Origin of the sequence: Parasphingorhabdus sp., from assembly GCF_048269865.1 — a bacterium.
Lineage (GTDB): Bacteria > Pseudomonadota > Alphaproteobacteria > Sphingomonadales > Sphingomonadaceae > Parasphingorhabdus.
The window spans coordinates 1-230,686 of the sequence record NZ_JBLWUA010000004.1 but is presented as its reverse complement, the minus strand read 5'-3'; the positions used below and the strand labels follow the sequence as shown (position 1 = coordinate 230,686).

Sequence of the window (230,686 nt, the reverse complement as noted above, 5' to 3'; positions counted from 1 at the left end):
GGCCAGACGACGCGTTTCGACGCGGCGGGCGCGGTGATGCTGGCCAGCGAGAACAGCGTGCGGGTCGCCGAGGAATCGATCCAGGCGCTGGGCGGCGCGGGTTACACCACCGACTGGCCGGTCGAGCGTTACTGGCGGGACAGCAAGCTGCTCGATATCGGCGCGGGCACCAACGAGATCCGACGGATGCTGATCGGGCGGGAACTGATCGGCGGGGGTTAAACCCGCAGCGTCTCCCAGGGCCCGGTAATCGCATAGGTGAAGCCCGGTTCCTGCACATTGACGAACAGCGTGGTGCCGTCGGGCGAGAAGCAGGCACCGCAGAATTCGGCTTCGTCCTTGTGGGCATTTCTGGCGAAGTCGTAGATCTTGCCGTCGGGGGTCAGGCCGCGCAGATAGTTGCTGCCGCTGCCGTCTTCGCAGAGGATCAGGTCGCCCCAGGGTGCCAGCGCGAGATTGTCGCACAAGTCGAGCGTATCGGCGCTTCCGGATTCATAGAGTAGGGTCAGCTTGCCGACGTCTGCTCCCGAATTGTCCGGCGCATAGCTCCAGACCTGCCCGGTTCGCTGGGCACCGCCCTGGGTGCAGGTGAAAAATATCTCGCCGCTGGCGCTGCCGGGACGCAGGCCGTAATCCATGCCTTCGCCGCGACAGAAATAGGCCGCGCCGGCCGCATGACCGCGCGCCGCGAGATCGGCTTCGGGAGATTCGACATCGTCGAGATCGATCCATTCGATGTCAAACTGCTGGCCCTGCTTGATGCGTCCGGCACCCCCGCCGCCCCAGTCTTCCGGCCAGTTGTTGGTCAGCGCCGATTTCCAGCCCTTGATGGCCAGCGCCTGTAGCTGGCCGCCCCTGGCAAGATCGCCCTTCACAGTGGGAATGAAGCGATAGATCAGGCCGCTGCGGTCATCCTCGGTCATATAGACAATGCCGCTTTCGGGATCGACGGCGGCAGCCTCGTGGGCAAAGCGGCCCATCGCCTTGAGCGGCACGGCGTCGATCAGGCCTTTGGCGCTGGAAGGGTTCTCGAAAACGAAGCCGTGATATTTGTCCGACTCTTTGCCCGCAGTGAGCACTTCCTCTTCGCAGCTCAGCCAGCTGCCCCACGGGGTTCTGCCGCCCGCGCAATTGGCAGCGGTGCCGGTGAGCACGAGAAAGTCCCGCTCCATCCGCTTGTTTTTCAGGTCATAGACGACTTTTGTGACGCCGCCGAAAAAGGGCGCACCGTCGGCTTTCCGGTCATAGAGCTGGCTGTCCGATACGCGGTCCAACAGCTCGGCACCCTTGCCAAAGGGACTGCCGATGGGGGTGCTGTTCCAGTTTTCGTGGTTTCGCATCAGGATGCATTTGTCGGCGCTGTCGGGATGCGCAAAGCAGGCCATGCCGTCTGGCCGACCGGGCCGGAAAAAACCGTCGGACATGGTGCCGCCGGTCGCGCTGACCAAAGTGTAGGAAAAGCCTTCCGGCAGATCGAGGCGTTTCGCCGGGTCGGGGATCAGCGTGAACGAGCGATTGGCGCTGCGGGCACTGGCGCATCCGGCGAGAGAGAAAGACGCGTAGAACAGGCCGACGGCCTGAGCGGAGCGCATAAAATCTCTTCGGGATAATGTCATGGTTCAATATTCCTGTTGTCGGTCTATGGTGGGGTTCCATTGATGTCCGCGCCTAGCGCCAAAAGAAAACAGAATTATGACGTACACTCTGATCACTGCCAATCGCAACTATTCCAGCTGGTCGCTGCGCCCCTGGGTGCTGATGAAGGCGCTCGATATTCCGTTTGCCGACGAGATTATCCATTTCGAGGAAGAAAATTACGAGCGGTTCCGGGAATTCGCGCCGAACGGGCAGGTGCCGTGCCTGAAGGATGGTGAGCAGACGGTCTGGGATTCGTTGGCGATTGCGGAATATCTGGCGGAACGGCATCCCGGCTGCTGGCCGGAAGAGGACGCGGCGCGGGCATGGGCGCGCTGTGCGGCGGCGGAAATGCACGGCGGTTTTGCGCCGCTGCGCAATATCTGTCCGATGAATGTCGGGGTCCGGGCGCGGTTGCACGAGATTGCACAGCCCCTGCAGCGCAATATTGACCGGATCGGCGAGCTGTTTGCCCAAGGGCTGGATCGCTTTGGTGGGCCGTGGCTGGCCGGCGAGCGGTTCACGATCGTCGACGCCTTTTATGCGCCGGTTGCCTATCGGGTGCGGTCCTTTGATCTCGATATCGGTACCGTCGGGCAAGGGTGGGTCGAGCGTATCCTCGCTCATCCGGCGATGCTGGAATGGGAGCGGCAGGCGCTGGCAGAGCCGCAGCGCGAGGCGGGTCATGAAGCAGAGATTGCTGCGGTGGCGACGGTTACCGCGGATTATCGGGTGGGCTAGTGCTCCGGCGCAGGCCGGAGTCCAGACGATTGCCCGGGATCATTCTGGGCCCTGCCCTTCGGCAGGGAACAGGTGCGGTCGGCCTGAGTTTTGTGCTCCGCACTTGATGCGGAGCTTTGGCGGCCGGAGGTGGCGTTGCGAGGGCAGGGCTCCGCATCGGGTGCGGAGCACAGTCTGCAAGGGCGGAGTTCAGGTTTCCCTCTCTGTATCCACATAGCACCGCCCGCTAAACTTGACTGCATCCGGCCCTTACGGCAAAGGCGCATCATTTCAGATGTTGCGGCGCAGCATTTTTTGACCAATGGAGGCTGCCCATGGCAATACACAGCGATTTCAGGCGCGACTGGCTGTCGAACCCCAAAACCGAATTTCTCGCCGGCCTGGTGGTGGCGCTGGCGCTGATTCCGGAGGCGATCGGCTTTTCGATCATCGCTGGTGTCGATCCGCGGGTCGGGCTTTATGCCAGTTTCTCGATCGCCGTGATTATCTCGCTGGTTGGTGGCCGGCCGGGGATGATCAGCGCAGCGACCGCTGCGGTGGCGGTGCTGGTGGTGCCATTGGTGCGCGATTATGGTGTCGAATATCTGTTTGCCGCAACCATCTTGATGGGCGTGTTTCAGGGTATTGCCGCCTTGCTGCGGCTCGACCTGCTGATGCGCTTTGTCTCGCGCTCGGTGATTACCGGTTTCGTCAATGCGCTGGCGATTCTGATCTTCATGGCGCAGATTCCGCAGATGACCGGCGAAGCCTTCACCGTGCAGACCTATGTCATGATCGCCGCCGGTCTGGCGATCATCTACGGCCTGCCGCGGATCACCACGCTGGTGCCATCGCCGCTCGCCGCAATCGTGGTGCTGGCTGGGATCAGCATGTATTTCCGCGCCGATGTGTTCACTGTCGGTGACATGGGCGCACTGCCCGACAGCCTGCCGTGGCTGCATATTCCGCAGGTTCCTATCACCTGGGAAACCTTGCAGATCATCGCGCCTTATTCACTGGCGATGGCCGCCGTGGGCTTGCTGGAATCCTTGCTGACCGCGTCGATTGTCGATGACCTGACCGAGACGCGCAGCGACAAGCGGCGCGAAACCTATGGGCAGGGCATTGCTAATTTTGTCACCGGCTGGATCGGCGGCATGGGCGGATGCGCGATGATCGGGCAGTCGGTGATTAATATCAAGTCGGGCGGCCGGCGGCGGCTGTCGACCTTTGTCGCGGGCGTGATGCTGCTGGTGCTGATCGTCGGGCTGGGCCAGTGGGTCGCGCAGATCCCGATGCCGGCGCTGGTTGCGGTGATGATCTTTGTGTCGGTTTCGACCTTCCGCTGGCAGAGCTTTACCGAGATCACCCATCATCCTTGGCCGTCGAATGTGGTGATGATCGCCACTGTGGTGATGGTCGTGGCGACGCATGATCTGTCGATCGGGGTGCTCACCGGGGTGCTGCTGTCGGGCATATTCTTCGCCTGGAAGGTGCGGCAACTGGTGCGGATTCAGGATTTTGTCGAGATTACCACCCATCGCTATGTTTTCGCCGGCGAGGTGTTCTTCGGGTCCGTCGATATGCTCTATGAAGCGATCGAGTTTAACGAGGAGGGTATCGACAGCGTGATTATCGATGTCCATGACGCGCATTTCTGGGACATCAGCGCCACCGGGATTCTCGACAAGATCGTCGACCGATTGAAGAACGAGGGCAAGACGGTCGAGATCATCGGTCTGAATGCGGCCAGCGCGACGCTGGTCGAGAAATATAGCGAGAATGAAAAGCCGTTCGAGAGCCTGGGGGTTGTCGGGCATTAGACTTTGGCGGTGAGCCAGGGGGTGCCCCGGCGTAGGCCGGTGCCCATCTAGAGAAGGTGCGGCGAGCCCGATGGCGGGTGTGTTACCAGACTTGAGTTTAGCGCCCGAAAGCCTCCTGCCCTCTGACCGCAATAGCAGAGATGGGCCCCTGCCTGCGCCGGGGCACGGGTGGTTAGGCATTGCCGTGCTCAGGCGCAGGCCGGGGTCCTGACGATCGGGCGGGATCATTCTGGGCCCTGCCCTTCGGCAGGGAACGGCGGCTTTCGGTATCAGCGTTGTGCTCCGCACGCGATGCGGAGCCCTGCGGTCGGCGCGCCATCGTCTGCCGCCAGAGCTCCGCATCGCGTGCGGAGCACATTGTCCTGTTGACGCTGTGGTGCCTTTGCCGCACATTTGCTCCAAAGTTTACAGGAGACCATCATGATCAAGCTGCACCATCTCGACTATTCCCGTTCGTCCCGCATCATCTGGCTGTGCGAGGAGGGCGGGATTGACTATGAGATGGTGACCTATCACCGCGATCCGGTGACCAAGCGGTCGCCGCCGGAACTGGGTGAGATACACCGGCTGGCCAAGGCGCCGACGGTCGAGGTGGACGGCGTGACCATGGTCGAATCCAGCGCGATCATCGAATATCTGATTGAGCGGCACAGCGACGGCGCGCTCGGCGTGGCCCCCGATCATCCGGAGCGGGCGAAATATCTCGAATGGCTGCATTTTGCCGAGGGCACGATGGGAATGAGCTTCATCATCACCGGCATCGCGCCGATGCTGGGCGGGTTGCCGGAGGTCATGGGCGGGTTCCTGAACGCCGAGGTCGAAAAGCTGCTCGACCATCTGGAGATCGAGCTGGAGGGCAAGGATTTCTTGGTCGCGGGCAAGTTTACCGGCGCGGATATCAACTTGCACTATATGCTCGAAGGCCGCGCGGCGCTGGGCCAGCTGGACAGCCGTCCCAATTGCAAACGCTATTTCGAAACGCTGGTGGCGCGACCGGGCTATCAGAAGACGGTGGAGCTGGGCGGGCCGGTGCTGTTGCCGAAGCCTAGCTAAACGTCATTGCGAGCGAAGCGCGGCAATCCAGAGCGGTACAGACACTCTGGATTGCCGCGTCGCTGCGATCCTCGCAATGACGAATGTTAGGGATGCCTCGACCAAGCAAGCAAACAAATCCCCGCCATCCGCCGCATATGGGTAGGTGGGTGTTGCTGGCAAAGCCGGGTTAGGCTACACTTATCCAAGTCACTCTGGGGAAGCGTTAGTCATTGAATCGTTCAACTGATAGGAAGTCAACCGAACCGGTTTTCCGGGAAGAACAGCGTTTTTCCCCGCTGCTGATCGGTGCTATTCTGGTGGTGGTTGTGCCGGTCGGCATTCTCGCAGCCTATTCCGCCATATCGGGTGGTTCCACTCAGGACGCCGTCACCGGAATCCTCGTGGCGGTTCTGCCCATAATATTCATCCTGTCGCTGTATGTCTGGTTCAGGTTGCAAACCGCGGTCACTGCCGATCAGGTACGGGTCGGATTTCCCATTTTCCCCAGGAAGCAGATACATCTGTCAAATATCAGGACGTCAGAGGTAACCGGCTATCGCCCCCTGCGGGACTTTGGCGGCTGGGGGCTGCGTTTTGGTGCGAAGGGTACGATGTTCAACGCTCGCGGTGATCGGGCGGTAAGGCTGGTACTGGAGGATGGCGGGGTGATTTTCATCGGGTCGCAGCGCCCTGAGCAATTGTTACAAGCGATCTCGAAAGGACGGTCCGCCGATCAGAGGGGGTGAGCTTTTCGCTTGAGTTGGCTTAACCCACCGCATCCCGGACAACCGCGACCCCTGCTTCGCGCTGCCGCTTCAGTTCCGCTTTCAGCTTCGCCGGATCGCGTGCGAAGACAAAGCCAAAACTGACGCCGCCTTCCTTGCCGATGGTCGCGTGGTGCAGCTTGTGGGCCTGGACCAGCCGCTTGGCATAGCCGCCGCGCGGGACGTATTTAAAGTAACGCTGATGCACGAGGCCGTCGTGGACCAGGGTGTAGATGATGCCGTAGAACATGATGCCGAGCCCGACCCAGGTGCCGGGTTCCCAATAATGTTCGCCCATGATCAGTGGGCTGCCGATGGCGAACATCGAGATGCTCATCGCCGCGCCGACGATGCCGTAGAGGTCGTTTTTCTCGAGCTTGTTGTCATGCGGTTCATGATGGTCGCGGTGCCAGCCCCAGCCGAAGCCGTGCATGATATATTTGTGGCTCGCCCACGCGACAAACTCCATCGCGAGGACGGAAACAAGGACGGTTGCGATGATCGCGAAAAGGCTCATGCAGCGAAGATAGGCGGTCTTTGAACGGTTTTGAAGGCAATTCTGACTTGCACCGCTGATTGATCTGACTAAACGAAGGCCCATATTGAAAGTCAGGAGCTTATGACCGAACCGAAGACGTTATACGAGAAAATCTGGGATGCGCATGTTGTCGACCAGCGCGATGATGGCACGGCGCTCATCTATATCGACCGGCATCTGGTGCACGAAGTCACCAGCCCGCAGGCATTTGAAGGCCTGCGTCTGGCAGGACGCAAGGTGCGGCGGCCGGATCTGACGCTTGCGGTTCCCGATCATAACCTCCCGACCACCGCACGGCTGGATGCCGAGGGGAATAAAATCCCGATCGCTGATCCGCAAAGCGCCGCGCAGTTGGAAGCGCTGGAGGCCAATGCGCCCGCGTTCGGTATCAAATATATCGGCGCCAGCGATATCAATCAGGGCATCGTCCATGTGATCGGGCCGGAACAGGGCTTCACCCTGCCGGGTACAACGATGGTGTGCGGCGACAGCCACACGGCGGCGCATGGTGCGCTGGGGTCGTTGGCATTCGGCATTGGCACCAGCGAGGTCGAGCATGTGCTGGCCACGCAGACGCTGCAGCTGACCCGCTCAAAATCCATGGAAATCCGGGTTGAGGGGCTGCTCGGCCCCGGGATCAGTCCGAAAGACCTGATCCTGCATATCATTGGCGTTATCGGCACCGCTGGCGGCACCGGGCATGTGATTGAATATCGCGGTGAAGTGTTCGAGCAAATGTCGATCGAGGGGCGTCTGACCGTCTCCAATATGTCGATTGAGGCGGGCGCACGCGCTGGTCTGATCGCGCCGGACGAGAAGACCTTCGCCTATCTGAAGGGCCGCCCGATGGCTCCGAAAGGCGCGGACTGGGATGCGGCGGTCGCTTACTGGAAGACGCTGCCGACGGACGAGGGTGCCACATTCGACAAGAGCGTGACCATCAACGCTGCCAACGTGTCGCCGACGGTGACCTGGGGGACCAGTCCGGAGGATGTTGTTCCGGTCAACGGAACAATACCTGCGCCGGAAAGCTTTGCCGACGCATCCAAGCAGAATGCGGCCCGCAAGTCGCTGGACTATATGGGTCTCGAGGCCGGACAAGCACTGAACGAAGTGGTGGTGGAGAATATCTTCATCGGCAGCTGCACCAACAGCCGGATCGAGGATCTGCGGGCTGCTGCTGCTGTTCTTGACGGTCGCAAAAAGGCAGATAACGTCAAATGGGCGATTGTCGTCCCGGGCTCCGGACTGGTCAAGGCGCAGGCCGAGGCCGAAGGGCTCGACCGGATTTTTACCGAAGCCGGTTTTGAATGGCGCGAGCCCGGTTGTTCGGCTTGTCTCGGCATGAATCCGGACAAGGTGCCAGCGGGTGAACGCTGCGCATCAACATCCAATCGCAATTTCGTCGGGCGGCAGGGTCCGGGTGCCAGAACGCATCTGATGTCCCCCGCCATGGCCGCCGCTGCCGCTGTTACCGGCAAGCTGACCGACGTACGCGAACTCACAAGATAAGAGGTTGATATGAGCGACGACAAAAAACAGAAAAAACCGTCTGGTTCCAAGCCGGCCAAGAGCAAGGACTCGCAGGGCACGGAATCCGGGTCATGGTCGACGGGTGCCAAAGTCGGCGCGGCGATCGGCTCGGCTGCGGTTGCGGCCGCCTTGCTATATGCCGGACGGCACCAGATGAAAAAGCACGACGATTTCAAGCCGGTCAAGGGCAAGCCGCTGCCGAAATATGAGAATGAGCCGGACTATGATGACGGCGACGATGATGCAGAGCTGAACGACAAAAGCGAAGAAGAATAGATATGGAACCAGTCAATCGCGTTGAGGGACGTGCTATCCCGTTCGGTCAAAAAAATGTCGACACCGATGTCATTATCTCCGCCAAATGGCTGAAGACAATTTCGCGCGAAGGGCTTGGCGAGGGCGCGTTTGAGTCGATCCGGGCGCAGGAAGGCAATGTGTTTGATGATCCGGAATATGCCGGTGCGCCGATCCTGATCGCCGGCGATAATTTTGGCTGCGGCTCGAGCCGGGAACATGCTGCCTGGGCACTTGATGACATGGGCATCAAAGCGGTCGTTGCCCCGAGTTTTTCGGATATTTTTGCCGGCAACGCTTTTAAAAACGGGCTGCTGGCGATTGCCTTGCCACAGGAAGCGATCGACCGGCTGATGGAGGTCGCCAAAACCGATCCGATCACCATCGACATGGAGAGCATGAGCGTCACGACGCCGTTTCAGGATCGCTTTTCTTTCGAGATGGATCCGTTCCGGCACCAGTGTCTGGTTGAGGGGCTGGACGAAATTGACCTGACATTGGCGAAGGCCGATGCCATAACACGGCACGAAATGAACAATGATTCTGCGCAACCGTGGCTCAAGCCCGTTGCGGCATAGAATCGCAAAAAAGATCTCAGGGAAGGGAATGATATGAAGGCATTGATGTCAACCAAAGTGGGCGGACCGGACACGCTGGAGATGCTGGATGTCGATGATCCGGTCGCTGGCAAGGGTCAGGTACTGATCGATGTCAAAGCCTGCTCGATCAACTATCCCGACGTGCTGATCATCCAGGATATGTACCAGTTCAAGCCGCAGCGGCCCTTTGCGCCGGGCGGGGAAGTGTCCGGCGTCATTGCAGCGGTCGGAGAAGGCGTGGAAGATCTGAAGGTCGGCGACCGGGTTGCCTCGACCACCGGTCACGGCGGGCTGGTCGAGAAAGTGACGGTCGACCGGAACAGTGTTTTCAAAATTCCGGACAGCGTCAGCTTTGAAGATGCATCCGCTCTGCTGCTGACCTACGGCACCTCAATCCATGCGCTGGTCGATCGCGGCCACATCAAGGAAGGCGATACCCTGCTGGTGCTCGGCGCATCCGGCGGCGTCGGTATTGCTGCGGTCGAACTGGGCAAGGCCTTTGGTGCGCGGGTGGTTGCAGCCGTATCGTCGGAAGAAAAGGCCGCCTTTGCCAAGGACGCCGGTGCGGACGAAACCGTGGTCTATGAGCGCGCGCCGTTCGACAAGGACCAGTCCAAGGCTTTGGCAGCGCAGTTCAAGGCCGCTGTTGGTCCGAATGGCGCGGATGTCATCTATGATGCTGTTGGCGGCGACTATAGCGAGCCCGCCGTGCGTTCGATCGCCTGGGAAGGCCGTTTTCTGGTGGTGGGCTTTCCCGCCGGCATTGCGAAGCTGCCGCTCAATCTGACCCTGCTCAAGTCCTGTGACGTGTGCGGCGTGTTCTGGGGCGCTTATGCGATGCGCGATCCGAAGGGCAATCGGGCGCATATCGACCGCCTGTTCGACCTGTGGGAGCAGGGGCGTATCCAGCCGCGCGTGTCCGAAACCTTTGCCTTTGCAGATGCCGGCAAGGCGATCCAGAAAATGGCGGACCGCGGTGCAATCGGCAAATTGGTGGTCAAGGTCGCCGATTGATTGGCCAACGCCACTTGCGGCGGCCACCGGTTATGCCTATTTTCATATCAACTCAGATCAAGGGAAGCTCATGACGAATTTTAAAGATCGCGAACAGGCGTTTGAAGCAAAATATGCGCGCGATGAAGAGATGCTGTTCCGGGTGACCGCGCGGCGGAATCGCCTGCTCGGGCAATGGGCGGCGGAAAAAATGGGCCTGACGTCTGAGGAAACCGATGCTTACGCGAAAGAAGTTGTGGCCGCTGATTTTGAGGAAGCGGGCGATGAAGACGTCGTTCGCAAGCTTCTGGGCGATCTGACTTCGGCTGGTGTCGAGATGGACGATGCTGGCATTCGCACGGCTCTCGCCGAAAAGACGATCGAAGCCCGTCGCCAGTTCATTGAAGAGGCTAAGTAACCCCCTATGCCTATGGCAAGTGCAGATATTGAGGCGATGATCCTGGCAGCCTTTCCAGATGCTTCGGTAGAGATTACCGATCTGGCTGGCGACGGCGACCATTATGCGGCAAAGGTAACGTCCGCCGCTTTCGCAGATATGAGCCGGGTGAAACAGCATCAGGCAGTATACGCTGCGCTAAAGGGGAAAATGGGCGGTGAATTGCACGCGCTGCAACTCACGACGGCAATCCCCGACTAGGAGAATATATATGACCGATGTAAACGCGAAAATCGAAGCGGTGGTGAACAGCAATGATGTGGTGCTGTTCATGAAGGGTACGCCTTTATTCCCACAATGCGGCTTTTCCAGCCGGGCTGTCGCCATCCTGGAGCATCTTGGAGTCGCTTTCGATTCCTTCGACGTGCTGCAGGATATGGAGGTTCGCCAGGGCATCAAGGATTATTCCGACTGGCCCACCATCCCGCAACTCTACGTCAAGGGCGAGTTTGTCGGTGGCAGCGACATCATGATGGAAATGTATGAGGCCGGTGAGCTTGGCGAATTGATGGCCGAGAAAAAGGTTGCTCCCGCTCAGGCCTGAACGCCCGTCGGCGCGACCGGCTTGATCCAGAAATAAAAAACGGCTCGGTCTAGGAGGACCGAGCCGTTTTTATTTGGGGTAAGCTTGGGTAAGCTTTGTCGAAACTTTTATGAGAGGGGACAACAGAGACCAGTCGATTGTCCCCCTCATATGTTCCTCCGGAAGGAGGATTGGGAAGTGAAATTCAATATGTACGCGCTTCCCTATGCATCGGCTGTGCCAGTTCTAATAAACCGTTATAATACAGATGCTTAAATGGTTTATAAATTTTAGATGCTGTTACATGTGTAAGATATCTCGACAGGCGGATATTTTTCGACAAACGACCCCTGAACATCCACCAACGACGTCGCCGGGAGAAACCACTGTTTACATTCGTGGTCGAATAAACTACGCATGTAGTCACTGACACATATCAACAGGGGAAAAACATCATGACCGAGCGCATTAGCGATGCCGAACATGCGGTTATGGAAGTCCTCTGGAAACGCGCTCCGATGACTGCAACCGAAGTGGCGGATCAGGTCGCTCACGAGAAGGACTGGTCGCTACAGACGGTCAAGACACTGCTGTCCCGGCTGGCGGCGAAAGCGGTTGTCGGTACCGAGCGCGACGGGCGTCGCTTTCTCTATTCGCCGCTGGTTGAGCGGGATAGCTATCTCGCCGGCGTATCACGAAATTTTGTAGATCGGCTTTTCGGGGGGAAAGTCACGCCATTGGTCGCTCATCTGGCCGAGGCCGATGAGCTGAGCGCCGATGATATCCGGGAAATCGAGGAGTTATTGAGGGAGTTGAAAAAATGACTGGGGAATTGAACGACTGGATTTGGGACACCATGCTTTCGATGACGCTGCTGATGCTGCTGGTGCTTGCAATCCGTAAACCGGTTAGCCATTTTTTCGGTGCCCGTATTGCCTATCTGCTCTGGATTTTACCATTGGCGCGCCTGTTCATGCCGACGCTGACGCTCGAGGCGCCTGCGGAAGTTGGGCCTGCGATTGCTTTTGTACCGACTGTGCCGACGGCGGCAGGTTCCGAGCTGGTCGCGTCGGTTCCGGCCCAGTCCAGCGCATTTGCCGCGCTGGCTTCGCTGGACTGGATGATGATTGCGCTGATTCTGTGGCTTGGTGGTGCAGGCTTGCTGTTTATCAGCAAACTGGCGTCCTATCTGCAATTCCGGGAAGATATCGTCGCTGATGGCCATCTGATTGGCCGGCATGATAATATCAAGATTCTGGAAACCGCCGCAGTTGGTGGGCCGCTCGCTTTTGGCCTGTTCGAGAAATATATCGCGGTTCCCACCAATTTCTTCCGCGACTATGCGCCGCGGGAGCGCGAACTGGCGCTGGAACATGAGATCGCGCACCATGATTCAGGCGATCTGGCCGCCAATTTTGTCGGCTTGACGATATTGTCCCTGCACTGGTTCAACCCGGTGGCCTGGTTTGCCTGGATCGCATTCCGGCAAGATCAGGAAACGGCCTGTGATGCCAGGGTGCTGGCGCAAAGCGGGCGGGACGTGCGGGCAGTCTATGGCCGGACCATTGCCAAGTCGGCGTCCGGTCACCGGCTGGGTCTGGCCAGTCCGCTCAATCAGAAAGACAAGATCAAGGGTCGTTTGAAAATGCTGGGCCAGGCCGAAAAGTCGACGTTCCGCAGCCGATTGGGTGCAGGAATGGTCGCGATTGGCACGATCACGGCGCTGCCATTGACTGCCACGGTTACCTATGCGGAAGCGGTGGATCCAGTGGAGCCGGTGGACATGATGATACCTGACGCACCGTCGGCACCCACTGCGCCCGTGCCGCCGGCGGCTCCTTTGGCTCCTCTTGCGCCGGTGGCTCCTGACGCAGATGACGTCACCAATATCACGATGCTCAACGGTCGTAAAAATTATGACCCTGCGGACGATTATGTCCATCGGATAAAACATAATGGCAGGACCATCGTGTTGCGTACGAACAAGCAGTTGAGCGAAAAGGAAATCCGTAAAATGGTGGCGGAAGCCGAACGGTCGCGGCTCGAGGCAGAAAAGGCGTTGCGCGAAGGCGAAATGGACCGGCAACAGCAGCAATCGATCATGAGCGAAATCGACCGGGATTGGGCGCAGGTTGAGCAGGAAATGCAGCAGGAACTGAGGGAGGCCCGCCAGGAAGTGGTGGAATCTCAGCAGGAAGCGCGCGAAGCCAAAATTGAAGCCTGGAATGATGCTCGTGAGGCGCAACGGGAGGCAACGCAAGACGCTCGCGAAGCACGGCGGGAAGCTCTGCAAGATGCCCGTGAAGCCCAGCGCGAGGCCCGGGAAGCGGCAAGGGAAGCGCGTAGCAGTAGCAGAAGCAATAGTAGCAACTCGGCCGCACGAATGACTTCCATTTCATACACTACCAGCGGCAAGATCAGCGGCCCTGACTGCACGGCGATGAACAAGCAAATTGCCATGGCAGGCACAGACAGCCTCACCGGCCAGGCGTGGGCGGTTGTTGCCGGTTGCGGCGGCTTTACAGTTAAGGTGGACAAGACGGCTGTGCTTAAGGCAGCATTGGCGGACTTGGAAAAAGGCCGCATCGAAGCGGCGAAATGCAAGGACAGCCAAGCGGATCGCGCCCGGAAGCTCAAGGAATTCGATCGCAGCATCGCAAAAGTAAAGGCACAGCTGTCGATGACCTGAGCTGAACCGGTCACGTACAAAAATGGCCAAGGGCGGTTCGTTTCACGGATCGCCCTTTTTCATGGTTGTTTTATGGGCTAAATATGCCACATCAGACCCATGGACTTTGACCCTTCGCTATATCCCACCGGTCTGTGCGAACAGATGGAGCCGCTCGTCGGACGCGTGCTCGCGGGCAATCCCAGTCCCTATACCTATACCGGCACGCAGACTTATATCGTCGGCAACCGGTCAGATCGGACAGTCATCGACCCCGGACCTGCGGACGAAGCGCATATCGAGGCGATACTGGCGGCGGTTGGCGAGGCGGATATCCGCGCGATCATGTGCACGCACACCCATCGTGATCACAGCCCCGCCGCAGCCCCGCTGGCGGCTCAAACCGGCGCTCCGATCATTGGCTGCGCGCCGCTGGTCCTGGAAGCGGACGGCCCGCGGGCCGATGAGAGTTTTGATCGGCTGTACAGACCGGATCGAATTCTTGCCGACGGCGAAACGGTGGCGGGTGATGGCTGGACCATCGAAGCGGTGGCGACCCCGGGGCATACGTCCAATCACTTATGCCTGGCGGTTCAGGAATCCGGCGCCATGTTCACCGGCGACCATGTCATGGCCTGGTCGACCAGTGTGATCGTGCCGCCCGATGGCAATATGGCCGATTATATGGCGAGCCTGCAGAAGCTATATGAGCGCGAGGATAAAATCTATTATCCCGCCCATGGCAAGAAGGTCAGCAACCCCCGCCAGTTGGTGCGCGGTATGATGGGGCACCGAAAACAGCGCGAGCGCCAGATTATGAAGCTGTTGCAAAGTGGTCCTGCCGCCATCGTCGACATGGTGCCGCAGATGTATAAGGGTCTGGATCCGCGGCTGAAAGGCGCTGCCGGTCAGTCAGTGCGCGCCCATCTGCTCGACTTGCTGGATCGCGGTCTGGTGGAACGGTCCGGGGAGCTCTGGAGCAGCCTGCCGTGAACAGTCGTTGGTCCTGGCGCGTCTGGCTGCCCTTTGCCATCATCGGCGGATTTCTGATCCTGATCATCGTGCTGGCATGGATGCTGTTTGCGCGCGTTGAGAGCAGTGTCAGTCCCGACCCGGTCTCGATCGCCAATGCCAGTCTGAACCATATGCAGGAGCAGAACCGGCTGACGGTATTTTCGGCGAGCTACAATGCCACGGTCACCACCACGCTGACCAAGCTTGGCCTGTCGGCGCGCAAGACCCTGATCATGCCCGGAAGCGTTCGCTACGAACTGGATATGGCCAAGCTCGACGCGGACAAGGTGCGCTGGGACGCGCGCGACGATACGCTCTATGTCGAAATTCCGGCGATCGAGATAGCCAGGCCGGAGGTGCATATCGACCAGATCCAGACCTATGACGACGGCGGCCTGCTGATGGCGCTAACCGATGCCGAGAATGTGCTCGAAAAGGCGAACCGCAAAAAAGGCGTCGAGGAACTGGCGCGGCAAGCGCAAAATCCGGTGCAAATCCGGCTGGCACGAGAAGCAGCGCGGCGCGCGGTGCGGCACAATTTCGCGGTGCCGCTGCAGGCGGCTGGCGTGGAGGCCAAAATTGACGCTTTCTTCCCCTATGAGCGCAGCCGTTACAAGGAGCGGTGGGACTATTCGCGGCCGATCCGGGAGGTACTGGCCGAACAGCAGAAAAAGAGGGAAGAAGCGCAATGAGGGTGCATGTTTTCGCCATGGCGGCAGCGCTGCTGACGCTAACCGGGTGCGAGCGCAGTCCGACGCCGGAGCCGCTGTCACAGACCGCCAGTTTCACTCTGCCGGAGCCCATCAGCAATAACGCAGTGGCTGTCGCCGATGGCCCCGACGGGCCAACCCTGTACAGTTTCAACGGTCTCAAAGCCGGCAAGAGCTGGAAAGACACCAGCAACGCCACCTATGCCTGCGTGATTGCAACCGAAACCTGCAAGATTATTGCTTCTGTTCCGGTCCCCGAAGGCCGGCTGGCCAGCGCGGCGGTCAATGTCGGCGGTAAAATCTATATTTTCGGGGGCTATACGGTTGCGCCCGATGGCGATGAGGTCTCGACGCCGGACGTCTTCGCCTTTGATCCGGCAACCGGGCGCTATGTGCAAAAGGCCGATATGCCGACACCGGTCGATGATGCGCTTGTTTTGCCTTACCAGAACCGGTTTATCTATGTGATTTCCGGCTGGCACGACGAAGGCAATGTCAGCATTGTGCAGATGTTCGACACACAGACCGGGACCTGGACCGAGGCGACCCCTTTCCCCGGCACGCCGGTATTTGGCCATGCGGGCGGGATAGCGGGCAACAGCATCATCGTCAGCGACGGGGTCGCGACGGTTTTTGCCGACGGCAAGCGCAAATTTGTACCCGCGAAACTGACCTGGCGCGGTGATATTGATCCGGAGAATCCAACGCAGATCACATGGCGCGGAGTGGATGCCCATGCCGGTTCCGCGAAATACCGGATGGCGTCCGTGGGCGACGAGGCGGGACAGCGGATCATTTTCGCGGGCGGCGGTGACAATCCCTATAATTACGACGGCATCGGCTATGATGGCGTGCCGGCCAGTCCGTCGGGCGGCTTTTTCGCCTATGACCTGAAAAGCGACAGCTGGCAGGAACTGGGGCGGCTGGCCGAACCGAGTATGGACCATCGCGGCCTCGCCCGCGCCGGCCAGGACTATTATATTTTGGGCGGGATGGATGCCGGGCAGAATGTGACCGACCGGATTGTCAAGTTCCGGATCAGCAATTGATTTCCATTGGGCGGTAACTTGCTCTAAACTCGCCGGGAATCAAAAACTCCGTTTGCCCTGAGCTTGTGAAAGGGCAGCTTGAGCATGCTTCGGCAGGATCAGCACGAACGGCAAAAGGAATTGGAATTTTAAAATGGACGCACGTGGTGGAATTGGTGGCAGCTTGGCCGGGGTCGATATTGTCGAGGAAATCAACAAGCTGCGCAAGGAACGCAACGCGATCATTCTCGCCCATTATTACCAGAAGCCGGAAATTCAGGATATTGCCGATTTTGTCGGCGACAGTCTCGAATTGTCGCGCAAGGCGGCGGAAACCGATGCCGATGTGATCGCCTTCTGCGGTGTACGATTCATGGCCGAAACCGCCAAGATCCTGTCGCCAGAGAAGATTGTTATATTGCCGGATATGGATGCCGGTTGTTCCCTGGAAGACAGCTGCCCGCCCGACAAGTTCAAGGCGTTCCGCGACGAGCATCCCGACCATATCGCGGTGACCTATATCAACTGCTCGGCTGCGGTGAAGGCGCTGAGCGACATCATCGTCACCAGCTCTTCGGCGGAACATATTCTGTCGCAAATCCCGCTCGACCAGAAGATCATCTTCGGCCCCGACAAGCATCTCGGCGCCTATGTGTCGAAGAAATCCGGCCGCGACATGCTGCTGTGGCCCGGTGTCTGCATCGTCCACGAAGCGTTCAGCGAGACCGAACTGCTCAAGCTTCAGGCCCAGCACCCCGGCGCGCCGGTAGCGGCGCATCCGGAATGCCCCGCCTATATTCTCGATCACGCCGACATGGTCGGGTCGACCAGCGCGATCCTGAAATTCGCCAAGGAATTTGAAGGCGACACGATCATCATCGCCACCGAACCGCATATCATCCACCAGATGGAAAAAGCGTTGCCCGAAAAGAATTTCATCGGCGCCCCCGGCGCGGACGGCAACTGCAACTGCAATATCTGCCCGTATATGGCGCTGAACACGATGGAGAAGCTCTACGTGGCGCTGCGCGATCTGGAACCGCGCATCGAGATGGACGAAGAGCTGCGGCTGCAGGCGCGCAAGTCGATCGACAAGATGATGGAAATGGCGAGCGCGACGGTCGGGCAGGGGGATCTGGGGCCGACTGATTTGGCGCATGAGGGGTAGTTGCCAAAGTTTAAGGTCATGATTCAGGGGGTCAATATTCCCATGAATGATGGGCTTTACGGTTTCTATACCACTAGATTTATCCAAGCCTTGGATGCGAAACGCGCAGAGCTAAAAGTCGTCGACTAGATAAGGGTTGAATTCAGAAAGACTCATTCTGTTGCTGCTCTCAATAGTGCAAAGACGTGAATTGACCTTAAGGATATAAAGCAGGTCGATAAATTTCCGAGACGCCGTAGCGGGGGTTATTGTTGGTTTGATCAAGCTGAGGATAGTTCGGGCCAATCAGCGGTCGATTTGGAACGAGAAGCTTACTGGGTATAGTTTGCGTAAACTGGGTTCCCGCCTTCGCGGGAATGACATAACTTTTTGTGAATGAAACTCTCTTGTCATCCCCGCGCAGGCGGGGATCCAGTTGGCGCTCTCTTCCGGGCTGATCATCCGTTGAGAGTGTCAAACAGATCGTCCCAGTCCGGATTGCTTTCCTCGATCAGCCGCAATTTCCATCCTCGGTTCCATTTCTTGAGCGCCTTTTCACGGGCGATGGCGTCTCGTACATCGGCGAACGGTTCGATAAGGACCAGCCGTGTCACCTGATATTTCCTGGTAAACTCTGAACCCTTGCCGTTTCGATGCGCGATGATGCGGGCAGCGAGACTGTTGGTGACGCCGATGTAGAGAGTTCCGTTGCGCTTGCTGGCGAGAATATAGACATGATAGCGTTGAGGCATGGCCTGTTCTAACTGGGTTCCCGCCTTCGCGGGAATGACAAAGCGATGGGACGGATTATCACTTTCGGACAATTGTTTGACCTTCTCCCGTGAGGGAGAAGGACACGTAGCCTTATCCGCAGGATTAGGCGCAGTTGGATGAGGGCGTTCGGAATTCTGTAGCGCAGTTCTCGCGTCAGGGAGAAGGCATATTCCCGCTTTCGCCAGACGGTCGATTGGGTTAGGTCCGTTGTCATGACATTCTCCCTTGACCGCTTCGATCTCGACGCTTTCGTCGCTGCCACTCTCGCCGAGGACCTCGGCCCAACCGGTCGCGATGTCACTTCGGAGGCGGTGATCCCCGCCGAGGCGATATTCTCCGGGGTGATGGACAGCCGCCATGATGCGGTGATCGCCGGGCTGCCGATTGCCGAGGCCTTTTTCCGCCATCTCGATACCGATGTGGAGATTGAAATCCTGGTTGCGGAAGGCGAAGTGGTCGAGGCTGGCGCTGATATCATGCGCCTGAAGGGCAAAGGCCGCGCGATGCTGACCGCCGAGCGCAGCGCGCTCAACACCGTCCAGCATCTGACCGGCATTGCCAGCATGACCCGCGCCTATGTCGACCGGATCAAGGGCACCGGCTGCACTCTGCTCGATACGCGCAAGACCATTCCGGGGCTGCGAGTGCTGGAGAAATACGCGACGCGGATGGGCGGGGCACAGAATCATCGCATGGGCCTGTGGGACGCGGCGATGATCAAGGATAACCATGTTGCGGTTGCCGGTTCTGTCGGCGAAGCGGTCCGCCGGGCGCGTGATGCGGGCGTCGAGAATATCATCTGCGAAGTCGACCGGATCGACCAGATCGAACCGGCGCTGGCGGCGGGGGCCACGCATGTGCTGCTCGACAATATGGAGCCGGCGACCTTGCGCGGCGCGGTGACGCTGATTGGGGGACGGGTGAAAACTGAAGCGAGCGGCGGGGTGACGTTGGAGACGATCCGCGACAAGGCGGAAACCGGGGTCGATTGTATTTCGGTCGGGCGTTTGACGCAGTCGGCACCGGCGGCCGATATCGGGCTGGATTTTGAGCAGGTTTAACGATGCTCGTTGTTTCAGGGTCCATGGCGCAGCCATTTGCTGGGCGCCAGCAGAGGCACCATGAATGCTGAAACAAGTTGTGCATGACGAAGAAGGTGGGGACTGATCCAGATATGGCGAAGAATCGACCCCGATCAATAATCTGGTTTGACTGGTTTTACTGGAGTTCGGTATTTGCCAGTTATTTGGGAGATCGAATTTTTGATGAGACAAGCATCGGCTCTATTTGGATAGAAATTATTTATTTAGGGTTAGTGGCTTTGTTCTGGTATTTAATAGCTCGCCGGGCCAATAATATTTTCAAGTGGATATATGCGGTTCTCGCTTTCATAGCAGCCGGCCTTTATGGATTGTTTGTGATAATCTCTGCTTTTGAACTCCAACTTTTTGGAGATAATATGCCAGAAATATCCTTGGCTGAACTCACCTTGGGCTGCGTTATCAATATTCTGTCTATAGGTGCGGCAATTTGCCTCTTTTTGAACCCTTCGAGAATTTGGTTTGAGTCCAAGGGCCGGGTCGTCAATGACGAAGACCATTTGGGGGATGTTTTCGAGTGAAGTTTATCTGGGTTTCTATTTTGGTTACCGCGCCGACACTCGCTCAAGCCCAATCCTACCAATGTAGCCCACCATCCGGCCTGAGCGCTCCCGCCGAACGCAAACCCGGTTCCGAACCCCGCCGCGCCAAACCGGTTACTGGCTATACGCTGGCGCTCAGCTGGTCTCCCGAATTTTGCCGACTCCGCAAGGACAGCCCGCGCGACAAGACACAATGTAGTGGAGACGATGGCAGTTTTGCCTTCATCCTGCACGGTCTTTGGCCGGAAACCCGCGGGCCCGGCTATCCGCAATGGTGCGCATCGACGAAGCCGCTGCCGCCTGCGGTCGTGAAGCGCAATTTCTGCATGATGCCGAGCACGAAGATGATGGCGCATGAATGGGCGAAGCACGGGACCTGCATGACCAAGCGGCCGGAAACCTATTTCCGGGTGTCGCGGATCATGTTCGATGCGGTGCGCTTTCCGGATATGGACCGGCTGTCGCGCAAACCGCTGACCACCGGCCAGTTCCGCAACGCCTTTGCGGCGGCCAATGACGGGGTGACGCCGGATATGGTGCGGCTGAAGGTCAATGCCCGCGGCTGGCTGCAGGAGGTGCGCTTGTGTCTGGGGCAGAGTTTCCGGCCGCAGCGCTGCCCGGTCTATATGCGGGCGGTGCAAGAGGATGAGCCGGTAAAGATCTGGCGTGGGGGTTAGTGGAGCGCTATCCTGTGCCCCTGCGCAGGCAGGGGCCCATCTCGTGCAAACCCGTCTCAAGCAAATGGTGCTTGTGCGCGATATCTAGCGGTCAGCGAACCAAATTGCCTTTGGTCGGAAAACGCCATGACAGGAGATGGGCTCCTGCCTGCGCAGGACCACAAAACGCTAGCCGTCGATCGTCCGCGTTCCGGGATGATGCTTGTCGAGATGCTTGCGGATGATCTTCAGATTCTTGGTGTTCGAGCGCCAGAAAAAGTCGAACACGTCGCCGGCGAACGGGATCGCGCCGAGCGCAGTGTCGATGCCGACATTGGCCGCCATACGGGTGAGTTGCAGCTTTGACATGCCGAGATTGCGGGCCTCCCAGACAATATAGGCGCCCATCAGCGCCGTGACGAAATCGCCGACCACAGGGACCAGTCCAACGATCGAATCGAGACCGATCGGCCGGTTGATACCGGGAATGACAAAGGCGCGTTCCAGCACTTTTTCCATCGCCTCCACACGGGCCCGAACCGCTTGCGGATCGCGACTGACATCGGGCAATTGTTCGGCGAGGCGCTTTAACTGTTCTTCGGAAATGGCCATGGGACCTCCCTGTCCAATATTCATACAGTCAGGATATGGGGATGCCGACCAAGGCGTTCAATGGATGCCATCCGCGCGCATTGACGGCAAAGCCGCGCTGGCCCGGCCTGGCAATCGACCAGCGGATCGGTACTGCGATCGGGATAAAATTATAGTGAGCGACCAGCATCTTTTCGACTTCGGCGTAGAGGCGCGCCTTGATCTGCAGGTTGGTGGCGGCATCGGCCTCTGCGATTTTGGCGTCCGCATCGTTCAGGCAAACATCGGTCTTGGTGCAGGTGAACTGCTTCAAAAACCATGGGGCGCTGTCATAGGGAGCGATCTCGTCGATCAGCTCTACATCGGCTTCGTCGCTGTTTCCCACGCTCCTTGCATCCAGCCCCACCCTTCTGAGATCTGACTGGATACGCTTGAACAGGATACGGGCCCCGGGCGCATCGGCGAGGGCGATGGTCAACGGGACCACCGATCCCTCCGCCGCTTTCCACTTGCTGACATGGTTTTTTGCAAAGGCGATGCGGTCCTGCATCGTCATGCTCGCCCAGTCGGGATAGCTGTTGATCCCTTCGACGTCGAGCGCTTCCGGGATGATTTTGAGACGGCTCTGCCAGGCGCTGACTTTGGGAAAGGAGGTAAGCAGGGCCGGGCGGTTGATTGCCATCGCCAGGATTTCCCGGTTCGCCGGTACCGCCCAAAACCCGTCGGCCCGGATGAACCGCAACCCGAACAGCCCGGCAACTGGATCCAGCCGCAAATCGCCGCTGCTGATGTCTGCTGCATCGACCAGCGGCAGGTCGTGATATCTGCCGTTCAGGACGACCTGCACCGCGCCTGATCGATAACGGGCGATGGCACTGGCCGCGCGCTCGGCGCGCAAGGAAACCCAGCGATCGTCCTCCTCCTGCGTTTCTGCGTCATCCTCCGAAGATTGATCGAACTGACCCAGTTTGATGCCATTCTCTTCGCTCAGCAGGCGCATCGGGCCAGCGCCGTGACCGGCCCTGAAAAGGCCCATTTCGGGCTGAGCCAGCAGCTGCAGAAAATTCGGGTGCGGTGCGTTCAATCTGATCTCAATGACGCGGCCGGTCATCGACACAACCTCATCGACCGCCGTTACGTCGTAGCGCAAACGGCTGTTCCGCAGCTCGGAAAAGCGCTCACGCAACAACCGTGCGACCCGCTCGGCCGTGATTTCCCGGCCGTCATCCCATTTCGTATCGAAGAGCCGGAAAATATAACTCAGCCCGTCATCGGTTACGATCCATCGGGCGGCAAGGGCAGGGACGACCCGGCCTTCCTCATCCAGTCCGACCAGACCTTTGGCGATTGCCGCGCGCATCGTGGAAGAGGCAAAATTGAGGCGGGTGCCAACCGGGTTGATCCGCGCATCGCCGTCTTCGACCGCGGTGACTCGCACCTGATCCTCATTCCCCGCAAAGCCGCAGCCTGCAAGCAGGCTCGCAGCCAGTGCAGCCGTGATACAATTGAGCGAGAATCTTGTGCGGAAAATCATCACTGCCTTATACGCAAGGTGCGGCTGGGATGCACATTGGAAATATTATCTTCCCATCCGGCAATCCGCTCTGCCACCAGACTGCGTGTTACATAAAAATAGAGCGGCAGGATCGGCATGTCGGCGATCAGTTCCGCCTCTGCCCTGCGCATCAATTTCTGCCGTTTCAGCGGATCGGGCTCGGCGATGGCCCGCGCCAGAATGCGGTCATAGGCCGGATTGCTGTAGCCGGAATAATTGCCCGCACCATTGGCCTGCTGATGCACCAGCAGAAAATTTTCCGGCGTTGGCAGATCGGCAATCCAGCCCGACCGGGCGAGCGCAAATTCGTGTCGGCGGAGCGCCGCAAAATGCAGGGCCGCTTCGCTATTGAACAAAGTGGCTTCCACTCCGAGCGGTTTCCACATCGCGGCCATCGCCACCGAAACCCGGCGATGTTCAGCCGAACTGTTGAACCGGATTTCGAACCGCAATGGCCGGTCTGGACCATAGCCCGCCTCTGTCAGCAGGGTACGGGCGCCTTGCAAACGCTTGGCGCGCGGCCAGTCGGCCCAGGAGGGGCGCACCGGCGTCGATCCGCTGAGACCGGGCGGCAACAGGCTCCAGGCCGGAATATTGCCGACCCCAATCACCTCGTCAGCGATCCACTCGCGCTCCACTGCCATCGACAGCGCCATCCTGACCCTGCGGTCGTCAAACGGCGGCTTCCGTGTGTTGAAGGCGAAATAATAGCTGCCGAGATAGGGGACGCTGTGCGCTACGGCAGGGTGGTTCTGCTTGAGCCATTGATGCCGGCTGTCCGGATAATCTGACGCGACATCGGCGCCGCCGGACAGGAACAGCCGGAGAGCGGACAGGCTATCTTCCATCGGCTTCCAGATGATTGCAGCCGTCGGCGCCTGGCCATCGTGCCAGACCGGATTGCGCTCCAGCCGCGCGTGGTCGTTGAGCTTCCACTCGGACAATGAATAGGGCCCACTGGTGATCATCGGACGGTCGGACGTCCATTTATCGCCCGCTGCCTGGATTCGGTGCAGCGGAATAGCCGCCATTGCGGGATGCGCGAGCAAGGCGGGCAGGGACGGGTCGGGGGCGGTGAGGGTGATGATCACCCTGTCTTTGTCGGCCGCTTCCAAGGTCTTGATATTGCCGAACAGAGCGGTTGCCGCTGCTGCCGTTTCCGGGGCGCGCAACCGTTGCAAAAGGGCGGGGAAAAGCGTGGCATCAATGGCGGTGCCGTCGGAAAATTGCAGGTTGTCGCGCAGCAGGAAGGTCCAGCGCAGCCCGTCCGGGGCGATCGTCCAGCTCTTGGCCAATCCCGGCTCCGCCAGGCCCTCGGCATCGAGGCGAGTCAGCCCCTCGAACTGGTCGGCGGCCACCCGCAGCGACGAAAGATCAGAGATTTTCTGCGGATCGAGGCCCTTGATTTCCGAGTCGGACAAGCGGACGATCTGATCGGGGCCGGGTGCTGTGTCTACCGACGGTCCCGTGCCGCACGAGATCAGCATCATGATCATGGAGAGAAAAGCGAGATAACGCATGAGGGCTGTCTAGATGTTTTTGCTGGCTCGACAAAGCGGAACTCTTATGCTGTCCGCCTGGATGAGGAGAATGGCCGCATGACCGGTTTGCAATATGATATTTCCACAATCGGTGAGGTCGGCCCTGCCATTCTTGCTCTGCTGCCGGAAATTGCCGCACGGGCAGAAGAAACCGAAAAGGCGCGGCGATTGCCGGCCGATCTCGCTGCAAAACTCGCGGCCGCCGGTGCTTTCAATCTGTCGAAGCCCGCAACGCTTGGCGGACTTGAGCTTGCACCACTCGACTTTATGAAAATTGTCGCGACGGTTGCCGAGGCAGATGCCAGTGCGGGCTGGTGCGTAATGATCGCTGTAACCTCCACATTGGGAGCTGCCTATCTGCCGGAACCGGCCGCGCGCGAAATATGGGGGCCGGACGATGTTATCACCGGCGGTGTTTTTGCGCCGATGGGAAAGGCTGAGGACAAAGGCGACCATTATCTGCTCAGCGGCCAGTGGCAATGGGGATCCGGTTCGGCCAATTGTTCCTGGCTGGGCGGCGGCGCGATGATATTCAAAGACGGTGAATTGCAGAAATTCGACAATGGCGCGCCCTATCACCGGATGCTGTTTTTCCCGGCCAAAGAGGTCTCCTTCATCGACAGCTGGCATGTCGCGGGTTTGAAGGGTACGGGATCGGGAGATTTTTCGGTTGAGGCGTTGAAGGTTCCGAAGGATCGCAGCGTTTCCTTCGTCGGCGACCAGCCCCGCAATCCAGCAGCGCTGTACAAATTTCCATTGTTCGGGCTGCTCGCACTGGGTGTGTCGTCGGTTGCTCTCGGCAATGCTCGAGTGGCGCTGGAAGAGATCAGAACCATCACGATCCACAAGAAGACTCCCGGCGGTGGTCGCTCAATGGCACAGCGGGCAACGGTTCAGGTCGAATTGGCACGGTCCACGGCGCAACTGGAAGCGGCGTTCGGCTATCTCGAAAATGCCATTAAGCGATGCTGGGAGGAAGCACAGGGGAATGACGCAATCTCTGCGAAGAGCCGGGCTAATCTGAGGCTTGCCTGTGCTCATGGCACCGAAACGGCGGCGGATGTCTGCAAGACGGCCTTTACACTGGGCGGCGGTGCTGCGGTATATTCGGACAATGGGCTGCAACGCCGTTTCCGCGATGCCCATGTCGCGACCCAGCACATCGCCACAGCACCGGCGGTTTTTGAACTGGCGGGCCGCGTCCTGCTGGATCAGCCGGTCGATATGGCGATGTTGTAACGGTCAGCCGAAAGGACGGTTCAACTGGACGATCTTCGCATTGAGAACAGCCGCGAAGGATACCCACAGGATGTAGGGCAGGATCATCAGGCCAGCGAGCGGCTCCAGACTCCATGTGATATACAGCATGGCGACGACCGATAACCAGAGGAAGACAACTTCGACCAGCGCCCAGTCCGGCCGCTTATATTTGAAAAACAAGGGCGACCAGAGCAGGTGGAACAGGAAGTTGGCTGCGTAAACCCAGATGATCATCGTCTGTTCACCTGCGCTATCGGCCTGGTTCCAGGAGAGAACCGCAGCCCAGGCGGCAAGGCCGAGGATGATCGTCCACGCGGGCCCGAACAGCCAGTCCGGTGGCTGCCAGCTGGGTTTCTGGAGATCCCTGTACCACGAACCAATATCCGTAAGCAGGCCTCCGACACCTCCGAGAATGACGGCCCAGGCTATGGCTGCGATGATAGGCGAGTTGAGCATGGGATGCCTTGCAGATGGAGTGGGCGCTATTGTCGCCGGTCGCGATGTGCCGATTCTAGAGCATTTGGCAGCCGAATCAATCGCATCGTTATCGAAGAGCGCGTAAAACTGGTGCGGACGGCGGGACTCGAACCCGCACACCCATTTCGGATAGCAGATTTTAAGTCTGCTGCGTCTACCATTTCGCCACGTCCGCACCGGTAGATCCAACCTTCGGTCGGAGCCTAGCGACAAGCATTATTGCGAGCCTGCGGTCAAGTGCGTAGGCAAATTAAATCGGTAAACGGTGGCTATTCAATTCTCGTTGAGCCGCTCGCGGATCTCTTTGCCGGGCTTGAAATAAGGCACTCTTTTGGCGGGAACCTCGACTGACTCCCCGGTCCGCGGATTGCGACCGATGCGCGGTTTCCGTTGGCGCGTGGAAAAGGCTCCGAATCCCCGCAATTCCACCCGGCCGCCTTCGGCCAGCTTCTGGCTAATCTGGTTGAAAAACAGATCGACGATTTTTTCGATTTCATCCGGCTTCAAATCCGGATTCTCTTCCGCGAGTTTTTCTAATAGTTCAGAACGTATCATCGGCGCGCCTTTCCGATTGTTTGGCGATCCAGCAGATTCTGCCGATTCAGATTCCAAGAATCGTTGGGTCAGCTAATCTACAGCTCTACTAGATGACAGAAATTGCATCCATTTTCAATCATCGTGGCAGAAAGGTAAAAATGGTGTGAATTAGACAGGCAAAGAAAAAGCCCACCCGGTGAAGGGATGGGCTTTTTCGCAATTCGCTGTCGCGGTTGAAGGACTATTCTTCCTTCTTTTTCAGTGCCGCACCGAGAATGTCGCCAAGGCTTGCACCGGAATCGGTCGAACCGAACTGTTCCACAGCCTGCTTCTCTTCAGCCAGCTGATGGGCCTTGATCGAGAAATTCGGTTTCTTGGAACGGTCAAAGCCGGTGATCATCGCATCAAGCTTCTGACCAACCTGGAAGCGGTCCGGACGTTGCTCGTCGCGGTCGCGGCCCAGATCGCTGCGTTTGATGAAGCCGGTCGCGCCATCGTCGCCCATCTGGACTTCGAGGCCGCCATCGCGCACTTCGAGAACGGTAACGGTCGCAACCGAACCCTTCTTGAGGCCGCCGGTATCGGCACCACCCATAGCAGGTGCACCTTTTTCCAGCTGTTTCATGCCAAGCGAGATGCGTTCCTTTTCGACATCGATGTCGAGAACGATTGCTTTGACCTGCTCACCCTTGTGGTGAAGGTTGAGCGCATCTTCGCCGGAAATGCCCCATGCGATGTCGGACATGTGAACCATGCCGTCGACGTCGCCTTCAAGGCCGATGAAGAGACCGAATTCGGTCGCGTTCTTGACTTCGCCTTCAACCGTGCTGCCGATCGGATGCGTATCCGCAAAGTCGGTCCATGGGTTGGACTGGGCCTGTTTGAGGCCGAGCGAAATACGGCGCTTCTCGGTATCGACTTCGAGAACGATGACTTCCACTTCCTGCGAGGTCGAAACGATCTTGCCGGGGTGAACGTTCTTCTTGGTCCAGCTCATTTCCGAAACGTGGACAAGGCCTTCGATGCCTGGTTCCAGTTCGACAAATGCGCCATATTCGGTGATGTTGGTGACCGAACCGGTAAGCTTGGTGCCAACCGCATATTTTTCGCTCGCGCTGTCCCATGGATCGCTTTCGAGCTGCTTCATGCCGAGCGAGATCCGCTGGGTGTCCTTGTTGATCTTGATGATCTGGACTTTCAGCGTGTCGCCGATGTTGATCATCTCGTTCGGGTGGTTGACCCGCTTGTAGCTGAGATCGGTAACATGCAGCAGACCGTCGATGCCGCCGAGGTCGACAAACGCACCATAGTCGGTGATGTTCTTGACCACGCCTTCGGTGACCTGACCTTCGGCCAGGCTCTCGATGAGGCCGGAACGCTGTTCGGCACGGGTTTCTTCAAGAATGGCGCGACGCGAGACAACGATATTGCCGCGCTTGCGATCCATTTTGAGAATCTGGAAAGGCTGGGGAATGTCCATCAGCGGAGTCACGTCGCGCACGGGGCGGACATCGACCTGGCTGCCGGGCAGGAAGGCTACGGCGCCGTCAAGGTCAACGGTGAAGCCACCCTTGACGCGACCGAAGATAACACCTTCGACGCGATTGCCGTCGTCATATTCTTTTTCCAGCTTGTCCCAGCTTGCTTCGCGGCGGGCGCGGTCGCGGGACAGCATGGCCTCGCCATTCACATTTTCGATGCGGTCGACATAGACTTCGACTTCGTCACCGATGGAGATGTCGGCTTTTTGACCGGGAGCGGCAAATTCGCGCAGCGCTACTCGGCCTTCTGATTTCAATCCTACATCGATGACAGCCATGTCATTTTCGATGCCGGTTACGGTGCCTTTGACAACGCGGCCTTCAAAGCCTTCGTCTTCGCCACCGAGTGATTCGTTTAACATTGCCGCGAAATCGTCGCGGGTTGGAAATGCCGTTGAGGCCATATGGTTCAATCCTTGATAGTCAATTTTTCTGGCCAGGCGGTTGGTTCCGCCGGTCTTGGACCAAAATTGCCGCAGCCACCCCATGTGACTACCGCATCCGACAGAAAACCGCGTTTTTTGGTGGATGCAAGACTAAACACAAACACAAAAAACTACGCCAAAGCCGCGCCGGTTTCGCTCCAGCCCGTCTAGCGTATCATTTGCCTGCTATGCCGGATCTTTGTCGCGCCGGCCGCTTGTCTTCGCATTCACCAAGGCGATCGCCTGTTGAATGGCGGCGTCTATAGTCAAATTGGTGGTATCTAGCAAGTCTGCATCTGCGGCGGGCTTGAGCGGGGCGGCAGCGCGATTTTGGTCGCGGTCGTCACGCCGCAAGATGTCCGTCAGAATGTCGTCGAAATCGACCTGCTCACCGCGCCGCTTCATCTCCTCGAACCGCCGGACCGCCCGCGCATTCGAGGACGCTGTCACGAACAGCTTGGCGTCGGCGTCGGGGGCGATGACGGTGCCGATATCGCGGCCGTCGAGCACGGCGCCACCGGGTTGGCCCGCAAAGTCTTTCTGGCGTTTGTCCAGAGCCTGCCGCACTTCCGGATGGACCGAGACCCGGCTGGCGAGGCCGCCGACGGCTTCGCTGCGCAGTTCCGGGTTGTCGAGCAGATCGTCGTCAAAAGCACAGGCGGCGAGGGCGTCTGCAGAATTGTCCGCATTGCCTCCTCGTTGGTGGACGGTCCAGCCGACTGCGCGGTAGAGCAGGCCGGTATCCAGGAAGGGCAGGCCAAAATGTTTGGCCAGTCGCTTGGAAATCGTGCCTTTGCCCGAAGCGGTCGGCCCATCGACGGCGATAATCATGGCCGGGCCTCCGCTCGGGCTCGCCAGGCCTTTATCAGCCCCCCGACCGCAATGATGATCCATACGAATTCGAGCAACAGGGAAGCGAGATTGAAATGCACCATCAGCGAGATGGCGAGCAGCAGCGCACCGAGCAGATTGGTGCCGTTATAGACGAACGGATTAACCGCCCTTGCGTAGACATTATAGGCATAAGCAAAGACGATCAGCGCGCTTCCGCAGAGCCCGATCACATTGGCGGCAAACCCGTCGATCATGAGTCTGTCAGGCTCTTCACTAGGGCATCGAATCCGGGGAAGCTGGTTTCGACCGGTCGAATATCGTCGATCGAAAGGCCGGATTTTGTCATCAATCCTGCGATCGCGAAGCTCATCGCAATCCGGTGATCGAGAGCCGTTTCGATTACTGGTTTTGCGCGACCGCCGGAAAGCAATTTGCCGCCGCTGCCCTGGATGACAAGGCCATCGTCTTTTTCTGTCAGTTCGACGCCAAGATCTGAAAGACCTTTGGCCATTTGCGAGAGCCGGTCGGATTCCTTCACCCGCAATTCATGCAAGCCGCAGGTCGTGGTTTCGCCGTTTGCCGCAGCCGCAGCGACAAACAATATCGGGAACTCGTCAATCATGCTCGGTGCAACGTCGGCGGGCACGTCAATGCCGGAGAGTTGGCTATGCTTGACATGGAGATCGGCGACAGGCTCGCCGCCCACAACGCGCTTCTTCTTGAAGCTGATGTCGCCGCCCATATTCTGCAAAACTTCAAACAGGCCGGCGCGGGTGGGATTGATTCCGACATTTTCGATGATGATGTCGGATCCCGGCACAATCAATGCGGCAACCACCGGAAATGCAGCGGAGGACGGGTCGCCCGGCACCTTGATCTTTTGGGGCTGGAGTTCGGCTTCGCCAGTCAGCGAAATGATCCTGCTGCCGTCGGTATCGGTTTCTACAGAAATATCTGCGCCAAAACCCTTCAGCATGGTCTCGCTGTGATCACGCGTCATCACCGGTTCGATGATCCGGGTGATGCCGGGCGTGTTGAGGCCCGCCAGCAGAATCGCCGATTTGACCTGAGCGGACGCCACCGGCAGTCGATATTCGATAGGGATAGCCGGGCAAAGACCTCGGACGGTTAGCGGCAAGCAGGACTGTTGATCGGCAGTCTCACGAGCGGTGATGTCTGCCCCCATTTGAGAGAGAGGCTCGATCACGCGGCCCATCGGTCGTTTGGACAGGCTGGCATCGCCCGTGAAGGTCGCGCTGATCGGGTGGGACGCGATCAGGCCCATGAGCAAGCGCGTCGAAGTACCGCTGTTGCCCAATTCGATGGCATTAGCCGGCTGCATCAGTCCGCCAACGCCGACGCCGTGGACGGTCCAGACGTCGTCCTTTTTCTCGATTTTCGCGCCCATTGAACGTAGCGCGTCGGCGGTCGCGAGGACGTCCTCGCCTTCGAGCAGGCCAGTGATACGGCTTTTGCCAACGGCCAGGGCGGAAAATATCAGCGCCCGGTGGGAAATAGACTTGTCGCCGGGGACGGATATTTTGCCGCCGAGCGGGCCGGACGGCTTGAACGTCGCGGGCTGTGGAGTGGTGCTTGTCATGTCAGAGCTTTGTTAGCGGAACGCACGAATGATTCGTGCAGGAATATGAAACGGCTTTTGACAGCGCTGCAAAGCTATGGCAAGGCGCGCCGGATTTCGCGGCTGATTTAACCAAAGCTTGAATCGCCGCATAGCAGACTTACCTATAAACGAATTGATTTTAGACAGGATTTGGACACCAGCCATGGTTAAACCGGAATGGGGCACAAAACGCACATGCCCGAAATGTGGAACGCGCTTTTACGATCTGGGCAAAGAAGACCCTGCGACCTGTGTTGAATGCGGGGAAACCTTCGTCCCGGAAGCCGTTCTGAAATCCAAGCAGCCGACGCCTTTCGAAGCGGCGCCTAAAAAGGACGCGAAGAAGGAAGAGGACAGCGTCGATGATGATGATTTGGACATCAATATCGATGATGATGATCCATCGCCGGACAACGAAGTTGATCTGGGCGGCGACGATGATCTGGGCGTCAGCAAAGGCAAGGGCGATGACGAGCCTGACGATACTTGATTTTTGATTTGCATTTGGGAGCGCCTCTGGATTAAAGGGCGCTCCTCTGATGGGGCCTTAGCTCAGCTGGGAGAGCGCTTCGCTGGCAGCGAAGAGGTCAGCGGTTCGATCCCGCTAGGCTCCACCAATTCCTTATTCTCCCGGCAAAACTCTCTCTCATTTCTGGTCGGACAACCGGTCAACGGCGCCGATCTGCGCTGTGCTCCGCTATTGCGGCTGCCCGCCTTGAGTCTGGTCGGTTGGCTGAGCGGGCGATTCGAACAAGGGTTCGCCCAGAATGAATCCGAGAATATTGGGGCTGCCCAGTTGGTCGACAAGCGCTTTGCCGACGATCAGCATCGGCACGGCTATCAGCGCCCCGGCCAATCCCCAGATCCAGGTGAAATAACTGATCGCCAGCAGGATAACGACCGGGTTCATGGCAAACCGGCGCCCCAGAATGGTGGGTGTGATCAGATTCGCCTCGACCACCTGCAGCGCGATATAGGCAGCCGTTGGTGCCAGTCCGCCGGCCAGATCGCCTGACGATGCGGCGCCGAACCCAAAGAGTAGCACCGCCATCAACATCGGCCCGAGATAGGGAATGAAGTTCAGGATAGCAGCGAGCCCGCCCCACATCATCGGCGACTCGATATCCATCGCCCAGGCACCAAAGGCGACCACCACGCCGACTGCGACATTGATCGCGGTGACGGCACCGATATATCGCGACAAATCCTCGGTGATGCTGCGTCCCGTGCGCGCAGCCTTCAGTCTGGTGGCGAGGTTTGACCGTTTCTGCAATATGGTTCGTTTGAAGCGCAGGCGGGATTCCAGCATGAAATAGGACATCAATATGATCAGCAAAAATTCGACGAGAACCGCCGGGGTGGCATAGGCCGCCTCTTCCATCACTGTCGGAGTTGCGACCACCACCTGCTGACCCTGGGATTCGCCGATGGTCGAGGAGAATTCCTTGCCCATTTGCGATACCGAGGCGGTGAACTGCCGGATATCGATCATTCGCTCCTGCAAGATATTGGTAATATCCGGAAATCTCTGGGCGAGCTCCAGAGCAGGCTGCAGGATGATCATGAATCCGAGGGCTACAAGCACAAGAAATGCGAGCACGGAAAGAAAGGAAGAAATCGTATTCGGTATGCCGAGCTTCGTCAAAATATTGGCCAATGGCAACAGCAGCAGCATGATCACTATTGAGGCAAACAGCGGGCGAAAAAATACAGCCCCCGCCGACAGAACGAATGGCAAGGCCATGAACAGGCCCAGCGCCATCAGGAATATCGCGGTTGAGAATAAGCGTTTGTCGGTTACTCTGGCACGCCCGCGCCGGATCTTTGGCGAAGGCGCTGCGGCGTCGGCGGCCGCCAGGTCGTTTTTACTGGCCAACTTGAGATGCGTTCGTCTGAGCGAATTGATAGCTGCCACTGGTGCATTTGGTCGCTACCACTGGATAATCAATTTTCAGCGCAATTTCGGACTGCAACGCCTCGTTCTGCGATTTTTCGCATTCTTGCAGACTGACAAAGGCGTGATCATCCCGGACAATATCCCTGCAAACGGTCATATCGTCCGAGCATCCCATCAGGATGATTGCATAGGCAAGGCTGCTGATCATTTCCGGCTCCATAGCGTTTTCAACTTTGTTTGATTTGAGAACGCCGATGCCGCTCAAAGGTTGCAAACGGACAAGTGGGTGTGGGCGGCGGCGCAATGGAGACCGCACGCTACCCGCCCAAAATATTATGGTCGCCGGAAGGGGAGGCATCGTGGCTGCTGCCGGCGCTGGATGCCGCAATCCGCCGATTTCGCCGGCGTTGCAAACGCTTGGCGCCGCTGCTAAAACTTGCTCCTGCAGTCTGGCATTCGACGAGGGTGTTGATCCGGGCATTCGCCAGACTTTGCGACCAAAAAATCGGGGTGTTTGTCAGCGCTCGACCTTCGAAGGGGCAGGCCGGTTTCGGCGAAAGCGGCTGTCGCTTCAATCGGCCCCTGATATAGAGATTTGAATATTCATGCCCAAACCACCCTTTCATTATGACGCGATCATTCTCGGCGCTGGCGGGGCTGGCCTGATGTGCGCTGCCGTAGCCGGACAGCGCGGCCGCAAGATATTGCTGATCGATCATGCCGATGAACCGGGCAAGAAAATCCTGATCTCCGGGGGTGGGCGCTGCAATTTTACCAATATTGGCACCGCGCCGGATCGCTATTTGTCGCAGAACAGGCATTTCGCAAAATCGGCGCTGAGCCAATATACCGCCAGTGATTTTATCGCGCTGGTCGATCGCTACGGTATCGAGTGGCATGAAAAAACCTTGGGGCAATTGTTTTGCGACGGCTCTGCCCGGCAGATTGTCGCCATGCTGATGGATGAGTGCCCGCCCGATGCGGTCAAACTCTCTCTCGGCAAGGCGATCACCGGCGTGAGCCATAGCGATGGCCGCTACCGGGTTGACTATGGCGGAGAAACGGCTTTTGCCCCTTCGCTCGTGGTCGCGACTGGCGGTCCGTCTATTCCGAAAATGGGGGCGACCGGATTCGCTTATGATCTGGCCCGCCAGTTTGGGTTGAAAATCGTGGAGCCAAGGCCGGCCCTGGTGCCGCTGACCTTGGGCGGGGAAGAAACCCTGTTCCGTTCTCTGTCCGGCGTATCAGCGCCGGTGATCGCGCGTTGCGGGAAGACCGCATTTCGGGAAGCCGCCCTGTTTACCCACAAGGGCTTGTCAGGCCCTGCTATCCTGCAGATATCCTCTTACTGGCAGCATGGTCAACCGGTCGAAATCGATTTTTTGCCGGATTTGCGAGCCGAATGGCTGACGGAGGCGAAGCAGCAGTTCCCCAGGCTTTCGCTGAAAAAAGCGGTCAACGCCCATTTGCCAGCGCGCTTGACGGAGACCTTGATCGAACGGATTGCGCTCGACGGCGAGCTGGGAAATCTCACCAATAAAAAGCTCGATGAAGCGGCGAGACGGCTTTCCCATTGGCGTTTCATGCCCAATGGTACGGAAGGTTTTGCCAAGGCCGAAGTTACCGCGGGCGGCATTAGCACGGCCGAATTATCATCGAAAAATATGGAAGCTAGGCAAGTGCCCGGTTTTTATGCTATTGGCGAAGCCGTTGATGTCACCGGCTGGCTCGGTGGCTATAATTTTCAATGGGCTTGGGCAAGTGGCCATGCTGCCGGCAAGGCAATATGACCCCCCGCACAGACCGTTTAATAACAACATATTCTTAATAAACCGCAGGCGACTGGCATTTCCGCGCGGCTTTTCATTTTTGCCACGGAATTTAAACATTATGCCTTTCTCGAAATTATCCCCGCTTCTCGCCGAGGCGCTAGCGGCTCACGAATATGACAAGCCGACGCCCGTACAGGCCGCCGTGCTGGAACCGGAAGCGGATGGCCGCGATCTTATCGTGTCCGCCCAGACCGGGTCCGGCAAGACCGTCGCCTTTGGCCTGGCTATGGCACCGCAATTGCTGGACGATAACGGGCGCTTTCCGTTTCTGGTCGAACCGCTGGCCCTTGTCATCGCGCCAACCCGTGAACTTGCCCTGCAGGTGAGTCGCGAGCTGACCTGGCTCTATCAGCCTGCGGGTGCGCAAATCGCAACCTGCGTCGGCGGGATGGACGCTTCGAAAGAGCGGCGCACGCTGCGGCGCGGCGCGCATGTCATTGTCGGCACACCGGGCCGGCTGCGCGACCATCTGGAACGCGGCGCGCTTGATCTGTCAAAACTTCGCGCAGCAGTGCTCGACGAAGCCGACGAAATGCTCGACATGGGCTTTCGCGAAGATCTTGAAGAAATTCTCGATGCGACCGGAGAGCAGCGCCGGACCTTGCTGTTCTCGGCAACCATACCGAAACCGATTATCAATCTTGCCAAGCGCTACCAGAATGATGCGCTGCGTATATCGACGGTTGGCGAAGATCGCGGCCATGGCGACATTGCCTATCAGGCGATCACCGTCGCACCGGCTGATACCGAGAATGCTGTGGTCAATCTGCTACGCTTTCACGAAGCCGAATCAGCGATGCTGTTCTGCGCGACCCGCGAAGCGGTGCGCCGTCTGCACGCCAGTCTGGTCGACCGCGGGTTCAGCGCAGTGGCGCTGTCCGGGGAGCATACCCAGAGCGAGCGCAATCAGGCGATGCAGGCCCTGCGGAGCAAACGGGCCCGTGTCTGTGTCGCAACTGACGTTGCGGCCCGCGGCCTCGATCTGCCGACCCTGAGCCTCGTTGTGCATGTCGACATGCCGCGCGATGCCGAGACCTTGCAGCATCGGTCCGGACGGACCGGGCGTGCCGGCAAAAAGGGTACGGCGGTTATCATCGTGCCATATCAGCGGCGCAAGCGGGTTGAATCGATGCTGCGCGGCGCGAAAATCAATGCCGAGTGGAAGGATGCGCCGACGCGCGCCGACATTCGCAAGAATGATGCCGAGCGGCTGATCGAAACGCTGCTGCAGCCGGTCGAGATTGACGAAGACGATATGGCGTTGGCGAAACGTCTGATGGCGGAAAAATCGCCAGAGGAAATCGCGGCCATGCTCGTGCAGTCGCATCGCGCAAAAATGCCGGCACCGGAGCAGATGCTCGATCGCGGCGCGCAATCACAACCTGCGCCTGGGGGCCCGCGCCCCGGCTTTGAGGATACCGTCTGGTTCAAGATGAACGTCGGCCACAACCAGCGTGCCGATGCCCGCTGGCTGTTGCCGGTATTGTGCCGCCGTGGTCATATCACCAAGAATGAAATCGGTGCGATCCGGATCAACGGGGACGATACCCTGTTCGAAATTCCGCGCCGCGTAGTCGACAAATTCACCGCTGCTATCGCCGAAAAGCGGGAGTCCGGCGGGGATGATACCGACGATATCACGATCACCCAGTTTGAAGGCAAGCCCCGCGATGAGGCCAAGCGCAACCGCAAAAGCGGGCGCGGTGACAATGGCGCCGGCAAGCGCGATTACAGCAATGCCAGCAAGAAATTTGGCGGCAAGAAGTTCGGCAAGAACAAGTTTGGCGACAAGAAATTCGGTGACAAGTCTGGCGGCGGCAAGCCTTATCAGAAGCGCAAGCCAGAGGGCGAAGGCGCGTCGGATGGCGGCGGACCAAAGCGCGAAACTGGCGACGGCTTCAAAAAGAAATCGGATTTCAAGGGCGATCGCAAATCAGGCAAAAAAGGCAATTTTGCCGGCGGCAACAAAAAGCCGCATCGCGGCAAGCGTCCTTTTGACGGAGCCAAACAGGGTGGTCCCAAAGCCGGCTGACTCCAACGATGCCCGAGCCAATCACGATATTTGTTGATGCAGACGCCTGCCCGGTAAAGGATGAAATTTACCGGGTGGCGGAGCGCCATGCGGTAGCGGTTGTGATTGTCAGCAACAGTCCGTTTCGGGTGCCGGATCATCCGCTGATCAAGCGGGTGGTGGTCAGCGATGCCTTTGATGCCGCCGATGACTATATCGCCGAGCGGGCTGATGTCAGAACGGTTGTCGTCACATCTGACATCTTGCTGGCGGACCGGTGCGTGAAGGCGGGTGCGGCGGTGCTCGCTTCGAATGGCAAACCCTTTACCGCCGATTCTATCGGAGCAGCCGTGGCAACGCGCGCGATCATGGCTGATCTGCGTGCCGGGATGGGGACCGAGAATATCGGGGGGCCGCCGCCGTTCAGCAAAGCGGACCGTTCCCGTTTTCTGTCGTCTCTCGATGAAATTCTGGTGCGCCTCAAACGCCTGGGTTAGCAATCCGGCTCGTGGTGGCGATCCACGAACGGGCCAGGATCAGTCCGGATTCCAGTCGCCCCGGCCAGCCATCCACAGGCTGATGGCCGCAAGCGCCGCCGTATCGGCGCGCAATATTCTCGGCCCCAGCGACACCGCGACGGCCTGGGGCAGCGCCCGGATCATTTCATTTTCCGCGTCGGAAAAGCCGCCTTCGGGGCCGATCAGAATCGCGGCCGGGCCGTCATGGGCGACCAGCGCCTTGCGAAAACTGCCTTCGCCCGTGGCATGAATGCGCTCGTCGGCGAAGAACAGATGGCGGTTCGCTGGCCATTGCTCGAGCAGGTCGGTCAGCTTCATCAGCGGATCCAGTGCGGGCAGGGCAGTCCGCTCGCATTGTTCCGCCGCTTCGATCATATGGGCGCGCAGCTTGTCGGGTTTGATGGCGGAACCCTGAGTGCGTTCGGTCTGCACCGGGATGATTTTCGCGACACCCAGTTCCGTTGCCTTTTCGGCGATCCAGTTGAAGCGGTCTTTCTTGATCGGTGCCGTGCACAGCCACAGGTCGGGCACCGCTTCCCGCTCGCGGGTCTTGCCGTCGATGGCCAGCATCAGGTCGCGCTTGCCGAGGGCGCTTACACGGGCGAGATATTCCCCGGTGCGATCGTCAAACAGCTTGACCGGATCACCCTGTTTGATCCGCATGACTTTGATAAGATAATGCGCGTGGCTGCCCTCCAGCCGGATTTCGGCTCCTTCGGAAAGTTCGCGATCAAGGTAGAGGCGGGGGGCGCTGTGGGGCGGATAGGCGGGGGTAGCGGGCATGGGCATTGTCTAGCGCCGCGTTTCCTTCTCGTCATGCTGAATTTATTTCAGCATCTCTTCCGGGAGAAAGTTCTGGTCCGACGGAGGTCCTGAAACAAGTTCAGGATGACGAGTTCATGAAATAGCGATAAGCGGGCAGGATGTCGAACCAGTCAGATCAGATCGTCCCCGACACGGAGCACAAGGGCCTCGTTGGCCTTTTGCCCTCCGCGGCCCGTCCCTTCGCCCTGCTTGCCCGTTTCGACCGTCCGATTGGTTGGTGGCTGCTGTTCTGGCCCTGCGCCTGGGGCGTGGCGCTGGCTGGTGGTGCGATCGAGCGCTGGGACCTGATGCTGTGGCTGCTGCTCGGATCGATCGCGATGCGCAGCGCGGGCTGTGTCTACAATGATATCGTTGACCGCGATCTTGACCGTCAGGTGGAGCGGACCCGGTCGCGACCGTTGGCCAGTGGCGCGGTATCGCTCAAGGCGGCCTGGATATGGCTGGCAATATTGTGCCTCATCGGTCTGGTCGTTTGGTTGCAGATCAATGGTGTTGCAAAGCTGGTAGCGCTTGGCAGCCTCGCTCTGGTCGCTGCCTATCCGTTTATGAAGCGGATCACCTGGTGGCCGCAGGCCTGGCTGGGTCTGGTGTTCAGCTGGGGTGCGCTGGTCGGCTGGCTGGCGATTGAGCCGGCATTCCACTGGTCGATGGTGCTGCTCTATGCAGGCTCGATCTTCTGGGTGATCGGCTATGACACGATCTATGCGCTGCAGGACCGTGAGGATGATGCGCTGGTCGGTATCCGGTCCAGCGCGCTGCGCCTCGGAGAGAATGTGCGCTTTGGCGTTCTGGCTTTTTACGTCACAGCGCTGGCAAGCTGGGCGGCCGCTTTCTGGATGCTGCGTCCGCAATGGCTGGGCCTGCTGGCGCTTCTGCCTCTCGCGCTCCATCTCCTCTGGCAGGTGCTCACCCTGAGCAGTGCCGATGGCGAGGATGCGCTCGCCAAATTCCGGTCCAATCGCTTTGCCGGATTGCTGATGTTTCTCGCCTGTCTGGTGCTGGGCCAGGCTGGCTAGACACCGTCCGGAATTGGATTGCGTTTCGCAACCCATGCAGGCTATGCTGGTTAACTGAACAGTTAAGTCCATCGTCCATCTCCCGGAGATATTTGCCATGAAAACACGCCGCCTGGGCCGCAGCCCGATCTATGTATCCGAAATCTGCATGGGCACGATGACCTTCGGCAGCAGCGCTGACGAAGCAATGTCACACCGGATCATGGATGAGTCGGTCGAGGCCGGAATCAATTTTTTCGATACGGCGGAGAATTATCCGGTGCCGCCGAAGCGGGAATGGGCAGGGGAAACCGAGAAGATTGTCGGTCGCTGGATGAAGGACAAGGATCGCGACAGCCTGATCATCGCTACCAAAGTTTCCGGCCCCAGCCATGGCTGGATACAGTCTTCCCAGCGCGCAGGCATGACGGCGCTGGACCGGCACAATATCGTGAGAGCGCTGGATGCGAGCCTGAAGCGACTGCAGACCGACTATATCGATCTCTACCAGACCCATTGGCCGGATCATGGCACCGCCTATGACGAAACGATGGAAGTGCTCGACGAGCAAATCCGCGCTGGCAAGATTCGCGCTATCGGTTGTTCCAATGAAACCAGCTGGGGCTTGATGAAATCGCTGGAGGCGTCCGAGCGGCTGGGCGTCACCCGCTATTGTACGATCCAGAATAATTTCAGCATGAACAACCGCCGCTTCGAGGATGAACTGGCGCAGGTCTGCCGCCAGGAAGGGGTCAGCCTGATCCCTTATTCACCGCTGGCTGGTGGTGCCCTGTCCGGCAAATATAATGATGGCGCGAAACCGGAAGGCGCGCGTTTCTCGGCCTATCTCGGCATGGGCGGGCGGCAGAAGAAAATGGCCGAACGGTTCGTCAATCCGAAGTCAGAAGAATCGACCAAGCGCTTCATGGAAATTGCCGACGAATTGGGGGTAGCGCCGGTGACTCTGGCGACCGCCTGGTCGAAGCAGCATGATTTTGTCGCCTCGACCATCGTTGGCGCGACTCACACCGACCAGCTCCCCGAGATTTTTGCCGCCGCCGATCTGGAGCTGAGCGACGAGATCATGAAACGGATTTACAAGATCAGCCGCGAGATCATGTATCCGATGGGCTGATCGGCCATTGCTCAGCAAGAAAGACAGATTATGAACCGTTTCCTCGAACATAGCGGCGCGAAATATCCCATCGTGCAGGCGCCGATGGGCTGGATTGCCCGGTCGCAGCTCGCTTCCGCCGTTTGCAACGCGGGTGGACTGGGCATCATCGAGACCTCGTCCGGCGAAACCGAAGCCTGCATGGCCGAGATCGAGAAGATGAAGGATCTTACCGATGCGCCGTTCGGGGTGAACCTGCCGATCATGTTCCTCAAGGACCCCGCAATCCTCGACCATATCTGCGGATCGGGCGTGAAATTTGTCACCACTTCGGCGGGTAGCCCGCGCAAATTTGTCGGGCCGCTGCAGGAAGCCGGAATCATCGTCTATCATGCCGTGCCCACCGTCGCCGCAGCCATGGGCTGCGTTGAGGCGGGAGTCGATGGCCTGATCGTCGAGGGAGCCGAAGGCGGCGGTTTCAAAAATCCGGAGGAAGTGTCGACGCTGGTGCTGCTGCAGGCGATCCGCAAACAGACGGATATCCCGATGGTCGCGGCGGGCGGTATTGCCGACGGCAAGGGCATGGCAGCGGCTTTTGCGCTGGGCGCGGAGGGCATCCAGATGGGGACGCGCTTTGTCTCGAGCGCGGAAAGTCCGGTACACCATAATTACAAGCAGGCGATCCTCGATGCGAAGGAAACCGGCACCTATGTGCTGAACAAGAAATCCTCGCCCTGCATCCGCGCGCTGAAGACCGAGCGGACTGCGAAAATTTACGAAGACGGCCTGATGCCGGCCGATACGTTCAAGGGCATTATGGATGTCTATTTCGGCGGCGATATGGAGGCGTCCGTCGGCCTGGCCGGGCAATCTTCCGGTTTGATTGACGAGGTAAAAACTGCCAGACAGATTATCGATGAAACGGTGACCGAATTTTTCGAGATTACCGAAAGACTGGGCGCACTCGCCGCCGCCAAAAATTTCTAGAAATATATAAGAGAGGAATATTCAATGAGCCAATTTCCCGACGCAAAGCAATTGTTCACCACCGTTACCGAGGACGGCAAATCGATCTTGTCGATCGAGCCTTATGAGGTGCCCGAACTGAAGGAACATGAAGTCGTGGTCCGCATGGAAGCGGTGCCGATCAACCCGTCCGATCTCGGCCTGCTGACCGCGGCGGCCAATATGGATACGGTGTGCAGCGAGACGGTCGACGGGCATCCGGCGCTGGTCGCTGATGTCGACGCCGCGATGCAGCCGTTCTTCAAGGGGCGTGCGGGCAAGAAGCTGGCCGCCGGCAATGAAGGCGCCGGCACCGTGGTCGCCGCCGGATCATCCGACGCGGCGCAGGCGCTGATGGGCAAGGTTGTGACCATCGTTGGCGGCGAAATGTACCGCACCCACCGGGTCATGCCGGCGGCGATGTGCGTACCGCTGCCGGACGGCGCGCCAGCCAGGGAAGGCGCTTCGCTGTTCGTCAATCCGATGACCGCGCAAGGCTTCGTCAACACCATGCGCGACGAAGGCCATGAAGCGCTCGTTCATACCGCAGCAGCGTCCAATCTGGGTCAGATGCTGGCCAAGCTCTGCCTCAAGGAAGGGATTGACCTGGTCGCCATCGTTCGCAGCGATGAGCAGAAGAAAATCCTCACCGATATCGGTCTGACTCATGTGATCGACAGCTCCAAGGATGATTTCATGGAGAAGCTGATTGCAGCGCTGGCCGAAACCGGCGCGACGCTGGGCTTCGACGCGATCGGCGGTGGCAAGATGGCGAGCTATATCCTGACCGCCATGGAAAAGGCAGCGGCGGTACGCGGCGCCGAGTTCAGCGTCTATGGTTCGACCACCAACAAGCAGGTCTATATCTATGGTCGCCTCGACACCGGCGAAACCATCCTTGGTGGCGGCCTCGGACTCTACTGGGGCGTCGGCGGCTGGCTGCTGACCCCGCATCTGGAAAAGGTCGGCAAGGAGCGGATGATGGAAATGCGCATGTACACCGTCGAAGAGCGCAACGGCATTTTCAACAGCGATTATTCCAGCGAGATCAGCCTGATGGACATGATCGATCCGGAGATCGCCAAGGGCTATGAGAAGAAGGCGACCGGCGAGAAGGTGCTGGTTAATCCCAGCCTTTGAATGATTTGCCGCGCCACGGTTTCACTGGCTGAGACTTTGGCGCGGCAATCGCTTACTGGTCCGGGGATCGCTGGTTGAGAAACACCTGGTTGGCGCTTCCCGAATTGGCAACGACGATGTCGTCTATCCCGTCGCCGTTCATATCCCCGACCGCGACTCCGTAACTGTCGGCCTCTTCCCCGATTTCCCGGCGAGTGAAAATGCCCGTGCCATCATTTTGCAGGATGATGTTTCGTCCCTCGCAGCCTGCAAACAAGTCCAGATTTCCGTCGCCGTCAAGGTCGATCGCCGCGATCGCCTGGACAAGGTCGCCAGCTTGTCCGAAGGTCCGGGGATTGCCGAATGTTCCGCTTTGCGAACCGGGATAGAGCAGAAAGCTGCCATCGGTATCGGCCAGGATGATGTCCGGAAAATGGTCGCCCGTAAATTCGGCGATAACGGCTTTGCGGTGGTCGCCTTTGCTCTGCGGCAGAGTGAACGGCCGGAAGCTGCCAGCCTGGTTGATCATGACGACGCTTTCCGCATCATCCCGCCGCGCAATGACGATATCGATGTCGCCGTCCTTGTCGATATCCCCTGTCGCCAGACCGGTCGAACCAAAGCCGGCATCGGGGAGCGGGGTTCCGCCATGGAAGCGGCCTTTGCCGTTGCCGCGATAGATCATGTCCGGCCCGCGTCGGGTAGCGATAACGAGATCGGGAATGTCATCTCTATCCGCATTCACCATCGCGGCTGAGCGGGCGTGTCCCTTGCTATCTTTGATTAGGCCAGAAAATTCATAATTGCCGGTACCGTCGTTCAGGTAAATTACGGCATCCAGCTTGTCGCGCACGACAACCGCATCGATCGTTCCGTTGCCATCGACGTCGCCTGCCTGAACAGTGTAGCTGGCAGACTTTCCGTTGCCCAGGTAGTTGGCTTCAAGCATCCGTCCGTCGCCGCTGTTCAGATAGACGAAATCCTGTTCCGCCCAATGGCGCCCGTTGGCCGTCAATATATCGAGATCGCCGTCCCCGTCTACATCGGCGAGGGTCACGTCGGCAGTGTGGTTTTCTTCCAGATCGAATTGCCAGAACGGGTGATCGCGCAAGGCTATGGCATCATCGCTCGCTAGCGATGCAGAGGCCGATGCCATGACCAACAGGCTGGCTGGCAGTTTCAAATATTTGAGCATGATGGTCCCGGTTGTGGATTTGAAGAGATTCCAGGATGCTGCCACAGGAGACCGGGCAAGTCTATTATGCAGATACTACATCTGCCGTTATCCAGCGTCGAACGCGTCCGCTCGGCTTCGGCTCGCGCTGGGCTCCCAAGCGCCTGCCGCAGGAAAGAAGACTGTCATCTAAATATCATTGCGATGTGCGATTTGATCAGCCGCCAGAACAGCTTCGGACCAAATGTTCGATAGCTCGGGGTATCATCGGGCATGGGCATGGCTGAGGTCCGGAATTGCGTCTGTGTCCGCAATTCGACCGGCGGAAGATCGCCGCTGAAGCGCTTTGCGTAGGCGGACGTCCAGTGACCCTTGGCAAATTTCAGATACATCGCGGTGTTGCAGCAGGAGGCGACCATCCTGCGGGTCGGGGCATCGGGGGAAATTTGACAGGCTTGCAACAGATCAGCGCCTTCAACACAGGAAAAGCGATCATCGCGATAGGTGAGATAATGGGTGCCGCCATCCGGCTCGGTCACCCGAGCGGCGCCGTCCAGCGCTTCGAGCATTGCCGCCCCCGCCTGACAGTCATCGCAATAGCACACGCCGCTGATTATTGGCCGACCGACACTCTGACAACGGACTTTGCCGCATTGGCAGGTTGAGATCAGAATGTCGTCGGCCATGGCGCGGAGATTACCGGATCATCCTCAATTTGCCAGCTCGCACTTGATTCAAGGCTCGCAGCGGCAATGCGGTATTGTGGTGCTCGCCGGCGGGGATCCTGAAACGAGTTCAGGATGACGAGCAGGGTTGTTTCTGGATTAATCCTCTCTCCCGTGCGGGAGAGGGTTGTGCAGACTTGGCAGCTTGCTGGCTAGTCGGAGCTGGGTGAGGGTGTACTGCCGGATGGTTGGCGAGCCATCATCCGGGCCTGGTGCACCCTCATCCAACTGCGGCTAAGTGCCTTTCGCGCCAAGCCTTCGTATCCTTCTCCCTTGAGGGAGAAGGTTTAGGCGTAGCTCACCACCTCCCACTCGATCCCGTTCCAGTCGAAGAAATAGAAGCGCCGGCCGGGATCATAATCATCGTGGCCGAATGGCTTGAGCCCCGCCGCGACGACTTTTGCCTCGACCGCATCCAGATCATCGACGGTCACGCCGATATGGTTCATCGGCTCGCCCTTGTTGAATGTGGGATCAGCGGCCTGCACCTCCGGATTGGTGTAGAGCGCGACATAGCTGTCATCCGTGCCGATATGGATCGTGTGGCCGCCCAGCATGGAGGGACCTTCCCAGCGGATATGCCAGCCAAACAGATCGCGCAGCAGCGCAGCGCTGCGCTGCGGGTCACTGACGGTGATATTGGCGTGTTCCAAAGTAGCTTTTGTCATGATGTCGTTCCTTTCTCGGTTGTTGCATGATCGATCCGCCAGGGCGGGAAGCGGCGGTTGTCGCCGCCGTGAAACAGGCAGAGCGGATTGCCCGCCGGGTCGCTGAGCCGCGCTTCGCGCCAGCCCCAGCTCTGGTCTTTGGGTAGGGAATCGAAGACGATGCCCGAAGATTGCAGATTGGCCACTTTTGCGTCGAGATCCTCGCATTCGAAGTAGATCAGGGTCGAAGCTGTTCCGATCTTGTCCACCGCATGGATCGAGAAGGTCTCACCGGTTTCTGTCTCGAAACGGGCGTAGCGTGGCGGCGAGTCGACAATCTGGACAAGGCCAAGCCTTTGATAAAAGGCGACGGATTGGACGTAATCGAGGCAGCCGACGGTGACCTGATTGAGTTTCATGGCGCTGTGTCCTCGCTTGGTTGGCATCGCGTTCGTGGAAGAATTGGAAGCATGTTTGCCGTTTTGCCAGCGGCTGTCCGGGCTGCCCGTTCTCCATGCTTGCGATTCGTACAACCTCAAGCTAAGTTGAGGTCAAGAGATTATTTTCCTCCCTGTCGACAGACGGGGAGGGGGACCGCGCGCAGCGTGGTGGAGGGGCTCGCTGGTCTTGGTGCCGGTCGGGTGACGGGCCGAATAGTATTGCCGCTGCGATCGCCCCTCCACCACGCTGCGCGCGGTCCCCCTCCCCATTGCTGCGCAACAAGGGAGGAAAGGAAGGAACCAGTCATGCCGGAAACCAAAGCCCTGACCATTGGCGCGCTGGCTGCCCGGACCGGGCTGTCGGTCTCGGCGATCCGCTTTTACGAGGAGAAGGGGCTGGTCGAGCCGTTTCGCTCCAGCGGCGGCCAGCGGCGCTTTTTGCGCTCCGACATCCGCCGGCTCAGCTTCGTGCTGATCGCGCAGCAGTTGGGGCTGAGCATCGGCGAGATCGAGCGGCAGTTGGCCAAATTACCCCATGGTCGCACACCGACGCAGTCCGACTGGACGCGGATCAGCAAGGCCATGCGCAAGGTGATCGACGCGCGCATTGCAGAACTGGAACGGACCCGCGACCGGCTGGATGGCTGTATCGGCTGCGGCTGCCTCAGCCTCAAAAAATGCGAGCTCTATAATCCGGATGACCGGGCGGGCCTAAGGGGGCCGGGCCCGCAGCTGGTTCTGGGCGACTGAATTTGTCGGCACCGTGTGAGACGGTCGGATGATTGCTTTGACGCCCCGGGTCAACGCCGGGAACGCTCTTTCAATTGAAGCGTTAGCATTGGCATGAAACATTCAAAACTGCTGGACCCAGATGGCAAGGCCGAACATTTGGGACAGCTGCAAGCCGCGATCGGATCAATGATCTCGCAGCCCCAATTCCCCTGCGTCGGCGCAAAATCGGCGCTGGCTCGCGATACGCTCAAGGTGTTGGCGGGGCATAGCCTCGACAGCAATTGGGATGATCTGGAAATCCACCGCGAACTGCTCGCCTGGGCGAAGGAATATCGCGGGGCGACCGATGGTTTGCGAAGTCTGGCAGTGATTTTCGACGGGCCTCTGGATCTGTCGGAAAGTGAATTTGAATCCCTATTGTGGGCCCGGATCCAGTCGCTGGCAGACAAGGACGCGTGGTTGGGGCAGACTTATGACACGCGGGTCAGCGCCGACCCGGCCGATCCGCATTTTTCACTCAGCTTTGGTGGCGAGGCGTTTTTCGTGATCGGTCTGCATCCCAATGCCTCGCGTCCCGCTCGCCGTTTTTCGCGGCCGATGCTGGTGTTCAACCTGCACGACCAGTTCGAACGGCTGCGGGAACACGGGAAATATGAGAAGATGCGCGACACCATTCTTGCCCGGGACGAGAAACTGGCCGGGAACGCCAATCCGATGCTGGCGAGATATGGCGAATCGAGCGAAGCGCGCCAGTATAGCGGTCGTCAGGTGGACGATGACTGGCAATGCCCGTTTCAGGATCGGCGCAGCCTATGAACGAAGTACGCATTGCACCGCGCTCGGGCGCGGCATTCCGGCTGGCCACAGGCGACTATCTGGATGTGATCGACCCCGATGGCGGCCAGGTGTCCGACCTGCTGGCTTTTAACAGCGACGACATCAGGGAAGTGATATCGAACGGCCGGACGTTTGATTATGAAGAAACGATCCGGCTGAGCACCGGCAATCGTCTGTGGTCCAACCGTTCCAATCCGATGCTGACCATCGTCGAGGACACAGTGGGATCCCACGACTTTCTGCTGACCCCGTGCAGCGAGGATACGTTCAAACATTTCTATCCCGACAAGCCGGTGCACCGTGGTTGCTTCGGCAATCTGGCCGAGGCGCTGGCACCGTTTGGCGTGGAAAAGGATGCGATTCCCTGTGCGTTCAATGTCTTCATGAATGTTCCGGTCGACCCGGCGACCGGAAAGCTGGAAGTGCTGCCACCGACCAGCAAGGCCGGTGACCGGCTCAGGTTGCAGGCGGAAATGGATCTGGTGATCGGACTGACGGCCTGTTCGGCTTATGCATCGAACGGGGGCACGTTCAAGCCGATTGACTATCGGGTTCTGCCGGGTGGGGCGGACCGGAAGTGAGAAGCCAGTAGTTTTTGGACCGACAGATTTTTCGGCATATTGAGCGAATGCTCTTAGATGAAAGATGGGGTTCGACAGGCTCACCCCTAACGGGAAGAAGCTGACTTCCGAAAAATGTCGCTAGCCCTGAACCTGTCGAAGGGTGTGTCTCGTCTGAGAGGGACCGTCCTTGTGAACGCGACCTCTGGTTCGACAGGCCTCTACCCAACACGTGAGACGGTTCGGAAATTGATAGTCCCGGTCAATTGCCACATTCCGTTAGTCCTGAGCTTGTCGAAGGACGCCTCAAGGCTAACACGGGAATATGGCTTTCTTCACCTATATTCTGAAATGCTCGGACGGGAGTTTCTACACCGGCCACACCGACAATCTCGAACAGCGTCTTGCGCAGCATCAGAGCGGCTTCTTCACAGGATATACGTACAAGAAGCGGCCGGTGGAGCTGGTCTGGTCCGAGAATTTCCCGACCCGTTATGAAGCGCTCGAAGCAGAGAAACGGATCAAGGGCTGGACCAGGGCGAAGAAGCAGGCGTTGATTGACGGCGACTGGGGGCTGCTCTCCGAGCTGGCCCGGAACTATGGTGATAGACGATAGGCGGGGTTCGACAGGCTCACCGCTAACGGGGATGCGGCTCAATTCGGATACTGCCGTTAGCCCTGAGCTCGTCGAAGGGCGCCTCTCGCACAGAAGCAGGCTGCACCTTTGGACGGGAAGCGGGGTTCGACGGGCTCTCACCCCTAACGGGAAAAGGGCTGACTTTGAAAAAAGGCCGTTAGTCCTGAGCTTGTCGAAGGACGCTTCTCGGATTCCGCAGTCTTACTCCGCCGCGAGCAGTTCTTCCGCCGCGTTGAGGTCCACCGAGACCAGCTGTGAAATCCCGCGCTCGACCATGGTGACACCGAACAGCCGGTGCATGCGGCTCATGGTGACGGCATTGTGGGTCACGATCAGGTAGCGGGTGTTGGTTTCTGCCACCATTCTGTCGAGCAGGTCGCAGAAGCGCTCGATATTCGCGTCGTCGAGCGGTGCGTCGACCTCGTCGAGGACGCAGATCGGGGCGGGGTTGGTGAGGAAGAGGCCGAAGATGAGCGCCACCGCGGTCAGCGCCTGTTCACCGCCGGACAGCAGGGTTAGCGAGGTCAGCTTCTTGCCCGGCGGCTGCGCCATGATTTCGAGGCCGGCTTCCAGCGGATCGTCGCTGTTGATCATTTCGAGATGTGCCTTGCCGCCGTTGAACAGGGTGGCGAACAGCCGCTGGAAATGCTGGTCGACTTCCTCGAAGGCGGCGAGCAGGCGTTGCCGTCCTTCGCGGTTGAGGCTGCCGATCGAGCCACGCAGCTGATGGATCGCCTCGTTCAGCTCTTCGCTTTCCTTGGTCGATTTCTCCCATTCGGTTTCGAGTTCCGCCAGTTCATCGGCCGCGACCAGATTGACCGGCCCGATCCGCTCGCGGCTGAGCGAAAGCCGTTCCAGTTCCGCTGCCTCTTCCGACGCATCGCCAACACTATTCTCGTCAAAGTCCAGTTTTTTGGGCAGGACAGGAGCTGGGCATTCGAATTTCTCCGCCGAAATACGGCCCATTTCCATACGGCGCAGGTCCTGGTTTTCCGCGCGCGCCTTGGCCCCGGCGCGGGTCTCGCGGGCCTGGCTGAGCAACTCGCTAGCCTGCGTCAACCGGTCTTCATGGTCGCGCTGGGCCAGTTCTGCGGCTTGCAGTTCTGCATCTTTTTCCGCCACCTTTGCGTTCAGCAAGTCCTGCTGTTCGGTCAGTTTGGTGACCTCAACCTCAATGACCCGCGGACGGTCTGCGAGGCTTTCGACTTCGGCCTCGATCAGCGCGCCACGTTTGGCCATTTCCTTCATCCGCGCTTCGGCCTCGCCGGAGCGGTCCTGCCACGAGCGGATTTGCGCGCTGGCCACGGCCTTCTGTTCCTTCACCTGCGCCAGTTTCTGGTCGATGGCGGAGAGTGCCGCCTGGGCAGACATTACCTGACCCCGAGCCGCATCGCGCTGATCCTGCAGGGCGGCTCGCGCCCGTTCCTGTGCGGCACCGTCGGGCTGGCTGCTGCGTTCCTGTTGCGCGGCCTCCAGTTCGGTACGCGCCGTCGCACTTTCCGCTTTCAGCGCTGTGTCGCGATCGGCGAGACTGGCGGTGCGTTTCTGCAGCCAGGCCAGTGCCTCTTCTGCCTGATCGGCTTCGCGCAGGGCCCGGCGCAGCGCTTCCTCGGCCTCGCGCCGCGCCGTGCGCGCTTCACCCAGTCCGGTTTCTATTGCAGCGATTGCTTCGCGCTTTGCCTCGAGCGCGGATTCCGCTTCAGCAACCTTGTTCCGGGCGGGAACCAGCATCTCCTGCAGTTCGCGCAGACGATTGGCCCGGACCAAGCGCTCGGCGCTGGCATTGCCGTCATCGCGCGCGACAAAGCCGTCCCAGCGGCGCAGCGCTCCGGTCTTGGTGACAAGACGCTGCCCGACGGACAGCGATTGTCCGTCATCGCTATCGGCAACAAATATCTGCGACAGACGATTGTGCAATTCTTTGGGCGCCTGGACACGGTCGAGCAGAGTCTCGGTTCCTGCCGGTGCATCTGCTGAAGCGGCCAGATCCGCGCCACCCCAGAACCGGTCGCCATCCTCGCCGACGGAGGCCAGCAGATCATCGCCCAAAGCGGCGGCCAGCGCCCGTTCATAGCCTGCGGCCGGTTTGACCTGATCGATGGCCTTGTTGGCGCTTTCCGCCTTCGACAGTTCCCGGTCCAGCGCATCATGTTCGGATTTCAGGCCGGCGAGCTCTGCCTTCAGCGTTGCCAGGCCGGATTGTGCTGCATCGCGCGCCGCCGTGGACTCAACTCTCTGCTCTTCCAGCGAGGCGATCCTGCCGCCGCTTCCGTCCGCAGCTTTCTGTGCCGCCTCCCGCGTTGCTATGGCTTCGGCAAGCGCCGCTTGCAGCTCCGCTTCATCACCCATTTCGGCGCGTTCGGCATTCAGCCGGTCCAGTTCGACGGCGAGCCGGTCATGGCGCGTCTGCGCTGCATCGACAGCGGCATTGGCGACTTTTATCTCAGCCTGTATCCGTGCTTCCTCGGCGACCGCCTTGGCCAGTTCGACCTCCGCCTCGCTCGCCGCTCGTTCCGCGCGTTCGGCGGCGCGTTCCAGATCGGGGCGCTGTCTGGTCAGCTCCGATAATTCCGTCGCCAGCCGCTTTTCGTCCTGTTCGAGACGATCCAGCGCCTCCATCGCGTCGCGGGTCAGCTGGTCCTCGCGGGCATTGTCTTCGTGGATGCGCTGGGCCTGCACCTGCAGATCGAGCAGGCGCGATTTCAGATTGTCGCGTTCGTTGGTCAGGGTCAGCAGCCGGTGGCTGGATTCGCTGGCCTGTTCACGGGCGCGCTGCACGTCCGCACGCAATAGGCCGAGCGCCTTGGCGCTTTCATTCTGCGCCGCAACCGCAGCCTGCTGTTCCTTGTGCGCGGCGTCGACTTTGGCTTCGGCTGCTTCGGCTTCTGCCTTGGCGAGATCGGAGGCCGCTGCGGCCTCTCGCCAGCGAGCGTAGATCAGCCTGCCTTCGACGACGGTGATTTCCGCGCTGAGCTTCCGGTAGCGTTCGGCCTGCTTGGCCTGTCGCCGCAGATTGGCTGCACGCTGTTCCATATCGCCCAATATGTCGTCGAGGCGAGCGAGGTTCTTCTCTGCCGCGCGCAATTTCTGCTCGGCATCCCGCCGCCGGACATGGAGGCCGGAGATGCCCGCGGCTTCTTCGAGCATCTCCCGCCGCGCTTCCGGCTTGGAGGAAATGATATTGGATATCTTGCCCTGGCTGACCAGCGCCGGGCTGTGGGCGCCAGTCGCCGCATCGGCAAAGATCAGTGCGATATCCTTGGCCCGAACATCGGTCCCATTGGCCCGATAGGCAGAGCCGGCCCCGCGCTCGATCCGGCGCACAATTTCCAGCTCGCTGTCGTTATCGCCGACATGCAGCGACGAGACGTCGTTGGTTTCCCGTTCGGCGGTCAGCGCCACTTCGGCAAATTGCCGTTCCGGCCTATCCTCGGTGCCAGCGAAAATCACATCTTCCATGCCGCCGCCGCGCATCGACTTGGCGCTGTTTTCGCCCATCACCCAGCGGATGGCTTCCAGTAGGTTCGACTTGCCGCAGCCATTGGGGCCGACCACGCCGGTCAGGCCTTTTTCGATGCGCAGCTCCGTAGGGTCGACAAAGCTTTTGAAGCCCGAAAGTCGGAGCTTCTTTATTTGCACGGGATCGCCCCCGCGCGGTCTTTGTCAGTCACCCAATTCAAATCGCGCCCCCTATGGCGATTCGACCAGCGCCTATCTCGCGCCAGCCTCCTTCAGCTTGGTTTCGACTATTGCCCAGTTTGTGCCGTCGATTTTCTGGCCGTTGATCAGAAAGGTCGGTGTGCCTTCGATATTATATTCCTCAACGGCTTTTTGCGTATTGTTCATCAATGTCTCGGCTGTTTCCGTATTGGCCAGGCACGCCTTGGCCTGATCTTCGGAAATACCGCGCTGCTGGAAAAAGGTGATGAGGCCAAGCTGCTCGGCAAGGCGGACGAAGCGCTTGTCGGGAGCGGACTGCAGGATATTTGTATAGGTAGCCTCACCCATACCTTGCGCTTTTTCAAACATTGCGCCCTGATTGCTTAGCGCCTGTTCGGTCAGCGGGAAAAACGGTCCTTCGCCGCCGCAGCGGGACAGAATCGCAGCGGTCAGGTCGAGTGGATCGCGGACGAAATTGCGCACTTCAAAACTGACGCGGCCGCTGTCGACATAATTGTCGCGCAGCGGAGCAAAGGCCTGCTCCCCGAAGTCTTTGCAGTGTGAGCAGGTGATCGACATATATTCGACCAGCTTTATCGGCGCATTGGGGTTGCCCATCACGACACCACCAGCGTCGGTTTTTGAAACCGTCTCGGACCATTTCTGTCCGTCCGGTGCCTCGACCGCTTCCGCCGATTCCGATGAGCTCACCCCGTTCTCGGCGGTGTCTGCGCCGCCGCCACAGGCGCTCAGGGCAAGAGCGAGGGAAATCGGCAGAAGTGAAAGGGATTTACGCATGATGTTATTCCTGTTCCAGATGATCATCTATTTCAAGGGAAGGGTAGCGAGCGCGGGTTGCAGCGACGGCCAGCTGTGGACCTTGTCCAGTAGTTTGTCGTTGATTGTGAAGCTGGGCGTGCCGGTGATCTTGACCGTCTCCGCGCCATATTTGGTCATCGCCAGTATCTTGTCCTGGGCATCCTTATCCGCCAGACAGACATTGGCCTGAGTCTTGGTGATGCCGCGCTTGGCCATGATCGGATAGAATCCGACATCTGTCGCAATTTTCTTCAGCCGGTCAACGGTATCGCCCTGATACCAGGTCTTCTGGACTTCAGGCGGTGTTGACATGACGGTCTTCAACCAACCGCTCTGTGACGCCATCAAGGCATGATGATTGCCGAAAAATTTAGTGCGGCCGCCGCATCGGGCGAGAATTGCCGCCGTAAAATCGACGGCATCGCGGACATAGTTGCGCACTTCCGCGCTGACATGGCCCTTGGCAATATAGCCGGATTTCAGAGGCCCGCTGGAGGCGACTTCAAAGTCGGCGCAATGGCTGCACGTGTAGCTGACATATTCGACCAGCCGGTTCTTGGCGAGCGGATTGCCCATGATATGGCCGCCCATCGGCGACTGGGTCACGCGCTTGGACCAGTCGGTCTGCTGCGCGGATGCGGGGGATACCATCACTGCAGCTGTAGCCAATGCCGAAGCAAGATACACGCTTCTCAACTTCATGTCCCGTCCTTCTTCTTGTCACCGCCGCCGATTCTGCCGACAACCCTGATCGTTTGCTTTGAATCGTTCTTAGGGTCCGCTTCCGCCTTTGCAACTGCCGATGCCAGCGAATCCAGCACCCGGTTCAGCTCCGCATCGCCGATATCGCGCAGATTCTCGCCGAGCTGGATCGGCGCGGGCCTGAGCGAAGCGGGCAGGGGAACCCTTTTTTCCTTGTCTTTCTTCGGCGTTACGACGCCTTGTCTGAATCTTATCTGACTGACTGCGCCATAGCCGAAAAAGCGGTTCACCCGTTCGATGATGTCGGGAGCGATATGCTGCATCATTGTTGCATAGGCGCCGGAGACGACCAAATGCAGCGTTCCGCCCTCTTTCTCGCCGCGCGGGAAGCGAATCGACTCGGGCAGGGATACGGCAGCATAGCGTTCGCCGACGATCTCCGCCCAGCGGCTGACCACTGAGCTCTGGATGAAGCCATAGCGGCGAAAGGCGGCGCGGCCGATTTCCGGCATCAGGTCGGAGATGCTTTTCGCCGGCCCGCCGCGCGGGCGCTGGAACTTCTGATAATTGCGGGCAGCCGATTTTTTGGCCGCAGGCTTGCCAGCAGCGGCGGTTTTCGCCTTTTCATCGCCAGCACTGCCAATTTTCTTCGCCATAGCGGTCGTTTATGGCATGGCGCGGCCATGGCCGTCGATAGTTTCTCCGCCAAGGCGCAAAAAATTTCTGCCAATATTGGTGCACATTATGTGGATAACGCCCGAAAATTGCCGTGGCGGTCACCACCGGGCGGTGATTTGCCCGATCCTTACCATGTCTGGCTGTCCGAAATCATGCTGCAGCAGACGACGGTCGGAGCGGTCAAAAGCTATTTCGAGAAATTCACCCGACGCTGGCCGACGGTTCAGCACCTCGCCGACGCCAAAGAAGAGGATGTCCTGGCCGCCTGGGCCGGACTAGGCTATTATGCGCGGGCGCGAAATCTTCATAAATGTGCCGTGCATGTCACTGAAAAACTGGGGGGAGTCTTTCCTCAGAAAGAGTCTGAACTGTTGAAACTGCCCGGAGTGGGCGCCTATACCGCTGCTGCTATCGCGGCGATCGCCTTTGGCGAGCGAGCGGTGGTTGTCGATGCCAATATCGAACGACTGGTCGCGCGGCTGTTTGCCATCGATACCCCGCTCCCAAAAGGCAAGGCCGAAATCCGCGCGGCGATGGACGCGATCACGCCGGACAGGGGTGCCGGGGATTTTGCCCAGGCCTGCATGGATATGGGCGCGACCATCTGCACCTCCAAAAATCCGAAATGCGACATTTGCCCAGGGCGCGCGCAATGCGCGGCCTATGATCTTGGCGAAATGGAATCCTTTCCGGTGAAGCCGCCGAAGAAGGCGAAGCCGGTTCGCCGTGCGCGCTTCTTCTGGGTTGAGGAGCAAGGCAGGATTTTGCTGGCCACTCGCGCATCAAAAGGCATGCTTGGCGGTATGCGGGCGCTGCCGGATGACGGATGGGCTGCCGGCAATGACGGGGATGCCCGGCCACCGATCGCGGGCGAGTGGCGGGTGCATGAGAATGTTGTTCAGCACAGCTTCACCCATTTTTCGCTTGAGGTTGATTTGGCAGTTTATCGGGGCGAAAAAATCGCTACTGATAAGCAATCCGGCATCTGGTGGCCGCTCGACAATATAGCGGAGGCGGGGCTGCCAACGCTCTATGCCAAGGCAGTGAAATGGAAACTGAAGGAACAGAAATGAACGCTCAAACACCCGGAATATTGTCGCTTGGGTCTTCATTTTCCCGGCGCTCCGTGCTTGGCGGTATCGGCACCGGCGCGGTTCTGGCCGGTATGCCCGGTCTTGCTTTTGCCAAGGAAACGGGTGCCAGTTTCCCGGGCCTGACCAAGATTATCAACGAATATGTGGCGGACAAAAAGGTTGCCGGCATGCTGGCGATGATCGGTTTTGACGAGGCCTCGCCGCAGGTCATTTCTGCCGGTACGCTCGCGCTTGGTGGCAGCAAGCCGGTTGATGGTGATACATTGTGGCGGATGTATTCGCAGACCAAGCCGATCACCGGGATGGCGACGATGATGCTGATCGAGGATGGACTGATTTCTCTCGATCAACCCTTGTCGGATTTCTTCCCCGAATTTGCCGATATGCAGGTGCTGCTTGATCCGGAAGGACCGCTGGACGAGGTCGAGCCGGCCAAGATGCCGATCACGATCAGACAGTTGCAGACGCACACCGCCGGGCTTGGCTATACGATCATCTCCAAGGGCCCGATATTGAAGGCCTATCTGGCAGCGGGCTTGACGCCCGGCCGCGTTAGCCGCAGCCCTATTCCCGGCCTTGAGGCCGGTGCACCCACGCCGGACATCATGACCTTTATGAAGCGTCTGTCGGAGCTGCCGCTTGTGTATCAGCCCGGGACGCAATGGAGCTATTCGCTCGGCCATGATGTGCTGAGCGCGGTGATCGAGAAAGTGTCGGGCAAGCCGCTCGACCAGTTTCTGCAGGAGCGGATGTTCGGGCCGCTGGGCATGAAGAATATATTCTATCAGGTACCAGCCGACCAGGCGGTCAATCTGGCCACCAACTATGCGCCGTTCGCAGGCTCGTTGATCCCGATCGATCCGGGCGCGACCAGCATCTTCCTCGACAAGCCCGCATTTGCCTTTGGCAGCACCGGGCTGGTCGGCACGGCCGGAGATTATGACAAATTCCTGCAAATGCTGCTCGGCTTTGGCACGGTGAACGGTGTTCAGGTGATGAAGCCGGAAACTGTCAAGCTCGGCATGTCCAATCTTCTGCCAAAAACCGCCAGCACCAGGGGCACTTGGGTTGCCAATCATGGCTTCGGGGCCGGTGGGCGTTCGGGCCTGGGTACCGAGGTCAGCCCGGCGGGTACATTTGGCTGGGGCGGCGCAGCGGGCACGTCGGCCTTTGTCGACACGGTTCGCGGCATCCGGGCCGGTGGATATACCCAATATATTCCGTCGAGCAGCTACCCGTTCCAGTCGGAATTCCCAAAATATGTCTATGCTGACCTGATCGGCATGGCGCAGGCGGGTGCCGGTAAAACGAGTCCGTGACGCCAATAAATCTCCTCGCTTTTGTAGGGAGCAAGATAAAAACATCCGGGAGACAAGATGCCGACTGCTGAAAAGACCATAGTGCCCACATTTGCGGGCGGAACGCTTGACCGCGCCGACCAGGTAAGAGTCAATCCGGACAAGCTGCGCGCGGCGATGATGAACCCGCGGGCGAAGCTGCTCAAGCTGGACGGCCTGAACCCTGTATTTAATGATCATGGTGAGCTCGCCTGGGGTGCCGCCTATGAAGCCTCACCGGACAATGATCTGCTGTTGCTCGGCATCGAAGATGACATATCCTATTTTGCAGAGCTGAACGGGGCAGGGGACGCCGGTCCTGCAGCCAATCGGGCGCTTTGGCAGGCACTGGGAGGCCTACCCCCTGATCAGGCCGCAATCTATGCGACAGCCCGCAGTCTGGTCGACTGGCACGCCCGGCATCAATTTTGCGCGCAATGCGGCCAGTCGACCCAGTCCCGCAAAGGCGGCTGGGCGCGCTTGTGTGACCGCGACAATGGTGGTTGTGGCGCAGAGCATTTCCCGCGCACCGATCCGGTGGCGATCATGCTGTCGGAGTGCGAGGGCAAGGTGCTGCTCGGTCGCCAGCCGCGCTTCCCGCCGAAAAGCTTTTCCGCGCTGGCCGGATTTCTGGAGCCCGGGGAGAGCATTGAAGGCTGCGTGAAGCGCGAATTGTTCGAGGAAGCCGGGATCAAGGTTCGCGATGTCCGCTATGTCGCGAGCCAGCCGTGGCCGTTTCCGTCGTCGCTGATGATCGCCTGCACCAGCGTCACCGACGATCCGACACTGACGCTCGACGAAGAGGAAATCGAGGAAGCGGCCTGGTTCTCGGTGGACGAGGTGAAGGCTGCCATGGCCGGTGATCCGGCTGCGCCCTTTGTCGCGCCGCCGCCTTTTGCCATCGCCCATGATCTGTTGCGGCACTGGCTCGACGGGAAAGACTGACCGGAACCGTCAGGAAACGATCAGGGATGGGCTACACCAGCCCTAGATTCGCCAGTTCGCCGAGCATCTCGGCGGGCATTTCCTCTGCGCCTTCCGCACCATCGGCCAGATCAAGCGGCGCGTCTTTTTCCTCGAGATAGCGCCAACCCTGATGAGCGCGTTTCGGGATCGGCTGGACGGCGATCAGCCTGGGTTCCAGCCGGATCCATTGCCGACCCTGGCCATTGTCCATGAAGCCGATAATCGGTGAGCGACCCACGATCTTTTTCGCGTGAATCCAGTAGAGCGAACCGCCGACCATCTCCTCGTGCCGCTTCGGCAAATAACGGGTGGTCAGTCTCGCTTCGCCATCTGTGGCGCTGTTGCCCTGATGGGATTCAAGCCATTTGCGCAGCGTCGCCGGGCTTTCGCTGCGATAGGCAATCTTGGTCATGTTGAGTGGCATGGTGATTATCTGTGGTGGGCGACCGGTTTAGTCAAGCATGTTCGGGCACGCGCCGCCGTCGCTGTCCGGCCCGGCGTAAAATAGCTCAAGATTATTATTGCAAATGATTATCAATATCATACTATGGGGCAGCAGTAAGGAGAAACAGCTTGAGCGAGATTCTAGAGAAATTATTGGCCCCGCTGCCGGATATCAGAGACATTCCCGTGGTGGAGGCAAAGCTTATCATCGGTTTTCGGCTGGCGGTGATCGCAAGCAAAAATTCCTGCGATTGCGGCGATCAGCTGGCGGATCGTCTCGGCGGGACACTCGCCGCGACCCGGATATTGATATTGGCGGAAACGATCGGCTTTGCATGGTCTGAGCCGTTTCAGATCGGTCGTCCCTGTTGTCCGCAGGTGAGCCCCGATGAACTCTGGCTTTTGGCCGCGGTTCGCATGGCGGCTACGGGAAACCGGCCCGCGTTTGACTCGTTGAGCTGTGAAATGCTTGGCGATAGTGAGCGTGAACGGATATATAACGATCTGCGCAATTTTGTCGCCGCCTACACAGGGAAGACCGATGGCTCCAGGTGGCTGGCACGGTATTGATTAAGCCGGTCCTTGCCTTTCAAACAGCTGCACCGTGCTGTCATTATAGACGCCTTTGCGGGTGGGCTGAAAGCCAAGCTTCCCGGCCAACTTGATCGACGGCAGATTGTCTGGGTTGATGATACAGACGGTTTTGTCGGGGTTGAACTTCTGATCCAGCCACGCTTGTGCAGCGGTCATCGCTTCCAGCGCATAGCCCTTGCCGTGTCCCGCTGTCGCCAAGACCCATGCGGCTTCGTGGAAAGGGTCGAAGTCCGGACCAAGACCGCGCCGGAAGTCGCTGAAGCCCACTTCTCCCATGAATTGCCCGGATGATTTTTCGATCAGCGCGAACAGGCCATATCCCATGATGTCCCAGCGTCCGAAATAGCCAAGAAAGCGCAGCCAGGCTTCCGCTTCGGTAGCGGGCGTCCCGCTGATATATTTGACGACCGCCGGATCCTGCCACATCGCCCGGCAGTCCTCAAAGTCATCGGCGATATGCGGACGGAGAAACAGGCGTTCGGTTTCGATCACGGCAATCTCTAGAGGCTGACCATGCCGCTGCCGACGGCAAGCCCCAGAAAGGCGAGGAAGCCCATGGTATCCGTGATCATCGTAACGAAGACCGAAGAGGCGAGGGCCGGATCCTGATCGAGCCGGTCGAGCATCACCGGCACGAATATGCCGGCAAATCCAGCGATTACGATATTGATCAGCATCGCTACGCCGATAACGCCGCCAAGCACCGGATTGGAAAATACCAGCCCGGTGCCGATACCGACCAATATCGCGATGGTGCCGCCGTTGAGCAGCGCGATCCGGAATTCCCGGCCGATAATCCGGCGGGTGTTGGAGCGGGTCAGTTCGTTCATGGCCAGCGCGCGTACCGAGACCGCCATGGTCTGGGTGCCCGCATTGCCGCCAATCGACGCCACGATCGGCATCAGGATGGCCAGGGCAACCATCTGTTCGATGGCAGCGCCGAAGATCGAGATGACGAAGCTGGCGACCAGCGCGGTTGCCAGGTTGGTGATCAGCCAGCGCACCCGGGCCTTGTAGGACGCGCGGATCGGCTCGTTGATGTCGCCTTCGCCGGCGCCGGACAGCAGCAGCACGTCCTCGCTGGCCTCGTCTTCGACAATGTGCAGAATGTCATCGACCGTGATCATCCCGATCAGGCGGCCGTCGTCGTTAATTACCGCAGCCGAGATCAGATTATATTTCTGGAAGCGCAGTGCGACTTCTTCCTGATCCATATTGACCGGAATAAGCGTCTGCTCGCGCTTCATGACGTCGGCGATGGCGATGTCGCGCGGGGTCCGCAGGATCCAGCTGAGCTGGCAGGTGCCGATCGGCCGGAAGGCCGGGTCGACGACATAGATTTCCCAGAATTCGGTGGTCAGGTCGTCATTCTTGCGCAGATAGTCGATCAGGTCGCCGACCATCATATGTTCGGGCACCGCGACAAATTCGCGCTGCATGATGCGGCCAGCGGTCTCTTCCTCATAGGTGAGGGCGCTTTCGATCGCGGCGCGATCCTCGGCATCGAGTTCGGCGAGAACCGCCTGCTGCTCGCCTTTTTCAAGATCTTCGATGATCGCAACCGCGTCATCGGTGTCGAGCTGTTCGGTGAGGCCGGCAATCTGGCCGGCATCGAGCGTCTCCATCAGGTCTTCGCGAACGTGCTCGTTCATTTCGGCGAGCACGTCGGCGCTGACGAGATCACCGAGCGCGTCGGCTAACGGCCCGCGCTCGTCTTCATCGACGAGCTCGAACAGATCGGCGATGTCAGCATTATGGAGCGGATTGACCAGTTCCTGAGCGAGCGCGCTGTTATTTTCCTCGACCGCTTCCGATACCGAACGGACAAATTCGTCGGTCAGCCGGTTGTCCTCGTCGAGCACGTCTTCGCGTTCGATCGTGGCGGTTGGAGCGTCGTTGATGTCGGTCATCGCAAAGCTCCTTCGTTGCGCGCGTTCGGCTGCTTACTAGTCGCTGCGGCGCAGCAATTGCAATCTTTTGTGACAATTATCGCAAGGCAGGGTGATTTTTCCGGATGGCTTGCCTATATGCGCCTCAAGCAAGAACAAACGAACGAAAAGGAACCTGCCTGATGGCCCATGAAAAAATGACTCTCCACCTCGACACCGGCGACGTAGAAATCAAGCTGCGGCCTGATCTCGCTCCCAACCATGTTGCCCGGATTACAGAGCTGGCATCTGAAGGCTTTTATGACGGCGTTGTCTTCCACCGCGTCATCGCTGGCTTCATGGCGCAGGGTGGCGATCCGACCGGCACCGGCATGTCCGGCAGCGACAAGCCTGACCTCGACCAAGAATTCTCCAAGGAACCGCATGTAGAAGGCACGTGCTCGATGGCTCGCACGATGGACCCGAACAGCGCCAACAGCCAGTTCTTCATCTGCCTCGATGACGCCGGCTTCCTCGACGGCCAGTACACCGTCTGGGGTGAAGTGACCTCGGGCATGGAAGCGGTGCATGCGCTGCCAAAAGGCGAACCACCAGCGAAGCCTGGCGCGATCAAGTCCGTAACCGTAGGCTGATCGTTCAAATGCGTCTCGACAAACCCAGAATCGCCCCGCTCGCCGAGTCAGACCTTGACGAAAAGAGCCGCGCGATGCTGGGCGAGCGTTTCAAGACCGGCAAGATCCTCAATATCTTCCGGACGCTGATCAAGGCACCAAAAGCCTATAAGGCGTTTATGTGGTGGGGCGGCTATATCCTGTCCGACCATAATGATCTGAGCCCGCGCGATCGCGAGATCGTCATTCTGCGCACCGGCTTCAACTGGAAGTCCGGTTATGAATGGGCGCAGCATGTCAAGATTGGCAAGGACTGCGGGCTGACCGACGAAGAGATAGAGCAGATCAAGGTCGGGCCAAGCGCGCCGGCCTGGTCTCCGCTGGAGCGCGCGATGCTGCAGGCGACCGATGATCTGACCGGCGACGGGCATGTCGCCGACGCCACTTGGGCGGCGCTCGCGGACTTGACCGAAAAACAGCGGATGGATCTGGTGATGACCGTTGGTCAATATAGCCAGGTTTCGATGATGCTGAACAGCTATGGTGTACAGCTCGACGACGATCTCACGCTCGACCCCGATCTCAGGGCTTAAAACCGGTAGTTAAAGCCCGGCGTCTGCGACCCAGTCGTGGAAAATCCGCACCGCGCGGTTTTTCATGTCGCGTTTGCGGCAGACGAACCAGTAGCTGTAGGGGCTGTCGACCTCATGGTCGAATAGCCGGATCAGCCGCGAATCATTGGCATCGGAGAAATGGCCGCCATGCATGATGGCGATCCCTAGCCCCTGCGCGGCGGCTTCCAGCATCAGCGGACCGCTGTCGAGATGGTCTACTCCGGCCGGTTTCAGATCGGGCAATCCGACCGCTTCCTTCCACTGGTCAAACGCCCGGCCCATATTGCTGTGGATCAGAATATTGTGATTTTTCAGATCTTCCGGATGTCTGACCGCGTTCGGGCCCTGGGTCAGTTCCACCGACGCAATCGCGTAAACCTTGTTACTGTCCAGTTTGATCGAATAAAGATTGGGGTCGACATAGTCGCTGATGATAATCGCTGCATCAACGGCGTCGCCGAGCATATTTTCCGCATGGGAGGAGGTGTCGACGTCAATGTGAAGCTTGGGATATAATTTTTTCAGTTCCGGCAGGCGCGGCAGCAGGCGAGTGGCACCAAAAAGCGGCAGCACGCCCAGGCGCAGGCGCATGTCACCGCCCGTGACAGTCATGCGATCCACCGCCTCGCCGATCGTTTCCATTGCCGGTGCAACCGCCTTGAGCAGCGTCTGTCCATCCCCGTTCAGCACCATTGACTGGTTGCGCCGTTCAAAGAGTGGCTTGCCGATATGGTCTTCCAGCGATTTGATCCGGCGGCTCAGCGCAGGAGCCGAGAGCGCCAGTTCTGCAGCGGCAGCTTTGGACGAACCAAGACGGGCAACACGGATGAAAGCCTCTAGGGCACGGAGGGGAGGAAGACGGCGCATAGAATGGTCAATATTGTTGTTAAATGAGCTTTGTGCAACGCAAAAATAGGAGCCACTTCGTTAAAACGGCGGAAATCAGTCACTACCATTAATGATAAGTTGCAATATATGCAACCTTTAATGTTCTTTTCGCACTTGCACAATAACCGGTTCCGATGCATCTAGGATGAGCCTTTCAGGCATCCTCTCCTAAAAACTTTTACAGGTCAGTTCTTCGGAACTGGCCTTTTTTTTTGCCAGATTCCGCTAACGGGTCTCGCATCTGAAAATCAGGGTCGCATATCGTCTTCTTGATACCTATCTTGTTGGAAACAAGCATAACGAAAATAGAGGAGATAGGCCCTCGTGTCCGATCCAGAACCGACAAAAGACGAATCCCAAGACGATAGCAAACAACTGAAATTGCAAGTGGCCAATGCCAGACCGGAAGACAGCGGGCGCGGACTAGCGCGGCTTTCGCGGGAAAATCTTGGCAAATTGGGACTGATAGAAGGCGACGTCGTCGAAATTATCGGCAAACAGACCACCCCGGCGCGGGCCGTCTTGCCCTATCCGGAAGATGAAGGACTGGATTTCGTCCGGCTTGATGGTCTGCAGCGCGCCAACGCCGGTATCGGCGCAGGCGATTATGTCGAGATTCGCAAGGTCGAATCAAAACCAGCCAAGAAAGTCGTCTTCGGCCCCGCTCAAAAAGATCTGCGGTTGCAGGGCAACGGCGGCGGTCTGAAGCGCAGCTTCATGGGAAGACCTCTGAAATCCGGAGATTTTGTTGCGACTCACGGCCAGCAGCAGGTGGATCGCAGCGATATGCCGCCGCAATTGCGCCAGATGCTCGCGGCACCCGCCTTTTCCCTGACGCAAATACGGCTCAACGTCATTTCAACCGTGCCCAAGGGCATTGTCCATATTGATGAAGAGACCGAAGTCGAACTGCGACCGGAATATGAAGAGTCCGCTGAACATCGCCGTGCCGACGTCACCTATGACGATATCGGCGGATTACATGAAACGATCGATCAGCTTCGTGAGATGGTCGAATTGCCGCTTCGCTATCCCCAGCTGTTCACCCGGCTGGGCGTTGATCCGCCACGCGGTGTGCTGTTGCACGGGCCTCCAGGCACCGGCAAGACGCGGCTTGCCCGTGCTGTCGCCAATGAAAGCGATGCCGAATTTTTCCTGATCAACGGTCCGGAAATCATGGGATCGGCCTATGGTGAGTCGGAAAAGAAGCTGCGCGAGATTTTTGAAGCGGCGACCAAGGCCGCACCCTCGATCCTGTTCATTGACGAAATCGACTCGATCGCGCCCAAGCGCGGTCAGGTCCAGGGCGAAGCGGAAAAGCGTCTGGTGGCGCAGTTGCTGACGCTGATGGACGGGCTCGAATCGCGGGTCAATCTCGTGGTCATTGCCGCGACCAACCGGCCGGAGGCGATCGACGAAGCGCTGCGCCGTCCCGGTCGCTTTGACCGGGAAATTATTGTCGGGGTCCCCGATGTTGCCGGCCGGCGTGAGATCTTGGGTATCCATACAAGGGGTATGCCGATCGATAAATCTGTTGATCTGAAAGAGCTTGCGCGCACGACCTATGGCTTTGTCGGCGCTGATCTCGCGGCATTGACCCGCGAAGCCGCGATCGAAGCCGTGCGGCGGATCATGCCCAAGCTGGATCTGGAATCGGAAACCGTACCGCCCGAGGTGCTTGAAGAGCTCGTCGTCTATCGGCGTGACTTTGTCGAAGCCCTGAAGCGGGTCCAGCCATCGGCAATGCGCGAAGTGATGGTCCAGGCTCCCGATGTGCGTTGGGAAGATATCGGCGGTCTTGACGATGCGCAGATGCGGTTGAAAGAGGGCATTGAACTGCCGATGAAAAACCCCGATGCCTTTGCCCGGCTGGGCATCCGCCCCGCCAAGGGCTTTCTGCTCTATGGTCCGCCGGGCACTGGCAAGACCTTGCTGGCAAAGGCGGTCGCGCGAGAAGCGGAAGCCAATTTCATCGCAACCAAATCGAGTGACCTGCTGTCCAAATGGTATGGCGAGAGCGAGCAGCAAATTGCCCGCCTGTTTGCCCGCGCAAGGCAAGTCGCGCCAACGATTCTGTTTATCGATGAAATCGACAGTCTGGTCCCGGCGCGTGGCGGCGGCATGGGTGAGCCGCAGGCGACGGAGCGGGTGGTCAACACGATCCTCGCCGAGATGGACGGTCTGGAAGAAATGCAGTCGGTGATCCTGATTGGCGCGACCAATCGTCCCGGTCTGGTTGACCCAGCCCTGTTGCGCCCCGGCCGGTTCGATGAGCTGATCTATGTTCCGGTTCCGGGCAAGGACGGCCGTCGCAGGATTCTGGCCATTCAGACAGCGAAAATGCCGCTAGCGGAGGATGTTGATCTCGACGATGTCGCCGATCGCGCCGACCGTTATACTGGTGCTGATCTGGAGGATCTGGTTCGCCGGGCGGGGCTTTATGCGCTGCGCGAATATGGCGGGCTGGTCGAAACGGTTCAGATGAAGCATTTTGAAAAAGCGCTGGAAGACAGCCGGGCTTCCGTGACGCCGGAAATGGAGGAAGAATATTCCAAGATAGAATCGCAGCTGAAGCAGAACGCGATGCGGGCCGAGCCCATCGGCTTCGTGTCTCCGGGCATGTTGACCCCGGTTCGCGACAGCAAGCACTAGGCCAGGGCGGCTATCGGTCGGCGTCGATCCGTTCATCGAGTTTAAGGGTTTTTTGCCCCCAGAAGAACAGGAAGACGCAGACCGATACCGCCAGCCAGAAGGGCAGCGGACCGGCATAGGTATAAAGCAGGACGCCGAGCGCCGGGGAGGCGATAAAGGCCATACCGTTGACCGAAGCGACGATACCGGCGACGCCATTCTGTTCGGATCGCTTTACTGCCAGCGATGCGCCGGCGGTAAAGCCCGGACGGAACAGGCCGAAGCCGAGCGAGGCGACGGCAAAGCCGATGATGATACCGTGCAGGTCGTGCGACAGGCCAAGCAGCAGACAGCCGCAGGCGCCCAATACCATGCCCCACAGGATTGAGGTGCGCGGACCCATTTGCAGCAGCGGGATCAGGCCCCATTGCGCCAGCAACGTTGCTGCAGCGCCGGACATCAATACAATCCCGGTCATTTGAATACCCATCTCGGGGTCTTCGCGAAGGCCCAGCCGGTCGAGCACCACGAAGCCAATAACGCCCAGGATAACGGCGTGCGCGTTCCCGCCCATTATACCGGTGATCAGCCAGGGCTTTACCCGTTCGTCCCCCCAACGCAGCTGCGGCGGGAGGCTTTCTCCCTCTTCGTCGCCATCCTCGTCGTCTTCCTTGAGGCTGTTGGACGATGGGGCTGAGCTATAGGGCTCCGACGTCACCACGCCGCGCGCCTGATAGCCGGGGTTGTCGTTTGGCAGCTTCAGGGCCAGCGCGACCATCACCAATATGCCGATCGCAGCAAACGCAAACATCGGGCTGGACAGTCCCAGCACCGGAATGATCAGCAACGGTGCGACCGCAGGCCCAACGATCGTGCCGAGTCCGAAGGAGGATGAAATGAGCGAAAGCGCCTTGGTCCGGTCGGCGCGCGCCGTCCGGGCGGCGACATAGGCCTGAACGGCAGGCGGAGCGGCGGATCCTAGTCCACCATACAGGCTGCGGAACAGGGCAAACAGGATGAAGGTCCACAGCGCACTATACCAACCGAGCAGCCCAAAAAACAGCGCGAGACCGGCAAGGGCAAAGGATGTGGTAAAGCCGACCATGCCGAGCCGCATAAGCGCCTTGCGGCCGCGATGATCGGACTGGCGCGCCCATTTCGGCGCGGTGTAAACCCAAAGCAGGGCCGACCAGCTAAACGCGGCGCTGACCCAGAAATCGGGAATATGGAGCTGCGTTCCGACTGTTGGAAGGATGGATTGCATCGCCGTGTTACCGGACGCGGTGACCAGCATGACCGAGAACAGCACAGCCATCCGGGTGTTGTCGATCGGCTTGGCATCGGCAACGGATGCCGCCGTCCGCTTCGGCGGATCAAAATCGGGAGAGTCGGCCATGGCGTTCCTATGCCACGCTATTTCTGCCAGTCATAGCCACGTTCGACGCGCGCGACATGAAGGCTGTACTCGCTATACCATTTGCCCCGACCCTGCTCGCGGATGAGGGCGTGATCCGGGTGATTGCGCCATGCCTTTGCGGAGGCGTCATCGCGCCAGTAGCTGACGGTGATACCCAGACCGTCCGCGGATCGCGCATGATCCTGGCCGAGATAGCCGGGCTGCTGCGCGGCGAGAGCGCTCATTTCTGCTGCCGCCGACTGATAGGCCTCCTCGTCGCTGCCAGTGCGCTGTGCGCAGAATATGACTGCGATAGAGTCGTTCGGATGAAGCAGCATGGCGTGCTTTTAACCGCTCGCTGTCACCGGGCAACCGCTATTATATTTGTCACCAGCGCTGTAACGCCCTAGTAAGACAGTTTCACCCGCCACTCGGAGGAATGACTTGACCAACAGTATCGCCAAAAGCAAATTTTTGGACCGTATCAAAAAGGGGGCCGAACGACGCCTTGGCCCGTGGGGGGTTTTCTTCAAAGGTTTTCTGAAGCATCCGGTGATGGTCGGGTCGATCATCCCTTCTTCGGATGCCACGATCAAAAAAATGCTCGAACCGGTCAAGTGGGATGAGTGCGATCTGTTTGTCGAATATGGCCCCGGCGTGGGTACCTTTTGCCAGCCGGTGCTGGAACGGTTGAAGCCCGGAGCCGCCCTCATCGTGATCGATCTCAACGAAGACTTTATTGACTATCTCAGCAAGTCAATCCGCGACAGTCGCTTCTACCCGATCCATGGCTCCGCTGCCGACGTCCAGAAAATCATTCGTGAACTCGGACACGAGAAAGCCGACTATGTCCTGTCCGGCCTGCCGTTCTCGACTTTGCCGGATCAGCTTGGTCCCAAGATCGCCAAAGAGACCTATGATGTGATCCGGCCTGGCGGGGCCTTTCTGGTCTATCAGTTCGTCAAGAAAGCGCGCGACTATATGACCCCGCATTTTGACCGTATCGATAGCGGTTACTCCTTGTGGAACGTGCTGCCCTGTCATCTGTTCTGGGGCTGGAAAACCAAATAGCCGTTGGTCGATGGCTAAGCGGTGTTCGTCGAAGCCGACAATCCCCCAACCCCTGTTTACCGGCATGTTTGCTGCTATATGATTTTTTGATCTGTGTCTGATTGAGAGGAAAGTTTCGATGTCCCATTTGTCTCGCTCCCTGCTGTTGGCGCTCACCACAACCGCGTTGACGGTTAGCGCGCCCGCGCTCGCCAAGGATCATCAGACTGCCAAGCCGGCGCCGGTCAGCGAGCTGGTTGCGGCAGTGGATATTCCTTATGAAGAATTCACGCTCGACAACGGATTGAAGGTGCTGGTGCACACCGATCGCAAGGCTCCGGTCGTGGCGGTATCGATCTGGTATGGCGTCGGCTCCGCCAATGAGCCAGAAGGCAAGACCGGCTACGCGCATCTGTTCGAGCATATCATGTTCAACGGGTCGGAGCATGCGCCGGGCGATTTCTTTGAGCCGCTGCGGCAGATTGGCGCAACCGATCTGAACGGCACTACCTGGCTCGACCGGACCAACTATTTCCAGACTGTTCCGACCTCTGCGCTCGACGTTGCCCTGTTCCTCGAAAGCGACCGGATGGGCTATCTGCTGGGTGCGGTAACGCAGGAGAAGCTCGACAACCAGATCGGCGTCGTTTCGAATGAAAAGCGGCAGGGCGATAACCAGCCCTATGGTCTGGTCGGCTATCGCCAGACCGAGTTGCTGTTTCCGCCGGATCATCCCTATGGCCACGATACCATCGGTTCGCTGGAGGATCTCGAAGCAGCTTCGCTGGACGATATGAAACAATGGTTCACCGATCACTACGGACCGAACAATTCGATTCTCGTATTGGCAGGCGATATTGACCTTGCGACGGCTCGGGAAAAGGTCACCAAATGGTTTGGCGCCATCCCGCCCGGCAAGCCGATCGAAAAGTTGGACCCGCCCTTGCCGACGCTGGATGCACCGATCTATGAGGTGATGAAGGACAAGGTCGCCACGACCCGCATCTACCGTAACTGGGTGGTCCCCGGCCTCAACGATCCGGACTATACCGCGCTTGATGTCGGAATGACCGTGCTCGGCGGGCTCGCCAGTTCGCGGCTCGACAATATCATGGTGCGCGACGAGAAAAATGCTGTCGCGGTCTCGGCCTTTGTCATCCCTTTCGTGCATGGCAGCCTGGTCAATATCCAGGCGGATGTGAAGCCCGGTGAAGATGCGGATGCGGTGGCCAAACGGCTCGATGAGATCATCGCCGATTTCATCGCCAATGGCCCGACCGAAGATGAAGTGCAGCGGGTCGCAACGCGCGATGCGGCTGCGCGGATCGCCGGGCTTGAGCAGGTCGGCGGTTTCAGCGGCAAGGCGGTCGCTCTCGCCCAGGGCAAGCTCTATTCCGATGACCCGGAATTTTACAAAAAGGAATTGAACCGGCTGGCCTCGACCACGCCGGAAGAAGTCAAGGCGGCCATGCAGAAATGGCTGACGCGGCCCGTGCTGGGCATCCGCGTGGTCCCTGGAGAACGCGAGGAATATCAGGAAGTCGGCGCTGGCAAGGGTGCCCGAACCGGCGTGCTGACCGCCCCCGCTTTTTACATGCAGGACGAGCAGCCGGGGATCGTGACCGCGCCCGACCGGTCGAAACTGCCGCCGGTCGGTGATATTCCCAATGTCGATTTTCCGGACGTCGAAACCGCCACTCTGTCCAACGGGATCAAAGTCTATTTTGCCCGTCGCGACGCGGTGCCGATGACCCGGGTAACGCTGTCCTTCAATGCCGGAACCAGCGCGGATTCCCCCGACAAGCTCGGCTTGCAGAATTTCGTGACTTCGATTCTGGAAGAAGGCACGACCAGCCTGACCTCGGTGGAAATTGCCGAACAGCAGGAGCGGCTCGGTGCCAATATCACTATCGGCGGCGGTCGCGACCGTACCGATGTGGATTTGAGCGCGGTCAATCCCAACCTCGACGCCGCGCTCGACCTGATGGCGGATATCGTCAAAAATCCGGCTTTCAATCCAGATGACATTGAACGTATCCGGGTTCAGCAACTGACCGCCATTGATCGCGAGGAAAGCGATCCGCTGAGCATTGCCAGCAATACGCTGCCGCCTTTGGTGTTCGGTTCCGAACATCCCTATGGCCGCGGGTTGTCAGGCAATGGCACCAAGGAAACCGTATCGGCGATCACCCGCGACGATCTCGCCGCTTTTCATGATCGATGGATGCATCCGGCGAAGGCGACCATTTTCGCCGCCGGCAAGATCGACAAGCAGGATCTGGTCGACAAGCTGGAAGTCCGTTTTGGCCGCTGGAAAGGCGAAGGGGAGCCGGCGCCTGCGAAAAATTTTGATGCGCCTATCCCGGAAGGGAAAGGGCGGATCGTTGTTATCCATCGGCCCAATTCGCCCCAGTCGATGATCCTCGCCGGACAGGTGCTGCCCTACAAGGGTTCGGATGACCTGCTGACCCTCGATGCAGCCAACGAAGTGTTGGGCGGTAATTTCCTCTCGCGGATCAATATGGATCTGCGCGAAACCAAGGGCTGGAGCTATGGCACCCGCAACACGTTGCTGCGCGGCGAAGACCGCGTTCTGTACACGATGCGGGCCCCGGTCCAGACCAACCAGACAGGTCCTGCCGTTGCTGCAATGGATGCGCAGGTCCGCGACTTTCTGGGAGACAAAGGGGTCACGCCAGCCGAGCTGGAGCGTACGGTAAACGGCAATGTCCGCCAGTTGCCCGGCCAGTTTGAGCGCACGCCCCGCATCCTCGGACAGATGCAGGGGGATGTGATGTTCGATAGACCGTCCAACTATGCCGAGACCGTTGCGGCCCGTTACAGGGGGATGACCACAAAGGATCTCAACGAAGCCATGGCCAATGCCATCGACCCGGACAAGTTCACTTGGGTCATCGTCGGCGATGTCGACAAGATCAAGCCGCAGCTTGATGCACTCGATATGCCGATCGAATATCGCGGCTATGAAGCTAGTGACACTGCTGTTAATAGTGATAGCAGTTCAGACGATTCGGCGGACAGTGGCGATTGATCGCTGACAAGAGCCGGGTCAGGGCGTTGACATAAAAGGAGAATGGAATGTCTATTGATGGAACTTATGCTTGTGTGACCAAATCCCCGATGGGAGACCAGACTTCTGAATTTACGATTGTTACCGATGGTGACACGTTCACTGGCACCAATGCCGGTGCGATGGGCTCGATGGATGTGGAAAATGGCAAGGTTGATGGCAATCATATCACCTGGGAAATGAACATGACCGTTCCCATGCCAATGAAACTGGAAGGCGACGCCACGATCACCGATGGCCAGCTTGCCGGTTCGGTAAAAGCAGGTGCTTTTGGTGAAATGGCAATGACCGGCACCAAGAAATAATCGATTTCAAATGACAAATAATAAGGGCCGCTACCCGATGAGGGGAGCGGCCCTTTTTTGTCCGGTTGTCGGTGGTTCTAGCGGACCACGACGCTGACGGCGCGGCGGTTCTGCGCCCAGGCGGCTTCGTTGGAACCGAGCGCTTCCGGCCGTTCCTTGCCGTAGCTGACGGTGGTCATCCGGGCCGGGCTGACGCCGAGCGAGGCGAGATAGTTTTTCGCCGCATTGGCGCGCCGTTCGCCAAGCGCGAGGTTATAGTCGCGCGTGCCGCGTTCGTCGGTATGACCTTCGATGGTGATTCTGGCGTTGGGATTTTGCGCCAGCCACCGGGCCTGGCTCTGCAGGATAGCCTGATCCTGGGGGTCAATGTTGAAACGATCGGTATCGAACAGGACCCGGTCAGACATGGTGTTAGCGAGAAAATCTCCCTGCGAGCCGGGCGCATAGCCAGGGCCAGCGGGAGGCGTCGGTGCAGGCGTTGGCGCAGTGCCGACAGGTGCTGGCGGCAGCTCTTCAGGTGGCTTTTTGGCACAACCGGCCAAAACCATGGTGGCGGTAATCAGGAGGGGTGTCGCATATTTGATCATCATTTTGCTCCTAGTTGAATCAGCCCTTCAGCTTTACATACCCTTTGTTGGCTGGCTTGTCGCCTGCCGAATTATGGCAGCAACGGCCCCCATGCCGGATCGGAACCGTTTACCGGGGTCGGTAACTGTCGTTCATTGCGTCCGGTCAGGTCGACTTGCCAGATGCCGGTTTTTCCGCTTCCCCGGGTCGTCCGGAAAAACTGAATGACCCGGCCATTTGGTGCCCAGGTGGGGGCTTCGTCCTGCCAGCTGTTGGTCAGTAGCCGCTCGCCACCGCCGCTTGGGGTCATCACGCCGATGCGGAAATTGCCAGCGATTTTGGTGAAGGCGATCAGGTCACCGCGCGGGCTCCATTCCGGAGTGGCATAGCGGCCGCCGCCAAAGCTGATCCGTCGTTCATTGCCGCCGTCAGCGTTCATGACATAAAGTTGCTGGCTGCCCGAACGGTCGCTTTCGAATACAATCCGGCTGCCATCTGGCGAGAAGCTGCCGCCGATATCGATGCCGGGAGAAAAGGTCAGTTGCTGCGGTCTGCCGCCACCCGCGGCCGAAACCTTGTAAATGTCGGTGTTGCCGGCAATCGCCATGGAATAGAGTATCCATTTGCCATCCGGCGACCAGCGCGGCGCGAAGGTCGGATTGGTGCTCTGGGTGATCAGCCGCTGGCGACCGGTACCGATGTCATAGACATAGATGCGCGGATTGCCGTCGAGAAAGCTCAGATAGACGATGCTTTTGTAATCGGGCGAGAAGCGCGGGGTGAGGGCGGTTGCCTGGCCGTTGGTGATGAAACGGTGGTTGGCACCGTCGCTGTCCATGATCGCCAGCCGCTTGACCCGGTTCCCCTTGGGGCCGGTCTCGGCGATATAGGCGATCCGGCTGTCGAAAAAGGGCGATTCGCCGCTCAGCCGCGAATAGATCGTATCCGCGCACTTATGGGCCGCCCTGCGCCAGTCTGCTGGTTCGACAACAAAGCCCTGACGGGTGAGTTCGGTTTCCAGCGCGACATCGTAAAGATAGCAGCCAACGGTCAGCTTGCCGTCATTATTGGCCCGCACGAAGCCCTGAATCAGGGCAGAGGCGCTGGTGCTGCTCCAATAGGGGAATTGCGGCGCAGTGACTTCCGAATAGCTGATGCCGCGGACCTGATTGCGTCCGACCGGCTTGAACAAACCACTCGATCGAAGGTCGCTGACGATCACATCGCTGATCTTGCCGCCCAGTTCACTGGTACTGCCAGCCGGGGTTTCGACGCTTTGCTGCGTTGGCAGGCCGGGAACCGCGATGACGAGTTCTTCACCGGCGCTGTTGTCGACATCGACCGTGAGCTGTGCGTGCGCGGTTGCGGTCAGCCCCAGACTGGCGATGACGCCGAGCAAGGCTGTTCGAAGAAAAGGTACGGCAGATTGCATGGCTGGTCTCCTAGACACCGAGATAGAGGACAGGTTCGATAACCTTCCACTCATCGTAAAATTTTTCGGGAAATGTTGTGAACGGGGCGGCCAGCTGGACGGCGGCAATCGCCCGCTCCTGATGGATTTCGACTTGGGACCGGTTGCTTGGCGTAATGCCGGTGGTGGTCGCTGTGGGCTTGCCGATAATCCGGCCGCTGCTGTCGAGGCGCGCGGTGACCTTCGTACGCAACAGCTCCGCATCGGCCCCTGTTGGCGGACGCCATTTCTGTTTCACCAGCCGGTACAGTTCGCGCTCCAGTGAAGCCACCGCTGCCGGTGATGCTTTTTCCGCAGTGATGTTCTGGTTGCGGCTGACGGAAGGCGAGTCGGTCACGCCTTTCAGGAAATCATCTCCCAATCGCGAACCCCGCGGTTTCGGCTGCGGCTTGGGCTTGGGTTTTGCCTTCGGCGCGGCGCTGGTCGGCTTGTCCGGTCGCCGGCGCGGTTCGCGCGAGACAGGGCTGGGGGTCACGGATGGTTTCGGCTTCGCTTCGGCTTTCGGCGGCTCCGGAAGCGGCTCCGGTTCGATGAAGCTGCTCTCTTCCGGCACCCCCAGCTCTGGCGCAACGCTGGTTGCTGGTGGCACGAGGGCAGGCGTGGGGGCCGCGCTTTCCAGCCCCACTTCATCGGCAATCATCACCTCGATCGGCTTGTTGCGAAACGCATCACTGGTGTTGTTGAGGATACTGAGAGAGAGCACGCCGAACAGGGCCACATGCCCCGCAGCTGCTATTGCCAAGCCAATTTTTTCAGCTTTCTCCATATCAGCTGTCCATCATTACGGAGTCTCGGATGAACCTGTTGTGACCAGCGATACCCGGTTCAGTCCAACCCGATTGAGTTCGCCCATCACGCCCATGATCAGCCCATAGTCGAGCGTCTTGTCGCCGCGCAGCATGATCTGGCGCGGATCGTCTGGATTCTGGTCCGCGGCGATTTCGCGCAGGCGCGTTGCCAGGGCGCCGCGACCCAGCTCCTCGTCGTCTATGAAAACGCGGCCTTCAGAATCGATCGAAATCTGCACCGGCTCCTGCTCTTGCTCCAGCGCGTTGGCGCGGCTTTCCGGCAGGTCGACCGGCACGCCCGTCACCAGCAACGGGGCGGTTACCATGAAAATGATCAGCAACACCAGCATCACGTCGACAAACGGGGTAACGTTGATCTCGGCCATTGGCGCGCGTCCGCGAGTGCCGCCGCGCCGTCCGATTCCGGGTCCCATATTCATCGCCATGCTCAGTCTCCAAGCTCCAGTTCGCGGCTCAGCGTTGCGTGGAAACTGTCAGCGAAGCGAACCATGCGGGCTTCGAGCTTGTTCAGCCGGTGGGAAAACCGGTTATAGGCGATGACCGCCGGGATCGCCGCGAACAGGCCGATGGCCGTCGCGAACAGGGCTTCGGCAATGCCGGGCGCGACCACCGCCAGCGAACTATTCTGCTCAGCGGCAATGGCCGAGAAGCTGCGCATGATTCCCCAGACTGTGCCGAACAGGCCGACAAAGGGGGCCACGCTGCCTACGGTGGCAAGAAAATTGAGCCGGTCGGCGATCCGGTCGATTTGATCCGCGACGGCCGTGTTCATTGCGCTGGCCAGACGCTGGCGCGTGCCTTCGCGGTCCACGGGTCCTTTCGCCGTTGAACGGCGCCACTCCTTGACGCCGGCGGCCAGAACACGGGCGCTGGGCAGGCTGGACTTGCCATATTCATCGTAAAACCGGTCGACATTTTCGGTTTTGGCGAAAGCCCGTTCAAAGCGATCGGATTTTCGGGAGATTTGTGAGATCTTCATGCCAAAGCTCACGATGATCGTCCATGTCCAGATGCTGGCCAGCAGCAGCCCGATCATCACCGCCTTCACGACGATATCGGCTTCCATGAACAGCATTAACGGCGAGAAGTTGCCAGTGGTCGCTCCGACAGAAAGTTGATCTAGCAAGATTTGATATCCTTCATTTCGTATCAGTCTGATTCATGACGCTGGCGAAAGCCTTTGTCCACGCTTTGGGTTGCCGCCTTGGTCGGCCGGCAGGGGTAAGAAACGCTGCGTGAACAGAGGCTGACACAATCGTCTCCGCGCCCCGGATGATCGTCTGGTCGATGACCACGCTGGCGGCGCGGAGGGTCTCGACCGTGCTGACCACCACGAGGTCATCATCCAGCTTGGCCGGTAACAGATATTTCATCGTCAGGTCGACCACTGCATAGACGCCGTCGCCGCTCTCATAGGCCGTTCGCTGGTCCATATCGAGTTGGCGCAGCATATCGGAACGTGCGCGCTCCATATAGCGTAGATAATTCGCGTGATAGACGATGCCCGAAAAATCCGTGTCCTCGAAATAGACGCGGCACGCGAAATAATGCCGGTTGTCGACAAAGCGCCCGTCATGCGGTTTGATGTCTTGTGGAATGATCAGGTCAGCGGCCATTCCCGACTATTAGGCGGTTCGATTCACGGGTGGAAGAGCGAATGTTCGGTCCTGGTGCATCCGGGCGTAGTTTTGAGCCCGTCTGACGGGACAATGGCGGACCTGAAATCGGAGGTCACGCCTTCTGTTTGCATTAGCCCGCCTTTGGCCATTTGTCTTCCGACAGCACGTCTCCCGTTTCCAGCAGCGACTTCAGATTGCTGAGCACGGCTGGCCAGCCATCGCGGACGCCCACATCCATCGATGATCCCGGTTCGAGTTCGCTATGGGTGACCGTCAATTTCGTGTCGGGGCCAAGGTTGACCAGTTCGTAGGTCACGCGCGACAATTTTTCGGGCGCGTCTGCTTCGGAATCAAAGGCCCAGCTCCAGACCATCTTGCGCGGCGGATCCATTTCGATGATTCTGCCGCGGGTGTCGATTTTGCCGCTGCCGTCGCTGCGCACATGTTCCCACCGCGAACCCGCCTTCCAGTCGGACTCGTTATAATGACCCCAATAGGCCTTGGTCAGCTCCCGGTCGATCAGGCCGTTCCAGACAGTTTCCGCGCTTGCCTTGATGAAGATTGTATAGACGAAATCCGGCGCGCACGGCTCGCCGGTCGAGGCGCGCGTCGCAATATTGGGTCTATCATCGGCCGGCATGGCGTTCCTCCTGTGGCTTGCTGTTGGTGGAAGAATTGGAAGCATTTTCCATCTGCTGCTTGAAATCGGTCAGGGCGGCAATCCGCGCGTCCTCGAACTTGCCGACCCAGCGATGCACGACGTCGCCGAGCGGAACCGGGTTTAGATAATGCAGCTTTTCCCGCCCCTGCCAGTGGACGGAGACGAGATTGGTGGCTTCCAGAATCTGCAGATGTTTGGCCACCGCCTGGCGTGACATGCCCGTTCCGCGATGAAGGTCGCTCAGGTTCTGGCCGTTTTTGACGAACAGTCGATCCAGCAGATCGCGGCGGGTTGTGTCGGCAAGTGCGGCAAAGATATCGGACATGCCATTTTATATGCAACTATATGGTTGCATGTCAAGCATGCGAAAGGATCGGGGGCGCACAAGTTCGACGGACTTGGGCCGGGATCAGCGCGCGCAACCGATGCATAAATGCGCTGCGGGATCAATTTCGAGGCGTCTATAGGCGATCGGCTCGCCACATTCCGCGCACCAGCCATATTCGCCTTCGGTGATGCGACGCAGCGCCATTTCGATTCTCGCCAGATCGTTGACTCGGCGTCGCGCTTCGGCCTGAGCCATTTCCTGCTGCTGCATCGCGTCCATTCGCGACAGCCGGCCGACGCTTTGCTGATCGAGCTCGACTGTTCCGCGCCAGCTGGCTCCGTCCTTTTCGCGGACCTTCAGCTCGGCCTGCTGGTCGCGCAATGCCTGCGTCAAATGCTCAATCTGCGCGCGGGTCAGTTCGGCTGCCATCGGGTTTGCGCTGCCTTACCGCGGCGGGCATTTGTTCCAGCCGGGTCCGCGCACGGCGCGACCGGGGCGGGCACCGGTCATGTCGCCATCGCGCAGCACCGGTTTGCCGTTGACGATAACATCGCGCATTCCGACGGCAAATTGCTGTGGTTCCGCATAGGTTGCGGTATCGGCAATGGTCGCCGGGTCAAAGACGACGACATCGGCATATTGGCCTGCCGCCAGACTGCCGCGATCTTTCAGGCCCAGATGGCTTGCCGGCATGCTGGTCAGGCGCCGCACCGCATCGGCCAGACTCGTCCGCTTTTCCTCACGCACATATTTGCCGAGCAAGCGGGCAAAATTGCCATAGGTTCGCGGATGGGTGGAGGATTTCAGGAACACGCCGCGCGGAGCCTGAGCGCCGGCGTCGGAGCCAAAGGCCATCCAGGGCAGGGCGGTCTGGCGGGCGACATTCTCTTCGTCCATCAGGAAATAGACGACCTGAACCCGGCTGCCATCCTCAATCACCAGATCAATGGCCGTGTCTGCCGGGCTGGTGCCGCGCATCGCCGCGACCTCGGCCAGCGTCTTGCCAGCCAGCGGTTTGAGTTTGTCATTCTTGAATCCGACCAGCAAAACCTTGTCGGGACCGGCGTGATAATAGAGATTTTCCCATCCGTCGGGCTTGCCGCTCATTTCGGCGATGACGCGCTTGCGGATCTCGGGATCCTGCAGGCGTTTCTTCCATTGTGCATAGCCGCCTTCCTGTACCCAGGTCGGCATCGCAGCATCAAGCCCGGTGGAACCGGCGGTATAGGTGTACATATTGGCGGTGATCCGCTGACCCTTCGCCCGCGCGGCTTCGATTTTTGCGATAATGGCGTCGAGTTTGCCCCAATTGTCCTTGCCGGCCTGCTTCAGATGGTAAATTTCGGCAGGGCCGCCCGATTTTTCGGAAATCTCGATGAGCTCATCGACTGCCTCGAGTACATGATCGCTCTCGTTACGCATGTGGCTGATATACATCCCGCCGCAACGCGCGGATTCGGTTGCCAGCGCGATTAACTCCGGCGTTTCTGCATAGCTCGCCGGGGCATATATAAGCGAGCTGCCGACGCCCATCGCACCATCATCCATGGCTTCCTGCACCATTGTCCGCATGGCGTCGAGCTGGGCGGGATCGGGATCCACGTCGTCATAGCCGAGCGTATTGACCCGCACCGTGGTGGCACCGACAAAGGTGGCGATATTCGGCGCAATGCCGCGCTTCTCGATAAAGTCGAAATATTCATCCAGGCTGCGCCAGCTGACCGGATAGCGAATGTCTCCCTGACCGCTTTCTTCGGTTTGCGCTGCCTTGTCGGTGAGCGGTGCCTCTGAGCGGCCCTCGCCGAATATTTCCAGCGTCACGCCCTGCCGGATATCGCTTTCACCGGCACCATCGGCGATCAGTGAATCGGCTGCCCAGCTCAGCATGTTGATGAAACCGGGAGCGACGGCCAGGCCGCGCGCGTCGATTACGCGCTTGGCGTTGCCCGCAATTTCCGGCGAGACCGCCACGATGCGGTCGCCGCGGATGGCGACGTCGCCGACATAGGGCGCAGAGCCGCTGCCATCGACGATCAGGCCATTGTCGATCAGGATATCAAAAGGCTGTGCCTCGGCAACCGGTGCGACATCGCTTTCTGCGACCGTCGTGCAGGAGGTGGCCAGCAGCATAGCCGCCGTGACCACCATCTTTTGCAAAGGCCGCAGAGACATGACCCGGTCAATCATCTTTTGCCAGCAGGTCCAGTGCTGCAGCCGTCATCGCCTCGGTTCCCAGCGTCACCGATTCGCGCGGGGCAATCTTGAAGAAGGGCGAGTGATGGGACGGCACTGGCGGTCCGCCCGCCTCGGCGCGATCAAAATCTTCCTGCGGCGTGCCGCCGACCTGAAAATAGACGCCGGGCACATCGGTATTGGGCTCGACGAAATAGGCAAAATCCTCTGCGCCCATGCCTTCGCGCGGTTTTTCGTCGAACACCTGTTCGCCGAAGCGCTCGGCAAACACGGCTTTCACCCGCTGGGTCAGCGCTGCGTCGTTATAGTTGGCCGGGGTCGATTCATGGGACACCAATACTTCAGGCAGCTTGTCTTCGGGCAGTCCGTTCATCCGCCCGACATTGGTGGCAATGCGTTTGATGCCCTCCAGCAACTTGGCCCGTGTCTCCTCATCGTCGGAGCGGACGGTCAACTGCATCGTCGCCTTGTCCGAAATGATGTTATGCTTGAAGCCGCTGTGGAAGGAGCCGACGGTGATCACGCCGGGCTTGAGCGGCGCGATTTCACGGCTGATGATCGTCTGCAAGGCCATGATGATTTCCGCGCCCATCAGGATCGGATCCTTGCCGCGATGGGGCGAAGCGCCATGCGCGCCAATGCCATGGACAATGATGTCGACGCTGTCGGACGAGCTGCTTTCAATGCCTTCGCCAACCGCCAGTTTTCCGGTCGGCGTGTCCGCAGAAACGTGAAAGGCCATGGCATAATCAGGCTTGGGAAAACGCGTATAGAGGCCGTCATCCATCATCAGCTTGGCACCGCCAATGCGTTCCTCGGCCGGCTGTGCAATCAGCACCAGAGTGCCGGACCACTGGTCTTTCCTCGCTGCCATCTGGTTGGCGGTGCCGATCAGTGAGGTGATGTGCACATCGTGGCCGCAGGCATGCATGACCGGCTTTTCTTCGCCGTCGATACTGACCTGTTTCACGGTCGACATATAGTCGAGACCGCTATCCTCGACCAGTGGCAGGCCGTCCATGTCCGCGCGCAGCATCAGCGTTGGGCCGTCGCCATTTTTCATCACCCCAACCACACCGGTGCCGCCGATATTTTCGGTCACGGTAAATCCGGCATCGCGCCATTGTTTGGCGATAATTCCGGCGGTACGCGTTTCCTTGTAGGACAGTTCGGGGTTTTTGTGGAAATCAAGAAACAGCGCTTTCAGTTCATTGTCATAGTCCGCCGCGATGGCTTCCGCCAGATCAGGTGAAGTCGAACTATTTTGCGCCACCACCGGTGCGGCCCAGATGAAAGCGGTTGTCGCGGCCAAAGCCAATAGATGTTTCATGATTTTCCCCTGTAGTTTGCCTCTCTATGCCGGACCCACAGGAAAAGCGCAAAGCCTGTTGTCTTCCCGATCGCGAAAATGGTTGGCATAAAAATGCAATTGGCCCTGCATTGCTGCAACGCGGTTTGATCACTGTGCGCTCCTGCAAATTCCGGCATGGCCGCGATCACGAATAGCCTATGGCAAGCGGCAACAAAAAAAGGCAGGAGCGATACGCTCCTGCCTAAATAGGATCTGCTTTTGCGATGAGCGGGATTATCCGGCCGGGCAGTCGCCGATCCGTTGGCCGCTGCTTTTGGCAGAGATTTTCATCTTCATTCCGGATGCGCCGCCATTCATGGTCATGGTCATGTCATAGCTGCTCGGCCCATATTCGCCATCCATCGCCATGGTCATGTTGCCGGGACTGCCGCCCATGTTGCTGCAGGACATTTCCGACGACACGCTACCGCCGCTCATATCGAATTTTTTGACTTCACAATTGGTTTCGTCCTGAGCGGCAAAAAATTCTGCTCCGGGATTATCCGCCTGTTCCTTGGTGATGCAGGACTTTGTCGTGGTCGTCTGGCCTTTCATGCTGTCCATGATGCCGGCGGGTGCGCCCGCGGGCAGACCCTCAATGGCCACATCCACGATCTCTACTGTATTTTCCCATTCGCCGGGCTCTAGTTTCACTTCATTCATTTCCTCGGCGACTTCTTCGGCAGTAATCTTGCCGTCCCCGTCCTTGTCTGCGCCATTGTCTGAACAGCCCGACAACAGGCAGATAGCGGCCACTGAAACCAGTAAATTTTTCACGTGAATATCCCTCAATTATTTTGCTCCCTACACCATCTTAAACCGATGGTGCAGGGAAGTACAATTCCTATCACGCAGATCCGCCAATTATCGGATTTCAGGCATGACATTGGTCCCTTTTTGTTCCATATAGGCCGGATGACAGAATTGGTAATTAGAAGGGGCCTGGCGGAGCCCGATACTGGCAAGGATTTTGTGCCGCACAAGCCCAGCCGCCCGGACAAATCCGAAGGCGGAAAACACTTCAAGCTGGTCAGCGATTTCGAGCCGGCGGGCGATCAGCCGGAAGCGATCCGGGAACTGGTGCAGGGCATGCGCGAGGATGAGCGCGATCAGGTCCTGCTCGGCGTGACTGGCTCGGGCAAGACCTTCACCATGGCCAAGATTATCGACGAGCTGCAGCGACCGGCACTGATTCTGGCTCCCAACAAGATATTGGCAGCGCAGCTGTACGGGGAGTTCAAGAGTTTCTTCCCGGATAATGCCGTCGAATATTTCGTGTCTTATTATGACTATTATCAGCCCGAGGCCTATGTCGCGCGGTCCGACACCTATATCGAGAAGGAAAGCTCGGTTAACGAGGCGATCGACCGGATGCGGCACAGCGCGACCCGGTCGCTGCTCGAGCGCGATGATGTGATCATCGTGGCGTCGGTTTCCTGTCTCTATGGTATCGGTTCGGTCGAGACCTATTCGGCGATGATCTTCGATCTCAAGAAAGAGCAGGCGGTCGATCAGCGTGACATCATCCGCAAGCTGGTCGCCCTGCAGTACAAGCGTAATGATCAGGCCTTTGCCCGCGGAAATTTCCGGGTGCGCGGTGACAGTCTCGAGATATTCCCGTCGCACTATGAGGACATGGCCTGGCGGATCAGCTTTTTCGGAGACGAGATCGAGGATATTGTCGAATTTGATCCGCTGACCGGCAAAAAGGGTGTGCATCTGGATCGTGTGCGAATTTTCGCCAATTCGCACTATGTGACGCCGGGACCAACGATGAAGCAGGCGACCGAGGCGATCAAGCTGGAGCTGGGCGTGCGGCTCAAGGAACTGGAGGCCGAGGGCAAGCTGATCGAGCATCAGCGACTGGAACAGCGCACCCATTTCGATCTCGAGATGATCGCGGCCACCGGCAGCTGTGCGGGCATCGAAAATTACTCCCGCTTCCTGACCGGGCGGCTGCCGGGCGAACCACCACCAACCCTGTTTGAATATCTGCCGGACAATGCGCTGCTGTTTGTCGACGAGAGCCACCAGACCGTGCCGCAAATCGGCGCCATGTCGAAGGGCGATCACCGCCGCAAGATCACGCTGGCTGAATATGGTTTTCGGCTGCCGAGCTGTATCGACAACCGGCCATTGCGCTTTAACGAATGGGACGCGATGCGGCCGCAGACGGTCAGCGTCTCGGCGACGCCGGGGCCATGGGAGCTGGAGCAGACCGGCGGCGTGTTCAGCGAGCAGGTCATTCGCCCCACCGGGCTGATCGATCCTCCGGTCGAGATCAAGCCGGTCGAGGATCAGGTCGACGATGTGATCAACGAATGCCGCAAGGTCGCGGATCAGGGTTATCGCACGCTGATCACCACGCTGACCAAACGGATGGCGGAGGACCTGACCGAATTCATGCACGAGGCCGGGATCAAGGTCCGCTATATGCACAGCGATGTTGAGACGCTGGAACGGATCGAGCTGATCCGCGATCTCCGGCTGGGCGTCTATGACGTGCTGGTCGGCATCAACCTGCTGCGCGAAGGGCTGGATATTCCGGAATGCGGGCTGGTCGCGATCCTTGACGCTGACAAGGAGGGTTTTCTGCGCAGCGAGACTTCGCTGATCCAGACCATTGGCCGCGCGGCGCGGAATGTCGATGGCCGGGTCATTCTCTACGCCGACCGGATGACCGGATCGATGGAGCGCGCGCTCAGCGAAACCGACCGCCGCCGCGAGAAGCAGGTTGCCTATAATCTGGAACACGGCATCACGCCGATGTCGATCAAGAAAAATATCGGCGATATCGTCGCCCATGCGACCGCCAAGGACATGGTCACCGGTGCCGTCGATGTCGAACCGGGGCATCCGGTTGGCCACAATCTCAGAGCCCATATCGAAAGCCTCGAGAAACAGATGCGCGATGCCGCCGCTGATCTGGAATTCGAAACCGCAGGCCGCCTGCGCGACGAAATTCGCAAGCTGGAAGCCGAAGAACTGGGCCTGCCCGCCGATCTACAGGTCGCGCAGCCGAAGGGACGGTCAACCGAAGGCAGGCCAGGGACGCGGAAAATGGGTTATGGGAGGGTGCAGCGGAAGATGTAATGAATTTAGTTTGCTATTATTCACTATAGTATGCTAATAGCGCTCAATTGGAGTGCTGACATGGATATAACAGTCGATTTAGAAGTTTTTAAAGCGCTAACAGAGCGTTTAGAATTTGAGGGGCAGACTCACAATGATCTTTTGCGTGAGCTTCTAAATTTGGATTCGATAGCGGAGGAAGATGCTCCTGAGCCCGCCATACTTTCCGGCCTCGAAGCATTTGCTGGTATGGCTGAAGAATGGCGGCGTCCGAGGCAAAGTGGCTTCTATTCGCGAGGTCTGTTTCTGCCAGATGGCACGCTTCTCCGATCAAGGTATAAAGGGTCTGAATATTCTGGCTGTGTTAGAAACGGAAAGTGGTTGGACGCAGATGGATGTAAGCATGACAGTCCGTCTGCTGCAGCTACCGCTATTACAGGAAATAATGTCAATGGTTTGCGTTTTTGGGAAGCGAGGCGACCACAAGACAATACTTGGCGTAGACTTGAGTTTTTGAGAAGATGATCCGCTCGTTCGCCGATCGGGAAACCGAAAAAATCTGGCTCGGCGAACGCAGTCGCAAACTGCCCTCAAATATTCAAAATATTGCACGGCGGAAATTGCGGCAGATCAACCGTACTGCCAATTTGTTTGATCTGCGCGTTCCGGGCGGCAATCGCTTTGAGCAGTTGAAGGCATATACACCTTTGCGCTATAGTCTGCGTATCAACGACCAGTGGCGCGTGACGTTCAGCTGGTCAAACGGAGATGCGCATGATGTCCGGATCGAGGACTATCACAGGGGATAAAGACCGTCTGGACAATGTCCACCCGGGCGATGTCCTGCGTGAAGACTATCTGATTGGCAGCGAGATACCGGTTGCGGAAGTCGCTGACGGTGCCGGGCTGGATATCGTCCAGCTTAACGCAATCCTTGCCGGCGATCGGCCGGTCGATGCCAATGTCGATATTCGGCTTGCCCGCTATTTCGGAATAACCGAGGGATTTTTTCTCGGACTGCAGATCGACTACGATCTGGAGGACGTGCGCCGCGCCAACGGGCCGGAACTGGACAAGATCAGCAAACGCGCCGCCTGATCGACGACCGATTGCTAGTTTCGACGAACGGCTTGCCGCCGTAGACCAGCGACTTGGCAACCGCTTGTATAAAAACGCGCTCAGGTTCATGCTGCTCCCCATATTTAGGGGAGATATAATCATGCGAGCATCTATTCTATTGGCCCTGGCGACTTGCGCCCTGGTTGTCACTCCGGCTGGGGCGGCGGTTGCGTCATCCGCCGCTACGAATACCGCCGAGACCGGACCCGATTTCAAGGCGGCCGTGTCTGATCCGGGCCGCGATGAAGCCGATATCAAGCTTGATGACAGCCGCAAGCCAGCCGAAGTACTTGCCTTCATGGGTCTCGAAAGCGGCGATACCGTGGTCGATCTGTTTGCTGGCGGCGGCTATTATAGCGAGATCATGGGGCGCGTTGTCGGTCCGGAGGGATCGGTAACCGCTGTCAATCCGCCGCAATTTACGACGAGCGAACAGTCCAAGGCAAAATGGGCCGGGGTCACGGAGCGGCAACCCAAGGTGAAGATGGTGCCGTCGCAACTGCCGGATTACACGCCAGCGCCCGACAGTATCGATTTTGCCATGCTGCACCTGATCTATCATGACTTTTACTGGGAAAGCGAAGAATATAAATTCGAGAAAATGGATCCGGCCGCCGTATTGTCCAATCTGTTTGCGGGGATGAAGCCGGGCGGTATCGTTGCCGTCATCGATCATGTGGGATCGCCGGGCGACACGAGGGCCGTGGTTGAGAAAACCCACCGTATCGATCCGGCAACGGTGCGTTCCGATTTCCTGAAGGCCGGATTTGTCCTCGATGGTGAAAGCGACATGTTCGCCAATCCCGATGATGATCTGGAGTTGAACGTTTTTGATCCAGCCGTGCGGGGGCAAACCGACCGCTTTGTCATGCGTTTTCGCAAGCCTGGCTGATGCTTCGACCCGCGCTTTGGGCCGGATTTCCGGGCACGAATCGGTCACAAATGTAACTATATGGAAAATAAGGTGTTTTTCTGATCCTGTCAGAAAGCCGCGACGGTCGGCAGATTGTCCGGCTTTACACTATGTGTTAATTACAAAATAATGTAATATTATTTCAATGGTTTACGAATTGTTACGATAGTTTACATGACGGCGCCGCTTCGCGCGCCTAAAGGAGCGTCAAACAGTTGCAATGATAAGCGCTGGCACGCCCCGACCATTCCGCAGAGCCGGAATTGATCAGGGGCGGCATCATACAAACAAGGAGTTTCTCTCTGTCGGCGCTAGCCGCCTGACGGATGGAACGAGTTTGGTCGGCGGTGCCTTTTTTTGAGGGTCGCACATTGCCGGTCCAGAGGGGGAGGCAGGTCCGAGTTGTGTACAGGACTTGTCTCCCACCCTCTGGCGATATCACCAAGCATCAGCTACTTTCCCCAACGGGGTGGGCGATCAATGACCGGTGCCCGTCTATTCAGGATGCATATTTGACCGAGCAGCCGTAAGGGCGGGCCTGGGCAACGCTGACCTTGTCGCCGGATTTTATCTCGTTCAAAGCCGCCAGAACGTGATTGCGCGCGTTCTTGATGTCGGCGATATTCGCGGTTGGTTTGTCGTCAATGCCGCCCTGATAGACCAGAATTCCATTGCCATCGATGATATACATATGCGGAGTGGTCTTCGCGCCATAGGCTTTGCCAACCACCCCCTTTGCATCGAGCAGATAGTTGGTCGACTGGATATTCTGTTTGGCGATCAGCGCTTTGGCCTCGGGACCGGTCATATGGCCCTGCTTTCCCTTCGCGCCACTGTTGATCGTCAGCCAGACTGCGCCCTGTTGCCGGGCCGCTTTCTGGGTCGCCTGCATATTGCCGCTGCTATAATGTTTGGACACAAACGGGCAGCCGGGATTGTGCCATTCAAGCACGACCGTCTTGCCGCGAAACTGCGAAAGCTGAACCGTCTTGCCATTGACGTCGGTCAGTTTGAAATCCTGCGCCATGGCGCCATTTTTCTGCGCGGCTGCGAGCGGGCTTGCCAGCGCAACGGCGGCGATGGTGGTCACGGTCGAAGTGGAAAATCTGAGCACATCTGGTCTCCGTTCACTGGGGGTTGGTGGCAAGCTTGGCGGTTTGAACCGTATCATCGACGAGATCGGTCAATGTCGCCACCGTCAGAATCTGGGGAAGAACGACCGGCTCCTCGCCAGGCGCATAATAGAGGTACAGCGGCACCCCGGCACGGCCATGTTTTTCGAGAAATCGGCTGATATCGGGATCGGGTCTGGTCCAGTCGCCCATCAGCACCGCGACCTTGGCGGTCTGGAAAGCGTCGGCTGTTTCCGCGCGCTGAATCGCAGCGGCCTCATTGGCTTTGCAGGTAAGACACCAGTCGGCCGTGAAATAGGCAAAAACCGGCTGGTCTGACGCGCGCAATTCCGACAGCCGCGCTTCGCTAAACGGCTCGCTGGGCAAGGTTTCGTTCGATATGTTCGCCAGTTTCTGGCTGGTCATTGCCTCTTCGCCGGGCAGCGCGAGGATGGCCCCAAAGACGGCAATCGCCATGGCAACGCTAGCGATCGCGCCGCGCGACATCCCTTTCATCTGACCGCCACCGAACCACCACAGGATCAGCGCAACCACCAGCAGAAACACCAGCGAGAGGCCGAGCGCGTCGGTTCCGATCTGGCGGCCGAGCAGCCAGATCAGGCCAATAGCAGTGAGGAACATCGGGATTGCCATGGCTTTGCGAAAGCCATCCAGCCAGGGTCCGGGCTTGGGCAACCGGTTGCGGATGGCCGGTATGAACGCGATCAGCAGGAAGGGCAGGGCGAGTCCGACGCCCAGACCGGCAAAGATGACCAGCGCAGCAATGGGCGGCAAAATGATCGTCGCGCCCAGTGCGGCCGCCATGAACGGGCCGGTGCAGGGCGTCGCGACAAAGGCAGCCAGCGCCCCGGTCCAGAACGACCCCGAGGCACCGCTCTTGTGGGTCAGCTTGCTGCCAATGTTGATATTGGGCAGTTCGAACAGGCCCGCTAGATTAAGGCCGATGGCGGTCACCAGGGCCAGCAGCACGAAGATGATCCGTGGGTCCTGCAGCTGAAAGGCCCATCCCACCGCTGCGCCGCTGGCCCGCAGACCGAGCAGGATCGCACCGAGCGCCGTCGCAACCAGCACGACTCCGGCGGTATAGGCCAGCGCATCACGCCGGACCTCCGTTTCATTGCCGCCCGCCTTGGCGAGACTGATCGCTTTCAGACTGAGGATCGGAAAGACGCAGGGCATCAGGTTGAGCAGCAGCCCGCCGAGCAAAGCACCGCCCAGCGCCAGCAGCAATAAAGATGCTCCGCCTTCCTGCTCTGCCCCATCGCTGGCCAAGGGCAGGCCGGTCATCGACACTTCGCCCTTGGTCGCGGTTAACAGAAACCCGTTATGATTGCCGATCTTCAGGATGCCGGTGATGCTATCCAGCTGATCGCCGCGGGCAGCGGTCTCCATGATCAGGCGGTCGCCATCCCGATTGAATTTTTGCGGCGCTGCATAGTCAACGATCCCGTCCTGCTTGATGAAGAAATAGGGATCGTCAATGGCAACGCTGGCGGGCAGTGGCACGGACAGGCGGAACAGATCATCACCGACCGCGAAGGTGGCTTCACTGCCCAACGGGCGGGCCAGGGCCGCGCGGAAGTCATTGAAACGCTTGTCGAGAACGACAGCCGTGCCTTTACCGACAACTTGCAGAGTGATTGACAATTCATCCTGTTCCGGCACGCAGATTTCGTCGGTACAGGACAGCCATTCCGATTTGACGGAAATCGGAAGCGGACCAGGCCGCACCGTATCTGCCACCGTCAGATTGACTAGAATGGCATAGTCGCCCTTGTAGACATAGTTCATGATACCGGAGATCAGCAGCGTGGACGGCACCGGAAATTGCGGTTCGCCCGCGGTCACACCGGTGGGCAGGGTCCAGTCGAAACTCATGCCGATCCCAGCATCGCCGGGATTTTCCCAATAGCCGTGCCATGTCGGCTTCGGTTCCATCAAAAACGCGAGAGTGACGGTCTGACCGGGCTGCACTTTTTGTGATTCCGCCATCAAGGTCGCGGGTACATTCAACTCGCTATTGCCGAGCCGGTTCTGCGCCTCGGCTGCCGGCGCAAAGGCCAGCGCCGCAAAAGCCAGCAGGAGCGAAAAAATCCGAAAATCAAATGTCATAAAAACTCACTATTTCCTGTTTAATCGCATTAGGCTATTGGCAGGCAGCTTTCTATAGCGGCATTCATCAGTGAGGACCATTCGTGCAAAAATCGATCTTAGTTACAGCTTTGGCGGCATCTATCATATTTTCCGGCACAGCAAATGCGGAAGATATTAAAAGCGAAGCGAAGGCTCCTCCGAAACTGGTGGTCGCCATATCGGTGGACCAGTTTTCCGCTAACCTTTTCAGCGAATATCGTAGCAGCTTCACCGGCGGCCTGAAAAGACTGGCCAATGGTGCAGTGTTCCCGTCGGGCTATCAGTCGCATGCGGCGACCGAGACGTGCCCCGGCCATTCGACGATCATGACCGGTGTACATTCCGGGCGCGCCGGGATCATCGCCAACAACTGGATCGACCTCTCGATCAAACGCGATGACAAGACGGTCTATTGCGCCGAAGACGAGCGCGTTGAAGGCACCAGCTTTGGTGATATTACTGCCCCAACACAGGGCGACTATGTTGCGTCGGCCTGGCATTTGCTGGTCCCGACACTCGGCGAGCGGCTCAAGAAAGTATCTCCGAAATCCCGCAATGTCGCGGTTGCCGGCAAGGACCGGGCAGCCCTGATGATGGGCGGCCATGTTGTCGATGAGATCTACTGGTGGAAAGGCAAGGGATTTACCACTCTGCAGGGGCGAGATACCCTGCCTTCGGTGGCGGCTCTGAACGAATCGATTGCGGCAAGCATCGACAAGGCCCGTCCGGCTTATGCGACACCAGCGCAATGCGTCCCGCACGACGCCAAAATCATGCACGGTGACGGCAAGTCGGTTGGCGACTATGCCTTTCAGCGTCCCGAAGGCGCGGCCAGCATCTATCGGGCCTCTCCGGATTTCGACCGGTCGATCCTCGCGGCGGCGACGGCCGTGATTAACGAAATGAAGCTGGGGCAGGGCGATACCACGGACGTGATATCGGTCGGTCTCTCGGCGACCGACTATATCGGTCATTCCTTCGGTACCGAGGGCCTGGAAATGTGCATTCAGATGAGTGAACTGGACCAGTCGCTTGGCCGGTTTTTCGATATTCTGGACGCTGAAGGCATCGATTATGCGGTCATGCTGACCGCCGATCATGGCGGCCTTGATCTGCCGGAGCGGATGAGCCTTCAGGGCGTGCCGACAGCGCAGCGGATTGATCCCAATCTCAATGTCACCGAAATCGGAAAGACCGTCGCGAGGGAACTGGGGCTGCCTGAAGACAAGCCCGTCCTCTACGCGGATGGCCCGTTTGGCGATTATTATGTCAGTCGGGAGCTGTCAGACAAGCAAAAGAAGATGGTCAAGGACAGTGCGATGGCGCTCATTTCGGCCCATGCGCAGGTTGAAGCCGTGTTCGATCATGATGATTTGATGAAGATTACCGTGCCGAGCGGATCGCCCGAAGAATGGACTTTGGAAGAGCGGGCCCGGGCATCCTTCCATCCGGATCGCTCCGGTGATTTTATCGTTTTGCTGAAAAAGGCCGTGACGCCGATTGCCTCAACCATGCGGGGATATGTCGCCACCCATGGCAGCCCCTGGGATTATGATCGCCGCGTCCCGATTCTGTTCTGGCGCAAGGGGCTGCAGCATTTCGAGCAGCCACTTTCAGTGATGACGGTTGATATTGCCCCGACCCTGGGCGCGCTTATCGGCGTGGACATTCCCGCGGATGAAACCGACGGCAAATGTCTGGATATCGATGGCGGCCCGGCGAACAGCTGCGACTGACCTCGACGTCTGACCTTAGCGCCGCTCGTATCGAGTCAAACCCCTGCCGAGACTGTTGTTGGCGATCCTGATCTGGTCACCGCTCCAGTCGGCGACGAACCAGGTGTTCCGTTGTACGCCCTTCGCCAGCGATGCGCTGTTTGAGTGGATGTTGAGGCCATTGGAACTGTGGTCGGTGTCTTCGGCCGCCACCGCGATGAAGGCGCTCCAGTTTTCCTTGTTCTGGCCCTGCACAAAGACATTGCCGCTGATCACGCCGGTGGCACCGGCGGGCAGGTCGATCATATAATTGGTGCTGCGCCCCTGGGTGTCGTCAAAGCTGTTGTTGGTTATCGTCACCCGTCCGGTACGGGTTTTGATATAATGTCCGCCGTTGCCTTTTTCGAAGCGGCTGTTGGTGACCTTCAACGCCCCGAAATAGCCGATATAGATGCTGTGTGCGCAGGACAGGCCGCGATCGCAGCGTCCCAGCCGCTGAAAGGACGAACGGTCGATGACAATTTCCGCGCTTTCATCATCGGAGCTCAAAATGCCTTCTTCGGCGTTGCGGAACAGGGCGTTATAGACATAGAGATCGCCGCGCTCGATCCGGATACCGGCGCCATTGCCATCGGGAACCCGCTGATTCTGGAAAATGATCCCGTCGATGGTTGCGGCCTTGCCGCGAAGAACGAGCGTTGCCTTTTCCTCGCAGATGCCGCCGTCAAAAACCGTGCGGCCGGGAATCAATGCCTTGTAGGTGATCCGGCCCGCGTCCTGCACCGCGCAATCGCGGTACGCGCCCGGTGCGATAATGATGGTGGCATTATTGCCGCCAACGGCTTTCACCGCATCCGCCAGCCGCGAATAGGTCGCTCCGGTTTCGGCGATGGTGAACGGTGCCTCGCGCTGGGCCTCAGCGGCGGTTCCGGCAACAGTCGCCATCAGGGCCGCGGCTATCAGCGGGGATTTGAAGGTCATTTCGGTCATCCTGACTCGAGGGAAAAGAATATTTTCAATATCGCCAGCCGCGATATCAAACAATATTTAAGCTTGGCCTGTCCCAGATGAATTCAGGATGAGCGAAAGAGGTTAAAGGGTTAATTTCGCAGGGCTATTCGTTCAAATTGGGGCGCAGCCACTGGCGCGCCTGATCGAGACTGACGCCGCGTCTTTCAGCATATTCTTCAACCTGATCTTCCCCGATCCGCGCAACCCCGAAATATTCGGCTTGCGGATGGGCAAAGTAGAAGCCTGAAACCGCGGCCGTCGGCGTCATCGCGAAGCTGCTGGTGAGCTCGATACCGGTATTTTTTGTTGCATCGAGCATGTCGAACAGGACCGGTTTCAGACTATGGTCCGGGCAAGCCGGATAGCCCGGGGCAGGGCGGATGCCCTGATATTTTTCACGAACAAGATCCTGATTGTTGAGATTTTCGTCCGCTGCATAGCCCCACAAGTCCTTGCGTACATGTTCGTGCATGCGTTCGGCAAAAGCTTCGGCCAGCCGGTCGGCCAGCGCTTTCAGGAGGATGCTGTTATAGTCATCCTTGTCCATCTCGAACCGCTGGACATGCTCCTCGATGCCATGACCGGCTGTGACCGCAAACCCGCCGAACCAGTCATCCTGTTCGTCGATGAAATCAGCAAGGCAATTGTTCGGTTTGCCGCCCCGCTTGACGACCTGCTGTCGCAGCATCGGCAAGCTATATTCCTCATTTTCCGGCGACACGAGAATATCATCACCATCGCGCCGCGCCCGCCATAGGCCTACCACCCCTTTCGCAGTCAGCCACTTTTCCTCGATGATTGTGTCGAGCATGGCCTGTGCATCGCGAAACAGATCGCTGGCGCTCTCGCCGACAATCTTGTCGGTCAGGATCGCCGGATAATTGCCGGCCAGTTCCCAGGCTCTGAAAAACGGCGTCCAGTCGATATATTGCCGCAATTCTGCCAGGTCCCAATCTTCGTAGACATGCAGGCCTGGTTTGGCGGGTTCCGGAGCCTTTAATGTCATATCGATTTCAGCGGCGTTCGCCCGAGCCTCTTCGATGGTCGACAGTTTCTTCCCTGTTTTTCCGGCCCGCGCGATCCGCACCAGTTCATAATCTTCCCGGGTCTTGGCGATAAAGCCGAGCGCCTGGGTGTCGCTGACCAGTTGCGAGGCGACGCCGACCGCACGGCTCGCATCCAGCACATGGATGGTCGGGCCGCTATAGGCCGGTTCGATGCGCAGCGCGGTGTGCGTCTTGGACGTGGTGGCGCCGCCGATCAGCAGCGGCATCTGCATTTTCGCCCGCTCCATTTCTTCGGCAACGGTGACCATCTCGTCCAGCGACGGCGTGATCAGGCCGGACAGGCCAATGATATCCGCGTCATTTTCATTGGCGGCCTTCAAAATGTCTGTCCACGAAACCATCACGCCGAGATCGACGACCTCGAAACCATTGCACTGCAACACGACGCCGACGATATTCTTGCCGATATCGTGCACATCGCCCTTGACCGTGGCCATGATGATCTTGCCCTTGCCCTTGGCATTCTCGTCCTTTTCCGCCTCGATATATGGGAAGAGATGGGCGACCGCCTTTTTCATGACGCGAGCCGATTTCACGACCTGCGGCAGGAACATCTTGCCTGAACCGAACAGGTCGCCGACGACATTCATGCCGTCCATCAGCGGGCCTTCGATCACCTCAATCGGCCGTCCGCCGCGATCCTTGACCGCCATCCGCATTTCTTCGGTATCATCGACAATATGCGCGTCGATGCCCTTGACCAGCGCATGTTCCAGCCGCTTGTGTACTTCATAGCCGCGCCATTCCGCTGCCGCCTTTTCCGCGACCTCGTCGGTGCCACGGAATTTCTCCGCCAGCGTGATCAGCCGGTCGGTGGCATCGTCGCGGCGGTCGAATATCACATCTTCGCACAGCTCGCGCAGTTCTGGATCGATATCGTCGTAGATGTCGAGCTGGCCGGCGTTGACGATCGCCATGTCCATGCCCGCCGGGATCGCGTGATAGAGAAAGACGCTGTGCATCGCCTTGCGCACCGGTTCGTTGCCGCGGAAGCTGAACGACAGGTTGGACAGGCCGCCGGAGATATGGACATGCGGGCAGCGCTTGCGGATTTCGCGCGTGGCCTCGATAAAATCGATGCCGTAGCGGCGATGTTCGTCGATGCCGGTGGCAATCGCAAACACATTGGGATCGAAGATGATATCTTCCGGCGGAAAGCCGATACCGGTCAGCAGTTTGTAGGCGCGCTCGCAAATCTCGACCTTGCGCTCCTTGGTGTCGGCCTGTCCGGTTTCGTCAAATGCCATGACCACGACCGCGGCGCCATAAGCCATGCATTTGCGCGCGTGATCGAGAAACTGCTCCTCGCCTTCCTTCATCGAGATCGAGTTGACGATCGGCTTGCCGGACACACATTTCAGACCCGCCTCGATGACCGACCATTTCGAGCTGTCGATCATCACCGGCACCCGCGCGATATCCGGTTCGGCGGAGATCAGCTTGAGAAATGTGGTCATCGCGTGATGCGCGTCGAGCAGGCCTTCATCCATATTGATGTCGATCACCTGCGCGCCGTTCTCGACCTGCTGCCGCGCGACTTCGACGGCGGCTTCATAGTCGTCGTTGAGGATCAGCTTCTTGAACCGCGCAGAGCCGGTGACGTTGGTGCGCTCGCCGACGTTGACGAAATTGGTGGAGGAGGTCTGTGTCATTTGATTTGATGGTATCCGTTGGTCTCTGAAGGAGCCGAGAAAGATTCTGGTCGCACGTCGCTCGGCGTGCACCGGGAAGGGCTGCTGATCATTCAGGCTGCCATAGTGAACGGCTCCAGTCCTGAAAGCCGCGTGCGGACCGTGACATCCGGGATCGTGCGCGGTTCCTGACCGGACACGGCCTTGGCAATGGCTGCAATATGCTGCGGCGTCGTGCCGCAGCAGCCGCCGACAATATTGACCAGCCGGTCTTTGAGCCAGTCACCGATCAGTTCCGCTGTTTCCTGCGGCATCTCGTCATATTCTCCCAGCTCGTTGGGGAGGCCGGCATTGGGATAGGCCATGATCAATGTGTCCGCCTCTTTCGCCAGCATCGCCAGATGCGGCCGCAGTTGGTCAGCGCCGAAGGAACAGTTGAGACCGATGGTCAGCGGTTTCAGGTGCCGCACTGCGTGCCAGAACGCCTCTACCGTATGCCCGGACAGGTTCCGTCCGGACAGATCGGTCAGCGTCATCGAAATCATCAGCGGCACATCCCGGCCACTGGCTTCGGCGGCTTCCATCGCCGCCATGCCGGCGCATTTGGCATTGAGTGTATCAAAGATCGTCTCGATCAGCAGGAAATCGACGCCGCCATCAATCAGGGCATCGCACTGGTCGCGATAGACGCCTTTCAGATAATCATAGTCAATCTCCCGAAAACCGGGATCGTTGACATCGGGGGACAGGGACAGGGTCTTGTTGGTCGGGCCAATGGAGCCAGCGACAAAGCGCGGCCGTCCATCCTTGGCTTCGGCCTTGTCACAGGCAGCGCGCGCAATTTCCGCCGATTTGACATTCAGATCGCGAACCAGATGTTCACAGCCATAATCCGCCTGACTGATCACGGTGGAGCTGAATGTATTGGTTTCGATTATATCCGCGCCGCTTTCGAGATAGGATGTGTGGATCGCTTCAATGATATCCGGCCGGGTCAGGCTGAGCAGATCGTTATTGCCCTTCTGGTCGTCGGTCAGATCGAGATCGCCGCGATAATCGTCTTCGCTCAGTTTGTAATTCTGGATGGCCGTACCATAGCCACCGTCGAACACCAGAATGCGGTCGGCGGCTAGCTTGTGCAGTTGTTCGCGTGCACTGGTCATGCCGCTTTCTCCTGTTGTGCACCAGCCGGACGCTTGCCCAGCAAATGGCAAATCGCGTAGCTGAGTTCAGCCCGGTTGAGCGTGTAAAAATGAAATTGGCGAACGCCGCCGGCATAGAGCTTGCGGCACAGTTCCGCCGCGACCGTGGCGGCGATCAGCTGTCGTGCGGAGGGGTGATCATCCAGCCCCTCGAACAGGTCATTCATCCAGGTCGGGATTTCCGCGCCGCACATACCCGCAAATTTGCGGGTCTGGGCGACGTTTGAGACCGGCAGAATGCCGGGCACCAGCTCAGCATCGATACCGGCTGCCGCAGCCGCGTCGCGGAACCTGAAAAAGGCTTCTGCGGTGAAGAAGAATTGTGTGATGGCTCGGGTCGCGCCCGCATCCAGCTTGCGCTTGAGATTGTCGAGATCGCTCTGCGGGCAATTGGCTTCGGGGTGGGTCTCCGGATAGGCGGCAACCGAAATTTCGAACGGTGCAATATCGGTCAGGCCTTTTACCAGCTCTGCGGCGCTCGCATAGCCTTGCGGGTGCGGCTCGAACGCCTGGCCTTCAGCGGGAGGATCGCCGCGCAGGGCAACAATATGCCGCACGCCGGCATCCCAATAGGATTGGGCGACCTCTGCAATCTCCGCCTTGCTTGCCCCGACGCAGGTCAGATGCGCTGCCGCCGGTATATCGGTCTCCCTGGCAATGCGAGCGACCGTGGCGTGGGTCCGTTCCCGCGTGGTGCCGCCAGCGCCATAGGTCACCGACACAAATCGCGGGTTGAGGGGCTCGAGCGTAACGACGCTGTCCCACAGGGTTTTTTCCATCTTATCGGATTTTGGCGGGAAAAATTCGAAGGATACGTCCGCATCACCGCTCAACCCCGCGAACAGCGGGACATCAAGGGCCCGCTTCGCTTCTTCCAGTTCGATCAGGCCCATGGGCCGGGTTGGATTTGTCATGCTGATGCTCTTTTCAAGGTTTCGGCTGGTGATGCCTGTCGGTCGGAATCGGAGTGAAGGCTGGGAATGGCGGGTTTTGTCGCCACCCATATTTTTACGGTCAACGCCCCGCCATCGAGCGTCCTGATCTGAACCAGTTCAAGCTTGGATGCGGTCAGCCAATGTTTCATGCTGTCATCGCTGAAGCCAAGGCGCGCGTGGGCATGATCGGTGCGAAGCTCTTCGCGGTCATGGGCGGCGAAATCCGCGATCAGGACGATTCCGCCCGCTTTCAGGACGCGGGACACTTCCAGCAATACGGCTTCCGGATGCTGGGCGTAATGCAGCACTTGATGAAGAATGACACTGTCCACGGCGCCGTTCGACAGCGGCAGATGATTAAAATCACCCTGCTTCAACTCCGTCTTCTGGACGATATCGGATCCGCTGGCAATTTCGCTTTCGAGCAATTTTGCCCGGGCCAGCCGCAGCATTTCCGGGCTGTTGTCGATCGCGACGACCGATTGCGCAGCCGCTCCGAACAGTTCGATCATCCGTCCCGTTCCGGTTCCTATGTCCAGCATCTTGCCAAGAGGAGCTTCTTGTAAAAGCGCTAACATCGCACTTTCTACCTCGGCTTCCGGCAAATGGAGGGAACGGATGGCATCCCACTCTTTGGCATGGGCTGCAAAATAGCGCTCCGCCATCTCTGCCCGCGCTTTGCGGACCAAAGACAGCTGGGCCTGATCCTGTTTCGCCTGCTCGGATTGCGCGACTTTGTCAGAGCGAAAAATCCGGCCCAATATTTCGAGTTCCGCCGCTGGACCGGGTTTCAGGAAAACCCAGCTTCCTTCCTTGCGGCGTTCTGCCAGGCCCGCTTCGTCCAATATTCTGATATGCCGGGAAATGCGGGGCTGGCTCTGATCCAGAATTTGCGCCAGTTCACCGACGGCCAATTCCATCTTTTGCAGCAACAGCACGATTCGCAACCGCGTAGGGTCCGACAAGGCTCTAAAAATGTTCAGGATATCGTCCATGTAGTAATACTATATAAAGAAATCTTTATATCCGGTCAATCGCCTTGATTTACTAGGAATCGCTTTCCTGCACGGGCTTTATGAAACAAAATTTACAATGACCCGCAGCGCTGCGCCGGGTTCTTCATTGCGTTCAATTCCTCCTCTCGCTAAAGCTGCCGACCGTAGGCTGATGGTCGTGTAAGACTTCCGGGCCTGCATGGTTTTTGAGAAGTACAATAGAGGGTTACCGCTATGAAGAAAGTTACAACATCGATCGTTTTGGCTGCGGCACTTGGCCTGGCCGCCTGTTCCGGTGCAGATAATGCAGAAACTGGTGCAGAAGAAACAGTAGACGGCACCGAAGCAACGGCTGAAGAAGCTGCTGACGACGCCATGGATGCAGCCGAAGGCGCTGCCGACGCCATGGGCGACGCAGCTGCTGAAGCGACCGCAGAAGCTGCTGACGCCGCTGACAAAGCTGCGGACGCTGCTAAAGACGCTGCTGACGCCGCTGGCGAAGCCGCCGAGAAAGCGAAAGACGCCGCCGAAGAAGCTGTCAATTAAGCTGTTCGACAATTTCGAAAAAGGGCTGCCTCCGGGCGGCCCTTTTTTTGTCTTTGGTTCGGCCGTTTTTGGCTTTATGGAGCTGCCATGAGAAGCATTTTTACTGCCATGATATTGGCCGGACTGGTTGCCTGTGGCCCGGCACCGAATGATCCGGGTCCGGGCGGAGTAACCGTTGGCGAAGCAAAAGCGCTGGATGAAGCGGCAAAAATGCTCGACGAGCGCAACGCAGCGCCAGATAATGTTGAAAATATAAACACAGGCGCGGCAGACACCGAATAGGCGCTAGCCCGGATGGTAGCGCCCCACCGCGCGGGTGACCGATTGCATCAGGCGCATCCGCGCCGGGATCGACGCGGTTGTATCGCCGAGCATCACCACTACAGCATAGCGTGTTCCATCAGGAGCCGTCATGATTCCGACGTCATTATATCCGGTGGCGACCGCCCCCAGCTCTTGCCCGGTTCCGGTTTTGTGCAGAAATTCCCACCCGGCCGGGACGCCGGCCTTCAGACGGTTCGGACCGCTGCGCGTACGCTTCAATATCGACTGCAGCAATTTTGTCGAATTATCGGACAGCAGTTCGCCGCGGGCCAGCTTGTCGAGAGCGCCGGCGATCGCAAGCGGGCTGGCGCCGTCAACGGGGTCGGCAAGATAGGCATTGAGTGATTGCCGCCGCTGCTCGACCGGAATTTTCGCGCGCGCCGCATAGAAATTTCTCCGGTGAGACAGGTCCTGCTTCCATTCCATCCCGGCGATACCGCTTTGCAACAGGCGCTCGCCCGGTCCGAAGCGAATCTTGCCGAGAGAGTTTTTGGCGATGAAACGGCGCACCGCCTCAGGGCCGCCAGCATGGCGTAGCAAGGCGTCATTCGCTGTATTGTCGCTGCTGGCGAGGGCCATTTCGAGCAGCGTATAGACGGTCTTCACAACCGCGCCGTTCCGCTCCACTTCGACGGCCATCGGCTGATGAAACAGGGTCAGGTCTTCCTTGCCAATCCGGATCGGGTCGGACAGCGACGCTTTCCCCTGATCGATCTTGTCGAGCATGGTCATCGCGACCCACAGTTTGGAAACGCTCTGTTGGGGAAAATATTCATCCGGCCGAAAACCGAACTCCCAGGCGCCATCGATCCGTTTTACGGCAATCCCGGTTTTCCCCGGGAAGGTTCGCCATAATTCCCGGATTTCCCGAACCAGGGCCGGGTTGGGCTGTTCGCGTGTGCTCTGGGCAGGCGGCGGGCTAGATGGTGCCTTGTTCTGATAGACCGGAGGGGGCGCAGCCCTGCTCTGCTGCGGAACCGGCCTGTCCGGTGGCGATACGCAGGCAGCCAGTGCGGCGGTGAGCAGCGCGGTCAATATCAGCCGAAAATTGTTCATCTGTCGTCGATCATAGCCTATCGGAATGTTCATAAATCCTTGTAGCTAAGGGCTTCTATCTGAACAGGGTTAAAATCGCGGATTGCGATGAATGATTCTTCTGTTGCGACAGAAGGCGAGGCATCGGCGGCTAGACAGTGGTCGCCACCTATCGCGCTTTATTTCGCGCTCGCGATATTGAGCCGGCGGGTCACACGATAGTCGAGCGTGTTGACCAGAAAATAGGACAGGGCCCAGCCAATGCGATTTAGGAATGAGGCCCGAGACTTGTGAAGTTGCACGGTAATAGTTTCGGTATTTTTATGCAGAACGTCGATCACCGAACGCGCGTGTTCGGCAAAGTCGGCATCTTCAATCCGCAGCATCATTTCGACATTGATGAAAAGACTGCGCAAATCGAAGTTCGCCGATCCGATATAGACAGCATCATCGACGATCACCAATTTGGTGTGCAAGCGCCGCGGCTGATATTCGAATATTTGTGCCTTTCGCTTCAGCAGATATCCATATAGCAAACGGCTTGCCCCGATAGTCGCGGCATTGTCGGTTTTGCCCGGCAATATGATTCGGCTTTGCCCGCCGCGCTTGGACAATCCGCCAATCCGCCGCAATAGCCCCTGGCCGGGGGAGAAATAGGCCGTCACCATGTCCAGTCGCCGGCCCTGCTCGAGATCTTTCTTGATCGCTGCCGCCCATCGACTCATGCGGTTGCTCGGTCCGCCTAACAGCCACTGAAACCGGCCATCGCCGGCGTCCCATTGGCGCACCATCTTCCGCAGCGAGCGCATGTTGCCGTTGTTGCGATAGACCAGATTCGACAATATCCGGTAATAATCCGCCAGATTGGCCACTTCAGGCCCTTCAATTTCCATGCCGAGATCTTCCCAGCTGTCGTCCGTGAGGCCGGTGTCGGAATCCCTGGGTTGCAGATTGAAATATTCGTCCGCGATATTGAATCCGCCAATCAGGGCACGACAGTCATCGGCGATCACCATCTTTTGATGATTGCGAACGAAATAGCTGGAGGAGAAGCGCGGGCTGAAAAACTTGAATTTTCCGCCTGCTGCGATCAGCGGATCAAAGAATTTGCGCGGCGTGCCATTGGAACCGAAGCTGTCGACCATTAATTCGACTGCAACCCCGCGCTTGCAGGCCGCGATCAGCTTTTTGAGGACCCTGTTGCCGACGCGGTCATCCTCGAACATGTAGAAGAACAGCTTGAGGCTATGGTCTGCGCCTTCGAGTGTCTTCAACAAGGCCGAAAGCCGCTCTTTCGCAGCTCGCATAAGCCGCAGCCGATTGCCGCCAACCTCATAGAATCGCGGAACCACCGGTCGTCTTGTCGGCTTGCCGTTCTGTATATTTTTCATGGTTTTGCGACATAGATTATCACTGGTCCCCGGACAAACCATTAGATTGGTCTACGGTGCGGGCACGCTCCGGATTTGTTGACAAATCCCGCATTTCTCCCTAGGTGGAGGGTTCTTTTCCAATAGTTTGCAGAATCAGGAGCGCCTTATGGCTCGCGTTACGGTTGAAGATTGCGTTGATAAAGTTACAAACCGGTTTGATCTGGTGTTGTTCGCTGCCCAGCGCGCACGTGAGATTTCAGGCGGCGCAGAGCTGACAGTGGATCGCGATCGCGATAAAAATCCGGTGGTTGCGCTGCGTGAAATTGCAGAGGAAACCGTAAAACCGAAAGATCTGCAGGAAAGCCTGACCCAGTCGTTGCAGAAGGTTCTCATCGATGATGATGACACGCCGGACGAAATCGGTTCGATCAGCCAGTCAGCGGAGGCACTTCGTCTGACCGCTGCTGCACCACCGCGTAGCGCTGGCGTTGCTGGAGATTACGGCCGCCGCTAAGCGGTCGGCGATACCGCGCACGACATTTCAGACAAAAGAAAAGGCCGCCGGGACGATATCCCAAGCGGCCTTTTCTTTGTTCGTTTGTATGCCCGTCCCGAGCGCCGGACGACCTATGCGCCCTGCGGCTTGGGATCGTTAAACGGGCCTTTCTTCTTGCGACCCGCTTTCGGGATGGAAGCGCCGACTGTCGGAACCGCAGCCGGCTTGACGACACCACCATTGGGGCGTTCGAACTTGCCGGTCTTCACCAGCTCGTCAATTTCCTCGCCCGACAGCGTCTCATATTCGAGCAGCGCATTGGCCAGTGCGTGTAACTGATCATTATGCTTGGTCAGCAGATGCTTCGCCCGATTATAGCTGTCGTCGATCAATTTGCGGATCTCGAGGTCGATTTTCTTCGCCGTTTCGTCAGACATGTGGACGCGCTGGGACTGCGAATAGCCAAGGAAGGTTTCCCCTTGCTCTTCTTCATATTGCAGCGGCCCCATTTCGTCGGACATGCCCCACTGGGTCACCATGTCGCGCGCAAGCTTGGTCGCATATTGGATGTCGCTGGACGCGCCTGAAGACACTTTGTCATAGCCGAAGATGATTTCCTCGGCGACGCGGCCACCCATGGATACCGCCATATTGGCGTGCATCTTGTCGCGGTGATAGCTGTAATTGTCCCGCTCCGGCAGGCGCATCACCATACCGAGGGCACGGCCGCGCGGAATGATTGTCGCCTTGTGGATCGGATCCGAAGCTTCCTCGTGGACCGACACGATCGCATGGCCGGCTTCGTGATAGGCAGTCATCTTCTTCTCGTCGTCGGTCATCACCATGGACTTCCGCTCGGTGCCCATCATGACCTTGTCCTTGGCATCCTCGAACTCGCTCATCGCGACCATCCGCTTGCCACGCCGGGCCGCCATCAGCGCTGCCTCGTTGACCAGATTGGCCAGATCGGCACCGGAGAACCCGGGCGTACCGCGCGCAATCGTGCGGGCATCAACATCGGGTGCCAGCGGCACTTTCTTCATATGCACCGCCAGGATTTTCTCACGGCCTTCGATGTCCGGTCGGGGTACAACAACCTGCCGGTCAAATCGGCCAGGACGCAGCAGCGCAGGATCGAGCACATCAGGGCGGTTTGTCGCGGCGATGATGATGATGCCTTCATTGGCTTCGAAACCATCCATTTCCACCAGTAGCTGGTTCAGCGTCTGTTCGCGTTCGTCATTGCCGTTGCCGAGGCCGGCACCGCGATGGCGTCCAACCGCGTCGATTTCGTCGATAAAGACGATGCAGGGCGCATTTTTCTTCGCCTGCTCGAACATGTCGCGGACCCGGCTGGCACCGACGCCGACAAACATTTCAACGAAGTCGGAACCGGAGATGGAGAAAAACGGCACGCCGGCTTCGCCTGCAATGGCGCGGGCCAGCAGCGTTTTACCGGTACCGGGCGAACCGACCAGCAGCGCGCCTTTCGGAATCTGGCCGCCCAGCTTGGCAAAGCGACCGGGATTTTTCAGAAATTCGACAATCTCTTCCAGCTCTTCGCGGGCTTCATCAATCCCGGCGACATCCTGAAAAGTAACTTTGCCCTGCTTTTCGGTGAGCAATTTTGCCTTGGATTTGCCAAAGCCCATCGCGCCGGATCCGCTGCCTTTCTGCATCTGGCGCAGCACGAAAAAGGCAATGCCTAGGATCAGCAGGAAGGGCAGGGACTGGACCAATATGATCTGCCAGATGCTGGCCTGTTCCTGTGGCTTGCCGCTATATTCCACGCCCTTTTCATCCAGCAATGTGACCAGAGAAGGATCGCTGCCAACCGGCGTGGTCGAGAACATGTCACCATTGGTCAGCTCACCCGTGATTTTGTCGGGTGCGATGGCGACGCTTTTCACGCTGCCTTCTTCGACCTTGTTGCGGAATGACGAATAGCTGATTGCAGAGCCGGAATCCGAATGTGCACCAGCGCCAAACATCGAAACGGTCAGCAGAAGCGCGATGATAACGCCGGCCCAGATGACCATGCTTTTCATCCACGGGTTTTCTTTTGGATCCTGTTCGTCATTCATGAGGCATATTGTCCTGTCATCATTGTCGCTGCGGGCATTGGACCTGTCGCCGCGATTTTGTCATTCCCCTAAAGATAGGGCTTTTGCGACAGATAACAATATAAAGGCCAATGTTTTTCCCGATCACAGTTAACGAACGGTTTCACGATATTGGCCGCGCACGGAATTTCAGCCGTTCCGCCGCGCTGGCGCAGGCTGAAAGCGCCAGATATCGCCGCCCTCGCACAGAATATTGCCGAGGGTGACGGTCTGTCCCTTCTCCAGTGCCAACAGCGTCTGATCGATCTGGTTGCCGCGCGGCGCCAATGTGGGCTCGCATATGTGCAGGCATTTGAGCAATAGTCGGCGCTGAATTTCGCGCGGATATGCGGCGGGTGAGAAGGTACAGCCGCTGTCCGTGGCGGTGATATGGTCGGCAGCCAGCCGCTCCACCATCCACTCGATGGCTTCGCGCGCGTCGCTCAGGGCGCTTGCGCTCTGGCTGGCAAGCCTGGTGTCAAATCCATCCAGATCTTCCAGCGCCTTGCGCACCCGGACCCGATCATAGCTCTGATCGCGATTGGACGGATCGTCGACGGGTGTGATGCCAAGGTCGGCGACATAGGAAATCAGTTCCGCCTTTTGAAAGTGGAGCAGGGGGCGGATGATAATATTCCGTTTTTCGCGAATAGCCGACAGGCCGTCGACCCCGCTGCCGCGCAAGATCCGCATGATCATAGTTTCCAGCTGGTCGTCGGCGTGATGCGCCGTGGCCAGCCAGTCGATATCGTTCTGCTGCATCCAGACGTTCAGCAATTCGTAGCGTACGCGCCGGGCGCTGCTCTGAATGCTGCCGCGGATCGGGACGGCAGGCCGCAAAATTTCATGCGGAATACCGTGCTGGCGACATAGCGCTGCGACAAATTCTGCTTCGTCGCGGGCGGCGGGCCGGAGGCCGTGATCGACCGTTGCCGCCGCAATCTGGCCGGGGCAGGACCGCAAGGCGAGCAACAATAGTGCGAGGCTGTCGGGTCCCCCGGAAACCGCAAGCCCGAGCTTTTGGCCTTTCGATTCCCGCTCGGGGATCAACCGATCCAGCGCCGCCGTGAACCGTCTGTCGAACGAGGCGGCCGCATCGTCCATATTCTATTTACAGTCGGCGGCAGCCTTGCCCGATGTCACGCGCGCAGCAAGTCGGCCAGTCGCCACTTCGGGGTAAACCTCCTGCATTTCCGCTAGCACCCGGCAGGCGTCTTTCTTCTTGCCTAGCTGGACCAGCGCTGTGCTCAGAAAATACAGACTGTCCGGTGCGCGTCCTCCACGTGGCCTTTTCTGGTAATTTTCATAAAAGGCCACCGAAGCCAGCGCCGGTTTCTTGTCATCGAGATAGGCACGGCCGAGCAGGTTCTGGGCAAAGCTTGCGCGCTCATGATCCGGATGCTCCGCTACCACTTTTTTCAGCTGCGCTTGCGCTTCCGGATAAAATTTCGCGTCCCACAGGCGAAAGCCATAGACATATGCGTCTTCTACGGCATCCCCGGTGTCGGGCATCACGATCGCTGCAACACCGGCGACCCGGTCTGGATCAGGCGTTGCCTCTGCCGCTGCAGACGCCTTTGCGGCGGCAGCCTGAGCTGATCCCACGGCCGTCGTTGGCCCAGCGCTCGCGGCCGGAGCTTCTGCCGCCGCCAGCCGGTCTTCGATCTTTTTCAGACGATAGCCATTTTCCTCCACTTGCCCGGTGAGGCGTGCCAAGCTGGCTTCCAGTGCATCGACTCTGGCAATCAAGTCGGTGACAGCCGAAGTGGTGATCGTGTTCGCTGGCGAAGCGGTCGGTTTCTCAGCCGCTATTTCGGGCTCGAAATAGCGCGTTGCACCACCCTTGAAAACTTTGCGCTGGACCGCGCGCATTTCCTTCTCAAGCCGGTCCACGCGTTTGTCGACATTTGCGCTTTGTGCTGCTGCTGGCGTGCCGATCAACAGGCTGGTGAGCAGGATAGTGATACCGAATGTCTTCATCATGGCCTCCGCTGATGCCCGATATATTAACCATATATCAGACTGAAAAGTAAACAAAATTGTACGAGGAAGCCGGTGTTAGCCCACCGCTTTCGGCGATGGCACCGGAGGAGGCGTTCGCTAGTCGGACGACAGATCAGCGGCTTGATCTTCGCCTTGCTCCCTCGCCAGTAATGCTGCTGCGCTCACGCCGACATCCTTGATGGTTCGCTCTCCCGTGCCCAGTTGAGGGACCACCTGACCATCTATGGTCACGGTCAGCGCGTCCGGTCGCCCGGTCAGGATCTGCGGATCATCTGCGTCAGCCGGAACGGTAAATGTATCTCCGGCAGCCATCTCATCTTCAAACAGGCGGTTTCCCTCGGCGTCATAGATTTTCATCCAGACCGGCTCGGTTGCCGTGAGCACCACGGTGCCGTCGCTGGGCGGTGTTGTAACGCTATTGGTTACCGTTTGAGCATTGGAGCCTGCTGCGGTCGGTGCCGCCGTCGCTGTGGTGTCACTCTCGGCAACCTGTGTCACATCATCGGGATTGAGAACGAACGAACGCCAGACCAGAAAGCCAATCAGGACCAGGAGGGCAATCGCACCAGCGGTCCACGCCAGGTATCGCGGCGGAATGCTGGACGGGCTTGCGGGGTCATATCCGCTGGATTCAGGTTGGTAAGCGCCGTGACCCTGTTCTTCCATTTCCGCGCGTAGCTGGCTGCCGATCGTCGCGTCAACCAGCCCGACCGACCGCGCGTAGGATTTGGCAAATCCGATCGCATATGTTCGTCCGGGAAGGGCATCAAAATCGCCATTTTCGATCGATTCCAGATGACGGTGCGGAATGCGGGTTTTTTTGGCGATATCGTCCAGCGAAAGGTTTTTCTCCTCGCGCGCACGCCGTAATGTTTCCCCCGTGCTGTGGAGATTCAGCTCGACATTTTCCTCGTCATTGGACTCTTCGGCCACTCAATACTCCCTTGGCCGGATCAATTTGCGACCCTTTTCGCATTCCCCGGATTTCGTTGGAAAAAAGCCAGTTTGGGCAGCAAATGTCAATGGCTATCATGGCTGGGATGCTGCATTTTACGTTATTAACACAGATTTACGTTATTAACATAGGTTTACCTTGTTCGCACAGAACCGTCGAAAAATTTCCGGCCGGTCAGCCCAGATCGACATCGCCCTCATTTGCCCATTGCTCCAGCCTTTGTCTGGGTTCGATCGGCGCTTCCTTCAAAATCGCTGCCATTTCCGTTGTCGCCTTGCCCAGATCGAGCGACCGGACCATAGCCTTGATCGGCCCCACCGAAGCAGGCGTGATCGACAAACTGCGGATTCCCAGACCGAGCAGAGCCAGAGCATCCAATGGCCGGCCACCCATTTCTCCGCACACGCTGAGCGGAATTTCGTAGCGTGCGGCATTGTCTGCGGCGCGGTGCAAAAACCGGAGAATGGCAGGGCTCATCCAGTCAAACCGCTCGGCCAGTTTCGGGTTGCTGCGGTCAGCAGCGAACAGAAACTGGGTCAGATCATTGGTGCCGATCGATAGAAAATCGAGTCGGTCTGCCATCAGGTCGAGACATTCCGCGAGCGCTGGGACTTCCAGCATCGCGCCGTAGCGGATCGTTGTTGGCAGCCGCTTCTTCTGGCTGTGCAGATAGGCGCGCTGGTTTTCGAAGACCGCCCGGGCCTGATCGAATTCCCAGGGCTCGGCGATCATCGGGAACATGACGTTCAGCTTCCGCCCGGCGGCTGCCTCCAACAATGCGCGGGCCTGCACTTTCATCAGGGCATCGCGTTCCAGCCCGATGCGGATCGCTCGCCAGCCCATCGCGGGATTGTCTTCCTTGGGATCGCTGGTCTGAAAATAGGGCAGCGGCTTGTCGCCGCCGATATCCACGGTGCGGAATATCACCGACTTTTCGCCGGCAGCGTCCAGAACATCGCGGTAAAAGCGCGTCTGCCCGGCCCGGCCCGGCATGGTCGCAGCAACCAGAAACTGAAATTCGGTCCGAAAGAGTCCGATACCGTCGGCACCGGTCAGGTTGAGCAGCGCCATGTCATCGCGCAGACCGGCATTGATATTGACGGTGATCCGCACGCCGTCCTTGGTGATGGCTTCCTTGTGGCGCAGCTCCGAATAGGCGGCGCGTTTTTTCTGGCTCAGTTCCAGCTGGGCTTCAAATGCCTCCTCGACAGACGCGCTGGGCCTGACAAACAGCGCATTGTCATCGACGTTGAGCAGCAGGTGATCGTCTTCCCGCACCACTTGCCGGATATTCTTGACCTGTCCCAGTATCGGGATGCCCATGGCGCGCGCGATGATGGTCACATGGGCGGTGAGGGAGCCTTCTTCCAGTACCACACCCTTCAGGCGCCGCCGGTCATATTCCAGCAGTTCGGCAGGCCCCAGATTGCGGGCGATCAGGATCGTGTCTTGCCGCAATCCCATTTTTGCCGCTGTACCCATTTGTCCGGAAACGATGCGCAGCAGCCGGTTGGCGAGATCTTCCAGATCATGCATCCGCTCCGCCAGCAGCGGATCGTCGATCTGCCGCATCCGCATGCGCGTATGCTGCTGCACTCGCTCGATCGCAGCCTCGGCGGTCAGGCCACTGTCAATCGCCTCGTTGATGCGCCGACTCCAGCCCTCGTCATAGGCAAACATCTTGTAGGTCTCGAGGACTTCCTCATGCTCGCCGCCGACACCAAATTCCGCCTGGCTGGTCATCTGGTCGATCTGATCGCGCATCTTGTCGAATGCCGAATAAACCCGGTGCCGCTCGGCCTCGATGTCTTCGGCTACGGTATGCTCGATTTTCACTCTCGGCTGATGGAACACCGCGTGACCGCTGGCCTTGCCCTTGACCAGTTGCAGGCCGCTCAGGCGAGTGGAGCCATTATCCAGCGAGGCGGATTCCTCTGCCAGATTGTCATCGACAAATTCGGCGCTGGAAATCAGCTCGGACAGCACCATGGCCGCAGTTTGGAAAGCTTCAATCTCTTCTTCGGAATAGCGGCGCGGTTCGACGTGCTGGGCACATAATACGCCGATCGATTGCTGGTTCCGGATAATCGGCACACCGGCAAAGCTGTGAAATTTCTCTTCGCCGGTTTCCGGGCGATACTGGAAATCGGGGTGACTGGCCGCCTCGTCCAGGTTCAATGTCTCGACATTTTTTGCGATATAGCCGGTCAGGCCTTCGCCGACGGCGAGCTTTGTTACATGCACCGCCTCGGCATTCAGGCCGCGGGTGGCGAAAAGCTCCAGAACGCCTTCGCGGAGCAGATAGATCGAACAGACCTCGCTGCTGACCGCGTCCGCGATCGTGTTGACCACCTGGTTCAGTTTCACCTGGGCATTGCCGCGCGACGCCATGATCGACCGCAGGCCGGTCAATATATTGCGAGCAGTCTTGGTGCTAGAGGGATCAGAGGCTGGCATTATTTACGCCTAGCAGAAAGGCCGCATAAGAGCGACGTTGAAAAACTACTGTGGTGCGAAAACCGATTTTATTGGTGTCAGGCCAGCCGGATCGCCGTTGCTGCGCCTCGGCTAGTTCATAAGCTCCTGCTTCAGCCGGAGCTTTTGCTTCTTGAGACTATGAATTCGAATCGTGTCGGGAAGGGGCCGCATTTCTTCTTCGTTGATCTTGCGTTCCAGCGCTTCATGTTTTTGGCGCAATGCTGATATGTGATTCTGAATCATTAAAGTCTCCTCAAAATGTAGTTATTGAAAATGAACGAGGATGAAGGCTCCTTTTCCTGCGTTGTGCGCCAATCGGCGCGGGTTCATGATTAAATTGTCTTGGTTTAGACTTGCACCACGAATACAGTTAAGATTACAAAATTGTTGCGGCCACGCAAGAGGGAGATTGATCCGGAATGGCGATGAGCGATGAAGAGTTGCAAACGCGGATTGAGCTGCTGAAAATTGAGCATCGTGATCTCGACGAGGCTATTGCGGCGCTTGTTGAAGCGGGCAATCCGGATCAACTCCGGACGGCGCGACTGAAGAAAAGAAAATTGCAGTTACGCGATCGGATCATTCTGCTCGAAAACCAGCTCATTCCCGACATCATTGCCTGAAGCCCCCGCTGCTCCGCGGCTTCGCCGAATGTTAACCAATATTATCCACCATTTACCCCCAGGGCGGCTCGCGTACCACTATGGAACACGGCGGTTTTGCGGCTAACGAATGCCCAAAAACCGCTGTTAACTGGTGGCAATATTTTGCTACGGAGCCTCCATGGGATACCGTAACTTCTTGCTGACACCGAAAGTGCTGGACGCGCTTTATACTGAAGCGATGCTGCTCGCGGATGAAGCGCGGTCCTATTTTGAATCAGGGCGGTTCAATGAAGAATGTGATCCGGCCAATCTGCTTGCGGTGTCCTTTTCCTGTGAGTCGCTAAAGGTCACCACTAGGCTGATGCATTGCATTGCATGGCTGCTGAACCAGAAAGCCCTGCACAGCGGCGAACTAACCGATGGCGAGGCCTGGAACCGTGATCGTGCGCTTGGCGAGACGCCGGCTTCTGATCCGTTGATGATCGCCCGGTTTCCCGCAGAGGCGCAAGAGATCATCCGCGCCAGCGAAGATCTGTTCCAGCGCCTCCAGCGTCTCGCCCGCCGCATGAACGAGAAACCATCGCCGGTACCGGTGGTTCAGGACATGTTCCTGCGTCTGCAAAGCGCCTTTTAGACAGCCGCGATCCGTTTCAGGCGGTGGCTTCTTCCGTCTGCTCCATCGTTGGATAATCGGTATAACCTTCCGGTCCCTGGGTGTACCAGGTCGGGGTGAAGTCGATCGGGTTGAGCTCGGCGCCAACCTTGAAACGCTTTGGCAGATCCGGATTGGTCATGAAGGTCCGGCCAAAGCTAATGGCATCCGCCTTGTTTTCAGCCAGCGCCTCTGTGGCATTATCATAAAAATAATCGCTGTTGAGCACGAGCGGGCCATTGAACACGGGCCGGATATCGGGACTGACGGCCGGCACATCGGTGTTGCCATAGGTGCCGTGGGGAGGCGGCTCGCGCAGTTCGAGAAAGGCGATACCGATTGTGTCGAGCAGTTTCGCAGCCGTGGTAAAGGTTTCTACCGGAGTTGCGTCATCCGCGCCCTGGGAATCGCCATTGGGGGACAGGCGGACAGCCACGCGGTCACTGCCCCAGACATCTACCAGCCGCTGTGTCACTTCGCCCAGTAAACGGACGCGGTTTTCGGTGGGGCCGCCATATTCGTCGGTACGCAGGTTGGTGCCGGAGCGAATGAACTGGTCGATCAGATAGCCGTTGGCCGCGTGCAGCTGGACGCCGTCAAAGCCTGCCTTCTTGGCATTTTCGGCTGCATTTTGATAATCATCCAGCAGATCGGGAATTTCGCTGATTCCCAGTGGCCGTGCTTCGACATAATCGCGCTTGCCCTCATAGGTCCGCACTTTGCCCGGCGCGGTGGTCGCCGACGCAGACACGGGCTTCTCGCCATTCAGGAAATCGGGGTGGACGATCCGGCCCATATGCCAAAGCTGGCAGATGATCCGTCCACCGGCCTGATGGACCTGCTCGATCACCGGTTTCCACGCTTCGGTCTGGGCATCGTTCCAGATGCCGGGCGCGAAGGTCGTGCCCAGGCCTTGCTGGCTGATACCAGTGGCTTCGGAAATGATCAGGCCGGCGCCGGACCGCTGCGCATAATATTCACCCATGATCGGCGTTGGCACATGGTCCCTGGTTGAACGGCAGCGCGTCAGGGGCGCCATGAACATGCGGTTCGGGGCCTCGATAGCGCCAACGGTGATTGGATCAAATAATGTGGACAAGATGGAATTCCCTGAAACTGGAGGCCTGAATTGTTAACTGGGTAGTTAAGATGCAGCACCGTTAAATGCAATGGTTTGAAACCAAGCAATTTCTGTCTATATCGATAGCTCTGATTTCAAAGGAATGTCCATGACTGTTGCGCTGCCCAAAGATCCGACACTGGATGAGGTTCGCGTCTTTCTCGCGCCCGAACTGGCGACGCAGGCGGCGTTTGACGGCTGGAACGAGAAGGCGGTGCTGGCCGCTGCTGACCTCAACAATATTGATGCCGACCTCGCCAGACTCGCGTTCAACGATGGTGCGGTAGACATGATCGACGCCTGGTTTCAGGCGGTCGATGCGAAGATGGCGGCCAAATATAGTGCCGATGAACTGGCTGCGATGAAGGTCAGGCAGCGGATCAAGCTGTTGGTCGAAGCGCGGCTGGAAGCTGTGGCGGCGGATCGGGAGGGGCTGCGGCGGGCTGTCGCGATCCTGGCGGCACCGCCGCATTTGCGCCGGGCTGCGAAATTGGGCTGGCGGACCGCAGACCGCATCTGGCGGCTCACCGGTGACACCGCGACCGACTATAATCATTATACCAAGCGCACTCTGCTTGCCGGTATCTATGGCAGCACGATCAGCGTTTTCCTCGATGATGAAAGCGAAGATTTTGCCGAGACGCGAGCTTTTCTCGATCGCCGGATCGAAAATATTATGCAGTTCGAGAAGGTCAAGGCGAAGGTCACGGGCCGCGGTGGCGACCGGTTCAGTATGGCCCGCTTCGTCGGCCGGCTGCGCTACCGGGGAGCCTGACCGAATACTATAGTGCGATCCCTGGCCGTGACCTGATGCGCACGTGCGCGACACAATCTCACGAAAAGACTCGCCAAATCTAATCAATATTGATAATCAATCGCAATTAGAGAAATCGAGTGTCGAGATATATGCAACCATCCACAACCCTGGACCTGCTGTCCCTCAAGCAGCGCGCGGAAGTCGTCGCAATCGACTGGACAGCTATTTCGGAAAACGAAGGTCGGCGGCTTCGGGCGCTGGGCATCGATCAGGGCGTCTCGGTTGAAAAGCTCCACAAGGGCATGTTCGGGATGAATGACCCGATCGCCCTGAAGGTGGGGCGCATGATGATCGCGGTGCGCAGATCGCATGCGCGGGCGATATCGGTATGCCCGATTGCGGTGACGACCGCAGCCTGATTTATGTCGGAAGCCGCTCCTCTCATTGTCCTCGCGGGCAACCCCAATTCGGGCAAAAGCGCCCTGTTCAACGCGCTGACTGGCGCGCGCCAGAAGATCGCCAATTATCCCGGCGTGACGGTCGAACGCAAATCCGGACATTTTGCGTTCGCCGACGGCCGGCCCGCTGAACTGGTCGATCTCCCGGGCAGTTACAGCCTCGATCCGACCAGCCCCGACGAGGAAGTGACGCGCGGCGTCATCATGGGACTGCAGAAGGGCGAGCGCCGTCCCGATGCGATCATTCTGGTGCTCGATGCCGCCAATCTCGACAATCACCTGCGTTTCGCGCTCGAAGTCATCGCACTCGGTCAGCCGGTCGTGGTGGCGCTCAACATGATGGATCTGGCTGAGCGGGATGGCCTGACTCTCGATCCGGAAAAACTGTCGCAAGCTCTCGGGGTTCCGGTTGTGCCAACCGTGGCGGTCAGGCGGCGCGGTCTCGAAGATTTGGCTGCTGCGGTGGAAAGCCGTTTGCAGGATAAGCAAGACAAGACCGAACCGGTGGTTGCGAAGGATCGCGATCACGGCCTGAGCAAACAGGCGAAGCGCATTGCCAACCTGACAATCGTCGCCGAAACCGCTGGCCGGCGCTGGTCGGAGCGGGCTGATCGCCTGTTTTTGCACCCCGTTATCGGTCCAGTCATTCTGTTTGGCGTGCTGTTCGTGATGTTCCAGGCGGTCTTCGCCTGGTCGGAAGCCCCCATCGGATGGATCGAAAGCGCCAGCGAATGGGTTGCGGCCACGGTCGAGGCCAATCTGCCGGCCGGCTTCCTGCGCGATTTCATCATTGAGGGCGCGATCGGCGGCGTCGGGTCTGTCGTCGTGTTCCTGCCGCAGATTCTGATCCTGTTCCTGTTCATTCTGTTGCTGGAAGCGAGCGGCTATATGACCCGGGCTGCCTTCATCATGGACCGGCTGATGGCCAGCGTCGGCCTGTCGGGGCGCAGCTTCATTCCGCTATTGTCGTCCTTCGCCTGCGCCATTCCCGGCATCATGGCGACGCGCAGCATTTCTGATCCGAAGGACCGGCTGACCACGATATTGGTGGCGCCACTGATGACTTGTTCGGCGCGCCTGCCGGTTTATGCGATCATTATCGGAGCCTTCATTCCGCCGACTGAGGTCGGGCCCGGCATCGGTCTGCAGGGTCTGGTGCTGTTCGGCCTCTATGTCTTTGGCATTGTCGGCGCGATGATCGTTGCGCTGGTCCTCAGGAGCACAGTGACCAAGGGACCGAACAGCGGCTTCCTGATGGAAATGCCGAAATATCAGCTGCCCCGGCTCAGCGATATATTGCTCGGCCTGTGGCAGCGCGCCTGGATCTTCCTGCGCCGCGCCGGCACGATCATCTTCGCCGCTACCGTCATTCTCTGGCTGCTGCTGACCTTCCCGAAGGTTCCTGAGGACAGTACGATGAGCCAGGTCGACTATAGCGTGGCCGGACGGATCGCCAACGTCATCGCGCCAGTGGTCAAGCCGATTGGTTTCAACCGCGATATCGCGCTCGCCCTGATCCCGGCGATGGCAGCGCGCGAAGTTGCGGTCGCGGCGCTGGCCACGACCTATGCGATCAATGCAACGGATGAGGAAGCGGAAGCCAAATCGCTCACCGAACGGCTGCAAAGCAGCTGGTCGCTGCCGACCGCGCTGGCCTTCCTCGCCTGGTTTGTCTTTGCCCCGCAATGTATTTCTACGATCGCTGTCACGCGCCGCGAAACCAACGGCTGGAAATGGCCGACCTTCATGGTCCTGTATCTTTTCGCGCTCGCCTATGCCGCAGCCGGGATTACATATTGGAGTGCCGTCGCCCTCGGTCTATAGAGTCCGCAAGAATCGATATTCATGCAATATTTTTGAGGGAATTTGAAATGGCCGGCGGCATCAACAAAGTCATCATCGTAGGCAATCTGGGCAAGGACCCGGAAGTGCGTACCTTTGCCAATGGCGGAAAAGTGTGCAATTTCAGCGTTGCGACCTCGGAAAGCTGGAAAGACAAGCAGACCGGCGAGCGCAAGGAAAAGACCGAGTGGCACAATATCTCGATCTATAACGAAGGCCTGGCCGGGGTCGCCGAACGCTATCTGAAAAAAGGCAGCAAGGTCTATCTCGAAGGCAAGCTGCAGACCCGCAAATGGCAGGACCAGTCCGGCAACGACCGCTATTCGACCGACGTCGTGCTGCAGGGCTTTGACGCGAAAATGGAAATGCTCGACAGTCGTCAGGGCGGCGGTTCCAACGACGGCTGGGGCGGCGGCGCGCCGTCCGGTGGCGGATCAGGTGGCGGCAGCTGGGGCCAGACCGGCGGCGGCCAGGGCGGCGGCGCCTTCGACAGCGACCTGGACGACGACGTTCCGTTTTAGGCGGTTAGGCAACGGCCTAGCGAGCATTGGTTCTGAAATCCAAGGCTTCAGCCAATTCTCGCTAAGTTCCAACATCCCTCAGCAGTCGTGGCCGCTTGCCATCTGGGCCTGCCAATGAGCATTGAGAACTCGGCTCTCGCCAGTCCCGAACACGTAGCGATCGGGACGCACGAGAACCGCCTCAGCCGATTGGTGATCGAGCCACGCGCGCAATCCGGCAGCAAATGGTGCCATACGGCTTTCCTGAAGCGTCTCGCGTCCGATCAGCCAAACGCCTGGCCCGAGCACCTCGTCCAGCCGGCTGCCGTCGTCTGCCACCAGTTGCGGAAAATAGCTTCCGGCCCCCTGTGATCCGGCCATAATCGCGCCTGTGCCGATCGGGGGATAGGCCGGAGGGCCGCTGGGCAGCTTGCCGAGCATCCTGGCGACCCCCAACTTGATGTCGCGCAGCGCTGCGCCAAGCCGACTGGTGGTGCACACCATCCGTCCCATCATGATCGCCATATCGATTGTGGCGCGCAGATTGGGCGCGCGTTCCGGCTGATACGTGCCCAGCAGCGCCTGGTCTGCCTTTCCTTGCGCGACAGCCGCGAGCTTCCAGGCGAGATTGGCTGCATCGCGCAGGCCCGGGCTTCGCCATCCATGCCGTGGACGATGACGATCGGCTCGCCGACCTGCTCCCATTTCATGAAGCATCCGGGTTCCGGAACTTCATCGATATGCCGATTGGTGACAAGATCGCAAATCCGTGCATGCCGCAGTTCTGCGTGAACATTCGGAAAAATTTGCGCGATTGTCATGACTCGATTAGACACCGGTTCTTCCGAAACCGAGAGATGGTAGTAATTTTGCCACGCATAGTTGATCATGATGAGCGCCGCCGACAGGTAGTCGGAATCGCTAGGGCAATATTGCTGGAATACGGGCTCGAAAAACTCACGGTAAGGCGAATTGCAGAAGCCGCGAATCTGAGCACCGCTGTGATCTCGCACTATTTCGAGGATAAGCGGCAACTCATGCTATTCATTTTTCTTGATACTCTGGAAATCGCTGAATTCAGGTTTGCCCAGGCAGTAGATTCCGGGCAGTCAACTACCACCTGCTTGCTGACATTGCTCCCCACCGACGAAGAAAGTCGGAACAATTGGAAAGTCTGGATTGCGTTCTGGAATATGACGCTGACCGACAAGGAGTTTCGACAACAACAGGTGTCGAAAACTGAGAACACACTCCAAAGAATACGCGGTTTGCTCGATCGCAATTCACACGTTCGGTCGCTCGATGAAGAGGAAAAGGATGTTGAGGAGCGAAGGATATTTGCAGTGCTTGTCGGCATAGCAATCCAAGCAATCCATGATCCTGAAAACTGGTCTGCCGCGCGTCAGACCCGTGTGCTGGAAAGTGAATTTGAAGGTTCTATCGATACGATTTGTTAGCTGGCCACTACCCGGTGGGTCTCGGAGCCTGCTCCGCGAAAAAATTTTCTTTCGCGCCAGGAGCCAACCCATGTTCAAATGCTTCCGATCATATTCTGGAGTTGATGCCAGTTTAAAATGATATCTTGCGGATCGAGCACTCGATCTTTTCGGTATTGCGCTAGCGTCTTGCAATCACAGTGTGCTGCCCTCCAAAATTGAACTCGAATCGCACATTTGAGTGTCGATCTAACGGCGGCATTGGAGACTTTGTTTCGCCTATTAGGAGCTGGATCGCCAAGTGACAGGATGGTCATTTTATTTATATCAATGTTATATTTAATATTGACTCGACAGCCGAGAGCTATACAAAATCGAACGCGACAAGACGGAGAGCTGCAGCAATGCATTTAAAATCTCCGGCGATGGCGCTGCCATGTTCGAACGCAGGGGGGAGGCTGAACTCTCCTGTGTCATGCGATTTAAAAGCTGCAAGAGAGTGATACCCATGACCGATCCAGATTATTGTGCTGAAATTCTCTCTCCTTCGACAATCGACCATTGGGACGATAGCGCTGACGTTATTGTCATTGGGTATGGCATTGCAGGAGCATGCGCAGCGCTGGAAGCACGCCGGGCGGGCGCCGACGTGCTGGTCATTGAGCGAGCATCGGGCGGCGGCGGGGCCAGCGCGCTCTCAGCAGGTATTTTTTACTTCGGCGGCGGGACGGACGTTCAGATGGCGGCCGGATACGAGGATACGCCTGACAATATGTTTGACTTCCTGATGGCCAGTACCGGGGCTCCGGACGCACAGCTGGTACGCCGCTTCTGCGATAATTCGGTTGCACAGTTCGATTGGCTTGAGGCTCAGGGTGTGCCTTTCAATCGAGGCCATTACAAAGGCAAGTCGGTAATCGCCCCCACGGATGATTGCCTTGCATCCACAGGTAACGAGAAATTATGGCCCTTTAACAAGATATCAATACCGGTGCCACGCGGACACAAGGTTGCCAAGGAAGGCGATGGAGGCGGGGCCTTGGCCATGGCTGCATTGATTGCCGCGTGCGAACGCGAAGGCGTGCGCGTCGAGGCAGACAGTCGTGTCAATGCGCTCTTCCGCGATGAAGCCGGGCGTATCATCGGTGTGCGAGCGAAGCAGAGTGATGGGCAGAAATTCTTCCGTGCAGCACGCGGGGTTGTGCTGGCAGCAGGCGCCTTCGGTATGAACCGCGAGATGGTCAGCCACTATGCCCCTCAATTTCCCAATAGCTGTGAGCCATTGGGAATTCCGAACAATGATGGTGACGCCATTCGTCTTGGACAAGCGGCGAACGCAGAATTGCGTTCGATGGATGGGATCATCGCCACCGCCAGCTTTTACCCGCCGGAGCAACTGATAAAAGCGATTCTAGTCAATAGCGACGGCGAACGATTCGTCGCCGAAGACAGTTATCACGGCCGCACCGCCCAGGCGATTATGGAGCAGCGTGGAACCACAGCCTATCTGGTGATGGATTCAGCAATCTTTGCCTATCCCGAGGTTGATAATGCTCACCACCGTCTCGTCGACGGTTGGGAAACGGTCGCAGAAATGGAAGCGGGGCTGGATATGCCCCACGGTTCGCTCCAGCGCACCATGAAGAAATATAACGAAGGTGCAGCGCAAGGGGACGATGCGCTTTTTCACAAGGATAAGGATTGGCTGCAACCGCTGGACCAAGGCCCCTACGCTGCTTTCGAAGTCTCCTACAGCAATTCCTGTTATTATTACATCACCCTGGGCGGTTTGAAGACCTCTTCGGATGCCGAGGTGCTCGATACCTGCGGCAACGTAATTCCCGGTTTATTTGCTGCAGGTGCTTGCGTTTCCAGTATCGCGCAGGATGGTCGCGGCTATGCCAGTGGATTGATGCTGGGACCGGCCTCTTATTTCGGCCGGGTTGCGGGAGAGAATGCAGCGTCTGCATAAGGTATCGAACTTGTGAAGATGGCTGGCGCGTTGACGGTAGCCCGTCCCGAGCGATGCTTGAGTTGACGAACCAGGCCGGGTCCGGACTGTCCGCTATCGCTAGCTGCGGCCGAAAAAGCTGCCCTCGCAAAAAGCAGCTGTGAAGCAGTGCTAGACGGATTTGGGAATCCCTACCGCGCTCTTGCCAACAGGTCCTAGGCGGCGTGGACAAATTTGAGCCAATATCTGGCGGCCGCGAGATGAACCATTCCGAGGAAGCTGTTGGCCAGTTGGTCGTAGCGCGTGGCGATGGCCCGGTTGACCTTCAGGTGGCCGAAAGTGCGGACGGAGCTGGAAGCCCGCGTTGCGGCTGCCAACGAGAGAGTCGAGGACCCTGTGGCGCGCATCGCTGGAGGCATGTGCGTGGCAGCGCAATTCGCTCTCAAGCACCCGCGCCGAACGCGGATATTGCTGCGCAGCCAGGACCCGCCCACCAGCCGCTCCTACCCCCTCAATCGCGGATTGCGGGAGGATATCGACGCTGCATTGGCCCTGAACCTGTTGCGCCCTGAAGCCGGCAATGCAGGGCTGCTCTATTGGCTGGGCCTGTGCCAGGTCCTGATGGCCAATCTGGTAGAGACCCGCCCGAACGGTGATCAAGCCACCTTGTTGTTGCGCGAAATGATGATGCTTGGGCTTTGCGGCCTAGGAGCTTCACCCGGGCAGGTAACGGAGCTGATTACTCACACGGCAAGTGACTTGTCCGTCGATACCCATTGATCCCGTTCGCGTCATGTCCGTTTTTCGGGACACGCAACGGCCACAGCTTCCCATCCGAGCTTCCCTACATAGCGCCAGGCCATCTGCCCGTTCTCGTCCAGCGCGAACAGATGCAGCCAGCGATTGTCGAACAGGGCGCGGACGCCTTCGTGCTTTTCCAATATGGCAGTGATCGCCTCTCTGGGGGCTTCGACACAGACCGACAGCCGCAGCGGATCATGGGCCTGATTGTTGCCATCGTGCACTGATTGCCACGGCAATCCGGCGCGTAACGGCCCGCCATTGCCTTCGATCACACCGATGCCGCCGACGACATTGTGCAGCAGCTTGTTGCCGCCGCCAAATTGCTCCGGCATCACGGTCGAGCCATAATATTGCAGGCTGATCCAGCTGGCGACGACCACCGGGGCGGTCAGGATCAGCTCGAGCACATTGAAGCCGTCATCCTGCTGCCAGTCATAATCGTGCAGAAAGGACCGCCCGGCGAGATCCCGTCCGGTCGAACGGCTGCGCGGTGCGGCTATAAAGGCGCTGCATCCCGCCAGTCCCCATTCAGGACGGACCTCCGACCAGTCGCTGCTGCGCGCGTGAATATCCTGCGCGCCATCGGCCCGCGGTAGCCTGAGCGCGCGTTCGGTCCGCGCCCGTGCGCCGGCGGCAGCCAGCCAGATTCTGGTTTCGGCAAGATCGTCTTTATGATCCGCGGTGTCATGATCCTGATCGTAGATCGTGACCTGATCGGTCGTGGTATCGTGCAGGGCGGCGAGAAACAGGCAGTCGGCCGGGATCGCAATCCCCTTGGCCTGCAAGTCCTGGCGCACATCGGCATCATTAAGCAGCGCGGCCAGCAGCCGCGCATTGACCTCGCCCGAATAGCCGCCGCAGGCCCCGCAATTCAGCGCGCTATAATGCGGATTGTTGGTCACCGATGCGCCATGACCGGCCAGAATCACCAGTCTGGCAAAATTATCGGTCATCGACATCGCCCGCAAAATGCCTTCCGCTGCCGCGACGCGATCGTCCAGACTCTGTTCGGTGACGATCTGCGGTGCCGGATCAGCGGCTTTCGTTTTTGTGGACAGGCCAAGCGCATCACGGACCAGCTTGACGACGTAAAGCGGCCCACTGGCTTCGACAAAGGCAAAGGACGATACAGCAGCCAGCTTGAACCGCCCCCACGCCCGGACAGCTCGCGCGGTATAGCGTGACGACCGGTCGGCATCGATATCCTCGGGGCCGCCGCTGCGGCTTTCGAGCCCCGGATTGAGCAGCACTGGCAAACGATGTTCCCTCTCGTCCGAGGCAAAGCGCCGATGGGCGGTGGTCAGGCCAAAGAAGCCGGCAAAGCCGATCGTCTGGATCGACGGGTCCTGGGCCTCCAGCGAACGCCGGAACACCTCTGACCGGACATCGATGCAAAAAGCCATTTGCAGCGCAGGCCGGTAGCCGGTGGCCGGTTCCGGGCTGGCCGCGAGCATCGATGCAAGCTGGCGCTGGAACGCCCGCTCATGGGCTTCCTGCATGATCGCATCGATAACCATCTCGGGGGCTGGGCGCGCCGGTTGGGCATGCCGCGCGATCGCGTCGGCCCACTGGTCGGCGATATGCTCGTCATAGCGCTCCAGCAGCGCCGTTTCCCAGATCAGCCGGATCGCCAGACAGTCGAGGATCGTGCGATCGGTCTGCTCTGCCAGTTCCGCCTGCCACAGCAGATAGCGCGCATATTGCGCCCAGCCGCCGGTGTCGCTCAGCAGCCGGTGAAAATAGCTGGCCATGGACTCGGTCAGCAATCCGAGACGGTCACAGCAATAGACAATCGCATCGCTGGCATTGTCAGGCGCATCCGCGACAAATCTAGCAAATCCCGAAAGACCGGCAATTTCCGGCGTCAGATCATGGGTGGCGATTGCGCGCCATGCGGCATAGGCACTCTTGTCCTTCGGCGCGGCCCACAAGGCCTGACCCGCGTCGAAATGCCCGGCGGCCCAGACACCAAAGCGTTCAGAGGCAATGCCGGGCCAGTCAATCGCCGACGCCTTGGCGGCAAGATCTGCCACCGTCGGGATAGCGGCTAGCGCCGCCGGGTCGCTGGCCAAAGCCTGTTTGAGTTCGGCCAGCGACGAAGGCGTCCCGGTTTCTCGCGCGGCGGACAGCGCAGCTTTCAGATCGGCATCGGAAATCTCGCCTTGTTCGATCTTCTCCCGATACCAAGCGCGTGGCATGGTGATGCTGGCACCGGTTGCCCGGCCCAGCAGGGCTCCGGTGCCGGCCAGCGTCTGGTCGGTCTGGCCGAGAAACGGATTGACCGCTACGCTGGAGGCCAGCGGCCAGGCGGGCGGGATGGCGCGTGCTGCCTCGTCAGCCGCATCGGCAATGGCCTGCAGGTCGATATCCTGGTTGGCATGCATGGTGTCGAGCATTGGAAGGTCTCCCCGTTTCAAGATGATTTTGGCCGCGACCAGCTGCCCAGCAGGCGGTCAAAAATGGCGTTAGTGTAAAATCCGTTGGACAGATGGACGCGCAGGCCCGCCGCTGCCGGATGCGTGGCCCAGAGCGGGAACATCGCCTGCACGACCGCGACCGCGCCAAAGCTGATCAGCGCGAGCACCATCAGCACCCATTGCAGCGGCCCGGGTGCCGGGGTCGCGGGCAGGATATCGCTGGTTGTCCAGACGGACGCGGTTTGCAGGACAAAATAACTCGCGGAGGCGACCAGCGAATAAAGGATCGTGCGCTTCATCAGGGCTTTCGGGGCCGCGTCGGCTAGGCCCTGTGCCAGCAGATAGGCGACACCGAAAATCAGGATCGCACCCAGCGCAATCGCCTGCGGCGATTTGTCGGTCACGCCGAACAGCAGTCCGATCCCGGCGTAGATCAGCAAGGCCAGCACGAAGGACCGGCCAACGGCGGCAGCGTCCGGGATGGCGATCGGGCCGGGGCGACGCACTTGCGTGACCATCTCGACGGCACCGCCAGCGCTCAGGAAGCTGTGCGCCTTGTACAGCGAGTGAGCCACAATGTGGAGCAGCGCGAACGGAAACAGCGCGAGACCGCATTGCAGGATCATGAAGCCCATCTGGGCGACGGTGGACCAGGCGAGCGAAGTTTTCACCGCGGGCTGGGTCAGCATCACCAGACCGCCGAAAAGCGCCGTAAAGCCACCGACCATCACCAGCACCGCCATCACGCCCGGTGCCAGCAGCATAACGTCGGCAAAGCGGATCAGCAGAAAGCCGCCGCCATTGATCACGCCCGCATGAAGCAGCGCGGATACCGGCGTGGGCGTCTCCATCACCTCGGTCAGCCAACCATGGAGCGGGAACTGTGCCGATTTGAGCATGGCGGCCAATGCGAGCAACGACGCGATCAGGATCGCTGGCCAGGAGGTGACGTCGAACCGCGCCAGCTCCAATATGGTCGCAATATCGACGGTCCGATATTGCAGGTAGAGCAGCACCGCTGCACCGGCCAGCGCACCGTCGGCAATCCGGGCTATCCAGAATTTCTTGCGCGCTGCGCGCTGCGCACCGGGCCGTGCGGGATAGAAGAGCAGCAATTTGTGCAGAAACAGGCTGGTGGCGATCCAGGCGAGGATTAGCTGAACCAGATTGCCCGCGATCACCAGCAGCATGACCGCCGCCAGCGTAAGGCAAAGCCAGGCGGTAAAACGCCCCTGGCCGGGTTCGCCATCCAGATAGACCGCGCTGAAGCGCGTGACGATCCAGCCGACAAAGCTGACCAGCAACAGCATTACCAGACTGACGCTGTCGAGCCGCACCGAAAGGCCGATGATATCGCTGCCGAACATCGCGCTGGTCGCATCGCCGGACTGTAGCAGCGAAAGGGTCGCCGCCACCGATGCTACAAAGGACCCCAGCAACAGCCATTGCGGCAGTTGCACCGTCCAGCCGCTCCGGCCGGTTTGCAGGGCGGCGGTGCCGGCGGCGATCAGAGTCAGGACGGGGGCCAGAATCGGCAGAAAGGTCAAATCCATCGGTGTATTTCCCTCAAAAGCGCAGATGTTGTGGTGGACCTAGCGGGGGCAGAGAGATATGAAAAATACATTGTTTATTAGAAATCATTCTGTTTAAGTGAATGATATGGCCGATCTCAACTATCACCATCTTCGCTATTTCTGGGCGGTGGCGCATGATGGCAATCTCACGCGCACCGCAGAGCGGCTGAACCTGTCGCAGTCGGCGCTGTCTGTGCAGATCCGCAAGCTCGAGGAGCGTCTCGGCCACGCCCTGTTCGAGCGGCGGGGGCGGCAGCTCCATCTGACCGAGGCGGGACGGCTGACGCTGGACCATGCCGACACGATTTTTGCAGCGGGGCAGGAGTTGATCGGCACTCTGGCGCAAACCGGGCAGATTCGGCAGGCTCTGCGCATCGGTGCGCTGGCAACGCTGTCCCGCAATTTTCAGATCAGCTTTCTGAAACCGATTCTGCGAAAGGATGATGTCGAAATCATTCTCCGGTCAGGCAGCGCCGAAGAATTATATGCCAGCATGGAATCGCTCAATCTCGACATTGTGCTGACCAATCAAATGCCGCCTCAGGATCAGGCCTCGCCGTTTACCACCCACCGCATTGCGGAACAGAAGGTCGGACTGATCGGCAGTCAGCAACGGGTGCAGGGCAATCGCGATCTGCTGAGCCTGCTCGAGCAAAATCCGGTGATCCTGCCGAGTTCCGGTTCCAGCGTGCGCCAGGGCTTTGACGCGCTGATGGAACGGCAGGGCATACATCCCAATATCGCTGCCGAGGTCGATGATATGGCGATGATGAGGCTGCTGGTTCGTGATGATGCGGGGGTCGCGGTGATCCCGCCAATTGTTGTGCAGGATGAAATCGCCAGCGGCCAGCTATGCGAATCGGACCTGTCACTCGATCTGACCGAGAGCTTTTACGCGGTGACGATGAAACGGAAATTCCCCAACCCGCTGGTTGCGCAGCTGCTGGCCCGCGACAGCCTGTAGCAGGTGTCGGCGGCGGCAATCCTCACGATTCCGCTATAATTGATGCCCGGTCCGTTCCCGCTTGGTATCCAGATAAAATTCATTGTGCGGATTGGCGGCAATCTTGACCGGCAGCCGCTCTTCGACAGTCACGCCACATGCTTCCAATCCTTCCACTTTTTCCGGATTGTTGGTCATCAACTTCACCTTGGGCACGTTGAGCAGGTCCAGCATCCGCGCGGCAATCGAGAAGTCCCGCGCATCGATCGCAAATCCCAGCCGCTGGTTGGCATCGACCGTGTCAAAGCCCTGGTCCTGCAGCGCATAAGCGCGCAATTTGTTAATCAGCCCGATGCCGCGGCCTTCCTGACGCAGATAGAGCAGCACACCCCAGGTGGCCTCACTCATCTGGTGCAGCGCCGCGTGCAATTGCGGGCCGCAGTCGCATTTCAGGCTTCCGAGAACATCGCCGGTCAAACATTCGCTGTGCAGGCGCACGACCGGGGTGCTGCCATCCCGCTTTCCCACCACCAGTGCGATATGGTCGGTGGCATCGGCATCGCTGCGAAAGCCGTAGATATGCGCCTCGCTATTGGCTGCGACCGGCAATTTGGCGTGGGCGCTGATCGTTAGCGCACTGGACTCGGCATACGCCGCAACATCATCCACGCCGACGACATCCTCGGCCTCGTCGACGATCAGGAAAGCGGGCAGCAATGCCGCATGGCGTGCCAGTTCCATGGCGGCCCTGGCAGCGGCCGGATCGCTTAGCGGCTCGCTGCGAAACGGCCCTTTCATCGGATATTTCATGTCGAGCACAGGATCGACAATGGCGATGATCTCTGCGGCGCTGACCGGCGCGGGCAGGCGAATCTGGATCGGCAGGCTGGGGTCAGCAGCGGCAAGCTGGTTGAGCAGCTTCAGCGTGTCGGCCCGGCTCGCGGAAATCAGCAGCGACACGCTGCCGGAGGAGGGCAGGGCCTGCTCCAGAGCGCCGGTCTCGACCGGCAGCAGATTGAGCCGCGATCCATTGGCCTCGACGCCGATCGGCCAGCCGCGGCGCAGCGCGTCGATCGCGCGGGCCGCCCGGCGCGCTGCCGCCTTGTCGGCCTCGTCCTGAGACGCTGCGTTCAAAATTCGAATTCCGTGATCAGCGGCGCATGATCCGATGGCTTGCCCCAGCTGCGCGCGTCTTCCAGGACGACGTGGCTCTTCGCCTTGTCTTCCAGTTCCGGGCTCACCCAGACATGGTCGAGCCGGCGCCCCTTGTCGGAGGCGCGCCAGTCCTTGGCGCGGTAACTCCACCAGGTGTACAGGCGCTCGGGGTCGGGAATCAGCTTGCGACCGATATCGACCCAGCCATGCGCATCGCGCATCTTGTACAGATGGTCGATCTCGATCTGGGTGTGGCTGACAACCTTGAGCAACGCCTTGTGGCTCCAGACATCCGACGGCAGCGGTGCGACATTGAAATCGCCCAACAATATCGTCGGCTCCTTCAGATTGGCCGACCACTCGGTCATCCGTCCGAAAAAATCCAGCTTCTGGCCAAATTTGGGATTCAGGTCGCGATCGGGAATTTCGCCGCCAGCAGGGATGTAGACATTCTCGATGCGGACGCCATTCTGCAGGACAGCACCGACATGCCGGGCCTCGCCATTATCCTGCCAGTCAAACCGCTCATCCTTGTGCAGCGGCACCCGACTGATGATCGCTACGCCGTGGTGCATCGGCTGCCCGTTCAGGATCTGGTGATTATAGCCCAGTCGCCGGAACATGCCCTCCGGGAATTGTTCGTTGCGAACCTTGGTTTCCTGCAAGCACAAAATGTCCGGCGCTTCCTCGGTCAGGAACCGTTCGACGATGTCGATTCGGGCGCGGATGCTGTTAATATTCCAGCTGACGATTTTCAGGGTATCACTCATGGCGAGTCTACTAGCCACGCTCGCGCGGAAACCCAAGCCCAAAGGCAATAGCGCATTCCGGTAATTTCGCTTTCACTGAAAAGTAAAACCCCCACCTCCGGGGGCATGAAGGAGGTGGGGGTTAACTCGCGTTCGTCACGCAAAAGATGAATTTTGACTTTTTTGGTCAGGTAACAGGGGGAAAACCTGACTGTCTCTCTTCATCCTGTATTTGGTTATACGCCGGTGTTTCTGTCGGCAATATGAACGGATTATCGATCAGTTTCTGCTGATCGGCAGCCCGCCTCGTCTCATCGCTTGGCGCGGCTTTTTCTCCGCGGATCGGTCCAGTTGAAGCTGCTGTTGGCCACTGGCACGCCGAATTTCTGATCGGAAAGGCGGATCGATGTGCGATTATTTTTCGAGTCCAGCGAGACCCAGCCATCCAGGCTCAATCCGCCCGGTGCGCCGGGCTTCTTGGTGAAAACCATGGTGATGACGCCATATTCCGGTCGTTTCGGATCCCTGACTTCCACGCTCAACACAGCGGGGTTGCGAGTCGGAACGATTTTGCCATATTTCGACAGATCCCGCTCGGGATTGAGCAGCGCCGCCAGCGGGCTGTTGCCAATCGGCCAGCGCTGTACCTGGTTGACGTCATAATCGATCATCGTCAGCGCCTTGCCGTCACCGACGATCAACAGGTTGGCGTCCTTTTGATATTGAAACCGGATCTTTCCCGGCTGCTTCAGGATCAGTTTCCCGGTTATCATCTGGCCGCTGCGATCGGTCTGGGTGAAATTCGCGGTCATCGTCGACATCGAACGCAAATGGTTGGAAATTTTGGCGAGACTGTCGGTCGGACTCTGCTGGGCAGTGGCCGGCAAGCTGGCGGTCAGGGCCAGCGGCGCAGCGATCAGGGCGAAACCATATTTCAACATAAAAAACTCCAGATTATCTAGATATCCGCCTAGCCACTAGCGATTGAACAATGGCTTAATCACTCTGTCAGGAAGACGGTTACAGCGGCTCGCCGTTTTGATCGCGCAGCACTTCCCGGCGGCCAATATGGTTGGGCGGACTGATAAAATCATCCTCCTCCATCCGGTCGACGATCCGGGCAGCCGTATTGTAGCCGATCCTCAACTGCCGTTGCAGCCAGCTGGTCGATACTTTCTGGCTCTCGAACACGATCTGGCAGGCCTGCGCATATTGCCGGTCTTCCTTGCTGTCGCTCAGATCGGCACCGTCGAGGGCAAAGCTGCCGTCCTCCGGTTCCTCGGTTACTGCCTGGATATAGTCAGGCTGGCCCTGCGACCGCCAGTGGTCGGCGACGCGCCGCACTTCATCGTCGGAGACAAAGGGGCCGTGCACGCGGGTGAGCTGTTTGCCGCCCGGCATATAGAGCATGTCACCCTTGCCCAGCAGTTGTTCTGCACCCTGTTCGCCCAGAATGGTGCGCGAATCGATTTTCGAGGTGACATGGAAGCTGATCCGGGTCGGCAGGTTGGCCTTGATCACGCCGGTGATGACGTCGACGGATGGGCGCTGCGTCGCCATGATCAGGTGAATGCCGGCCGCACGCGCCTTTTGCGCCAGCCGCTGGATCAGAAATTCGACTTCCTTGCCAGCGGTCATCATCAGGTCGGCAAGCTCGTCGACGATGATCACAATCTGCGGCAGCACTTCATAGTCGAGCTGCTCTTCCTCATAAATCGGGCGAGAGGTTTCCGGATCATAGCCGGTCTGGACCTTGCGGCCGAGCGGCTGCCCCTTGGCTTTGGCAGCCTTCACCTTCTCATTATAGTTGGCGAGATTGCGCACGGAGAGCGACGACATCATCCGGTAGCGTTCTTCCATCTGTTCGACCGCCCATTTCAGCGCGCGAACGGCCTTCGTCGGCTCGGTCACAACGGGCGACAGCAGATGCGGAATATCATCATAGGTGCTGAGTTCCAGCATCTTCGGGTCGATCATGATCATCTTGCACTCTTCCGGCGTCAGCCGATAGAGCAGCGACAGGATCATGCAGTTCAGGCCGACCGATTTACCGGAGCCGGTCGTACCGGCGACCAGCAAATGCGGCATCGGTGCCAGATCGGCGATCACCGGATCGCCGGAGATATTCTTGCCCAGGATGATCGGCAATTTGCCACCCTGCTCGGCGAAACTGTCGCTGCCGACCATTTCGTGCAGCACCACCATCTCGCGATTGGCATTGGGCAGCTCGATACCCATGACGGTTCGGCCGGGAATGGCGGCAACGCGCGCGGACAAAGCCGACATATTGCGGGCGATATCCTCGGCCAGCTGAATGACCCGGCTTGCCTTGATGCCAGGGGCAGGTTCCAGTTCGTACATGGTGACGACGGGGCCAGGCCGAACCGCGTTGATCGTGCCCTTGACGTGAAAGTCATCCAGCACCGATTCCAGCAGACGCGCGTTCCGTTCCAGGCCTGCCTTGTCGACCACATTATTATTCTGTTCCGGGGCAGGGGTCAGCAGATCAAGCGGCGGCAATACATAGGGCCCGAAGAAATCACCCTGCTTGGCTTTGCTGGCTTTCTTTGGCGGCAATGCGCGGTCGCTGATCTCTGGCGGTGGCCGGGTGTCGGGCTGGACCGATTTGCGCGGCGCAGGTTCAGGCTTGGCCTTCACCTTGGCTTTGGCCCGCTCCGGTTCGACCACCAGATCGTCGTCTTTCTGCGCAAAAGGATTCGGTACCGTCGGCAATTTCAGGGACGCACCGGAGAATAGCGGCCGGTCGAGCCTCAGGCTGATATAGCCCAGAACAAGACCACCGGCCAGCGTCAGCGCGATCAGAAATCCCGAAATCAGACCGCTCCAGGCCGTCGATATGGCGTTGAGGCCAGCGCTGGTGCCATTGGCAATCAGCATGCCGGTGAGACCGCCAAGGCCCGAGGGCAATTCCATTTCCGGCTGCGGAAACCACAACGCCAGTCCGGTGCCGACGAGCAGCGCGGCGAGCAGGCACCAGAGCAACTGTTTTTTCCAGCCGGGCTGCGGAATATCGCGCCATAGCCGGTTGGCCAGAACCAGCATCAGTGGCAGAAACAGAACCACGGGCAGACCGATCAGCAGCAACAGCAGATCCGACAGATAGGATCCAAAAACGCCCATCCAGTTATGTTCGACGCTGCCCGCCGATGTGTTGAACGACGGGTCGCTGGGGGAATAGCTGGCCAGCGCCAGCAACAGGAACAGGGTCGCCAGAAAAATCGCGATCGCCCCGATCAGCGCACCGCTGCGTAACAGGCTGAGGCGCATGATCTCGCGCCAGTTTGCTTCATTGGCTTTACCCGCCATCATATACTCCCGTGCGTCACCCCAGCCACAGGCGCGCATTAACTATCTGCTCCTTTGCGCGAATCGGGGACTCGCCGTCAAGTTTCTTGGCGATATTTTACCGGATTTGCCTTTCTTTCCGGGCCGTCGATGCCTACCTGTTACGTATATTATGGCTCGGAAAGGCGGTCTCCATGGGAATTGATTCTCGGAAAAGCGATATCATCATATTGGGTGCAGGCATGATCGGCCTGACGCAGGCATTGACGCTGGCCGCGCACGGGCTGCAAGTGGCGATCATCGATCGCGCCGATCCGGATGATTTGCTCAATCCGCAAAAGGATGCGCGGGTTTCCGCGATCAACAGTGCCAGCTGGAACATGTTTGATGCCATCGGGCTGGCCGAAAAGCTGCGGCCAAACGGCTGTGATATCGAAAAGATCTTGGTCAATGACGGTCTGAAACCCGGCACCCTCGACTTCGTACCGGGCGAGGGCGAGGGCCCGATGGGCATCATGGTCGAAAATGCACTGTTGCGCCAACTTCTGTTCAAGGCGGCCGAGGAGCACGATGCGATCAGCTTCCACCTGTCGACGCAGGTTGCTTCCTGTGATCGCAGCGGACATCTCGTCGAGGTCAGCCTCGAAAATGGCGAACGGCTTTCTGCGCCGCTGCTCGTCGCCGCCGATGGCCGAGGCAGCCGGATGCGCGAGGAAGCCGGGATCATCATGGCCCACTGGCAATATGACCACAGCGCCATTGTCTGCAAGATCGCGCACGAAAAGCCGCATGCCAATACCGCCTATGAACTGTTTTTTCCGCCCGGCCCGTTTGCGCTTCTGCCGATGCTCGACGACGCTGACGGACGGCACCGGTCTGCCGTGGTCTGGACCGTCTCGCGCAAGGACGGCCCCGCCTATACCAGGATCAACAAGCGCGCCTTTGTCGCCGAAATGATGAAAAAGACCGGCGGCTTTCTGGGCGAGATCGAGTTGCTTACCGACCGCCCGACCTATCCGCTGGGCTTCCACCACAGCTCGCATCTCACTGCAGAACGGCTGGTGCTGATCGGCGATGCCGGTCACGGCATTCATCCGATTGCCGGGCAGGGGCTCAATCTGGGACTGCGCGATGTTGCGGCGTTGACCGAATGTCTGGTCGAGGGCGCACGCACCGGCCTCGATCTGGGCGATGCGCAGATTCTGGCCCGCTATGACCGTTGGCGCAGCCTCGACAATATGATGGTGTCGGCAGCCACTGATCTGCTGACGCGCCTGTTCGGCCTTCCGGGGGAAGCCTCCTCCGCCATCCGCCGCATGGGCATTGGACTCGTCCAGCGCATTCCGCCGCTCAAGGCGCAGTTCATGGCAGAAGCCAAAGGCGAAACCGGCGATCTGCCGAAACTGCTTCGCGGTGAGCTGGTCTAGACGCTAGCGTGAGCCCTGGCCGTCATCGATCTTGATGACGGTACCGGTCACCGCGTCCGAGGAAGGCGACACCAGATAGAGCAGGGTGCTGTCCATCTGCTCCGGCTGGCCGAGACGTTTGCGCGGGAAATTGACCGAAAAATCGCCAGCGCGCTCGATCATCCCGTCGGCCATGTCGGTTGCGAACAGGCCCGGCGCAATGCCATTCACATTGATATGAAATTTTGACCATTCCACCGCCAGCGTTTCGGTGATCCGTACGACGCCGGCCTTGGTGGTCGAATAGAGCGCTGCTCCGCCACCGCTGTAGCTGGTTGCGGCGATAGACGCGATATTGACGATCCGGCCGGGTGTTTTGTTGGCGATCAGCGGACGGGCAAACTCGTTCGACAGAATGAACACGCTGCGCAGATTGGTGTCGAGCACGTCATCGATCAGTTCCGTCGACATCCTTGTGGCATGTTCGGCATCGACGATGCCGGCGTTGTTGACGAGTATGTCCGGCTGTCCGAGCGCGTCGGCAACGGCGGGAATGATGGCCTTCAATTGTTCGGCGTCACGCACATCCAGAGCAAAGGCTTCTGCTGTTCCACCGTCCGCGCTGATCTCGGCGACCAGATCGTCAAGCTTGTCTTTGCGGCGGGCGGTACAGGCAACTTTCGCCCCGCAGGCCGCCAGCACCTTGGCAAAGCGGCGTCCCAATCCGGCGGATGCGCCAGTCACAATGGCCGTCCGGCCTGTCAGATCGATAGAAAAATTGGGTGTCGTCATGTCCGGGCATCCTCTGATAATTTTTGCAGGGGATGCCCGGAATGAAGGAATAAGCGCAAGCGCTAATTTAGTTATTCAGATCATCTTCCGTGATCGGAACAATCTTGATTTCAACCCGGCGGTTGGCCGCCCGGCCTTCTTCGGTTGCGTTGCTGGCAATCGGCTGGCTTTCGCCATAGCCTCTGGTCGCCAGGCGGGCGCGCTGGACGCCGCTGTTGGCGAGGAAATTGGCAACGGCTTCCGCGCGCCGTTCCGACAGCGCCTGGTTATAGGCTTCGCTGCCGGTGCTGTCGGTATGGCCGAGAACGTCGACATAGCTTTTCTCATAGCGAGCAAGCGTATCCGCGACATTGGCCAGAGTGGTCTGGAAGCTCGGCTGGATCGCGCTGCTGTCGACCGGGAATGTCACATTGGACGGCATGTTGAGGATCAGATTGTCGCCCTCGCGCGTGACATCAATGCCGGTTCCGGCTGTCTGTTCGCGAAGCTTCTTTTCCTGCTCGTCCATATAATAACCGATTCCGGCACCAGCGAGACCGCCGAGGCCAGCACCGACAATCTTCGCGGTACGATCGTTGCGACCGCCCAGCACATCACCGAGCAAATAGCCGCCTACTACGCCGCCGATACCGCCAATGGCTGCTTTTGAGATGGTCCGGTTTCCGGTCTCGGGGTTGGTCACACAACCGCTGGTCAATGCCAAGGCGCCAAGTGAAGCCGTTGTGATTATTGATTTTCTTATCCGCATTTCGTTTCCCCTCTAAGGTATTTCTGTTCGCTCAGGATAACACCTGGCCGATCGGAAGGTTCCACCTAGCCGGATATAAATGAACGGTGACTGACAGCAAACTTGAGATTTTGTAAAACTTGCTGCTAAAGGGCTTATGGCATTTCGCCCTTTCAATGGACATTATGACACCCTTTCCCTGGTTTGACGTTGCGATCATAATTGTGCTGGTGCTGATCAATGGCGTATTTGCCATGTCGGAGCTGGCGATCGTTTCGGCGCGAAAGGCCCAGCTTCACGGCCTGGCGGACCGGGGGAGCAAGCGCGCCAAGGCGGCGCTTCGCCTGGCCAGCGATCCGGGCAAATTTCTCTCCACCGTCCAAATCGGAATCACACTGATCGGTATTATTGCCGGCGCCTACTCCGGCGCGAGCCTCGGCAGCCCGGTGGCAGAGCGCCTGCAGGTGCTGGGCATGGGGCAGGAGCTGTCTGGTACCGTCGGATTTGTTATGGTGATCGGCCTGACCACTTATGCGTCGCTGGTGGTCGGAGAACTGGTGCCCAAGCAGATCGCTCTGCGGTCTTCGGAACGCATAGCCCTGATCATGGCCCAGCCGATGGAATTGCTGGCCCGTATTTCTGCGCCGCTGGTCTGGCTGCTGGACAATAGCAGCGCCCTGATTTTCCGCCTGATGCGGATCAAGCGAGAGCAGGTCAATCATGTGACCGCGGAAGAATTGCAGATGGTCTTCGCCGATGCAACGCGATCCGGCGTTATCGAGGAGCATGAACGCGCCGTGATGGCCGGGGTCGTGCGACTGGCCGACCGGCCTATTCGCGAGGTCATGACGCCGCGCACCGAGATCGACTGGCTCGACATCGACGCGCAGCGCGAGGACATTCACAAGCTGCTGATGGAATCCCAGCACAGCCGCTTTCCCGTTGCCGAACATTCGGTCGATGAAATTCGCGGCGTGGTTCGGGCCCGCGATATCGTTGCCGCGCAATTGGGCGGCGACAAGCTGGACCTGCGCAAACTCATGCGCCCGCTGGAAAAGGTGCCGGACCAGCTCGACGCGCTCGACGTCCTCGAAATATTGCGGGAAACCCAGGTGCCGATGATCCTGGTGCACGACGAATATGGGCATTTTGAAGGGATTGTGACGCCTAATGATCTGCTGAGTTCGATCGCCGGCGAATTTGTCTCGGATCAGGATGAAAAAACCCAGCGCAGCCTGATCGAACGGGCTGACGGCAGCTTTCTGGTCTCCGGCGCCATGGCGATTGACGCGCTGGCGGAACGGCTTGGTCTCCGGCTGTCCGAGGACCGTGACTATGCGACGGTCGCGGGCCATGCCCTGGCCCAGCTGCGGCATCTGCCCGAAGAAGGCGAACGCTTTGAGGACCAGGACTGGATTTTCGAAATCGTCGATATGGATGGCCGCAAGATCGACAAGCTGATCGTCCGGGCCAACGACCCGGAGCTGGACTGACCGGAAGCGGTCAGCGCCGCCTTCCGGACGTCAGCGTTAAAGGTTAAAGCTTGCCGTATTTCTTTTCGAAGCCGGCGATATCATCCTTGGCAAGAAACTTGGCCTGGTCGATCCAGGCGTCTCGCGTGATCCGGCCGCTGAACGTATCGAGATACTGATCGACCTCGGCGATTTCAGCCTCTTTCCATTCGGCAATCTGGTCAAAGCGGGTCACGCCCAGACTGATCAGCAGCGTGTTCAGTTTCGGTCCAACGCCCTTGATCAGCCGCAAATTGTCGGGCTCTCCGACCGCTTCGGGTATCTGCGGTTTGCCAGTTGCAGCGGCTGCCGCTACCGGTGCCTCTTCCGCTTCCGGTTTGGCGGCTGCAGGTGCGGCCACAGGCTTTGGTGCCGGGGCAGGGGCGGGTTCTGCGACTGGTTTCGGCGCGGGGGCAACTGGTTCGGGCTTCGGCTCTGCTGGTCGAACCGGTTCTCCGGCCTTTTCCAGCAGCCCGTCGTCCGCTGAAAAATGGTCAACCGCAGACGCTTCACGGCCGGTGACAGCCCAGACGGCGAAAGCCGTGATAATACCGATTGCCAGTGCTATGACATACAGCAGCCAATTGGCTGAAATCAGGGTAATCATTGTCTCAAAATCCCGTTCTGAATTTCGTTGTTTGCGATGTCCGGCTAAAGATCATCATTGCTGCGGCCCCAAATGAGCCAGCCGATGGCGAGGCCAATTGCAAAAGTAACCAGCAGGAGCAACAGATTTTCAAGCAAAAGTGGCATAGATTATTTTCCCCGTTGCGCTTTGACATCACCGTTCACTGGGCCGTCGGCAGACCCGATGCGGAATTCGATCCGGCGATTCTGGGCATCGGCGGCAGCATCCGAACCCTTGGCCAGAGGACGGGTTGAACCATAACCCGTTGCCGTGATTAGGGTTTCCGGGATACCGCGCTCGACCAGTCCGGCCTTGATGCGATCAGCCCGTTCCTGCGATATGTCCCGGTTGACGTCGCTATCGCCATTGTCGTCGGTATGGCCCTCGACCGCGACGGTCAGACCATCACATGGCTTCAGTGCTGCTGCGATTTCGTCGAGAATTTGCTTGGACTCGAGTGAAATATAGGCGCTGCCCGAGCGGAAGCTGATGTGCTTGGCATCGAGCACCTTGTCGACACCGGTCTGGCATCTGGCGATTCTGCTCTGATCGGGAGCTTCGGTAGCAGCGGGCTGCTCATCTACCTCGGCTGCCGGGGCGGCTTCCTCGCCCTTCCAGCGCGCGCTTGAGACCCCGGGCGTCGCAGCGACCAAGTCCACTGCTTCCTGCTTGAGATTGTCCGGCAGTTCGCCATCCAGAATGGCGTGACGCGAAAGCGGCGAGTGCGCAAAGCTGACCTGGGCCGTTTCCAGACCTCGCGCGGCCAATTCGGTCTGCGCTTTTTGCTGCAGGCCCGCGATAAAGGTTTCGCCGGTGGTCCAGTGGCCGACGACCGCCAAAAGCGCCGTCGCCGCTGCTCCGATCAGTATCTTGCTGCCGCTTTGCATTCGCTGTCCTCAATCCTTTTGCCAGCCCACGGTCGTTGTCCAAACGGGCAGTCGAGATGACGGATATCGGCGCTCAAGTCCAGCAGGCTGACGACCGAAGCCCTGACTGTCCGGCCTCATCGTCCTGCTATGCAGCAAAAAGCCGCTAGAAATGGTTAATTCTATTATTGCTTCCTCCGGCTCCGCTTGTTCGATTCCCAAAATGCATAGGATCGGTATCCGCTGACCTTTTCACTAATGACAAACGCAATCGGGGAAACTAACAGGCGCCGATGGCTTATCTGCGCGCCATAATCCACAGAAACGGTCCGTTGGCAGCATTGCTGCTTGCGGCCAGTTTGCTGTTCAAGCTGCTCGTTCCGGCGGGATATATGGTGTCCAGCGACAACATGGTGCTGACCGTGATTATTTGCTCGGATTCCACCGGCGAGCAACTCACTCAGCAGATATCGATCCCGGTGAAGGGCTCGCCCGGACAAGAGCATGAGCCCGCCAATAACAAATGTCCGTTCACTGCCTTGACGATGGGCGTGGTTGGCGGTGCCGATCCGGCGCTGCTGATATCGGCGATCGCCTTCGTGCTGGCGCTGGGATTTGCGCCGGTGACGACAATCGGCGGGCGCGACACGCCGCGCCTGCGGCCGCCGCTAAGGGGGCCACCACTGGCTGCCTGACGCAGCCATCCGGTTAACATTATCGCGTAAAACGGGCGTCGGATCGGCACGATCCGCACCGCTTCGCGCCTGAGTTCCCTTCCGATCCTGCTGCGTCCAACCGCAATAGCACATTCTATCTCCCGTCAGAATCGGATCTAAATCATGAAAACTTCCATGCTTGCGCTTGCCGCAGCAACATCCTTTGTCGCCTATGCTCCCTCCGCCCTCGCCGAAGAGCGAGCGGCTGCCGACGACGCATCCACCTCCGAAGAGCAGGCGAATCCAAAGAAGCCCGACACCAGTTTTTCCGTCGGTGAAATTGTCGTCACCGCCAGAGGAATGGCCGGCAGCACCAACAATGTCCTGACTTCAGTGGACCGTCTTGGTGGCGACGTCGCGCAGGACGCCGATGTCGACAATGTCTACGAGCTGATCGGCCAGATGCCCGGCATCTTGGTGACCGACTTCAATCAGGGCACCACCAACGGCAAATTCTCGATGCGCGGCTTTAATGGCGAAGGCAATATCAACGCGGTGAAGCTGCTGATCGACGGCATCCCCTCGAACAGCAACTCTGGCAACATGCCCTATATCGATATGGTCTTCCCGCTCAATATCGCCGGCATCGAGGTTGTGCGCGGCACCTCCGATCCGCGCTACGGACTGCACGCCATAGCCGGCAGCGCCAATATCCTGACCCGCTCGGGCGGCACATTCCTCGACGCCCGCGCCTCGGTCGGCAGCTACGACACATATGAAGGCCAATTGGTCGCGGGCCTGGAACGCGGCAATCTAACCCAGAATTACCAGATCGCCTATCGCTCCAGCGATGGCTACCGCGACCATGGCGATACAGAGCGGTTCAGCCTGTCGGGAAAATGGGGGCTGACACTGGGTGAGGATGTCAAGCTTGGTGCCATTGCCCGCTATTATGATGCGGACGCAGAAGAGCCGGGCTATCTCACCTTTGCCGACAGCCGCGCCAATCCGCGGATGACCAACGCCTATAATGTCTCAGACGGCGATACCCGCACAATGCAGCAATATGCGGTCACCGCCGACGTGAGCTTTTCCAGCGATCTCGACTGGTCGAGCATGGCCTACTACAACCGCCTCCGCGATGATCGCTATGTCAAATATTCCGTGGGAGCGTCGCAGCAGCGCCGTCTCACCGAGGAAGACCATTATGGCGTGTCGTCGGCTTTGCACTGGCACAGCGCCATTTCCGGCGTCCCGTTCATGTTCGAAGCGGGCGGCAATATCGAATGGCAGGACAATCGCTCCGCTCGCTGGCTGGCGGTCGAGCGCGTGCCGACCAGCCAGACCCGCGACCAGCAGTTCGATCTTTCGGTTGGCGGCGTCTATGTGCAGGCGAATATCGAACCGGCAGACTGGCTGCGCATCACGCCCGCCTACCGGATAGACTGGGTCGGCGGCAATTTTAGCAATCTGCTGAACAACACGACTGCGCCGATCAACGATTATGGCAGCATTGACCAGCCCAAACTCTCGGTCGCCGTCTTTCCGGCCGACGGAGTGACGCTCTATGGCAACTGGGGAAAGACCTTCCAGATCGGCCTCGGATCGGGCGCCTATCTGATCCCGCCCCGGCAAGTCGACCTAGCGCCATCGATCAACGAAGGCTGGGAACTCGGTGCCAAATATCAGCTGGGCGACACGGTTGAAGGGCGGGTGGCCTATTGGCAGCAGAGTGCAACCGGTGAAATTGCCCGCAAGCTCAACGATCCGCTCGGCGATTTCGAAAATGTCGGCGGCACCGACCGCGAGGGCATTGACGTCCAGTTGCGGCTCAAGCCGACCGCAGAACTGTCTGTTTGGGGCGCTTTGTCATGGCAGAAAGCGGTGATTGCGGTCCCGACACCGGGGGCGCCGCAATTGGCAGGGAACGAGCTCAGCCACACGCCGCGCTGGCTGTGGTCGGGCGGCATTGAATATGCGCCGGTCGAACCACTGACCCTGTCGCTGACCGGCCGAGGCCAATCCTCCTACTATCTCACCACCGCCAACGCAGAAGGGAAGTGGGGCGATCTTGCGGTCTTCGATGCCAGTGTTGCGTATCGGTTGAGCGAGACTCTTGAACTCGGGCTAGCCGTCAAGAATCTTGCCGGCAGCTATTATGAATATGTCTGGTGGGACGGTGCGCAGACGCTGCACAGCCCGGCCAATGGCCGCAATGTCACGGCCAGCGCGCGGCTGCGGTTCTGATGCAGGTCAGGGGAGACCGGCTGCGCCACGGCGTGCGCACGCTTCACCTTTGGTTGGGGCTGGGCATCGGCGGCCTGCTGGTCTTGCTTGGCCTGACCGGTTCGATTCTCGTCTTCTACCCGGAACTGGATGCGCTGTCGCATCCGCAGATCCGGGTCGAGGCGAGCGATCAGCCAGCGCGCGAGCCCGACTGGGACCGCGCGCTGGCCACCGTCCGCAAGGCTTATCAGGACAAGAGTGGACCGTGGCGGTTTGAGCTGACCGGTGAGGCGGGCGCGATTCCGGCACGCTATTACAACCCGCCGGAACGTCCTGGCTATGATTTCCGGCCGATGATGGTCTGGCTGTCGCCCGATGGCTCGCGCGTGCTCCGCCGCGATTATTGGGGCGAATATGCGATGACCTTCCTCTACGATCTCCATTACCGCCTGCTTTTGGGGGCAACCGGCGGTACCATTCTCGGCTGGCTGGGCTTTATCCTGCTGGCCCTGTTGCTCAGCGGCCTGTGGGCCTGGTGGCCCAAAGGCTCGTGGACAAAAGCGTTTCGGCTCAAGCTCAATGCCCATCCCCAGCGCAGTTTGCGTGACTGGCACAAGCTTGCCGGCCTGGGGGGATTGCTGTTTCTGGTGATATTGACTGTGACCGGGATCATGCTGGCGCTACCAAAGGAAAGCGATGCCGTGCTCGCTGCCACGGGCTTGCCGGTCGATTCCATGCCGCATGTTCATGCGCCTCCGCAACCAGACTCGCGGCAGGTCAGCGTGGCGGAAATTGTTCGCAATGCCCGGGCCGCTCTGCCAGGCGCCCGCATCGCCTGGATCGAAACCCCACCTGCCGAGGGCGGCATCTTCAAGCTGCGGATGCAGGTCCCCGGCGACCCCAGCTTCCGCTTCCCGCACAGCTATGTCTGGCTCGACAGCGCCAGCGGCACGCTACTGGCCGTGCAAGATGCGCGCGAGGCGCAAGGCGGAAGCGTGGTCAACAACTGGTTGCATCCGCTGCACGAAGGCTCTGCGGGCGGTCTGGCCGGGCGGTTGCTCGTGGTGTTCTGCGGACTGCTCCCCGCCGTGCTGTTTGTCACTGGCATCTTGCGATGGCGAGGAAGGCAGCGAGCGTAATCGCGCGCCTGGGGCTGTTCGCCGCCCCAGGGCGCCGCCCACCACGGTTCGCCCTGCGGCGGGGCATAACCATCGGCAAAGCTTGCCCTGGCTTGCTCCTGCCCAGAGCGAATCACAGAATGATTTACATTCGCCACCGTTCCGATAAGCTGCGTTTTTTTAGAGGGGGGAACTGATGGTGAAAGCAAACAAGAATTCGCGGAAATGGTCCGGCCGACTGGCTGTCCTGCTGGCGGCCAGCACACTGTCTATCCAACCGGTGCTGGCGCAAGATACCGTCCCTCTGACTCCCGATCAGCAGCTGGCGCGCGATATCTACCGCGATGTGATCGCCTTCCGTACCGCCCGCGGTCAGCAACAGGTGCCAGCGATGGTCGCCTATCTCGTCGACCGGTTCAAACAGGCCGGCTTCAGCGATGATGATATCCAGATCACCGACTATGACAGCGACGGCGAGAAAACTCAGGGCTTGATCGTCACCTACCGGGCGAAGCCGGGCAGCAGCAAGAAGCCGATCGTCCTGCTCGGCCATATGGATGTGGTCGATGCGCTGGCCAAGGACTGGGTGCGCCCGCCGTTCACGCTGACCGAGGAAGAGGGCTATTTCTTCGGCCGCGGCACCGACGACAATAAATATGGCATCACCAATCTGACCGCCACCTTCCTGCGGCTGAAGCAGGAGGGCTGGCAACCGTCGCGCGACTTGGTGCTGGTCTTCTCTGGCGACGAGGAAACCGGCATGGTCTCGACCAAGGCGCAGGCCAAATATGTCGCCGAGAATATCGACCCCGCTTTTGTCCTGAACAGCGACGCCGGCGGGATCGCGCTGGCCGAGGACGGCACGCCGGTTGCCTTTCGCGTACAGTCGGCGGAAAAGACCTTCGCCACCTACGAACTGACCGTAACCAACCCCGGCGGCCACAGCTCACGCCCGCGCTCGGACAATGCCATTTACGAACTGGCCGAGGCGCTGGGCAAGATCGCTGCCTACAAATTCCCGGTGCGGGCCACCGATCTGACCAGAAGCTATTTCGCCACCGCTGGCAAGCTGACACCGGGAGAACTGGGGCAGGCGATGTTGCAGTTCGCGGCGGACCCGTCGGATGAAGCCGCCATTGCCACGCTGCAGGCCAATCCGGAAACCGTCGGTACGCTCGGCACCACCTGTGTCGCGACGATGCTGGCAGCCGGTCATGCCGAAAATGCGCTGCCGCAATCGGCGACCGCCACCGTCAACTGCCGGATTTTCCCGGGCGAGGGTGCGGCGGCGACCGAGGCGAAGCTGAAGGAAGTCATCGGCAATGACGATGTCACGTTCAAGCTGATCACCGATGTCACCGAAAGCCCGGAATCGAAGCTGCGGGACGATGTGAAGGCAGCGCTGCGTTTCAGTCTCGACAAAAGATATCCCGGCATGACGATCCTGCCCTATATGGAATCGGGCGGCACCGACGGCATGCATTACCGCACGCTTGGCTATGACACTGTGGCGCTGTCCGGTGCTGCGATGAAAGCGTCTGACATGTTCGCTCACGGCCTCAACGAACGTCTGCCCGTCGACTCCTTCTATGGCGGTCTGGACCACTGGTACTGGATTTTGAAGAAACTGGCGGAGTGAGAAGGAAATCCCTTCGGATCAGGGCGCAGGCCTGACCACAAAGCGCCAACTATAGCCGCGATATTGGGGGATAAATTCGCTGTGCGTGCCCATCTCCCGATCCAGTTCGACCAGAAAAGAGCGCATTTGCTCGCGCGGCTGGACATGAAATAACGCCAGCCATTGCTGCAGCACGGAACGGAAGCCCGAAGGCAAACGCTCCGCTTGGCCGAAATCGACAATGTGCAATTCACCGCCCGGCTCGAGCAGCGTCAGCGCCTGCCGGATCGCGCTTTGCCAGTCAGGGATCATCGACAGGCAGAAGGACAGGAATATCCGGTCGAATGAGCGGATTTTCAATGGCATTGCCAGCGCCGGATTTTCAGCATCCCCGTGGAACAGCGTGATGCGGTCTTTCATCCTGCTCTGTGCGAGATTCTTCCGCGCGGCCTTCAGCATTTCCGAACTGATATCGAAGCCATAGAGTTCCGCTTCCGGCCAGACCTTCGCCGCCTGCACCAGATTGCGCGCGGTGCCGCAGCCGATTTCCAGTACCCGAGCGCCGGGTGGCGGAGCCAGTGCCGCGATCAGCTCGTCGCGGCCAAGCAAATAATATTTACGGGTCAGATCATAGATGCGGCTCTGGCTGCGATAGACACGGTCCATCAGCTTCGCATGACGCTCGCTTTGGCGCTTGCGCAATATATCTTCCATCAGACTCATTTCAGCCGGTACAAGTGCATCGCGCCATAGATTGCCGAGCGGTCCTTGCGGGTCAGCGTCTGCGACAGGTCCGCGTCATAGTCCCAGGCGGAGAGCAGTTCGTCAGTAACCCGGCCTGGCAGCAATGTCTCCTCAGCGGCGGTCCGGAACAGCACCCGCGCGCCCGGCTTCGCGGTCCGGCCGATTTCGCTCCACAGCCGGTTGAGCTGCTGGTCGGTCATCCAGTCCTGCGCATCCAGCAGCACATAGCGATCCAGCGACCCGGCGTCCTGACTGGCGAGAAATTCGATAAAATTCTGATGCCGTATCTCAAGCTTCTGGCTGCGCTCGCCGAGCCAGGCAAAGCTTGCTTCTTCCAGATAAGGCGGCACCGAGCCCGGCTCCGCGCTCTGATAGGCGCGGCCAAAGGCCTGCTGCGCGAAATAATTGTCGGCGATGGCAAAATCGCAGGCCAGCTTGCGGGTGCGGTCATGGAGCACGTCCGCCATATGGCTTTCGCCAGCCAGCGCCCGATATTGCGCCGGGGGAATGCCCAGGCCAAATAGCGCCATCGGGTTGGAGCAGAGAAAGCGCATCAGCTTTTTCTGAAACAGCGGGCCGATATGCCGGTCGAACAGGTCGATCTGCTCTTCCCGGGTCCGGGCTGTCATCATCAGCGACGGGCGCGCGCCGCCCAGTCGTCCGAGTATATGCACCAGCCCGATGAAATTGCCGAGCAGACCCTTGCGATAGAAGCCCCTGGCAAAGCCGTTGATCCGCCGCTGCCCGAAATGGTCGCGACCGTCCCAATATTTGCGGCTCGCCGCGTCGAGATGCGGCCGCAGCCGGTCGCGATAGACGGCAGGATTGTCCTTGCTGTTCGCCTCGCCGAAGAAGCGGAAAAACGCCCCATGACTGTCCAGCTGCTGCGCCGCCACCGATTTCAGACGGTTCAGCGCGATATGGGCAGTGTTGAGGTCGACTGCGGTGATCTTGGCCGGGTCGGCGCGCAGATAGGAGAGCGCATTGCAGCCGCCGCTGGCGATGGTCACAATATGATGGTCCGGCCCTATATCAAGCGCCTCCATATCGGCGACCGGGTCTTCCCAGATCTGCGGATAAACAAGCCCCCGGAACATCAGCGAGAAAGCGCGCTCCAGCAGCCCCGCCTTGCTGCCGCGATTGGGCAGGATCGCATCGTTCAATATGGTGGACTGTTTCACAGAACCCGCGTGCACACTCATGACATCTCTCCGGTTGCCTGATGGATTGCCGGGGACTTAGGTGGCTGCGGTGACGCGGGCATGACGGGCATATGACAAGTTTGCGACGGGCTGTGCCGTATCCGGTCAGCACGCTAACCTAGGTTATTGAACAAATCAGGAACATCACCTAGTCAGGGCCGATGTCCAAGCTCTCCCGATCCGAAAAACTGGCGATTCTGGCGGATGCCGCCAAATATGACGCCTCCTGCGCTTCCAGCGGCTCGGTGAAACGAAATTCGCTGAAATCCGGCGGCGTCGGCTCGACCGGCGGCATGGGCATCTGTCACAGCTATGCCCCCGACGGCCGCTGCATCTCGCTGCTCAAGATCCTGATGACCAACTATTGCATGTTCGACTGTCTCTATTGCATCAACCGCTCGTCGAGCAATGTCCGCCGCGCGGCCTTCACCGTGCAGGAAATTGTCGACCTGACGCTAGATTTCTACAAGCGCAACTATATCGAGGGCCTTTTCCTCTCCTCCGGCATCATCCGCAGCCCCGACTATACCATGGAGCAGCTGGTCGAGGTCGCCCGCCGCTTGCGGGTGGTGCACCGCTTCGGCGGCTATATCCATCTCAAGACGATCCCCGAGGCTGACCCCGATCTGCTGAAACGCGCCGGCCAATATGCCGACCGGCTGTCGATCAATATCGAACTGCCCGATGACGCGTCGATCACCCGACTGGCGCCGGAAAAGGACGGCACGTTGATCCGCAAGACCATGGCCAATCTCGGCCGGCAGGTGAGTGAAGCGAAGGCGGAACGCAAGAGCTCGCGCAAGGCGCCGCTCTTCTCGCCCGCCGGCCACAGCACGCAGATGATCATCGGCGCTGACGCCTCCGACGACACGAAGATTCTGACCACCAGCAATGGTCTCTACGGAAGCTATGGCGTCAAGCGGGTCTATTATTCCGCCTTCAGCCCGATCCCAGATGCGAGCAGCACGCTGCCGGTGCAGGCGCCGCCCCTGATGCGCGAGCATCGGCTCTATCAGGCCGACTGGCTGCTGCGCTTTTACGGTTTTTCGGTCAGCGAGATCATGCAGGGCGGCACTGCCGGCCAGCTCGACCTGACGATCGACCCGAAACTTGCCTGGGCGCTGCGGAACCGCGCGTGCTTTCCGCTCGACATCAATCGCGCTGACAGGGAAAGCCTGCTGCGCGTTCCCGGTCTCGGGGGCAAGGGCGTCGGCAAGATATTGCAGGCACGGCGCTATTCGGCGCTGCGGCTGGCCGATCTGGAGCGCATCTGCCAGTCGGTGAAAAAGATATTGCCCTTCATCACCGCCGCCGACTGGCACCCCGGCAAGCAGCTCGATTCCCTGAGCCTCTACGACCGCCTGAAACCGCCGCCCGAACAGCTCGATCTGTTCGCCGCTTAGGAACGAGCGGATGGCGGCAGCGACTCTGGACAGCAATTCGCACTCCAACCGCGATTATCGCATATCGCTGGCAAGCGAGGTCGATATCGATGGCTGGCGCAACCATGCGCGGGCGCTGCTGCAGGTCGGTGTCCCGCCCGATCGCGTGACCTGGACGGTGGCGGGCCGCACCGATAGCGGGCAACTGGACCTGCCGGGAGCGGCAGCGGCGTCAGCACCGCCCGAACATAATAGAGACCGCCCGCTTTCACCCATCCGCATCGCCAAGCCGCTGCTGGCGCTGATCAACACGAGCTTGCTGCACCGGAACGAAGATCGCTTCGATCTCGCCTACCGGCTGCTCTGCCGCGCGGAGTCGGTGCCGCGTCTGCATGACAATCCCGCCGATCCGGACGTGCTGCAACTCAATCGCTACGCCAAGGCGATCCGCCGCGACATCCACAAGATGCACGCCTTCGTCCGCTTCCGCAAAATCGGCGAAGGCAAGGGCCGCGAGCAATTTGTCGCCTGGTTCGAGCCCGACCATCATATCACCGCTGCCGTCGCACCCTTTTTCCGCAACCGCTTCACCGGCATGGACTGGCTGATCGTCACGCCTGAAGCGAGCATCGCCTGGGATGGCCAGACTCTGGCCGTCGGCCCCGGCGGCCGCAAGGAGGACGTGCCGCAAGAGGATATGGTCGAGGCGGAATGGCGTACCTATTACACCCATATTTTCAACCCGGCCCGCGTCAAGATCGCCGCGATGAAGTCGGAAATGCCGATGAAATACTGGAAGAACCTGCCGGAAGCGGAGCTTATACCCTCGATGCTGGACGGTGCTTCGGCGCGCGTCGACGCGATGGTGGCGCAGCCGCAGGACAGCCTGCCGCTGGCCGACGCCGCGACCCTGTCCGTTGCCGAACCGCCATCCTCGCTCGATCAGCTCTACCACCGGCTGGAGCGGGCGAGCGACGCGCCGCGCCAGAATTTCTCAGACCGGCTGGTGCGCGGGGCAGGGCCGCCGGATGCCCGGATCATGATCATCGGCGAGCAGCCCGGCGACCAGGAGGACCGGCAGGGTCAGCCCTTTGTCGGCCCGGCCGGCCAGCTGCTTGACCGGTCGCTCGCCGAGGCCGGGCTCGACCGTCAGCAGCTCTTCCTGACCAACGCCGTCAAACGGTTCAAATATCGGCAAAGCGGCAAACGACGCATCCACGAGACGCCCAATGTCGGCGAGATCAACTATTACCGCTGGTGGGTCGAACAGGAAATCCGGCTGGTCTCACCCCGGATCGTCATCGCCCTCGGTGCCACCGCTGCCCGCTGCCTGACCGGCCAGCCGGTCAAGATCGCCCGCCACCGCAGCGAAATCCTGCCGTTCGCGGACGACCGCTCGCTGCTGATCACCGTCCACCCCTCCTATCTGCTGCGCATTCCCGATGAACAGGGGCGACAGGTCGAATATGCAAAATTTGTGCGGGATCTGGCCTTGGTGCGGCACGCCTCGGTCAACCGCGATCTTGCGTGAAACTGCGGCGCGCAACCGCTGCCTCGCACCCAGAAATGATAGTGACGGCGTCCGCTTTCCTATGTACGGCGCGCCGAGACACTGGCAAAATCCGGTGCCTCCGGCTACACATGGCGGCTCCGGCTAAAGATATCGCCAGCCAGTAGCGCGCTGCTGCGTTGCCCCAGAGCCAGACGACCGCAAACAACAGGAGAAATTTTTGTCTGATCCCTTAACGAATGAGGTCGCCCCGAAAGAAGACAACGCACGTATTAAAGTCAATCCACCGGTATTTTTCATATCAGCCGGGCTGATCCTGGCATTCGTGCTGTTCGGCGCTCTTCTGCCTGAGCGGTCAGGCCTGGTGTTCGGTCAGATACAGGCGCTCGTGGTGCAGGATTTCGGCTGGCTCTACGTGGCGGCGGTGGCCGGATTTCTGGTCTTTGTCATCTATCTAATGCTCAGTAGGCACGGCGAGATCAAGCTCGGACCGGACGACAGCGAGCCGGACTATAGCTATATCTCCTGGTTCGCCATGCTGTTCAGCGCCGGCATGGGCATTGGTCTGGTGTTCTTCGGCGTCGCCGAACCGATCCAGCATTATGCCAATCCGCCGGTCGGCGTGGGCGGCACTGCCGACGCGGCGCGGCGGGCGATGACGCTGACTTTCTTCCACTGGGGCCTGCATGGCTGGGCGATCTATATTATCGTCGGCATGTCGCTCGCCTATTTCTCCTACCGCCGCGGCCTGCCACTGACCATCCGCTCGGCGCTCTATCCGCTGATCGGCAAGCGCATCTACGGTCCGATCGGGCATGCGATCGACATTTTTGCTGTTCTCGGCACGATCTTCGGGGTGGCGACGTCGCTCGGCCTCGGCGTGCTGCAGGTCAATGCCGGGTTCAATTACCTATTCGACGCGCCGGTCAACAGCTCGGTACAATTGATGCTGATCGCGTCGATCACCCTGCTGGCGACCATGTCGGTGTTTCTCGGGCTCGACCGGGGCGTGAAGCGGCTCTCCGAGATCAATATCATCTTGGCCATATTGCTGCTCCTCTTCGTGTTGTCCGTCGGCTCCACGGTGTTTCTGCTGCAGGCGTTCGTCCAGAATGTCGGCACCTATCTCGGTGCAATCGTCAATCGCACTTTTCGCATGTACGCCTATGAGCCCAATCCTTGGCTGGCCGACTGGACTCTGTTCTACTGGGGCTGGTGGGTCTCCTGGTCGCCCTTTGTCGGCATGTTTATCGCCCGCATTTCGCGCGGGCGCACGATTCGCGAATTTATCGGCGGTGTCCTGCTGGTGCCGGTGCTGTTCACCTTCTTGTGGATGACCGTGTTCGGCAATACCGCCATCGATCTCGACATGAGCGGCGCTGCGCCGATCGCGCAAACCGTAGCTAACAATCTGCCCGTAGCGCTGTTCGAGACGCTCGCGGCGCTACCGCTTAGCGCCATCACCTCGCTCATCGCGACGCTGCTGGTGATCACCTTCTTCATCACCTCGGCCGACTCCGGCGCGCTGGTGATCGACATGATCACTTCCGGCGGAGCAGAAAATCCGCCGGTATGGCAGCGGATATTCTGGGCGGTATGTGCAGGCGTCATCGCGTCGGTGCTGCTGGTCGCTGGCGGACTGGAAGCGCTGCAGGCAGCCGTCATCACCAGCGCGCTGCCGTTCACGGTGATCCTGATCTTCATCTGCTACGGCCTCTTCCGGGCCTTGCAGATGGAGCAGCAGGACGCGTCGGGCGACCTGTCGATGGCCGAATCCGCGCCTCCCGAGCCGGAGCGCAGCTGGCAGCAGCGACTGACCTCGATCGTGCATCAGTTCGGAAAGTCCGATATCGAGAAATTCCTCGCGACGACCGCACGACCGGCGCTGGAGGCCTTTTCCGACGAGATGCGGGACAGCGGCTTTGCCCCCGAACTTGTCGATGACAGCGACGGCCTCCGTCTCACGGTGCCCCATGGCGAGCGCGGCAGTTTCCGGTATTCAATCCGCAGCCGTCCGTTTTTGGCACCGAGTTTCGTCTGGGCGGAAACCCGCAAGACCCAGGAAGCTGAGCCCCGCCATTTCCGCGCCATGGCCCGCACCACGGAAGGCGAGACACCGCACGACGTGACCGGTTTCAGCCACGACCAGCTGATCAACGACCTCCTCAACCGCTACGCCCGCTTCCGACATACACGGCGGTTGTCGTGACGCTGGGAAACGCAGCGATCAGGCAGTCCCAGGAAGACAAGTGGCTGGCTGAAAATCAGGCGGCAATCGCCGCCCACAATGAACGGGTCGCAGAGAGCGGCCCTCTGCTGATCCCCGATTGGGCCGACGACAAATGCGTTTTTGTCGCCTGTTGCGCAACAGACACTATTTTGCTATAAGCCGTGAATGGAGATTCGGAATATCCGGCACAAAGGTATGCGCAACCTGGTTGAAAAAGACAATGCGAAGGGGCTGGCTCCGCAATATATTCCAAAGATCCGGGCGATCATGGCTTTCCTGATCGACATGGAAGACATTGAGGAAATCTATAATCTGCAGAAGTTTAAACCGCATTTGCTCGGCGGCGACAGGGCAGGGACCTATAGCCTGTCCGTGACACCCAATTGGCGGATCACGTTCCAATATGACGACAAAACAGACGAGCTGTTTGATGTCGATTATGAAGATTATCATTAGGAAAAGGAAAGGGAAAGCATGGCGATCAAAATAGGCATGAAGCCGGTCCATCCGGGCGAATTTATCCGGCAGGCGATCCTGCCAGACGAGCTGACCGTGACTGATGCAGCGAAAATATTGGGCGTCGGACGTCCGGCCCTGTCAACATTGCTGAACGGCAAGGCTTCGCTGTCGCCCGAAATGGCGCTGCGGGTGGAGAAAGCCTTTGGCGTGAAGATGGACACGTTGCTGCGGATGCAGGCGCGCTTTGACGCGGCCCAGATGCGGGAGCGGGCGGGGTCGATAGCGGTGAAGGCTTTCCGATATGAGGATGCGGCTTGAACGGTGAGAGTGTAATTCCATCGGAATTCCCGAATGAAGCTGACATTGCCCTAATGCAAAAATTCCACTGTCGCCCCAACCCAGCAAGTTGGGACGGATTGCCTGGGATGTGACCGAGCTTTGTGTGATGGGTACCATCCACAGATCACCCCTTGCGGTTGAACGCTGGGCCGCTAATTTCGACCATTAATACAAACATCCATGACCGAATAGAAAAGGCCTCCAAAATGTTCGCGATACTGAAAGCCGCCACGACCGCCTGCCTGCTGCTCGCGACAATTGCGGTCCCGATCACGGGCGCCAGCGCCAATGACAAGTCCATTCTCGATGCCGTCGCTGCCAATGGGGCAGAGCAGCTGCAATTGCTCGAAGCGACGGTCAACCAGAATTCCGGGTCGCTCAATGTCGAAGGAGTCCGCAAGGTCGGCGAAATCTACCGGCGCGAACTGGAGGAAATGGGTTTTGCGGTTCGCTGGGTCGACATGCCGGAATCGATGGCGCGCGGCGGTCATCTGGTCGCCGAACGGGATTTTGGCGCGGGTCCCAACCTCCTGCTGATCGGCCATCTAGACACGGTCTTCGAACCCGACAGCCCGTTCCAGCGTTTCGAGCGCGATGGCGACAAGCTGCGCGGCCCTGGCGTCTCTGACATGAAGGGTGGCAATGCGGTGGTCATCTATGCCGTGCGGGCGCTGATCGATGCGGATGCGATCAAGGGCGGCAAGCTGACGATATTTTTCACCGGCGATGAGGAAAGCACCGGTACGCCGCTCGCCGAGGCGCGCAAGGACCTGATCGCGGCGGGCAAAGCCGCAGACTATGCGCTCAATTTTGAAGGCGGCAGCCCCGGATGGGCCGTGGTTGGGCGGCGCGGTTCCTCGAATTGGAAGCTCGAGGTAACGGGAAAGCGCGCTCATTCTTCAGGGATTTTCAGCGATGATAGCGGTGCCGGCGCCGCTTTCGAAATGGCGCGCATATTGAACCGCTTCTACGGCGAGGTACGCGGACCGTTCGGATTGACCTTCAATCCCGGCATGGTCGCGGCAGGATCGGCGATCACCCCCGTTGGCAGCGCCGGAGCGGTAACGGTCAGCGGCAAGGATAATGTGATCGCCGAAACCGCGATCGCTTCGGGCGGTCTGCGCTTCATGAACGAGGCGCAATTGCGCGCTGCAGAAAACCTGATGCGCGGGATTGTCGAAGACAGCCTGCCGCAGACCAAGGCGACCATCACCTTCGAGGACCGATATCCCGCGATGGAATTGACCGAGGCGAACAAAGCGCTGCTCGACCGGCTCAACGCCGTGCACGCGCGTCTCGCCCTCGAACCCGCTCAGCCCTCCCCTCCGGAAGGCCGCGGTGCCGCGGACATTAGCTTCGTCGCCCCCTATGTCGCCAGCATGGACGGCCTCGGCGTCTCAGGCACCGGTGCGCACACCGTCAACGAAGATATGGACCTGAACAGCCTCCAGCAAGCGACGCAACGCACCGCCTTGCTGGTCGCAGATTTGCTGGCGAGCGATCCGGTGAAGTAATGAGCTCCCTCTCCCCTAGGGGAGAGGGATGAGCAGACTTGGCAGCTTGCTGCCTAGTCGGAGCTGGGTGAGGGTGTACTGCACCATCGTTGCCGAGCAACCCACCACCGGAACACCCTCATCCAACTACATCTAGCCGCCTGCGCTGGCGCTCCGGCGGCAAGATTTCGTATCCTTCTCCCTCACGGGAGAAGGTGGAAAACCTCCTCACAACCCGTAACTTCAACACCCCGGGATTGTGCGGCGACTGATATGCGCATAAAACATGCACATAGATAGCCAGAGCAGCTTCCGATGTCCGCAACCACCCGTCGACAAGACTCGAAACGGCGGCCGATAAACCTGACCATCCGCGAAGATATATTGAGCGAAGCCAAGCAGCTGAAGCTGAACGCCTCAAAGGCGGCGGAGGCGGGTATCGAAGCGGCGATCAAGCAGGCGCGGGAAGAAAACTGGCGGGCGGAAAATCGCGAAGCGATAGCCGTCCATAACCAGCGCGTGGCGGAGAGCGGGCCATTGCTCGTTCCTGAATGGGCCGAAGACAATGGCGCGCTTTGATGTCTATGCGCTAGACCGCAGCGACATACCTTATGTGCTGGAGGTGCAGGCCGACCTGCTCTCCGATCTGGCCAGCTTGGTGGTGGTCCCGCTGGTCCCGGCGGACACCGCCAGGGCCGAAACGATGCGCAAGCTGAAACCGGTAATCACCATCAAGGGCGAGGACTTCTGCCTGATGACCACCGACATCGGCACATTGCGCCGCTGGGCAAGCCGGTGGTGAATGTGGAGGAGCCATATCGCGCGGTGGTTGTCGATGCGCTGGATTTTTTGTTTCAGGGGTTTTGAGTAGTGAGGCCGGTGCGGCAAAGTAAACTAGTACATTGTCGCCACGATCCCTGTATGGGTGGGTTTTATATCGTTTCGGGCACCAGTAACCGAGGATTCTTGTTCCATTTAGGTCCCGATCCTATAATCCTTATATATATTGTTCATGATTTACAGGAGCCCTTAGCATGTTCGACGATTTGCCGAAATCGAAATTCGACATAGTTGACGCGGAGGGTAAAATCCGCAGTCAGGTTGATGCCATAGCGACGGGGAAGAAAATCATTGTCCCTGACGAGACCGTGATTATTCAAACGGGCGATGAAATGCGCCGGAGATTGCCGAACGGCACAGACGAGACGTTTGAGGTTGTTGATCCGGTTTACTTCCAAAAGACGTTTGGCTTGCCTGGACATTTTCAAGTTGAGGTTAGAAAAAAGGGGATGTTCCCGCACGGCACTGGCGGCAACTACACGATTAGCGTTACTGGCACCAACTCCCGAGTAAATATTGCATCAAGCGATCTTTCCACCAACGTCGCTATCGACAAAAGTGTCTTCTCTCATATTCGGGAAACGCTGAAAAACAAGGTTGATGATGAGACCGAGCGTGCGGCACTGCTTGCGGCTTTGCAGCGCGTAGAGGCTGCAGGGGACGAAAACGAACTCGGATCGGCATATCAAACCTTTATCGCAGCAGCTGCGAACCACATGACAGTTATCGCACCGTTTCTTCCTGCTCTCGGCCAGATGTTTGGGCGTTAAAACCAAACTTACGCTGTCTGTTTAACAAATACACCAATCCCCTCTCCCTCAAGGGAGAGGGATGAGCAGACTTGGCAGCTTGCTGCCTAGTCGAAGCTGGGTGAGGGTGTACTGACCGGTGTGGCAGAGCAACCGACCAGCAGAACACCCTCATCCAACTGCGCCTAGCCGCCTTCGCCACGGCTTCGGCGGAAAGGCTCCGTATCCTTCTCCCTCACGGGAGAAGGTGGGAAAAGCGCTGTCCTACAACTGGCTCAATGCGCTATTATCGCACCGGCTTCGCGCCATGCGCGGGGCAGGCTCTTTGACAATCTGGATATTATAGCGGCGCTGGCGGCTGGGCGCATGGATCTGCCGGACCGGTTTGGGCGGCAATCTGGAAGGTTACACTCGTCGGCCGGTTGTTTCCCTACAAAGCTGAGAACTCTGAGGGCTGGGGGCAAAGGTTATAGAAAATAATAGCGGAGGTTTCTGTCAAGTTTACGGCGCGACGCAAAAATGGTCAGGCTCACACAAAGACACAAAGCACAATCCCTTTGCGCCTTCGCGGCTTCGCGTGAGTCCAATAAACCCGCCCGCCGCGAACAGACCGCCGCAAAAACTTACTCGCCCGCTTCCCGCGCCACCTCGCGCCAGCCGATATCGCGCCGACAGAACCCGCTTGCGAACTCAATCTGGTCGACCGCCGCATAGGCCTTGGCCTGCGCCTCGGTGGCATTCTCCCCCAGCGCCGTAACATTGAGCACGCGGCCGCCATTGGCGACCAGCGAGCCGTCGACCTCGGCGGTCCCGGCATGGAAGATCTTCGCGCCCTCGCGCTCGGCCCGGGCCAGATTCTGGATCTTGCCGCCTTTCTCGGGCGTTGCCGGATAGCCCTTTGCGGCCATGACCACGGTCAGCGCGGTCTCCGGCGCAAAGGCGGGCGCACTGGTCTGGGCAAGATCGCCCTTGGCGGTGCGCATCATCAGCTTGGCGAGATCGTCCTCGAGCCGCATCATCAGCACCTGGCATTCGGGATCACCAAAACGGGCGTTATATTCGATCAGCTGCGGCCCGGTTTCGGTCAGCATCAGCCCGGCGAACAATACGCCGCTGTACGGTGTGCCCTCGGCGGCCATGGTGGTGACGGTCGGGCGGATGATCTCGTCCATCACCCGCTGCTGCAACTCGGGGGTTAGCACGGGGGCAGGGCTATAGGCGCCCATGCCGCCGGTATTCGGCCCAACGTCGCCATCGCCGACCCTTTTGTGGTCCTGCGCGGTGCCGAAGGGCACGACATTCTCGCCGTCGGTGATCGCAAAGAAGCTCGCTTCCTCGCCGGTCAGAAATTCCTCGATCACCACCGCAGCGCCGGCTTCGCCAAAGCTGCCGTCGAACATGTCGGTGATCGCGGCTTCGGCCTCGGCGCGGGTCTCGGCGATGATCACGCCCTTGCCGGCAGCCAGCCCATCGGCCTTGATCACCACCGGTATGGCAAAGCCGCCGAGCGCGGCCAGCGCATCGGCGGCGCTGGTGGCGCGGACGTAACCCGCCGTCGGGATATTGGCGCGGGCGCACAGATCCTTGGTAAATCCCTTCGAGCCTTCCAGCTGCGCCGCCGTCTTGTCCGGGCCGAAGACGAAAATCTCGGCGATCCGCAGGCTTTCGGCGAGGCCATCGACCAGCGGCGCTTCCGGCCCGACCACGACCAGATCAATATCATGCTCACCGCAGAACAGGATCACTTCGCCGTGATCGGTGACGTCCAGTGCGACCAGCTCGGCATGCTGGGCGATGCCGGGATTGCCGGGCGTCGCATAGAGTTTCTCGAGCGAAGGGGATTGCGCCAGCTTCCACGCCAAGGCATGTTCGCGGCCACCCGAACCGATCAACAGGATATTCATGGACGATTCCCTTTTACTAGACGCGAAGCTCCTAGCCGAGAGCGGGCAGGGTGACAACGCCCCGCCTTTGTCGGTCTCGGAAATATCCGGCGCGCTCAAGCGGGTGGTCGAGGACCGCTTCGGCTATGTCCGGATTCGCGGCGAAATCTCGGGCTTCAAGCGCGCCGCCTCGGGCCATGTCTATCTCGCGCTGAAGGACGAAAAGGCGGTGATCGACGGGGTGATGTGGAAAGGCAATGCCGGACGGCTGCCGTTCCGCCCCGAAGACGGTATCGAGGTCGTGGTGTCGGGCAAGCTCACGACCTATCCGGGCCGCTCGAAATATCAGATCGTCATCGACAAGATGGAGCTGGCCGGCGAGGGCGCGCTGATGGCGCTGTTCGAAAAGCTCAAGGCCAAGCTGCTCGCCGAGGGCCTGTTCGACCAGGAGCGCAAGAAACGCATTCCCTTCCTGCCGAAGACCATCGGGGTCGTCACCTCGCCCACCGGTTCGGTGATCCGCGACATTCTCCACCGGCTCGCCGACCGCTTTCCCAGCCATGTCATCGTCTGGCCGGTGCTGGTCCAGGGCGAGGGCGCGGCGAAACAGATTGCACATGCCATTCGCGGCTTCTCCGATATCGCGCCGGGTGGTCCGGTGGCGCGGCCCGATCTGGTGATCGTGGCGCGCGGCGGCGGTTCGATCGAGGATCTGTGGAGCTTCAACGAGGAGATCGTGGTGCGGGCGGTTGCCGATTGTTCGATTCCGGTCATCTCCGCAGTCGGCCATGAAACCGATACAACGCTATGCGATTTCGCTGCCGACCTGCGCGCGCCGACTCCGACCGCCGCGGCGGAAATGGCGGTGCCGGTGCGGACCGAATGGCTGGTGTCGCTTGGTGAGGCGAAGTCGCGCATGGCCCGAGCGGTGCAGCGCGGCCTGCTGACGGCGCAGGAGCGGCTGGAGACACAGCGGCGGGTGATGCCGGCGCTCGCCGATCTGCTGCGCCCGCACCAGCAGCGGGTCGACGAGATCTCGGAACGGATGAAATATGGCATGAGCCAGAATATCGGCCATGCCCGCAGCCGCTTCGCCAGCAGCGCCGGTGCGCTTCGGCCGTCGATCCTGAACCAGCGCCTGGCGCGGTCGCAGGAGCAGTTCCGCCGCCTCGAACTGCCGGTTTCGCTGGTGCAGCGCCCGCTCAGCGACGCGCAGCAGCGGCTCGACGCTCTGTGGCGGCTGGCGCAGCAGGTCTCGCCCGACGGCCCGCTCAAGCGCGGCTATGCGCGGGTGTCCGCCGCCGATGGCACTCTGGTCGGTAGTCGCAAGGCCGCGGCCGCCAGCGGCAGTCTCAACCTGCATTTTGCCGACGGCACCATCGGCGCGCAGGTTGCCGACTCGCGCCCGGTCGCCAAAGCCGCGCCGAAAAGCCCGTCGAGCCGCAACAAAAAACCGGCGGATGACAGGCAGCAGGATTTATTCTAGGGAAATCCGCGATATATTGGATCGGGCGACGATTGCAGAGCCCGGTAAATCGCAGGTAAAGGCTTGAAGGAGTATAAGCGTCCCATGTTAATGTCCAATCGCAACAAGGTAGCAAAGCTGCACTATATGCCGAACGGCTTCCGGCCGCTGACGGCGGGGGACCATGTCCTGTGCGCCGTGACCGGTGAAGCGATCCCGCTCGACGAACTCCGCTACTGGAGCGTCGAGAAGCAGGAACCTTATGCCAGCGCGCAGATTTCCGCGCGCGCGCATTTGCCCGAAGGCGAACAGTGATCCGTTCTTTCAAAATAGCCGCTGGTGCGCTGACCCTGGCCGCAGCGGCTTTACCCGCGACGCTGGTACAGGCCGAAACGGACGAGGCTGAAGAGTCGGCATTCCGCGAAGCGGTCAAGTTCGGCTTCACAGGCGAAGCGATCCAGGGCGGCGTGATGATCGGGGACGCACCGGCCGGCACCCGCAGTCTGACCTTCGATGGTGAGGCGATCCCGGTCGACGAGGACGGCAAGTTCATCATCGCTTTCAACCGCGATGCCGGTCAGGCCGCAAATCTCGTGGCGACGCTGGACAATGGCGAGACGGTCCGCAAGTTCATCAATATCGCGCCGCGCAAATGGCAGATCGAACATGTCAGCATCAACCGGCGGGCCAGAACCCGCAGCGCGGCCTTCATGGCGCGGCGCGGTCCGGAGCTGGAGCAAATCCACGCCGCCCGCGCGGTCCACAGCGGCAGCAAGGGCTGGCGGCAGAATTTCGTCTGGCCGGCAAAGGGCAGGATATCCGGACAATTCGGTTCCCAGCGCATCTATAATGGCGACCCCGGCAGCTATCACAGCGGCATCGATATCGCCGCGCCAACCGGCACTTATTATGTAGCCCCTGCCGACGGTGTCGTGACGCTGGCTGCATCCAGCCCGTTTACGCTGGAAGGCAATCTGCTGATGATCGACCATGGCATGGGCCTGAACAGCGCCTTTCTCCACAGTTCCGAGATCTTGGTGAAAGAGGGCCAGCATGTGAAGCGCGGCGAACCGATCGGCCGCATCGGCTCAACCGGCAGTGCCACTGGCCCGCATCTTCATTGGTCAATGAAATGGAACGACGCCCGCATCGACCCGATCCTGCTGACCGGGCCGATGGAGTAGCGAGCCTTTTCTGCGCGAGATTAATCGACGATCCGCTTGACCTTGAAGCCTCTGCCGTCGTTGACCTTGGCCATGAAGCTGCCCAGCGCAGCCCGTTCAATCACGATGCTGTCGCCGGCCCTTGGGCGCCGCATGGTGCTGCGCGGCGGATCGGTCTGCTGCCAAATCGCGCCGTCTTCGAGACGGATCACCCATTTTCCGCCACGAGTCTTTCCCGCAGACTTGATGACCCCATCAACCGCGTCGATTTCGCCGCCTTCGTCAGCATCACCGCCGAAGAGCTTGATGCGTGGCAGCGATAAACCAAACAGCCCACGTCGCGCTTCGCGGACCTGCTCACGATCAGCAATGACGACCTGATTGCTCGATTGAGCGGTTTGCAGGGCGGTAACTTTTTCATCATAGCAGGCCAGCCTGGCGGTCGGCTCGCCAATGTCTTTGCAAGCGACCAGATCGGTGTAGATCGCGGGCGGGGCTGTGAGCGCCTCTTTTCGATCAATTTCCTGCGCAACCGCGGGGCTGCCCAGGCCGCCGGCCAGCAGTGCAGCTGCTGACAGCGTGCTGGCTAAAGACCATTTTGAACTGACCATTACCGTCTTTCCTATCCTGTTATTCCGTTTCATCATTTCACATTAAGCAGTCGCGCTGTTGGAGGCAATCGATTGTTCCGGACCCCAAGGGCGGTTTGCTGTCACCAGAGAATCGCCAAACCTGAGGCGCGAATCCGGCCTTTTCCCCGGCCTTTCTCACTGTGACAAAATAGTTACAATCTGTACAAAATCCGCCGGTTAGCCTGAACAGAAGCTTTACAGCACCGATGCCTTGTTGCAATTGACCCCCAACTCGGTGGTCGAATCCGTGCGTTTGGGGCGTGCAGATTGCCATCGGTCAACAACCGGGGATCGGCCATAATGGCCAACCTCTCCAGAATAAGGGACTGGATTACATGAGAAAATATTCAAACCTAAAAGCATCTGTTGCACCAATGGTGCTCGGACTCGCTATGGTTTCGACGCCTGCATTTGCTCAGGACCAAGACGTTCAGGAAGCAGACGCAGCATCTGAAAACGTTATCGTTGTTACGGGTTCGCGTATCAGCAACCCAAATCTGGAGCTGTCTAGCCCAGTTGGCGTTGTGACCTCCGAAGAACTTGAATTGCGTCAGACCAACACGGCTGAGCAGTTCCTGCGCGAATTGCCATCGGCTATCCCATCAACCGGTTCCGCTGTGAACAACGGCAACGGCGGTTCTTCCTTCGTCAACCTTCGCGGCATCGGTTCGCAGCGTAACCTTGTGCTGCTTGACGGGCGCCGCTTCGTTCCTGCTGATACAACCGGCCGCGTCGACCTTAACGCTATCCCGCTGGCGGTGATTGAGCGTACCGACGTTCTGACCGGCGGTGCAACCACCACTTATGGTGCGGACGCCATCTCCGGTGTTGTCAACTTCATCACAAAGCGCGACTTTGCTGGTGTAGAACTGAACCTTTCTGAACAGATCACCGAAGAAGGTGACGGTAACGTATTCCGCGCTGACATGACCATCGGCGCAAATTTTGATGACGGACGCGGTAACGTTGTTTTGAGCGTTGGCTATCAGGATCAGGACCCTATTTATCAGGGTGATCGTTCTTTTGGCGAATTTAACGTCGACTCTTTCTCCGGTGCGGCTGGCGGTTCTTCTAACGCGATTCCGGCTGTGATTGTTGGCCCCATTCCTGGTGGATTTGGTCAGATCGCTCCTGACGGCCAGACCGTGCTCAGCGGCGTTTTTGACCGTCCTTTCAACTTTAACCCGTTCAACATCTTTCTCACCCCGTTCGAACGGTTCAACATTTACGGTTCCGGTCGTTATGAAATTAACGAAAATGTCGAGCTGTACTCGCAGGCAACCTTCTCGAAGCAGTCTGTTGAAACCATCATTGCTCCGGGCGGTTCGTTCTTTAACAACTACGACATCAACCTGAACAACCCGACCATTCCGATTGGCATCGCTAATCAGTTCTGTGCGGGCCTCGGTTTGACTGCAGCTCAGTGTACCGCTGGCATCAACACGCCGTTCGGCCCAACGTTGCCAGGTGGTGCGGTGAACCCCGATTTCGTGAACGTGAATACCCAGGTTCGTCGTCGTACGATTGAAGCCGGTACGCGTAACTCGGAATATGTGTCGACGCTGTTTAACATAGTTGTAGGTGCTCGCGGTGCGATCACGGATAACATCAGCTATGATGTTTCTGCGACCTATGGCGAAAGCGAACGTATCCAGACCCAGACCGGCTTTGCCCGTCGCTCGCGTCTTGATGATTCACTTTATGCTCTGCCAGACGGAACCTGTATTTCCGGCAATGCAGGCTGTGCACCAATCAACCTCTTCGGTCTCGAAGGTGACCTTGGTTCGCAGGCCGCTATCGATTATGTGTTCAACCTCACGCAGCAGGTTATCACGTCTACTTCGATCGCAACTGTAAACGGTACCGTTACCGGTGATCTGGGCTTCGGCCTCTCCGAAACTCCAATCCAGTTTGCTGTTGGCGGCGAATATCGTAAGTTCGTTGCAACGCGGACGTCTGACTCTGCATCGCAGACTCCGGGCGCTGTTGTTGGTGCCGGTGGTGCTGCTCCAGACATCTTCGGCAGCTACGATGTTTATGACGCCTTCGGTGAAATCAGCATTCCGGTATTCGAAGGTGAAGCTTTCGCTGAAAGTCTGACCATCGATCTTGGTGCGCGCTATTCGGATTACTCCACTGCAGGCACGAAGTTCACTTGGAAAGCGGGTGGTGCTTGGGAAGTCATTCCTGGTCTGACCTTCCGCGGAAACTACCAGAAATCGTCGCGTGCACCGAACATCGGTGAACTGTTCGCCCCGGTTTCCACCGGCCTGAGCAACCTTGCCAACGATCCTTGTCAGGGTCCGGTAGCACCAACCGGCAATTTACTTGCTGCTTGTTTGCTTCAGGTTCCAGCTGGATCGCCAGGCGCCGCTGCTGTACAGGCTGGTACGGTACTTCCGCCGGCTGCGGGTCAGATCAACGTCACGACTGGCGGCAACCCGAATCTGAGCACGGAAGAAGCCGAAACTTGGACCGTTGGCGTTGCATTCCAGCCTGACGCTGTCCCCGGCCTGGCGGTGACGGTTGACTATTGGAACATCAAGGTTGACGGCGCTGTTTCGGCACCGACGGTTGGCGATGCGATCGCGGCCTGCTTTGACGCTCCGAGCGGAACCAACCCGTTCTGTGGTCCAACGTTCATTTCGCGTAACCCGAGCACCGGTGGTCTTGACGGCGATCCGTCCAACACACTTGGTCTGGTCTTGGCACAAAGCAACTTGGGCAAGATTGCTACCGATGGTATCGACATAAGCCTCCGTTATAACGCGGAAGTTACCGACAACGTCGGATTGGCGCTGTCGTTCGACGGAACCTGGACCAACAAGAACCTGTTCCAAGCTTCGCCAACGGCGCTTAACCGCGAATGTGTAGGCTTCTACTCGGTCAACTGTAACCCACAGTCCGAGTTTGCTTTCTCACAGCGTACTTCTGTGACGATCGATGAAGATTACACGATCTCGCTGCGCTGGCGTTACCTGAGTGGTGTTGAGCAAGAGCCACAGGACATCATCGATAATGGCGCTGCCTTTGTTGGTAACTCGCCATTATTCGGTGACGTTGACTTCACCAAAATCCCTTCGGAAAGCTATTTCGATCTTTCCTTCCAGTGGGACGTAAGTGAAAATGTCCTCTTTACCCTGACCGCTCAGAACTTGTTGGATAACAAGCCTACAGTTGTTGGTTCGACCATCGGTTCAACCTCGTTCAACAGCGGTAACATATATCCATCGTCTTATGACGCGCAGGGTCGCCGTTACGGTGCAAGCGTGAAGTTCAAGTTCTAATTCGTTAGATAAGGACTGAAAAAGAGGGCGGGCCATTGGGTCCGCCCTTTTTCGTTGAGATGTTGAGACGTTGTCGCTTTTGTGTTATAGATATATGAGTTATTCACATTGGTCCCCGAATGTCGTTGGAATTTGCTGACATTCAATAACGGGCCGAGTTGTCCAATCTTATGCTGGTTTCTGTTCAATACCGGCGACGAGGCTGAAATATCTATGAATAGATCCATTCAAACTTTTATGATCGCGGCAATCACCGCGATGTCTTTTGGGTCTCCGTCTGCAATGGCGGCGAACAATGATGAAAGCGAAACGCAGGCGAAGGTGCCTAAGAAAATCAGCGACCGCAGGCATCCGGACTATGTACGCTGTCGGTCCGAACCGGTGATCGGATCTCTTGCAAAAAAGAGACGTGTGTGTATGACCAACGCCGAATGGGCCGCTTATGTCAGAACAGGCTCTCGCAACGCGAAAGAATTTGTTGCTGACAACCAGCCTGGATTTATGATGACGCCGAAATAGATCGGTTTTGCTACCTCCAACGCCAACAATCGACCTTCCATAAACAATGGAGTAACAATGAAAATTCTCGTTCAATCCCTCCTTATCGGGGCGCTTGCCACGACCGCGTTGAACGCACCTAGTGCAATTGCGGCTGATTCAGACAAGTCGGAAGCAAAGGCGAAGAAGCCTAAGAAAATCACCGATCGCCGTCATCCGGATTATGTACGTTGCCGCTCCGAGCCCGTCATTGGCTCGCTGACCAAAAAGAAGCGTATTTGCATGACCAATGCAGAATGGGTAGAATATACCCGTAATGGCTCACGCGACGCCAATCAGTTTGTAGAGGATATGCAGACAGGTATAAGCGGCAACAACTAATGCGCTCAGCTATGGCTGATTAGTTGGTTTCCAATTTCCAGTTTGATATTCTGACTTTCGGCGACCGCTTTTGCCCATTGGCATACCATACTGATTTCCGATCCATGTAGCGCGGCCATCTCGCTTTGTTCCACTTTTCGAGCCTTGGCATCAAAAATATTGCCCCGTTTGCTCTGGTCGAACTTTGAGTGGCTGGTAAATGCTGGTCCGTTGAGAATTGCGGACATTTTTTCCTCGCTCATATCAAGTGAGAATAGGCGGTTCATCGCGCTTACAGTTGTTCGCTGGTCTGCCAGAAAACTATCGCTGTCTAGCGTTGCGACCCTTTCCGGTCCTAGTGTCTCGATGATTCGGGCAAAAGCCGCGTGTTGTGACAGCCAACCAATCGCTGCGACCTGCAGATCGGTAAGCTGAAGTAGCTGCTCTTGCGAAAATCCGCCGATGGCATAGCCGTCCTTCAACGTGCCGATCAGCACGTCTCGCACCCAGATGCGTCCCCACATCTCCTTTTTTGCGATCGACTGGAGGTAGGACTCCAGTGGCGCGTATAAGAGCAACGCCTTCGATTCCGGCCGTAATTGCAGCGAGGCTATAGCGAGCGGTGTGCAGATATTGGATGGCTTGATAATGACCGCGCGGTCTTCGCCCATCGGTCTGGCCAGGAGTTCGAGCGATTTGTCGAGCACCGCCGCCAGCTTCTGCCGGTCTGCGCCGCGGCGACGCCAGCCGATCATGTCATTGAGGACCACCGGCTCCTTCAATCCCATCGAAACGCCGGGGATATCAAACGCCCGCGCCATCATCGTGGAACAGCAATAGGCCGAATGGAATATGAAATGGACAGGCACAGTCGGTATTTCCGCGTTGGCGAGATCGGCTCTGCTGATCAATTCATAGTCGTCTACATTCGGCAAATGCTCGTCGGTAATGAATGTGCTGGAGCGATGTACGTCCCGCGGCACGTGGACAAACCGGAAACCATCGGCGACTTCATCGTAGCGGTGCGCCAGATAGTCGGCATCGCCAATGATCTCGGTCTGTCTCGCAGCTAAATTCATTGCCGCTATGTGCCTGTGAGGGCCGGATTGTGCAAGCCTAAGCTGCCTCTGCCGCGACCGGCTCCATCTTCAGCGCACCGTCGCCCTCGTCAATCTTGATCGTGCTGCCGTCCGGAACCTCGCCCCGCAGGATCAGATCCGCCAGCGGATCCTGAAGATATTTCTGGATCGCCCGCTTCAGCGGCCTCGCGCCATAGACCGGATCATAGCCGACTCGTCCCAGCCAGCGCCTTGCGGCGTCGGTGAGGTCCAGTTCGATCTTCCGGTCCTTGAGCAATTTCTGTACCCGCGAGACCTGGATATCGACAATCGGTGCCATATGTTCCTCGGCAAGCCGGTGGAACAGGATGATTTCATCCAGCCGGTTGAGAAATTCCGGACGGAAATGTGCACGCACGACTTCCATCACCTGCGGTTCGACATCCTGAACCGTCTCGCCATCCTTCATGTTCGCCATATACTGGCTGCCCAGGTTGGAGGTGAGGATGATCAGGGTGTTGGAGAAATCCACAACCCGGCCCTGGCCATCGGTCAGGCGGCCGTCGTCGAGCACCTGCAGAAGCACATTGAACACATCGCCATGGGCTTTTTCCACTTCGTCGAACAGGATCACCTGATAGGGGCGGCGGCGAACCGCTTCGGTCAAAACACCGCCTTCGTCATAGCCGACATAGCCCGGAGGCGCGCCGATCAGCCGCGAAACGCTGTGCTTTTCCATGAATTCCGACATGTCGATGCGGACCATTGCCTGGTCGTCGTCGAACAGGAATCCGGCCAGTGCCTTGGTCAGTTCGGTCTTGCCGACGCCCGTGGGCCCGAGGAACAGAAAGCTGCCCAGCGGCCGGTTGGGATCCTGCAGCCCGGCGCGGCTGCGGCGCACGGCAGCGGATACCGCCGCGATCGCGTCCTTCTGACCGATCACGCGCTTGCCGAGCAGCTCTTCCATCGCCAGCAGCTTCTCGCGCTCCCCTTCGAGCATCTTGTCGACGGGGATGCCGGTCCATTTTGAAACCACGGCAGCAATATCTTCCGGGGTGACTTCTTCGCGCAGCATCGCGCCCTCGGTCGCACCGGCGGCTTCGTCCAGCGCTTTTACCAGATTGGGTATGGTGCCGTAGCTCAGCTCGCCGGCCTTGGCGAGATCTCCGGCGCGTTCGGCCTGTTCCAGCTCAATCCGCGCCTGATCCAGCTCTTCCTTGAGCCGGGACTCGGCGTTGATCTTGTCCTTTTCGCCCTGCCAGCGCGTGGTCAGTTCCGTGCTTTGCTGCTCGAGTTCCGCCAGCTCCTTGGTAAGCGTTTCCAGCCGTCCCTTGGACGCGTCGTCGCTTTCCTTGGACAGTGCCTCGCGTTCGATCTTCAACTGGATGATCCGCCGGTCAAGCGTCTCTATTTCCTCCGGTTTGGATTCCACTTCCATCCGGATCCGCGAAGCGGCCTCGTCCATCAGGTCGATCGCCTTGTCGGGCAGGAAGCGATCCGGGATATAGCGATGGGAGAGGGTCGCAGCGGCAACAATCGCACCGTCGGTGATCCGCACGCCATGGTGCAGTTCATATTTTTCCTTCAGCCCGCGCAGGATCGAAACCGTGTCCTCGACCGTGGGTTCGCCGATAAACACCGGCTGGAACCGCCGCTGCAGCGCGGCGTCTTTTTCGACATATTTCTGATATTCCTTGAGCGTCGTCGCACCGATGCAATGCAGTTCGCCGCGCGCCAGGGCCGGTTTCAGCAGATTGGAGGCATCCATCGATCCTTCCGAGGCACCGGCACCGACCAGCGTGTGCATTTCGTCAATGAACAATATGATTTCGCCAGCCGCGCCCCGAACCTCGTCAAGCACCGCCTTCAACCGCTCTTCAAATTCGCCGCGATATTTCGCACCAGCGATTAGAGCGCCCATGTCGAGCGCCATCAGGCGGCGGTCCTTCAGGCTGTCCGGGACATCGCCATTGGCAATGCGCAGCGCCATGCCCTCGGCGATGGCCGTCTTGCCGACGCCGGGTTCACCGATCAGCACCGGATTATTCTTGGTCCGGCGCGCCAATATCTGGATGGTCCGGCGGATTTCCTCGTCACGACCGATCACCGGATCGAGCTTGCCGTCCCGCGCGGCCTCCGTCAGGTCGCGGGTATATTTTTTCATCGCTTCGTAGCTTTCCTCGGCCGACGCACTGTCTGCCGAGCGACCGCCGCGCAGTTCGTTGATCGCGCTGTTCAGCGCTTCCGGGGTCACACCGGACGATTGCAGCGCCTTGCCGGCCGCCGTTTCCTTTGCCAGCAGCAGGGCCAGCAACAGCCGTTCAACCGTGACATAGCTGTCGCCGGCTTTCTCGGCGATCTGCTCGGCCTGATCGAGCATCCGGACGGCATCGTTGTTCAGTCCCGGGGTCTGTTGTGCGCCGCCTCCGGACACTGCGGGAATCTTGGCCAGAACCGCATCAATTTCCTGATGCGCCTTTTTGGCATCGCCGCCGGCCTTGGTGATCAGGCCTGCCGCCATGCCCTGATCGTCTTCGAGCAAGGCTTTCGCGATATGGGCAGCGGTAATCTGCTGGTGGCTCATCCGGATCGCGACGGTCTGCGCAGATTGCAAAAACCCTTTGGCGCGGTCGGTAAATTTCTCAAGGTTCATGGATTCATCCTGTTCGTTCTCAGTCTCTTACCCTGAATATGGTGTTGTACTCTTGCAACACAACCATGTTGATGACTTTTTCTGTCGGGGCTATATGGTGCGCGCTCTGCACAGGTAAAGTGCACACAGCCTAAAAAGCTGTCTGAGAGGAAAACATACGTGAAAACACTTAAGCGTGCGGGCATCGGGCTGATCATCATCATCGTTGGAATTGCAATCGGTCTGATGGTCTGGGAACCGTTGAGCGTCACCGAAGCCGCTCCGCCGCCAGCCCACGCTTATGAAGCCCGGATCGTCCGCGATGAATTCGGGGTTCCGCATATATTCGGCAAGACCGATGCCGATGTCGCCTATGGCGTCGCTTACGCCCATTCAGAAGATGATTTTTCGACGCTGCAGGAAGTGACCGCGATGACGCGCGGCCGGATGGCAACGCTCAATGGCGCGGACAGCGCGCCGATCGACTATATTGCTGCGCTGCTTGATGTGCGCGGGACCGTGAAGCGCAAATATGACAGCCTGCCAGCCGATGTCCGGGCCGTGCTCGCCGGCTATGCGTCCGGCCTCAATGCCTATGCCAAGGACCATCCCGAGGAAGTGAAGCTGGCCAAACTGTTCCCGGTCAATGGCCAGGATATCGCTGCCGGTTTTGTCCTGCGCTCGCCGTTTTTCTTCGGGCTCAACAATCCGGTGCAGGCGCTGGTTGAGAACAAGCCCTTGCCGCGTGAAGGCGGTCCGCGGCTGACCGGCCAGCCGGACAAAAAATCAGTCCACCCACTGAGCCCCGACAAAATGATTGAGGAAAAACCGGCCACCCCGGTCGGCCCGGACCCGGATGAAAATGGCTCCAATGCCTACGCCCTGGCACCATCGCTCTCGCCCGAAGGCAAGACCCGCCTGATCTCCAACTCCCACCAGCCACTGCGCGGCAATGTCGCCTGGTACGAGCTGGTCGTGCACAGCGATGAAGGCTGGGACTTCGCCGGTGCCAATTTTCCCGGATCGCCGTTTCCCTTCCTCGGACATAACAAGCATCTCGGCTGGACCAATACGGTCAATCGCCCCGATCTGGTCGACATTTATAAGCTTACGCTGAATGACAAGAAGGATGCCTATCGCTTTGACGGCGAGTGGAAGCCGCTTGAAAAGAAACGCGTCTGGCTGAAAATCAAATTCGGTCCTTTCGTCATTCCCTATCCGCAGATCGCCTATCGCTCGGTCCACGGCCCGGTGATCATGAACGACAGCGGCGCCTATGCGGTGCGCTATGCCGGGATCGACGAGCTTGACATGCTGACCCAATATTACCGGATCAACAAGGCGAAGAATTTCGACCAATGGCAGGCGGCAATGGCGGGGCAGGGCGTTCCGGCGACCAATTTCATCTATGCCGATGCCGAGGGCAATATCGGGCTTTACTATAACGCCATGTTCCCCGACCGCCCGGAAGGCTATGACTGGCGCGGCGTGCTGCCTGGCGACACGTCAAAGGCCCTGTGGCAGAAAACCCTGCCGTTCACCCGCGTTCCCGCTATCGTCAATCCGGCGTCAGGCTATGTCATGAACGCCAATAACACTCCCTATATCGCCGCCGGACCGGGCGATGAACTGAAGCCGGCCAATTTCTCGCCGCTGCTGGGCATCGAGGATGATGAGACCAACCGATCCCGTCGGTCGATCGCCTTGCTGGAAAAGGCCAGTTCCGATGGCAAGATCAGCGATGCGGAACTATGGGCGATCAAATATGACACCGGCTACGAGAAAGCCGGCTATGCCAAAGACTGGCTGGACCGGATCGCTGCGCTCGATCTCACCGATAATGCAAAGCTGCTGAAGGCCCAGCAATTGCTCGGCCAGTGGGACTGGAATCTCGACGGCAAGGGTCCTGCCGATGCGCTCGCGCTGATGGTGCTGCGCCCGGCCAACAAAGCGCATTATCAGCGCGGCGAAATGCCCGATCCGCGGCAGATACTGGAGGAAACGGTCGATCATCTGAAGCAATATTTCGGCCAGATCGATCCGCCGATGATGGACGTATTGCGGATGCGGCAGGGCGACGTCGATCTGCCGGTCGATGGTGGCAACGACACGATCCGCGCCTCGACGCTTTGGGATGTGGAAGATGACGGGCGGCTATCGGTGCGCCACGGCGACAGTTTCATCATGTTCATCGAATGGGGCAAGGACGGCAAGGTCCACTCCCGCTCAATCCAGCCCTTCGGTGCCGCCACCACGCGCCCGGATTCACCGCATTACACCGACCAGATGCAGCTGTTTGTCGACAAGAAGCTGAAGCCGGTCTGGTTTGATCCAGAGGATCTGGAGAAGCACAAGACGAGTGACAAGGTGGTGCGCAGCGGTAAGAATTAACGTGCTCCGCGCTTGACGCGGAGCCCTGGAGGCAAGCGCCATGGTGGCGAAATGACCAAATCCGCCTATGTCTACCTCACGGCCAACCGCCACTGCGGAAAAACCTATCTCGGCGTCACCAGCAATCTCGCGCAGCGCGTTTACCAGCATAGAAACAAGCTGATCGAGGGATATTCAAAAGACCATAACTGCATGCTGCTGGTCTGGTTTGAAGCACATGACGATATTCAGGACGCACGGGCGCGAATGGAAGCTCAAGAAATGGCGCCGGGAATGGAAAATGGCGTTGGTCGAAGAGCATAATCCGGAGTGGCGCGATCTCTACAACGATATCGCCTAGCCCGCCGAGCTCCGCGTCAAGCGCGGAGCACAAGGTGGTCACCATATAGAAAGATGTGCTCCGCGCCCGACGCGGAGCCCTGGAGGCAAGCGGAATGGTGGGACACAATCAAATCCGGCGGCGTCCGGACGGAAAACGGTCGCGGATTGGGGCAAATAATCCGGAGTGGCGCGATCTCTACAACGATATCGCTTAGCCCACACAGCTCTGCGTCAAGCGCGGAGCATAAGGTGGTCACCATTTAGAAAGAATGTGCTCCGCGCTCGACGCGGAGCTCTGCCGGCAAGCGGAATGGCAAAGAACGGAAAGCACGCCCGCGTCCTGTCCCGGGATCACGAAGTCTCCCTCACGCTCCACCCAGGCGTCAAGACACCAGCCACCAGACCAACCCCACCACCCCCGCAGCCAGCAAGACATGCACCGTCCCGAAAACCAGCTTGATATTGCGGATCATCTTGCGGAAGCTGGCGCTATCGTTGACATGCGGAAAGGGCGTGTCAGGCACCTCCTGGCCGAGAAAGGTACAAAGCGGTTCCCAGCCGTCTTTCACCTCGAAGATCAGCAGCCTGTCCGCCGGGATATCCGCCTTCACCTGCTCGGTATAGTCGCGGAAAACCTGCTTGGCATAGGCTTCGTCCTCGAACCGCCGGTGGAACACCCGGTTCCAGACCGTGCCGTCGACCATCTCCCTGTTCCCGCGGAAAAAGGGCAGGAGCCTCGTCGCCCAGGCCGGCGCTGCCCGGCCGATGGCATAGATGGTTTCGCTCGCGCTTTTGTACCAGCGATCGACATCGCGTACCGTGTGCACGACCTTGGCGTCGGGAAAGGCCGCCAGCAAATCCTTGTAATAGGAGGCAGACGGGAAATCGACGCTCGCCTGGTAGCCGTCAAAAATCCGGTCCCAGTCCGGCGTGCCGCCGGTCGCTACGTCGTGCCACAGGGCGCGCTGGTCGGCGTTCTTCAGCACATATTCCATGTGGTGGGTCTTGACGTAGCCCAACTGCTCCAGCGCCACCTTCATTGACAGGGTCCCGGTTCGACCGAAACCCGAGCCAATCACCTTCAACCCCATAAGTCCCTCCCGTTGGTATAGTGTCACGGCACCAGAATCGTATCCTCCGCAACCGGCAGCATGTCCGGATAGTCGGTAATATAATGCAACCCCCGGCTTTCCTTCCGGGCCAGCGCTGATTTCACGATCAGATCCGCCACCTCGATCAGATTGCGCAATTCAATCAGATCCTGCGTCACCCGGAAATTGCCGTAATATTCCTGCACTTCGCCGCGCAGCAGGTCGATGCGGTGCTGAGCGCGTTCGAGGCGTTTGGTGGTGCGGACGATGCCGACATAATTCCACATGAAACGCCGGATTTCGGTCCAAGTCTGCTTGATCACCACTTCCTCATCGCTGTCGGTGACCCGGCTTTCATCCCAGGGACGGATCGCGGGCGGGGCAGGGAGGTCGTCCCAATGTTCGGCAATATCCCGCGCCGCAGCATCGCCGAACACGAAACATTCCAGCAGGCTGTTGGATGCCAATCGATTGGCACCGTGCAACCCGCTCTCGCTGGCTTCCCCGGCAGCATAGAGGCCGGGCAGGTCGGTGCGGCCCGCCAGGTCGATCAAGATCCCGCCGCAGGTATAATGTTGTGCCGGCACTACCGGAATCGGCTCCTTGGTCATGTCGATACCCAGCCCGATCAGCTTGTCATAGATATTCGGGAAATGGCCTTTCACAAATTCCGGATCGCGGTGGGAAATATCGAGATCGACATAGTCCAGCCCGAGCCGCTTGATCTCATGATCGTTGGCGCGTGCGACAATATCACGCGGCGCCAGTTCCATGCGCTCCGGGTCGAAGCGGGCCATGAAGCGGTCGCCCGCTTCATCGTCGGCCTCTTCCGGCAGCTTCAGATGCCCGCCTTCGCCGCGCACGGCTTCGGTAATCAGGAAATTCTTGACCTCCAGATTGTAGAGACAGGTTGGGTGGAACTGCATCATCTCCATATTGGAAACCCGCGCGCCCGCCCGCCACGCCATGGCGATGCCATCGCCGGTCGCGCCGCGCGGTGCGGTCGAGAAGAGATAGGTCCGCCCGGCGCCGCCACTGGCCATGATCGTCGCGCGCGCGGTCAGCGTTTCGACATGACCGGTTTCATTGTTGAGCGCATAGACGCCCCAGACATTGTTGGCACCGGTCGGCGTTTCGGCATGGCGGTCGACGATCAGGTCAATCGCCACCATATGCGGCCGCAACGTGATATTCGGGTGCGCCGCAGCGGTATTCTGCAACGCTTCCTGCACCGCCCATCCGGTGGCATCGTCGACATGGACAATCCGCCGGTGGCTGTGCCCGCCCTCGCGGGTCAGATGCAGGACTTCCGCTTCCTTGTTGAAAGGGACGCCCATTTCTTCCAGCCGCGCAATCGCCGCCGGGGCATTTTCCACGACAAACTCAACGGTTTCGCGACGATTGAGGCCAGCGCCCGCGACCATCGTGTCATTGATGTGATTTTCGAACGTGTCCCCCGCGTCCAGCACCGCGGCAATGCCGCCCTGCGCCCAGGAGGTGGAGCCGCCGGTCAGTTCCCCCTTGGCCAGCACCAATACCTTATGGGTGCGCGCTAGTGTGATTGCGGCACTTAGTCCGGCGGCGCCGGACCCGACAATGATTACGTCATGGTTCAATGCATTAATTCCGTTAGTCCTGGGCCTGCCAAGGGGCGGCTGTTGATGGATCGGCGCAGTTCGACAGGTTCACCGCCTGCGGACCGAAGGCCGGGCATGCTGTTCAAGCCGCTTTGGCGCGGGTGAGATTGAGAAACACATCCTCCAGATCCGCTTCTCGTGTCGTCACGTCAACGATTGCAAAGCCCCGTTCCTGGATCGCGGCCATCACGCCGCCGGCATTGGTCCGGTCCTTGTTATAGGTGACCGCAACCGTGCGCGGTCCGATAATCTCGGCTTTTTCGAACAGGTCATTGGCAAAGGAAACCGCGTCCTGTGCGTCACTGATATCGCGGTCCAGCGTCAGCTCGACCAGCTTTTCGCGCGCCATGTCGACCAGTTCCGGTGTGGGCTTGTTGGCGATCAGCTTGCCATGATTGATGATCGCGATGCGGTCGCACAGATTTTCCGCTTCTTCCAGATAATGGGTTGTCAGCACGATCGTCACGCCGGACCGGTTCAGTTCCACCACATATTCCCAAAGCTGCTGCCTGAGGTCGATATCGACGCCAGCGGTCGGCTCGTCGAGCACGAGAATGGGTGGGGAGTGGACCATCGCCTTGGCGACCAGCAACCGTCGCTTCATGCCGCCCGACAGGGTTCGCGCATAAGCATCGGCCTTGTCTTCCAGATGCACCGCACGCAGCAATTCCATCGTCCGCCGGCTCGCTTTCGGGACGCCATAAAGGCCTGCCTGTACCTCCAGTGCTTCGGACGGGGTGAAAAAGGGATCAAAAATAATCTCCTGCGGTACGATGCCGATCGACGCCTTGGCGTTGCGCGGGTTGTCATCGATATCGAAGCCCCAGATGCTGGCGCTGCCGCTGGTCTTGCGGACCATCCCGGAGAGAATGTTGATCAAGGTCGATTTGCCAGCGCCATTGGGACCCAGAAGGCCAAAAATCGAACCGCGCGGAACGTCAAAACTGACATCATCCAGCGCTTGTTTGCCGCCGTCATAGGTCTTGGAGAGATTCTGGATCGAGATCGCTGCATTTGTCATCCGTTTCGCATAACCATCTTGTGGGCTACAATCAAAGCCTTTGCCGCCTCCTGCTCAAAAACCGGATCAGGCTGCATTTGCAGGATTGCGCGGCATCGCATCCGTTGCTAATCGCTCTGGCATGATTGACGCTCCAGAAATTGTCAGAACCGCCAAAAAACGTAACGCCTGCGACGGTGCCACCGATATTCCCGGCGGCGCAGCGCTCGGCCATCCGCGCGTATGGCTGGAGATTGACGAAAAAGGCTATGTCGACTGCGGCTATTGTGATCGGCGATTCGTGATGATCGGCGGGCCTGCCGACACCGCTGCCAGCCAGTCCGAAGAATAATCCGACATAGGGGGTGCAAGGCCCCCGATTCATTTCTATATACGGGAAATGATAGATAATCTTGACCCCCGTTCCTTCCTGTATCGCCCCGACGGGCTAGACCCCGACCGTGCCAAGGCGCTCGTTGCCAGTAGTCTCTCGTCCTGTGATGATGGCGAACTCTATCTGCAATATAGCGCGGTGGAGAGTTTCGGCTTCGACGATGGCCGTCTGAAAACCGCCGATTATAGCACCGACAGCGGCTTTGGCCTGCGCGGCGTGTCCGGCGAGATGACCGGCTTCTCCCACAGCAACGAAATCAGCGAAGCGGCGATCCAGCGCGTGGCCCAGACTCTGCAACTGCTCGACCCGGCAAAAGGCGAAAAAGCGCCGCCGCCGCGCGGCAACAACCGGCATCTCTATGGCGAAGCCAATCCGCTCGAAGCGATCCCGTTCGCCAAGAAAGTTGCGCTCTGCCAGCAGATCGACGCGGCGGCCCGCGCCCGCGATCCTCGCGTCTCGCAAGTTTCTGTCGGCCTGTCCGGCAGCTGGAGCGTGGTCGAGGTGGTGCGCCCTGACGGCTTTGTCGCCACCGATGTGCGCCCTCTGGTCCGGCTTAACGTCTCGATCGTTGCCGAACAGAATGGCCGCCGCGAAAGCGGCAGCTTCGGCATGGGCGGGCGGTATCTCTATGACGACCTGTTCGAGGAAGCACGCTGGAACCGGGCCGTAGACGAAGCCTTGGCGCAGGCTCTGGTCAATCTGGAAAGCGTCGCCGCACCCGCAGGAGAACAGACCGTTTTGCTCGGCCCCGGCTGGCCCGGCATCATCCTCCACGAAGCGATCGGCCACGGCCTCGAGGGCGATTTCAACCGCAAGGGCACCAGTGCCTTTTCCGGCAAGATCGGCCAGCGCGTGGCAGCACCCGGTGTCACGGTGGTCGACGACGGCTCGATCCGCGAACGGCGCGGCTCGCTGAGCATCGACGACGAAGGCACGCCAACCCAGGAAAATATCCTGATCGAGGACGGCATCCTGAAATCCTATATGCAGGATAGGCTGAACGCGCGGCTGATGGGCGTGCCCGCAACCGGCAATGGTCGGCGCGAAAGCTACGCCCATGCGCCCATGCCGCGGATGACCAACACCTTCATGCGTGGCGGCAACGATGATCCGGATGAACTGATGAGCCGGGTCAAAAACGGCATCTACGCCAAAAGCTTCGGCGGCGGCCAGGTCGATATCGTCTCCGGGAAATTCGTCTTTTCCTGCACCGAGGCGTATAAAATCGAGAACGGCAAGCTCGGCGCCCCGATCAAGGGCGCAACCCTGATTGGCGACGGCCCGACCGTGCTGACCAAGGTCGCCGGCATCGGCAATGACATGGCTCTCGACGAAGGCATCGGCATGTGCGGCAAGGGCGGCCAGTCGGTGCCGGCGGGTGTCGGCCAGCCGACCCTGCTAGTCGAAGGCCTGACCGTTGGCGGTACCGCTTGAGCCGGATCGTCAGTCGGTCGGTCTTGGGTGGCCTGCTATCTCTGGCTGCGATCTTGCCGGCCCCGGCTTTTGCGAACATCGGTCCGTTTTTGCCGCCGGCCCCGGTCGAGGGAGAGAGCAGAGCGTACCGGGAACTATATGAGGCGATGTCGATTTCGAACGACCCGCAACGGCAGTTGCGGGCGCTGGATTTGGCGCGCGAGCGCACCGCAGGTCCTACCCTCTTGCGCTCCTATATCGACTGCATGAGAATCACTCCGCTTGCCGCCGGTGGCGACAACGACGGGGCGCTGGTTGCGGCCGATCAATGCCTTGCAAGCTTTCCGGATGCTTGGGTTCCGCGACTTCTGCGCGCAATGGCACGAATTCACAGTTACGACGAGCCCGATTTGCTACTGTCCGGCTCGGATGATCTGATTTCCGTATTTTCGGATTATCCGGATTTATATCAGGTAGTCCCTTTTCACGAGCTGGATTCTGCGCTGAGAGGATTGGCCGCTGCGGGAGAAAAGGAACGCAAGACAGCGTTGGTGAAGGCCTATTTCAGCCCTCTCTATGTGCCGCCGCCGTCCCCCAAAAGCGATGAATCCCTGTTGTCGGGAATTGGCGAATTGCTGGACGGCGGGGATGTAGCACGCGCTTCAAGGCTGGCGGGTTTTCTCCAGAAGGAGGATTATGTTGTCGGTCTGCTGTCGTTCATACCCGCCAAGCCGATCTGGCCGGTTCTGGAAGTCCGCAACGCCCAAGGCTATGAAGCGGCCCGGATGAGTTGGACGACTCTTGAAAAGACAAACAATGAATTCGGTCGCGAGAAGATCGGTTTGCTGGCTGCGTTGGATCGTTGGGATGAGATAGAAGCGGGCGGTCAGGCTGCCATAGACGAATGGGATGGTAAGGATCAAACTGCGAAGGTGTTTGAGATTGTCACTGCTGCTACCCGAAGCCTGTGGGATGAGGGCTTGCACGGCCGGTCGATTGCTTTGTCCAATGCGCTAATCGAGAAGGCTGATGATGATGTCAGCGGCCCCGTGGCAAATATCGCGTTCAACAATGGTTACCGGATGATCCAGAGTGACCAGTTGGAGGAAGGCTCGGCCTTGATTCGCCGATACATCGCCAAGGTTGAAGGGGAGCCGGACGATATCGAACGGCAAAGCGGAAATGCATTTCTCGATGCCCTGCGCGCTTGCGTGCTGGATGGCGATGGAGCGGATCGCGCGCTGGCCCGACTGAATAATATGCCCGGCGATCTATATGGCCAGAAGTCTGTAGCCTATGATTGCCGAAAGGACGAAAAGGCGCTGTCCAGTCTGATCGCGGATCGCCTCAGAAATGGTCCAATGGCCACGCGGCTGGGACTGGCGATTAGTTTCGGACCTGCCTTTGTAGACAGACCCAACCGTATTTCTCCGACCACGCGCGCCGCGCTGCAGATTGAACCGCTAAAGTCGACGATCAGCGAGCTGTTTCGACCCTATCCGGATCAGCAATGACCGATTTTTCCACAATCATCCGCTTCTGGTTTGAGGAGCTTGAGTCCGACGAGTGGTGGGCCAAGAATGACGCCGTCGACGAGCAGATTGAAGAGCGCTTTCTCGAACTCTGGGAAGAGCAGAAGTCGAAAACGGCCGACGCCTTTCTCGGCTCGCCGGAAACTGCGCTCGCAGCGGTGATCCTGTTCGACCAGTTCCCGCGCAATATGTTCCGCGACAGCGCCGATGCCTATTCGACAGACCATCTGGCGCAGCAGATTGCGGAACAGGCGGTTGACCTGGAACTCGATCAGCAGCTGCCTGAGGAGCAACGGGTCTTCCTCTACATGCCGTTCATGCATGCCGAGGATATGCGCCTGCAGAACAAATCGGTGGCGCTGTTCACCAAATTGGACCGCAACGAAAAATTTGCCAACGAGCATCGCGACGTGATCGCCCAATTTGGCCGCTTCCCCCATCGCAACGAAGTGCTCGGGCGACAATTTCGGCCAGGCGAACAGGCGGCCATTGAAGACGGAGCCAGCTGGTAGGCCCCATGCGGGCCGTGAACCAGACGCTGCGCGCCCTGCAAATATGGCCCGATGCGGCGCGCTGGCAAGCGGCCGTGGCGATCGCGCTGCCGGCGGTTGCGCTCATCGCCCTGTCGGGATTTCTCGGCGGCTGGCTGTATTTCAATCCGGTCGGCGATCTTTCATCCGCGCTCGTCGCCGCCGTCATTCTGTTTTTCGTCCCCTCGTTGCTGGAGGAGCTGGTTTTCCGGGGCCTTCTCCTGTCTTGGTTCGCCACTTTCTCGCAGCGCGCGGGCAATTGGCTTGCGATCGGGCTGTTCGTGCTCTGGCACCCGTTTCAGGCGCTGACCTTCGGTCCGCCCTGGTCAGCGATTTTCCTGCAACCGTCATTTCTGTTTGCTACGTTCATCCTCGGCATAGTATTGACTCATATCCGGATCGTTTCGCAGTCCCTCTGGCCGGTGATAGCGATCCACTGGCTGCTGGCCGTGACCTGGAAGCTTGTTTTGGGCGGGCCATATTATTGAGAAGGGAAAGAGATGGCGGAGTTTTTTGATGCCCTGAACGATGATCACATCGCCTTCATCGCAAAGCAACCGATGTTCTTCGTCGCCACCGCATCCGCAGATGGCCGGATCAATCTGTCGCCCAAGGGCTATGACGCCTTCCGTGTCCTCGCTCCCGACCGCGTCGCCTATCTTGACCTTGGTGGTTCCGGCAACGAGACCCACGCGCATCTGGTCGCCGATGGCCGGATCACCATCATGTTCAACAATTTTGCCAACCCGGCGCTGATCATGCGACTCTATGGCACCGGCAAACCCGTCCTGCCGCAGGACGCGGGCTGGGATGAACTGTCCGCGCCGTTCGACATATTGCCCGGCACGCGCCAGATTTTCGACATCAAGCTCGACAGCGTCCAGACCAGCTGCGGCTGGGGCGTACCGCAGATGGAATTGAAGGCTGAGCGGGAAACGCTGGTCAAATATCATCGCCAGGCCGATCCCGACGCCTGGATGGAAAAAATGTCGCACCGGGTGAAAAGCATCGACGGCCTGCCGACGCGCGCCACGGACCGCTATTTTGGTGGATAGTGGGTCATGAGCCTGGTCGAGCTTTCCCGGCATATGCATGGCGTCGAAGCGGAGATCGTTCGCGGTCGGCTGGAAGCCGCCGGCATCGGCGCAGTGTGTTTTGACAGCAATGTGAATATTGTCGAGGGGGCCGGTATCGCGCTGCCTGCGCGGGTGATGGTGCTGGCAGAGGATTTGACGGAAGCCAGGGCGATATTGGCCGAGGACGTGTCCTTGTGACCGGCGCTGGCAAAGTGTCGCTGGCGCTTGGTGGTGGGGCAGGGCTCGGCTGGACCCATATTGGTGTGCTGCGGGCGATCGACGATTCACCGCTTGAAATTGCCGCGATCGCGGGCACGTCGATCGGCGCGATTACCGGTGCCAGCTACGCCGTCGGCAAGCTCGACTATCTCGAGGACATGGCGCGGAACGTCAATTTCCGCAATATGCTGCGCTTCATGGATCCCCATTTCAAGCGCGGCGCAGTAATGGGCGCGCGCAATATCGAAAAAGAGCTGGAAACCGAGTTCGGCCCCACTCGTTTCGAGGATCTGCCGATTCCGATCGCCGTGGTTGCCGCCGATCTGCGCACCGGCGACACGATTGTGATGAAATCGGGCAAGCTCGTGCCTGCGGTTCGTGCGTCGATGTCGCTGCCCGGCATTTTCAAACCGGTACAGCATGAAGGCCGCCTTCTGGTCGACGGCGGTGCCGCCTTGCCGGTTCCGGTATCACCGGTCCGGGAATTGGCGCCCGAGGCGCTGTGTCTCTCGGTCAATCTGCAGGATGATTATCTCAACCGCACGATCGCTGCCGGTATCACCGAGAACAGCAGCAAGGATCCGAACAGCCTGGCGGTCGTTAAGGCATCGATTGGCCTGTCGCTGCGCAATCTGAGCCGCTATTCGCTGGCGCTCGATCCGCCCGACTTCGCGATGTCGCCGCCTGTCGGTCATATCGACATCCAGAACTTTACCCGCGCCGAAGAATTGATCGATATTGGCCGCCGCGAAACGGAAAAAGTCATCCCGCAAATTTTGGCGCGGCTGGCGGAGCGTGCTGCCTAATAATTGTGCATCTCTGCTGCAATGCACAAAATTTACTCTTTCTTAAGCCCCCTGATTTGACGAAAAGCGTTTGAATCCAGCGCCTTCCGATTCTGGCATGAGCTTTGCGAGGTGTCCCTTGGCAACAACTATAGGGGGCGTAATGAAATTTATCATAGCCATAATCAAACCGTTCAAGCTTGACGATGTTCGTGAAGCGCTGACCGGTGTCGGCGTGACCGGCATGACCGTAACCGAAGTCAAGGGCTTCGGTCGGCAAAAGGGCCAGACGGAAGTCTATCGTGGTGCAGAATATACCACAAATATGGTGCCAAAGCTGAAGATCGAGGTTGCGTGCAGCAGTGATGTTGCAGCGCAGGCCGTTGAGGCGATCCAGACCGCGGCTGGTACGGAATCGATCGGTGATGGCAAGATATTCACCCTTGGTCTCGAAGACGCCGTCCGCATTCGCACCGGCGAAACCGGCGACACAGCAATATAATCGGGGGACACAGATAATCATGAGAAAATTTCTAACAATTTCAGCAGGGCTGGTGGCCATGGGTGCCGCTGCTCCTGCGTTAGCGCAGGAAGTGGCCGAAGTGGTCGATCCCAGCGCAAACACGGCATATATCCTCAACACGTTGTTGTTCCTGATCGGCGGCTTTCTGGTCATGTGGATGGCCGCTGGCTTTGCCATGCTGGAAGCCGGTCTGGTCCGGTCGAAAAACGTGTCGATGCAGTGCCTGAAGAATATCGGCCTGTATTCGATCGCCGGCATCATGTTCTGGGTCATCGGTTACTCGATCGCCTATCCGGGTTTTGAAGGCGGCTATTTTGGTATCGCTGATTTCCCTTATGCCATGCAGGGCGTTGGTGAAGCCGATGTTGAAACCGGCTATTCGGTTGCTTCTGACTGGTTCTTCCAGATGGTCTTCTGCGCAACCACCGCGTCGATTGTGTCCGGCACGGTTGCCGAACGCGTCAAGGTCATTCCATTCTTTATCTTTGTTTTCGTGCTGACCGGGTTCATTTATCCCGTCGTCGTCAGCTGGGAATGGGGTGCTGGCTGGCTCGACGCCATGGGCTTCAGTGATTTCGCCGGCTCCACGCTGGTCCACTCGACCGGTGGCTGGGCGGCTCTGGCTGGTGCCTTGATCGTCGGTCCTCGTCTGGGACGCTATGTCGATGGCAAGATGAACGTCATGCCGGGTTCCAGCATTCCTCTGGCGACTCTGGGTACGTTCATCCTTTGGCTCGGCTGGTTCGGTTTCAATGGTGCTTCGCAGCTTGCAATGGGCACGATCACCGACGTCAGCGATGTGTCCAAGATCTTCGTAAACACCAACATGGCCGCTGCTGCCGGTGTGGTTGTTGCGATCATCCTGACCCAGGTGCTGTACAAGAAGATCGACGTAACCATGGCGCTCAACGGTGCACTGGCTGGTCTGGTTTCGATCACCGCTGAACCTTTGGCTCCTTCCGTACCGCAGGCCTTGCTGGTCGGTGGTATCGGTGGTGCGATCGTTGTCTTCGCCGTACCGATGCTTGACAAGCTGAAGATCGACGATGTGGTCGGTGCCATTCCGGTTCACCTGTTGGCCGGTATCTGGGGCACGCTGATCGTTCCATTTTCCAACGCCGAAGTGCCATTTATCGCACAGCTTACCGGTGTTGTAGCCACAGGCGTCTTCGTGCTGGTGACCAGCTCGATCGTCTGGTTTGCACTCAAATTCACCATTGGCATCCGCCCGACCGAAGAACAGGAAATGGTCGGCATGGATATCGCGGAAGTGGGCGTCGAAGCCTATCCGGAGTTTGCCAAAGGTTAATCAGTTTGGCGCCGACCGTCTCCTCCCAAAATCCGGTCGGCGCCTCACCTTGTTCCTCCTGCGAACAACAGACTTTACGGCCGGTGATGTGAAAGCATCCCGGCCTTTTTTTTGGCAATGGATCACCACGGGATATAATTTGAAAGCATGAACAGCTTCGATTATTTTGTAATCCTCGCCTATCTCGCAGCAATGCTCGCTTTCGGCATGTTTCTCAGCAAGCAGGGCAGTGAAGGTGATTATTTTTTAGGCAACAAGGCGATCGGCTGGTTTCCCCTGGCGCTTTCGACCATGGCGACCCAGCTGTCCGCGATCAGCTTTATCTCCGCACCTGCCTTTGTCGGCCTACGCGAAGGCGGCGGGCTGAAATGGCTGACCTTCGAATTCGCACTGCCGCTGGCGATGTTGCTGGTTATGTTCGTGATCATGCCGCCGCTCTATCGGTCGGGCGTGATCAGCATCTTCGATTTTCTGGAGCAGCGGATTGGCCGTTCCACCCGGTTCATCATCAGTTTTTCCTTTCAGATCGTGCGGGCCTTTGGCACCGGCATCATGGTCTATGCGACAGGCCTGATTATCGAGGCTGTGCTCGGCATTCCCTTTCTGCACTCGATTCTGGCGATCAGCATCATCACCATCCTCTATTCGTTCCTCGGCGGAATGAAGGCCGTGGTCTATGCCGATGCGATTCAGATGGTGCTGATTGTCTTCGGTCTGCTGATCTGTCTGATCTACGCCATTTCCTTCATCGGCGGCTTTGAAACATTCTGGTCCAGTGTCGATCCGGCCCGATTGCAGGTGGTCGATTGGAGCTACGCAGGACTCGTCACCGACGAATTTGCTCTCTTGCCCATGCTGTTCGGCGGATTTGTTCTCTATGTCTCTTATTATGCCTGTGACCAGACACAGGCCCAGCGGTCGCTGTCGGCCAAGAGCCTGAGCGACATCCGCAAATTGCTGATGGCCAACGCCCTGTTGCGGTTTCCGGTCACGCTGCTCTATTGCGTAACGGGGTTGGCGATCGGCGTAATCGCCTCGCAGAACAGCGCGTTTCTGGCGCTGGTTCCTTCGGATAGCCCGGACTATCTGATGCCCTTCTTCATAGTGGAATATCTGCCCAACGGCATCATCGGCCTGTTGCTGGTCGCGATCATGTCCGCCGCGATGTCGACACTCAGTTCGGCGGTAAATTCGCTGTCCGCGGTTTCGATGGAGGATTTGCGGAGCTTTGGTTTTAGCGCCTCCAACCCCAAACTGGAGGTTTTTGTCGCCCGTTTCCTGGCCTTGTTGTGGGGCGGCATCATCCTCGTCTTTTCGGTCTATTCCGGCGATATCTCGGCGACCGTCATCGAAGCGATCAACAAAGTAGGGTCCGCTCTCTATGGTCCGGTTCTCGGCGTTTTTCTGATCGCGATATTGTGGAAACGCCGGACCGTGCTGAGCACCAATATCGGATTCATGGCGGGTCTGCTGCTCAATCTCTATTTCTGGCAGTTCCAGCCAGGTCTGTTCTGGATGTGGTGGAACCTGATCGGGCTGCTGGTGACACTGTCCGTCGCCGTCGCCCTGTCGCTGGTCGCGCGAAAACTGCCATTGACCGGCGGCGCAATCGGGGTGCGCAGGGAATATCTCCCGCCATCATATGTGGCGCTGGTGTCAACGGTTCTCGCGCTGCTCACCGTGGCGATGATTCTGATTTCTGTCTCGATCCAGCGATTATAGGCGGTCCGGCCCATCGCCAGTGAGCATGATCAACCAGCCAGATCAGCCTTGATAAATTCTGCGGCGCGTTCACCGATCATGATGCTCGGTGCATTGGTATTGCCGCTGATGATTTCCGGCATGATCGACGCATCGGCAATATAGAGCCCTTCCAGCCCCCGGAATTTCAGCCGGGGGTCGACAACCGCTGCATCGTCGCCACCCATCCGGCAGGTGCCGACCGGATGATAGACGGTATCGGCGCGGCTGCGGATCAGCGCATCCAGCTCGACATCATCATCGATATTGATCGGATGGCGGTCCGTGGGCGCATATTGGGTTAGCGGCGGCGTCTCCAGGATCCGTTTCATATGACGGATGCCCTTGCGCAGGGTCGCGATGTCCCGGTCATCGTCAAGAAAATTCGGGTCGATCGCCGGCGCAGCCTGCGGATCGCTATTGTTCAGCCGCACCGTACCCTTGCTGTGTGGCCGCAGCACGCAGGCGTGGCAGCTGAAGCCGTGGCCCTTGACCGCTTCCCGGCCATGATCCTCCAGCATCGCGGGAACAAAATGATATTGAATGTCGGGGGCAGGGACGTCGGGGCTGCTGCTCCAGAAGCCGCCGGCTTCGGCATAAGGCGTGGTCATGATCCCGGTCCGCTTGATCCGGTGCTGAAGGATCGCCTTGGCCATCCGCACCGTGCCTTCCAGCGAATCTCCGATCAGCTCTTTGGACTCCGTCTGATAGCCGGACACAAAATCGATATGGTCCTTAAGGTTGGCACCGACCTCTGGTTTGTCGAGCACCACATCAACGCCCTGGTCCTTCAGATGCGCCGCCGGGCCGATGCCGGACAGCTGCAGAATATGCGGTGTACCAAAGGCTCCGGCGGACAGGACCACGGCGCCGCGCGCGGCAATCGTCTCGCGTCCGAAGCCCTGCTTGATCTGCACTCCGGTCACCCGGCCGTCCTTGACGATCAGCTTCTCGACCAGAGATTTCGTCTTGATCGTCAGATTGGGGCGCGACCGCGCCGGTTCTACATAGGCGCGGGCGGCGGACCAGCGTTCGCCGTCTTTCTGGGTCACCTGATAAATGCCCATGCCTTCCTGCTTCTCGCCATTGAAATCATCGAGTATCGGCAGCTGCAAATTGCGCGCCGCCTCGACAAAGGCCAGGCTGCCCGGATTGGGCCATTTCTGGTCGGAAACCGATAGCGGACCCTGGCCGCCATGATATTCGTCGCCGCCGCGCTCATTGCCTTCTGATTTCTTGAAATAGGGCAGGACATCGTCATAGGACCAGCCGTCGCAGCCTATCGCTGCCCAATTGTCATAATCCCATTTGTTGCCCCGGATATAGACCATTGCGTTGATCGCGCTGGAGCCACCGAGACCGCGTCCGCGCGGCTGATAACCGATGCGGCCATTGAGTCCCTTTTGCGCGACCGTATCAAACTTCCAATTGGCATTTTTCAGCAGGAACGGCATCATGCCCGGCGTCTTGACGAGAAAATTATTATTCCGACCGCCCGCTTCAATCAGACAGACTGTGCGTTTGCCATCCTCGCTTAGTCGTCCTGCAACTGCGCTGCCTGCGGACCCGCCGCCGATGACGATGATGTCAAATTCTGCCATGTATTTCTCTCCTGCTCTGCCCAGCGTGCCTTTATGGCTTCGCTGCTTTCACGGGAGCCGTCGTGGCTCCACCCGGGCGGTTTGATTAAATAATTGATTTTGTAGCGCCACGGCGCGCTCCACAGATCTTTCGCAATGCCGATCCATTCGTGAAATGCCGCCCACAACAGATTGTGATTGGTCAGATTCTTGACGATTCCATATTGTATGGTCTCCGCGTCGGTTTCCGGCTCGTAGGTGCCGAACAACTTGTCCCAGATGATGAAAACCCCGGCGTAGTTGCGATCGAGATAGCGCGCATTGGTGGCATGATGCACCCGGTGGTGCGACGGCGTGTTCATCACTGCCTCGAACCAGCGCGGCATCCGGTTAATCGCTTCGGTGTGGATCCAATATTGATAGATCAGGTTCAGCCCGGCGAGGAAGAAAATCAGCGCCGGCGGAAAGCCGATCAGAAACAGCGGCAGGCGAAAGACGAAGCTGAGCGCGAAAAATCCGGTCCAGGTCTGGCGCAGAGCGGTGGTCAGATTATATTGCTGGCTGCTGTGGTGGATGACATGCGCCGCCCAGAACCAGCGGACCCGGTGGGCCGTGCGGTGAAACCAGTAATAAGCCAGATCATCCAGCACAAAGGCCAGCGGCACCAGCCAAAGACCATTGGCCCAGCTGATCTCGAAATCAAAGATCCGATATTGATAGACCCAAAGACTCAGCGCCAGCACCATTCCGCCGGTCAGGATGCCCGCAACCACGCTGCCGGTGCCCAGCGCCAGCGAGGTCAGCGCATCGCGTGTTTCGTAGCGAATTTTGGTATTCTTGCGGCTCCACCACCATTCCATGGCGACAGTGATGATGAACATCGGGACCGCCCAGTCGGTCGGGGATGGCAGACTTTCCATAACGGCACACTATTTACACGAATGTAAGTGGCTGTCCAGATAGTCTGATCAGTTTCCCGCAGCCAGTGCATCGACCATCGCGCGGACCGGCGTGATGTCATAACCGGCGTTGCCTGCCAGCCGGGAAATCTCGTCGGGATCAACGCCCTGTTTCGCCTGTGCCAGCGACCAGAGCAGGGTGGATCGCGTGCCGGAGCGGCAATAGGCGAGCGTCTTGTCGCCATCGGCCAGCGCCGCGATCATCGCATCGACCTGCGGTCCGGAAAAGCCGCTGTGGGTAATCGGGATCGCGATATATTTCATCCCCGCCTCGTGCGCCGCCGCTTCGATGTCCGCGCTCTGTGGTGCCGACGGGTCTTCGCCATTGGGGCGGTTGTTGATGATCAGGGTGACCCCCTCGGCTTTGGCAGCGGTCACATCGTCCAGGCTGATTTGCGGCGAAACGCTGATCTTGTCGTTGATTTTCCGGAACATGTTCTGGGTCTCCTCTGTGGGAACATTGATATTGGTCGCAGTGGCAACATCGCAGCCGGTCAAGGCGATCGACAATAGTGCCAATTTATAATTCATATATTCATCTGCTCTGCTTCGGTCACCTCGCGGATGACGGCGAGAAAGGCGTCGCCATGTTTCTCCAGCTTCGTTGCGCCGACCCCAGGAAGTTCGCCGAGCGCTGCCAGACTATTGGGCTTTAAACCGGTCATATCACGCAGCACGCTATCATGAAAGATCACATAAGGCGGGACGCCGAGCTCTTTCGCCAGTTCCATGCGCTTCTTGCGCAGCGCTTCGAACAGCGGGTCGCCAAACGGGTTGAGCGAAGCGCTGTCGCCGCGCCGCTTGCGCGACTGCCGTTTCGGTGGTTCGACAATCGCGATTTCCTGCTCACCCTTGAGGATCTTGCGCGCTTCCGGCCCGAACATCAGGCCACCGTGATCGGTGTTGCGCAGCGCATCGCGCAGCAACAGCGAGCGGGATACCGCTTTGATCAGCGGCGCTTCCTCTTCGCCGACAATATCGAACACCGAAAGCTTGTCATGACCGCGCGAAAGGATTTTCTCCTCCTGTCGCCCGGTCAGCACCGCTTCAAGATGGGTCACCCCGAAACTCTGGCCGGTGCGATAGACAGCGGACAGGAATTTCCGCGCCAGTTCGGTGACATTGCGGGTTTCCGGTGCATTCAGGCAATTGTCGCAATTGCCGCATGTCTCTGGCGGGTTCTCGCCAAAATGCCGCAGCAATACCGCGCGGCGGCATCCAGCGGTCTCGACCAGCCCGCCGAGGGCCGCAAGTCTGGTCCGCTCACCGTCCAGTCGGCTCTGATCGACCTCGCCCAGCCGCTGCCGCGCCTTGGCAAAATCTTCCGCGCCCCAGAACATATGCGCCTCGGCCGGATCGCCATCCCGCCCCGCGCGCCCGGTTTCCTGATAATAGGCCTCGATCGACTTGGGCAGTCCGGCATGGGCGACAAAGCGCACATCCGGCTTGTCGATGCCCATGCCGAAAGCGATGGTCGCGACCATCACCATATCCTCGGAGGCGACAAAATCATGCTGGTTCTGCTGTCGCACTTCCGGCGGCAGGCCGGCATGATAGGCGCGCGCGCTGCGTCCGGTACTGGCAATCTGACTGGCCATTTTCTCGGTCGCGGCCCGGGTCTGGGCATAGACGATGCCCGGTCCTGGCGTCCGCGCAACCAGATCGCCGATCTGCCGGGTAAGCCCCGAGCGCGGGCTGATGCTGTAGCGGATATTGGGGCGATCAAACCCAGCGAGGATCAGCCCGTTTTGCTCGATCCCCAACTGCACCAATATGTCCTCACGCGTGTGGGCATCTGCGGTAGCAGTAAGCGCCAGTCGCGGTACGGACCCGAAATGATCGAGCAGCGGACGGAGCAAGCGATAATCCGGCCGGAAATCATGCCCCCATTCGGACACGCAATGCGCTTCATCGATGGCGAACAGCGAAATATCGGCCTGTTCCAGCAATTCGCGGAAATGCGGCTGCGACGCGCGTTCCGGCGCAGCATAGAGCAGGTCCAGCTCGCCAGCCTTCAATCGGGCGATGGTCTCGGCGCGATTGTCATCGGCAGAGGTGAGGGTGGCGGCGCGGATACCGACGGCCTCGGCGCTGCGCAACTGGTCGTGCATCAGCGCGATCAGCGGCGAGATCACGATCGTCGTGCCCTTGTTGGCGAGGGCAGGGAGCTGGTAGCAGAGTGACTTGCCGGAGCCGGTCGGCATCACCGCCAGTGTGTTCTGCCCGGCCATCACTCGCTGCAGCACCGCATCCTGCATGCCGCGAAACTGGCTGAAGCCGAAGGTTGATTTGAGCAGGGGAAGAAGGGCTTCAGTCATACCTCTTTCCCTAGCCAGACATGGCAGCCGACGAAACCGCAAAAACGGCAATGACCGAAATTGGTATCAGCGTCAGGGTCATACGACCTCGCGCTGATCTTCCGCCTGTCGCTTCCACATGTCCGAATAGAGCCCGCGCTTGACCAGCAATTGCCGATGGCTGCCGCGCTCCGCTATCCGGCCCTCGCTCAGCACGATGATCTCGTCGGCATGGGTGATCGTCGAAAGCCGGTGCGCGATGATCAAGGTCGTGCGCCGCTCCGATATCTTGGCCAGCGTCGCCTGAATTTCATCCTCGGTCCGGCTGTCCAGCGCAGAGGTCGCTTCGTCCAGAATCAGGATGGGCGGATTTTTCAGCAGCGTCCGGGCAATCGCCACGCGCTGCTTCTCGCCACCGGACAATTTCAGCCCGCGCTCGCCAACCTGCGTGTCATAACCATCGGGCAGCTTGGCGATAAAGCCGTCGAGCGCCGCGCCGCGCGCGGCTTCCTCAATCTCCGCCTGGGTCGCGCCCTCGCGGCCATAACCGATATTATAGCCGATCGTGTCGTTGAACAGCACGCTGTCCTGCGGCACGATGCCGATCGCCCCGCGCAGACTGTGCTGGGTGACTTCCGATATGTCCTGACCGTCGATCAATATGCGGCCCGCCTGCGGATCGTAGAAGCGGAACAACAGCCGCGCGATTGTCGACTTGCCGGCCCCGGATGGCCCGACAATCGCCAGCGTCCCGTCGGGCGGCACCTCGAAGTCCAGCCCATGCAGGATCCGGCGGTCATCGTCATAGTTGAAGACGACATTTTCAAAGCGCACGGTGCCGTCCGACACCTGCAGCGGTTGCGCGCCCGGCTTGTCGACCACTTCCTGCTTGGTGTCGATCAGCTTGAACATCGCGTCCATGTCGACCAGTCCCTGGCGGATCGTGCGATAGACCATGCCGAGCATGTCGAGCGGCCGGAACAGCTGCATCAGCAGCGCGTTGACCAGCACCAGATCGCCGACCGTCAGGTCGCCCTGTTTCCAGCCATAGACGCTGAACGCCATCGCCCCGATCATCGTCAGGTTGGTGATGATCGACTGGCCGATATTGAGCAGGCCGAGCGAATTTTCCGATTTGACCGCAGCCTGCGCCCAGTCCCGCATCGCCTGGTCATAGCGCTCGCTTTCGCGCCGTTCAGCGGTAAAATATTTGACCGTCTCATAGTTCAGCAGCGCGTCGACCGACCGGCCGATCACCCGCGTATCCATATCGTTCATCCGCGCGCGCAGCGCGTTGCGCCAGTCGGTCACCTTGCGGGTGAACAGGATATAGATCGCAACCATCGCCGATGTCGCGGCGACCAAGCCAAAACCGAACTTGATCTGGAAGATCACCAGAACGGCGGTCAGCTCGACGACGGTCGGTGCAATATTGAACAGCAGGAAATAGAGCATCACGTCGATACTCTTGGTGCCGCGCTCGATTACCTTGGTGACCTCGCCGGTGCGACGCCCGAGATGGAATCGCAGCGACAGGCTGTGCAAATGGGTGAAGACATTGGTCGCGAGCCTCCGCGCCGCCTGCTGGCCAACCTTTTCGAAGACGATATTGCGCATATTGTCGAACAGCACCTGTCCGAACCGCGCCACGCCATAAGCCATGACCAGCGCGAGCAAAACCGTCAATTCGGTGCCCAGCGAGTCATTGGACATCCGGTCGATCACCGCCTTGTAAAGGAACGGCATCGTCAGAATCGCCGCCTTGGCACACAGCACCAGCAATCCGGCGATGACAATGCGCAGCCGCAGGTTCGGCTCACCCTTGGGCCAGAGATAGGGCAGAAAGCGCTTGAGCGTGGGGATCATCGGAGGATCGATCTGACCCTCGGTAGCATAATCAGGTGGCATGGCTGTGGATGTAGGGATGCCGGGGGTAAAAGTCTATGCGGCTGCGGATTCTCTGACCCGATGCCTCAAAAACTGCCGCTGACGGTGAGCCGGTAAATCAGCCCAAATTCCCGGCTGCGATCCTCGACAAAGCCCAGCGGTCCATTGCGACGCCCCCTGATGAAGGGAGGGTCGAGATCGCCCGGCTGGCCAAGGAGAGTGCCATAGGCGACGCGGGTGAAATTCTCGCTGCGGCCCAGCAGATTGCCGAGCTCTGCCTTCACCGTCAGCCCGAACACATCCTTGTGCTCGACAAAGGCCCAGGTATAGGGCGCGCCGGTACGAAATTTGGTGGTCTGGTCCAGCCGCAGCGTTTTCGAATAGCGGAAATCCTCGGCACCCGCGCCCCAGGCCCAGTTGCTGTTCGGGATATCATGGCGCAAGGTCACTTCGTAGGTGAAAATCTTGTCGTCGTTGATCCTTCTGAAGATCCCGGTCAGCGGGTCGCGCAGTGAGCTTTTGCGGACCTCTCCTGAAAAATCGAGCTTCGCGCCGCGCCAGCCGATCGGATCGAACAACAGGCTCGAAACCAGCTCGACGCCGTAGCTGGTCGCGCTGTCCAGATTGCCGCGCGCCTCGGTCGTCGCGGTTATTGGGATGGAGTCCACAATATCGCTGAATTTCTCGCCATAGATATTGACCGTCATCGACCCCCATGGCCCCAGTTTTTGTGTCGCCTCCAGTTCCGCTCGCCAGCTTTGCGGCGGCACCAGACCAGGGTTGCCGGCATTGCCGTTATTCTGGGAGACGTCGACCGATTCCACAAAATCAAAGAAATCAAGCTGGCCGACCGACCGCTCGACTTTCACGCTGAGGTCGAGATCCGGCTGCGGTCTCCAGGCCAGCGAGACCGATCCCTTCGGCCTTACGAAAGACCGGCTTTCGCCTCTAGCGCCCGTCTGGCTTATTTTGCTATATTCGCCGCCCAATGTGGCCTGCAGCGTCAGATCGTCCGACAGCGGCCGGCCATAAGAGGTGATCAGTTCGCCGCGATATTCGGTGACCTTGCTGTTGGCATTGGTGAGGGCAACAGGCTGAAATATTCCCTGGGGATCCAGAACGGACAGAGCGGCCTCGTTATCGAGAAAATTATAGGCCCCTTCAACGCTGATGCCCCAGTCGGTCCCGCCGGCCGTCTTCCAGCCATATTCGGCGCGCAGAATTGATTCCCCTTCGTCGGTGATCCGGTCGAACTGGCTGCCGTTGCTGGGCGTTATGCCGTCAGAAAATGTCTGGCCGAAAAAGTCGCTGACCGGACTATGTTCAAACCGCTGCAAGCCGATCAGCTTTAACCGGCCAGTGCCAAGGTCAAACTCATAATCCGCGCTGAATTCGGCATTCCATTCCTTTTCCCGGCTGGAATAAAATTCGAAGATATCCTGCTGGCCGGCCTGTGTGCGATCCGTAGCCACGGTTTCCCGTTTTCGGTATAGTTGATAGGCCGCGTTGGCATTGAAAACGGAGCCGCCTTTGCTGGTGCGGCTATAGGAGCCGCTCAGCTTTGGCTGATCCTGCCGGTAACGGGCGATCTCGTCGCGCTCGAACAGCAAGGCGCCGAAACGGTCGGTGATCCGTTCGGGGCCTTCGACGCCGTTCCGTGCAGCATCATTCTCGAGCGACAGCGTGAAATCGCCTTTGCCCAGCTTGCCGCTGATCGAGGCTTCGCCAGCAAGCCAGTTGTTGCCGGCCCGGCGCCACTGCGGTCGCCATTTGAAATTGCCGCTGATCCCGCCCGCGTCGCTCGCGTTGGTGACGAGGTTAAGGACCTGGCCCGAAAGCCCTGAAATGCTCAGCGTCGCGCCGTCGACGATTTCGATACGGACCACATTGGCCGCCGAAATGCGTCCCAGAAACGTGAAGGCATCACTGTTCTTGCCCGAGATGCGTGCGCCATTGATCAGGACATTTTCGTCGGCCTGACCCAGGCCGCGTTCGTTGCTGTCGCCGGTGTCGATGGTGAAGCCCGGGACCTGACCAACCATGTCGAGCGCGGTGCGCGGGTTGAAACGTGCAAATTGCTCTGCATCATAAATCTGGCGGCCGTTTTCGACCCGTGGCTGCAAAGAGGACTGGGCGACCGTTTGATCCTGCGCAAAGGCCGGCATCGGGGACAGGGTCGTAGCGATCGTCGCAGTCGTGATCGCAGCGGTCAGGGCGCTGGCTCTGTTGTACAAGATATTTTCCCTCATCCATCCGTTTTCGATGAGGCGCTGCTATGCCTCAATGGTTGCAGCCGATACCGGCTTTCGACAAACTACATTCGTAGTCGGATGAACGGCTTGGGGGATGGCGTCCCTAAGCCATTCTATTTTAATGTTTGTTTGAAAAAAGAACCCAGGCCGCCGCGCAATTGGCGAGCGTGTAGATGAAGTAGAAAATCACCGCCGTCAGCATGCCCATATTGGCGAAGATCATCGCCGCAACCAGCATGACGAACTCCAGAATATAGCTGCCATAGGGGCCCAGCAGCCTGCGGAAGCTGCCGCGGGCTTCAGCGATGATCGGATGGTTGCTCTCGAGCATGGCCTTGTGCATCGCGAAATTGCAGATGCCGCAAAGGAAAATGATCACAATATACATGGCTTCAACATAAGCCCATTTGCAAGCATTGTCATTGGCCGACAGGAATATTACCTGGACCATGGGCGACGAAGCGGTGACCATGATCCGGCGCATAAAAATGGAGCTTTGGTGATGCAGGGAAGGGGGCCCGTCGCAGTCAGTCGTTGCACTGGTCAGCCGAGCGACCGCTCCTTCTGTGCCTTTGCCTTGTCCGCCAGAAACGCGAGAATCTTCTCCTCATGTTCGGCAGCATCCTTGCCGCCAAATTTCACCATCGCGACACCCGCCAGCATCATCAGCAACGGAATCCCGAAAAACGGCAACTTGAAGCTCATACCCACATTCTGGCTGCCGACCAGCACGGTGCTGACCAGCATGAAAAAAATCAGGAAACCGAACCAGATCGTCATGAAGACCTTCAGACTGCGAGCGCGTCCCAGGCGCGCCTTGATCATCGTGCCGCCGCGCTCCGGCACCATTTTGCCGGTCAGGCAGGTAGAAAAATCATTGCGGATATTATAGCGGACAAAACGCAGGGTGATTTTTTCCTCGGTGCCGGCACCCATCACGCGGCCTTTATTCTTTTCCTTCTGCGTCCACTCGCGGTCCATTTCCTTTTCCAGGATGCGCGCCAGCGGGATGGGTGCGTAGGGAGAATAGAGATTGATTCTGCGGGCCATTTCAGCCTGCCGAAATATCGGAAACGGCAACGGGGTCAGCATGACCTCGGCGATACATCGCCATGGATTGAGGCCCGTTCCCGTCCGGCTTCTGCCCAATCAACATCCGTCCCAAAAGGCGTTTTTGCTTCATCAACTGTCCCCCCTGATGCATCAGAAGCACAAGTCTAGATTGCTTTCAACTCCGGCGTTCCTTGCGGGTCAGCCTTGGTGCCATCCGGCATCAAACGACCGAGGCTCCAGTTGGTCTGCATCCGCACTTTGGGGTTGGGGGCACACCATATTTCGCCTGTGGCATCGATCGCCGTGACCCAGAGCAGATTATGCTCCGCGCCATAATCGATCACGGCAAAGGCCATCCCGTCACCCTTGTCTGTGACGGTGAGCGGAATCGGCGGATTGAGCTGCGTGAACATATGCAATTCCTTTACAGGCACGCTCCATAGCGGAGTCGCTTATCAATAGATGACCCGCGAAAAGGATGCATTGATCTGGATTATGCTTGCTCGAGCAGCCCCTCCTTGCGGATCTTCTCCTGCCAGACCAGCGGTGCCAGATGGTGCACGCTCTGCCCCTCGGCATCGACCGCTACCGTCACCGGCATGTCCTGCACCTCGAATTCGTAGATCGCTTCCATGCCAAGCTCTTCAAAGCCGACAACCTTCGATCCCTTGATCGCCCGCGACACCAGATAGGCGCTGCCGCCGACTGCCATCAGATAGGCGCTCTTGTGTTTCTTGATCGAACCGACCGTATCCAGTCCGCGCTCGGCCTTGCCGACCATCGCCAGCAGCCCCTGTTCGAGCATCATGTCGGTGAACTTGTCCATCCGCGTCGCGGTGGTCGGACCAGCAGGCCCCACCACTTCCTCGCCGACCGGATCGACCGGCCCGACATAATAGATCACCCGGCCCTTGAACTCGACCGGCAGCTGCTCGCCGGCATCCAGCATATCCTTGATCTTCTTGTGCGCCGCATCACGGCCGGTCAGCATCTTGCCGTTGAGCAGCAGCCGGTCGCCATGTTTCCAGGTCGCCACTTCCGCCGCATCCAGCTGATCAAGATGCACGCGCTTCGCTTCCGATGACGGCGTCCAGTTGACGTCCGGCCATTCGTCCAGCTTCGGTGGCTCTAAATAGGCCGGACCGCTGCCGTCCAGCGTGAAATGGGCGTGGCGCGTCGCAGCGCAATTGGGGATCATCGCCACCGGCTTGCCAGCCGCGTGGCAGGGCCAGTCGTTGATCTTGACGTCGAGAATCGTCGAAAGCCCGCCCAGGCCTTGCGCACCAATGCCTAGCGCATTGACCTTGTCGAAAATTTCGATCCGCAGTTCCTCAATATCATTCTGCGGCCCGCGTTCCTTCAGCTGCCCCATGTCGATCGGATCCATCAGCGATTGCTTGGCGAGCAGCACGCAGCGTTCCGCAGTGCCGCCAATGCCGATGCCGAGCATCCCTGGCGGGCACCAGCCGGCGCCCATCTGGGGAATCATTTCCAGTACCCAGTCGACAATATTGTCGCTTGGGTTCATCATCTTGAACTTGGACTTGTTCTCGCTGCCGCCGCCTTTCGCCGCGACATCGACCGACACCTTGTCGCCCGGCACCATCTCGACATGCAGCACCGATGGCGTATTGTCCTTGGTATTGCGCCGGGTAAAGGCAGGGTCGGTCAGAATCGAGGCGCGCAGCTTGTTCTCGGGATGGAGATAGGCGCGGCGCACGCCCTCATCGACAATTTCCTGCATAGACTGCGACGTGTCGTCGAGCCGGCAGTCCATGCCCCATTTGACGAAGACATTGACGATACCGGTATCCTGACAAATCGGACGATGCCCTTCGGCGCACATCCGGCTGTTGGTCAGGATCTGGGCGATCGCGTCTTTGGCCGCCGGCGATTTCTCCGCTTCATAGGCTTTGCCCAAGGCGCGGATATAATCCATCGGATGATAATAGGAAATGAACTGCAGGGCGTCGGCGACGCTCTCGATCAGGTCGGCGGTTTTGATGGTCGTGGTCATGCATGCTCCGAAAACTGGCAATATGGGATTGCGGAGCCTTTTGGCGGATATGATCGAACCGGGCAAGTTTTTGTGGTGGGTCCTTGGCCCTGTCATATTTGGTCATGCAAATGGGGAGGGGCACTTCATTTTGGTTCGACGGAGCGTTTTGGCTTTGATCCCTTTAGCGGCGACAACACGCACAGTCTGTCTGGATCACCTTATTTTTTTGGTACAATAAGCGGCAAGCGGATAGCCACAATTGGCGCGGCACACCTGGTCAAATAACTGATCTCGCTCCTTGGTCAGCTCTCTCAACTTGTCAATATTCCGGGCGGCGGCTGCCCGATTGATATGATCCGCAACTCCGGTAATCTTGGACTGAAGAACTGTGCAGGCATAGCTGCTGGCTCGACTGCCACTCCCACTTCCTGAAACAGCGCCGAGGCCCTCGCGCTTGGGTACTACACCGGCGTTGCCCAACGCCCCTAGACCACCGCTGGTGCTGCCGCGATCATATGATCCGCTGGTCCCGCCTGTTGGCGCTGAACGCGGGGCTTGTGGAATATTTTGAGATGTCGCCGGGCGCTCAGCGTTTCCCCCGCCGAAAATTGATCCCAAAACTCCTTCAACATTGCCTGTACCGGATGATCGGCCGCGTCCCGAATTTACAGCGCCAAGAACCGTTCCTATCGCTCCCAGAAAATCGCCAAATCCGCGACCGCGCGATTTTGTTGCTGGTTCCGGCATACGATCTTCGACGGCGGCGATACGTTCGGCGGATTCGCGTTCCCGGTTCTTCTGATCAACAATAGCATCGGCCCGCGCGATACTGGCCTCCAGCCGATCATTCTGGCATCCGGAAGAAACAATTTTTTGGGCTGCCTTTTTCCAACCGCCGATATTCTCTCTGTCCAGTGCCCGGCTTGCTTTTCCAAACAGGCCAAGAACCTTTTTAGAGCGGCACGGGTCGCTTGCTTCGGGATCATTTTCGGCCACGACCGCCGAAGCTTGCTCTTTGGGAGGCTCCGCCGGAGCAGGGGGTGGCCCGGTTTCGGCAACGTCGGTTGGACGCTCCGGATTGTCCGTTGGCTCTGCCTGAGAAACGGCGGCAGGAGCCTCGTCTTCCGTCTTCGCAGGGTTTTGTGTTCTGCTGGCCAATTGGTCCAGATCATGGCGATGATTGTACATTGCGAGTGCTGAATCATTGCAATAGCGAGCGTTATTGGCCGAAGACTCGATGGCATCCGTGTAGATCAGGGCCGTATCATGGCTCGCGTTGAAGGAATTGAGAGCAATGTCCTTTTTAGATTGGGCGCTGCTGTCTGTTGTTGCTGTCGCGCTTGCGCCGGAATTTTGTTGGACGCTGGCCAGATTTTGGCGAATGGCAGAAAGCCCATTTTTTCTGGTGTCGGTAAGGCCATCCAACGATCTGCTACTGGCGAGCAGCTCATCTCGATAGGCATCGATCTGGCCAAAGTGCGCTCGTATGGCTACCAGCAGATCATCGCCTTTCTCGCCATAGGGAGCGCGGTCCAGCGACGCTATCATTGCCAATACTCCCTGACCCTGACTCGTCAATCCGGCCAGTTGGCTATTGATCGCCTGTACCGCCGCGATTTGCTCTTCCACGCGCAAGATCTGGACCCCGGCCTGATCAATTTGCGCTTCCAGATCATCGTAGCCGCCATTTTGTGCGCCGCTTTCTGGAGCCAATCCGCTGCCACTGTGAACATTCAGTGCCTGCTGTTTTAACTGCTCTAGCTGGGCAAGAAGGCTTCGATATTCTGCCATCAAACCATCAACCGAATTTTTGGCAACCGGCACTTCGCTGTAGATTGCATCGACGGACTGGATATCAAAAGCCGTTTCGATGCGTTCAAAGGCGTCGCAAATGACAGCCCTTTTTTGCCTGATCGTGCCCCGGATATCCGCCATGCGCTGCGCAATGGCAAAGGCCTGGCGCTCAAGAAGTTTCAACTGATTGACTGCTGCCAGACCGCTGGCCCCAATTTCAGGCACCCCATTCGCCGCGGCCAACCCGTCAACAGAAGTTTTCAGCCCGGCAATTTCTGCATCGAGAATAGCCATCTCATTCTCAACATTGGAGATCGCCGATAACCCCTGTTGGCGGAGCGCTTCTGCTTGTCTGACAAGTGCCCGCATTTCGCGCAGTGCATTTTCATGCTGTGAATAATCTACCGCGTTGTCGGGGTTGAGAACGACGCTGATCGTACCAAGATCGGCACAGGCGCCGTCGACAGCAATGTCCGTTTCATAATCACTGAAACCGGGCGCGGTGAACAAAAGTCTGCCGATACGACGTTCCGCGTCGGCTTTGACAGGAAGGTCGATTTCGAACCTGCGATCTGCGCCCATCGAGGCGCTGCCGGATCTTCCCAGCAAAGTGATTGCGATGTTGCCGCTGGAAACGTCCGTATCGCCAGCGGGATCAATTTTCCCTTCGACAAAAATTGATCCAGAAAGCGCAGGTATCAGCTGATCCACCGACTGGCGCATATTTGGCTTGTAGGTGTACATCGCAATGAATTGCGCCCGATCATTATTGGCTTTTTCGAGAACAGATTTCGGTTCACCGGGAAATCCGCTTCGGCTGAAACGTTTGTTTGTACAAAATTGATCGTCGCGCGACGGATTGAGCAAATCCCAATAGTCCTCCGCGCGTTTGGAGGCCTTTGCATAGGCCGAGAAATCCTGGTTACAGCGGCTAATCAGAGTCGGTACTGCGGCGATTTCGCCATAAGCAAGCCGCATTCCCTGATATATCTGGTTAAACTGGCCGAGGCTGCATTTCATTGTAAACCATTGCCCGGTTGTGCGGGTAACGACCTCGAACCCCGACATACCGCTGGTGCTTGTCTGATACATGTAAATGGTCCCGCCACCGGTGCTCCACAATTCCCCAACAGGGCCTAAGGCGGGACGAATGTTGCGGACCAGCCGGATCGTGTCGCCGGTGCCCAATGCGATGAAATCGGCATCCTTGCTGCCGCTGATCGATCCCAGACCGCATCCCTGTCCGATACAATTTTGGCGGCGATTGTTGATCGCTGTCTGTGTCCGGTTCAATGCGCCGACAAATGCCTGGGTTGAATCCTTATAAAATCCGATAAATTCCCCAAGCGGTTTAGTGAGCAAATTATCTGGCGTCGGGTCGAGAGTGTAAATGATCGACTGCAGTTCCTCGAGGCTGTTTCCGATCAATTCCAGAGGCCGGGTCGGACTGTCGCTATTGGGATTCCAGCGATCATAATATCCCTTGATTTTCTCGTATTTTTCGATGGCATCTCCGGCACCGCTGGCAATATTCTTGGCTCCCTTCTCAAATCCGGCCAGTATGGTTTTTGAATTCGCCAGTTTGCTGGACAGGCCCGCCTTCTCCAATTTTTGTAAGGCGCTCCGCACTCTGGGATCGCCCATCAGCGCTTCATTGGCTTTTAGTTTTGCGATTTTGTCTTCAATTTCGGTGATCTTCTCCTGACCCTGGACAAAGGAAACATGCATCGCTTCGAAATTGTCAGTGAGTTGATTGACCTGTTCAGCAAATGCAGGATCAATCGCAACTTCGGTCTGCTGCGCAGAGAGAGAAGAGCTCCATATCGTCAAAAACAAGCCGAGCAGGCAGGATATAACCAATCGGAAAAGATCATCCTTGAATTTGAAATAGCCACCAGGCCCCTGATAGGTTTTCTGCATTTTCATTATCACTCAAAAGATCGAGCATCTTTTGTAGGGAAGATGCCAAACTCTATGTTTTTGCGAACCCGTGGTGGCTATTTGCTAGCACATGCTATCTAATAGGGAAAGATTTCGGCCGTAGGCATAAGTGCCTAGCCGTCGGCCTTGATGGCCTGTGCAACCAAGTCAGATCTTGCGCGAAACAGGTCAAGCGTCTGCTGAAGCTGTTGGACCTGGCAATGGCCAATGACGCCGACCGGTTGTGAAAATAACTTGCGCGATTTGATCTGACGTGGGCAGACATCAATCCATGACTGAAGAAACGAACCAAAGGCCGACCGTGCTGTTCGATATTGACGGCACGCTGGCTGATATCGAGCATCGCAGAAAGCTTGTCCAACGCGAGAAACCGGACTGGAAATCGTTCAATGCACAAATGGGAGAAGACAGGCCAAATTGGCCTATTGTCAGTCTGTACCGTTCACTCTGGAGTACTTCTGAATATGATCTGATCTTGGTTACCGGTCGTAACGAAGCCTATCGCAAGGTTACGGAGCAATGGCTTACTTGGAACGCGATACCTTTTGGTGACATGTATATGCGCGGCGACAATGATTTTCGTAGCGATCATGTCATCAAAGAAGAAATCCTGAGTCACTTGCTCTCGCGTGGCAAGCGGATCCTATTTGTTGTTGATGACAGGCAGCAGGTTGTTGATATGTGGCGGCGAAACGGGATTACGGTATTGCAATGTGATGAGGGGGGATTTTAGAAATGTAGTGGAAGAAAGGCCTGATTCTCTGTCTCCGACCATCGCAGTCGTGGAGAAATTTGAGGTATAATTGGTTACATTAGGTTGGAGCCGGAGCGGCAGCTCTCAAACGGCAGTCGCTGCAAAGAAGACAGTCCGCTTTCGGCCCTTAGTTGACGTCAATTTTGGCCAATGGTATGTCCGCCACCCACCCAGTTGCTCCGTCAAGGCGCGAAATTTCTGTATTCTGAATGGCTGCTTTCAGGACCAAGCCAAACGCCTCGAATGACAACATTTGCCCGCGAAGCGAACGAACAATATCGCCGATGCGAACAACCGCGGTCGAGGCGATAGCCGACCACCGGATATTGTGCCCGCAAATTGCTGCCCGGCAATGCTCTCGCGAAAAGAACATCCACCAGATATAGCGTAACAAGCTTGTCACAAACGCTTGTGAATGATCTGTGGATAAAAATTTCACGAATTTCGACATCGGCTGTTGCACTTCCCGCGACCCCTAGCGGCTCCACGCGTCGCTGCACTGCAGCATAAAATGGCGCTCGATGAACTGATTCATTTATGCGACGAATTGAGTCCCTAAAATGTCATTTACCCCCTTGCATAAAATTCTGATTCATCCACTATAGGTTGTGGTTCGGGCAAGGGGGCACACCAACTTATAGTATTGGCTGCAAAAAGCACCGACTCGGTGGGCGGCTCCCCTTTTGCCAGAATGAAAGGAAAAAATGCGGGGAAACGGGCATAAATAATTGCCCGCCCGGGTGTCAAAACTGTTAGAGTGAGAGCTTCGACCCGAGTCGAACAAGACAGGAACAAATGCCCGGAAAAAGTCCCGCTGGTCGATCGGCTGATAGGCCGTTGTGATCGTTGGATTAGTAGTGTGATTTTAGGGGGCTTTGATGGATTTTAGAGACAACCGTGACAACGACGTTGGTTCCGGAACAGATGTGAGTGAGAGTGACATGGGCGCTGAAGTATTGGATACGCCAAAAAGCAAAACCGAAAACACAGGACCGGTCAGCGAACCGGAGGTCAGCAAGAAGGCGGCCGCCGAAGCCGCCTCGGCCAAGGCCAATGACGAGAAGGAACTGAAGGCCGAGCGCGACAGCCACAGTGTTGAGAAGCGCCGTTTCAAGATCGAGCTGGACACCAGCCGCGATGATCTGCTGACCGATTTCGGCAAGGAAACGCTCAACGACCGCTATCTGCTGCCAGGCGAATCCTATCAGGATCTGTTTGCTCGCGTCGCCGACGCCTATGCCGACGATCAGGAACATGCGCAGCGGCTCTATGACTATATTTCGCGGCTCTGGTTCATGCCGGCGACGCCTGTGCTGTCCAATGGCGGCACCGGACGCGGCCTGCCGATCAGCTGCTATCTCAACAGCGTCGACGACAGTCTCGGCGGCATCGTCAACACTTGGAACGAGAATGTCTGGCTCGCCTCGCGCGGCGGCGGCATCGGTACCTATTGGGGCAGCGTTCGCGGCATTGGCGAGCCGGTTGGCCTGAATGGCAAGACCTCCGGCATCATTCCATTCGTGCGGGTGATGGACAGCCTCACGCTGGCGATTTCGCAGGGCTCGCTGCGGCGTGGTTCGGCGGCATGCTATCTTGACGTCAACCATCCAGAGATCGAGGAATTTCTCGAAATCAGAAAGCCTTCCGGTGACTTTAACCGAAAAGCTCTGAACCTGCATCACGGCGTCCTGCTGACCGACGAATTCATGGAAGCGGTGCGCGACGGCACCGAATTCGAGCTCAAGTCGCCCAAGGATGGCTCTGTCCGCAGCACGGTCGATGCGCGCAGCCTGTTCCAGAAGCTGGTCGAAACGCGGCTGGCCACCGGTGAGCCCTATATCATCTTCAGCGACACGGTGAACCGGATGATGCCCAAGCATCACCGTGATCTCGGCCTCAAGGTGTCCACCTCGAATCTCTGCTCCGAGATCACGCTGCCCACCGGCCGCGATCATCTCGGCGAGGACCGCACCGCTGTCTGCTGCCTGTCGTCGCTCAATCTCGAAACCTGGGATGAATGGTCGGTCGACAAGAATTTCATCGAGGATGTCATGCGCTTCCTCGACAATGTGCTGCAGGATTATATCGACCGCGCGCCCGACGAAATGGCGCGGGCGAAATATTCGGCGGAGCGCGAGCGCAGCGTCGGCCTCGGCGTGATGGGCTTCCACAGCTTCCTGCAGGCGCGCGGCCTCGGCTTCGAAAGCGCGATGGCAAAGTCTTGGAATTTCAAGATCTTCAAGCATGTTTCGGCGAAGGCATCGGAAGCCAGCATGATGCTGGCCAAGGAACGCGGACCGTGCCCCGATGCCGCTGACCAGGGCGTGATGGAGCGCTTCTCCTGCAAGATGGCGATCGCTCCGACCGCCTCGATCAGCATCATCTGCGGCGGCGCCTCGGCCTGTATCGAGCCGATCCCGGCGAACATCTACACCCACAAGACGCTCTCCGGCAGCTTCGTGGTCAAGAACCCGCATCTGCTGAAACTGCTCCAGGAAAAGAGCAAGGACAGCAACAATGTCTGGAACTCGATCCTCGAGAAGGGCGGCAGCGTCCAGCATCTCGACTTCCTCAGCCCCGAGGAAAAGGATGCCTACAAGACCAGCTTCGAGATCGACCAGCGCTGGCTGCTCGAACTCGCCGCCGACCGCACGCCCTATATCGATCAGGCGCAGTCGCTGAACCTGTTCATCCCGGCCGATGTCGACAAGTGGGACCTCCTGATGCTCCACTTCCGCGCCTGGGAGCTGGGCATCAAGTCGCTCTATTATCTGCGCTCGAAATCGATCCAGCGCGCCGGTTTCGCCGGTGGCGAGACGATCATGAGCGAACCCACCGGCGGCGGCGTCGAGGCGGACAATACGCTCGACCCGAAAAAGGTCGAACTGATGACCACCGCCGGCACCACCGATTATGACGAATGCCTCGCCTGCCAGTAACCGGCGCGGCACGGGCTTTGCCCACTGCCTCCTCCCCTTTGCTCCTTTTGGGAGGAGGCCATTTTATTCGGAAGTAAAGGCGCGAACTATCCCTCTCCTTTAAGGGAGAGGGTTGCGCAGGCTTAATGAGCGGAACGCGAATTTAGCCGAAGCTGGGTGAGGGTGCACTGCACCAGCGGGTCGAACCGCCTCACCGACTTCGACCAGGCAGACAAGCTGCCAAGTCTGCGTTGCCTCTCCCCGCTGGGGAGAGGGAGAAACGAGATTGAATGACGCCCCGGCCAGAGCCGGGCCGACGACAGTAAAGCGGAGAACGAGTAACCATGTCCCTTCTGGAAGCACGCAAAACCTACAAGCCCTTCGAATATCCCTGGGCCTATGATTTCTGGAAACGCCAGCAGCAGATCCACTGGATGCCGGAGGAAGTGCCGCTCGGCGAGGATTGCCGTGACTGGGCGCAGAAGCTGACCGAGCACGAGCGCAACCTGCTCACCCAGATCTTCCGCTTCTTCACCCAGGCCGATGTCGAGGTGCAGGACTGCTATCACGACAAATATGGCCGCGTGTTCAAGCCGACCGAGATCAAGATGATGCTGACCGCGTTCAGCAACATGGAAACCGTCCATATCGCCGCTTACTCGCACCTGCTCGACACCATCGGCATGCCGGAAAGCGAATATTCGATGTTCCTCGAATATGAAGCGATGAAGGACAAGCACGACTATATGGGCACGTTCGGCGTCGACAGTGACGAGGATATCGCCAAGACGCTGGCGATGTTCGGCGGCTTCACCGAAGGGCTGCAGCTGTTCGCCAGCTTCGCCATGCTGATGAACTTCCCGCGCTTCAACAAGATGAAGGGCATGGGCCAGATCGTCTCCTGGTCGGTCCGCGACGAAAGCCTGCACTGCGAGGGCATCATCAAGATGTTCCACACCTTCGTCGAGGAACGCGACTGCCTGACCAAGGCGGTGCGCGACGACATCATCGACTGCTGCCAGAAAACCGTGCGGCTGGAAGATGCCTTCATCGACCTCGCGTTCAGCGACGGCCCGGTGACCGGCATGACCGCCAAGGAAATCAAGCGCTACATCCGCTATATCGCCGATTGGCGCCTGGGCCAGCTCGGCTTCCAGCCGATCTACATGATCGAAGACCACCCGCTACCCTGGCTCGCCCCGCTGCTCAACGGCGTCGAGCACGCCAACTTCTTCGAGGCCCGCGCCACCGAATATTCAAAGGGCGCGACCAAGGGCGAATGGAACGACGTCTGGTCCAGCTTCGACAAACGCAAGGGCAAGGTCGCCAATGAAGATGACACAGCGGCGGATGACGGGCCGGATATGTTTGCTGATGCGGGGGTTGCTGCGGAGTAGAAGCTCTTGTCGACTTCCAATTCGATGTGCAGGTCATAATATATGACGTCTGAGACAATAGTATTATTTGTTGGATTGATCCTTGTTTTATTCCTTTTTTTCTTAAAGGTTGGCCTTTTCAATTCTAAGAACCAAATCGATATGATTAAAAGTCATGTCAGCGCAGCGGAGTTTCCAATCGACGCCACTTCGGCGGTTATCCCGCTTTATATCGCGCTTTCACATTCCAAGTATGGACTTACTCCTTGGTTGATGGTTGGCATACCAACGCTTTTGGTATTCGTTGTAATACAAATCGCTGCATTTAAATCAATACAGGCAAGATCTCTCAATCCGGAATCTAGCAACGATACGATAGCGATACCTGCATGGATTGCCGCAGCCTACTTACTTTTATTTATATCGATATTTGTTACTTATAATATAGCTCAAGGAGCATGGCAGTGAGTGAATATCTCTGGCAGATTATCGCTATTCTTGGCCTGACTTCAGGCATTGCCTTAATATCTTTTTATATCACAAATTCGATAAAAATTGAACGCATGAAAATTGAGATGGAGCTAAGACGCGATTCCTCTGAGTTTAATGCAAAGCTGATTCCTGAAAGAGAATATCTTGATCGGAGTATTCGCGATTTGTATGAAGGTTTTGCTGCGACAAGTTCGCAGATTCAAAAACTGAACGAAATCGTTGAATCGTCTTTGCAGTCAAATGAATCGGTCCCGGTACCGGACAATTCGTTTGAAAGATCCTTAAGCCTAGCAAATAATTCAAATTTTTTAGCTGGATTAGGATTTAATTCCGATGACATAATTGCTTCAAGTAATATATTTTATTTAACGCCATTCACTAAACAAGAAGAAAAGACTTTTGACATCGTTAGAAAGTCTTGCGCTGAACTAGGTTTAGGCCTGTTCAGAGCAAGCGAAAAGTTTGCAGGAGATTCTGTCCTGTTATCAATAATAAAGTCCATCGTCGAATGTAGATTCGTGATAGCTAATGTAAACGGTCGGAATCCGAATGTATTCTATGAGATTGCTTTGGCTCAAATGTTGGAAAAGCGAGTAATATTGATTTCTAAGGCATCGGAAAACGTTGAGTTCAATATCAGCCATCAATCAATAGTATTCTATGAAAATATGTTAGAACTAAAACTGAACCTTACTCAAGCAATTGCTAAATCTGGTTTTACTGAAATAAATCGGAATCAGAAACTACTTTGAAATTTCAAAAATTTTGGGGAATCACGGTGACAGTGCACTATTCCATTCCTCGTCATCCTGAACTCGTTTCAGGATTCCTTCCGGCAGAGCGCTTACCCTCCCGAGGTCTTGAACCAAGTTCAGGATGACGACTAGCTGCCGTGCCAGTGCAATAATTCCTACATTGTCATCCCCGCGTATGCGGGGATCCAGTCCAACAAAAACGTCGCGCAGCGGCTTTATTCATTCACTGGTTTCCCGCCTGCGCGGGAATGACAAGCGGAGCGCCATCACGCTCCAATATCCTCAGCCCGAATTCCCAAAATCCGCGCCACCCTTCTCGCTCAACGGCGCATCATCCTCGGCCTTGTCCAATATCCCGAGATCGCTTTCCTCGTCATCATCATTGCGCTCGCCGGCATAGGCGCCTTCCTCGATGCGGCCGCTTTCCGCCATCTGTTTCATATGATCCACCGTGTCCTGCGTATCATCGGGGATGATCTGCGCCGGATCGCTCTGGTCGTCGCGGCGGCTGGTCGAGACATCTTCCAGCTTCGCCTTGGTCTGTGTCTGCGCCTGATCGGCGACTTTCTGGGCCTGCGCGTCATCGCGCTGCGACTGGTTGACACTGGTCTGATTGCTCTTTGGTTGCTCGGTCATAAAGTCCTCTTTCTGTTACCCCGTCAACGCATGGCCGCCCGATTTGTTCCTGCCGGCATCGCACCGCCGCCAGCACTGCGCGCCTTATATCGGTCCATTTTAATCTATCCTTATTACTATGCTGCGCAGGTTGATGGCCTGTCGCTATCGACCGCTGCCTACAAGTGCGGTCGATCGGGCACCGAAGCCTTTGCCGAAAGAGCCGTGCCCATGTCGAAATTTCCCTCACTGCCCGCCAATCCAGAGATGATCGAGGTCTTCGCCACCCACAGCGAGGGCTTTGAATCGCTGTGCGATTATCATGACACGATATTGCGCGGCCCGTCGCCGCTCAGCATCGCCGAGCGCGAGCTGATCGCGGCCTATGTGTCCGGGCTCAACCAGTGCGACTTCTCCTACGATTCGCACCGCAGCTTTGCCGAAGTCCACGGCATCGCGCCGGAATGTTTCGCATTGCTGGTCTCCGATCCCGCCGCGGCGGGCATCGACGAACGGCTGCTGCCGCTGCTCGCCTATGCCCGGAAGCTGACCCAGGCCCCGTCCAGCGTCAGCGACAGCGACGCGGACGATGTCTACGCCGCCGGCTGGAGCGAAAAGGCGCTGTTCCACACGATCGCGGTGACCGGTATCTTCAACCTGATGAACCGCCTGGTCGAGGGCACCGGCATCACCACCGACCCGGCGCGCCGCAACGCCACCCGCGACCGGGCCGCCAACGAACAGGACAATCTCACGCCCTATGCCGGATTCGCCCGCAGTATCACCAGGGCCAGCGAGTGCGGCATCCTCGGCGATTCGATGATGGGCGGCACCTGAGAGAGGCGCCATATTCTTTGCGGGGAACCTGTATCCGTCACCCTGAGCCCCCCCCATCGTCATCCTGAACCCCCCCATCGTCATCCTGAACCTAAATTCGTCATCCTGAACTCGTTTGGGGATCTCGGGCCACGAGCGCGAACCTTGAGGGATCCTGAACCAAGTTCAGGATGACGACTGGCCTACTCGCGATCCGGTCCCGTCCTCACCCACTATTCCCAAAATCCGCGCCGCCTTCACCGATGCTGACCAATCAGGTCACTGGCCGTTCATCTTTGCCTTTCTAAACCCGGGACAGTTCAAAACAATGACTGCAAGGGAGTTTAACCATGCGCAATATCCTGATGACCCTCGCCGCCGCCTCGCTGGTGGTCCCCTCCGCCGCAGCGCTGGCCGACCCGCCGCGCCACGCGCCGGCCTACGGATATCACAAGGTCAAGCACCACAAGGGCCGCTATGACGATCGCGGCCGCTATTACGAACCGCGCCGGCTCAGCCGCAACGACCGCATCTGGCGTGGCCGCGACGGGCGCTATCACTGCAAGCGCGACAATGGCACCACCGGCCTGATCATCGGCGGCGCCGTCGGCGCATTGGTCGGCCGCGAAATCGACAGCAGAGGCGATCGCACCCTCGGCACCGTCCTCGGCGCCGCCGGCGGCGCCCTCCTCGGTCGCGAAATCGACCGCGGCGAGCTGAAATGCCGCTAGGGGAGGGGTGGTAAGCTCCATTGTATTGTCATCCCCGCGCAGGCGGGGACCCAGTGAATGAATAACGCCGCTACGCGACATTTTCTATAACTGGATTCCCGCCTGCGCGGGAATGACAAGGCGTCATTCGAAAGAAAGAATCGTCATCCTGAACTCGTTTCAGGACCCCGTGAGACGGCGCGCGAACCCGGAGGGATCATCCCACCGTCGTCATCCTGAACTCGTTTCAGGATCTCAGGCGGCAACGCGCGAACCTGGAGGGATTCTGAAACAAGTTCAGGATGACGAATATAGGTTCAGGATGACGAACTTGTTCCGAGTGACGATCATGGATGCCGGCCCAAATCCGTAAGCCCCAATTTGACAGACCCGGCATAACGCACAGCAGAAATTTCCCCGCGCGACGGCCGAAGCCTAAATTCCCGTCATGCCGTTCCAGCCCTGCATCTACATCCTCACCAACAAACCCCGAGGACTGCCCTATATCGGAGTCACATCGGACCTGATGGGCCGCCTCTACCAGCACCGCGCGGGATTGGCGGACGGATTTACCAAGCGCTATAATCTCAAGAGGCTGGTGCTGTTCGAGCAATATGGCACGATGGAACTCGCCATCACCCGCGAAAAGCAGTTGAAACGCTGGCACCGCAACTGGAAGCTCAACCTGGTCGAGGCCAGCAACCCGACTTGGCGCGATCTCGCGGAGGATATTGGTTTCGAGCCGCTACGCTCGCCGCCGCACACCCCCTTTTTTTCGTCATCCTGAACTCGTTTCAGGATCCCGGCCCCCAAGCGCGAACCTTGAGGGGTCCTGAAACAAGTTCAGGATGACGACTCTCCCTACAGGATGACGTCTTTACCCACAGGATGCGGATCCTTCCGCACGCTGCCGAAACACCACTCAACCCTTCGGCAACAACCGCTGCCAGTCACCCCAAAGCACAATCACCAGCGACACGCCAATCACCACCAGATCCACCGCAGCCGCCACCGGTATATAAGACAGGCCGGAAAAAGCCGCCAAAGCGCCAATCACCGCCCAGATCACAAACAGCTGGCGGCCGCCGTCCCAGCCCTTGACCAGACCGATGCCGGCGGCAAACAGCAGCATCGGCACCAGCATCATCAGCACCGCGCCGAGCGCTGGCACGGCCATCAGCATCCCTGCCGACAGCATCGGTGGCAGCGCGGGCAGGAAGGGGAGGTTGAGAAAGCTGAGCGCCGAAACAATGATCGCGCCCCAGCCGACATATTCACGATATTTTTTCATGGCCTATCCGATATCACGGCTGGCCGCATTGCCATATGGTGATTTTCTGCCATCATGAAATTTATGCATCGCCTCGCACAGGGTGAGGACCATCGGGAGCCCGCCATGAAAATTGTCCGCATCATTTTTGCGCTCGCCGCCCTCTGGGGCTTCGTCGCGGTCGTCCCCGGCCTGTTCGCCGAGGCCGGACCGCAGCCGGAATATTATTACGGCTTCCTCGGGCTCGCGCTGGTGTTCCAGCTGATCTTCGTGATGATCGCGATCGACCCGGGCCGCTTTCGCCCGCTGATCCCGATTGCGGTGCTGGAAAAGCTGGCTTTCTTCCTGCCGGTCAGCCTGCTCTATGCGCAGGGCCGGGTGCCTATGGGGCCGGTGTTTTTCGGAGCGATGGTCGACGGTTTGTTCATGCTGCTGTTCGCGCTGGCCTGGTTCCTGTCGCGCAAGGCGGGGCAGGCGGGGGCCTAGCACCAGTTGCGGCGATAGCCCTGCCAGCGCTCGGCCAGACCCTCGGCGACCAATATGTCGCCCAGACTTTTCCCGTCGCGGGTGATGATCCTGAGATCGCGGCCATATTTGTCCTGATCGCGGTCGATCGATTGCAGCGAGAACGGACCCTGGTTGAGCAGCGCCTGCAGCCGCATTTTGGCTTGCTGGCCCAGCCGCGCTTCGGAGGCGCAGCCGGGTTTGGAGATTTCCGGCGTATTGATATCGGCGATCCGGATCTTGCGGCCCTCGAACCAGATCGTGTCGCCATCGACGACGCATGTATAGCGATCGGGACCAAGGCAGATGCCGAAACTGGCGCGGTAGGGATCGATCCCCACCGCTGCGGTCGTGGTGGCAGGGCCACCGCTCAGGAAGATCGCCAGAAACAGCGCCGCGCACATCGCGGCGGTGATCAGGATGAAGGTGGGCCAGCGGATATCGTTCACCGGCTCCAGATAGGGCTATGATATTAAGGGCGACTAAAGTTCGGGAAAGAAAAAGCGGGGGGCCGGTCGGTCGGTGCACCTGCCCGGCAGCATCCAGGGTGATCAGATCACCATGGATGCGCTGTCGGTGACCGCAGGGCCGATCGACGCGGTGAGCAGAACGGCAGCGGAGACAAAGGCGGCGAAGGCGGCGGCGAAGCGGTTTTGGACGTTGGGAGAGAACATGATTCGGGTTCCTTTATCGGTGGGCTATGCAACCAGCGTGGCGGCAGAATTAACGGCGGGACCGATGCTGGCGCTGACAAGAACGGCGGCTGCAAAAACAGCGGCAAAAGCGGCGGCGACTTGGTTCTGGATGTTGCTGTTGATCATTTTAAAATTCCTTCTTGGTTTAATCTGTTGCTTCACAAATCATTTTGCGAAGATGCCAATAGCATTGCACGGGGCGTGCCAGTTTAAGGAAAGTAATGTATATCAATAGCTTAGGTGAATTCACGCTGCGGTTCAACATGAACAGAAACTGAATAATGGGGAAAAATCCCAATATTTGGCGTCAGGAAATTCTGGCGGATCGACGAGTTGTTAAGATCGGGCTGCTATAGGGTTCCCATGTTCGGACCACGGATCACCAAAGTCTTTGCCAGCCGGTTGCATGCCTTATGGTGGTCAGCGATGATGCTGGTCACCGCTTATTGCGTCGCCGCCGACCCGCCCGCGCAAGTCGCGCCGCCGCCGGATAAAGCCGCAGCAAAGGCGGAAGGGAAGGCCCCAGATCCCTGGGCGCATATCGACGACGCACCCGTTCAGGCGGACAACAAGCCTGCGGATCCGTGGGCCGGAATGAAGGATGTTGCCAAGCAGCGTCAGGAGCTGCTGCCCTGAGGCAAAATCCCGGTTATTCGGCGATGGCTGTTATCTGTTATCCGCTGCTGACCGGCCAGGATCTGCCACGGAAACCAAGTGTTGCCTGATTAAGTTGCCACTGGCCGGCGATCGACCGTGACCGGGCGGTGCCCGTTAATATTGGGCCGTGCCGCCATCCACACTCAGGGCGGCTCCGGTGATGCCGGCACCCGCTTCCGAAGCGAGTAGCACCGCCATCGCTGCAACTTCCTCGACTTTTCCGGGGCGTTTCAGCGCGCTTTCCTGTGAGAACATGTCGATCATCTCGTCAAAGGTCATGCCCATGCCCTCTGCGGTCGCCGGGCCGCTATCCATGATCAGGTCGGTCAGGATCAGGCCGGGGCAGATCGAGTTGACCGTGACGCCGGATGTGCCAACTTCGTGGGCCACCGCTTTGGTCATGCCGATGATGCCGTGCTTGGCGATCGTGTAGGGCGCGAAGGTCGGTTTGCCCATCTTGCCTTCGGTCGAGCTGATATTGATAACCCGGCCCCATTGCTGCGCGATCATCGGTTTCAGCGCCCGGCGGGTCGCCCAGAAGGTCGAATAGATATTCCATTTCATAGCCATATCAAAGGCTTCGTCGGTCAGGTCGGCCAGCGGCGCCAGATCGCCGGCACCGCCTGCATTATTAACAAGAATGTCAATAGAGCCAAAATGCTCCACCGTCCGGTCGACAAATCCCTCAACCTGATCCTGCTCCATCACGTCCCCCGCGACAAACAGCGCCCGATCCCCAACATCCATATCCGCAACAACTTTGGCACCTTTTTCCGCATTCCGCGCAAACAACGCAACATTCGCGCCCTCCGCCAAAAATGCCTCGGCAATCCCGCGCCCGATCCCCGCTGTACCGCCCGTTATAGCTGCTGTCTTGCCGGTCAATTTCATCGCTGATCCTCTTTTTAATATTCTTTCGTCGCTATCGGACGGGCGGTAGGTCGGCAATGGGTTAAAACGCTAGTACCGATGTGGCTGGAAACCGCATTCATAAAAAGCGCGTTCAATATGAACCTTAGATAAAATTTCTATTCAGTATCTGGTCAAGCCGGCGCCCGTAAACAGATACTCGTTGGGTAGCAATTGATTCGGTTTTCAAAGAAGCCATCTGGAGTAGAAAAATGATCAATAAAATTTTGGGAAGTCTGGCAATTTCAAGCGCAGCGGTTGCAACAATGGCTTTTGCTGCACCAGCAGAGGCAAGGGGCGGCTATTATGATAGCGGCTACTACCAGCAAGTCCGGGGAAACGGATATCGCGAATATCGACGTGGCGATATCTATCGGGGTGATCGCTATCGGGATCGCAGGCATTACAGAGATCAGCGTCGTTACAGCAACAGACGCTACTATAATGATCGCTATTATAGTGATCGCCGCTACCGCGGTTGTGACCGTGGTACTGGCGGCACCATCATCGGTGCCATCGCTGGTGGTCTGCTCGGGAACGAGGTCGCGCGTCGCGGTGACAAGACTGAAGGAACGATCATTGGCGGCGCAGTCGGCGCGTTGGCTGGTCGGGCGATCGACAGCAACTGCTAGCGCCATCGCACTTTAAACAAATTAACTTATAGCCCTGCGCTCAACAGAGCAGGGTCAGTCATTCCCCCGAGTAGCGTATTGGGGGACAGGGGGTCGGTGCTACCTGGTAGGCCGGCCCCCGCTCGTTTTATGGCTTGGCGAGCATCTTTGGCACCGGCCCGATCCAGTCGGCCAAGTCCGGCTCATCCCTGACGAAATAAGGGGATCCCTTGCTGTTCAGATAGAAGCGTTGCATCTCGCTGCGGGTAAATGGACGAGACCCAAGCCGTCCGAACACCGCGATCTGTCCGCCGGTCTCATCCACGGCGCGGTCACGATCCAGACCCTTGGACAAGGCGAGCGCCGGCTTCGGCGTGCGGGCAAAGGCAATCAGTTCCGGTTTGGGTGCGGGGGAAAAACCATAATAGTTCTTCTGGCTATCGGGCGTGGTTAGCTGGATCACCTTCAACCCGTTGCGGCCGTCCGCGACATAGGCAAATAGGGTGGCATTGGTGGACCCGACGATCACATCCTCGGCGTCGTTCATCTTGCCGCCAAACGTTTCTTTCAGGTAGACCGTCGGTGATTCAGGCCGGGTGATATTCGCGATGACCAGACCTTCCTCCTTGGCCGCGATATAGGCGTAGGTGCGGGCCAAATAGAGACGCCGGGCGTTGCGCAAGGGAATCGTGCCTGACGGGACCGCCACAGGCTTTTCCATCTGTGTAACGTTGAAAAGCTTCACGCCGTCGGCATCGGTAACCCAGAGATAGCGGAATTGTAATGCCGAGGCACGGGCGTCGTTCATCGGGATCGTGACGAGATGTCGAGGTTTTAGCGGCTCTTCCAGATCGATTACCGTCAGGCCCCGTGCCGTGGTGATATAGGCAATATGACCAGCAAGCGTGATATGGCGCGCGCCATCCAGTACGCCGCCTTCGTTCCAGGTCAGGCTGCGCTTGAAGAAGTTGTTGCGGAATTCGCCGTCGGCGAGGGTGTTGATATTGACCAGGATCAGACCTTCTTCGCTGTCGGTGATTACGGCATAATTGTAGATCGGATGGAACGCCTGTTCCTGATTGACCTCGCGCAATTCCTTCGTGTTGCGCAATGGAGCGATCGGTTGGTTGGTGGCCAGTGCCATGCAGGTCGCATTCTTAGTATCGACGTGAGTGTCATGACCGAGCGATGAGAATGGTGCCTTCACGATCCGTTCCGAGAAGCCCTTGTTACCGATGGAAGCTACATCATAGGCTCGGAATCCGCCTTTTCCTTCTGCAACGAACATATATTCGCCGCGCAGTTGCAGACAGCGGACGGCATCACTGGTTCCCTGAACAACATTCTTGAATTCTTCGAGCGCTTTGGTCTCGCCGGACAAGTTTTTGTCGAGGCGCTCGCCACGCACCCAGTCGATCAGTTCGCGATCATTATCTTCAACATGCATACGCCAATAGTCCGGATAGGCATATTTTTGGAGATAGGAGCCAATCACTGCCTGCGGTTCATCCCATTCCGTTACGCGGACCGCTTCGAAGCCTTTTTCGAGACCGACCCAGGCGTGGAGTCCGATGAAGTTGACGAAATTGGTTCCCTGCAGGAGCGTTTGCGCCATGATCGCATTATTGTCGTTGGCTGCGCTTACGTGACAATCGGAGCATTGTTTTGTTTCCGTTTTACGCACGGTATGTGGGAAGTGTGGAGCGAAGGCCTGCGACGAAAAACCGATTCCGGATATTGGTGGCTGCTGCACGTAGATGCGCTCGCGGTTGATATTTGTCGAGGACAGGACCAAGGCCGAGGTTGACCGTACCGGCGCGATGACATTGCCTTTGCTTGTCTGGTGCCGGCCCAGCTGGAACATCTGATCGCGGGCGACCTGGGGATTGTAGGTTGCATAGTTCCGGGTAGTACCGCCTTCATATTTGTGGCTTTCCGCCTGCCAGTTCGCTTCAATTGGCAAATGGCAGCCGCCGCAGCTTGTCGTCCAGCTGAGATGGCAGGTGAAGCAGACCATATTTTCGTCTTTATGCGCTCGCTCCTCTTTCGGAATGCCGCTCCCAAAGACATATTTGCCCGTTTCTGCACCGGTTTTCGACATGAGCTTCGCCCGTGCTGCCTTGAGGTTGAAGTCGGGATGGGAACGATCAACGCTATTCTTGACCAGGCTCACTCTCCAACTGAGCTCCGGATCGACGATTGAGCGCTGAATCAACACGCGCGCCCCATTCGGGTCCTTGAACCATTCGAACCTCCGTACGCCATTTGCGTTGCGAAGCAATGCAAGGTTTTTGCCCTTTGGCCGTGCTGCGAGATTGCTGGTCATCAATGTCGGATAGGCATCGGCGGTGCCGTGACAGTCCTTGCAACTGATTTCGACTGCGTTGGCAACTTCGCCATAGATCAGACCATTGCCGTGGCTGTCCTGGGCGAAATGGCAGTCGGCACATTGCATTCCGACTTCCGCATGGATGCTCATCATATGAACGGATTTGCCCGGATTAATCCCCGGCTCGACGAACTTGCCTTCCCCTTGCTTGCGGAATTTTTCCGGATCATCATTGGCGACGATATTGTCCGTGTCGGTACTATAGGTCGCCTGATTGCCTTCTGCATCGAGCAGATTGCCGTCGCGGTCACGCTTCAAGATCGCCCGGAAATTCCAGCCGTGTCCATGATAATCGGCAAATTGCGTGTCCTTGGTTTCGGCGTTGAGATCATAGACATTACGCAGAAAGTCGATATCGGCCCACAGCCCTTTGGGCGAGGCGCCTTCCGGATTGCGGTCCAGTACGGCCCGTACTTCCGCCGCCGTCGGATATTTCTGCTGCTTGTATTTCTTCTGATATTCCTCGTCGCTCATGCCCTCCGGCTTTGGCGTCTTGTTGTCTGGGCCCGGCCACATATAGGGCGCATCCGATTCATAATCCCACATCGTGTAGCCGAGATAGCTGTTCAGGAAGATATTGGGCTGATGCATGTGGCAGTTCATGCACTGAGCGGTCGGGATGGCGCGCGTGAAGGCGTGCTGGATCGGGTGTCCTTTTTCGCGCTTTGCGGGGTCTATCTCACCCGCGTGGTCGTCGCCATGGCCCTCGTCATTGCCATGTGCCGCTGCATCGGGTTTCGCGGTTTCGCCGTGTCCACCCTTGGCACCGTGGGAGGCGTCGTAGGTGCCATAGCTGCCAAACCGGTGTTCGCCCTCTTTCAGATTGCGTATGGTGGGGTCCACAGTTTGGGTCTGGCCATCGCGGCCGTATTTCGCCCAGATCGAACTGTGTCGTGGCTCGCGGTCATTGGCGTAGACGACGTGACAGCCGGCGCAGCCCGACTGCCGATAATCGCCGGGCTGGTCATTGGTGCCCATGAACCACATGAACGGATCGTTGAGCCGGGTCTTGTGGATATTGAGCACCGGGATGGCGACGCGCAGGCCGGTTCCGGGGCCGCGGTTTGACTGCTTGAGATCGGGACGGCCCGGCTCTTCCAGTCGTTGAATGATGCCGCCGATATTCGGCAGCCCGATTTCGGGGAATTGGGTGTTGATATTGCGGCCACCGCGCTCGAATACGCGGAAAATATCGGCCGGCGGCACCGTGTGCCAGGTTGGCAGGGGGTAAAGGATCGGCAGCGCCCCACGGTTTTTCTGCGCATCGGTCACTGAACCATGGGGATTGCCGGGTGATTTGACCGTCGCGGGCTCGCCCTTGCGCGTATAGGCCTCGCCAAATACGTAATTTTTGAACGGCACGATGCCGTTATTATAGGCAGCCCCACCCCATAACATCGCGCCCGTTGCCATCAGGGAGCGCTCCGAAGCCTCGATAATTTCCATATGGCAGGCACCGCAGGATTCGCGCGCAACGCGATAATCCGAAGGATTCACAAAGCGTATAAATTCGGGCGCTTCCGCGTTTAGAAGCGCATAGCTCCGCTTCGGATTGGCAGACGAGGGCCAGTGCCAGCTTTCCGGATATTTTGGCAGAACATGCGCTTTTTTGAGCGCATTCATATAGGCGAGGCTATTCTTTCCCCAGGCATTGTCACCGACCACCGAAGCGTCGCCGCCGTGACAATCCACACAGCCCAAGACTACGGCTGGGGTCTCATGCATCGTCTTTTGGTCGGTACCCGTGTGGCAGGTCTGGCACCCGCTGCTTTTGGTTTGTGCTTCGTCCCAGGTCTGATTCTGCGGGGCAGGGGGCGTGAAGCTATAATCAATCTTTTGCGGTTTCTCTTTCCCTGCGGCGAGCAGCAAGGACGCCGGGGTTATGGTAAGCGCCAAAGCGGCCATGCCGGAGAGGAGCAATTTGCCGTGATTGGTTATGATGTCGCGCCAACCCATCAGAAAGCCAATATCGCGTTGAGCAGGATCGAATAGTGGAAATCCCGATTGTCTGTTTGATCGAACAAGTCCTTAAACCCCTTGCCAGGCAATAACGCGGCGCCCGACAGACGGAAAACCATGTTTTGAGTCGCTTTCGGGCGATAGATCGCTGCCATGGAAAGATCCCAGCCGATATCCTTCGGTATAGAACCTTCAACCCGCAACGCTTCGAGGCTTTCGGTCTTGTGAAACCAGAGATGGTTTGCGTTGGCGGACAGCCTGAACTCGGGCGTCAGGTCGGCATCGACCCCGACGCCGGTCAATATCGTACCGGGATTGTTGAAATTGCTTTGGCCCTGTTCCTTGGAAGAACGGAGCGAATTCAGGATACCGTTGCGACCGTTGATCGAAATCACCCTGCCGCCTCCGGCAAAGGGGATGGTCTGGCGAATCCAGTAGCTGGTGTCGGCCCCGGCAAAAATCGGATTCTCGAAAATGGAATCAAAGCCCGCTTCGGTATTGTTATAGGGATTGCCGTCTCCGCTGGCGAATAGACCAGAAGCGCGGAAACGCAGGAAGTCGACGTCATAGCTGGCTTCCACCGCACCAAAATAGGCCGCGATCTTGGCTGGCTCGCTGGTGAAGAAGCTGTTCCGGTCTTCGCCAAAGGCGCCGTATACCTGACCGGTAAGATTGATCCGTCCGATCCGGCCATCAAAGGCATAACCCGGATAGACGACATCATAGGCGCGGCCCCTCAGGTCACCGAGCAGTGCCGGCCGCACCGGAAAGCCGTTGTCGTCAATCTCGATATCCGACTTTTCGCGGTTCATATTGTAGGTCAGGCTGAACTGGCTGGTGAGACCGACAAAGGGCAGGTCCTGCCGATAGAGATTGGCGAAGAAAATATAGCTTTCGCGCGGGGTCTGGGTGATGTCGTTGAGGCCGGAGTTGGTGTCTTTTTCCAGCTGTACAAAAGCGCCGAGATTATACTGGATCCGGTTGTTATCGCGGGTGCCGAACAGGCGGAAGCCGAGCTGGTTGTCCTGAAACAGAAAACCGCGGAAATCCGCCTGCATGGGCTGGATTCCGATGCGGAAGCTGTCGAAATCATAGCGCGCCGAGGTGTTGCGGATATGGTAATCGAAAAACGCCTCCTGAACGCCGACGAACCAGTCGGTGCGGTGAGAGGATTTGGACGGTTCGACGAACAATACCCGCCGTTCCGGTACATTCACATGATTGACCTGGGTCGCTAACGTCAGCCGATATTCGACGTCTGGCGGCTTGTAGGCGGTCGATCCCTTGATCAGGGCGAAGCCGGTAATGAAGGTCTGGGCGTAGACTTCCGAACCGGAGCGTCCGAACACGTTGATGCTGTTCGGGCGCTCGGTGGTCTGGACGCCGACGGGAATGGGAAAACTGCGCGGTTCGATGACGGTGTCCGAAATCAGGTTGGCGACAAAGAACCAGTCGTCGCCCTTGAGAAAGTCGGGTTTTTTGTCCGCCGGGATCGGCTTGTCGCCCTTGAGGACGTTCTGATTATAGGGATTGAGCGTGGAATGGCAGTTGTTCCGCAAGGCACCAAATAGCGTGTAAATCGCCTGATCTCCGCCCTTGGCAGGGCAAAGGCTTTGCATGATGCGCCAGCGATCGGGGACCGGGAATTCATCGGTCGGGAACGCTTCCGGCGGCGGGGCGCTGATGGCACCGGGATTGTTCTGGGTTACGCGATCCGGCAGCTCCTGTTGCACACCGGGACGGCGGCGGCCATCGATCAGGGCGTCATCGGCGCTGAGAGCCTCGACATCTGGTTGCGCTGGATCGGGCCCTTCCGAGGGTGCGGAAGTGGAAGAAGTGGAAGCATCTTTTGCGTTTTCTGCGCCGTCTGCTGTTTGTTCGACCATTTCTTCCGATTCGAGGTCCGGATCGGGGCCGCCCATGCCCATTTTGTCACCAAAACCGGCAATTTTTTCCCGTTTTTGGTAAAATATTTGACCGGCGAGCAGGGCTGTCAGAGAGGCTTCCATGTCAGCGACAGATAGCTGCTGCGCGTCCAATTGCTCTGCCTGTCCGGACATCACCGCCAGCATCGGTACAAAAGAGGTCGCCAGTCCCGCCATCTGTCCTACAGCCCCTCGCAGACATTTTGGGTGTTCGTATCCAGGAACGGTGCGAAAGGGCAATTCACATAGCGCAGCCGGACATTGGCATTGCCGAGATTGACGACAATATTGTCCGCCCGGATCGACTTCGGTGCGTTGCCGATCCCGCCAACCCGCTGGCCGGCGTTGTGCAGGCCGAGGAAGCTGGCCATATCGTCCTGATCGATGCCATCGCCGGAGACACCGATGCCGCCGATCAGCTTGTCACCGCGATAAATCGGCACACTGCCGGGGAAAATCTGAATGCCGTTGGAGAGACGCACCTGACCGCCGGTCCCCGGTATCGGTGGTAATTGGGTGCAGCGCTGTGCGGTATCGGGCGTGGCACCGCCAGACCGGACAAAGCCAACATGAGTCACGATATTGGGAAACACGAGATCGAGTTGCAAGCCGACCGCAAAGGGGCTGAATCTCGCCGACTGCTCGACCGATAGCGGGCCGGGCGGACGCCCGATCTCGCCGTCCGGAAAATAGGGGCGGGACAGATTGCCGCCCGACCGGTCCGCAAAGGCCGCCGTTCCGGTCAGGGCATTGGCATCCCCCAGAAAATTGCGGACGCGCTGAACATAGCCGGGGACATTCGCAAAAGGCGGGAAAGCCGGCGTCGCGAGCAATTGCTGACCGGCGACGGTGTTAGAGAAAAATGCCGCTGTTCTTGCCTTTTGCAGCGATACGTCGGTTCCAAAAATCGGACCATCCGGCGTGCGCACGATGCCCAGAATCTGGCCATGGGTATCGACCACGCTGACCGTTGCCTGCATCCGGCTGTCCAGAGGCCGGCGAATCTGTGCTCTGGCCCTGCTGAAGATTAGAAAGGCCTCTTCCAGAATCGCTCGGACTTCCGTTGCGGTCAGCGGCGTGGTCACCGCAGCAGCATCGGTGCCTCCGCGGATTGGGTAGCGGTTCGTACCGCTGCCGTCGGTCAGTACGAAAGCGTCGCGGTTGGCAAATTCCGATGGCGACGAAGCGCGTATGCCGGACGCTTCCGTGCCATAGGCCGTGCCGGCGATGATCGAACCGCTGGTATAGCCGGTTACGGCCAAAAGCTTGCCAACACTATTGTTGATCGCGGCAAAATTGCTTTGCAGGGGCGACAGGTCCGACACCACCATGTCGCTGAATCGAAGCGATGTGCCGTCGACCGATATGCGGTTCGCGGTAATCGAGGCGGGCGGTGCAAATCCCTGGATTCCAGCCAGGGCGACCGCTTCTTCATCGTTGACATCTATATCGAGAATATTGGGATCAAACGAATAGTCGCCATCGCCCATGACGCCGATGCCGCCGACGACGACGCCGTCTTTATAGAGCGGGAAGCCGCCCGGATCGGCGGCGAGACCGAGCGGCGACCGTTTCGGACCGATCAATGATCCCGCACCGCCCATCGCGTTGAATCGCTGGGACAGGTCTGAGCAGGGGAGCTGGCTGAATTGTACGCCAAAGAGGGGCCCGCTTTCCAGACCAGCCGTCGTCGGCGCTGGCGGGAAATGTTCTTGTGCGATCTGGCTGGCTGTCCGGCTGGAAAAAGCATTCCCGCCGCTGGACAGATAGGCGCCCGTCACAGCCTTGGCGATCGCAGCGGCTGCGGCAGGAACTTTCTGGCCCTGCAGTCCGATCGTTTCTGACGGTCCGGCGAGGCCACCAATCTGACGGTTGCTGATCGTGATCTCGCTCGATCCATTGTTCGAGCCGTTCATGTCAAACACGGCCAGCACATTGCCGACCCGGTCGACGACCGCAATGACGGAGGGGAGGTTGCGGGCCTGCGCTTCACCAACCGCCTGGGCAATGATGGTCTGGACGTCGGTTACTGTTAAAGAGCGCTGCGCCGGCGCAGTAAAGGCACCACCCGTTCCCGTTGGTGGCGGAGTTGGCGTTGGTGTCGGGGCTGGCGACGGCGAAGGGGTGCCGCCAAAATCGTTGCTGCCCCCGCCGCCGCCACAAGAGGTGAGTAGCAGCGCGGCCGCAGAAATCGCAGATGTGAAAAAGGGTTTGCGCATCACCTATATCCCTATCTGAGCGACCGTATCGTCCGCACGGCTGTACCGAGTGCCCGGCGAAATTTCAGCGGTTCATAAGCGTTCGGTTCGGCCACTGCGGCATAAGCGACATTGATTTGTCCACGCAGGCTGGCAGCGGCTCTCTCGCTGACCTGGCCACTGTTGACCAATCCGTTTAGCAGCGTGTCGATTGCCATGACGGCCTGGACGCTGCCCTCATAATCGGTGAAGCGTGGTGATATCGCCTGGCCGGCAATGGTTTCCATGATCTGGAACGTCTGGTCCCGGCCGAAGCTGGCGCGCGAGAAGCGATCCGCCAATTGCGTGGCATATTGCCGCAACCGGCTGGCTTCTTCGACGGCCGGGCCACGGCCCTGCGCCATCGCGGCATGAAATGCCTTCGAGCGACTGTCGAATTCACCGGCGATATCCGGTGCAGCGACTTTGATCGCAGCACTCAGCATGATCATATTCTCGTCGTTATAAGGCGGCATGCCTTCCGGAATAGGGCGTCCGGGATTGTCGACGGACGTCGGGCGCGCAGAGGCGTCATCGTAGATCCGCCGGTGGCAGCTGTGACAGTCGTAAAAATAAAATTCCGGGAACAGGCCTTCCGTGGCGATCGCGGGCTTGGTGAACAGGTTCAGCGAGCGCTCCAGCGCCATCGCCTGACCAACGGCCCAGAACTGAACGCTGTTGGTGCGGCCCTTGCGGCGAATATAATCGACATCTTCATCATGATGCTGTTGCAGGGTCGAGAAAAGGTCCATCTCGAACGATATGCGCGGATGACCCGCAGCCATGATCCGGTGATCGACAAACTGGCCCTTTTTGGCGCTGCCGAAGTGACAATCCAGACATACGCTGGCTCGGGCCTTGGGATTGTCGAGCGGAATCAGTCCGTTTGAAACGTTGCGAGCATGATTGGCGCCCACCGCATAGTGGCTGGACAGCCAGCCTGACGATGGTCCGTGGCACGATTCGCAGCCGACACCATCGTTGAGCTGGAACCGGGGGCCTTTGCTCGCGGCGGCGGTGCTGTGGCAGCCAAGGCATTCCGACGAAGAAGCGGCGTCCTTTATGCCGAGGCGTTTCGCAATCGCAATGCTGCGCGGTTCGCGGAGGACACGGAAAGCGCGACTATGAGCGCCGCCCGGTGTCGATTCTTCCTGCCAGCGCATGATTTCGTCTTGCCGGACAATTTCGCCGTCGGCTTCCTGACGCCCGTGGCAAGTGGTGCCGCCACAGGTTGCGACACCGAGATAAGTGCCCCCGGCCCTGTCGGTTGCAGCCTCTACCGGCGCGGGGCTTGCCATGGTTGAAATAAACAGGGCCATGCCGACGAGAGCCGAGCAGAATAGGCTAGCGGCCAGCGTCGGCCAGCCTGGTACCCACGAAAATTTTTTCTTCGTTTGCATCGTTGCCCAATCCGGTTCGAAAACCGGTCCCCTCATTCAGCACGACGCGACCCTTGCTTTATCCTATAATGTCATAGGTTGCCCATCACTATAGCGATATGGCTACCTATCGTCCAACCGCTGCTCTTTGCAACCCAAAATAGCCCGATTTCTTTTATTTTTTAGGGCCTTGTTGCTGTGGTTGCGCGGCAGGCAAAGCATTATGTGGCGCATCGGCAACGCTCGTGCTCATCAGGCCAAGATACATGTGCGCGATTCGGCACGAAGTCAGAGGGCGGAAGGTCTATGCAACCGAATTTGGCACAAGCACCTTGGACCGACGGCTTGTCGATACCTTGCTGATTGGGTCAATGCCGAGCCGAAAGCTGGTCGGTTTGCTGGACGGCGGTCTGTACGTCTAGCCAGGCTTCCGCCGAATGACCAAATTGCGAATTTCGGTCATGTCCTCCATCGCGAACCGGATGCCTTCCCGGCCCAGACCGCTATCCTTGACGCCGCCATAAGGCATGTTGTCGACCCGATAAGATGGTACGTCGTTGATCACCACGCCGCCAACGTCCAGTTCATCCCATGCATCGAGCGTCTTGAACAGATCACGTGTGAAGATACCGGCCTGCAGACCAAATTTGCTGTCATTGACTTCGTCCATGGCCGCACCGAAATCGCTGAACTTGGAGAGCAGGGCGAGTGGTCCGAATGCTTCTTCGCGATAGGCGTCCGCTTGCGTGTCGACATTTTCCAGCAATGTAGCTTCTAGCATATTGCCTTCGCGGTTGCCGCCGCACAGCAGTGTTGCGCCGCCGTCTACAGCGCTTTCGATCCAGCCGTGCAGGCGTTTGGCTTCCCCTTCGGAGATCATCGGGCCAATGAACGTGTCGCGTTCCTTTGGATCGCCGGCGACCAAACTTTTGGTCTTTGCGACCAGCATGTCCTTGAATTGGTCGTAGATGCTTTCATGAACGATGATCCGTTGTACGCCGATGCAGCTTTGGCCCGACTGATAAAATGCACCGAAAACGATGCGTTCCAGAGCATCATCAAGATCTGCGTCATGATCGACGACGACAGCGGCGTTGCCGCCCAGTTCAAGCACCACCTTTTTCTTGCCAGCTTTGGATTTCAGATCCCAGCCGACCCCAGGGGATCCCGTGAAGGAGAGCAGTTTCAGCCGCTCGTCGACGGTGAACAAATCGGCGCCATCCCGACTTGCGGGTAAAATCGAGAAGGCGCCTTTCGGCAGATCGGTTTCTGCCAATATCTCGCCCATTATGATCGCACCGAGCGGCGTTTTGCTGGCCGGTTTCATCACGAACGGGCAGCCCACCGCGATCGCCGGTGCGACCTTGTGCGCTGCCAGATTGAGCGGAAAATTGAACGGTGAAATGAAACTGCACGGGCCGATGGGAACGCGTTTCCACATGCCCATATAGCCTTTGGCGCGCGCTGAAATATCGAGCGGCTGGACCTCACCATAGTTGCGCACCGACTCTTCGGCGGCAATCCGGAACGTGTCGATCAGCCGCGTGGTTTCGCCTTCTGCGTCCTTGATCGGCTTGCCCGCTTCGACGCACAGCGAATAGGCCAGTTCGTCAAACCGCTCCTTGAACCGGTCAACACAATGTTGCAGCACATTTTGGCGTTCGTAGCTGGCCATTGCGGCCATCGGTTCGGTGGCGGCGACAGCACCTGCTATCGCTTCCTCGATAACATCGGGCGTTGCTAAAGCGGTCCGGAATGCGACTTCATTGGTATATTTGTCGGTGACTTCCAGGTCGGTGTTCGGCTGCACCGCCTCGTTGTTCAGATACAGCGGATAAACGTCTTTTAGCTTGGTCATAATGGCCTTACTCACACCTTCGCGCTGAGTTCCTTGATCTCGTGGTTCAAAATGCGATCATTATCGGAATAGTCGACAGGACAATCGATCAAATGGACGCCTTCGCTGTTGAGGCATTTGTCGATCGTTTCTTTCAGATCCTGCGCGCTTGTTACGCGGTGACCGTTCGCACCATAGGCCTCGGCATATTTGACAAAATCAGGATTGCCATAGGTCAGGCCCCAGTCCTCAAAGCCCATATTTGCCTGTTTCCAGCGGATCATGCCGTAGCTGTTGTCGTTGAGCACCAGCACGGTGATATTCAGCTTCAACCGCACGGCGGTTTCCATTTCCTGGCTGTTCATCATAAACCCGCCATCGCCGCATATCGCCATAACTTTGCGATCGGGATAGACCATGGCGGATGCCATGGCCGAAGGCAGGCCGGCGCCCATTGTCGCCAGCGCGTTGTCGAGCAGGACCGTGTTCGGCTGACGCGCCTTGTAATTGCGGGCAAACCAGATCTTATAGACGCCATTGTCCAGACAGATGATACCGTCGGCAGGCATCGCTTCGCGCACCTCTTTCACCAGATGCGGCGGATAGATCGGGAAGCGCATATCGTCGTCCATCGAAGCGGTATGCTCTTCCTCGGCCTTGCGGGCCTTGTACATCGCATCGAAATTCCAGCTGCCGGACGGAACGATGTCTTCTTTCATCTGCCAGATGGCGTTGCCGATATCGCCGATCACTTCGATCTGCGGGAAATAGACGGGATCGACCTCGGCGCTGTTCATCGAGACGTGAATGACTTCGGTGCTGCCGGTCGCCATGAAGAAGGGCGGTTTTTCGATCACGTCGTGCCCGACGTTGATGATCAGGTCCGCGGATTCGATCGCGCGGTGGACAAAATCGTTCGCAGACAGCGCGGCGCAGCCCATGAATTCCTTGTGCGTCTCATCGACCACGCCCTTGCCGAGCTGGGTCGTGACAAAGGGGATGCCGGTCTTTTCGATAAACTGGGTGAGCATCCGACCGGTTATGGTCCGGTTGGCACCGCCGCCGATCACCAGAATGGGCGACTTGGCGCTCTCGATTTTCTTGGTCGCTGCGCGCACCGCCTTTGCCTCGGCAACTGGGCGGCGGGTCAGGCTGGGCGTGATCGGCGTGGAGTCGGTTTCTTCGTCGGCCACGTCTTCGGGAAATTCAATATGCGTGGCGCCGGGCTTCTCTTCCTCGGCAAGGCGGATCGCTTCGCGTACGCGGCTCGGGATATTATCGGCCGAGGCCAACTGGTGAGTGAATTTGGTGATCGGGCCCATCATGTCGACGACGTCGAGGATCTGGAAGCGGCCCTGTTTGGATTTCTTGATCGGCTTCTGGCCGGTGACCATCAGGATTGGCATGCCGCCCAACTGGGCATAGGCCGCTGCTGTCACAAGATTGGTCGCGCCGGGACCCAATGTCGCCATGCACACGCCGGTCTTTCCGGTATGGCGACCATAAGTGGCGGCCATGAAGCCGGCACCCTGTTCATGACGGGTCAAAATGAGTTTGATTTTGGTGGAGCGGGACAGACTGTCCAGCATGTCGAGATTTTCTTCGCCGGGGACGCCGAACAGATATTCAACGCCTTCGTTTTCAAGACATTCTACGAAAAGATCGGATGCTTTGGTCATGTGGGTCCTTCCCTGATCGTGGTGACCAGCGTTTGCGCGAGTAAATGGCAACGACCCCAATGACCCTCAATCCCCCTCAGAAACGAGACTCACTCTACCCCTATGTTCTTGGTTGATAAGTCAAAACAGACGAGGTGTCACCCCCTCAATATCCGCGATCAAAGTCGGCGACGGCGATCATCTTCTCGCCGTTTCGATAGTGTTTCAGATTTTCGACAAAGCGGGCTGCCGCGCGCTGAAACATGCGGGTTTGCGCTACACCGGACAGGTGCATGGTGATGATGCAATTGGGCGCATCCCAGAGCGGATGATCGGCGGGCAGGGGCTCGGGATCGGTGACGTCGAGTGCGGCGCCGCCGATCGCCTTGTCCTTGAGCGCGGCGAGCAGCGCGTCCTGATCGACCAGAGAGCCGCGCGCGACATTGACCAGCCAGGCGGAGTCCTTCATCGCGGCGAATTCGTCGGCGCCGATCAGATGTTTGGTGTCGCTGGTGGCCGGGGCGGACACGAAGACCCAGTCAAATTCGCCGAGCCGGTCCCGCCAGTCGTCGAGGCCGATGACATTGGGTTCGCCTGTCGGCGTGCGCCGTACCGCGGTTACCTCGACGTCAAAGCCGGAGAGCTTCTTCGCGATCTGCTGGCCGATCCCGCCATAGCCGATGATCAGCGCTTTGCTGTCGTCAATCTCCGCGGTGCCCGGCGGCGTTTCCAGCCAGTTATGCTGGCGCTGGTTGTCCATGATGATATCGCTGCGCTTGGCCGCGGACAGCATCATCATGACGGCAAATTCGGCAATTGGAGCGCTGTTTAGGCCGGCGCCGTTGGTCAGGATCGTACCTTGCTGCTTCAACTGCTCGAGCGGAAAATGTTCGACGCCCGCATAGATGCTGTTGAGCCATTTGAGGTTGGTGGCAGCGGAGATGATCTGCGCCATCTTGTCCTTGTCATACATGTCGAACCAGCCGATCTCGGCATGCGGCGCGACTTCCATTGCTTCTTCGGTGCTGGTGAACCAGGTGACGTCGAGATCGTCACAATGCGGCTCGATCATTGGACGGACGAGAGATGCCATGGCGGCTTTGGGTTTCGTGGTCATGTTGTTCGGCCTCCTAAAAAATTTGATCCCGTCAAAAACGGCATTGCCGTTCTGGTCCAGGCATTGCTTTGTCGATCCCCGAACTGCGCCGGGTTCCACACGAAAAGCAGTTTATACGTCTATCTTCCAGTCCCAGCGAAGCGCATCACCGTCCATCAATTCCACGCCCTGGGCGATGAGTTCGTCGCGGATGGTATCCGCGGTGGCGAAATCTTTTTCCGATTTGGCTTGCTGGCGCTGGTCGAGCTTTTCCTCGATTTCTTCTTCGCTGATCGAGGCGGATTTTGGAGCCAAGCGCAGGTCTGTACGAGCCAGATTAAGAACATTGAGGCCGAGAACGGTATCCATTTCGCGTAGCATTTCTTCGGCTGTGCTCCGGCCAATGCTAGCGGTGATGGTCCGTTCCATCTGGGTTAAAGCAACGCTGGTATTGAGGTCATCGGAAATAGCTTCCTCAAACCGCATCATCGTTGATGCTATGGCATTCTCTACGTCTAATATAGACGGGTTATCTTTGGCCCGCATTTTTTCTACACCCATTACGATCCGTTTCAGGCGAGTGAGCGCCGCAACCAGATTTTCCCAGGTGAATTCCAGCTCGCTGCGATAATGTGCCTGCAGGCACATCAGGCGGTAGGCGAGGGGATGGATTCCCTTGTCGACCAGCACCTGCAGGCGCAGGAAGTCGCCGCTTGATTTTGACATCTTGCCGGCCCGGTCAATCAGGAAATTATTGTGCATCCAGATATTGGCGCCGCTGTGTTCGGAGCAGTTGTGCGCCTGGTTCTGGGCAATTTCGTTGGGGTGGTGAATCTCGCGATGGTCGATGCCGCCGGTGTGGATGTCGAACCGTTCGCCGAGATATTTGATGCTCATCTGCGAGCATTCCAGATGCCAGCCGGGTGCGCCCTTGCCCCAGGGACTGTCCCATTCCATCTGGCGGGTTTCTCCAGCGGGCGTCTTGCGCCATATTGCGAAATCCTGCGGGTGGCGCTTGCCCTCGACCGCCTCGATCCGGCCCTCGATATCGTCGCTTTGCATTCCGGCGAGCCGACCATAATCCGGCACCGTGCTGACGTCGAAATAGAGACCGCTTTCCAGTTCGTAGCAATGTTTGTCGGCGATGCTTTTGGCAAAGGCGATCATCTCTTCGACATGGTCGGTGGCGATCGCCCATTTCGCAGGCTGACGGATATTGAGCCGGTCAATATCCAGCCAATAGGCATCGGTATAATATTTCGCGATATCCCAAGCCGATTTCCCGGCCTTGGCTGCGGCCTTTTCCATCTTGTCATCGCCGGCATCGGCGTCGGAGGTCAGGTGGCCGACATCGGTGATGTTGATGACATGGGTGAGTTTGTAACCCTTCCAGTTGAGCGTCCGGCCGAGCAGATCGGCGAAAATATAGGCGCGCATATTGCCGATATGCTGGAAATTATAGACGGTCGGCCCACAGGTATAGACCCGCGCTTCGCCTGGATGGACAGGAGTAAATTCCTCCATCTGGCGAGTGAGGCTGTTGAACAGTTTTAGCGGTTGCGCGGCGGTGTCATTCATCCGCCATCGCCTAATGGCTTTCCGCGCAACAGGTCAACACATCAATTGATTGCCGATGTCATTCTGCCGGCAGGGACTCTTCCTCTTTCTCTTCCTGCTCGCATTTTCCTGTGTCATCGCGCGCGCAATCCTGTCCGGTTGTCCAGAGGTCGTCATTGCCGGCACCGGTAACCGGTTCATCGATCAGCGGCTCTTCTGTACGATCCTCATTGTCCTTGATCTCGATTATGTTCGAAGCAAACGGATCAGCCTCATATTTTTCCGGTGTCACCTCTTCTTCAATCACGTCCTGAACCGGATCATCGCTTTCCGGCAACGTCGGCTCTGGCGTCGGTTCCGGAGTTGGCGTCGGAGTCGGAGTCGGCGTGGGAGTTGGCGTCGGGGTAGGGGTTGGCGTTGGAGTTGGAGTTGGAGTGGGCGTCGGCGTTGGTGTTGGAGTTGGAGTTGGAGTAGGGGTGGGAGTTGGCGTCGGCGCGCAGCTCGCGGGATTGTTGATCACGCAGCCGTTGATGGTCGACGCGGGATCGAACCCTATCGCAATATTGGTGGCAGGGATGGTGTCCAGGCCGGTTGCGCCGCCAACAACGCCGTTCAGCACGATGTTGGCATTGCCTGTAGAGGGCCCGGCGATCAACAGCGAGCCAACATTCAGACCGCGACGATCCGCGAAATCAGTCCCGCTGACCGTATTCTGCACAAGCAGATTATCGAGCACCACGAACTCGACATTGTCAGCCTGGATCAAGCCATCGGGCCGGTTGATCCCGTCATTTTCGGCCAGTCTTGTGTCGATAGCCGCCGTGTCCAGGCCGGCAATGTCAGTCAGTGCCTGGCTGGTCATCGCATAGACATTTGCCGCGTTGATCGCGAGCCTGCCACTACCCTCGATGGATTCGTTGATGTCGTTCATCCGGATGAGGCCGCTGGCAGCGTCGATAAACATATCCTGGCCAGCGGTGAAAGTGAGGCTGGAATCCAGATTGGCGTCAAAGACATTGACGACCCCCGACACAGAGATTGACTGTCCGGCTACCAGATTGAGGCTGTTGCCAATGCCGATATTGGCCGATTGCGGGCCGCTGGTGTTGATAGCCACATAAACATCAAGGTCCTGTATCTGCATATCAAATCCGCCGATGCCCGTCGGTACGACGGTAATCGTGAGATTGCCACCCGACTGAATCCGGCTGAATTCGGCGTTGTCGAGGGTGAAATTGCCACCCAGATCGGTGCCGCCACCCAATATCATCTGCGTTGTGCCATCGGTGAATATCTGGATGTCGTTGGTCACATCGGTTCGGCCAAGACTGCCAATCGTACCGATGTTCATGTCGGAGCTGACCGTGCGGATGGTGCTGCCCACAACCTCCGCCTGGATGTCGATCAAACCGCCTGCGGTGATCTGCAGCGCATTGGCCGCGTCCACCAGGCTGTTGATGAGTACGTTATCGCTGGCGCTGATCGTTATGTTGCCGCCGGTCGCAACCGTATTTTGCGGGCTAATGAAGCTGACCGGAGCGGAGCCTGGTATCTGATATGTGTCGTTGACGGTCGCCGAGCCACCCGCTGCGATGACGATATTACCGGTTGCCTGTGCACCCTGCACATCAAGATTAGCTGCCGACGAGAGGCCGATATCACCGTTGGTCGCATCGGCGCGGACAGCCATATCCTGCTGCGTGACAATGGAAACCGCCTCGCCCGAGGCGATCAGGATGTTGGTGACGTCGACATTATTGGTCACATTGACCAGGCCATTTGAAGCGGTCAGGAAAATATCATTGCCGGACAGATCGCGCACCCCGATCCCGTTGGCCGCGCGGATATTGACCTGTCCCTGACCCGTTTTCGCTGCATTCACTTTGTCCGCGACAAAGGCACCCTGCGACCGGACAATGACGTTGGTGCCGCTGTCGAGCGATCCTACCGTTATGCCCGTGTTGCCATTTGTCGTGATCCGGACATTTGCACCGCCGGTGACAGTGTCGAGAAGAATGTCGCGATTGGTGGCTATCGTTACCGCACCGCCGGCATTGATATCGCCACCCGTCAGAGCCCCGGTCGGAATGCCGGTTGTCGCGTCGATATCGACGGTGCCGGAGGCATCGATTGAGGTGAAGTCGATTGGGCCGCTGCTGGTCAGATCAATATCGCTGCCAATCGCGGTATCGAAGGCGATCGTGGTGGCATCAATCGTGATATTACCGCCGGTTGCCGTGCCGAAACTGATATTGCCGCCGGTCAGCCCGATGGACGCGGAGCCCGTGACCACATCGAGCAACATTCCAGCCGAGCCGGAATCGAACAATACGGAACCGCCGGTGACATTGTCGATAATGATACCGCCCGCGCCGTTGACGAACAGCGCTTCGTCGCTGGTCACAGCATCGAGTTCAACCAGCCCGCCCGCATCCATCGTGAGAGACGAAGCCGCTGTCGCAGACCCGCCCGATAGGCCACCACCAGCGCTCATCGTCATGTTATTGCTGCTCGTAGCGCTCGTGAAATTGATATTGCCGCCGGCGTCGACGGTGAAGGTGCCGCCTTGCGCATCCAGATCGCCAAAACCGATGTCACCGGTGGCGTTCAGATCGATGCCGCCACCGACGGTGACGGTGCCATTGCCATCGACATCGCCAGCGGTGGCGTTGAGGGTCAGGCTGCCGCCGATACTTCCGTTGGCGAGAGTGACCGATGCACCGGTGATGCTGGTGTCGCCGCCGCTGATCGCATTGGCCAGTGTTGGTGTGCCGGTTGCCGAGATGGTGATGTCATTGGCCGCATCGACTGCGCCAAAGCTGGCATCGCCCGCCGTGGCATTCGCGTTGACGGAACCGTTCGAGGTTACATCACCAACCGCAAATGCCTGGGCGGTCAGATCCACATTGCCGCCGCTGTTAATATCACCGGCCCCGCTGTTCTTGCCGATCGTGCCATTGGTTGCAGTCAACGCAATGGCGTTGGGTGAGGTTAGGGCATTGAACAGGATGTTTGAGCCGCTGGTGAAGTTGATATTGGCGGCGCTCGCATCACCGATGGCGATATTGCCGCCGGTCAGGTTGAGCGCATTGGTGGCGGATAAATCGCCGCCGTTGATAGCGCCGCCTGCGTTCATGGTGATGAAGTCGCTGCTGGTCGCGCCCGCGAAGGTGATTCCGCTACCGGCATCTACAGTGAACGATCCGCCCTGCGCTTCGAGGCTGCCAAAGCCGACAGCGCCAGTGGCATCCAGATCAATGCCGCCACCGACGGTGACGGTGCCATTGCCATCGACATCGCCAGCGGTGGCGTTGAGGGTCAGGCTGCCGCCGATACTTCCGTTGGCGAGGGTTACCGATGCCCCGGTGATGCTGGTGTTGCCGCCGCTGATCGCATTGGTCAGTGTTGGCGTGCCGGTTGCCGAGATGGTGATATCGTTAGCCGCGTTAACTGTGCCAAAGCTCGCATCGCCAGCCGTGGCATTCGCGTTTACCGAGCCATTCGAGGTTACATCACCAACCGCAAATGCCTGGGCGGTCAGATCCACATTGCCGCCGCTATTGATGTCACCGTTTCCGCCGTTCTTGCCGATGGTGCCATTGGCTGCGGTCAGGGCAATGGCGTTGGGCGAGGTGAGGGCGTTGAACAGGATATCCGCGTCGCTGGTGAAGTCGATATTGGCAGCGCTGGCATCGCCAATGGCAATATTGCCGCCGTTGAGCGTCAGCGCATTGGTAGCGGATAAATCACCTCCGCTGATGGTGCCAGCTGCTGTCATGGTGATAAAATTGCTGCTGGTTGCAGCAGCAAAGTTGATGTCGGCACCAGCGTTGACTGCAAACGATCCGCCCTGGGCTGCGAGAGTGCCAAAGGCGATGCTGCCGGTCGCATCAAGGTCGATACCGCCGCTTACGGTAACCGTGCCGGTTCCGTTAATATTCCCGGCTATGGCATTAAGCGCCAGATTCCCTGCAATATCTCCCTGATCAAGCGTCACTGACGCTCCGGTGACCGATGTGTTCTTGGCGGAATTCGCGGTTCCTACGATCGCGGCGCCACTGCCAGCATCAAGGTTGATGACACCGCTCGCAGCAAAGGCATTGCTGGTGATATTCGCTATGCCCAGGTCAATACCTGTCCCTGTCACATCCAGGCGCGTACCTGTGGCGCTTCCGATCGTGACCAGTCCGCCAGCTGCTAAGTCAACAAAGGCACCCTGAATGGTATTCGTGTCAATCGTTCGACCGGCGTCGAGGTTGACGTCATTAAAGGCGATGATGGTGTCTACATTTATCGCGCCGACAGCGGTCAAATTGACGACATTGCTGGACAGAGTGCCCGTGGGAGCGCTCGCGCTTGCTCCGCTAATATCTGCACCCGCATTGACAACTATGCTGTCGCCAGAAGTTGTTCCCAGTAGGACATTGCCGCTGGCGGTCGCACCAACGGCACCAACGGATGCCAAATTGCCGATGTTGATATCGGTAGCGGCATCGAGTGTAGTCGCCCGTGCGGTTGTGGCATCGGTAATCCCGATTCCGCCGATCGTCGAGGTCAATAGCAATGCGCCGCTCGCTGCTAATGCGTTGCTGGTGATATTGGCAGTGCCGAGCGATATGCTGCTGCCCTGTGCCGCCAGACGCAGGGTATTGGCACTGGTAATATCAACGGAGCCGGTGGTCAGTATGTCGGTAAATCCGCCGATCAGGGCATCGACAACAACCGCGCCGCTGCCATCGACATCGATCCCGTCCACGGCATTGATCGTTCCGGCAGTGACGCTTCCGCCGGCGTTCAGCACAGCTATGTTGCTTGACAGTGTATCGGTCGAAACATCAACATCGCCGCCAGCGATATTGCCGCCCGCGTTGAACCGAACGCTATCGCCAGTTGCAGAGGCGAAAGAAATATTGCCGCCCGCGTCTGCCGTTACCGTACCCGTTGTGGTCAGCGAGGCGAAACCGATAGTGCCCGTGGCATCGAGATCGATATCGCGACCGGCGGTGAGGGTGCCATTGCCATCGATATCGCCAGCCGTGGCGTTGACGGTCAGGTTGCCGCCGATACTTCCGTTGGCGAAAGTGACCGATGCACCGGTAATGCTGGTGTTGGCGCCGCTGATCGCGTTGGCAACGGAAGAGCTCCCTGATGCATTGACGGTTAGCGTTGATGCGGCGTTTGTTGTGCCGCTGAGAATTATCGATCCGAACGCTGTGGTTACACCAATCGCTCCCGTCGTCGTGGTCGCATCACCGCCATTGATATTGCCGGTTCCGGCGACGGTGTTCGGTGTGAATTGGACGGCAAGATCGATGGAATTGCCTGCCAGCAGCGATACATAGTCGATCTGGCTTCCGGTAACGTCAATCAAACCACCGGCGGACGAATTGCCGAGATCAACCACATCTGCCGCGTTGATGACGATATCGCCACCAGTGATGATCGAATTCAGGCCAGTGGATATGTTGCCCAGCGCGTTTGCCGTGAAGTTACCGCTTGCTTCCGCATGATCAACATCGATGGAACCCTGCGCATCAAGACCAATATTGCCGTTTCCGGCGGTCATGGTCGACAACAGGATATCATTGCCACTGGAGAATGCGATATTGGCAGCGCTGGCTTCGCCGATGGCGATATTGCCGCCGGTCAGGTTGAGCGCATTGGTCGCGGTCAGATCGCCGCCGTTGACCGCACCGGCTGCGTTCATGGTGATAAAGTCGCTGCTGGTCGCGCCCGCAAAGGTGATTCCGCTACCGGCATCTACAGTGAACGATCCGCCCTGCGCTTCAAGGCTGCCAAAGCCGACAGCGCCCGTGGCATCCAGATCGATGCCGCCACCGACGGTGACGGTGCCATTGCCATCGACATCGCCAGCGGTGGCGTTGAGGGTCAGGTTGCCGCCGATGGAACCATTGGCGAGAGTGACCGATGCCCCGGTGATGCTGGTGTTGCCGCCGCTGATCGCGTTGGCCAATGTCGGTGTGCCGGTTGCCGAGATGGTGATATCATTGGCAGCATCGACTGCGCCAAAGCTGGCATCGCCCGCCGTGGCATTCGCGTTGACGGAACCGTTCGAGGTTACATCACCAAC

213 protein-coding genes and 2 tRNA genes (1 of these 215 cut by a window edge) are annotated in these 230,686 nt (G+C 58.6%); 111 read left to right on the top strand and 104 right to left on the bottom strand.

Translation table 11 applies throughout. From position 1 onward, the window contains the following. On the top strand, positions 1-222 hold the 3' portion of the coding sequence (locus ACN0WW_RS07285) for an isovaleryl-CoA dehydrogenase (RefSeq protein WP_417611115.1). It extends 942 nt beyond the left edge of the window; 222 of the gene's 1,164 nt are visible here — the last part of the coding sequence; its start codon lies beyond the left edge, outside the window; it ends in the stop codon at positions 220-222. On the opposite strand, the gene ACN0WW_RS07280 is transcribed toward ACN0WW_RS07285, so the two are convergent. Then, positions 219-1,592, bottom strand: a complete 1,374-nt coding sequence (locus tag ACN0WW_RS07280; RefSeq protein ID WP_417610920.1) for an alkaline phosphatase PhoX — start codon at positions 1,590-1,592, stop codon at positions 219-221. The two genes, ACN0WW_RS07285 and ACN0WW_RS07280, sit on opposite strands and share 4 nt — an antisense overlap. 100 nt (positions 1,593-1,692) lie before the next feature. Here ACN0WW_RS07280 and ACN0WW_RS07275 point away from each other — a divergent pair, with 100 nt between their 5' ends. The 4 genes from ACN0WW_RS07275 to ACN0WW_RS07260 all read left to right on the top strand — a co-directional run bounded on the left by ACN0WW_RS07275 (position 1,693) and on the right by ACN0WW_RS07260 (position 5,959). Then, the gene (locus ACN0WW_RS07275) at positions 1,693-2,376 is read left to right on the top strand and encodes a glutathione S-transferase family protein (protein ID WP_417610918.1); all 684 of its coding nucleotides are present in this window, start codon (positions 1,693-1,695) and stop codon (positions 2,374-2,376) included. Positions 2,377-2,690: 314 nt separating this feature from the next. Further along, on the top strand, positions 2,691-4,178 hold the full coding sequence (locus ACN0WW_RS07270; RefSeq protein WP_417610916.1) for a SulP family inorganic anion transporter: 1,488 nt from the start codon (positions 2,691-2,693) through the stop codon (positions 4,176-4,178). A 420-nt stretch (positions 4,179-4,598) separates the two neighbouring features. After that, complete coding sequence (locus ACN0WW_RS07265) at positions 4,599-5,231, top strand: glutathione S-transferase family protein (RefSeq protein WP_417610914.1); 633 nt, start codon at positions 4,599-4,601, stop codon at positions 5,229-5,231. A 212-nt stretch (positions 5,232-5,443) separates the two neighbouring features. Continuing rightward, positions 5,444-5,959 (top strand): hypothetical protein, encoded by a 516-nt coding sequence (locus ACN0WW_RS07260; protein WP_417610912.1) that lies wholly within the window; start codon positions 5,444-5,446, stop codon positions 5,957-5,959. Positions 5,960-5,978: 19 nt separating this feature from the next. On the opposite strand, the gene ACN0WW_RS07255 is transcribed toward ACN0WW_RS07260, so the two are convergent. Beyond that, positions 5,979-6,494, bottom strand: coding sequence for a sterol desaturase family protein (locus tag ACN0WW_RS07255; RefSeq protein ID WP_417610910.1), 516 nt, complete (start codon positions 6,492-6,494; stop codon positions 5,979-5,981). 102 nt (positions 6,495-6,596) lie between these two features. Between ACN0WW_RS07255 and leuC the strand changes: the two genes are divergently transcribed. The 13 genes from leuC to nadA all read left to right on the top strand — a co-directional run bounded on the left by leuC (position 6,597) and on the right by nadA (position 17,502). Next, the gene (gene leuC / locus ACN0WW_RS07250) at positions 6,597-8,027 is read left to right on the top strand and encodes a 3-isopropylmalate dehydratase large subunit (RefSeq protein ID WP_417610908.1); all 1,431 of its coding nucleotides are present in this window, start codon (positions 6,597-6,599) and stop codon (positions 8,025-8,027) included. 9 nt (positions 8,028-8,036) lie between these two features. After that, positions 8,037-8,324: a hypothetical protein gene (locus tag ACN0WW_RS07245; RefSeq protein WP_417610906.1), complete on the top strand. Its 288-nt coding sequence runs from the start codon at positions 8,037-8,039 to the stop codon at positions 8,322-8,324. 2 nt (positions 8,325-8,326) lie between these two features. After that, positions 8,327-8,920, top strand: a complete 594-nt coding sequence (leuD, locus tag ACN0WW_RS07240) for a 3-isopropylmalate dehydratase small subunit (RefSeq protein WP_417610904.1) — start codon at positions 8,327-8,329, stop codon at positions 8,918-8,920. Positions 8,921-8,953: 33 nt separating this feature from the next. Next, the gene (locus tag ACN0WW_RS07235) at positions 8,954-9,955 is read left to right on the top strand and encodes an NADPH:quinone oxidoreductase family protein (protein ID WP_417610902.1); all 1,002 of its coding nucleotides are present in this window, start codon (positions 8,954-8,956) and stop codon (positions 9,953-9,955) included. Positions 9,956-10,025: 70 nt separating this feature from the next. Further along, positions 10,026-10,352, top strand: coding sequence for a DUF1476 domain-containing protein (locus tag ACN0WW_RS07230; RefSeq protein WP_417610900.1), 327 nt, complete (start codon positions 10,026-10,028; stop codon positions 10,350-10,352). A 6-nt stretch (positions 10,353-10,358) separates the two neighbouring features. After that, complete coding sequence (locus ACN0WW_RS07225; protein WP_417610898.1) at positions 10,359-10,592, top strand: BolA/IbaG family iron-sulfur metabolism protein; 234 nt, start codon at positions 10,359-10,361, stop codon at positions 10,590-10,592. Positions 10,593-10,602: 10 nt separating this feature from the next. Further along, positions 10,603-10,935 (top strand): Grx4 family monothiol glutaredoxin, encoded by a 333-nt coding sequence (gene grxD, locus ACN0WW_RS07220; RefSeq protein WP_417610896.1) that lies wholly within the window; start codon positions 10,603-10,605, stop codon positions 10,933-10,935. Positions 10,936-11,369: 434 nt separating this feature from the next. Next, positions 11,370-11,738 carry a BlaI/MecI/CopY family transcriptional regulator gene (locus tag ACN0WW_RS07215; protein ID WP_417610894.1) on the top strand — a complete coding sequence of 123 codons (369 nt, stop codon included), beginning with the start codon at positions 11,370-11,372 and terminating at the stop codon, positions 11,736-11,738. Next, entirely contained in the window at positions 11,735-13,603 is a 1,869-nt protein-coding gene (locus tag ACN0WW_RS07210; RefSeq protein WP_417610892.1) for a M56 family metallopeptidase, read from the top strand. The genes ACN0WW_RS07215 and ACN0WW_RS07210 overlap by 4 nt, the downstream gene beginning before the upstream one ends. Before the next feature lie 99 nt (positions 13,604-13,702). Next, positions 13,703-14,575, top strand: coding sequence for an MBL fold metallo-hydrolase (locus ACN0WW_RS07205; RefSeq protein WP_417610890.1), 873 nt, complete (start codon positions 13,703-13,705; stop codon positions 14,573-14,575). Further along, entirely contained in the window at positions 14,572-15,288 is a 717-nt protein-coding gene (locus tag ACN0WW_RS07200) for a DUF4230 domain-containing protein (RefSeq protein WP_417610888.1), read from the top strand. Before ACN0WW_RS07205 ends, ACN0WW_RS07200 begins: the two co-directional genes overlap by 4 nt. Beyond that, on the top strand, positions 15,285-16,355 hold the full coding sequence (locus tag ACN0WW_RS07195; RefSeq protein WP_417610886.1) for a Kelch repeat-containing protein: 1,071 nt from the start codon (positions 15,285-15,287) through the stop codon (positions 16,353-16,355). The genes ACN0WW_RS07200 and ACN0WW_RS07195 overlap by 4 nt, the downstream gene beginning before the upstream one ends. 133 nt (positions 16,356-16,488) lie before the next feature. Beyond that, a complete protein-coding gene (gene nadA / locus ACN0WW_RS07190; RefSeq protein WP_417610884.1) occupies positions 16,489-17,502 on the top strand; it encodes a quinolinate synthase NadA in 1,014 nt (337 codons plus the stop codon). A gap of 437 nt (positions 17,503-17,939) precedes the next feature. Here the strand turns inward: nadA and ACN0WW_RS07185 are convergent, their stop codons facing one another. Beyond that, on the bottom strand, positions 17,940-18,305 hold the full coding sequence (locus ACN0WW_RS07185) for a GIY-YIG nuclease family protein (protein ID WP_417610882.1): 366 nt from the start codon (positions 18,303-18,305) through the stop codon (positions 17,940-17,942). Positions 18,306-18,467: 162 nt separating this feature from the next. Here ACN0WW_RS07185 and nadC point away from each other — a divergent pair, with 162 nt between their 5' ends. From nadC to ACN0WW_RS07170, 3 genes are all read left to right on the top strand, one after another. After that, positions 18,468-19,316 carry a carboxylating nicotinate-nucleotide diphosphorylase gene (gene nadC / locus ACN0WW_RS07180; protein ID WP_417610880.1) on the top strand — a complete coding sequence of 283 codons (849 nt, stop codon included), beginning with the start codon at positions 18,468-18,470 and terminating at the stop codon, positions 19,314-19,316. Positions 19,317-19,399: 83 nt separating this feature from the next. Beyond that, complete coding sequence (locus tag ACN0WW_RS07175; RefSeq protein WP_417610878.1) at positions 19,400-19,876, top strand: hypothetical protein; 477 nt, start codon at positions 19,400-19,402, stop codon at positions 19,874-19,876. Then, on the top strand, positions 19,873-20,574 hold the full coding sequence (locus ACN0WW_RS07170) for a ribonuclease T2 family protein (RefSeq protein ID WP_417610876.1): 702 nt from the start codon (positions 19,873-19,875) through the stop codon (positions 20,572-20,574). Before ACN0WW_RS07175 ends, ACN0WW_RS07170 begins: the two co-directional genes overlap by 4 nt. Positions 20,575-20,742: 168 nt before the next feature. On the opposite strand, the gene ACN0WW_RS07165 is transcribed toward ACN0WW_RS07170, so the two are convergent. From ACN0WW_RS07165 to ACN0WW_RS07155, 3 genes are read right to left on the bottom strand one after another with little or no spacing between them, the layout of a single operon-like run. Continuing rightward, positions 20,743-21,165, bottom strand: coding sequence for a DUF4112 domain-containing protein (locus tag ACN0WW_RS07165; RefSeq protein WP_417610874.1), 423 nt, complete (start codon positions 21,163-21,165; stop codon positions 20,743-20,745). A 28-nt stretch (positions 21,166-21,193) separates the two neighbouring features. Next, positions 21,194-22,678, bottom strand: coding sequence for an ABC transporter substrate-binding protein (locus tag ACN0WW_RS07160; protein WP_417610872.1), 1,485 nt, complete (start codon positions 22,676-22,678; stop codon positions 21,194-21,196). Further along, on the bottom strand, positions 22,678-24,219 hold the full coding sequence (locus ACN0WW_RS07155) for a peptide ABC transporter substrate-binding protein (protein ID WP_417610870.1): 1,542 nt from the start codon (positions 24,217-24,219) through the stop codon (positions 22,678-22,680). Before ACN0WW_RS07155 ends, ACN0WW_RS07160 begins: the two co-directional genes overlap by 1 nt. Positions 24,220-24,297: 78 nt before the next feature. Here ACN0WW_RS07155 and ACN0WW_RS07150 point away from each other — a divergent pair, with 78 nt between their 5' ends. Continuing rightward, entirely contained in the window at positions 24,298-25,479 is a 1,182-nt protein-coding gene (locus ACN0WW_RS07150; RefSeq protein ID WP_417610868.1) for an acyl-CoA dehydrogenase family protein, read from the top strand. Positions 25,480-25,482: 3 nt separating this feature from the next. On the opposite strand, the gene ACN0WW_RS07145 is transcribed toward ACN0WW_RS07150, so the two are convergent. The 7 genes from ACN0WW_RS07145 to aroA form a co-directional block, all read right to left on the bottom strand. Further along, a complete protein-coding gene (locus ACN0WW_RS07145; RefSeq protein ID WP_417610866.1) occupies positions 25,483-25,956 on the bottom strand; it encodes a TspO/MBR family protein in 474 nt (157 codons plus the stop codon). A 109-nt stretch (positions 25,957-26,065) separates the two neighbouring features. After that, positions 26,066-26,152 (bottom strand) — tRNA-Leu (locus tag ACN0WW_RS07140). 98 nt (positions 26,153-26,250) lie between these two features. Then, a complete protein-coding gene (locus tag ACN0WW_RS07135; protein ID WP_417610864.1) occupies positions 26,251-26,532 on the bottom strand; it encodes an integration host factor subunit beta in 282 nt (93 codons plus the stop codon). A gap of 223 nt (positions 26,533-26,755) precedes the next feature. Further along, positions 26,756-28,459 (bottom strand): 30S ribosomal protein S1, encoded by a 1,704-nt coding sequence (gene rpsA, locus ACN0WW_RS07130; protein WP_417610862.1) that lies wholly within the window; start codon positions 28,457-28,459, stop codon positions 26,756-26,758. 207 nt (positions 28,460-28,666) lie between these two features. Beyond that, on the bottom strand, positions 28,667-29,311 hold the full coding sequence (locus ACN0WW_RS07125; RefSeq protein ID WP_417610860.1) for a (d)CMP kinase: 645 nt from the start codon (positions 29,309-29,311) through the stop codon (positions 28,667-28,669). Continuing rightward, positions 29,308-29,568 carry a CBU_0592 family membrane protein gene (locus tag ACN0WW_RS07120; RefSeq protein ID WP_417610858.1) on the bottom strand — a complete coding sequence of 87 codons (261 nt, stop codon included), beginning with the start codon at positions 29,566-29,568 and terminating at the stop codon, positions 29,308-29,310. The genes ACN0WW_RS07125 and ACN0WW_RS07120 overlap by 4 nt, the downstream gene beginning before the upstream one ends. Further along, positions 29,565-30,914, bottom strand: coding sequence for a 3-phosphoshikimate 1-carboxyvinyltransferase (gene aroA, locus ACN0WW_RS07115; RefSeq protein WP_417610856.1), 1,350 nt, complete (start codon positions 30,912-30,914; stop codon positions 29,565-29,567). Before aroA ends, ACN0WW_RS07120 begins: the two co-directional genes overlap by 4 nt. A gap of 184 nt (positions 30,915-31,098) precedes the next feature. Here aroA and ACN0WW_RS07110 point away from each other — a divergent pair, with 184 nt between their 5' ends. After that, positions 31,099-31,425 carry a TIGR02300 family protein gene (locus tag ACN0WW_RS07110; protein WP_417610854.1) on the top strand — a complete coding sequence of 109 codons (327 nt, stop codon included), beginning with the start codon at positions 31,099-31,101 and terminating at the stop codon, positions 31,423-31,425. Positions 31,426-31,476: 51 nt separating this feature from the next. Next, positions 31,477-31,552, top strand: a tRNA-Ala gene (locus ACN0WW_RS07105). Positions 31,553-31,632: 80 nt separating this feature from the next. Here ACN0WW_RS07105 and ACN0WW_RS07100 read toward each other — a convergent pair. After that, positions 31,633-32,811, bottom strand: a complete 1,179-nt coding sequence (locus tag ACN0WW_RS07100; protein ID WP_417610852.1) for an AI-2E family transporter — start codon at positions 32,809-32,811, stop codon at positions 31,633-31,635. Continuing rightward, a complete protein-coding gene (locus ACN0WW_RS07095) occupies positions 32,801-33,040 on the bottom strand; it encodes a hypothetical protein (RefSeq protein WP_417610850.1) in 240 nt (79 codons plus the stop codon). The genes ACN0WW_RS07100 and ACN0WW_RS07095 overlap by 11 nt, the downstream gene beginning before the upstream one ends. Before the next feature lie 397 nt (positions 33,041-33,437). On the opposite strand from ACN0WW_RS07095, the gene ACN0WW_RS07090 reads away from it, so the two are divergent. The 3 genes from ACN0WW_RS07090 to ACN0WW_RS07080 all read left to right on the top strand — a co-directional run bounded on the left by ACN0WW_RS07090 (position 33,438) and on the right by ACN0WW_RS07080 (position 37,172). Next, on the top strand, positions 33,438-34,622 hold the full coding sequence (locus ACN0WW_RS07090) for an NAD(P)/FAD-dependent oxidoreductase (RefSeq protein WP_417610848.1): 1,185 nt from the start codon (positions 33,438-33,440) through the stop codon (positions 34,620-34,622). Between the two features lie 100 nt (positions 34,623-34,722). After that, positions 34,723-36,696, top strand: a complete 1,974-nt coding sequence (locus ACN0WW_RS07085; RefSeq protein ID WP_417610846.1) for a DEAD/DEAH box helicase — start codon at positions 34,723-34,725, stop codon at positions 36,694-36,696. Positions 36,697-36,716: 20 nt separating this feature from the next. Beyond that, positions 36,717-37,172, top strand: coding sequence for a YaiI/YqxD family protein (locus ACN0WW_RS07080; protein ID WP_417611113.1), 456 nt, complete (start codon positions 36,717-36,719; stop codon positions 37,170-37,172). Between the two features lie 39 nt (positions 37,173-37,211). On the opposite strand, the gene ACN0WW_RS07075 is transcribed toward ACN0WW_RS07080, so the two are convergent. Further along, complete coding sequence (locus ACN0WW_RS07075; protein WP_417610844.1) at positions 37,212-37,976, bottom strand: 16S rRNA (uracil(1498)-N(3))-methyltransferase; 765 nt, start codon at positions 37,974-37,976, stop codon at positions 37,212-37,214. A 140-nt stretch (positions 37,977-38,116) separates the two neighbouring features. Between ACN0WW_RS07075 and ubiA the strand changes: the two genes are divergently transcribed. The 4 genes from ubiA (at position 38,117) to ACN0WW_RS07055 (ending at position 42,272) form a co-directional block, all read left to right on the top strand. Further along, entirely contained in the window at positions 38,117-39,034 is a 918-nt protein-coding gene (ubiA, locus tag ACN0WW_RS07070; protein ID WP_417610842.1) for a 4-hydroxybenzoate octaprenyltransferase, read from the top strand. A 97-nt stretch (positions 39,035-39,131) separates the two neighbouring features. Further along, positions 39,132-40,148 (top strand): aldo/keto reductase, encoded by a 1,017-nt coding sequence (locus ACN0WW_RS07065; protein WP_417610840.1) that lies wholly within the window; start codon positions 39,132-39,134, stop codon positions 40,146-40,148. A 30-nt stretch (positions 40,149-40,178) separates the two neighbouring features. Continuing rightward, positions 40,179-41,114: an NAD(P)H-dependent flavin oxidoreductase gene (locus ACN0WW_RS07060; RefSeq protein WP_417610838.1), complete on the top strand. Its 936-nt coding sequence runs from the start codon at positions 40,179-40,181 to the stop codon at positions 41,112-41,114. Between the two features lie 24 nt (positions 41,115-41,138). Continuing rightward, positions 41,139-42,272, top strand: a complete 1,134-nt coding sequence (locus ACN0WW_RS07055; protein WP_417610836.1) for an NADH oxidase — start codon at positions 41,139-41,141, stop codon at positions 42,270-42,272. 52 nt (positions 42,273-42,324) lie between these two features. Here the strand turns inward: ACN0WW_RS07055 and ACN0WW_RS07050 are convergent, their stop codons facing one another. The 4 genes from ACN0WW_RS07050 to ACN0WW_RS07035 all read right to left on the bottom strand — a co-directional run bounded on the left by ACN0WW_RS07050 (position 42,325) and on the right by ACN0WW_RS07035 (position 45,216). After that, positions 42,325-43,446 carry an FG-GAP repeat domain-containing protein gene (locus tag ACN0WW_RS07050; RefSeq protein ID WP_417610834.1) on the bottom strand — a complete coding sequence of 374 codons (1,122 nt, stop codon included), beginning with the start codon at positions 43,444-43,446 and terminating at the stop codon, positions 42,325-42,327. Between the two features lie 164 nt (positions 43,447-43,610). Continuing rightward, positions 43,611-44,111 (bottom strand): DUF6151 family protein, encoded by a 501-nt coding sequence (locus ACN0WW_RS07045; RefSeq protein WP_417610832.1) that lies wholly within the window; start codon positions 44,109-44,111, stop codon positions 43,611-43,613. Between the two features lie 326 nt (positions 44,112-44,437). After that, positions 44,438-44,818 carry a VOC family protein gene (locus ACN0WW_RS07040; RefSeq protein WP_417610830.1) on the bottom strand — a complete coding sequence of 127 codons (381 nt, stop codon included), beginning with the start codon at positions 44,816-44,818 and terminating at the stop codon, positions 44,438-44,440. Further along, a complete protein-coding gene (locus tag ACN0WW_RS07035; RefSeq protein WP_417610828.1) occupies positions 44,815-45,216 on the bottom strand; it encodes a VOC family protein in 402 nt (133 codons plus the stop codon). Before ACN0WW_RS07035 ends, ACN0WW_RS07040 begins: the two co-directional genes overlap by 4 nt. Positions 45,217-45,543: 327 nt before the next feature. Here ACN0WW_RS07035 and soxR point away from each other — a divergent pair, with 327 nt between their 5' ends. From soxR to ACN0WW_RS07015, 4 genes are all read left to right on the top strand, one after another. Beyond that, entirely contained in the window at positions 45,544-45,987 is a 444-nt protein-coding gene (soxR, locus tag ACN0WW_RS07030; RefSeq protein WP_417610826.1) for a redox-sensitive transcriptional activator SoxR, read from the top strand. A 93-nt stretch (positions 45,988-46,080) separates the two neighbouring features. After that, positions 46,081-46,785, top strand: coding sequence for a guanitoxin biosynthesis heme-dependent pre-guanitoxin N-hydroxylase GntA (gene gntA, locus ACN0WW_RS07025; RefSeq protein ID WP_417610824.1), 705 nt, complete (start codon positions 46,081-46,083; stop codon positions 46,783-46,785). After that, complete coding sequence (locus ACN0WW_RS07020; RefSeq protein ID WP_417610822.1) at positions 46,782-47,387, top strand: DUF1989 domain-containing protein; 606 nt, start codon at positions 46,782-46,784, stop codon at positions 47,385-47,387. The genes gntA and ACN0WW_RS07020 overlap by 4 nt, the downstream gene beginning before the upstream one ends. Before the next feature lie 304 nt (positions 47,388-47,691). Beyond that, complete coding sequence (locus ACN0WW_RS07015) at positions 47,692-47,982, top strand: GIY-YIG nuclease family protein (protein WP_417610820.1); 291 nt, start codon at positions 47,692-47,694, stop codon at positions 47,980-47,982. A gap of 222 nt (positions 47,983-48,204) precedes the next feature. On the opposite strand, the gene smc is transcribed toward ACN0WW_RS07015, so the two are convergent. The 4 genes from smc to ACN0WW_RS06995 form a co-directional block, all read right to left on the bottom strand. Further along, positions 48,205-51,642, bottom strand: a complete 3,438-nt coding sequence (gene smc, locus ACN0WW_RS07010) for a chromosome segregation protein SMC (RefSeq protein WP_417610818.1) — start codon at positions 51,640-51,642, stop codon at positions 48,205-48,207. Between the two features lie 72 nt (positions 51,643-51,714). Next, positions 51,715-52,461 carry a DsbA family protein gene (locus tag ACN0WW_RS07005; protein WP_417610816.1) on the bottom strand — a complete coding sequence of 249 codons (747 nt, stop codon included), beginning with the start codon at positions 52,459-52,461 and terminating at the stop codon, positions 51,715-51,717. Between the two features lie 27 nt (positions 52,462-52,488). Further along, positions 52,489-53,184 (bottom strand): thioredoxin domain-containing protein, encoded by a 696-nt coding sequence (locus ACN0WW_RS07000; RefSeq protein ID WP_417610814.1) that lies wholly within the window; start codon positions 53,182-53,184, stop codon positions 52,489-52,491. Continuing rightward, entirely contained in the window at positions 53,181-53,840 is a 660-nt protein-coding gene (locus tag ACN0WW_RS06995; RefSeq protein WP_417610812.1) for a DUF721 domain-containing protein, read from the bottom strand. The genes ACN0WW_RS07000 and ACN0WW_RS06995 overlap by 4 nt, the downstream gene beginning before the upstream one ends. A 27-nt stretch (positions 53,841-53,867) precedes the next feature. Between ACN0WW_RS06995 and ACN0WW_RS06990 the strand changes: the two genes are divergently transcribed. Genes ACN0WW_RS06990 through nudC form a run of 3 tightly spaced genes read left to right on the top strand, consistent with a single transcriptional unit; the run spans position 53,868 to position 57,238 of the window. Then, positions 53,868-54,935 carry an A/G-specific adenine glycosylase gene (locus ACN0WW_RS06990; RefSeq protein WP_417610810.1) on the top strand — a complete coding sequence of 356 codons (1,068 nt, stop codon included), beginning with the start codon at positions 53,868-53,870 and terminating at the stop codon, positions 54,933-54,935. Continuing rightward, on the top strand, positions 54,932-56,275 hold the full coding sequence (locus tag ACN0WW_RS06985) for a serine hydrolase domain-containing protein (RefSeq protein WP_417610808.1): 1,344 nt from the start codon (positions 54,932-54,934) through the stop codon (positions 56,273-56,275). Before ACN0WW_RS06990 ends, ACN0WW_RS06985 begins: the two co-directional genes overlap by 4 nt. 57 nt (positions 56,276-56,332) lie before the next feature. Beyond that, positions 56,333-57,238: an NAD(+) diphosphatase gene (gene nudC, locus ACN0WW_RS06980; RefSeq protein WP_417610806.1), complete on the top strand. Its 906-nt coding sequence runs from the start codon at positions 56,333-56,335 to the stop codon at positions 57,236-57,238. Between the two features lie 31 nt (positions 57,239-57,269). Here the strand turns inward: nudC and ACN0WW_RS06975 are convergent, their stop codons facing one another. Beyond that, positions 57,270-57,683, bottom strand: coding sequence for a DUF1489 family protein (locus ACN0WW_RS06975; protein WP_417610804.1), 414 nt, complete (start codon positions 57,681-57,683; stop codon positions 57,270-57,272). A 149-nt stretch (positions 57,684-57,832) separates the two neighbouring features. Between ACN0WW_RS06975 and ACN0WW_RS06970 the strand changes: the two genes are divergently transcribed. Then, the gene (locus ACN0WW_RS06970; protein WP_417610802.1) at positions 57,833-58,273 is read left to right on the top strand and encodes a hypothetical protein; all 441 of its coding nucleotides are present in this window, start codon (positions 57,833-57,835) and stop codon (positions 58,271-58,273) included. Here the strand turns inward: ACN0WW_RS06970 and ACN0WW_RS06965 are convergent, their stop codons facing one another. Further along, positions 58,274-58,789, bottom strand: a complete 516-nt coding sequence (locus ACN0WW_RS06965) for a GNAT family N-acetyltransferase (RefSeq protein ID WP_417610800.1) — start codon at positions 58,787-58,789, stop codon at positions 58,274-58,276. 8 nt (positions 58,790-58,797) lie between these two features. Beyond that, positions 58,798-60,207, bottom strand: coding sequence for a magnesium transporter (gene mgtE / locus ACN0WW_RS06960; RefSeq protein WP_417610798.1), 1,410 nt, complete (start codon positions 60,205-60,207; stop codon positions 58,798-58,800). Positions 60,208-60,368: 161 nt separating this feature from the next. On the opposite strand from mgtE, the gene ACN0WW_RS06955 reads away from it, so the two are divergent. Further along, positions 60,369-60,818 carry a peptidylprolyl isomerase gene (locus ACN0WW_RS06955; RefSeq protein ID WP_417610796.1) on the top strand — a complete coding sequence of 150 codons (450 nt, stop codon included), beginning with the start codon at positions 60,369-60,371 and terminating at the stop codon, positions 60,816-60,818. A gap of 8 nt (positions 60,819-60,826) precedes the next feature. Continuing rightward, positions 60,827-61,390, top strand: a complete 564-nt coding sequence (locus ACN0WW_RS06950) for a carboxymuconolactone decarboxylase family protein (RefSeq protein WP_417610794.1) — start codon at positions 60,827-60,829, stop codon at positions 61,388-61,390. A gap of 9 nt (positions 61,391-61,399) precedes the next feature. On the opposite strand, the gene ACN0WW_RS06945 is transcribed toward ACN0WW_RS06950, so the two are convergent. Next, on the bottom strand, positions 61,400-62,278 hold the full coding sequence (locus ACN0WW_RS06945; protein WP_417610792.1) for a LysR substrate-binding domain-containing protein: 879 nt from the start codon (positions 62,276-62,278) through the stop codon (positions 61,400-61,402). A gap of 345 nt (positions 62,279-62,623) precedes the next feature. Here ACN0WW_RS06945 and ACN0WW_RS06940 point away from each other — a divergent pair, with 345 nt between their 5' ends. Further along, on the top strand, positions 62,624-64,951 hold the full coding sequence (locus ACN0WW_RS06940; protein ID WP_417610790.1) for a CDC48 family AAA ATPase: 2,328 nt from the start codon (positions 62,624-62,626) through the stop codon (positions 64,949-64,951). Between the two features lie 10 nt (positions 64,952-64,961). Here ACN0WW_RS06940 and ACN0WW_RS06935 read toward each other — a convergent pair whose 3' ends face one another. Together ACN0WW_RS06935 and ACN0WW_RS06930 are read right to left on the bottom strand one after the other, a co-directional pair. Then, positions 64,962-66,326 carry an MFS transporter gene (locus ACN0WW_RS06935; RefSeq protein WP_417610788.1) on the bottom strand — a complete coding sequence of 455 codons (1,365 nt, stop codon included), beginning with the start codon at positions 66,324-66,326 and terminating at the stop codon, positions 64,962-64,964. Positions 66,327-66,343: 17 nt separating this feature from the next. Then, complete coding sequence (locus ACN0WW_RS06930) at positions 66,344-66,664, bottom strand: antibiotic biosynthesis monooxygenase family protein (protein ID WP_417610786.1); 321 nt, start codon at positions 66,662-66,664, stop codon at positions 66,344-66,346. Between the two features lie 106 nt (positions 66,665-66,770). Between ACN0WW_RS06930 and ACN0WW_RS06925 the strand changes: the two genes are divergently transcribed. The 3 genes from ACN0WW_RS06925 (at position 66,771) to ACN0WW_RS06915 (ending at position 70,772) form a co-directional block, all read left to right on the top strand. Next, the gene (locus tag ACN0WW_RS06925; protein ID WP_417610784.1) at positions 66,771-67,397 is read left to right on the top strand and encodes a class I SAM-dependent methyltransferase; all 627 of its coding nucleotides are present in this window, start codon (positions 66,771-66,773) and stop codon (positions 67,395-67,397) included. A gap of 118 nt (positions 67,398-67,515) precedes the next feature. Continuing rightward, positions 67,516-70,428, top strand: a complete 2,913-nt coding sequence (locus ACN0WW_RS06920; RefSeq protein ID WP_417610782.1) for a M16 family metallopeptidase — start codon at positions 67,516-67,518, stop codon at positions 70,426-70,428. A 47-nt stretch (positions 70,429-70,475) separates the two neighbouring features. Then, on the top strand, positions 70,476-70,772 hold the full coding sequence (locus ACN0WW_RS06915) for a hypothetical protein (RefSeq protein WP_335656740.1): 297 nt from the start codon (positions 70,476-70,478) through the stop codon (positions 70,770-70,772). Between the two features lie 77 nt (positions 70,773-70,849). Here the strand turns inward: ACN0WW_RS06915 and pal are convergent, their stop codons facing one another. From pal to ACN0WW_RS06855, 12 genes are all read right to left on the bottom strand, one after another. Beyond that, positions 70,850-71,356 carry a peptidoglycan-associated lipoprotein Pal gene (gene pal / locus ACN0WW_RS06910; protein ID WP_417611111.1) on the bottom strand — a complete coding sequence of 169 codons (507 nt, stop codon included), beginning with the start codon at positions 71,354-71,356 and terminating at the stop codon, positions 70,850-70,852. 74 nt (positions 71,357-71,430) lie between these two features. Continuing rightward, on the bottom strand, positions 71,431-72,771 hold the full coding sequence (gene tolB, locus ACN0WW_RS06905) for a Tol-Pal system beta propeller repeat protein TolB (protein WP_417610780.1): 1,341 nt from the start codon (positions 72,769-72,771) through the stop codon (positions 71,431-71,433). A gap of 10 nt (positions 72,772-72,781) precedes the next feature. After that, positions 72,782-73,576 (bottom strand): cell envelope biogenesis protein TolA, encoded by a 795-nt coding sequence (locus ACN0WW_RS06900; RefSeq protein ID WP_417610778.1) that lies wholly within the window; start codon positions 73,574-73,576, stop codon positions 72,782-72,784. 15 nt (positions 73,577-73,591) lie between these two features. Beyond that, complete coding sequence (tolR, locus tag ACN0WW_RS06895; RefSeq protein ID WP_417610776.1) at positions 73,592-74,044, bottom strand: protein TolR; 453 nt, start codon at positions 74,042-74,044, stop codon at positions 73,592-73,594. 2 nt (positions 74,045-74,046) lie between these two features. Further along, positions 74,047-74,694: a protein TolQ gene (gene tolQ / locus ACN0WW_RS06890; RefSeq protein ID WP_417611109.1), complete on the bottom strand. Its 648-nt coding sequence runs from the start codon at positions 74,692-74,694 to the stop codon at positions 74,047-74,049. A 64-nt stretch (positions 74,695-74,758) separates the two neighbouring features. Continuing rightward, positions 74,759-75,235, bottom strand: a complete 477-nt coding sequence (locus tag ACN0WW_RS06885) for a YbgC/FadM family acyl-CoA thioesterase (protein ID WP_417610774.1) — start codon at positions 75,233-75,235, stop codon at positions 74,759-74,761. 133 nt (positions 75,236-75,368) lie between these two features. Beyond that, positions 75,369-75,878 carry an SRPBCC family protein gene (locus ACN0WW_RS06880; protein ID WP_417610772.1) on the bottom strand — a complete coding sequence of 170 codons (510 nt, stop codon included), beginning with the start codon at positions 75,876-75,878 and terminating at the stop codon, positions 75,369-75,371. Then, positions 75,865-76,224 carry an ArsR/SmtB family transcription factor gene (locus tag ACN0WW_RS06875; RefSeq protein WP_417610770.1) on the bottom strand — a complete coding sequence of 120 codons (360 nt, stop codon included), beginning with the start codon at positions 76,222-76,224 and terminating at the stop codon, positions 75,865-75,867. The genes ACN0WW_RS06880 and ACN0WW_RS06875 overlap by 14 nt, the downstream gene beginning before the upstream one ends. Positions 76,225-76,308: 84 nt before the next feature. Beyond that, positions 76,309-76,656 (bottom strand): TraR/DksA family transcriptional regulator, encoded by a 348-nt coding sequence (locus ACN0WW_RS06870; RefSeq protein ID WP_417610768.1) that lies wholly within the window; start codon positions 76,654-76,656, stop codon positions 76,309-76,311. Positions 76,657-76,671: 15 nt separating this feature from the next. Further along, complete coding sequence (locus tag ACN0WW_RS06865; protein ID WP_417610766.1) at positions 76,672-78,399, bottom strand: N-acyl-D-amino-acid deacylase family protein; 1,728 nt, start codon at positions 78,397-78,399, stop codon at positions 76,672-76,674. A gap of 7 nt (positions 78,400-78,406) precedes the next feature. After that, positions 78,407-79,750, bottom strand: coding sequence for an amidohydrolase (locus ACN0WW_RS06860; RefSeq protein WP_417610764.1), 1,344 nt, complete (start codon positions 79,748-79,750; stop codon positions 78,407-78,409). A 255-nt stretch (positions 79,751-80,005) separates the two neighbouring features. Then, entirely contained in the window at positions 80,006-80,548 is a 543-nt protein-coding gene (locus ACN0WW_RS06855) for a DUF3617 domain-containing protein (RefSeq protein ID WP_417610762.1), read from the bottom strand. Between the two features lie 138 nt (positions 80,549-80,686). Between ACN0WW_RS06855 and uvrB the strand changes: the two genes are divergently transcribed. From uvrB to ACN0WW_RS06830, 5 genes are all read left to right on the top strand, one after another. Continuing rightward, complete coding sequence (uvrB, locus tag ACN0WW_RS06850; RefSeq protein WP_417610760.1) at positions 80,687-82,864, top strand: excinuclease ABC subunit UvrB; 2,178 nt, start codon at positions 80,687-80,689, stop codon at positions 82,862-82,864. Positions 82,865-82,924: 60 nt separating this feature from the next. Next, on the top strand, positions 82,925-83,368 hold the full coding sequence (locus ACN0WW_RS06845; protein ID WP_417610758.1) for a hypothetical protein: 444 nt from the start codon (positions 82,925-82,927) through the stop codon (positions 83,366-83,368). Beyond that, the gene (locus ACN0WW_RS06840; RefSeq protein WP_417610756.1) at positions 83,365-83,652 is read left to right on the top strand and encodes a type II toxin-antitoxin system RelE/ParE family toxin; all 288 of its coding nucleotides are present in this window, start codon (positions 83,365-83,367) and stop codon (positions 83,650-83,652) included. The genes ACN0WW_RS06845 and ACN0WW_RS06840 overlap by 4 nt, the downstream gene beginning before the upstream one ends. Then, positions 83,618-83,941: a HigA family addiction module antitoxin gene (locus ACN0WW_RS06835; RefSeq protein WP_417610754.1), complete on the top strand. Its 324-nt coding sequence runs from the start codon at positions 83,618-83,620 to the stop codon at positions 83,939-83,941. The genes ACN0WW_RS06840 and ACN0WW_RS06835 overlap by 35 nt, the downstream gene beginning before the upstream one ends. Before the next feature lie 121 nt (positions 83,942-84,062). Continuing rightward, positions 84,063-84,854, top strand: coding sequence for a class I SAM-dependent methyltransferase (locus ACN0WW_RS06830; RefSeq protein WP_417610752.1), 792 nt, complete (start codon positions 84,063-84,065; stop codon positions 84,852-84,854). Positions 84,855-85,374: 520 nt separating this feature from the next. Here the strand turns inward: ACN0WW_RS06830 and ACN0WW_RS06825 are convergent. Next, positions 85,375-85,989: a thioredoxin family protein gene (locus ACN0WW_RS06825; RefSeq protein ID WP_417610750.1), complete on the bottom strand. Its 615-nt coding sequence runs from the start codon at positions 85,987-85,989 to the stop codon at positions 85,375-85,377. 13 nt (positions 85,990-86,002) lie between these two features. Continuing rightward, positions 86,003-88,120, bottom strand: a complete 2,118-nt coding sequence (locus ACN0WW_RS06820) for a protein-disulfide reductase DsbD family protein (RefSeq protein WP_417610748.1) — start codon at positions 88,118-88,120, stop codon at positions 86,003-86,005. A gap of 83 nt (positions 88,121-88,203) precedes the next feature. On the opposite strand from ACN0WW_RS06820, the gene ACN0WW_RS06815 reads away from it, so the two are divergent. Then, positions 88,204-89,877 carry an alkaline phosphatase family protein gene (locus ACN0WW_RS06815; RefSeq protein ID WP_417610746.1) on the top strand — a complete coding sequence of 558 codons (1,674 nt, stop codon included), beginning with the start codon at positions 88,204-88,206 and terminating at the stop codon, positions 89,875-89,877. A gap of 15 nt (positions 89,878-89,892) precedes the next feature. On the opposite strand, the gene ACN0WW_RS06810 is transcribed toward ACN0WW_RS06815, so the two are convergent. The 5 genes from ACN0WW_RS06810 to ACN0WW_RS06790 form a co-directional block, all read right to left on the bottom strand. Continuing rightward, positions 89,893-90,837, bottom strand: coding sequence for a right-handed parallel beta-helix repeat-containing protein (locus ACN0WW_RS06810; RefSeq protein WP_417610744.1), 945 nt, complete (start codon positions 90,835-90,837; stop codon positions 89,893-89,895). A 133-nt stretch (positions 90,838-90,970) separates the two neighbouring features. Next, positions 90,971-93,586: a methionine synthase gene (metH, locus tag ACN0WW_RS06805; protein WP_417610742.1), complete on the bottom strand. Its 2,616-nt coding sequence runs from the start codon at positions 93,584-93,586 to the stop codon at positions 90,971-90,973. Positions 93,587-93,678: 92 nt separating this feature from the next. Further along, positions 93,679-94,728, bottom strand: coding sequence for a homocysteine S-methyltransferase family protein (locus tag ACN0WW_RS06800; RefSeq protein WP_417610740.1), 1,050 nt, complete (start codon positions 94,726-94,728; stop codon positions 93,679-93,681). Next, a complete protein-coding gene (gene metF, locus ACN0WW_RS06795) occupies positions 94,725-95,681 on the bottom strand; it encodes a methylenetetrahydrofolate reductase (RefSeq protein WP_417610738.1) in 957 nt (318 codons plus the stop codon). The genes ACN0WW_RS06800 and metF overlap by 4 nt, the downstream gene beginning before the upstream one ends. After that, complete coding sequence (locus ACN0WW_RS06790) at positions 95,678-96,697, bottom strand: ArsR/SmtB family transcription factor (RefSeq protein WP_417610736.1); 1,020 nt, start codon at positions 96,695-96,697, stop codon at positions 95,678-95,680. The genes metF and ACN0WW_RS06790 overlap by 4 nt, the downstream gene beginning before the upstream one ends. Before the next feature lie 234 nt (positions 96,698-96,931). Between ACN0WW_RS06790 and ACN0WW_RS06785 the strand changes: the two genes are divergently transcribed. Next, complete coding sequence (locus tag ACN0WW_RS06785; protein ID WP_417610735.1) at positions 96,932-97,243, top strand: hypothetical protein; 312 nt, start codon at positions 96,932-96,934, stop codon at positions 97,241-97,243. 87 nt (positions 97,244-97,330) lie between these two features. Beyond that, positions 97,331-97,525 (top strand): hypothetical protein, encoded by a 195-nt coding sequence (locus ACN0WW_RS06780; protein WP_417610733.1) that lies wholly within the window; start codon positions 97,331-97,333, stop codon positions 97,523-97,525. A 3-nt stretch (positions 97,526-97,528) separates the two neighbouring features. Here ACN0WW_RS06780 and ACN0WW_RS06775 read toward each other — a convergent pair whose 3' ends face one another. Together ACN0WW_RS06775 and ACN0WW_RS06770 are read right to left on the bottom strand one after the other, a co-directional pair. After that, positions 97,529-98,656 (bottom strand): serine hydrolase, encoded by a 1,128-nt coding sequence (locus tag ACN0WW_RS06775; protein WP_417610731.1) that lies wholly within the window; start codon positions 98,654-98,656, stop codon positions 97,529-97,531. Positions 98,657-98,781: 125 nt separating this feature from the next. Beyond that, positions 98,782-99,993 (bottom strand): phospholipase D-like domain-containing protein, encoded by a 1,212-nt coding sequence (locus tag ACN0WW_RS06770; protein ID WP_417610729.1) that lies wholly within the window; start codon positions 99,991-99,993, stop codon positions 98,782-98,784. 148 nt (positions 99,994-100,141) lie between these two features. Between ACN0WW_RS06770 and rpoZ the strand changes: the two genes are divergently transcribed. Continuing rightward, the gene (gene rpoZ, locus ACN0WW_RS06765) at positions 100,142-100,489 is read left to right on the top strand and encodes a DNA-directed RNA polymerase subunit omega (RefSeq protein WP_417610727.1); all 348 of its coding nucleotides are present in this window, start codon (positions 100,142-100,144) and stop codon (positions 100,487-100,489) included. A 113-nt stretch (positions 100,490-100,602) separates the two neighbouring features. Here the strand turns inward: rpoZ and ftsH are convergent, their stop codons facing one another. The 6 genes from ftsH to ACN0WW_RS06735 all read right to left on the bottom strand — a co-directional run bounded on the left by ftsH (position 100,603) and on the right by ACN0WW_RS06735 (position 108,253). Then, positions 100,603-102,555, bottom strand: a complete 1,953-nt coding sequence (ftsH, locus tag ACN0WW_RS06760; RefSeq protein ID WP_417610725.1) for an ATP-dependent zinc metalloprotease FtsH — start codon at positions 102,553-102,555, stop codon at positions 100,603-100,605. 168 nt (positions 102,556-102,723) lie between these two features. After that, positions 102,724-103,677 carry a tRNA lysidine(34) synthetase TilS gene (tilS, locus tag ACN0WW_RS06755; RefSeq protein ID WP_417610723.1) on the bottom strand — a complete coding sequence of 318 codons (954 nt, stop codon included), beginning with the start codon at positions 103,675-103,677 and terminating at the stop codon, positions 102,724-102,726. Positions 103,678-103,680: 3 nt separating this feature from the next. After that, positions 103,681-104,556: a hypothetical protein gene (locus tag ACN0WW_RS06750; RefSeq protein ID WP_417610721.1), complete on the bottom strand. Its 876-nt coding sequence runs from the start codon at positions 104,554-104,556 to the stop codon at positions 103,681-103,683. A gap of 117 nt (positions 104,557-104,673) precedes the next feature. After that, positions 104,674-105,510, bottom strand: a complete 837-nt coding sequence (locus ACN0WW_RS06745; RefSeq protein ID WP_417610719.1) for a helix-turn-helix domain-containing protein — start codon at positions 105,508-105,510, stop codon at positions 104,674-104,676. A 196-nt stretch (positions 105,511-105,706) separates the two neighbouring features. Further along, entirely contained in the window at positions 105,707-107,989 is a 2,283-nt protein-coding gene (gene ptsP, locus ACN0WW_RS06740) for a phosphoenolpyruvate--protein phosphotransferase (protein ID WP_417610717.1), read from the bottom strand. A gap of 111 nt (positions 107,990-108,100) precedes the next feature. Continuing rightward, complete coding sequence (locus ACN0WW_RS06735; RefSeq protein WP_417610715.1) at positions 108,101-108,253, bottom strand: YdcH family protein; 153 nt, start codon at positions 108,251-108,253, stop codon at positions 108,101-108,103. Positions 108,254-108,435: 182 nt separating this feature from the next. Between ACN0WW_RS06735 and ACN0WW_RS06730 the strand changes: the two genes are divergently transcribed. Beyond that, positions 108,436-108,633 carry a YdcH family protein gene (locus tag ACN0WW_RS06730; RefSeq protein WP_417610713.1) on the top strand — a complete coding sequence of 66 codons (198 nt, stop codon included), beginning with the start codon at positions 108,436-108,438 and terminating at the stop codon, positions 108,631-108,633. 160 nt (positions 108,634-108,793) lie between these two features. Continuing rightward, positions 108,794-109,249 (top strand): DUF1465 family protein, encoded by a 456-nt coding sequence (locus tag ACN0WW_RS06725; protein WP_417610711.1) that lies wholly within the window; start codon positions 108,794-108,796, stop codon positions 109,247-109,249. A 16-nt stretch (positions 109,250-109,265) separates the two neighbouring features. Here ACN0WW_RS06725 and ACN0WW_RS06720 read toward each other — a convergent pair whose 3' ends face one another. Continuing rightward, entirely contained in the window at positions 109,266-110,366 is a 1,101-nt protein-coding gene (locus ACN0WW_RS06720) for an alkene reductase (RefSeq protein ID WP_417610709.1), read from the bottom strand. A gap of 130 nt (positions 110,367-110,496) precedes the next feature. On the opposite strand from ACN0WW_RS06720, the gene ACN0WW_RS06715 reads away from it, so the two are divergent. From ACN0WW_RS06715 to ssb, 4 genes are all read left to right on the top strand, one after another. Next, positions 110,497-111,162 carry a COQ9 family protein gene (locus tag ACN0WW_RS06715; protein WP_417610707.1) on the top strand — a complete coding sequence of 222 codons (666 nt, stop codon included), beginning with the start codon at positions 110,497-110,499 and terminating at the stop codon, positions 111,160-111,162. A gap of 131 nt (positions 111,163-111,293) precedes the next feature. Further along, entirely contained in the window at positions 111,294-111,563 is a 270-nt protein-coding gene (locus tag ACN0WW_RS06710) for a FeoA family protein (protein WP_417610705.1), read from the top strand. A gap of 3 nt (positions 111,564-111,566) precedes the next feature. Then, a complete protein-coding gene (feoB, locus tag ACN0WW_RS06705; protein WP_417610703.1) occupies positions 111,567-113,426 on the top strand; it encodes a ferrous iron transporter B in 1,860 nt (619 codons plus the stop codon). Positions 113,427-113,473: 47 nt separating this feature from the next. Further along, positions 113,474-113,965, top strand: coding sequence for a single-stranded DNA-binding protein (ssb, locus tag ACN0WW_RS06700; protein ID WP_417610701.1), 492 nt, complete (start codon positions 113,474-113,476; stop codon positions 113,963-113,965). A gap of 78 nt (positions 113,966-114,043) precedes the next feature. On the opposite strand, the gene ACN0WW_RS06695 is transcribed toward ssb, so the two are convergent. Continuing rightward, positions 114,044-114,661, bottom strand: coding sequence for an FAD-dependent monooxygenase (locus ACN0WW_RS06695; RefSeq protein ID WP_417610699.1), 618 nt, complete (start codon positions 114,659-114,661; stop codon positions 114,044-114,046). Positions 114,662-114,684: 23 nt separating this feature from the next. On the opposite strand from ACN0WW_RS06695, the gene ACN0WW_RS06690 reads away from it, so the two are divergent. The 3 genes from ACN0WW_RS06690 (at position 114,685) to ACN0WW_RS06680 (ending at position 118,111) form a co-directional block, all read left to right on the top strand. Further along, on the top strand, positions 114,685-115,401 hold the full coding sequence (locus tag ACN0WW_RS06690) for a TetR/AcrR family transcriptional regulator (protein WP_417610697.1): 717 nt from the start codon (positions 114,685-114,687) through the stop codon (positions 115,399-115,401). A 487-nt stretch (positions 115,402-115,888) separates the two neighbouring features. Continuing rightward, positions 115,889-117,352: an FAD-dependent oxidoreductase gene (locus tag ACN0WW_RS06685; protein WP_417610695.1), complete on the top strand. Its 1,464-nt coding sequence runs from the start codon at positions 115,889-115,891 to the stop codon at positions 117,350-117,352. A gap of 288 nt (positions 117,353-117,640) precedes the next feature. Next, positions 117,641-118,111, top strand: a complete 471-nt coding sequence (locus tag ACN0WW_RS06680) for a hypothetical protein (RefSeq protein ID WP_417610693.1) — start codon at positions 117,641-117,643, stop codon at positions 118,109-118,111. 11 nt (positions 118,112-118,122) lie between these two features. On the opposite strand, the gene ACN0WW_RS06675 is transcribed toward ACN0WW_RS06680, so the two are convergent. Then, on the bottom strand, positions 118,123-120,531 hold the full coding sequence (locus ACN0WW_RS06675; RefSeq protein WP_417610691.1) for a YbcC family protein: 2,409 nt from the start codon (positions 120,529-120,531) through the stop codon (positions 118,123-118,125). 17 nt (positions 120,532-120,548) lie between these two features. After that, on the bottom strand, positions 120,549-122,105 hold the full coding sequence (locus ACN0WW_RS06670; protein WP_417610689.1) for a proton-conducting transporter membrane subunit: 1,557 nt from the start codon (positions 122,103-122,105) through the stop codon (positions 120,549-120,551). A 106-nt stretch (positions 122,106-122,211) separates the two neighbouring features. On the opposite strand from ACN0WW_RS06670, the gene ACN0WW_RS06665 reads away from it, so the two are divergent. After that, positions 122,212-123,090, top strand: a complete 879-nt coding sequence (locus tag ACN0WW_RS06665) for a LysR family transcriptional regulator (protein WP_417610687.1) — start codon at positions 122,212-122,214, stop codon at positions 123,088-123,090. Between the two features lie 33 nt (positions 123,091-123,123). Here ACN0WW_RS06665 and ribA read toward each other — a convergent pair whose 3' ends face one another. The 4 genes from ribA to ACN0WW_RS06645 all read right to left on the bottom strand — a co-directional run bounded on the left by ribA (position 123,124) and on the right by ACN0WW_RS06645 (position 128,303). Further along, a complete protein-coding gene (gene ribA, locus ACN0WW_RS06660; protein ID WP_417610685.1) occupies positions 123,124-124,203 on the bottom strand; it encodes a GTP cyclohydrolase II in 1,080 nt (359 codons plus the stop codon). Next, positions 124,200-124,994, bottom strand: a complete 795-nt coding sequence (xth, locus tag ACN0WW_RS06655; RefSeq protein ID WP_417610683.1) for an exodeoxyribonuclease III — start codon at positions 124,992-124,994, stop codon at positions 124,200-124,202. The genes ribA and xth overlap by 4 nt, the downstream gene beginning before the upstream one ends. A 290-nt stretch (positions 124,995-125,284) precedes the next feature. Then, positions 125,285-125,914: a LolA family protein gene (locus ACN0WW_RS06650; protein ID WP_417610681.1), complete on the bottom strand. Its 630-nt coding sequence runs from the start codon at positions 125,912-125,914 to the stop codon at positions 125,285-125,287. Positions 125,915-125,993: 79 nt separating this feature from the next. After that, the gene (locus ACN0WW_RS06645; protein ID WP_417610679.1) at positions 125,994-128,303 is read right to left on the bottom strand and encodes a DNA translocase FtsK 4TM domain-containing protein; all 2,310 of its coding nucleotides are present in this window, start codon (positions 128,301-128,303) and stop codon (positions 125,994-125,996) included. A gap of 170 nt (positions 128,304-128,473) precedes the next feature. Between ACN0WW_RS06645 and ACN0WW_RS06640 the strand changes: the two genes are divergently transcribed. Then, on the top strand, positions 128,474-129,706 hold the full coding sequence (locus tag ACN0WW_RS06640) for a UbiH/UbiF/VisC/COQ6 family ubiquinone biosynthesis hydroxylase (protein WP_417610677.1): 1,233 nt from the start codon (positions 128,474-128,476) through the stop codon (positions 129,704-129,706). 3 nt (positions 129,707-129,709) lie between these two features. Here the strand turns inward: ACN0WW_RS06640 and ACN0WW_RS06635 are convergent, their stop codons facing one another. Both ACN0WW_RS06635 and ACN0WW_RS06630 read right to left on the bottom strand, forming a co-directional pair. After that, positions 129,710-130,477, bottom strand: a complete 768-nt coding sequence (locus ACN0WW_RS06635; protein WP_417610675.1) for an SDR family NAD(P)-dependent oxidoreductase — start codon at positions 130,475-130,477, stop codon at positions 129,710-129,712. A gap of 67 nt (positions 130,478-130,544) precedes the next feature. After that, positions 130,545-131,225, bottom strand: a complete 681-nt coding sequence (locus tag ACN0WW_RS06630) for an OmpA family protein (RefSeq protein WP_417610673.1) — start codon at positions 131,223-131,225, stop codon at positions 130,545-130,547. A 155-nt stretch (positions 131,226-131,380) separates the two neighbouring features. Between ACN0WW_RS06630 and ACN0WW_RS06625 the strand changes: the two genes are divergently transcribed. After that, entirely contained in the window at positions 131,381-132,697 is a 1,317-nt protein-coding gene (locus ACN0WW_RS06625; protein WP_417610671.1) for a hemolysin family protein, read from the top strand. 43 nt (positions 132,698-132,740) lie between these two features. On the opposite strand, the gene ACN0WW_RS06620 is transcribed toward ACN0WW_RS06625, so the two are convergent. After that, positions 132,741-133,322 carry a hypothetical protein gene (locus tag ACN0WW_RS06620; RefSeq protein WP_417610669.1) on the bottom strand — a complete coding sequence of 194 codons (582 nt, stop codon included), beginning with the start codon at positions 133,320-133,322 and terminating at the stop codon, positions 132,741-132,743. Positions 133,323-133,471: 149 nt separating this feature from the next. Then, a complete protein-coding gene (locus ACN0WW_RS06615; RefSeq protein WP_417610667.1) occupies positions 133,472-134,230 on the bottom strand; it encodes an OmpA family protein in 759 nt (252 codons plus the stop codon). Between the two features lie 272 nt (positions 134,231-134,502). Here ACN0WW_RS06615 and ACN0WW_RS06610 point away from each other — a divergent pair, with 272 nt between their 5' ends. From ACN0WW_RS06610 to ACN0WW_RS06595, 4 genes are all read left to right on the top strand, one after another. Then, positions 134,503-134,904, top strand: coding sequence for a hypothetical protein (locus ACN0WW_RS06610; RefSeq protein ID WP_417610665.1), 402 nt, complete (start codon positions 134,503-134,505; stop codon positions 134,902-134,904). A 144-nt stretch (positions 134,905-135,048) separates the two neighbouring features. Further along, positions 135,049-137,112: a TonB-dependent receptor gene (locus ACN0WW_RS06605; protein WP_417610663.1), complete on the top strand. Its 2,064-nt coding sequence runs from the start codon at positions 135,049-135,051 to the stop codon at positions 137,110-137,112. Next, positions 137,112-138,230 (top strand): PepSY-associated TM helix domain-containing protein, encoded by a 1,119-nt coding sequence (locus tag ACN0WW_RS06600; protein ID WP_417610661.1) that lies wholly within the window; start codon positions 137,112-137,114, stop codon positions 138,228-138,230. Before ACN0WW_RS06605 ends, ACN0WW_RS06600 begins: the two co-directional genes overlap by 1 nt. 175 nt (positions 138,231-138,405) lie before the next feature. Then, positions 138,406-139,848 (top strand): M20/M25/M40 family metallo-hydrolase, encoded by a 1,443-nt coding sequence (locus ACN0WW_RS06595; RefSeq protein WP_417610659.1) that lies wholly within the window; start codon positions 138,406-138,408, stop codon positions 139,846-139,848. 18 nt (positions 139,849-139,866) lie between these two features. On the opposite strand, the gene ACN0WW_RS06590 is transcribed toward ACN0WW_RS06595, so the two are convergent. Beyond that, complete coding sequence (locus ACN0WW_RS06590) at positions 139,867-140,541, bottom strand: class I SAM-dependent methyltransferase (RefSeq protein ID WP_417610657.1); 675 nt, start codon at positions 140,539-140,541, stop codon at positions 139,867-139,869. Positions 140,542-140,546: 5 nt separating this feature from the next. After that, positions 140,547-141,773: a DUF3419 family protein gene (locus ACN0WW_RS06585; protein ID WP_417610655.1), complete on the bottom strand. Its 1,227-nt coding sequence runs from the start codon at positions 141,771-141,773 to the stop codon at positions 140,547-140,549. A gap of 161 nt (positions 141,774-141,934) precedes the next feature. Between ACN0WW_RS06585 and ACN0WW_RS06580 the strand changes: the two genes are divergently transcribed. The 10 genes from ACN0WW_RS06580 to ACN0WW_RS06535 all read left to right on the top strand — a co-directional run bounded on the left by ACN0WW_RS06580 (position 141,935) and on the right by ACN0WW_RS06535 (position 150,796). Further along, on the top strand, positions 141,935-143,176 hold the full coding sequence (locus ACN0WW_RS06580; protein ID WP_417610653.1) for a putative DNA modification/repair radical SAM protein: 1,242 nt from the start codon (positions 141,935-141,937) through the stop codon (positions 143,174-143,176). A 10-nt stretch (positions 143,177-143,186) separates the two neighbouring features. Continuing rightward, the gene (locus tag ACN0WW_RS06575; protein WP_417610651.1) at positions 143,187-144,686 is read left to right on the top strand and encodes a UdgX family uracil-DNA binding protein; all 1,500 of its coding nucleotides are present in this window, start codon (positions 143,187-143,189) and stop codon (positions 144,684-144,686) included. 199 nt (positions 144,687-144,885) lie between these two features. Beyond that, positions 144,886-146,874, top strand: a complete 1,989-nt coding sequence (locus ACN0WW_RS06570) for a BCCT family transporter (protein WP_417610649.1) — start codon at positions 144,886-144,888, stop codon at positions 146,872-146,874. After that, a complete protein-coding gene (locus tag ACN0WW_RS06565; protein WP_417610647.1) occupies positions 146,871-147,053 on the top strand; it encodes a type II toxin-antitoxin system CcdA family antitoxin in 183 nt (60 codons plus the stop codon). The genes ACN0WW_RS06570 and ACN0WW_RS06565 overlap by 4 nt, the downstream gene beginning before the upstream one ends. Before the next feature lie 37 nt (positions 147,054-147,090). After that, entirely contained in the window at positions 147,091-147,351 is a 261-nt protein-coding gene (locus ACN0WW_RS06560) for a type II toxin-antitoxin system RelE/ParE family toxin (RefSeq protein WP_417610645.1), read from the top strand. An 18-nt stretch (positions 147,352-147,369) separates the two neighbouring features. Then, the gene (locus ACN0WW_RS06555) at positions 147,370-147,672 is read left to right on the top strand and encodes a HigA family addiction module antitoxin (RefSeq protein WP_417610643.1); all 303 of its coding nucleotides are present in this window, start codon (positions 147,370-147,372) and stop codon (positions 147,670-147,672) included. 227 nt (positions 147,673-147,899) lie between these two features. After that, entirely contained in the window at positions 147,900-149,207 is a 1,308-nt protein-coding gene (locus ACN0WW_RS06550) for a M20/M25/M40 family metallo-hydrolase (protein WP_417610641.1), read from the top strand. 294 nt (positions 149,208-149,501) lie between these two features. After that, positions 149,502-149,765, top strand: a complete 264-nt coding sequence (locus ACN0WW_RS06545) for a type II toxin-antitoxin system CcdA family antitoxin (protein ID WP_417610639.1) — start codon at positions 149,502-149,504, stop codon at positions 149,763-149,765. Beyond that, on the top strand, positions 149,752-149,988 hold the full coding sequence (locus ACN0WW_RS06540) for a CcdB family protein (RefSeq protein ID WP_417610637.1): 237 nt from the start codon (positions 149,752-149,754) through the stop codon (positions 149,986-149,988). The genes ACN0WW_RS06545 and ACN0WW_RS06540 overlap by 14 nt, the downstream gene beginning before the upstream one ends. A 232-nt stretch (positions 149,989-150,220) precedes the next feature. After that, positions 150,221-150,796, top strand: a complete 576-nt coding sequence (locus ACN0WW_RS06535) for a hypothetical protein (protein ID WP_417610635.1) — start codon at positions 150,221-150,223, stop codon at positions 150,794-150,796. 602 nt (positions 150,797-151,398) lie between these two features. Here the strand turns inward: ACN0WW_RS06535 and purD are convergent. After that, positions 151,399-152,679: a phosphoribosylamine--glycine ligase gene (gene purD / locus ACN0WW_RS06530; RefSeq protein WP_417610633.1), complete on the bottom strand. Its 1,281-nt coding sequence runs from the start codon at positions 152,677-152,679 to the stop codon at positions 151,399-151,401. Here purD and xseA point away from each other — a divergent pair. The 3 genes from xseA to ACN0WW_RS06515 all read left to right on the top strand — a co-directional run bounded on the left by xseA (position 152,678) and on the right by ACN0WW_RS06515 (position 155,307). After that, on the top strand, positions 152,678-154,144 hold the full coding sequence (gene xseA, locus ACN0WW_RS06525) for an exodeoxyribonuclease VII large subunit (protein WP_417610631.1): 1,467 nt from the start codon (positions 152,678-152,680) through the stop codon (positions 154,142-154,144). The two genes, purD and xseA, sit on opposite strands and share 2 nt — an antisense overlap. A gap of 84 nt (positions 154,145-154,228) precedes the next feature. Beyond that, complete coding sequence (locus ACN0WW_RS06520; protein ID WP_417610629.1) at positions 154,229-154,438, top strand: DUF2093 domain-containing protein; 210 nt, start codon at positions 154,229-154,231, stop codon at positions 154,436-154,438. Further along, a complete protein-coding gene (locus ACN0WW_RS06515) occupies positions 154,438-155,307 on the top strand; it encodes a M23 family metallopeptidase (RefSeq protein WP_417611107.1) in 870 nt (289 codons plus the stop codon). Before ACN0WW_RS06520 ends, ACN0WW_RS06515 begins: the two co-directional genes overlap by 1 nt. Before the next feature lie 20 nt (positions 155,308-155,327). Here the strand turns inward: ACN0WW_RS06515 and ACN0WW_RS06510 are convergent, their stop codons facing one another. Then, on the bottom strand, positions 155,328-155,897 hold the full coding sequence (locus ACN0WW_RS06510; RefSeq protein ID WP_417610627.1) for a hypothetical protein: 570 nt from the start codon (positions 155,895-155,897) through the stop codon (positions 155,328-155,330). 356 nt (positions 155,898-156,253) lie between these two features. On the opposite strand from ACN0WW_RS06510, the gene ACN0WW_RS06505 reads away from it, so the two are divergent. The 3 genes from ACN0WW_RS06505 (at position 156,254) to ACN0WW_RS06495 (ending at position 160,084) form a co-directional block, all read left to right on the top strand. Further along, the gene (locus tag ACN0WW_RS06505) at positions 156,254-159,205 is read left to right on the top strand and encodes a TonB-dependent receptor domain-containing protein (protein WP_417610625.1); all 2,952 of its coding nucleotides are present in this window, start codon (positions 156,254-156,256) and stop codon (positions 159,203-159,205) included. 213 nt (positions 159,206-159,418) lie between these two features. Then, positions 159,419-159,724, top strand: a complete 306-nt coding sequence (locus ACN0WW_RS06500) for a hypothetical protein (RefSeq protein WP_417610623.1) — start codon at positions 159,419-159,421, stop codon at positions 159,722-159,724. A 57-nt stretch (positions 159,725-159,781) separates the two neighbouring features. Beyond that, complete coding sequence (locus ACN0WW_RS06495) at positions 159,782-160,084, top strand: hypothetical protein (protein WP_417610621.1); 303 nt, start codon at positions 159,782-159,784, stop codon at positions 160,082-160,084. Between the two features lie 5 nt (positions 160,085-160,089). Here ACN0WW_RS06495 and ACN0WW_RS06490 read toward each other — a convergent pair whose 3' ends face one another. Both ACN0WW_RS06490 and clpB read right to left on the bottom strand, forming a co-directional pair. Beyond that, entirely contained in the window at positions 160,090-161,142 is a 1,053-nt protein-coding gene (locus ACN0WW_RS06490; RefSeq protein ID WP_417610619.1) for a hypothetical protein, read from the bottom strand. Between the two features lie 37 nt (positions 161,143-161,179). After that, positions 161,180-163,774, bottom strand: coding sequence for an ATP-dependent chaperone ClpB (clpB, locus tag ACN0WW_RS06485; RefSeq protein ID WP_417610617.1), 2,595 nt, complete (start codon positions 163,772-163,774; stop codon positions 161,180-161,182). Between the two features lie 159 nt (positions 163,775-163,933). Here clpB and ACN0WW_RS06480 point away from each other — a divergent pair, with 159 nt between their 5' ends. Further along, a complete protein-coding gene (locus ACN0WW_RS06480) occupies positions 163,934-166,144 on the top strand; it encodes an acylase (protein ID WP_417610615.1) in 2,211 nt (736 codons plus the stop codon). A 51-nt stretch (positions 166,145-166,195) separates the two neighbouring features. Then, positions 166,196-166,447, top strand: a complete 252-nt coding sequence (locus ACN0WW_RS06475; RefSeq protein ID WP_417610613.1) for a GIY-YIG nuclease family protein — start codon at positions 166,196-166,198, stop codon at positions 166,445-166,447. 401 nt (positions 166,448-166,848) lie between these two features. On the opposite strand, the gene ACN0WW_RS06470 is transcribed toward ACN0WW_RS06475, so the two are convergent. The 3 genes from ACN0WW_RS06470 to ACN0WW_RS06460 form a co-directional block, all read right to left on the bottom strand. Further along, complete coding sequence (locus ACN0WW_RS06470) at positions 166,849-167,556, bottom strand: sulfotransferase family protein (protein WP_417610611.1); 708 nt, start codon at positions 167,554-167,556, stop codon at positions 166,849-166,851. Positions 167,557-167,579: 23 nt separating this feature from the next. Continuing rightward, complete coding sequence (gene nadB / locus ACN0WW_RS06465; RefSeq protein WP_417610609.1) at positions 167,580-169,172, bottom strand: L-aspartate oxidase; 1,593 nt, start codon at positions 169,170-169,172, stop codon at positions 167,580-167,582. Between the two features lie 103 nt (positions 169,173-169,275). Further along, positions 169,276-170,214, bottom strand: coding sequence for an ABC transporter ATP-binding protein (locus ACN0WW_RS06460; RefSeq protein WP_417610607.1), 939 nt, complete (start codon positions 170,212-170,214; stop codon positions 169,276-169,278). Positions 170,215-170,335: 121 nt separating this feature from the next. On the opposite strand from ACN0WW_RS06460, the gene ACN0WW_RS06455 reads away from it, so the two are divergent. The 11 genes from ACN0WW_RS06455 (at position 170,336) to ACN0WW_RS06405 (ending at position 179,696) form a co-directional block, all read left to right on the top strand. Then, on the top strand, positions 170,336-170,545 hold the full coding sequence (locus tag ACN0WW_RS06455) for a zinc-finger domain-containing protein (RefSeq protein ID WP_417610605.1): 210 nt from the start codon (positions 170,336-170,338) through the stop codon (positions 170,543-170,545). Positions 170,546-170,593: 48 nt separating this feature from the next. Then, positions 170,594-172,021 (top strand): metalloprotease TldD, encoded by a 1,428-nt coding sequence (gene tldD / locus ACN0WW_RS06450; protein WP_417610603.1) that lies wholly within the window; start codon positions 170,594-170,596, stop codon positions 172,019-172,021. Beyond that, the gene (locus ACN0WW_RS06445; RefSeq protein ID WP_417610601.1) at positions 172,018-173,514 is read left to right on the top strand and encodes a hypothetical protein; all 1,497 of its coding nucleotides are present in this window, start codon (positions 172,018-172,020) and stop codon (positions 173,512-173,514) included. The genes tldD and ACN0WW_RS06445 overlap by 4 nt, the downstream gene beginning before the upstream one ends. Further along, on the top strand, positions 173,511-174,044 hold the full coding sequence (locus ACN0WW_RS06440; protein ID WP_417610599.1) for a DUF924 family protein: 534 nt from the start codon (positions 173,511-173,513) through the stop codon (positions 174,042-174,044). Before ACN0WW_RS06445 ends, ACN0WW_RS06440 begins: the two co-directional genes overlap by 4 nt. Before the next feature lie 5 nt (positions 174,045-174,049). After that, a complete protein-coding gene (locus ACN0WW_RS06435; protein ID WP_417610598.1) occupies positions 174,050-174,550 on the top strand; it encodes a type II CAAX prenyl endopeptidase Rce1 family protein in 501 nt (166 codons plus the stop codon). A 12-nt stretch (positions 174,551-174,562) separates the two neighbouring features. After that, positions 174,563-175,117, top strand: a complete 555-nt coding sequence (locus tag ACN0WW_RS06430) for a pyridoxamine 5'-phosphate oxidase family protein (protein ID WP_417610596.1) — start codon at positions 174,563-174,565, stop codon at positions 175,115-175,117. A 6-nt stretch (positions 175,118-175,123) separates the two neighbouring features. Beyond that, on the top strand, positions 175,124-175,336 hold the full coding sequence (locus ACN0WW_RS06425) for a DUF2007 domain-containing protein (RefSeq protein WP_417610594.1): 213 nt from the start codon (positions 175,124-175,126) through the stop codon (positions 175,334-175,336). Continuing rightward, complete coding sequence (locus ACN0WW_RS06420; RefSeq protein ID WP_417610592.1) at positions 175,333-176,163, top strand: patatin-like phospholipase family protein; 831 nt, start codon at positions 175,333-175,335, stop codon at positions 176,161-176,163. Before ACN0WW_RS06425 ends, ACN0WW_RS06420 begins: the two co-directional genes overlap by 4 nt. Positions 176,164-176,305: 142 nt before the next feature. Then, positions 176,306-176,644: a P-II family nitrogen regulator gene (locus ACN0WW_RS06415; RefSeq protein WP_417610590.1), complete on the top strand. Its 339-nt coding sequence runs from the start codon at positions 176,306-176,308 to the stop codon at positions 176,642-176,644. Positions 176,645-176,663: 19 nt separating this feature from the next. Next, complete coding sequence (locus ACN0WW_RS06410) at positions 176,664-177,974, top strand: ammonium transporter (RefSeq protein WP_417610588.1); 1,311 nt, start codon at positions 176,664-176,666, stop codon at positions 177,972-177,974. A gap of 147 nt (positions 177,975-178,121) precedes the next feature. Next, positions 178,122-179,696: a sodium:solute symporter family transporter gene (locus ACN0WW_RS06405; RefSeq protein WP_417610586.1), complete on the top strand. Its 1,575-nt coding sequence runs from the start codon at positions 178,122-178,124 to the stop codon at positions 179,694-179,696. A 29-nt stretch (positions 179,697-179,725) separates the two neighbouring features. On the opposite strand, the gene ACN0WW_RS06400 is transcribed toward ACN0WW_RS06405, so the two are convergent. The 11 genes from ACN0WW_RS06400 to ACN0WW_RS06350 all read right to left on the bottom strand — a co-directional run bounded on the left by ACN0WW_RS06400 (position 179,726) and on the right by ACN0WW_RS06350 (position 195,461). Beyond that, complete coding sequence (locus ACN0WW_RS06400) at positions 179,726-181,315, bottom strand: GMC family oxidoreductase (RefSeq protein ID WP_417610584.1); 1,590 nt, start codon at positions 181,313-181,315, stop codon at positions 179,726-179,728. Beyond that, complete coding sequence (locus ACN0WW_RS06395) at positions 181,249-182,214, bottom strand: sterol desaturase family protein (protein WP_417610582.1); 966 nt, start codon at positions 182,212-182,214, stop codon at positions 181,249-181,251. Before ACN0WW_RS06395 ends, ACN0WW_RS06400 begins: the two co-directional genes overlap by 67 nt. Before the next feature lie 48 nt (positions 182,215-182,262). After that, positions 182,263-182,688, bottom strand: a complete 426-nt coding sequence (locus tag ACN0WW_RS06390; RefSeq protein WP_417611105.1) for a TIGR01244 family sulfur transferase — start codon at positions 182,686-182,688, stop codon at positions 182,263-182,265. 92 nt (positions 182,689-182,780) lie between these two features. Further along, positions 182,781-184,571 (bottom strand): DNA helicase RecQ, encoded by a 1,791-nt coding sequence (recQ, locus tag ACN0WW_RS06385; protein WP_417610580.1) that lies wholly within the window; start codon positions 184,569-184,571, stop codon positions 182,781-182,783. A 78-nt stretch (positions 184,572-184,649) separates the two neighbouring features. Continuing rightward, positions 184,650-186,458 carry an ABCB family ABC transporter ATP-binding protein/permease gene (locus ACN0WW_RS06380; RefSeq protein WP_417610578.1) on the bottom strand — a complete coding sequence of 603 codons (1,809 nt, stop codon included), beginning with the start codon at positions 186,456-186,458 and terminating at the stop codon, positions 184,650-184,652. A gap of 65 nt (positions 186,459-186,523) precedes the next feature. Next, positions 186,524-188,671: a TonB-dependent receptor plug domain-containing protein gene (locus ACN0WW_RS06375; RefSeq protein WP_417610576.1), complete on the bottom strand. Its 2,148-nt coding sequence runs from the start codon at positions 188,669-188,671 to the stop codon at positions 186,524-186,526. Positions 188,672-188,807: 136 nt separating this feature from the next. Further along, a complete protein-coding gene (locus ACN0WW_RS06370) occupies positions 188,808-189,173 on the bottom strand; it encodes a hypothetical protein (protein ID WP_417610574.1) in 366 nt (121 codons plus the stop codon). A gap of 59 nt (positions 189,174-189,232) precedes the next feature. Further along, entirely contained in the window at positions 189,233-189,739 is a 507-nt protein-coding gene (locus tag ACN0WW_RS06365) for a hypothetical protein (RefSeq protein ID WP_417610572.1), read from the bottom strand. A gap of 167 nt (positions 189,740-189,906) precedes the next feature. Beyond that, complete coding sequence (locus tag ACN0WW_RS06360; RefSeq protein WP_417610570.1) at positions 189,907-190,155, bottom strand: hypothetical protein; 249 nt, start codon at positions 190,153-190,155, stop codon at positions 189,907-189,909. A gap of 80 nt (positions 190,156-190,235) precedes the next feature. Beyond that, positions 190,236-191,759, bottom strand: coding sequence for a fumarate hydratase (locus ACN0WW_RS06355; RefSeq protein WP_417610568.1), 1,524 nt, complete (start codon positions 191,757-191,759; stop codon positions 190,236-190,238). Positions 191,760-191,954: 195 nt separating this feature from the next. After that, a complete protein-coding gene (locus ACN0WW_RS06350) occupies positions 191,955-195,461 on the bottom strand; it encodes a hypothetical protein (RefSeq protein ID WP_417610566.1) in 3,507 nt (1,168 codons plus the stop codon). Positions 195,462-195,747: 286 nt separating this feature from the next. Between ACN0WW_RS06350 and ACN0WW_RS06345 the strand changes: the two genes are divergently transcribed. Continuing rightward, the gene (locus ACN0WW_RS06345; RefSeq protein ID WP_417610564.1) at positions 195,748-196,209 is read left to right on the top strand and encodes a hypothetical protein; all 462 of its coding nucleotides are present in this window, start codon (positions 195,748-195,750) and stop codon (positions 196,207-196,209) included. A gap of 148 nt (positions 196,210-196,357) precedes the next feature. Here the strand turns inward: ACN0WW_RS06345 and ACN0WW_RS06340 are convergent, their stop codons facing one another. Beyond that, a complete protein-coding gene (locus ACN0WW_RS06340) occupies positions 196,358-196,681 on the bottom strand; it encodes a hypothetical protein (RefSeq protein ID WP_417610562.1) in 324 nt (107 codons plus the stop codon). Between the two features lie 427 nt (positions 196,682-197,108). Here ACN0WW_RS06340 and ACN0WW_RS06335 point away from each other — a divergent pair, with 427 nt between their 5' ends. From ACN0WW_RS06335 to ACN0WW_RS06320, 4 genes are all read left to right on the top strand, one after another. Then, entirely contained in the window at positions 197,109-199,169 is a 2,061-nt protein-coding gene (locus tag ACN0WW_RS06335; protein WP_417610560.1) for a ribonucleoside-diphosphate reductase subunit alpha, read from the top strand. 323 nt (positions 199,170-199,492) lie between these two features. Further along, positions 199,493-200,545: a ribonucleotide-diphosphate reductase subunit beta gene (locus tag ACN0WW_RS06330; protein ID WP_417610558.1), complete on the top strand. Its 1,053-nt coding sequence runs from the start codon at positions 199,493-199,495 to the stop codon at positions 200,543-200,545. 42 nt (positions 200,546-200,587) lie between these two features. Further along, positions 200,588-200,992 carry a hypothetical protein gene (locus ACN0WW_RS06325; RefSeq protein WP_417610556.1) on the top strand — a complete coding sequence of 135 codons (405 nt, stop codon included), beginning with the start codon at positions 200,588-200,590 and terminating at the stop codon, positions 200,990-200,992. Next, positions 200,989-201,768, top strand: a complete 780-nt coding sequence (locus ACN0WW_RS06320; protein ID WP_417610554.1) for a hypothetical protein — start codon at positions 200,989-200,991, stop codon at positions 201,766-201,768. Before ACN0WW_RS06325 ends, ACN0WW_RS06320 begins: the two co-directional genes overlap by 4 nt. A 285-nt stretch (positions 201,769-202,053) precedes the next feature. On the opposite strand, the gene ACN0WW_RS06315 is transcribed toward ACN0WW_RS06320, so the two are convergent. Beyond that, positions 202,054-202,407 (bottom strand): hypothetical protein, encoded by a 354-nt coding sequence (locus tag ACN0WW_RS06315; protein WP_417610552.1) that lies wholly within the window; start codon positions 202,405-202,407, stop codon positions 202,054-202,056. Positions 202,408-202,437: 30 nt separating this feature from the next. Between ACN0WW_RS06315 and ACN0WW_RS06310 the strand changes: the two genes are divergently transcribed. From ACN0WW_RS06310 to ACN0WW_RS06300, 3 genes are all read left to right on the top strand, one after another. Then, a complete protein-coding gene (locus tag ACN0WW_RS06310) occupies positions 202,438-203,223 on the top strand; it encodes a carboxymuconolactone decarboxylase family protein (protein WP_417610550.1) in 786 nt (261 codons plus the stop codon). 329 nt (positions 203,224-203,552) lie between these two features. Continuing rightward, positions 203,553-203,933, top strand: coding sequence for a glycine zipper 2TM domain-containing protein (locus tag ACN0WW_RS06305; protein WP_417610548.1), 381 nt, complete (start codon positions 203,553-203,555; stop codon positions 203,931-203,933). A 427-nt stretch (positions 203,934-204,360) separates the two neighbouring features. Beyond that, on the top strand, positions 204,361-204,699 hold the full coding sequence (locus ACN0WW_RS06300; RefSeq protein WP_417610546.1) for a GIY-YIG nuclease family protein: 339 nt from the start codon (positions 204,361-204,363) through the stop codon (positions 204,697-204,699). A 135-nt stretch (positions 204,700-204,834) separates the two neighbouring features. Here the strand turns inward: ACN0WW_RS06300 and ACN0WW_RS06295 are convergent, their stop codons facing one another. Further along, complete coding sequence (locus tag ACN0WW_RS06295) at positions 204,835-205,203, bottom strand: hypothetical protein (RefSeq protein ID WP_417610544.1); 369 nt, start codon at positions 205,201-205,203, stop codon at positions 204,835-204,837. Positions 205,204-205,308: 105 nt separating this feature from the next. Between ACN0WW_RS06295 and ACN0WW_RS06290 the strand changes: the two genes are divergently transcribed. Next, positions 205,309-205,668: a hypothetical protein gene (locus tag ACN0WW_RS06290; RefSeq protein WP_417610542.1), complete on the top strand. Its 360-nt coding sequence runs from the start codon at positions 205,309-205,311 to the stop codon at positions 205,666-205,668. On the opposite strand, the gene ACN0WW_RS06285 is transcribed toward ACN0WW_RS06290, so the two are convergent. Then, positions 205,665-206,135 carry a thermonuclease family protein gene (locus tag ACN0WW_RS06285; RefSeq protein ID WP_417610540.1) on the bottom strand — a complete coding sequence of 157 codons (471 nt, stop codon included), beginning with the start codon at positions 206,133-206,135 and terminating at the stop codon, positions 205,665-205,667. The two genes, ACN0WW_RS06290 and ACN0WW_RS06285, sit on opposite strands and share 4 nt — an antisense overlap. Positions 206,136-206,237: 102 nt before the next feature. Then, entirely contained in the window at positions 206,238-206,360 is a 123-nt protein-coding gene (locus ACN0WW_RS06280; protein WP_417610538.1) for a hypothetical protein, read from the bottom strand. Here ACN0WW_RS06280 and ACN0WW_RS06275 point away from each other — a divergent pair. Next, a complete protein-coding gene (locus ACN0WW_RS06275) occupies positions 206,359-206,616 on the top strand; it encodes a hypothetical protein (RefSeq protein ID WP_417610536.1) in 258 nt (85 codons plus the stop codon). The two genes, ACN0WW_RS06280 and ACN0WW_RS06275, sit on opposite strands and share 2 nt — an antisense overlap. 128 nt (positions 206,617-206,744) lie before the next feature. Then, positions 206,745-207,017 carry a hypothetical protein gene (locus tag ACN0WW_RS06270; RefSeq protein WP_417610534.1) on the top strand — a complete coding sequence of 91 codons (273 nt, stop codon included), beginning with the start codon at positions 206,745-206,747 and terminating at the stop codon, positions 207,015-207,017. Positions 207,018-207,152: 135 nt separating this feature from the next. On the opposite strand, the gene ACN0WW_RS06265 is transcribed toward ACN0WW_RS06270, so the two are convergent. Next, positions 207,153-207,929 (bottom strand): SDR family NAD(P)-dependent oxidoreductase, encoded by a 777-nt coding sequence (locus ACN0WW_RS06265; protein ID WP_417610532.1) that lies wholly within the window; start codon positions 207,927-207,929, stop codon positions 207,153-207,155. Positions 207,930-208,159: 230 nt separating this feature from the next. On the opposite strand from ACN0WW_RS06265, the gene ACN0WW_RS06260 reads away from it, so the two are divergent. Continuing rightward, positions 208,160-208,579 carry a glycine zipper 2TM domain-containing protein gene (locus tag ACN0WW_RS06260; RefSeq protein WP_417610530.1) on the top strand — a complete coding sequence of 140 codons (420 nt, stop codon included), beginning with the start codon at positions 208,160-208,162 and terminating at the stop codon, positions 208,577-208,579. A 127-nt stretch (positions 208,580-208,706) separates the two neighbouring features. On the opposite strand, the gene ACN0WW_RS06255 is transcribed toward ACN0WW_RS06260, so the two are convergent. From ACN0WW_RS06255 to ACN0WW_RS06215, 9 genes are all read right to left on the bottom strand, one after another. Continuing rightward, positions 208,707-212,903, bottom strand: coding sequence for a hypothetical protein (locus ACN0WW_RS06255; protein ID WP_417610528.1), 4,197 nt, complete (start codon positions 212,901-212,903; stop codon positions 208,707-208,709). Continuing rightward, a complete protein-coding gene (locus ACN0WW_RS06250) occupies positions 212,903-214,792 on the bottom strand; it encodes a hypothetical protein (protein WP_417611103.1) in 1,890 nt (629 codons plus the stop codon). The genes ACN0WW_RS06255 and ACN0WW_RS06250 overlap by 1 nt, the downstream gene beginning before the upstream one ends. A gap of 221 nt (positions 214,793-215,013) precedes the next feature. Continuing rightward, positions 215,014-217,050: a heme-binding protein gene (locus tag ACN0WW_RS06245; RefSeq protein WP_417610526.1), complete on the bottom strand. Its 2,037-nt coding sequence runs from the start codon at positions 217,048-217,050 to the stop codon at positions 215,014-215,016. Between the two features lie 11 nt (positions 217,051-217,061). Beyond that, complete coding sequence (locus ACN0WW_RS06240; RefSeq protein ID WP_417611101.1) at positions 217,062-218,387, bottom strand: multiheme c-type cytochrome; 1,326 nt, start codon at positions 218,385-218,387, stop codon at positions 217,062-217,064. 478 nt (positions 218,388-218,865) lie between these two features. Beyond that, positions 218,866-220,305 carry an aldehyde dehydrogenase family protein gene (locus ACN0WW_RS06235; RefSeq protein ID WP_417610524.1) on the bottom strand — a complete coding sequence of 480 codons (1,440 nt, stop codon included), beginning with the start codon at positions 220,303-220,305 and terminating at the stop codon, positions 218,866-218,868. Between the two features lie 11 nt (positions 220,306-220,316). Beyond that, entirely contained in the window at positions 220,317-221,963 is a 1,647-nt protein-coding gene (locus tag ACN0WW_RS06230; protein WP_417610522.1) for an acetolactate synthase large subunit, read from the bottom strand. Positions 221,964-222,108: 145 nt separating this feature from the next. Continuing rightward, positions 222,109-223,059: a D-2-hydroxyacid dehydrogenase gene (locus ACN0WW_RS06225; protein ID WP_417610520.1), complete on the bottom strand. Its 951-nt coding sequence runs from the start codon at positions 223,057-223,059 to the stop codon at positions 222,109-222,111. Positions 223,060-223,170: 111 nt separating this feature from the next. Further along, on the bottom strand, positions 223,171-224,616 hold the full coding sequence (cysS, locus tag ACN0WW_RS06220) for a cysteine--tRNA ligase (protein WP_417610518.1): 1,446 nt from the start codon (positions 224,614-224,616) through the stop codon (positions 223,171-223,173). Positions 224,617-228,959: 4,343 nt separating this feature from the next. Further along, positions 228,960-229,160, bottom strand: a complete 201-nt coding sequence (locus tag ACN0WW_RS06215) for a hypothetical protein (protein ID WP_417611099.1) — start codon at positions 229,158-229,160, stop codon at positions 228,960-228,962. Positions 229,161-230,686: the final 1,526 nt, after the last annotated feature.

Coding starts and splice junctions, on each gene's coding strand:
- ACN0WW_RS06545 (WP_417610639.1), top strand. CDS start 149,502: ATGTCCGCAACCACCCGTCGACAAGACTCGAAACGGCGGCCGATAAAC.
- ACN0WW_RS06460 (WP_417610607.1), bottom strand. CDS start 170,214: ATGACAAATGCAGCGATCTCGATCCAGAATCTCTCCAAGACCTATGAC.
- ACN0WW_RS06835 (WP_417610754.1), top strand. CDS start 83,618: ATGATGTCCGGATCGAGGACTATCACAGGGGATAAAGACCGTCTGGAC.
- ACN0WW_RS06275 (WP_417610536.1), top strand. CDS start 206,359: ATGATTCGGGTTCCTTTATCGGTGGGCTATGCAACCAGCGTGGCGGCA.
- ACN0WW_RS07280 (WP_417610920.1), bottom strand. CDS start 1,592: ATGCGCTCCGCTCAGGCCGTCGGCCTGTTCTACGCGTCTTTCTCTCTC.
- ACN0WW_RS06555 (WP_417610643.1), top strand. CDS start 147,370: ATGGCGATCAAAATAGGCATGAAGCCGGTCCATCCGGGCGAATTTATC.
- ACN0WW_RS06520 (WP_417610629.1), top strand. CDS start 154,229: ATGTTAATGTCCAATCGCAACAAGGTAGCAAAGCTGCACTATATGCCG.
- ACN0WW_RS06820 (WP_417610748.1), bottom strand. CDS start 88,120: ATGACATTTGATTTTCGGATTTTTTCGCTCCTGCTGGCTTTTGCGGCG.
- ACN0WW_RS06390 (WP_417611105.1), bottom strand. CDS start 182,688: ATGTTCCGGAAAATCAACGACAAGATCAGCGTTTCGCCGCAAATCAGC.
- ACN0WW_RS06630 (WP_417610673.1), bottom strand. CDS start 131,225: ATGCGGATAAGAAAATCAATAATCACAACGGCTTCACTTGGCGCCTTG.
- ACN0WW_RS06645 (WP_417610679.1), bottom strand. CDS start 128,303: ATGATGGCGGGTAAAGCCAATGAAGCAAACTGGCGCGAGATCATGCGC.
- ACN0WW_RS06680 (WP_417610693.1), top strand. CDS start 117,641: ATGGCCCGGTTGACCTTCAGGTGGCCGAAAGTGCGGACGGAGCTGGAA.
- ACN0WW_RS06585 (WP_417610655.1), bottom strand. CDS start 141,773: ATGAGTGTGCACGCGGGTTCTGTGAAACAGTCCACCATATTGAACGAT.
- ACN0WW_RS06580 (WP_417610653.1), top strand. CDS start 141,935: ATGTCCAAGCTCTCCCGATCCGAAAAACTGGCGATTCTGGCGGATGCC.
- ACN0WW_RS07205 (WP_417610890.1), top strand. CDS start 13,703: ATGGACTTTGACCCTTCGCTATATCCCACCGGTCTGTGCGAACAGATG.
- ACN0WW_RS06405 (WP_417610586.1), top strand. CDS start 178,122: ATGAACAGCTTCGATTATTTTGTAATCCTCGCCTATCTCGCAGCAATG.
- ACN0WW_RS06945 (WP_417610792.1), bottom strand. CDS start 62,278: ATGCGCCGTCTTCCTCCCCTCCGTGCCCTAGAGGCTTTCATCCGTGTT.
- ACN0WW_RS07060 (WP_417610838.1), top strand. CDS start 40,179: ATGAACCGTTTCCTCGAACATAGCGGCGCGAAATATCCCATCGTGCAG.
- ACN0WW_RS06920 (WP_417610782.1), top strand. CDS start 67,516: ATGTCCCATTTGTCTCGCTCCCTGCTGTTGGCGCTCACCACAACCGCG.
- ACN0WW_RS06985 (WP_417610808.1), top strand. CDS start 54,932: ATGAACGCTCAAACACCCGGAATATTGTCGCTTGGGTCTTCATTTTCC.
- ACN0WW_RS07155 (WP_417610870.1), bottom strand. CDS start 24,219: ATGCGTTATCTCGCTTTTCTCTCCATGATCATGATGCTGATCTCGTGC.
- feoB (WP_417610703.1), top strand. CDS start 111,567: ATGTCGGAAGCCGCTCCTCTCATTGTCCTCGCGGGCAACCCCAATTCG.
- xseA (WP_417610631.1), top strand. CDS start 152,678: ATGGACGATTCCCTTTTACTAGACGCGAAGCTCCTAGCCGAGAGCGGG.
- ACN0WW_RS07195 (WP_417610886.1), top strand. CDS start 15,285: ATGAGGGTGCATGTTTTCGCCATGGCGGCAGCGCTGCTGACGCTAACC.
- ACN0WW_RS06230 (WP_417610522.1), bottom strand. CDS start 221,963: ATGACCAAAGCATCCGATCTTTTCGTAGAATGTCTTGAAAACGAAGGC.
- ACN0WW_RS07045 (WP_417610832.1), bottom strand. CDS start 44,111: ATGGCCGACGACATTCTGATCTCAACCTGCCAATGCGGCAAAGTCCGT.
- ACN0WW_RS07065 (WP_417610840.1), top strand. CDS start 39,132: ATGAAAACACGCCGCCTGGGCCGCAGCCCGATCTATGTATCCGAAATC.
- ACN0WW_RS06790 (WP_417610736.1), bottom strand. CDS start 96,697: ATGGACGATATCCTGAACATTTTTAGAGCCTTGTCGGACCCTACGCGG.
- ACN0WW_RS07020 (WP_417610822.1), top strand. CDS start 46,782: ATGAACGAAGTACGCATTGCACCGCGCTCGGGCGCGGCATTCCGGCTG.
- ACN0WW_RS06935 (WP_417610788.1), bottom strand. CDS start 66,326: ATGGCCGACTCTCCCGATTTTGATCCGCCGAAGCGGACGGCGGCATCC.
- ACN0WW_RS06875 (WP_417610770.1), bottom strand. CDS start 76,224: ATGTCCGATATCTTTGCCGCACTTGCCGACACAACCCGCCGCGATCTG.
- ACN0WW_RS06430 (WP_417610596.1), top strand. CDS start 174,563: ATGGCGGAGTTTTTTGATGCCCTGAACGATGATCACATCGCCTTCATC.
- ACN0WW_RS07040 (WP_417610830.1), bottom strand. CDS start 44,818: ATGACAAAAGCTACTTTGGAACACGCCAATATCACCGTCAGTGACCCG.
- ACN0WW_RS06255 (WP_417610528.1), bottom strand. CDS start 212,903: ATGGGTTGGCGCGACATCATAACCAATCACGGCAAATTGCTCCTCTCC.
- ACN0WW_RS06730 (WP_417610713.1), top strand. CDS start 108,436: ATGAGCGATGAAGAGTTGCAAACGCGGATTGAGCTGCTGAAAATTGAG.
- ACN0WW_RS07095 (WP_417610850.1), bottom strand. CDS start 33,040: ATGATCAGCAGCCTTGCCTATGCAATCATCCTGATGGGATGCTCGGAC.
- ACN0WW_RS06505 (WP_417610625.1), top strand. CDS start 156,254: ATGAGAAAATATTCAAACCTAAAAGCATCTGTTGCACCAATGGTGCTC.
- ACN0WW_RS07145 (WP_417610866.1), bottom strand. CDS start 25,956: ATGCTCAACTCGCCTATCATCGCAGCCATAGCCTGGGCCGTCATTCTC.
- aroA (WP_417610856.1), bottom strand. CDS start 30,914: ATGACAAGCACCACTCCACAGCCCGCGACGTTCAAGCCGTCCGGCCCG.
- rpsA (WP_417610862.1), bottom strand. CDS start 28,459: ATGGCCTCAACGGCATTTCCAACCCGCGACGATTTCGCGGCAATGTTA.
- ACN0WW_RS06395 (WP_417610582.1), bottom strand. CDS start 182,214: ATGGAAAGTCTGCCATCCCCGACCGACTGGGCGGTCCCGATGTTCATC.
- nudC (WP_417610806.1), top strand. CDS start 56,333: ATGCCGACTGCTGAAAAGACCATAGTGCCCACATTTGCGGGCGGAACG.
- ACN0WW_RS06955 (WP_417610796.1), top strand. CDS start 60,369: ATGGCCCATGAAAAAATGACTCTCCACCTCGACACCGGCGACGTAGAA.
- ACN0WW_RS06350 (WP_417610566.1), bottom strand. CDS start 195,461: ATGAAAATGCAGAAAACCTATCAGGGGCCTGGTGGCTATTTCAAATTC.
- purD (WP_417610633.1), bottom strand. CDS start 152,679: ATGAATATCCTGTTGATCGGTTCGGGTGGCCGCGAACATGCCTTGGCG.
- ACN0WW_RS07160 (WP_417610872.1), bottom strand. CDS start 22,678: ATGATTTTCCGCACAAGATTCTCGCTCAATTGTATCACGGCTGCACTG.
- ACN0WW_RS07225 (WP_417610898.1), top strand. CDS start 10,359: ATGCCTATGGCAAGTGCAGATATTGAGGCGATGATCCTGGCAGCCTTT.
- ACN0WW_RS06510 (WP_417610627.1), bottom strand. CDS start 155,897: ATGGTCAGTTCAAAATGGTCTTTAGCCAGCACGCTGTCAGCAGCTGCA.
- tolQ (WP_417611109.1), bottom strand. CDS start 74,694: ATGCTGTTCATGGAAGCCGATATCGTCGTGAAGGCGGTGATGATCGGG.
- ACN0WW_RS06225 (WP_417610520.1), bottom strand. CDS start 223,059: ATGACCACGAAACCCAAAGCCGCCATGGCATCTCTCGTCCGTCCAATG.
- ACN0WW_RS06305 (WP_417610548.1), top strand. CDS start 203,553: ATGCGCAATATCCTGATGACCCTCGCCGCCGCCTCGCTGGTGGTCCCC.
- ACN0WW_RS06900 (WP_417610778.1), bottom strand. CDS start 73,576: ATGGAGAAAGCTGAAAAAATTGGCTTGGCAATAGCAGCTGCGGGGCAT.
- ACN0WW_RS06550 (WP_417610641.1), top strand. CDS start 147,900: ATGTTCGCGATACTGAAAGCCGCCACGACCGCCTGCCTGCTGCTCGCG.
- ACN0WW_RS06290 (WP_417610542.1), top strand. CDS start 205,309: ATGAAAATTGTCCGCATCATTTTTGCGCTCGCCGCCCTCTGGGGCTTC.
- metF (WP_417610738.1), bottom strand. CDS start 95,681: ATGACAAATCCAACCCGGCCCATGGGCCTGATCGAACTGGAAGAAGCG.
- ACN0WW_RS06355 (WP_417610568.1), bottom strand. CDS start 191,759: ATGACCACGACCATCAAAACCGCCGACCTGATCGAGAGCGTCGCCGAC.
- nadC (WP_417610880.1), top strand. CDS start 18,468: ATGACATTCTCCCTTGACCGCTTCGATCTCGACGCTTTCGTCGCTGCC.
- ACN0WW_RS06600 (WP_417610661.1), top strand. CDS start 137,112: ATGCAGGTCAGGGGAGACCGGCTGCGCCACGGCGTGCGCACGCTTCAC.
- ACN0WW_RS06540 (WP_417610637.1), top strand. CDS start 149,752: ATGGCGCGCTTTGATGTCTATGCGCTAGACCGCAGCGACATACCTTAT.
- metH (WP_417610742.1), bottom strand. CDS start 93,586: ATGACACAGACCTCCTCCACCAATTTCGTCAACGTCGGCGAGCGCACC.
- ACN0WW_RS06455 (WP_417610605.1), top strand. CDS start 170,336: ATGATTGACGCTCCAGAAATTGTCAGAACCGCCAAAAAACGTAACGCC.
- leuC (WP_417610908.1), top strand. CDS start 6,597: ATGACCGAACCGAAGACGTTATACGAGAAAATCTGGGATGCGCATGTT.
- ACN0WW_RS07125 (WP_417610860.1), bottom strand. CDS start 29,311: ATGATTATCGCCGTCGATGGGCCGACCGCTTCGGGCAAAGGCACGATT.
- ACN0WW_RS06770 (WP_417610729.1), bottom strand. CDS start 99,993: ATGAAAAATATACAGAACGGCAAGCCGACAAGACGACCGGTGGTTCCG.
- ACN0WW_RS06280 (WP_417610538.1), bottom strand. CDS start 206,360: ATGTTCTCTCCCAACGTCCAAAACCGCTTCGCCGCCGCCTTCGCCGCC.
- ACN0WW_RS06315 (WP_417610552.1), bottom strand. CDS start 202,407: ATGACCGAGCAACCAAAGAGCAATCAGACCAGTGTCAACCAGTCGCAG.
- ACN0WW_RS06260 (WP_417610530.1), top strand. CDS start 208,160: ATGATCAATAAAATTTTGGGAAGTCTGGCAATTTCAAGCGCAGCGGTT.
- ACN0WW_RS06425 (WP_417610594.1), top strand. CDS start 175,124: ATGAGCCTGGTCGAGCTTTCCCGGCATATGCATGGCGTCGAAGCGGAG.
- ACN0WW_RS07000 (WP_417610814.1), bottom strand. CDS start 53,184: ATGAAGTTGAGAAGCGTGTATCTTGCTTCGGCATTGGCTACAGCTGCA.
- ACN0WW_RS06605 (WP_417610663.1), top strand. CDS start 135,049: ATGAAAACTTCCATGCTTGCGCTTGCCGCAGCAACATCCTTTGTCGCC.
- ACN0WW_RS07245 (WP_417610906.1), top strand. CDS start 8,037: ATGAGCGACGACAAAAAACAGAAAAAACCGTCTGGTTCCAAGCCGGCC.
- ACN0WW_RS06690 (WP_417610697.1), top strand. CDS start 114,685: ATGCCGATTGGTGACAAGATCGCAAATCCGTGCATGCCGCAGTTCTGC.
- ACN0WW_RS06595 (WP_417610659.1), top strand. CDS start 138,406: ATGGTGAAAGCAAACAAGAATTCGCGGAAATGGTCCGGCCGACTGGCT.
- ACN0WW_RS07090 (WP_417610848.1), top strand. CDS start 33,438: ATGCCCAAACCACCCTTTCATTATGACGCGATCATTCTCGGCGCTGGC.
- ACN0WW_RS07175 (WP_417610878.1), top strand. CDS start 19,400: ATGACGAAGAAGGTGGGGACTGATCCAGATATGGCGAAGAATCGACCC.
- ACN0WW_RS06780 (WP_417610733.1), top strand. CDS start 97,331: ATGAGAAGCATTTTTACTGCCATGATATTGGCCGGACTGGTTGCCTGT.
- ACN0WW_RS06475 (WP_417610613.1), top strand. CDS start 166,196: ATGACCAAATCCGCCTATGTCTACCTCACGGCCAACCGCCACTGCGGA.
- ACN0WW_RS07085 (WP_417610846.1), top strand. CDS start 34,723: ATGCCTTTCTCGAAATTATCCCCGCTTCTCGCCGAGGCGCTAGCGGCT.
- ACN0WW_RS06735 (WP_417610715.1), bottom strand. CDS start 108,253: ATGATTCAGAATCACATATCAGCATTGCGCCAAAAACATGAAGCGCTG.
- ssb (WP_417610701.1), top strand. CDS start 113,474: ATGGCCGGCGGCATCAACAAAGTCATCATCGTAGGCAATCTGGGCAAG.
- ACN0WW_RS06330 (WP_417610558.1), top strand. CDS start 199,493: ATGTCCCTTCTGGAAGCACGCAAAACCTACAAGCCCTTCGAATATCCC.
- ACN0WW_RS06625 (WP_417610671.1), top strand. CDS start 131,381: ATGGACATTATGACACCCTTTCCCTGGTTTGACGTTGCGATCATAATT.
- ACN0WW_RS06845 (WP_417610758.1), top strand. CDS start 82,925: ATGGATATAACAGTCGATTTAGAAGTTTTTAAAGCGCTAACAGAGCGT.
- ACN0WW_RS06880 (WP_417610772.1), bottom strand. CDS start 75,878: ATGCCGGCCGATGATAGACCCAATATTGCGACGCGCGCCTCGACCGGC.
- ACN0WW_RS06560 (WP_417610645.1), top strand. CDS start 147,091: ATGCGCAACCTGGTTGAAAAAGACAATGCGAAGGGGCTGGCTCCGCAA.
- tolB (WP_417610780.1), bottom strand. CDS start 72,771: ATGCAATCTGCCGTACCTTTTCTTCGAACAGCCTTGCTCGGCGTCATC.
- ACN0WW_RS06245 (WP_417610526.1), bottom strand. CDS start 217,050: ATGCGCAAACCCTTTTTCACATCTGCGATTTCTGCGGCCGCGCTGCTA.
- ACN0WW_RS07215 (WP_417610894.1), top strand. CDS start 11,370: ATGACCGAGCGCATTAGCGATGCCGAACATGCGGTTATGGAAGTCCTC.
- ACN0WW_RS07235 (WP_417610902.1), top strand. CDS start 8,954: ATGAAGGCATTGATGTCAACCAAAGTGGGCGGACCGGACACGCTGGAG.
- ACN0WW_RS07110 (WP_417610854.1), top strand. CDS start 31,099: ATGGTTAAACCGGAATGGGGCACAAAACGCACATGCCCGAAATGTGGA.
- ACN0WW_RS07120 (WP_417610858.1), bottom strand. CDS start 29,568: ATGATCGACGGGTTTGCCGCCAATGTGATCGGGCTCTGCGGAAGCGCG.
- ACN0WW_RS07050 (WP_417610834.1), bottom strand. CDS start 43,446: ATGCTCAAATATTTGAAACTGCCAGCCAGCCTGTTGGTCATGGCATCG.
- ACN0WW_RS06240 (WP_417611101.1), bottom strand. CDS start 218,387: ATGGCCCTGTTTATTTCAACCATGGCAAGCCCCGCGCCGGTAGAGGCT.
- ACN0WW_RS06380 (WP_417610578.1), bottom strand. CDS start 186,458: ATGCCACCTGATTATGCTACCGAGGGTCAGATCGATCCTCCGATGATC.
- nadA (WP_417610884.1), top strand. CDS start 16,489: ATGGACGCACGTGGTGGAATTGGTGGCAGCTTGGCCGGGGTCGATATT.
- ACN0WW_RS06360 (WP_417610570.1), bottom strand. CDS start 190,155: ATGTTCACGCAGCTCAATCCGCCGATTCCGCTCACCGTCACAGACAAG.
- soxR (WP_417610826.1), top strand. CDS start 45,544: ATGCCGGAAACCAAAGCCCTGACCATTGGCGCGCTGGCTGCCCGGACC.
- cysS (WP_417610518.1), bottom strand. CDS start 224,616: ATGAATGACACCGCCGCGCAACCGCTAAAACTGTTCAACAGCCTCACT.
- ACN0WW_RS06670 (WP_417610689.1), bottom strand. CDS start 122,105: ATGGATTTGACCTTTCTGCCGATTCTGGCCCCCGTCCTGACTCTGATC.
- ACN0WW_RS06365 (WP_417610572.1), bottom strand. CDS start 189,739: ATGGCCCGCAGAATCAATCTCTATTCTCCCTACGCACCCATCCCGCTG.
- ACN0WW_RS06325 (WP_417610556.1), top strand. CDS start 200,588: ATGACGTCTGAGACAATAGTATTATTTGTTGGATTGATCCTTGTTTTA.
- ACN0WW_RS06265 (WP_417610532.1), bottom strand. CDS start 207,929: ATGAAATTGACCGGCAAGACAGCAGCTATAACGGGCGGTACAGCGGGG.
- ACN0WW_RS07005 (WP_417610816.1), bottom strand. CDS start 52,461: ATGCGTAAATCCCTTTCACTTCTGCCGATTTCCCTCGCTCTTGCCCTG.
- ACN0WW_RS06610 (WP_417610665.1), top strand. CDS start 134,503: ATGGCTTATCTGCGCGCCATAATCCACAGAAACGGTCCGTTGGCAGCA.
- ACN0WW_RS06830 (WP_417610752.1), top strand. CDS start 84,063: ATGCGAGCATCTATTCTATTGGCCCTGGCGACTTGCGCCCTGGTTGTC.
- ACN0WW_RS06665 (WP_417610687.1), top strand. CDS start 122,212: ATGGCCGATCTCAACTATCACCATCTTCGCTATTTCTGGGCGGTGGCG.
- ACN0WW_RS06250 (WP_417611103.1), bottom strand. CDS start 214,792: ATGGTCGAACAAACAGCAGACGGCGCAGAAAACGCAAAAGATGCTTCC.
- ACN0WW_RS06885 (WP_417610774.1), bottom strand. CDS start 75,235: ATGGCCGCTGACCTGATCATTCCACAAGACATCAAACCGCATGACGGG.
- tolR (WP_417610776.1), bottom strand. CDS start 74,044: ATGGCGATGAATATGGGACCCGGAATCGGACGGCGCGGCGGCACTCGC.
- xth (WP_417610683.1), bottom strand. CDS start 124,994: ATGAGTGATACCCTGAAAATCGTCAGCTGGAATATTAACAGCATCCGC.
- ACN0WW_RS06300 (WP_417610546.1), top strand. CDS start 204,361: ATGCCGTTCCAGCCCTGCATCTACATCCTCACCAACAAACCCCGAGGA.
- ACN0WW_RS06865 (WP_417610766.1), bottom strand. CDS start 78,399: ATGTCTCTGCGGCCTTTGCAAAAGATGGTGGTCACGGCGGCTATGCTG.
- ACN0WW_RS06340 (WP_417610562.1), bottom strand. CDS start 196,681: ATGTCGAAATTCGTGAAATTTTTATCCACAGATCATTCACAAGCGTTT.
- ACN0WW_RS07150 (WP_417610868.1), top strand. CDS start 24,298: ATGACCGGTTTGCAATATGATATTTCCACAATCGGTGAGGTCGGCCCT.
- ACN0WW_RS06990 (WP_417610810.1), top strand. CDS start 53,868: ATGGCCGTCGATAGTTTCTCCGCCAAGGCGCAAAAAATTTCTGCCAAT.
- ACN0WW_RS06500 (WP_417610623.1), top strand. CDS start 159,419: ATGAATAGATCCATTCAAACTTTTATGATCGCGGCAATCACCGCGATG.
- ACN0WW_RS06270 (WP_417610534.1), top strand. CDS start 206,745: ATGTTCGGACCACGGATCACCAAAGTCTTTGCCAGCCGGTTGCATGCC.
- recQ (WP_417610580.1), bottom strand. CDS start 184,571: ATGACTGAAGCCCTTCTTCCCCTGCTCAAATCAACCTTCGGCTTCAGC.
- ACN0WW_RS06345 (WP_417610564.1), top strand. CDS start 195,748: ATGACTGAAGAAACGAACCAAAGGCCGACCGTGCTGTTCGATATTGAC.
- ACN0WW_RS07015 (WP_417610820.1), top strand. CDS start 47,692: ATGGCTTTCTTCACCTATATTCTGAAATGCTCGGACGGGAGTTTCTAC.
- ACN0WW_RS06975 (WP_417610804.1), bottom strand. CDS start 57,683: ATGCCACTCAACATGACCAAGATTGCCTATCGCAGCGAAAGCCCGGCG.
- clpB (WP_417610617.1), bottom strand. CDS start 163,774: ATGAACCTTGAGAAATTTACCGACCGCGCCAAAGGGTTTTTGCAATCT.
- ACN0WW_RS06335 (WP_417610560.1), top strand. CDS start 197,109: ATGGATTTTAGAGACAACCGTGACAACGACGTTGGTTCCGGAACAGAT.
- ACN0WW_RS06615 (WP_417610667.1), bottom strand. CDS start 134,230: ATGCAAAGCGGCAGCAAGATACTGATCGGAGCAGCGGCGACGGCGCTT.
- mgtE (WP_417610798.1), bottom strand. CDS start 60,207: ATGACCGACATCAACGACGCTCCAACCGCCACGATCGAACGCGAAGAC.
- ACN0WW_RS06950 (WP_417610794.1), top strand. CDS start 60,827: ATGCGTCTCGACAAACCCAGAATCGCCCCGCTCGCCGAGTCAGACCTT.
- ACN0WW_RS06870 (WP_417610768.1), bottom strand. CDS start 76,656: ATGGCAGCCGAACTGACCCGCGCGCAGATTGAGCATTTGACGCAGGCA.
- ACN0WW_RS06685 (WP_417610695.1), top strand. CDS start 115,889: ATGACCGATCCAGATTATTGTGCTGAAATTCTCTCTCCTTCGACAATC.
- ACN0WW_RS07135 (WP_417610864.1), bottom strand. CDS start 26,532: ATGATACGTTCTGAACTATTAGAAAAACTCGCGGAAGAGAATCCGGAT.
- ACN0WW_RS07210 (WP_417610892.1), top strand. CDS start 11,735: ATGACTGGGGAATTGAACGACTGGATTTGGGACACCATGCTTTCGATG.
- ACN0WW_RS06930 (WP_417610786.1), bottom strand. CDS start 66,664: ATGCTGCTTCATCCGAACGACTCTATCGCAGTCATATTCTGCGCACAG.
- ACN0WW_RS06725 (WP_417610711.1), top strand. CDS start 108,794: ATGGGATACCGTAACTTCTTGCTGACACCGAAAGTGCTGGACGCGCTT.
- ACN0WW_RS06575 (WP_417610651.1), top strand. CDS start 143,187: ATGGCGGCAGCGACTCTGGACAGCAATTCGCACTCCAACCGCGATTAT.
- ACN0WW_RS06310 (WP_417610550.1), top strand. CDS start 202,438: ATGGCCGCCCGATTTGTTCCTGCCGGCATCGCACCGCCGCCAGCACTG.
- ACN0WW_RS06235 (WP_417610524.1), bottom strand. CDS start 220,305: ATGACCAAGCTAAAAGACGTTTATCCGCTGTATCTGAACAACGAGGCG.
- rpoZ (WP_417610727.1), top strand. CDS start 100,142: ATGGCTCGCGTTACGGTTGAAGATTGCGTTGATAAAGTTACAAACCGG.
- ACN0WW_RS06635 (WP_417610675.1), bottom strand. CDS start 130,477: ATGACGACACCCAATTTTTCTATCGATCTGACAGGCCGGACGGCCATT.
- ACN0WW_RS06470 (WP_417610611.1), bottom strand. CDS start 167,556: ATGGGGTTGAAGGTGATTGGCTCGGGTTTCGGTCGAACCGGGACCCTG.
- ACN0WW_RS07270 (WP_417610916.1), top strand. CDS start 2,691: ATGGCAATACACAGCGATTTCAGGCGCGACTGGCTGTCGAACCCCAAA.
- ptsP (WP_417610717.1), bottom strand. CDS start 107,989: ATGCCAGCCTCTGATCCCTCTAGCACCAAGACTGCTCGCAATATATTG.
- ACN0WW_RS06800 (WP_417610740.1), bottom strand. CDS start 94,728: ATGACCAGTGCACGCGAACAACTGCACAAGCTAGCCGCCGACCGCATT.
- ACN0WW_RS07265 (WP_417610914.1), top strand. CDS start 4,599: ATGATCAAGCTGCACCATCTCGACTATTCCCGTTCGTCCCGCATCATC.
- ubiA (WP_417610842.1), top strand. CDS start 38,117: ATGTCGAACCAGTCAGATCAGATCGTCCCCGACACGGAGCACAAGGGC.
- uvrB (WP_417610760.1), top strand. CDS start 80,687: ATGACAGAATTGGTAATTAGAAGGGGCCTGGCGGAGCCCGATACTGGC.
- ACN0WW_RS06410 (WP_417610588.1), top strand. CDS start 176,664: ATGAGAAAATTTCTAACAATTTCAGCAGGGCTGGTGGCCATGGGTGCC.
- ACN0WW_RS07275 (WP_417610918.1), top strand. CDS start 1,693: ATGACGTACACTCTGATCACTGCCAATCGCAACTATTCCAGCTGGTCG.
- ACN0WW_RS06370 (WP_417610574.1), bottom strand. CDS start 189,173: ATGCGCCGGATCATGGTCACCGCTTCGTCGCCCATGGTCCAGGTAATA.
- ACN0WW_RS06675 (WP_417610691.1), bottom strand. CDS start 120,531: ATGCTCGACACCATGCATGCCAACCAGGATATCGACCTGCAGGCCATT.
- ftsH (WP_417610725.1), bottom strand. CDS start 102,555: ATGAATGACGAACAGGATCCAAAAGAAAACCCGTGGATGAAAAGCATG.
- ACN0WW_RS06710 (WP_417610705.1), top strand. CDS start 111,294: ATGCAACCATCCACAACCCTGGACCTGCTGTCCCTCAAGCAGCGCGCG.
- ACN0WW_RS06750 (WP_417610721.1), bottom strand. CDS start 104,556: ATGATGAAGACATTCGGTATCACTATCCTGCTCACCAGCCTGTTGATC.
- ACN0WW_RS06400 (WP_417610584.1), bottom strand. CDS start 181,315: ATGGCAGAATTTGACATCATCGTCATCGGCGGCGGGTCCGCAGGCAGC.
- gntA (WP_417610824.1), top strand. CDS start 46,081: ATGAAACATTCAAAACTGCTGGACCCAGATGGCAAGGCCGAACATTTG.
- ACN0WW_RS06435 (WP_417610598.1), top strand. CDS start 174,050: ATGCGGGCCGTGAACCAGACGCTGCGCGCCCTGCAAATATGGCCCGAT.
- ACN0WW_RS06590 (WP_417610657.1), bottom strand. CDS start 140,541: ATGGAAGATATATTGCGCAAGCGCCAAAGCGAGCGTCATGCGAAGCTG.
- tldD (WP_417610603.1), top strand. CDS start 170,594: ATGATAGATAATCTTGACCCCCGTTCCTTCCTGTATCGCCCCGACGGG.
- ACN0WW_RS06620 (WP_417610669.1), bottom strand. CDS start 133,322: ATGATTACCCTGATTTCAGCCAATTGGCTGCTGTATGTCATAGCACTG.
- ACN0WW_RS07255 (WP_417610910.1), bottom strand. CDS start 6,494: ATGAGCCTTTTCGCGATCATCGCAACCGTCCTTGTTTCCGTCCTCGCG.
- ACN0WW_RS07035 (WP_417610828.1), bottom strand. CDS start 45,216: ATGAAACTCAATCAGGTCACCGTCGGCTGCCTCGATTACGTCCAATCC.
- ACN0WW_RS06295 (WP_417610544.1), bottom strand. CDS start 205,203: ATGAAAAAATATCGTGAATATGTCGGCTGGGGCGCGATCATTGTTTCG.
- ACN0WW_RS06640 (WP_417610677.1), top strand. CDS start 128,474: ATGGGAATTGATTCTCGGAAAAGCGATATCATCATATTGGGTGCAGGC.
- ACN0WW_RS06490 (WP_417610619.1), bottom strand. CDS start 161,142: ATGAATTTAGCTGCGAGACAGACCGAGATCATTGGCGATGCCGACTAT.
- tilS (WP_417610723.1), bottom strand. CDS start 103,677: ATGGACGATGCGGCCGCCTCGTTCGACAGACGGTTCACGGCGGCGCTG.
- leuD (WP_417610904.1), top strand. CDS start 8,327: ATGGAACCAGTCAATCGCGTTGAGGGACGTGCTATCCCGTTCGGTCAA.
- ACN0WW_RS07075 (WP_417610844.1), bottom strand. CDS start 37,976: ATGCCCGCTACCCCCGCCTATCCGCCCCACAGCGCCCCCCGCCTCTAC.
- ACN0WW_RS06995 (WP_417610812.1), bottom strand. CDS start 53,840: ATGGCGAAGAAAATTGGCAGTGCTGGCGATGAAAAGGCGAAAACCGCC.
- ACN0WW_RS06535 (WP_417610635.1), top strand. CDS start 150,221: ATGTTCGACGATTTGCCGAAATCGAAATTCGACATAGTTGACGCGGAG.
- ACN0WW_RS06840 (WP_417610756.1), top strand. CDS start 83,365: ATGATCCGCTCGTTCGCCGATCGGGAAACCGAAAAAATCTGGCTCGGC.
- ACN0WW_RS06810 (WP_417610744.1), bottom strand. CDS start 90,837: ATGACCTTCAAATCCCCGCTGATAGCCGCGGCCCTGATGGCGACTGTT.
- ACN0WW_RS06440 (WP_417610599.1), top strand. CDS start 173,511: ATGACCGATTTTTCCACAATCATCCGCTTCTGGTTTGAGGAGCTTGAG.
- ACN0WW_RS06715 (WP_417610707.1), top strand. CDS start 110,497: ATGACTGTTGCGCTGCCCAAAGATCCGACACTGGATGAGGTTCGCGTC.
- ACN0WW_RS06915 (WP_335656740.1), top strand. CDS start 70,476: ATGTCTATTGATGGAACTTATGCTTGTGTGACCAAATCCCCGATGGGA.
- ACN0WW_RS07055 (WP_417610836.1), top strand. CDS start 41,139: ATGAGCCAATTTCCCGACGCAAAGCAATTGTTCACCACCGTTACCGAG.
- ACN0WW_RS06495 (WP_417610621.1), top strand. CDS start 159,782: ATGAAAATTCTCGTTCAATCCCTCCTTATCGGGGCGCTTGCCACGACC.
- ACN0WW_RS06415 (WP_417610590.1), top strand. CDS start 176,306: ATGAAATTTATCATAGCCATAATCAAACCGTTCAAGCTTGACGATGTT.
- ACN0WW_RS06785 (WP_417610735.1), top strand. CDS start 96,932: ATGAAGAAAGTTACAACATCGATCGTTTTGGCTGCGGCACTTGGCCTG.
- ACN0WW_RS07165 (WP_417610874.1), bottom strand. CDS start 21,165: ATGGCCATTTCCGAAGAACAGTTAAAGCGCCTCGCCGAACAATTGCCC.
- ACN0WW_RS06775 (WP_417610731.1), bottom strand. CDS start 98,656: ATGAACATTCCGATAGGCTATGATCGACGACAGATGAACAATTTTCGG.
- ACN0WW_RS06650 (WP_417610681.1), bottom strand. CDS start 125,914: ATGTTGAAATATGGTTTCGCCCTGATCGCTGCGCCGCTGGCCCTGACC.
- ACN0WW_RS06860 (WP_417610764.1), bottom strand. CDS start 79,750: ATGAAACATCTATTGGCTTTGGCCGCGACAACCGCTTTCATCTGGGCC.
- grxD (WP_417610896.1), top strand. CDS start 10,603: ATGACCGATGTAAACGCGAAAATCGAAGCGGTGGTGAACAGCAATGAT.
- ACN0WW_RS06695 (WP_417610699.1), bottom strand. CDS start 114,661: ATGCTTCATGAAATGGGAGCAGGTCGGCGAGCCGATCGTCATCGTCCA.
- ACN0WW_RS07230 (WP_417610900.1), top strand. CDS start 10,026: ATGACGAATTTTAAAGATCGCGAACAGGCGTTTGAAGCAAAATATGCG.